This window comes from Myroides sp. ZB35 (assembly GCF_001865835.1).
In the GTDB taxonomy this organism is placed as follows: Bacteria; Bacteroidota; Bacteroidia; order Flavobacteriales; family Flavobacteriaceae; genus Flavobacterium; species Flavobacterium odoratimimum.
In genome coordinates this window covers 3191348-3422033 of sequence record NZ_CP017769.1, presented here as the reverse complement: position 1 = coordinate 3422033, position 230686 = coordinate 3191348, and the positions used below count along the sequence as shown (strand labels likewise).

Sequence of the window (230686 nt, the reverse complement as noted above, 5' to 3'; positions counted from 1 at the left end):
TAGACCTATTAACGAGAGTAAATTATACAAAACAGCTCTGAATTTATGAAAAAAGCATACTATAGTATGGTTTTAGAAGAAATGAAAGAGATGTAAAGTAGAATTTATTCGTAGTATTGGGCGAATGCGGAATCTGGGTTTAACTGAGCTAACATTTCGAAGGCATCTACGAATTCTGTTGAATTCTCTATGCGATCAAGTACAATGCTTTGTTGCCATTGAGGGATGTTAGATGATTCTTCTTCTGTTAGATAATCAATAAACAAGTCAACTTCTCTAAGTAAGTTCTCAGGTAAATTCTCAAGTTTATAGTTAACTCTCTTTAGCCTTTCTGATTTGTTATTATTGCCCATTTTGTCAGTTTGTATTTGGTTAACTTGTTGTTAATTAGTGTGGTACTTCAAATTTACACTTTTTTTGTTACCGTTGTATATCTGAATTAAATTTATACAATAGAAGATTTCTTTGTTAAGAACCAATTATAAAATGATTAATACTTAATCCTCTTGTAACATATTCCCATGTAACGTATCTAAACTATAAAACCAATCAAAACACATGAGTAAGTATAAAGAAACATTTGAGTCGCTCTATGAACAATATTGGCAACGAATTTATCGATTGGCTCTAGGGTATGTTAACGATACGGATTGGGCTAAAGATATAGCACAAGAGACTTTCGTTAATGTGTGGAATCAGTTGCCCAAGTTTAGAGCTGATTCAGGCTATGGTACGTGGATATACCGGATCGCTGTAAATATCTGTTTAAGGCAAATAGAACGGAGTAAAAAAGTCATGCCTGATGAAAGCAAGATAAGGCAGAGCAAAAGTGTAGAGGAGGAGTATAAAGAAACCAATACTCAAAAACTCTATCAAGCCATTAGTGAACTCACAGAGATTAACAGGATTATTATTTCGCTGACTCTAGAGGGGGTGGATCAAAAACAGATTGCTGATGTGACAGGACTTACACATGCTAATGTGCGTACTAGAGTACATCGTATTAAAGAAGAATTATATCAAAAACTCAATAACTATGGAAAGTAATCAAGTAAATTTAGAACAGCTTTGGGCTATTCCGAGAGTAGAACACAGCGATATTAGGGAAGTTTATCAGTCTATAGATACCTATCGTTTAAAGAAAGTAAAGATGAATTGGGCTCTAGCTATAATAGGTGTGTTTACTATAGGATGGATTATCGGGATTAATGTACTATTAAAAGGAACAGTGTTCTATGGATCTATTTGGGTGGTATTAGGAAGTGTAATTTGTGTTATAGCAATCACAATGTTTATGACGAGTTATTATCGCTTAAATGGTTTAATACCAAGCTCTATATTGACACAGACAACAAGTGATTATATTGTGTTGTTGGCAAAAGAAAAGAAACAACAATTACAATTGTCTAAAGTATGGATGAATGTATATATTTTACTTTTTATAGTTGGGATAGCTATATATTCTTATCCATTTATAGACATGGTAGATACTGCAATATCGACAGGATATTATATTGTATTAGCAGGATATTATGCTGTATTAGGGATTTGGGCTGGAGTGAATATGTATTGGAATAAAAAGATAAATTCAAAAAAGATAGTGAAGTTAGAGCAAATGATTAAAGCTCTCCAAGCTATTCAATAAGAAAAGTAAAGCCACCTCATGGGTGGCTTTGTATTTTAAATCGTTTTCAGGTGCAAAAAAAGTAATTAGAATTTGTAACGTACTGCAATACCGAAGTCTGCATAGATACCATCGCGGTAACTGTCATTTAAGTAGATTTCTGGGCGTAAGTCTAAAGCTACTTGTATTGGAAATTCAGGGAAAGTGTATTCTACCCCTACAGTACCTGTGATTAGTCCGAATGCTCCACTGTCAGAGTGTTTTCTTTTTCCTTCGTAGTAGCTAGAGTTCCATGTACCTACTGCAGCACCTACACCAGCATACCAATCAAAGTTTCCTTCAATATTCCAACCCCATTGGTAAATACCTGTAAGTTTTACAGCATCAAAGTCGTTGTTGTTTCTCCAACCAAGATCTAATTCTAAACGGTTGTTTTTAGATAAGTCTCTTTGGTAAGAGATTTCTGTACCTAAACCGTGGTTTCCTCCAAAACGCAAACCTAATGCGTTTTTTGGTCCTTTTTGTGCTTGAGCAGTAAAAGCTACCGCTACAACAAGAGCAGCTGAAAGCAATAATTTTTTCATTGTAATGTTTTGTTTTTTTGCATTTCAAAAGTAGTACAAAATGTGTGTGAATTCAAACTAAATAAGCAGGAGTGCCTTGTTATGGCATTAAATACGGCTACTCAGAAGGCTTAAATGTTTAATAAGAATAAGTTAGTTGTTTTTAAAAAAGAAATAAAAAAATGTAGACTTAACAGATTGTAGTAGAATTATGAGAGGATTAAGCCCTAATTTGTAAAATATTAAAAAAAATGTGATAAGTCTTACAATTGATATTATTCTACGGAGAGAGAGCAAAATTACTTTTCTACAATCAATTATTTGACTTATCTTACGTTAGTACTTTATAATGTCTATTATCTAACTAAATATATTATTATATGACTATACAAGAATTTAAAAATAGCCTAACATTACCGATTGTAGTATCTCCTATGTTTATCGTTTCTGGAACGAAACTAGTAATTGAATGTTGTAAAAATGGTATTGTAGGTACATTCCCTGCTTTGAATGGAAGGAGTTCAGAGGATTTTGAAAAGATGTTAGTTGAGGTAACAACAGAATTAGCAGCCTTTGAGAAAGAAACAGGTATTAAACCTGCTCCATTTGGGGTGAACTTAATCGTGAATAAGACCAACCCAAGAGTGATGCCTGATTTACAATTGTGTGTTAAGTATAAAGTGCCTTTAGTGATTACATCACTGGGAGCAGTGAAGGATCTTGTAGATGCAGTACATAGTTATGGGGGATTAGTATTCCATGATATTGTGAAGAAAAGACATGCTGAGAAAGCAGCAGAAGCGGGTGTAGATGGATTAATATGTGTTGCCGCTGGAGCTGGAGGTCATGCGGGTACTGCGAGCCCTTTTGCCTTATTAGCTGAGGTAAAGAGCTTCTTTAAAGGAGTTGTATTATTAGCAGGAAGTATAGACACAGGAAGTGATGTATTAGCAGCGCAGACTATGGGAGCTGATATGGCCTATATGGGAACTCGTTTTATAGCAACTAATGAATGTTTAGCAGTAGACGAATATAAACAGATGATCGTTGATTCAGGGATAGATGATATTATGTATACAGATGGAGTATCTGGTGTGAATGCTAACTTTTTAAAACCTAGTATAGAAAAGGCTGGAATAGATCTATCTGAGAAGAAAGAAGAGGATTTTTCTAAATTAACAGGAGAGCACGCGAAGGCATGGAAAGATATTTGGTCTGCTGGGCATGGTACAGCGGGTATTGATAGAGTACTCAGCGTTAAAGACCTTGTTAGTCAGTTAAAAGCAGAATATAAAAATGCACTGAATAAGAATGCTGATATTCAGAAGAATATTAAGTTTTAAGACCATATCATTTGATGAATATACAATAAGAACAGCTCCTTTTAGGAGCTGTTCTTATTGTACTAAGTATATAGTTGTATGGCCTTTTTAGAATTTAGTATCTAAATGATAATCCTAGTGTGTAGTATCTACCATTCCCTCTTGCATATTCTGCATCTCTAGCTACTATCATAGAAGAGGATGTATAATACGATTTGTCAAATAGGTTTTCTACTCCTAATGTTAACTGTATAGATTTGTTGTATTGATAGGTAGCATTGAAGTTAAAAAGGTCAATAGGAGATACTTTACCTTCTCCTTCATTATAAACTAATACTCCTAACTTATTAGGTTGAGGTTCGAATCTATCTCGTTTAGAGGTATGTGTATAGTATAAGTTTAACCATAAATGATCAATAGGAGTGACTGTTGTAAATAAGCTCAGTTTAGGCGCAGCAATATTTAAACCACTCATATAAGTATCATAACTACTACTGTTGTTAGATTTCATTTTTCCTTCATAACTCGAAAAACTTCCTCCTATAGTTGCCCAGCTGATAGGTTTACCATCTAGGGCGATCTCAATACCATTGATTCTTTGTGGACTTCTTACTACTTCCCAGAAACCTCCTTCACCTGCCTGAAGATCACTACCTAGTTTAGCGATAGACCAGAAATAAGCTATTCTAAAGTTCCAATTATTTGCTATCTGTGAAGTGAATCCTACTTCATAGTTATTCGTTACTACAGGATCTGTTTCTATTTTAGAGACAACATCACTTTTAGCATCTCTAAGTATACGACCTAAATCATAAATTGATAATCCTTGAGAAAATGAAACATAAGGAGTGAATTCTTCTATTACTTTGTATTGTAATGCAGCATTAAATAGTGCTTTATCATAATCTAAGTTTCCTCCCTTTATCGCTAACCACTGTTGCCCTTTTCTTAAAGGAATTGTTTTATAGTCAGGTACTTTTACGTGAATATTATCATATCTCACCCCAGCTTTAAGAGTTAGGTTTTCATAAAATACAGTACGAGTTTGTAAATATCCAGCACTGTTGTATGCTTTTAATTCAGGAACCCATAATCGCCCATCAACAAGGGGCTGGCTAGTTTTGTCAATTAAGAAATCACCTCCTATAATATAGTTTGTTCTGATATTATCAGTGAAGTTTAGTTTAGAGACAATACTTAATCTAGCACCAATTTTCTCTGCTTTAATAGTTGCTTGACCACCTGTTTCTTCCCATCGTGGAGATTTAGGATTGTGTTCTCTGTAGTCAAATAAAGTATATAGTTTTTGCCCAAATACCGAAGCCTCTAAATCAACATTCTCCAAGATATTTTTGCTTGAGAACTTTAGATATCCATTGTGATTGTACTTAGTACCTTCATTTTCTGCTAATGGGTTTTTAGTACCGATAACCCCTTGTTGTGGAGATACGAGATATTTTCCTCCCTTTGCGATTAGATCTGTGTCTTGTAATGCACTGTAGTAGTTATACATTGCTTCTAATCGATTGTTATCATTAAAGTCATAACCTATCTTAGCTAATAGATTTTGTGTTGTTACTTCTCCTAATCCATAGCGAGGAGAGATATAATCTCCTTCACCATCTATCGCTCGTCCAGATTTAATGATGTTGCCATTGATTAAGTAATCGATTTGTTTTAGTCTACCAGAGAACTGTTGGTTTAATTCATACCCATGTGTATTGTTGTTTTTAGTAGAAGTAGCATCAGATAAGGCTATAGAAGTGCTTCCACTAAAATTTTTGTTTTGATTCGCTTTTTTCGTGATAAAGTTCACAATACCTCCAGCACCTCCATTGCCGTAAAGAGAAGTGGCTCCTTCGATTACCTCAATGCGTTCGATTGCATAAGGGCTTATAGTACGAAGATCTCTGTCTGTGTTGCGCAGTGGAGTACTCTGTGGTACACCATCTATTAAGACTAGTATCTGTCTACCACGGATAGTTTGACTTCTATTACTAGTAGTATTAGAGCTCAACCCTATAGAAGGCACGGCAAGACCTAGTATAACTGACATATCAGGATTTAATTGAGCATAACTTTCTATTTCTTTTTGAGTAATGACAATAACAGAACTTGAGCTATTGCGTTTTATCTCTGGTAATCTTGTAGTAGATACGATAATTTCTTCTAGCTGCTCATCGCTTTTTTTTGTTTCTTGTTCTTGCGCTAGTATTGTAGAACTGGTTAGAAGTAGAGTGAGTAGTGTAGTTTTTTTTACATTCATTTTTTTATGTATTAATTAGAATGTAAAGGTATATATATAGTATTGTTTAGAATTAATCTAAATAGTTTTTTGTAAAATATTGAATAGCTAAGAGGTTATATGTGTGATATTTGCGAATAATCTTTTTGTTTTTTTATGGATGTATTTTTTTTATCCATTTGTAGTGCAAAATATTTAATAGACTCAGTTTATATGAATCAAATATTTAATTTTTAAAGGCTGTAATTTTAAATGAATATTATTATAATTGATAAGATGATTGAGTCTGTAATAGCTGCTTTTAGAGTCGAGTATACTTATCTAATTTGCAATTCTTCAAAAAACGATTATCTTTGTCTTTTAATTATCAAGAATTCTACTTAATAAGTAGAATAGCAACCTGCAACAACAAGCAAGGTGCTGCAATCGATAAGCCAGAAATGGAAAAAATGTTGTTTACTTCCTTAGTAAGTTTTATTTCTACCAATCTGGCAAATTATTTGTAATAACATTATTATTAAATGAAAGCTATGTCAGATAACAAGTTTTACACTTTTATTCCTTTTTTTATTTTTATTGCCATCTTTTTAGGCTCAGGTATACTATTAGGTGATTTTTATAAAATACCATCTCCTATAGCAATATCTGTTGGAGTGATATCTGCATTTTTACTATTTTATAAAACACCGATGCAAGAGAAGGTTATCTCTCTTATCCATGGATGTGGAGATAGTAAGATTATCACGATGTGTATTATCTATTTATTGGCTGGTGCTTTTGCGGCAGTGACTAAAGCTATAGGAGGAGTAGATACGATGGTAAATATTGGACTTAGTGTAGTGCCAATAGAATATCTAGCTATTGGAATCTTTGTAATTGCTTGTTTTTTATCTTTAGCGATTGGTACCTCAGTTGGAACTATTGTAGCCTTAGGACCTATTGTAGTGGGGCTGGCTGAGAAGTCAGGTTCGTCTATGGGGCTATTATGTGGAACGCTATTAGGAGGGGCGATGTTTGGGGATAACCTTTCTATTATATCAGATACAACGATTACAGCTACACAAACGGTGGGATGTGAGATGAAAGATAAGTTTAGAGCTAATTTTAAATTAGCATTACCAGCCGCTTTAATTACGATAGTAGGTTTATTGTTTATGAGTGGAGGGGATACAGATGTAGCCTTAGAACTAGGTGATACAAGTAATTTCTGGGTAATTATCCCTTATATATTAATTATCGTACTAGCCTTATTAGGGGTACAAGTATTCGTAGCTTTATTTATCAGTATTTTGGTAGCGGGAATTATTGGGCTTGTTCAAGCGGATTTTGATGTATTAGGTTTTGCTAATTTGACGTATGAAGGCTTTGTTTCTATGAATGAGATATTCTTATTGTCTATGTTGACAGGAGGATTGGCGAAGATGGTAGAAGATCAGGGGGGGATTCAATGGCTGTTAAAACAAATGAAGAAGCTGATGAAATCTCCTAAAGGGGCTGAGTTCGGTATTGCAGGATTAGTGTCATCGATAGGAGTGTGTTTAGCTAATAATACAGTTTCTATCTTGGTAGCAGGTAATCTAGCTAGGGATATTGCTACAGAGTATGAATTAGAAAGACCACGCGTTGCTTCTATATTAGATATTTTCGCTTGTATTATTCAAGGCATCTTACCTTATGGAGCACAGATACTGATCTTATTAAGTTTTACTAATGGACAGATAGATTATCTAGATTTGATGAAATATTCGTATTACTTTGTTGCTCTGTTGATTATCACGCTAACTTATATGATTTTTTTGAGAAAAAGTACACAAACAGCATAAAAGGGGCGTGAGAAAATACAAATTGTTTATATTTGTCCTCGGTTCAAATACAAAAATTGGATTTACACATGAAATTATTAGAAGGTAAAATCGCTATTATCACTGGTGCTACAAGAGGAATCGGTAGAGGAGTAGCTTTAGCATATGCTCAACAAGGAGCAAGTGTTGCATTCACATATAGTTCTTCTGCTCAGGCAGCTGTAGAATTAGAGCAAGAATTAACAGCTTTAGGTGTTAAAGCAAAAGGATATCAATCAAATGCAGCTGAATATACAGCAGCAGAACAATTGATAGAAGAGATTTTAAAAGAATTCGGAAACATTGATATTTTAGTTAATAATGCTGGTATTACTAAAGATAACTTATTAATGAGAATGTCTGAAGCAGATTTTGATGCTGTAATTGAAGTGAACTTGAAGTCTGTATTTAATATGACGAAAGCTGTTCAACGCACAATGCTTAAAAACAGAAAAGGGTCTATTATCAATATGAGTTCTGTAGTAGGAGTAAAAGGAAACGCTGGACAAGCGAACTATGCTGCTTCTAAAGCTGGAGTTATCGGATTCTCTAAATCTATCGCATTAGAGTTAGGTTCTCGTAATATCCGTTGTAACGTTGTTGCTCCTGGATTTATTGAAACAGAGATGACTGGTAAACTTCCTGAAGATGTAGTAAAAGGATGGAGAGATGCTATTCCATTAAAACGTGGTGGTACTCCAGAAGATATCGCAAATACTTGTGTATTCTTAGGTTCTGATATGTCTGCTTATATCACTGGTCAAGTGATTAATGTAGATGGTGGAATGCTTACTTAAGAGTAAACACATAACCATATATAAAGGCTATCTGAGTAATCAGGTAGCCTTTTTTAGTTTGTGAAGAGTTTTATAGTAGTGTTTTAGGGGATTGCTTTTGAATGTGTCCGTTTTGAGTCCGATGTGAGTCCGTAGTGAGTCCGTTAAATGGTATAAAATAACGGACTGAATACGGATTGACGTCTCAATTACTTATTTATTATACCAAATAAATTATACGCTAAGTATTTATATGACTGCATAAAGGGAGAGTGACTGTTCGTTTTCATAAAATAACTGTCCGATAATGAACATAGGTAAGATAACTTTTTTTGTAAATGGTTGTTGTATTGGTGTTTATGGATAATAGGTTATTTGGTATGTAATTGGTGTTATTGTGTTTAGATATAATCTGATCTATATGAATTAGGCTAAACTACAAGATATTTTATATAAATGCATAGCAGGCTAAGGTAGATTGAAGTATACAAAACTATACAAAGGGTGCAGCAACATTCTAATACTTGTAACGTAACAACCAACTAAATAAAATGATATGAAAGTATTCAAGAACATTCTACTTACTCTACTTATTTTGACCAACTGTAGTCTAAGTATGGCTAATAATACAGAGCCTAAAACTAGAAAAATTGTCGGATTAGTAGTCGATAGTGAGACTTTATTACCTCTGGCTAATGTCAAGATTACAAATGAGAATAAAAAAACATTAGCAACTACAAATGACAAGGGGTATTATGAAGTCACTGTCCATTCTACTAGTAAAGAAGGATTTAAGTTTTCGTTGAATTTAAAGAAAGAAGAGTATTCTACTTTTAGGCAAAATGATAATTGGGGAGAGGACAATGAGAAAAGCCCTGTTATGTACTTTGCTTTACAAAAAAGAAAATCATCTAAAGGAGGGAGTTTTTCTGAATTATACCTTCATAAAGGTGAGGTGACTACTGCTGTTGTAGAGAATTATTTTAATGATAAAGTAAAGGCTGGAAGTATCTTAAATAATAAGATCGCAAAGTTAAGAGCCAATAACAACCAGGTGTTTTTTGAGTTAGATGGAGGGTATTATTTAGTGAATAACTATGCATGGATTAAGCTAAACAGTAAGGATGACAAGGTCTCTATTAATCAAGATAAAGTAGTCAATGCTAGTGAAGTGAATAACTATGTACGACGTAATAACGTACAGAATATGTCATCAATAGATTCGCCACAAGCTTCTTTTAGTATAAAGACATTTAAGTAATATAAACAATACATAAAGGCTATCTGTGTAATCAGGTAGCCTTTTTAGTTTCAAGACGAATTATTTTTTGTCTTTTAGGGAATACTCAGTACTTTTAAATAAAAAAATGAAGAAGGTATTAGATAAAGGAGTAGCAGTAGGAAAACAAGGCCTTAAGTCATTTAGAATCGTGTTTATATGTTTGATTCGATGGCTAGGCATGATGGCGGTAGGTGTATTTTTGTCTCTTTGGATTTTTTTCTATTCGATGAGTAAGATTTATCAGTTGAGAAAAGGAAGTGAGGCACGAGGCTTTTGGGATAACCTTACAGCCTTTTTTAGCGATATAAACTATTCTGTGATTATCATTTTTCTTCTACAAGTTGTGATGATTATTGCTTATTTCTATGTAGCTAATAAATATGCTATTCAGAAGGCAATCTCTTTATTATGGGAGAAGCAAGGAAGTGTATTTATTACCAATTACGTGGCTCAGTTGATGGAGTATCTACATCAGAAAAAGCCTACACTGTTTGGAAGCCAACCTGATAAAGAAGCGATACAGAGAGAGTTAATAGCACTTAATGAAGATAATCATGTAGCGGGTATGGTACAACGAAAAACGACAAACTACGTCCTTTCAAATGCTAAATTAGGTAATGGGCCTTCTACCTTGTTACAACAATTGACAACACTTCGTTTTAATCCTTTAGCGTTACTTCCTGGACTATGGATGTTTTATGCCTTAGTAGGGATACAAATCTTGTTTATATTGTATATTTACTATAGATATTAGATGGTTTAAATAATATAGAAATAAATGTTATGAAAATAGGAAATGATACAATAGGTATAAGTAATAGTGATAAGATAACAATACTAGTTTTTTTCTTTACAGTATATGTGTTGATTATGCTTCTTTTCGATTGGTTATTCGATGGAGCTATTAAAAGTTGGGAAAACTATCTTTTAAAAGGGTTGGTATATAGTATTGTACTTTCTGTATTGATGTATTACGCGATTAAGACCTTGACCAAAAGAGTGGAACTAAAGCTGCAAATACCATTAGCAGAAGGAGAAGAGCTAGAAGTATATGGAGTAGCTAATATGTTCTTAGGGAAAGAAGCCTTAGGGGGTAAATTAGGTATGACTGAAGATACTTTAGTATTCCATTCTCATAAGTTTAATATACAGAAGAGTACTGTCCGCATTCCTTTTGAAGATATTAAATCTATTAAACCCTGTAGAGTGATGTGGTTGCTTAACAATGGAATAGAGGTACAGACGGCTACAGACCGGTGTGTGTTTGTGGTCAATGATAGAAAAACGTGGTTAGAGGTTATTCAGAAAAAGATAAAGTAGCACGAGTTAATCTTTAAGTAAATGTGCTGTTGCTGCATGCGTAAGCTTTTCAAAATCAGCAAAACAAGAAGAGAAGTCTACTTGGTTGCCATGATGATCTCTTAGTTTAAGAGAGGTGTATAGTCCTAAGTCAAAATAATTAATCTCTTTTATAGACGCACTATGTGTGGAAATAAACTGATTAATAAATGTTTGATTCTGAGTCTTTTTGTAAATAGAAAAAATACTTAGACTAATGATACTAAATAGAATTGCATAGGTGATAAAGTGTTTATTCATCGTAGTAAGTGATTTAATAAGAGTAAGATACAATAAATATTTTGATAGAGAACGACTATATACATTATAGTCGTTTTTTTATGCCTATATGTGAACTATAATAGAATAGATTAACCCCAAAAGATTAGCTAAAAAAATTAGCAAAGTGATGTTTTTTGTAAGTAGGCTAATGGATTATCATCAAAAAAGACTACCTTAGCTATTATGATTACAATACTTCGATGAATAAATTTACAGCTATAGATTTTGAGACAGCTCAGCCTCAGCGCAATAGTATTTGCCAAGTTGGCTTAGTTGTATTTGAGAACGGAATTATAGTAGATTCCTTAAACATTCTTGTACAACCTCCTCAGAATGTTTATTGGAGTAAATTTATTGACGTACACGGTATCACACCAGAAGATACACAGTATGCGCCTACATTCGAAGAAGTTTGGCATAAGATATTACCCTTTATACAATTTCAGAATGTAGTAGCACATAATGGCTTTGGCTTTGACTTCCCAGTCTTAGAGAAGACATTAGAGTATTATAACTTGGCTGTGCCTGAATACGAGAAGCATTGTACTTATAGATTGTATAAAAAAGGATTAGCTTCTTTGGCTGAGAAGTATAATCTTGCATTAAATCACCACGATGCTCTTAGTGATGCTAAAGTATGCGGAATATTGTTTGATCAATATTTAAAGCAAGGAGGTCTAATTTAATAATAGCAAATTATGACGAAGAGTAAAGAGTATTTAGAACACAATAAAAAGTCTTGGGATAAACAGGCTTTAGCTAATCAGCAATGGTCTATGCCTGTAAGTGCAGAGACAGTAGCAAAAGCTAAAGAAGGAGAGTGGGAACTATATGTATTACCAACTCCAATAGATAAGAATTGGTTAGGCGAAGTAAAAGGGAAGCGCGTATTATGTCTAGCATCTGCTGGAGGGCAACAAGCACCTATTTTAGCGGCTATAGGAGGTAAGGTGACTGTGTTAGACCTATCTACTGAGCAACTTAATAAAGATAAGCAAGTGGCGCTAAGAGACGGTCTTGACCTAACTACTGTAGAAGGGGATATGACGAATCTAGAGATGTTCGCAGATAATAGTTTTGACATTATTGTACATCCGATATCGAATCATTATGTAAGTGATGTGACGAAGATCTGGAGAGAGTGTTATCGCGTGTTGGACAAGGGAGGAAGACTAATCAGTAGCTTCTATAATCCAGTGATATTTATACACGATAGAGATCCTAAGTATGCAGCAGAAGGAGTTGTGAAGCCTATGTATAAGATTCCTTATGCAGACTTGACAGATATGACTCCAGATCAGGTAGAAGAAAAAAGAAATAAAGAGGAGGCTTTCGTCTTTGGACATAGTCTTCAAGATTTGATAGGAGGACAGCTACAAGCAGGTTTTTTAATTAAAGAATATGAAGAGGCATTTCAGCCACATCCTCGCTTTGTAGTAGATCATTATTTACCAACTTTTATAGGTACAGTAGCAATTAAACTTCAATAGTATGGAGAAAAATATAGTCTGGACAGGTGTCGATAATTTATCGATTGAAAAATGTGTCCTGATTGATAAAGGAGAAACCATTCACAGTAAAGGTGAGTTAGTAGGGAATAAGAATAATCAGGTGTATGGTGCCGAATATCAAGTAGTAGTAGATCAGAGATGGGAGACTAGATTCTTTGATATTACTTGTAAAGTGGGGCATAAGCACTATACTATACATGGGTATAAACTAAATAATCAGTGGATTATAGATGAACAAGAGCATCCAGAGTTACACGATTGTTTAGATATAGATATTTCTGTGACACCTTTTACTAATGCATTGCCTATTAATAGACTTAACTTAGCGATAGGAGAGTCTAAGGAGATTGCAGTGCTGTATATTAACCCTATAGAGGAGCGTTTTACTAGAGTAGTACAGCGCTATGAGAGACTATCTGAGACCACTTATCACTATAAAAATTTGTGGAGTGATTTCGAGTCTACGATAGAAGTAGGTGCAGATGGCTTAGTGACTAATTATCCGAAGTTATTCAATAGACTATAAAAAATACAAAGCCCCGATAGAGATCGGGGCTTTTTTATATATTGTTCAGAAGAAGATTACTTCTTTTTCTTTTTATTGTTTTCAATCATTTTTAAATCCTCAGCTTGTTCTATTGCGTTTCCTTCTAAGTCAAACTTAGTTTCTTCTTCAGTAGGGACAACAAACTTATCTTTCTTAGATTTGTATAGTGGGAATAAGTAAGAGATGGTATAATTAAATCCTACTCCTATATTACCACTGTGTTTTTTGTTATAGCCAGGAATATATAGGTTTTCAAAATCATCAGGTTGCGTCTGAGACACTAGCCCATTTAGTCTCATGGTGAATCCCATAAAGACATTGCTAAATACTCTTGTTTTAATACCTGCTACAAATTCTACCCAGTGTGCACTAAGTCCACTTTGTTTTTTATCTATCTCTATTCTTTCTTTAGGGAAATATGGATCTGTAGTATAAGATTGGTACCAATTAAGAGTTTGAGAGAAGGTCGCAAAACCATATCTAAAACCTACGTAGATCATATCTTCTCTATCTAGCCAGTTTTCGTATAGGTTATAGTTACCTCCTATGCGAATGTAGTTACCATTGGTTGTAAAGCCATAACTACTTTCGTCTCTATCCATTTTATCATGACCTATCTCTGCTGCTGCATACCAATTTTTAGTAAGACGATAATCCCCAACTACTTCAAAACCTTGATAAGTATTGTCATAGAATGAACGCGTGATTCTAAATAAATCAACCCCTACACGTAACCCATATCTCTGTGGGTAGTAATGAGGTGATTCTTCTGCAGCATCAGTAAGTGGAGCAGGAGTCTTTAGTTCTGTAGGATTATTCTCTTGTGCAAATGAAGAGAAAGCTAATAGTAGTAAACCACAATTAATAATAAATCTTGAAGTGTGCTTGTTTGCTATCTTGAATTTCATTTGTTTCAGTTGTATAATATTTAATCCAGTTACCACTCGTTTGTTGAGATTCTCCGTTTAACATAGGAAAAGTACCATCTTGATTTAAGGAGAATGTAGATACATATCCACAGGCTTTATTAAGATACTTGGTATTGATTTTGTATTTAAAAGTCAATGTATCATAAAGTGTGTCTGTCTGATTCTGAGTTCTTCTTATTGATTTAAGTATCCATTCAGATTCTTGATTATCTAAGCGAAGCGGTATTAGTAATTTGTTTGCTTTGCTTTTGATAACATCTTTTTCTCTACCCGCAACAAAAGCTTCAACTAAGTCATTCTTAGCGATTCCTTGATCCTCAAAATTGTAGAATTCAATTAGAAAGTTAGGCGTAGTAGGCTCATCCGCACCACAAATATCATCTTTCTCACAAGCGCTAAAAATAAAACTTCCTAAGCTTAGAAATACTGCTGCCAATATTAGTTTTTTCATATAGATTTTTTATCTCTGTATATAAGTTGTCAAAAATACTAAAACTAATTCAGAACTCTTTAAAAAAGTTCGAAGTGAACTTCTATACTTTTAGAGTATAAATGTTTTAGAATAAATGTGGAGAAAATGATTCGTTTTTGCTTTAAAGATTCTAAATAGTGGCGTTTGTTGTATTTTTATGACTGTAATTAACATAGTAATTGTAAATGACGCCTTATATTTAAAGTTCTAAGATAAGTAAAGATTAAGTAAAATGTTAGAAACTGTTTCAGGTTTGCAGGTAATATTAGCAGTTACCCCTGTTATATTGTTAATTGTATTATTAGGTTTTTTAAAGTTACCAGGTGAGAAAAGTGCCAGTATTACTTTAGTTGTTACAGCATTAATAGCGTTATTTGGTTTTAATCTCTCTTTGATAGATACTTCTTTATCAGTAGTATATGGGATAGTGAAAGCTATTTTTCCTATCTTGATTATTATCTTAATGGCTATTTATAGTTATAATGTACAAGTAGAGTCTCAGAAAATAGAGATTATTAAACAACAGTTCTCGGCTATTTCAACAGATAAATCTATTCAAGTATTACTACTGACTTGGGGATTTGGGGGACTGTTAGAAGGAATGGCAGGTTTTGGTACAGCAGTAGCTATTCCTGCAGCTATTTTGATTAGTTTAGGTTTTAAGCCCATGTTCTCAGCCGTTGTTAGTTTGATTGCTAATAGTGTGCCTACAGCCTTTGGAGCAGTTGGTATTCCGGTTATTGTTTTGGCTAGAGAAGTAGAGATGGTAGAGCAGATTACTACGATTAGTGCTCATGTAGTTTGGCAGTTAGCAGTATTGATGTTTTTAGTTCCTTTTTTAATTGTAACATTAGCAGATAAATCTGTAAAAGCTATCCCAAAGAACATTATTTTAAGTCTTCTGGTAGGAGGTGTTACCTTAGCTGTTCAGTATTATGCAGCGGTATATATAGGAGCAGAGACTCCTGCTATTTTAGGAAGTATTGCCTCAGTGATTACTATTATCCTATTTGGAAAAATCACGGCAAAGAAAGAAGATAAAATAGAGAAGCAGAGCTTTAGCCTTCTAAGTATCTTTCAGGCATGGAGTGTATATGGACTGATCTTATTACTCGTTTTATTGACTAGTCCTCTGTTTCCTTTTGCAACGATGATGAAATCTAATTTGGAAATATTCCAAACGAATTTTTCCTTTTCTATCGCAGGAGGTATTCGCAGTGTGGGAATATATTGGTTGACAGATACAGGCGTGTTAATTTTTATAAGCTCATTAGTAGGAGGATTGATTCAAGGAGTTTCTCTAAGTGGCTTGTTTGCTTTATTAGGTAAAACTGCAGTACAATTAAAAAAGACGGTTATTACAGTATGTTGCTTAATCGCTTTGTCTACGTTAATGGACTTCTCAGGTATGATTACAGTTCTAGGATTAGCCTTAGCGACGACTACAGGGACGTTCTATCCTTTCTTTGCTCCAGCGATAGGAGCCTTAGGAACATTCTTAACAGGTAGTGATACATCCTCTAATATTTTATTCGGGAAGTTACAAGCTACAGTTGCAGATAAGATTGGAGCAGATAAAGGTTGGTTGGCAGCAGCGAATACAACAGGTGCTACAGGAGGAAAGATTATTTCTCCACAGAGTATTGCTGTAGCTACAACAGCTTGTGGAGAACAAGGTAAAGAAGGTATTATCCTTAAAAAAGCTGTCGGTTTTGCATTGTTATATATTTTAATAGCAGGCTTGATAGTATATATTGGAAGTTAAGAATTAAATAGATAGATATATGAGAGTTGGGTTGTTTATTCCTTGCTATGTGAACGCAGTTTATCCTGAGGCGGCATTAGCAAGTTATAAAATATTGACACATTTTGGGGTAGAAGTAGATTACCCCGTAGATCAGACTTGTTGCGGTCAACCTATGGCTAACGCAGGTTTCGAGAATAAAGCTTTGCCTTTAGCGAAGCAGTTTAATAATTTATTTGAAGAGTTTGACTATATAGTTGCTCCTTCGGGTAGTTGTGTTGGGTTTGTAAAAGATACTTACCCGAGATTAATGGAGAAGGAAGGCTGTACGAGTAAAGTAAGTGGTAAGGTGTATGATATCTGTGAATTCTTACACGATATCCTGAAGATTGACAAATTGCCAGGTAAGTTTCCTCATAAAGTAAGCCTTCACAACAGTTGCCATGGATTAAGAGAATTAAAGCTAGGAGCAGCTAGTGAATTAAATATAAAACCTTATTCTAAGGTAAAAGCCTTGCTTAGTCTTGTAGAAGGTGTAGAAGTAGTAGAACCTACTCGAGTAGATGAGTGTTGTGGCTTTGGAGGGATGTTTTCTATAGAAGAACCAGCTATTTCTATCCGAATGGGGAATGATAAGGTGAGTTGTCATGTGGCTACTGGTGCAGAGTATATAACAGGACCAGATAGTTCATGTCTAATGCATATGGGAGGGATCATAGATAAGAATAAGATGCCTATCAAGATGATTCATGTTGTAGAAATTCTAGCTTCAGGTTTATAATTATGAGTAGTACAAAACATGCACAGAATGCTGACGCGTTTCAGCAGAATAAAGAGAAAGCTACTTGGCATGATAATGCACTGTGGTTTGTAAGAGAGAAAAGAGATAGAATGTCTAAGACGCTTCCTGAGTGGGAAGCCCTTAGAGCAATGGGTGAGAAGATAAAACTACATAGCGTTAGTAATCTAGCGATGTACCTTGAGCAGTTTGAAGCAAATGCTATAGCTAATGGAGTGATAGTACACTGGGCTAAAGATGCAGAAGAGCACAATGCTATCATGGCAGAGATCTTAAATAAGCACAATGCAAAAAAAGTAGTGAAAAGCAAGTCTATGCTGACAGAAGAATGTGATCTTAATCATTACTTAGAGACCAAGGGTATTGATGTTGTAGAAAGTGATTTAGGTGAGCGTATCTTACAGTTAAATGGGACTGCGCCTTCACATATCGTACTTCCTGCTATCCACATGAAGAGAGAAGAAGTAGGAGAGTTATTTGCCGAAAAACTAAATACAGAGAAAGGCAATAGTGATCCAACTTATCTTACTCGGGCAGCAAGAGCTTCTTTGCGCAATGATTTTCTTACTGCTGATGCAGCAATTACAGGAGTGAACTTCGGTATAGCAGCCACAGGAGAGATTGTTGTTTGTACCAATGAAGGAAATGCCGATATGGGAACTTCATTGTCTAAACTACACATTGCCTCTATGGGGTTAGAGAAATTAATACCAGATTATGAGAGTTTAAGTGTGTTTACTAGATTATTAGCCCGCTCTGCAACAGGACAACCAACTACTACGTATACTTCTCATTTTAGAAAACCAATCGAAGGAGGGGAGTTTCACATCATCTTAGTCGATAATGGAAGAAGTGAAATATTGAGCAATGAAGAACATATCAAATCTCTTAATTGTATTCGCTGTGGAGCATGTATGAATACTTGCCCTGTGTACAGACGTAGTGGAGGATATTCTTATACTTACTTTATCCCTGGGCCAATAGGAATTAACTTAGGAATGCTTAAGGATCCTGTTAAACACAGTGAGAATCTATCTGCTTGTTCTCTATGTTATTCTTGTAATAATGTATGTCCAGTGAAAATAGACTTAGCTGATCAAATCTATAAATGGCGTCAAGATTTAGATTCTTTAGGCAAGGCTAATTCATCTAAAAAACTAATATCAACAGGAATGCAATTTTTATTTACTCATCCTGCTTTGTTTAGAACGAGTTTGAAGTTTAGTTCATTGGCAAAATATGCACCGCGTTCTCTGACTTTTGGGTTAAAAGAATGGGAAGACGGGCGTAACCTACCGAATTTTGCAAAAGAGTCGTTTACAGAAATGTGGAAAAAAGGAAAAGTAAAGAAACAATAGGGGAGTTATGAGTAGTAGAGATCAAATATTAAATAATATAAGACGCAATACAAAACAGGTCTTTGACAAACCGCAAATGAATCTGTCTGCAATTGAGTTTGACGATAAATTAACTCAATTCATAGAAGTGTCTAAAGCAGTTGGAGGTGATGCTATAATCTTAAAAGAGGGTGAAGATATCAATGAAGTGATTCGCGCTCTTTATCCAGAGGCAAAAGAAATTGCTTCAGTGGTAAATGGTATTCATTTGACAACTTTAGATCCTGATAGTGTAGAAAGCCCTAATGACTTAAATAATGTGGATTTAGCTATTGTAGAAGGAGCCTTTGGAGTATGTGAGAATGGGTGTATATGGCTTCCACAGCAACTTAAGCACAAAGCTCTATACTTCATCACACAGTATTTAGTTATTGTCTTAGATCGTTCTAAATTAGTGAATAATATGCATGAAGGATATAAACTGATTACACCTAGTGAGAAAGGTTTTGGAGTGTATATATCAGGACCTTCTAAAACTGCAGATATTGAACAGGCTTTAGTAGTAGGAGCACACGGACCAAAGGGTCTGACTGTGATTCTAAAGTAGATAAACGATAAGAGAGAGGCTAGCCTCTCTCTTATCGTTTATAAAAGGATTTTAATCCGAAATATGTATTAGCTAGCTAAACGTTACAAAGCAATTCTACTGCTTCGTTCTTTCATTTGTTCTATAATTATGTTATAGTAGCTGTATCAGTAACTCATCTTTAGCTTGTATAAACCTTTTTGTTTATACCTCTATTGTGTGTTTTGGGGTAAGTTAGTTTTCGATTAGTAGTAAATAAAAAATAACTACCTCATGGAGATAGCTATTTCTGTATACATATTGTATAGAAATTAATCTAACACTTCGAACTCATCTGTTCCTTCTACACGACCTAGTTCACTTCCTACAGGCGCGTTTAGATAAGGGATAATAGCTTTGTCATTATGAGCTACAGCATTCACACTATAGATATCTGTATTGTCAGGATTATCTAAGTATGCTTCATCTTCTGTATTGCTTAAGAATCTCCATCCACTATCAGTATCAGAGTTTGGTTCTTCTCGGTACATATAGTCTACTTTCTCGCCTTCGATCATGATTTTAGCAGACACTAGACAGAAGCCGATATCTCCTACAAGATTCTTTAAAGCTTCGGCAGGAATATTATTATCTTGGTTCATCGTTATCGTTTTATAAGATAAAAGGCAACCAAGATGATTGCCTTTTGTTGTTAGTTTATTATTTGTTATCTCAGTTCTAATAGAACTACGTTTTCTACGTGATGCGTCTGAGGGAACATATCCACAGGACGTACTTTGATCACTTTATATTTGTGATCCATAAGAGCTAAGTCACGTGCTTGTGTAGCAGAGTTACAGCTTACGTATACGATGCGTTTTGCACCTACTTTTAATAGCATTTCTACTACATCTTTATGCATTCCATCACGAGGAGGATCAGTAATGATAACGTCTGGATGTCCATGTGTCGCTATGAACTCATCGTTAAATACATTCTTCATATCTCCTACAAAGAAGTCACAGTTCGTAATATTATTGCGTTCAGCATTCAGTTTAGCATCTTCTATTGCTTCTGGTACAGCTTCAACACCGACTACTTTACCTGCCTTTTTAGAAACGAACTGAGCGATAGTACCTGTACCTGTGTATAAGTCATATACTAATTCGTTACCTGTAAGACCTGCATAGTCTCTTGTGATTTTGTATAGTTCGTATGCTTGCTCAGAATTAGTTTGGTAGAATGACTTAGCATTAATGCTAAATTTAAGTCCTTCCATTTCTTCTAAGATATAATCACGTCCTTTATAAAGCACTACATCTTGATCATAGATAGTATCATTCGCTTTACCATTGACTACATACTGTAATGATGTAATCATAGGGAAGCGCTCTGCTAAGAAGTCTAATAATAACTCGCGCTCTTCTTTGTTGTCATAGAAGAATTGAATCATCACCATTACTTCACCTGTAGAAGCAGTTCTGATCATCAATGTACGCAATAAACCTTCTTGCTCACGTGGGTTAAAGAAAGCTAAATTATGCTCATTAGCGAATCTTCTGATTTCATTTCTGATTTCATTAGAAGGATCTTGTTGTAAGTGACATTTTTTGATGTCTAAGATCTTGTCCCACATTTTAGGGATGTGGAATCCTAATGCATTTTCTTTACCCATTTCTTCTCCACTTGCTACTTCTTCTGGTGTTAACCAGCGAGCATTAGAGAAAGAGAACTCCATCTTGTTTCTGTAGAACAATGTTTCTTCAGACCCTAAGATAGGTTCGAACTCAGGTAATTCAATTTTACCTATGCGCTTTAAGTTATTAAAAACCTCCTGATTTTTATAGAATAACTGTTGTGCATAGTTCATGTTTTGCCATTTACATCCACCACAAGCTCCGAAGTGTTCACATACTGGCTCTATTCTATGTTCAGAAAATTTGTGGAATTTCACAGCTTTCCCTTCATAATACGCTTTGCGTTTTTTGAAAGTCTGCACATCTACCACATCTCCCGGAACTACGTTAGGAATAAAGATTACTTTCCCATCTGGAGCTTTAGCTACCGAAACGCCTTTTGCACCTGCATCAAGGACTTCTACGTTTTCGAATACGATTCTTTCTGTTCTTTTTCTACTCATGCCGCAAAAATAAGTTTAATTTCATTTGATAAGTATAGTTGATGCTTATTCATAATGAGTTTATATAAGATATATTGGTTGTGTAAGTGTTTGAATAAAAGGAAGATGTGTGTGTTGGCGAAATTAGGGTATTGTAGTCATTAGTTTAATTAGGTCAATAGACATCTTAAGGAATAGGAAACTTTTGTGAGTTGTATTTGTATCTAGTTAGCTTTGTTTGTTAAAAAGCATACGCATTAATCATAATTATCGAAAAGGAATTGATAAAATATCTAACTTAGGGTATTAATCAATTTATATTATATGAAAGCTTTAAAACTGATTTTATTCTTCTTTTTAGTGTCTATAGTGGGCTATGCACAGACTATTCGTTTGCCTTATGACGATGAGTCTGGTTGGATGCTCGTAGATTTGCAGGTTAATGATAAGCCGATGAAGTTCTTATTTGACACAGGGTGGGATGGATTGTCTATTAGAAGCAGTTTGCTTTCAGAATTCTATCATGGAGAACATGTAGCAGCAGTCGATGTTAATAATGTTGTACAAGCAGTTCAGACCATATATGTAGATAGTCTAAAGGTAGGAAATCATACTTTTTACCATTTGCCATTTACTGACTTTGAAAGCTTTCCGATGGTTAATGATCCTATCTTTAGTTGTTATAAAATCGATGGTATCCTAGGGAATGTTATCTATAAGGATAAAATATTAGAAATAGATCCTATTAAAAAGGAAATTGTATTACATGATTTGTCACCAGAGCTAGTGAATACTATATTGACTAATGATTTTATTCCTGTTGATGCTTATCCTACGGAGCAAAAAAGTAGAATTATGGTTCCAGTAGAAATGGGTGGTAGTGTGAAAAGACTGTTCTTATTAGATACAGGAGATAATGGATACCTAACTATGACAGCAGATAGAGGTGTGATCGCTTACTTGAGAACCTTAAAGTTTAATTCGTACATCAGTGTAGGGAGTATAGGAGCCTTCGGTATGAATGAAATAGTGAATCGTACACTGATCACGCAAGAAGCTAAGATTAAATTGGGAAAAATAGCCTTAAATAATGAAGAGGTTACATTTAATATGAATGACAATACCTATCAGATGGGAGTGGAGTTTATAAAACAGTTTCATTTGTATTATTTACCTTCTTTAAATCTAGTTTATCTTAAAAAGGTAAAGGAAAGTAATGTAGTCTCTAATTTAGAGAAGATAGGATACGGTATTGCTTATATAGATGGGCAATATATGGTGGCTGCTATTCATGAGCGTGAGAATGTAGTGCGATTAGGAGACGTAGTGCTATCGATAGATGGTATTCCTATGGAGAAGTTATGTCACTATAGAAAGTATCTTCAACAGCACAAAGGGCAACCGAAGTTAGAAGTAATGAGAGAAGGTAAGAAGATTACTTTATAGGTAATTATAGTATAAACAAAAGCGATAATAGGTTATGTCTCTATTATCGCTTTTTTTATGCCTATAGATTAGAGAATATAGAAAGTGTAATGGGTGTCTCCTATTTAATTATGGAGTGTATAAATAAGATGCTAGAGGAATGCTAGGGGTGTTCTAGCACATTCCTTCGAGAAAACACCTTTCTAGGCTAGGAAACTCCAAGGAAAGTGCAAGTAATCTGCAAGAATCAGCAAGGTACACGATAAAGGAATAAATAGAGTAGGGAAGGTATATAAACAAAAAAAGCGACCTATTGGTCGCTTTTTTAACTAGTGGGGAGAGCAGGATTCGAACCTGCGAAGGTTTCCCAACGGATTTACAGTCCGTCCTCGTTGGCCGCTTGAGTATCTCCCCTCCTAAGAGGTAACCTAGATAATGTATTGTATAAAAAGTCTTCGTGGGGAGAGCAGGATTCGAACCTGCGAAGGTTTCCCAACGGATTTACAGTCCGTCCTCGTTGGCCGCTTGAGTATCTCCCCTCCTAAAAGGTTTGTTAGACTATATTTTTATACAATAGATAAGACTTTTTGTGGGGAGAGCAGGATTCGAACCTGCGAAGGTTTCCCAACGGATTTACAGTCCGTCCTCGTTGGCCGCTTGAGTATCTCCCCTCCTAAAAGGTTTGTTTATCTAGGTAATATTTTTTTGTTAATGAACGTTTGGTGGGGAGAGCAGGATTCGAACCTGCGAAGGTTTCCCAACGGATTTACAGTCCGTCCTCGTTGGCCGCTTGAGTATCTCCCCTAAGCTTTTGCTTATCTTGTTTGTTTAGAACGGTGCAAATATAGGGCTGTTTTCTTAATCTGCAAGACTTGCAAGGCTTTTTTTTCTTCTTTTTTTTACCGAAATTATCTAACTGATTGGTTATAAAAAAAGTAGTGTTGAAAATATTTTTTAAAATTTATTGATTGTTTGTTTAATGTCAACCAATTTCTTCATCAAATCTTCAAAGTAATCTAAGTGTAGCATGTTCGCTCCATCACTTTTTGCATTCGCTGGATCGAAGTGTGTTTCTAAGAATAGTCCATCTACACCTACAGCGATACCTGCTTTAGCAATAGTTCCGATTAGATCAGGACGTCCTCCTGTCACTCCAGACGATTGGTTTGGCTGTTGTAGCGAGTGCGTGATGTCTAATACTGTAGTAGCATACTGTTGCATTGTAGGGATCCCTCTATAATCTACAATCATATCTTGGTATCCGAACATCGTACCTCTATCTGTCACCATTACGCTTTCGTTATTACAGTCTAATACTTTCTGTACAGCGTGCTTCATACTCTCAGGACTCATAAACTGTCCTTTCTTCAGGTTTACCACCTTACCTGTATTCGCGGCAGCTACTACTAGATCTGTCTGTCTTACTAAGAAAGCTGGGATCTGTAAGATGTCTACGTACTCAGCAGCCATAGCAGCATCAGAGTTCTCATGAATATCTGTTACAGTAGGTACGCCAAACTCTTTTCCTACTTTTTGTAAGATTTTAAGTGCTTTTTCATCACCTATACCTGTGAAGCTATCTATACGTGATCTGTTTGCTTTCTTAAAAGAACCTTTAAATACATAAGGAATCTTTAGTTTGTCAGTTACTGTTACGATATGCTCTGCGATACGCATAGCCATTTCTTCACCTTCGATAGCACAAGGCCCAGCTAATAAAAAGAAGTTATCAGCCTCAAGGTTTTTAATTAGGGGGATATTATTTAAATTCATAAAATTCGATTATTTATTATTTTTTCGTTTGTTGTTCTTCTTTTGCTTGTTATTTTTATTCTCTGTTATCACAGGCTTTGCTATGTTTTTAGACTGTATAAAGTACGAAATAATCGCGATAAATACAACTCCAAAAGACAGATTATTTGTTACACCATTTCTTAAGAAAATATCGAAAGTAGCATTCTTAGTTGCTTCTTCTAAAGACATGCTAGTCTGTGTAGCTAGTGCCTCCTGTAAGGTAGCCATAAAGTTAGGGCTAACTTGGTTAAACGTAATGTACTGTATAATCGGGAAGAAGAATGTAATCATGATACAGATTACTAGTCCAGATAAGAAAGCACGTTGCCAAGAAACAACACCGTTATAGAATTCGCGTTTCTTCTGTCTTATTCCCAACCAATAAAAGATAATCAACACAAGGTTAAAAAGTAGTTCAAAACCGACCTCATATCTAATCTTTTCTAAGTCGTGAAAACCAAGAGATTTGACAATAAACATCCAAAGTAAAGCTGCTAACGTAGCATAAGAAGCCCATTTAAATTCTATAGAGAAATTTCTCATTATTCTATTTTATAATTAAAGAATCAAAAGTAAAGTTTTTATTTTATAGCTTAAAATTTATTTTATATTGATATTTTTTATTAGATTTAGATATGTTTGTATAATTCTTGGCAAGGATTGTGACGCATAAATTTAAAAAATACAATAAACCACCCGTAAATAAAACTATTATGAAAAAACTAATCCTTATTAGACATGCAAAATCATGCTGGAACGCTATAACAGATGATTTGTCACGCCCAATATCGACCAAAGGAGTTGCTGATGCTCACTTAGTATCGCATACTTTAATGGGGCATTTACCTGCTAAAGTTATTGTATGGAGTAGCCCTGCAAAAAGAGCTAGTGAGACGGCTAAAATATTCTGTCAGAATATGGATATTAACTTAGACTATATTATTTATAATCCCGAAGTATATACTTTCGAACGGTCAGGATTAATAAAAGCGATAAAAAAATGTAAAAATGAGCATGATACCCTAATTCTTTTCGGGCATAATGAGGCAATAACAAAATTTGTTAATAAATTTGGTAGCGAAACCTATGAAAATGTACCCACATCAGGCGTTGTAATCATTAACTTTGATACCAATGACTGGGGAGAGATAGAAAAGGGGACAACTGAATTAACTATTTTCCCAAGAGACTTAAAGAAATAATGAATAATAATAACACAACAAAATACAAGTATATCGACCGCGAGAAAAGCTGGTTGTCATTTAATGAAAGAGTACTTCAAGAAGCTGGTGATGAAACAGTCCCTTTATTAGAAAGACTGAGATTCATCGGTATATTCTCAAATAATTTGGATGAGTTTTTCAGAGTTCGTTATGCCACTATACGTAGAATGACATTGACAGGGGAGAGTAATCGAAGACTGGGAAGTGGAGTTATTGTAAAAGATCTATTGGCTCAAATTACAGAGAGAGTTATTCAACTTCAAAAAGAAAGTGTACGTATCTTACATGATGTAGAGCGCAAACTAGAAGATGAAGGAATCTTTATGGTCAATGAGAAAGAGATCAGTGAGAAACAACAAGCCTTTGTCAAAGACTTTTTCTTGCATCAAGTATCTCCTGACTTAGTGACTATTATCCTAAGTGATTTGGCTGAGTTCCCTCTTCTAAGGGATACGCATGGGTACTTAGTTGTGAAGTTAGAAGTAGACGAAAAGCTGGTAGAGAAGCACTGTACTAATAAACAAAGACGTGATAATAGCTCTGTTCGCTATGCTATTATCGAGATTCCGAATATTATTAATCGATTCGTAGAAGTACCTTCTGAAGATCCAGGCAAGAAATATATCATGATGTTAGACGATATCATCAGATATAACCTAGATTCTATCTTTAATATCTTTGATCTAAAAGCAGAATCTGCTTATATGATTAAAGTAACACGTGATGCGGAGCTAGATTTCGATACAGATTTACACAAATCTTTTGTAGAGAAGATTTCCAGTGGAGTACGCGATAGAAAGCAAGGGGCTATTGTGCGTTTCGTTTACGATCAGGAGATGGATGATGAGCTGTTAGATTTCTTATTAGAGAACGTAGAGATTGAGCTTAACGATAGTATTATTCCCTCTGGAAGATATCATAATAGACGTGATTATATGGGCTTCCCGACTACAGGGAGAGTGGATCTTACCTATCCAAAACAGATACCAGTAGCTGTTAAGGGATTAAGCCTTGAGGATAGTATTATTCAGCAGATACAGAAGCGTGATTATATGATCTACACTCCTTATCAGTCTTATTCATATTTAGTTAAGTTCTTGCGTGAAGCGGCTTTAGATCCACAAGTATTGTCTATTAAGATAACTCTGTATCGACTAGCTAAAAATTCACAGATTATTAGCTCTCTTATTAATGCTGTAAAGAATGGTAAGAAGGTAATCGCTCAAGTGGAATTGCAAGCGCGTTTCGACGAAGCGAGTAATATTTATTACTCTGAATTAATGCAGGCAGAAGGAGTTCAGTTAATATTCGGAGTGAAAGGACTGAAAGTACACAGCAAAATCTGTGTAGTAGAGCGTCTGGAAAATAAAAAGGTAAAACGTTACGGATTTGTCTCAACAGGTAACTTTAATGAGAGTACAGCTAAGGTATATACAGATGTGACTGTATTTACTAGCCATAATTCGCTAATGAAGGATGTGTCTAAGGTATTTGAGTTTCTTCAAGTGAACTATCGTGTACATCGTTACAAGCATTTATTAGTATCTCCACACTATACGCGTAAAGGGTTTTATAAGTTGATAGAAAGAGAGATTAAGAATGCTAAGAATGGATTGCCTGCTTATATTCGCTTAAAGATGAATAGCTTATCAGATCTGAAGATGATCGATAAACTATATGAAGCGAGTAATGCAGGAGTTAAAATACAGTTGATCATTAGAGGAATCTGTTCGCTTATACCTGGAGTACCTGGTATGAGTGAGAATATAGAAGCGATCAGTATTGTAGACCGTTTCTTAGAGCACTCTAGAGTTTATATTTTTGGGAATAATGACAACCCTGAGGTGTTTATCTCTTCAGCGGACTTTATGACTCGAAATTTAGATGAAAGGGTAGAGGTGACTTGTCCTATCTATGATGATTTAGTAAAACAAGAGTTGATCGATACATTCGATATCGGGTGGAAAGGAAACTATAAGACGAGATATCAGACAGCAGACTTGTCTAATAAGTATAGAGGATATACGGCTGAAAATATGTTTCATGCTCAGCAAGAAATGTATAAGTATTATCAAAATAAGTTAAAGTAAAAGAAGAAATTATATATGCTAAAAATAAAGAAGTATGCTGCTATAGATATAGGTTCTAACGCCATGAGACTGTTGATTATGAATATCATCGAGGAGGAGGGAAGAGAGACTATATTTAGTAAGAGTTCATTAATACGTGTGCCTATTCGATTAGGACAAGATGTTTTCACTACAGGAAAGGTATCTCCTGAGGCGGAAGACCGTATGGTGGATGCAATGAAGGCGTTCTTTTTATTAATGAAGGTAAATAAGGTAGATCGATTTATGGCATGTGCTACTAGTGCCATGCGAGAAGCTACTAATGCTACATCTATCGTGGATAGAGTGTATAAAGAATCTGGAATAAAGATCAGTATCATAGATGGTAAAAAAGAGGCTATGATTATCGCTTCTTCTGATCTAAAACATTTTATTAATAGCAGTAATAGTATTCTGTATATAGATGTGGGGGGAGGTAGTACAGAGTTTACGTTGTTCTCTAACGGAAAACAATTGAACTCTAGATCGTTTAAAAATGGTACTGTACGTTTATTAAATAATATGGTAGAGCCTCAGGTGTGGACAGATATAGAGCAGTGGATCAAGGAAGAGACTAAGGAGTTAAAAGACTTAATCGTCATCGGTAGTGGTGGGAATATCAATAAGCTCTTTAAAATGTCTGGTAAGACGCAAGATAAGCCTCTTACTTACTTCTATCTACACAAACAATTACTACGACTAAGTAAGATGTCTTATGAGGATAGAATCTCTTTGTTAGGATTGAACCCAGATCGTGCTGACGTTATTATACCTGCTATAAACATCTATAATAACGCCATGAAATGGAGTGGTGCTAAATACATCTATGTTCCTAAAATAGGGGTGTCTGATGGTATCGTAAAAGCACTTTATTACAATAAAGTAAAACTTGATTATCAAGTCATAGAGTATTAAAACTTCTCAATTGCTCCTAGTCCAAATAGGGCAAAGTCATATTTGACAGGGTCTATAGGATCGAAACGACGCAAAGCCACATCTAGTTCAGCTAGTGCCTTTGCGTCATTTTGTTTTCGCTTTAGGATACCTAGCTTTCTAGCCATATTACCAGAGTGTACGTCTAATGGACAAGATAAATCAGCTGTACTGATTTGTTTCCATATTCCTAGATCTACTCCTTTATGATCATCCCTGACCATCCAGCGCAGGTACATATTGATTCGTTTCGCAGCAGATCCTTTGAGCGGGTCAGAGATATGCTTCTGTGTACGCGACTGATGTTCTATCTCGAAGAATAGTTTTTTGAAGTTAGAAATTCTCTCTTGCATATTCATTTGTTGATTTGCAAAGACATTTTCTAGTCCATTGTGGTTGCTATAAATATGTTTAAGCCCTTTTATAAAAGTTGCAAAATCTACACCATTGAAAGTTCTGTGCACAAAGCTGTCTAAACTCTCTAAGTGGTCATCATGATGCTCCATCACGAAGTCATAAGGAGAATTTCCCATGAGCTCCATCATGCGATGTGCATTCTTAATAATCATCTTTCTATTTCCCCATGCAATAGTAGCACTTAAGAACCCTGCTATTTCTATATCTTCTTTTAGTGTATATAGATGAGGGATTTGTATAGGATCGTCCTGAATAAAAGTAGGGTTGTTATAAAGAATTACCTTTTCATCAAGGAACTCCTTAAGTTCTGCTTTAGTCATGTAAGTTTTGTTTTTGTTTAATTTGACCATCTACCATGGTTAATTTGCGATCAGCCATATTCGCTAGTTCTTCATTATGCGTAACAATGACGAATGTCTGTCCTAATTCATCTCTTAGTTTAAAGAATAACTTATGTAAGTTTTCTGCCGAGTGTGTGTCTAGGTTACCTGATGGCTCATCAGCAAAAATAACAAGAGGTTTATTGATTAGCGCTCTAGCTACAGCTACACGTTGCTGTTCTCCTCCTGATAGTTCAGATGGGAAGTGATGTATACGGTGAGATAGTCCTAAGTATTCTAATAAACGAATAGCTTCCTTCTCTGTCTCCTGTTTGTTTTTATTAGCAATAAAAGCTGGGATACACACATTCTCTAAAGCCGTAAACTCAGGTAGTAACTGGTGAAACTGAAAGATAAAGCCAAGGTGTAAGTTTCTAAATTTAGATATTTCTTTGTCTTTAAGACCTAGAATATCTTGACCGTTTATAGAAAGAGTGGTTTGACTTTCTATAGAGGGCTTGTCTAATGTTCCTAGTATCTGAAGTAAGGTTGTCTTACCAGCTCCAGATGCTCCTACAATAGAAACAATCTCTCCTTTTTTTATATGTAGATCTACTCCTTTTAAAACCTCAAGTTTATCGTAGTATTTATGAATATTAGTCGCTCTGATCATTTACTTAATTTTAGAAATACAAAGTAACGCTTTTTACCTATTTTAAAAACCTAAAAATGATTAAAAGACGAGTAATATATTTTTAAAATAAAAAAGTATCTTTATACAGACGATGTATATAAGTCTAATATGACTTATGACTAGCTAGATAAAACAATTAACGAATAGAAAATAGAAAGTAAGACAATGGAAAATAATAAATTAGAAACGGCAATATTCGGAGCAGGATGTTTTTGGTGTATTGAAGCTATCTATAAAAGCTTAAAAGGGGTAGAAGAGGTGCTTCCAGGATATATCGGAGGAAAAAAAGAAAACCCTACCTATGAAGAGGTGTGTACAGGAGAAACTGGCCATGCAGAGGTAGTAAAGCTAGTGTATAATCCCGCAGCGATTAATTATAACGAATTATTAGAGGTGTTCTTTACGAGTCATAATCCAACTACTTTAAATAGACAAGGAGAAGATGTAGGGACACAGTATAGAAGTGAGATATTCTACACGACAGAAGCTCAGAAAGCTGCCGCTAAAGAGTATTTAGATATCTTGAATAGTGAAAAAGTATATGATGATCCTATCGTAACTAAAATATCAGAAGCGACGAAATTCTATGTGGCAGAGGATTATCACAAGAATTATTTTGAGAAGAGTGGAGATAAGAACCCTTATTGTCAGTTAGTGGTAAAGCCTAAATTAGACAAGTTTAAAGCAAAGTACAATACGAAGCTTAAATAATATAAATGATTACGAATAATAAAATTAAATATAGACAGCTTTTTATAGGGATATTTATGGACCTTATAGGGTACTTATCCTATGCTATACCTGGAATAGGAGAGATAGCTGATCTGGTGTGGGCACCAGTGTCAGCCTACATTCTAGCTAAGATGTATCCTGGTAAAGTAGGTAAGGTAGCAGCTGTGGTTAACTTCATCGAAGAGCTGTCTCCTGGACTTGATTTTATACCCACATATACTATAACTTGGTTTTATACATATTTTGGTAAAAAACAAGAATAGTTAATTCTTTGCAGGTAATTTGTGTAAATCATTATTATTTATTAAATTTATGTAAAATAAAAAGATCAGGAGAGTTTTAGAATTTAACAATTAATTAAAAGTATTTCTTATGAGAAAAGTTTTTACACTATTATTCGCAGCGTTAGTTTTTATGTCTTGTACCAATGCAAAAAAAAGTAGAGAATTGGGGGATCAACAAGCTGGTGAGAAAGTTATAGGATGGTATTATTACAACGTTAAACAAGGGTTATACGATTCTATTCCCAACTTAGTAGATGATGACTTCTTCAATAGCGACCAAAAAGCAAAACTTGTAGAAGACTTAAAAGCTAAAAAAGAGAAGTTTGGTAAGTTAGATAGCTTTACAATGGATAAATGGGAGATGACTGATAGAGATAAAAAAGCGAAGACTAAAGATTTCTATTTTGAGTACAAAGTAAAATATGAAAATGAACCAGAAACAATTACAGAGAAGATTTACCTAAGTCAAGAAGGTAATGATCTTAAGATTTCAAAGTTCGAATTCAGTAAATAATACAAAAAGAAAGCTCCTCACATTGAGGAGCTTTTTTATGCTTACTATTCTGAATCTGAATCAAGAAAGTCTGTAATAATGCTTTGCATTTCTTCTAAGCTTACAACTTTTAGATCAGGGTGTGTTTTTAGCCACGAAGAGTTAAGTGCTCTTAAATCTTCTGTAATTTCTTTAAACGAGTTGTCTTCTAGTAGAGAAGTTGTTTCTTTCTCTTTACCTAATTCTGAGTCAAAGAATTTCTTTAGCTTGATATTGCTAAATGCTTTTACTCTTCGCATTTGTTTTTCGAAGTAGTCTAAGTGTTCTTTTGCTTCCATAGCGGTAAGCCCAGCATGGATAATCTCTACTAGGTCTAGATCCCATTTACTTTTCCAAATAAAAGCAGCTAGTCCTTCTGTCTCTAATATGTTTAGATAATAATCTACACAGTAACTAGCAAAAGCATCAGGATGCAATTCGTCATCACCTACTTCGGAGTTACGTAAGTAATTTACTACAGAGATATTAGAGTTGATAATATCTAACGGATTCTCACTGCTAAATGTGTTCTCTGATATTAAGATATAGTTGAATTCTCTCATATTATAAGGTATTAGGTATAAAAAAAAGCGATTCCAAATCAGTGTGGAATCGCCTTAATTATCTTTAATTAAGATTTTTGCTCTTTGTTAAAGTAAACTAAGTAGTAATACATTTGTTTCTCCTCGTCCCATCCTTTTTCTACGAATTTATCAGCGCTATCAGGGTTGATAAAATCAAGTTTAATCTGGATGTTAGTATCAAGGTTGATTACATTCTTCAGTTTCTTTCTAGCATCAGACACTGCATTATTTGCAATAGGGAAAGATGTAGTATCCTCTATACTGTATTTTTCTCCTTTGTCCACTTTGTAGTTTTTAAACTCAGCAGCTAAATCAGGATTGTCTATTACTTCGTTTAAGAAATTCGTTTCTTCAAATTCGTCATTTTTAGCAAAGTAATTCACAGAGCGGTTCATGAACATCACCTCTTCTTTTTTATCTTCAGCAGGAAGCACTACATCTTTAGCGAAGTCTTGACAGAACTTAAGGTATTTCTTCGTCATAAATGCTTCATCTTGGAAGATATCTACATTTAAGAAATGCTCTAACCAATAGCGTGCATCATATTTATTACTGTCAATCGTTAAGATTTTATACCCTTCTTCTTTTTTATAGTTGAAGATAATACATCCTTTATCTAATTTGTTTAAGTTGATTCCTTGTAGAAGAAGCATTTCTAGATTAGAATCTTTTTCTTGTAATTGTAAGAAATCAGTTTTAAGCTCACTCTTAAAGATACCGATAGCATCTACAACATTATTATCAATAGATAAGTTCGTTAAATAAGTAACATAAACTTCTCCATTCTTAATATGTGGATGGTTAGATTGCTCATATAGGTGACGTGTGATTTTTTTAGCAACTTCTTGTACGTTATCTGCTGAAGGAGCATTAAAAATCTCATTGGCAAAGTTGTACATTTCGTTGAATTCTAAATCAACATCATGAGCGAATTGGTAATAACTTTCTTCTTTTTCGCGGAACGGTTTAAAGAAATACTCTTTTAATAAAGGAGCTATTTCATCGTTTAAATTATAAGGTTCTGCAGATAAGAAGATAGCTTCATTTCTACTTTTATTCCCAACTCTATGGATAGATAGAGTTTCAATGTGCGTATTAAATAAGTTGATCATAATGGCAATAATATATTAAGCAGTAGTATACCACTTAAATTATAAATTAAAAAATGAAATTAATAGTTATTAGTTCCAAGTGTCTTCGTAGCCGAAGTCTTCAAAACTATCATCTCCGTCGAACATATCGTAGTCTTCGTCATCGAAGTCATCGTCAAATTCTCCGAAAATATCTTCATTCGATACAGGGTTGGCTGTGAATGATTTGCCCGGCATACTATCTGGTAAGATACCATGAGAGAAAAGTAATTCTGGGTAGGCTGCACCAGGCTCTTCTTCTTCGATAGCTCCTAATTCAACGAAGAAAGTCCACATATTTAAAAAGTCATATACATATATGATTTTTGTGTTTTCTTCATCTAAGATAGAACTGATAGTAGTAGAGCTCATTGTTTTGTGTTCTCCAGGGGTATCTCCCATATCGAACAACGAAATTTCCTCTTCTAGTTGAGTCCATTGGTCATCACACGCATAAAAAGAAGCTGCCTCCATTCCGTCAAAACCAAAAGCATTAACGATAGCATTGTGTAAATCTTCTAATGAGTCATCTTCTAAAATAGCAATGTCTCTAAATATATCTTCCTCAGTATCAAGGATTACTCTGAACTTATAAACCATAACTTTTTTGTGGATTAGAAACGCAAATTTAAACTTATTATTCATTATTGAGGAATAAAACCCAGTCTTTTTACCTACATTTTAACGAAATAGCTACACCTAGTTGAGAGCCAGTTTTTTACTGTAAAACCAGGCTTTTTACAGTTCATCCCTTAAACTTGACAATTCGGTAGTCTTCTTTTTTTTAGTTGTAGGTTCTATTACATCTTTGCTTCAACAAAAAACACCAGAGATATGAAAATTATTATTGCCATTACCTTATTTTTGATAACATTCTTCTTATCTATGTTTGGAATAAACAGAACAGGAGATTCAAAAAGTGTTTTTCAAGAAAAACAACAGTTAATAAATGTAAAGACTAATCTTGTTTTAAAAGATGAAGCAAAAAAATAATATTGTAAAGATAGGAGCTGTATTACTGATAACATTTTTAATGTTTAGAAGGGTACTTAATCTTCATTACTTGGATATCTATTTATTTATATTCTACTTCAGTATACTTGTTTCGGCAGTACTGGGAGTTAATTATTATTTAAAGAAGAGCTATTTTGGTAGACTGAATATGTATCTAAGAGAGAATGAACGAAACATCGGATGGGCTACAGCGATTACTACGGCTATCAACTTTGTAGTAATACTCTGTGTTGCTATTCTTCTAAAGATGATTAATAGTTTCTTTGTAGAGGGAGGGCATATCGCTACTGTGTTTATGCATGGGGGCTTTAGGTCTGTTTTAAACTTCACTGTGTTTTATTCTATTCTATTAGCGATCTATTTTCATATTACTTTTTCTTCTTTAGTTAAAGACCAACAAATAGAAGAACAGAAAGTAATAACGGGTAATGTATCTGCTCAATTTGAAAGCCTTAAGAACCAGTTAGACCCTCACTTTTTGTTTAATAGCTTAAATGTATTAGGGGCATTAATAGAAGAGGATCAGGAGAAAGCAGTAGAGTTTAACCATTCCCTATCTAAGACCTACCGCTATATCTTAGATCAGAAGAATAAAGAATTAGTTCCTTTAGAAGAAGAGTTAGCCTTTGCGAAGACTTATATTGAGCTGTTACAGATGCGATTTGAAGATAGTCTAATATTTGAATTGCCTGAAAGGGTAAAACAAGAAGGTGCTAAAGTAGTTCCGTTGTCTTTACAGTTGTTATTAGAAAACGTGATTAAACACAATAAATCTTCTTCACAAAAGCCAATACATATTCTAATCAAAGAAAGTCCTGATGGGTATTTAATAATTCAAAATACATTGAATAAAAAACAGACTTTCGAAAGTAGAAAAGGAATCGGGTTAGAAAATATAGCCAGTAGATATGCGCTACTAACTTCTAAACCAGTATTTATAGAAGAATCAGAAGAATATTTTACAGTAAGAATACCAATACTAACTAAAATTATAGAACAGATGAGAATCATAGATGTACCTGAGAACGAACAAGAAATCTTAGTAGAAGCTAAGAAAAATGTAGAAAAAATAAAGAAGTTTTATGCTCATTTAACTACATTCATCATGGTCAATATTTTTTTAATGGTGATCAATATGATTACTAATCCAACTTTCCCATGGGCATTGATTCCTTTATTTGGATGGGGAATAGGCTTAGCTGCTGATGCGATGAGAACATTTAATTACAGTCTGTTTTTAGGTAGAGATTGGGAGGATAAGAAGATTAGGGAGTATATGGATAAGCATAATAATGGAGGTACACAAAAATGGAACTAACAGTATATGAAAGAGTCAACCATATCACCAGAAGCTTTAAGGAGCTATCAAAGACTTCAGAGAAAGCGTTATAACAGTTTAGTTTGTATTGGGATAGAGATTATTGTTTATATGGCAATTATTGCCTTTGTATTCTTTGCTAATTATTATCATTTTAGACGTGTACGAATACAAGTAGGGAATGATAACCCAATGAATGCATATTTACTTTTTTCTCTATTAATTCTATGCGCATTGGTCAGAGTTATTATTCTATACCTAGATAAGATACCTGTGTTATCTAAGCTGCAAGAGAGAATGGAGAAGAGAGAATTCGAAAGATTAAAAAAAACATATCAATACCAAGTAAGATTAAATCATCATGATTAGTATAGTTATTATTGAAGATGAAAAGCCTGCAGCGCGCTCGCTAGAGAGGAAGTTAGATAAGTTAGGTTATAGTTCTATGATAAACCTTTCTAGTGTCGAGGAGGCAGTACTGTGGTTTGGTTCTAATAAAGAGCCAGACCTCATCTTTTTAGATATTCAGTTGTCTGATGGTCTGTCTTTCGAGATCTTCGAACAGGTAAAGATTAATAGTTCTATTATTTTTACAACGGCCTATGATGAGTATGCTTTAAGGGCATTTAAGTTGAATAGTATAGATTATTTACTTAAACCGATTGAAGAGAAAGAATTAAAACAAGCCATTGAAAAGTTTGAGAATAATCGATCTGTATTCTTTGGGTTTAATCAACAGTTAGATCTCTTTAAGCAATTTATGAATTCTAGTAATACAGTGGAGTATAAAGAGCGCTTTGTTGTAAAAGTTGGAACACAGATAAAAATAGTGATGCGCTCTGAGGTTGTCTGTTTCTATAGTGAGAATAAAGCCTCTTATGTACAGACTACAGAAGGACGTAATTATATTATCGATTACAGCCTTGAGGAATTAGAAAAGATGGTAGACCCGACAGATTTCTTTAGAATGAATAGGAAGTTTATTGTATCTATTAACAGTATTAAAGATATCTATGCTTATTCTAATTCTAGGTTAAAGCTAAATCTAATTAATCTAGAATCAGAAGAGTTAATCGTGAGTAGAGAGAAGGTAAATGATTTCAAAAAATGGATTGAGAAGTAAGAGTAACTTTTAAAAAACAAAGAAGACTAATAATAATCAAATTATAATTAGTAGATATAATATAATAATTATTACTTTAGTTTTAATTAAAAAATTAATTATGAAGAAGTTAAGTGTTTTGTTCGCGTTGGTTTTATTGATGGTCTCTTGCCAGAAGAAGAATACAATCGAAATAATAACAGAGAATCTACCAGATAACACTAAAGTAGAAGTCTATATAAGAAGCTTAGATTTTAATGAACCAGAAGTTGTAGCTACTGGAGATATAGTAGGAGGTAAGGTAGTATTAGATAATCCATTTACAGAGGGAGAATGGGCTTATCTTTCGATAAAAGAGTCAGAAGATGTGAATCATATCGTTCTTTTTATTGGTGAACCAGGTGCAATTACCATTCGATTTGATAAGAATAATCCTGATAAAAGTACTGTTGAAGGAACGGCCAATAATAAGAAAGTACAGCAGTTTATGGAAGATACGCGCCCTATATCAAAAAAATTGAATGTTTTCGTCGAAAAGAATATGGCAAGAATGCAAGAATTAGCTGATTCAACAATAAGTGATGATGGTCAAGAAGAATTAAAGAGGTTAAAAGAAGAGTACTCTGGTTTTGCAAATGAGTTCGATTCAACAATCAAGAAGTATGAAGCAGCAAATAGAGATAACGTATTTGGATTGATCATGTTTGTAGAATTGATGAATATGCAAGAGAAATCATTAGTGGAGTATAAAGCTGATTTTGACAAATATCCAGAAGCATTGAGAACATCTAAATTCGGTAAGCGAGTAGAAGCACGTATCAATGATTTAGTAGAAAATGAAGGGAAAGAGGTTATTACATTTAAAATAGGGGATAAATTACCAGAGTTTAAAGGATTTACTCCTGAGGATAAAGAATTAACGCTATCCTCTTTTTTAGAAGGGAAGAAACTAGTGCTTGTAGATGTGTGGGCTTCATGGTGTGGTCCTTGTCGTCAAGAGAACCCAAATGTTGTCAAAACGTATGAAGACTATCATAAGCTTGGTTTTGACATTATAGGATATTCTTTAGATAAGGATAAAGTAGCTTGGGTTAAGGCTATTGCAGCAGATAAGTTAACTTGGGCACAAGTTTCTAATCTACAGTTCTGGAAAGACCCGATTGTTGCAGATTATGGTATACAAGGGATTCCTGCGAATTACTTAATTGATGGTAATGGTGTTATTGTAGCAATGGATTTGAGAGGAAATGAATTAGGAGAAAAAATAAAAGAGCTGTTAGTAAAATAATTGATACAGTAAGTATATCTTAGAACTGCTATGACTTTAGGTTATAGCAGTTTTTTTTTGAAACTAGAATATGCTCTTTAACCCAAATTACGCATTAGCCAAATACTACAAAGCAATTCTACTTCATAGTTCTTTCATTAGCTCTAAAACCATACTATAGTATGCTTTAATCACTAATTCAGACCTATTTTGTTTAATTACTTTTCGTTTATATGTCTATTGCATAATTCGGGTTTTAGACACTTATTGCTAAGGTAGAAGGTGGAATAGATTTGTTGTGATTCAAGTTTTTAGCAGAATAATACAAGTTTTTAGCCAAATTTGTTAATATATTTATATGAAAGGTTAATTGTGATTAAAAGTACTCAAATGAAGAGGGTTTAGTCCTATATAATATCTATTTTTAACCGATGTAAAAACAAAAAATATCTAAATGAAGAAGTTAAGTGTATTGCTTTTTGGCGCATTGGTATTTGTATCGTGCCAAGATAAAAATGTAATTGAAATTACGACGAAGAATATCCCAAATAATGCAAAAGTAGAAATTCTGTCTAAAGAGATTGGTCAAGATACGCCATTTGCGGTAGCAGAAGGAGTTATTGTGGATGGTAAGGTGAGCCTTAAGAATCCCTTTACAGAAATAGACGAGGCTTTTCTTTCTATCCAAGAGGAAGGACAGGTAGGGCATAGCGTTTTCTTTATGGGAGAACCTGGTAAAATTACAATTGAATATGATCAACATCATCCTGATCGTCCTATCATTGGTGGAACTGAGAATAATATAAAGTTACAGCAGTTCTTAAATGAGATGAAGCCTTATTCTGATAAACTGACACAGTTTCTAACGGAGAATGGAGCGGTACTTAATAATATATCTGGTGATAACGATCCCGCAGTCATAGAAAAACTGAAACAACAATATAATGTATTGACAGAAGAGACTTCTAAATTAGTAGATAAATTTGAGATAGAGAACAATAGAACTGCTTTAGGGCTATTAATGATTTCTCAAAAGATAGGTTCGAAAGAGAAGTCATTAGACGAACTAAAAGAAGAGTTTAGTAAATACCCTGCACAGTTAAAAAAGACAAAATTAGGTAAGAAGGTACAGTCGCTATTAACAGGAGCAGAAGGAGACTTAGCTATTGGAGGTAAGTTACCTGACTTTAAGGGACTGACACCAGAAGGCGAAGAATTAACTTTAACTACTTTCTTAGAAGGGAAGAAGTTAGTCTTAGTAGATCTATGGGCTTCGTGGTGTGGACCATGCCGTCAAGAGAACCCTAATCTAGTAAAAGCGTATGAAGCTTATCACGATAAAGGTTTTGATATTATAGGGTATTCGCTAGATAAAGAAGAAGTAGCTTGGAAAAAAGCTATTCAAGTAGATAAACTAACTTGGACTCAAGTTTCTAATTTGATGTATTGGGATGATCCTATTGTACCGATTTATGGAATAGAGGGAATTCCTGCAAGTTACTTAATAGATGGAGATGGTACTATTCTAGCAATGAATTTGAGAGGAGAAGAACTTAGTAAGAAGATAGAAGAAATCTTAGCTAAGTAATTAGAAAATATAAAGCTATCATGAACATACTCATGATAGCTTTTTTATTGTAATTATAGAACTGTATAAGGCATTTATAGGGTAAGCATAGTAGTATTTAGTTAATCATTTTAAAAAGTATGTAAAAATAAGGGGGTTCGTTTAAAATAATGTCTATTTTTAAGGATTAAAATAAAAAACATATTTAAATGAAAAAATTAGGAGTTTTTCTTGTAGCTGCACTTGTATTTGTGTCGTGTGAGAAAAAAAGTGTTATTGAAGTGACTGCTAGTAACTTCCCTGATAATACTGAAGTAGAAATATTAGCTGTAGAAATAGGTAAAGATGTGCCTACAGAGGTAGCTAAAGGAACTATCGTAGGTGGGAAGGTATCTATCGAACATAAGTTTACAGAGTTAGACGAAGCTTTTTTAAGTATTAAAAGTGAAGGAGAGCAAGGGTTTAATGCCTTTTTCTTAGGTGAACCAGGAACGATTACAATCAAGATTGATAAAGAAACACCAGAGAAGACTGTTGTTGGTGGAACTGAGAACAATGAGAAACTTCAGAAGTTTCAAAATGAAATCAATCCTTATGCAGAGAAGATCATGAAGTTCTCTGATGAGAATGGAATGCAAATGATGATGATGGCTCAGAATGGTCAGACAGACTCTGAGGAGTTTAAAAAACTACAAACGCAGTACGAAGAATTACTAGTAGCTCCTAAAACTATTTTAGACAAATACGCTAAAGAGAATGAGGGAAATGCTTTCGGAATGTTTTTACTAAATCAAATGATTCCTGCAGGAGAAAAAACACCAGCAGAATTTAAAGCAGAGTACGATAAATATTCTAAAGGATTAAAAGAATCTAAGATAGGTAAGAGAGTTGCTGAGCGTTTAAGCCAAATATTAGATGAGAGTGAAGGAGTAAAAGGATTATCAGTAGGAGAAAAACTACCAGAGTTTAAAGCACTTACTCCAGAAGGAAAAGAATTAACTCTATCCTCTTTCTTACAAGGAAAGAAGTTAGTTTTAGTAGATGTTTGGGCAGCATGGTGTGGACCTTGCCGCCAAGAGAATCCTAATGTAGTAAAAGCGTATGAAGCTTACCATGCAAAAGGGTTTGATATTATAGGATACTCTATTGATAAAGAAGATGCTGCATGGAAGAAAGCGATTGCAACAGATAAATTAACTTGGACTCAAGTGTCTAACTTAAAGTTCTGGGAAGATCCTATCGTTGCAGATTATGGTATCGAAGGGATCCCTGCTAACTACCTTGTAGATGGTAACGGAACTATCCTTGCTATGAATCTAAGAGGTGAGGAGCTAAGTAAAAAAGTAGAAGAATTATTAGCTAAATAATCTTCAGTTAAAATATAAAAAAGGGCTGTTATGACATTGTCGTAACAGCCCTTTTTGTGAATTAAGAATTAGGAATGTTTGCCTACGGCTGTAGGATAACCACCCCGCCTTTCAGGCACCCCTCCACAGGAGGGGAATGCGATGCGTGGTAAGCAGCGTGTTTGTAGTTTGTTTATGCGGTACTACTATTCCCCTCCTTAGGAGGGGTGCCCGTAGGGCGGGGTGGTTTCTTCGTTTAATCACGAATTTCAATTTAGTAATTACGAATGTTTACCAGTTCGTGCGGATTTGCAATACGTACAGTTATCACATACGCCTGATAACGTATATCACGCTCAGTATGTCATCCTGAGTGTAACGAAGGATCTCATCCTATGAGTCACGTGTGGGATCCTTCCTGTCGTCAGGATGACATACTGTATGTTTATGCAGTACTACTATTCCCCTCCTTAGGAGGGGGGCCCGTAGGGCGGGGTGGTTTCTTCGTTTAATTACGAATGTTTGCCTACGGCAGTAGGTGCGTATATTACATACAAAAAAAGACCGTTATATCACTATAACAGTCTTTTCTATCAGGATCTAAAACACTTTTTAGAAATTTGGTTTCAAGTTGTACTTTTTGTAGAAAGCATCAATTACTTCTACAACTTCGTCAGCTGAATCAACGATCTTGATTAAGTTCATATCTTCAGGAGAGATATTGTGGTATTTATCTAAAAGAACATCTTTTACCCAATCAATTAATCCACCCCAGAAAGCGCTACCTACTAATACAATAGGGAATTTAGCAATCTTTTTTGTTTGGATCAATGTGATCGCTTCGAATAATTCATCTAGCGTACCGAATCCTCCAGGCATAACTACAAACCCTTGAGAATATTTAACGAACATTACCTTACGTACGAAGAAATAATCGAACTGTAAGTTCTTATCGCTATCAATATATGGGTTGAAGTGTTGCTCGAAAGGTAGCTCTATGTTTAGACCTACAGATACTCCCTTACCTAAGTGAGCTCCTTTATTACCAGCTTCCATGATACCAGGACCACCACCAGTAATAATACCGTAACCTGCTTTACTTACTTTAAAAGCAATTTCTTCTGCTAATTTATAGTAAGGATCATCTGTCTTCGTTCTAGCAGAACCAAATATAGATACACATGGCCCGATACGACCTATTTTCTCATACCCATTAACGAATTCAGACATGATTTTAAAGATTCCCCATGAATCATTAGTCTTAATCTCATTCCAAGATCTTTGTTTGAACTTGTCTTGGATCTTAGCCTCTTCGCTTTCAAATGCTTCTTTCATATTCTTAATTTTTTAATTCCATTTTTAAAAACTTAGCTGTATAGCTTTTCTCATTTTTACATATTTCTTCAGGTGTTCCTTTAGCAACTATCTGACCACCTTGACTACCTCCTTCATAACCTACATCGATGATATAATCTGCTGTTTTGATAACATCTAGATTGTGTTCGATAATTAAGATAGAGTTCCCTTTATCCACTAATCTATTGATTACCTCCATCAGCACTCGTATATCTTCGAAGTGCAGACCTGTCGTAGGTTCGTCTAAGATATAAAACGTATTACCTGTGTCTTTCTTAGATAACTCACTCGCTAGTTTGATACGTTGAGCCTCTCCTCCAGATAGAGTAGTACTCTGTTGACCTAGGGTGATATATCCAAGTCCCACTTCGTTGATCGTTTTAATCTTTCTATATATCTTCGGAATATTCTCAAAGAATCCTACAGCTTCTGCTACAGTCATATCTAGTATATCTGATATAGACTTTCCTTTATAGCGAATCTCTAGTGTTTCTCTATTGAATCGTTTTCCTTGACATGTTTCACATTCTACATAGACATCAGGTAAGAACCCCATCTCTATGGTACGCACTCCAGACCCCTCACACGTATCACATCGCCCTCCTTTTACATTAAAGCTAAAACGACCAGGTTTATACCCTCGTATAGCCGCTTCTGGTACTTGTGCAAATAAGTTTCTTATATCAGAGAATACATCTGTATAAGTAGCAGGGTTAGATCTAGGTGTACGTCCTATCGGACTTTGATCGATAGAAATCACCTTGTCAATATGTTCTAAACCTACTATTTTTTTATAAGGTTGTGGTTTTGCTACTGCATGGAAGAAGTGTGTGTTTAAGATCGGGTATAATGTACCGTTGATTAACGTAGATTTACCAGACCCAGATACTCCTGTCACACAAGTAAGTGTCCCTAGAGGAATCTCTATGGTCACATCCTTTAAATTATTTCCTGTTGCGCCTTCTAACTTTAATGTTTTACCATTTCCTTTTCTGCGTTTTTTAGGAACTTCTATTTTAAGCTTACCATTTAGGTAATTAGCTGTTAATGTATCTTCTTTTAATAATTGAGCAGGTGTACCTTCACTTATTATCTTTCCTCCATTTTTACCTGCTTTAGGACCGATATCGATAACGTAATCTGCGCGTTCGATCATATCCTTATCATGCTCTACTACTAAGACAGAGTTACCGATGTCTCTTAGTGACTCTAGTGACTTGATCAACCTTTCATTGTCTCGCTGATGTAATCCGATACTTGGTTCATCCAAGATATATAATACACCTACTAACTGAGAACCTATCTGAGTCGCTAATCTGATTCGCTGCGCTTCTCCACCTGATAAAGTACGAGAGCTTCTATTCAAAGATAAGTAAGTTAATCCAACATCTTGCAAGAAAGATAGACGAGTAGTGATTTCTTTTAATACTTCAGACCCAATACTCTTTTGTTTCTCTGATAATTTGCTTGGTAATTCTTTAAACCAATTGATTAGTGTCTCTACATCCATCTGTATAAGCTCACCGATATTCTGATCGCCTATTTTGAAATAGAGTGCTTCTTTTTTAAGACGAGTACCATTACATTCAGGACAGTCGATTTCATCCATAAACTCTTTAGCCCATCTTTTAATAGTTGCACTATCACTTTCTTCAAATTGGTTTTTGATGAAATTGACAATACCTTCGAAGTCTATCTTATAGTTTTTCGTGATACCCGCTACTTTAGATACTACAGCGAAACTCTCTTGTCCACCATTTAGAATAATATCCATGGCTTCTGCTGGAATCTTTTCTATAGGATCATTTAGAGAGAAATTGTATTTCTCAGCGATGATCTCTAATTGTTTGAACATCCAAGATTTCTTCTCCGTTCCTAGAGGAATAAGTCCTCCACCTTTAATAGAAATCTTAGGATCTGGGATGATCTTAAGCTGATTTATCTCGTTGATCGTACCTAACCCATTACAGCATGGACATGCTCCCTTAGGAGAGTTAAAAGAGAAATTATTAGGTTCTGGTTTAGAATAAGAGATACCTGTGGTAGGACACATTAGGTGACGGCTAAAGAAACGAGCTGTCTCTCCTTCATGCTCTAATACCATGATGATATCATCTCCATAGTGCATGGCTACTTTGATACTTTCTGTAAGGCGTTGCTTAGTTTGTTCTGTATCGTCTATAGCTATTCTATCGATTACTGTTTCGATATCATGCGTCTTATATCTATCCACACGCATACCTGAAGTGATGTCTTTAATATCTCCATCTATGCGCACTTTTAAGAATCCTTGCTTCGCTATTTGTTCAAATAACTCTCTATAATGTCCCTTTCTAGCGCGTACTACAGGGGCTAGTATATTGATGCGTTTACCTTGATATTCACTGATGATCAGGTCTAGAATCTGCTCGTCAGAGTAACTCACCATTTTTTCGCCCGTATTATAACTATATGCTTCACCCGCTCTAGCGTATAGCAAACGCATAAAGTCATATATCTCAGTGATCGTACCTACAGTAGATCTCGGGCTTTTATTGGTTGTCTTCTGCTCGATAGCAATCACAGGAGACAGACCGTCTATCTTATCCACATCAGGTCTTTCTAGTCCTCCTAAGAATTGTCTAGCATAAGCAGAGAAAGTCTCTATATATCGGCGTTGGCCTTCTGCATAAATAGTATCAAAGGCTAGAGATGATTTTCCCGAACCGGATAAACCTGTGATAACCACCAGTTTTTCACGAGGGATAGACACATCTATATTTTTAAGATTGTGAACTCTAGCTCCTAGTACTTCTATTGTTTCTTCTGTTTTAGACATATTTTTTGGCAAAGGAACAAATATACAATTTTATCTCACCAATGAGAAGGACATCTGTCATTCTGCGATAGAGATTAGCAATTTTTTATTTCGTTGTTTTGTGAGTTTGTTATTTTGCGAGTTTGTTATTTTGTGAGTTTGTTATTTTGTAAGTTTGTTATTTTGTGAGTTTGTTATTTTGTAATTTTGCTTTCTTACCTCTTCACAAATAGCATCTTCACAAAAAAACACCTTCACACCTTCACCTCTTCACAAATAGCACCTCCACAAAATAGCACCTTCACGATTCACCAATTTTTTTGCTTAAAGCATATATCTGATTAGTAATATGTCCTATTTTCTCGCGTGTGTAGTTGTATTCCTCTATAGTTAAGAACTCAAGATCTAAACTAAGTATTAAGAAATTAATAACTTCCATAGCGGAAGAATAGGCGATATTTAAGAACCTTAACTTTTCTTTATTGCTGTTTCTTGACATTCCTTCTGCTATATTAGCTGGTATACTATAAGTTGCACGTCTTAATTGAGATACTAAACCAAATAATTCTTCTTTTGGAAATCTATTAGTAAGAATATGTATGTCCTTGCTTAAACTTCTGGCGTTCTTCCATACTTCTAAGCGTTCAAAGTAGTATATAAACATGAATGTCTTTTTTGTGTTCAATAAATGATTAATCAATAAATATTCCATGATCATGGATTGTTTATTATGAAATTGTTATTTCGTTGTTTTGTGATTTTGTGATTTTGTGATTTTGTGATTTTGTGATTTTGCGAGTTTGTTATTTTGTGAATTTGTGATTTTGCGAGTTTATTATTTTGTTATTCTGTGAGTTTGTTGTTTTGTGAGTTTGTTGTTTTGTGAGTTTGTGAGTTTATTATTTTGTTATTTTGTGAGTTTGTTGTTTTGTAATTTTGCTTTCTCTCACCTTCACAAAAAAGCACCTCCACAAAATAACACTTTCACAAAAAAACACCTCCACAAAAAAAGACAAAAAAAATAAGTACTTTTAGAGCTAAATTATAACACACAACAATGAAAGCGGCAATATTATATAAATCGGGTAGCACACCCAAATGTGGAGAGATAGACTCCATACTCACTGTGGAAGAGGGGCATAGGATCATTAAGGTCAAAGCTTCTGCGGTAAAGAATCTAGATAAATCTAGAGTAAGCGGAAAACACTATGCAAGTTATAAAGAGTTCCCTACTGTAGTGGGGACAGATGGAGTAGGAGAATTAGAAGATGGGACTAGAGTTTATGGTTTTGGTATCACAGGGATGTTAGCAGAGCAAGCCATAATCGGAGACAATTATACCCCTATTCCTCATACATTAGATAATGTGACAGCTGCAGCATTACCTAATGCCGTACTAGGATCAGCTATGCCACTGCTGATTAGAGCGAAGTTAGAAGCAGGACAGACAGTCTTGTTTAATGGAGCTACGGGATTCACAGGTCAAGTAGCAGTACAGATAGCAAAACACTATGGCGCTAAACATATCATAGTCACAGGGAGAAATGAAAAACTCCTAGAAGAATTAAAATCTTATGGAGCTAGTCATACGATCAATCTAAAAGATACAGACGAAAATATAAAACAACAATTAAGTGCGATTCACAAAGAGACTCCTATCGATATTGTAATTGACTATTTATGGGGCAAACCTATTTCGCTTATCATGGAGGTATTAAAGGGAGAGTCTATGACCCACCTTGCCCATACTACTAAGATCGTTACTGCAGGCGATATGGCAGGTAAAGAAATTGCGCTATCATCAGCCATACTTAGGAGTTCTGCTATTGAGATTTTAGGTTCTGGCTTTGGAAGTCTTTCACCAGAAGAACTTATAGTATTTAATAAAGTTATTCTACCAGAGATGTTTTTATTAGCATCGAATAATAAACTGCACATCCAGACCGAAGCACATGCGATAGAAGATATCGAGCATGTATGGAATAAGCAAGTCCCATCGGGTACTAGATTGGTGATTACTATTTGATATATAAGACCTGAAAATTTAAAGAGCTACTTTATCCGAAGTAGCTCTTTTTTTGTGTTTTCACTCGTTAGTATGATTAGTTATAACTGTATCGTTATAGTAGGACGAGACACTTTTTCTTTTGAATGAGTCCGTAGTGAGTCCGTTATGAGTCCGTAATAAGTCCGTTAATTAGCACAAAATAACGGAGGGAGTAGGGACTTACTTCTCAAGTATAAAAGTATTGTCTGAAAGAATAGCAATACGAACTATGAACTAGGCTAGAAACAACTTCTGTTAATGTTTATTTAAGAAAAATAAATCCTTAAAATAATAAATGTGTATTATTTTCGTTTATAATTTGTATATTAGTCATATACTTTAGTTTAATATTAATTTTTTAATACAGTATGAGAGCAGCTGTAGATTGATTTAGCTGTTGGTATTCGAATAATCCAACAGCCTATTGTTTAACATTTAAAATAAATAATTATGGCAAAGAATGATTTGTTTAGAAAAGATTGGTTGGATATCGTCTTTGAGCACCGCAATAAGGCGTATGGAGCGTATAATTTGCGCAAAAACAGTTCGCGTACCACCGTTTTATCCTTAGTAGCAGGAATGTTTCTCTTTAGTGCCGTATTTATTGTTCCTACAGTGATCTCTAATTTATTTGCAAGTAATGATCCAGGTTCGGTTATAGTGATTATTGATGAAGTTATTAAACCTACAGCAGTAGAAGAAGAAATCTTTACGCCTAAGGAGGAACCAATCGTAGAACTCCCTGCCAACAAGGTAGAAACAGTATTAAGCAAGACTAAAGAAGTAGAGTTTCGCGAGTTCGAGGCAGCAGATGCGAATGAGGTTACTACAGTAGATGAGTTTATAGATGCTAATCCAGGCGCACATAATCTAGATGCAGATCCAGATGGGGTAATTGCTATTGATGAAGCTAGAACAGATAATCCGGATGAAGTGGTGGATTCTAGTGACGCTACAGCAGGAGAAGCGCTAGAAGATACGACAGTGTATATAGGAGTATCTACTAAAGCAGAACCTTATGAGACAATGGCTAAATTTAGCAGCCGATTTGTAGGTTCATTTAGAACACCAGATTTAGATGCTAGTGTGAAGGAGGTAAAAGTTATTATGTCTTTTATAGTAGAGAAAGATGGTAGTCTAACAGATATCAAGGTGATGAGAGATCCTGGATATGGAGTAGGGCAAGAGGCTATTAGGGTCTTAAAGAGAATGCCAAAATGGAAACCTGCCCTAAATAAAGGAAAGGCAGTTCGTTCTCAGTTCACACTACCTGTTACGATTAGAGTTCAGTAAATTGTTTAGACTTTTCTATATTAAGCAGTATTCAGAGATGGATGCTGCTTTTTTTATTAAATTTAGTTTTTACTTAGTTGATTATGAAGACAAACATTGTGCAGTACTTATTTTTAGTAACCCTAGTGCTTATTGGAGGGATTATGACAGGCTGTTTAGATAAGAACAGGAATATTAAATCTTCTGTTGCGGAAGCCAAACAAATTGTGTTTGTATTTGAGCCTCAAGAGATAGACTGGAGTAGTAATCGCTTAAAGAGTAATGCAATTATATATTTTGATAAAGATAGCTTGCAAGTAAAGAACTATGCGGTAAACAACTATTTAAAAGGAGATACGATTGTGATTACTGTTAAGGATCAAGAAGTGTATTTTAACTATTACCTATCTAATGGTAAGGGTATTAAACAGAATTTATTTTATAATTTTCAACGTGGTGATACTATAGATATCAGATATGTTGATAATCTACCTTTAGTTGATAATCGACATAGAAAAGAAAATCTTGAGGAGATAAATATTCAGCAATACTTATATAGTAAACAACCTTTAGAACAAAGCTTGTTTAGAAATAGATATGGCAGGAATCGCTCTGCTGAGGAAGAAAAGAGATATCTAGTAGAAGAAGATAACTATTATCATGATGTATATTCAACTCTAGATTCTCTTAAACAAGTAAATCAGTTATCACAACGAATGTATGATGTACTATTTTATAGTAATTACTATTATAGAATCAATACTTATAAAGATACCTATGATTTTAATAGCATAGGTACAGAGGACTTGAGGCGTGATGATTTATTAGTGTCAGGAGCTTATCGCTTTTTCTTAGAGAACTATGTACAGTATTATTACGATATAAAAGTTCCTGATCCTCAAGTTCCTTTTGTAATTGATTACGAAGATGCTTTTAATAAAATAATAATAAGTACTGAGTTTAGCGAAGTGGTCAAGGAGTATCTGCTTCTGTATTATTTCGAACAAATAGTAAATAATGGAATTTTAAAGAAAGAATTAGAGCTTCTATATGAGAAGCTGAAGGTTAATGTAAAAAATGACAAGGCATTGTCTGTAATACAGCAGAAGTATGGAAGTAGGTTAAATAGTGTATCGGATGATAAAAGTGTTCTGCTGCTGGATTCTAATAACAATACAATTTCATTAACAGACATAGTAAAAGAGAATAAAGGTCAAGTTATTGTAATTGATTTTTGGGCTTCGTGGTGTGGTCCTTGTCTTCAGATGATGCCCTATTCCAAAGTTTTAAAAGAGGTGTTAGAACAAGAACCAGTGGTATTTGTTTACATTTCGATTGATAGTGATAAGAGAGCTTGGGCTACTGCTTATAATAAAATAGGATTACCTATTGGTAGGCATAATGTTTTGGCTATGAACTACCCTGAGCATTCTTTCTATGAAGAATTAAATTTGACAGAAATACCACGTTATATCCTATATAATAAGGAAGGAAAATTAGTGAATTCTAAAGCTGCATATCCTAATAGTGATGTGCTTAGAGAAGAGATTTTATCTTTGGTGAAAGAGTAATACGGTTTTATTTTACTGTCTAGAGCATTATTACAGAAGTTAGAGCAATTGCCAAAATAAATCATTTCAGTGTATACAATTTTTGCTTTTTAAAAAAGTGAATGCTAGTAATAGATTAAAGGTACCTTTAACTACTTATTTTAATAGTTAATTTAGTATTTGATTAAAAAGATGTTTAGAAGCAATTATGTTTTTATAAAATCTTTTTTTTGTTAAAATATTATTGATTATTCTAATATATTGTGTTTTTTAAAATTTATTTCTCTATATGTTTATTTGACGTGTTTTGTGTTTGTTTTTTTGTTAAATTTGTATTTAATATTTGTTTTTTAACATAATTACAAAGTACTGCTATGAGAATATTATTAATTACTTTTTTATTAATCAGCACATCTGTATTCAGTCAATCGAGTATAGGTGTTAAATTACCTAATAAAAATACAGATTTAACATTAGGGTCAGAGAATAAGGGGATGCTTCCTAATAGGGTGCAATTACAAGATGTATTATCTGCGGCTCCTCTAAAAAAGGAAAACATGGTTGCAGGTACATTAGTGTATAACACTACTGTAGACCCAACTAAAAACCTAGTAGAGGGATACTATTTTTGGCACTCTAGTAACGGCTGGTCTCGTTTATACATTAAGTATGTTCCTACGCGAGATATGAACTTCCTTGCGTTTAAGAAAACAACTAAGGAATATCTCTTACCAGATTACGAGATTAAGGTACCAATAGACGAGTTGAATTATGTATATAAGGCTGAAGAGAATGGTACACTTTTTTTAGATCTAAGTATATATAGTACTATGGCAGGAGGATCTGTAGTTATTGCGGGTAATACCTATTTGTTTACTAATATAGTAGATGAGACAGGGGCTGAGGTCTTTAACGGTGTTACTACAATGTCTCCTTTTGTTGCTACTGTAAATGAACCAGGCAAAATAACTGTAGGGATTTCTAACTTTTCTATCCCTGTAGTGAAAGGAAAAACATATAATATAAGTCATATAGGCGAAGAGTATTGGGCTGGGAATTTTTACAATGTTGCAAAACCTACGTTAGGCACACTTAGTATTGGAGGTAAAAAAGTATATTCATCTATGAAGGTTACTTTCTTATCAGAATTAAGTTTATAATATAAAAAGAGAATTGATATGAGATTTTATAAATATATATTGTTTTATTGTTTTATGAGTGTTTCTCTCTTTGCACAGCAGGGGATAAACACTACTTTACCTAACCCTAATGCGGAGTTAACTTTAGGCTCTACAGATAAAGGGATGTTGTTTAATCGAGTGAAACTAGTTAGTTTGAATTCGCCTAAACCGTTATCAGATACTAGTCTAGATGTAGGTGTAACGGTGTATAATACTAATGTGACAGGTGATCTTACAGAAGGGGTTTATTTTTGGTCTAGTGAAAAAAAGTGGACTAAAATTTATTCTAAAAAGACACCTACACGTCTTACTAACTTAGTAGGATACTTTAGGACAAAATCAAGTATAGAAGTTCCATATCAGCAAAGTGTGCAAATGAAGGATCTAGATTTTGAATATACTGCTTTAGAAGATGGAGTTTTGTTTTTAGAATATTTAATGGTAGCCTATGTTACTTATCAACCAGGTAATGCTACTTTACAAGGGGCTACAGATGCACTCTTCGAGACTATAATCACTGACTCTACTAAAAAAGAGATTTCTAGAGAGTATTGTGCTATTTCTCCTTATATGGTTGTGCCTGGTGATGGAAACAAAGCTGTGACTGCCGTAGGTATATATTATGTTAATGTAAAGAGAGGGGAGAAATATACGGTTAATACTTTTGCTAGTAATGTTTATGCTGGACCAAATGCTAATAAATTTAAGAATATGGTAGGTAACCTTGTTGGTCCAAATAGTAATTATCAATCGTCTTTAAAGGTTACGTTTTTGTCAGAACTTACGAATTAAAATTATGAAAAAGGAAATAGTAAAAAGGATTTGTCATGTCCTAACAGTAATGATTACATTATTCAATGTTTGTATGACTAATGCACAAGTAGGGTTGGGTAATGCTGTACTACCTATTAAAGAGGCGGATCTGACCTTAGAGTCTGACAATAAAGGATTATTAATAAATAGAGTGAAGCTAGTAAGTATGACCTCTGCTGCACCATTAGATCCTGCACATATGGAGGCTGGGATGATAGTTTATAATACAGTTGATACAGGAGATTTAAGAGAGGGGTTTCACTACTGGACAAGTGAGAATAGATGGATGCGTATGTATGTAAAAACCTCACCTAGTAGAGATATGCAATTTGTAACTTTTAAACTGACTAATAAGCAATATGATTTACAAAGTAAAACTACCACTCCTACAGTAGTGAATATGACAGAATTTGATTATGACTATGTAGCAGATAGAGATGGATTGTTATTTTTAGAGTTCGTTATTTATGGTGATATGAGTAGTAGTGAGAGAGCAGCTGCAAATATAATATGTACAACTGAAGTTACTGATAATACTGGAACTGTTGTTTTTACGGGTAATACTGTGCACTCACCATTATTAGTTACAGATTCGGGATTTAACTCTAGTGTAGGTATTTCTAATTTTAGTATAGAGGTTAAAAAAGGCAAAACATATAAGATTCGAACGAAAGCTACGGAGACGAATTATCCTGGTAAACAATATCATTATACTCTGAATAATGATGATAAATGGCTCTACTTTGAACCTAGGGTAGGAGATTTTGATTGGGCTCCGATTATGGCTCACTCTTCTATGAAGGTCACCTTTATGACTGAACCAATTTTGTAAGTATTGGTTTCTTATTAACTAATATAATTGTTTTGTATATTAATAGAGAAACGTCTAAATAAAAACTAAACCGAGTCTGTAGAGTCTCGGTTTTTTTGTGACTTTAGTCTTTAGGAGGTAAAATCTTAGATGTTTTCTTAATGAAGCCATCTTGACTTCATGTCTTATAGCTTGGTATGCTTTAATTTGTAACTGGTTGATATTTAACCATTTTTTTATTGTGTTTATTTGGGGTTTTGATAGAGGGAGAGAGCCACTAAATGTAGAAGAAGTTAGCTACGAAAAAGTTAGCTACGAAAAAGTAGAAGCTATAGTTGAAGAGGAAGAAGTAATTAGCGAAGATAATGTAGAAGAATTGGTATTAGAAGAAGAGGATAATGGTGATGGAAAAAGGGGATATGTTTATCGTAAACTAGTTAAAGAAAGAAGCCATTTTTTATTAGATATGTTTAGGATAAAGAGTTCTTATGGTTTATATACAATACCTTTTGATTTGAAGAAGCATTGCAGATAGTTTTGATTTTGGTGCTTAGTTTTAATAAATATTATTTATAGTTTAAATTATATTGCATTATTCTTTGTATATTCGGGTTGAAAAAAGAAAAAGAAAAGTTGTAAATGGCAAAGAAGAAGAAAACCCTACCCAAGGACTTTCAAGAATTAGTAGATGCTAAGGATATGAAAGCGTTAAAGAAAGTATTTGACACTTGTGAGATAGATGCACGCGGTGGTTATAGTAAGCATACTGCCTTGAGTTTTTATCATGTCAAGGATGAGTTTGTCCGTTGGATGGTGGAGAATGGAGCTGATCTGGAAGCTGTAGATACATATAAGCGAACAGCGCTACATGAACACGCTAGTAGACGCAATGGAAGTATAGCTGTTTTCTTAGAATTAGGAGCTAATATACATGCTGTGGATACCTATGGCACTACGCCATTACACTTTGCTGCAGGGTATGGACTTAATAAGGACGCTGTAAAGAGATTGATAGAAGTAGGAGCTAATATTCATGTTTTAGACTCTTATAAAGAAACACCTTTAAAATGCGCATTGAGACGTGCTAGTAATATTGACTTACCTGCTTTAGTAGAAATCACTAAGTTACTTTTACCATTTACAAAAGAGATTACGTTAGGATTAAAAGATGATGTTACTCGTATAGGAGAACGCTTTGAATTTCATAGAGAAAATTTTAATAAAGAGTTTGTAGTAGATAGCGATAAAGCTTTGACTGCTTTATATGAACTATTCGATGTCACGCCTGTTAAAAGACGTATTATGCACGATGGAGTATCTAAAATAGAAGTAGCAGGTACTACGTGGGAAGAACAGTTTGAGGAACTTTGGGACTACTTAATTCCTTCTAAGGGTAAAGCCAAGACTGTGCAAGGAGAAGTAGTGCGTATAGCAGGGAAGGTTCGCGATGAAATTTATAGAAATGGAGGGGGCAATTGGGATGCTGATTTTAAAAAGATGTTAGATGCTTTCTTAGTGTATGTATCTTCTTCGAATGCATTGTCTCAAAAGGAGCTAGAAGACATCACTGCGTTAGTAAAGGAAATTCGAAAAAGTGGTGATGGTGAAACGAGAGAGCTTAATTATCTATGTGAATCGGCGAATAATTGGGTACTTAAGAATAGCAATCCAATAAAATTAGGTGAAGTGAAGTATAAGAGATAATCTTTAATGATAATTGATATGAAGTATTTGTATTTATTACTGTTTTCTAGTTGTATTCTATCTGCTCAAGAGTTTAAGGAAGTAGAAGTGATGAGATATTATTATGAAAGCAAGGTCTTAACTGATAAATCTGTAGGTAAAATTAAGGATGGGACAGCTGTTGTTGATGTGCTAGAGGATCAATCTCGATTTATGGATTATGCATCTTATGAGAGAGAGAGATGGCGACTAACCAAATCAGAGAATACTTCTAAAGAAGAGATTATGCAAAAAGTAGTGTCTTATGTACCTGTTTTTAATTGGTTTGTAATGACAGATAAGGATACCAATACCTTTTATGATAAGATAGGGCGATTACATAACTACTATAAAGAAGATAGAAATGAAATCAAGTGGGATATCAAAGCAAGTAAACTAAAGTGGTATGATTATGACGTGCAAGAGGCAACTGCTACGTATGGAGGAAGGGAGTGGACAGTATGGTTTACACAAGGTATTGCAGGGCAAGTAGGTCCTTATAAGTTCAATAATTTACCAGGATTCGTAGTAAAGGCTTGGGATACCGAAGGACAGTATTCTTTTGAATTTTTAAATAGTCAAAAGATTAAAGTGATTTGGGATGTAAATGAAATAGGGACTTATACAGAATCTTCTAAAGAGAAGACAAAGAAGGCCATGAGTATCAATGCTAATAAGACCTTTTTAAGTGATTTAGAGGGAACTGGTATAACTATAGGTGAAAAAGGGCAAGAGAGTTTAAATGTAAAGAAGGCAAATTATATAAATCCTATAGAACGCGATTATTAGATATAAAGGCCGATATAATTCTTTATTTTAATTAGAATTGGTTAAATCTTCTTATTTTTGTATGCTTTAAAAAGCAACAACACAACACAATGAAGAATTTTCTTGAGCGCTACTTTCAGTTGAGTAGCAATGGTACTACTATTAAACGAGAGTTTATAGCAGGTATCATCACGTTTCTGACCATGTCTTATATCTTGGTCGTGAATCCAAATATCTTAGCAGATGCAGGGATGGATAGAGAAGCGTTATTTACCACAACTGCCTTAGCTACAATCGTAGCAACCTTATTAATGGGTTTTTATGCAAAGTTACCCATAGCGCAGGCACCAGGAATGGGACTGAATAGTTTCTTTGCTTATTCAGTAGTTTTGACCTTGGGATATACTTGGCAGTTCGCTTTAACGGCTGTATTTATAGAAGGGATTATCTTCTTGTTATTGACGTTTTTTAATGTACGAGAACTTATTGTTAGAAGTATACCGAAAGTTTTAAAAGAAGCAATACCCGCAGGTATTGGGTTATTCATTACTCTTATAGGACTGAAGAGCGCTGGTGTAGTTGTATCAGATCCTAATACCCTAGTGAGATTAGGGGATTTTGGTCAACATACTGTATGGATGACTTTCATTGGACTTATCGTGACGGGTATTTTATTAATCCGAAATGTGAATGGAGCTATTCTATTTGGTATTTTGAGTGCTACTATTTTTGGGTTGATCTTAGGGGATGTAGCATTGCCGACTAGTATTGTCGCGTTGCCACCTTCTATAGAGCCTATCTTTGGAGAGGCGATTAAACCTATGTTTACAGCAGAGGGATGGAATCAGATACTGTCTATTGATATGGTGGTAGTGGTGTTTACATTCTTATTCGTAAATCTATTCGATACTGTAGGGACGTTAATCGGAGTTATTTCTAAGACTAATTTGGCCGATAAGAATGGTAACTTTCCGCAGATGAAAAAAGCCTTATTTACTGATGCGATGGGGACTACAGTAGGATCTATCTTAGGAACGAGTTCTGTTACTTCTTATGTAGAGAGTGCATCAGGAGTAGCTTCTGGTGGGCGTACAGGATTAACTGCAGTAAGTGTGGCTGTTATGTTTGCGTTAGCTTTATTCTTAGGGCCTATCTTTTTGATTATTCCAGCTGCTGCAACAGCTCCGGCTTTAATCATAGTGGGGTTATTCATGATTTCGTCTGTGACTAGAATCAACTTTGAGAAACTATCAGACGGATTGCCTGCATTCTTAACGATCGTTTTTATGCCTTTTACTTACAGTATTGCTGAAGGGATTGTATTCGGTATGTTGAGTTATACCATACTAAAAATAGGAGCAAAAGAGCACAAGGATATTACGCCAACTGTCTATGTATTATCGATACTTTTCTTAGTAAAGATTGTGTTGGATGTGGTGACAAAATAAGTTTTTTTGTGATGTTGTTTTTCTGTTTTTTCGTTTAAGAGAACTATCTTTTACAAGTAAATAGAATTACAGCATAACATATCTGTTTACGGTTTGCGGTGAACAGTTTACAGTATTGCCCTACGGGCATAATGTACTTAGATGACAGAATAGGCTAATAGTTGGTATGATAAACTTAACTAGATCACGATTTCACGACATCACAAAAAAACGATTTCACAAAAAAACAAAAAACAAAATAATGAAAGATAAAAAGAGAATAACAATAGTAGGACTTGGTGGTGTAGGAGGGTTTTATGGAGGATTATTAGCTCATCAATATCAAGATAGTACAGATGTAGAGATATGCTTTATCGCAAGAGGGAAGCACCTTGAAGTAATAAAGGAAAAGGGATTAACTATTTTGTCAAAAGATAGTGAAGTGGTGGGGTACCCTAGTATCGCTACTTCTCAGTGGAGTGATATTGAGCATACAGATTATATTATCCTTGCGACTAAGGGATATGATTTGTCTCAAACGATAGAGGATATGAAATCAGCAGTAGGTGAACATACTGTGATTATTCCGTTGTTAAATGGAGTAGAGGCTTATGAGCAACTGAGAGCTGTATTTGGCGCTTCTAGAGTATGGCAAGGGTGTACGTATATGGTTTCTCGTCTAAAAGAAGCAGGGGTAATTGATAATCCGAGTGGTAGACAACGCATTCTGTTTGGCCTAGATGGTCAAATATCTCAAGAGATGAAAGACTTGGAAACAATTCTAAAAACTGCTGGTGTACATGCTGAAGCGACTTCTTCTATATCTAAGGAGGTGTGGGAGAAGTATATTTTAGTCTCTTCTTCTGCTATGGCTACTGCTTATTATGATAGTAGTTTTGGTGGTGTGATGGAGCATCATCCAGAAGAAATGAGACAATTAATCACAGAGGCTTCTGCTATCGGTAAGAAGAAAGGAGTTGCTCTTGGTGAAGATGTAGTTGAGGTTATTATAGAGCGTTTAAAGGCAATTCCGTATGAGTCAACAACATCTATGCACAGTGATTTTGCTGCTTTTAAAGAGCACAATGAACTTGGTATAATGGGAGGTTATATGGTGAAGCAAGGTGTTGCACAGGGAGTGGAGACCCCAATGTATAAGAAGATGTGTAACTATCTAGTAGTGCACTCTGGAGAGAAATATGTAGGAATAGGAAACTAAATAGTAAGATAAAATAAGTACTAGAGTTAGGTTATAAATTAAGAGAGGGTATGAGAAAAATTGGGGTATTGTTAATTTTGTGTTTAGCAAGTAATATCTATGCACAAGAAAAAGGAAGAAAAGAAAGAGTATCTATAAAATTAGACGTGGAAGATGCGACAATGTTAAATAAAGAGAATGCAATTGACTTACAGGAGTATATCGAAAGTGTTTATTTGAGCTCTACAAAGTTCTTTAATCAAGGGGCATTACCATTAGTAGAAAAAGGTGAATATGCTGTTGTATTAGTAGATTCTGAAGGGAATAATGAACTAAAAAAATCTTCTGATTTTAAAGGTATAGCTGTAGATAAGATAGAGAGTTTTGAATACAAAAAGGTTCCTGGGAAAGATTTTATCAATGGAACTTTTGCTACAAGCTTCGGAATAATAAGTATTAAAATTAAGAGTTAATGCATTACTTTATAATTACTAAAAAAAGCGTGAGTTAGATAATAACTCACGCTTTTTTATTTTGATTGTTGTTTCCTGTTATTCGTTTTCAGTAAATATTATCTATCTAAATCCACTTCTTTAAGAGGAATAAGCTTTGTTTTGAATTTTAGCTTATGGTATAAGTAGAAGGCTAAGAAGAATGGAATCCCCATATAAGTGATTAGCATTCCTCTCCAGTCAAATATTCCCTCCATAATTAGTTTAGAATCTTGTCCTATGATTACTAATATACATAAGAATAAGGCAAATAATGGACCAAAAGGGAACCATTTTGCTTTATAGACTAGTTGGTCTAGACTTTTGTTTTGAGCGTGGAATGCTCTTCTAAATCTATAATGACTAATCGCTATTCCTAACCAAGCTATAAAACCTGTCAGTCCTGATGCAGCTAGAATAAAGTCTACAGCATTAGGATGTGTAGATTGTACTGCGAATATTAATAGTACTACAACTCCAGTAGCAATTAGGGCGATCATCGGTACACCGTGTTTGTTCGTTCCACCAAAAGCCTTGTGTGCCATTCCATCTTTCCCCATCGCATATAGCATACGAGTAGAGGCATAAAGGCCAGAATTACCTGCTGATAGAATAGAAGTAAGAATAACAGCATTCATCACAGCTGCTGCAAAGGCTAAATGTGCTTTTTCGAATACTAATGTGAAAGGTGATTTTGCAATCTCAGAAATATCTGCTCCTAATAGAGAAGGACTTGTATAAGGGATGATTAATCCAATAACGAATATGGCTAAGATATAGAATACTAAGATTCTCCAGAATACTTGTTTAATGGCTTTAGGTATATTCTTTTCAGGGTTTTCTGATTCACCTGCAGTAATACCGATTAACTCAGTTCCTTGAAATGAGAAACCTGCAATTAGGAATACGCCTAATACACTTAAGAATTTACCTGAGAATCCGCCTCCTAAAATAGGAGCATCACCTAACGTAAAGTTTTTGAATCCGATGTATTCACCACCTAGTATTCCGAAAATAGTCAATAATCCAATTCCTAAGAATAAAACAACAGTCACTACTTTAATAATAGCAAACCAATATTCTGATTCTCCATAAGCTTTAACAGATAACATATTTAATCCAAAGATGACTAAGAAGAAGAGCAGGCTCCAACCCCAAGTAGGTAAGAATCCTAGAGGCTCCCAATACGAAATAACCACTGCTGCAATAGAGATATCTACTGCTACGGTGATAACCCAATTAAACCAATAGTTCCAACCTAAAGCAAAACCTAGTGAAGGATCAACAAATCTAGCGGCATAAGTACTAAACGAACCTGATACGGGTAAGTAAGTAGCCATCTCTCCTAATGAGGTCATTAAGAAATACACCATAAGACCAATCATGGCATAGGCTAATAGAGCACCACCTGGACCTGCCTGATGTATGGCTTCTCCACTTGCCATAAATAAACCTGTTCCGATACATCCTCCAATTGCAATCATGGAAAGGTGTCTAGCCTTTAATCCACGAACTACTTCTTGATTTTTATTTTGATTTTCCATTGTTACTATTTGTTGCAAAAGTATAAAACACATTAGGTTAATTCTAATGAAATTGCTTATTAATTTGAATTAAAGATAATAAAATAAGCGAAATATTGTGTCTTAAATATAATTTTAAGCTAAATAAAATGTAATAATCAGAATATAATTTATGTCAAAACAAAGGCGAGCAAATATTATTCTATGAAAAAGGGATTGCTTCGAATATTATTAGATTGATAAAAAAGGGTTATTTTTTTAAGAATTCACTGCGAATTCTACTCAAACTTACTTGAGTTACTCCTAAAAATGAAGCAATATACTTCAGCGGAACTCTATTTAAGAGTGAAGCATCTCGTTCTAAAAGGTCAATATAACGTTCTTTAGCTGATTTAATTTGTCTCAGAATAGAACGTTCTTCTGTCTTTAGAAGTTCTATCTCAGCAAACTTTCTTCCCCAGTTCGCAATCTCAATATCTGTTGAGTAGAGCTGTTCTAATTGACTTATTTTAGTGAAATAGAATGTACTATCTTCTATTAAGTCAATCGTTTCATAACTAGGTTTGTTTAGAATATAATTATACATCGATAGGGCTGGATCTCCATCTTTTCCAAACCAAAAGGTCAATTCTCTATCTTCTTGAATAGCATAAGCTCTAACTAATCCATTTTTGATAAAATAGAAATAGTTTTCATGTTTTTCATATTCAGATAATAGGTAATTTTTAGGGAAAGAGATTTCTGTAAAAACAGCAGTTAATTTCTCTTTAGCAGATTTTGAAAGAGGATATATATTATCGATAATTTGTTCTATGATCATTTAGCTTGATTTATTGTTTTCTATTGTTCTTGAGTTTATCTCAAAAAAATATTTACTATATCGTTTTTTGTTGTATTACTTCCTTTTTAGGAATGCATAAGTGTTAAAATTCTTATAATACAATGGTGATGAAATAATCTGTTTTAAAATTTAACAATTGAGTCTTCTGTCATTAGAATAGGCAATGTTGTATTTATAAGCAATTAATATACAAAAGTATATACTAATGAGATATAATGCATGATTTTTTTATGCAGTTGTGAATAATCTTGTTAGAAGTATAATATTGATGATTTGGAGAGGATAAGTTAGTTGTTGATATTTTTTTAGCTAATCTAAAATTAGAAGAATAGCTCGGAATGTTGTATTTTTGCCAAGTTTTATTGTTAACAACACAGCTAATACACACACTAAATGAAACAAACTAAGTATATTTTCGTTACAGGAGGAGTTACATCTTCTTTAGGAAAAGGAATCATAGCAGCTTCTTTGGCTAAGCTATTACAAGCGCGCGGATATTCGGCCACTATCCAGAAATTTGATCCGTATATTAATGTGGATCCAGGAACACTTAACCCTTATGAACACGGGGAGTGTTTTGTAACAAATGATGGTGCAGAGACTGACCTTGATTTAGGTCACTATGAGAGATTCTTAAATGTACCTACTTCTCAAGCGAATAATGTTACTACAGGACGCGTTTATCTTTCTGTAATAGAGAAAGAGAGAAGAGGAGAGTTTTTAGGAAAGACGGTACAGGTAGTTCCTCATATCACGAATGAGATTAAAGAGCGTATGCAACTTCTAGGTAAATCAGGTGACTATGACATCGTGATTACTGAGATAGGTGGTACAGTAGGGGATATTGAGTCTTTACCTTATATCGAGTCTGTACGTCAGTTATTATGGGAGTTAGGAGATAATAACGCTATCGTAGTCCACTTGACTTTAGTACCTTATCTAGCAGCAGCAGGAGAGCTTAAAACTAAGCCAACTCAACACTCTGTGAAAACTTTAATGGAGAGCGGTATTAAGGCAGATATTTTGGTTTGTCGTACAGAGCATAACTTAAGTACTGAGATACGTCAGAAGTTAGCACAGTTCTGTAATGTGAAACCAGAAGCTGTTATTCAGTCTATCGATGCTGATACTATCTATGATGTACCAAACTTAATGCTACAAGAAGGTTTAGATAGAGTAGCTCTTAAGAAATTAGATTTACCAGAGAAGACATCTCCAGATTTAGTGAAATGGAATGAGTTTATCCATAAACTTAAAAATCCATTGCATGTAGTAAATGTAGGTCTGGTAGGTAAATATGTAGAATTACAAGATTCTTATAAATCTATTTTAGAGGCATTAGTACACGGTGGTGCTGAAAATCAAATAAAAGTAAATATTGTTTCTATTCAATCTGATAATATCAATGCTAATAATGTAGCAGAGAAATTAAAGAACTTAGATGCTGTGTTAGTAGCACCAGGTTTTGGTTCTCGTGGTATTGAAGGAAAAATAGAGACTGTAAAATATGTAAGAGAGAACAAGATACCATTCTTAGGTATTTGTTTAGGTATGCAGATGGCTGTAATCGAATACGCAAGAAATGTATTGGGGTATGCTTCTGCTAATACTACTGAGGTGAATGAAAGTACTCAATATCCTGTAATTACTTTTATGGAAGATCAAAAGAATATTACAGATAAAGGAGGTACAATGCGTCTAGGTGGATGGGATTGTAAATTAAAAGAAGGTTCTAAAGCTTTTGAAATTTATGGAGAAAGTCTAATCAATGAGCGTCACCGTCATAGATATGAATTTAATAATCAATATTTAGAAGATTTTGAAAAAGCTGGTTTAATAGCTTCTGGATGGAATCCTGATACAGGACTAGTAGAAGTGGTAGAGTTAGATACTCATCCATTCTTCGTAGCTGTGCAGTTCCACCCTGAATATAAAAGTACAGTGGCAAAACCACATCCACTTTTTGTAAGCTTGGTTAAGGCAGCAATTGATAATAGAACAAAATAAGTTCTAAAGGTAATAAGCAAGTATTATTACAGCGAAAAATTTGATAAACTACAAATTAAGTAATGGAAGGAAAAAAATTAGATCGTAACAGTATTGTCGGCTTTGTTATTATAGCCGGGTTGCTAATTTGGATGATGTTGAATAATATCAACAAAGAAAAAGAAGCTATCGCTCAGGACAAAGAGGTAGCCAAAAAAGAGATAGTTAAAGAAGCTGAGTCTGAGAAAATTTCAAGTGCTATAAGTAATCATGTAGAGGTGGATTCTGTTCAGAATACTGCTTTACAAGCTGCTTTAGGCCCATTTGCTTATAGTGCAACATTACCATCTGCTCAAGGAGGTAAAACAGAACTTAAGAATGAATTACTGACTTTAGTTGTTGAAAATAAAGGAGGTAGTTTATCAAATGTTGTAATCAATAACAATGCTCGTTTTAATAAAAACTCTAAAGAACTAGTAGAGTTAATTAAAGATAATAACGCTGAGTTTAATTTAGAGTTATATACGAAGGACAACAAAAAGTTTAATACAAGAGACTTGTTCTTTGAACCTGAATTGACAAAAGAAGGGGAGAATCAAGTATTATCTATGCGTTTAAAAGTATCAGCTACTGAGTTTTTAGAGTATAGATATGTATTGAAGCCAGATGACTATATGTTAGACTTTACTATTCGTACACAAGGATTAAGTAGAGTTATTAATACAGCAGAGACACCAGCATTAGACTGGAGCTTAAAAGCATATAGTAATGAGAAGAGTATTACTTATGAGAACCAATATACTCGTGTATACTATGAGTATGAAGGAGGAAAAGATAACAGTCTAAGTAATACAAGTAAAGATGACAGTACTGAAGCTAAAAATGTAAGTTTCGTTGCATTTAAACAACACTTCTTCGCTTCTGTTTTAATTACAGATAAAGCTTTTGATACAGCTAGTTTAAAATCAGCTAACTTGGTTCATGATGAGGCAGTAGATACTGTTTACACTAAACAGTTTAATGCAAAAATGCCTTTAGCTTATACAGGTGGAGAGTTAAACTATGATATGAAGTGGTTCTTCGGACCAGCTGATTATAAATTATTAAAGTCATATGATCAAGGGTTAGATAAGATTGTTCCTTTAGGATGGGGAATCTTTGGATGGTTAAACCGTTTCTTATTTATTCCAGTATTTGGAGTATTGAGTTCATTCTTACCTTATGGTATTGCTATTATTGCATTAACTGTACTTGTGAGATTATTAATTTCTCCATTGACTTATAAGTCTTATGTTTCTCAAGCAAAAATGAAAGCAATTCGTCCAGAAGTGAATGAGTTGAACGAAAAATATAAGAATGATCCAATGAAGAAGCAACAAGAGACAATGAATTTGTACTCTAAAGCAGGAGTTAACCCAATGGCAGGATGTATTCCAGCATTGTTACAGATTCCTATCTTCTATTCATTGTTCCAATTCTTCCCATCAGCATTTGATTTGAGACAAAAATCATTCTTATGGGCAGATGACTTATCGTCTTATGACCAGATTTTAGAATTGCCTTTCCGTATTCCATTCTATGGTAACCACGTGAGTTTATTCCCTATTTTAGCTTCTGTTGCAATCTTTATATATATGAAGATGACTACAGGAGATCAACAAATGGCAGCACCTGCTCAAGAAGGAATGCCTGATATGAGTAAAATCATGAAGGTGATGATCTATATCTCTCCATTGATGATGTTATTCTTCTTTAATAACTACGCGTCAGGATTGAGTTTGTACTACTTTATTTCTAACTTGATTACAATTGGTATTATGTATGTAATTAAAAACCATATTGTAAAAGAAGATAAGATTAAAGCTATCATTGAAGACAATAAAACGAAAGAACGTCCTAAAGGTAAGTTCCAACGTAAAATGCAAGAAATGATGCAACAAGCGCAAGAGCAACAAAAATTACAAGAAGAAAGAAAGAAGAAAAATAAATAATTCTTTTATATTTAACACCTCTGATCAAATTCAGAGGTGTTTTTTTTTATGAGAATTGCAATTATAGGAATGGGAAACATGGGGAGTACTTTTGCCAATGGGTTTATTAACTCTAGGTTTATTAACCCATCAGATGTATTGATATACACGCGTTCACAGAGGGCTATAGAAGATAGTCGTAATATTCATCAGTTGTCTTATCGCTATCAATTGGATGGTGATATAGGATCTTGTGATATTGTTATCGTTGCAGTGAAACCCCAAGACTTTTCTATACTAGTTGCAGATCTAAAGAAATATGTAAATAAAGATCAGATAGTCGTTTCTGTGATGGCAGGTATCTCTATAGATCGTTTAAAAGAAGATTTAGGAATCGAAAAAATAGTTCGTTCCATGCCTAATCTGCCTACTCAGATAGGTAGAGGTATGACTGTTTTTACTGCTTCAGAAGAATTAGATCGAAAAGAGTTGTTCATTATTCAGAACTTAATTAATACCACAGGTAAGTCTGTATATGTGTCTGAAGAGAATAAAATAGATGCAGCTACTGCGGTATCAGGTAGTGGACCTGCTTATGTGTTTTATTTTATGGAAGCCATGATACAGGCAGCAATATCTTATGGCTTTGAACCGTCACAAGCAGAATTGTTAGTGAAGCAAACCATATCAGGTGCTCTTGGCCTATACGAAGCTAATTCGTTATCTACACAAGATTGGATAGCGAAAGTTTCTTCTAAGGGTGGTACTACTGAGCAAGCGATTAAGTATTTCAATGAAGAAGAAGTATTACAAAAATTAGTGGAAGGAATTCATAGAGCAAAAGCCCAATCTGAGTTACTGGGTAAGAAATTAGGGTAGGATGCTATTGAGTTAGATTATAGATAATATTTTGGTTTCTGAATAAAAAAAGCCTCTATGTTTAAATATATTTAAACATAGAGGCTTTTTTAGGTAAGGAAAAAGTAAGTTCTTTTTAGAATAGTTGTTATTCTAGAAAGAAAACAATAGTGCTTACTACTCTCGCTTTTTGAGTATAAGGTTCTTTATTTGCATTATTCATTTCTTCTTCATCAAAATAATATCTTCCAGCAATAGTGATTTGTCCTTGTGAGGCTGTTTTTATTTTGCCTAATTTTGCTTGTGAATCGTTAGCAAACTGCTCACCAGCGATGCGTGCATTCTTTGTGCTTTCAGCTATTAGTTGTGGTTTAATCGAATTTAATTCAGGGAAAGAATAAATAGAATTTATATTTGAAGTCAAATCTTTACTAATTAAATCTAACTTAATTTGTGAAGCTTTGTTTTCTGTCTCTTTTATATCAGTCATTTCAAGGTTTAGTTGCTGCGTAATAGAATATCTATCTATTTTTACTGACACTTGTCGTCCATTTTCCCGACGGAATTCGTAATATTTTTCTTTATCATTTACTTCTATATTATCGATTTTAATATTGTCTTTTTGATAACCAAGATTAGTTAGATGAGTAATAATTGCCTCTTTTTTCTGTTCTGTTTGTTTCATTATTTGTTGTAAATCATCACCAGAAATAGAAAAATCAATAATAATGGTAGCAGAGGTTGCCATCACATTCATTTCTGCTAATCCTTTTACAGTGACTATACGATCTTTATCACTAAATGTTTTTAACCCTTTGAAAATAAAAAGGCCTAATAAAGTAAAGCTCAATAATAGAGAAGAGCCTAAGACAAGTGATTTAGCTAAAGTTTTGTTTTGCATGATAATTGAATATTACTGTGTCTTTATAATAAATTTATTTTATGTGATTCAAATTACATAAAAAATACCAATAATGTAGTGTTATTAAATATGAATTAACTTAATTTTTTTACATATAATGTGTTTTTGTGTTATTTGTTTAATCTAGTGTAGAGGAAGGTACTTTAGAAAGGGATAGTATTAAGAAGAATTAGAGTATTAAATTCTAAAGCATTACCTCAGATAGTATAGTTTTTATCTATGCTAAAGTCATAATTAAAAGATAAGATAAATTCAAAAGCTTTTTGTATTGCGGCATTTCTCGTAAATTTGCCACAATATTTTTTATTATGAAGAAAAGAGTAGTAGTAGGTCTTTCGGGAGGTGTAGACTCAAGTGTCGCAGCTTATTTACTGAAAGAACAAGGGTATGAAGTTATTGGACTCTTCATGAAAAACTGGCACGATGATTCTGTGACAATTTCTAATGAATGTCCATGGCTAGAAGATAGCAACGATGCTTTAATGGTCGCTGAGAAGCTTGGGATTCCATTCCAAACAGTTGACTTAAGTGAACAATATAAAGAGAAGATTGTAGACTATATGTTTAAGGAGTATGAGAATGGTCGTACCCCTAATCCAGACGTATTGTGTAATCGCGAGATTAAGTTTGATGTATTTATGAAAATAGCATTGACTTTAGGAGCAGATTATGTCGCTACAGGGCATTATTGTCGCAAAGATGAAGAGGTTATTACCAAAGAAGATGGAACACAGGAGACAGTATATAAACTGTTGGCTGGTGTAGATCCTAATAAAGATCAGTCTTACTTCTTATGTCAGTTATCTCAAGAGCAATTAGCGAAAGCGCTATTTCCAGTTGGAGAGTTGTTGAAACCACAAGTACGTGAGATAGCAGCTAAGATGAACTTAATCACAGCAGACAAAAAAGATTCTCAAGGATTGTGTTTTATTGGTAAGGTAAGATTACCAGAATTCTTACAACAGCAGTTGAAAAGAAAAGATGGGCTTATCTACGAAATACCAAAAGATTCGTCTATCTATACGAAAGAGGAAGAGACATTCTCTACAATAGGAGATGCTTTGTACAGCGAAGCTAAATCAATTGTGTATACACCTGAAATGGGTAAAAAGGTAGGTGAGCACTTCGGAGCGCACTTCTTTACTATTGGTCAACGCAAGGGATTAAATGTGGGAGGTACTGCTGAGCCATTGTTTATTATAGGTACTGATGTAAAGGAGAATATTATTTACACAGGTCAAGGAAGTGACCACCCAGGATTGTTTCACAAAGCATTATTTGTAAAAGAATCAGAAATTCATTGGATTAGAGAAGATTTAGCATTGCAAGAAGGAGAAACAATGTCTATATTAGCACGTATAAGATATCGCCAACCTTTGCAAAAAGCTACTTTACACAAGATGAAAGAAGGAATGTACGTTCGTTTTGACGAACCGCAATCCGCTATCACAGAAGGACAATTTGTATCTTGGCATATCGAAGACGAACTAATTGGTTCGGGTGTTATTTCGAAACTATAAACAACCAAAATACAATGAAAAATAAGTTAGTAGATCTTTTTAAAATTCAGTATCCTATCGTACAGGGAGGGATGATTTGGAACAGTGGTTATAAGTTAGCTAGTGCAGTGAGTAATGCTGGTGGATTAGGACTTATTGGGGCTGGTTCAATGTATCCTGAGGTACTAAGAGAACATATCCAGAAGTGTAAGAAAGCAACTGACAAACCATTTGGAGTAAATGTCCCTATGTTATATCCTAATATAGAGGAAATCATGAATATCATTGTAGAAGAAGGAGTGAAAATTGTCTTTACTTCTGCAGGTAATCCTAAAACATGGACTCCATTTTTAAAACAACATGGGATAACAGTAGTGCATGTAGTTAGTTCTTCTAAATTTGCATTAAAAGCCCAAGAAGCAGGTGTTGATGCAATAGTAGCAGAAGGGTTTGAAGCTGGAGGACATAATGGAAGAGAAGAAACTACTACGCTTACTTTGATTCCTATGGTTCGTGAGAAGATCACGGTTCCTTTAATTGCGGCTGGAGGTATCGCTACAGGAAGAGGAATGCTTGCGGCTATGGTACTTGGTGCAGATGGAGTACAAATGGGAACGCGATTTATCGCTTCTAAAGAGAGTTCTGCTCATGATAACTTTAAGAATCTTCTATTAGATGTACAAGAAGGGGATACTGTTCTTACTTTAAAAGAACTTGCGCCCGTACGTTTAATTAAGAATGAGTTTTACACAGGACTTCAAGCCTTGTATGCTAAGAATCCATCAGTAGAAGAATTAAAAGAATATTTGGGTAGGGCTCGAGCTAAAAAAGGAATGTTTGAAGGAGATTTAGTAGAAGGTGAACTAGAAGTAGGGCAAATATCAGGTCTGATACATAAAATAGAACCAGTAGGAGATATTATTAAAAATATCATTGCAGAGTTTGATCAAGCAAAGAGAGATATAGCTCAGTTATAGGGTTTATTTAAATAACGAAAGTCATACAATATTTTTTAATCTTAAAAATATTGTATGACTTTTTGCTATTTATTACTAAAATCATATATTTAAGAGCTAAAAAAAATATTACATAAAAAAAATCACAACTAAAATATGAGTTATTATAAAATAGAAAATCTAGAACAATACTTTAAACACTATAAAAAATCCGTTAGAGAGCCTCGTAAGTTCTGGGGAAAGATAGCAGAGGAAAACTTCGTTTGGTATCAAGTGTGGGATAAAGTATTCGAGTTTGATATGGAGGAATCTAAATTCCAGTGGTTTGTTAATGCTAAATTGAATATCGTAAAGAACTGTATTGATCGTCATCTTGCAAAAAGAGGAGAGAAAGCAGCTATTATATTTGAACCTAATAATCCAGAAGAGCAAGCAGAAACTATTACCTATAATGACTTATACAATAGAGTGTGTAAGATGGCTAATGTGCTAAAAGAGCAAGGGGTTAAAAAAGGAGATCGAGTATGTATCTACCTCCCTATGATACCTGAGTTAGCGGTTAGTATGTTGGCATGTGCTAGATTAGGAGCGATACACAGTGTTATATTCGCTGGTTTTTCTTCATCTGCTGTGACGAAGCGTATTAATGATTCTGAATGTAAATTTGTTATAACATCCGATGGGAGCTTTAGAGGAAATAAGACTATTCCATTAAAACCAATTATCGATGAAGCATTAGACTCTTGTCCTGGCGTAGAGAAAGTACTTGTAGTGAAGAGAACAGGTGCTGAAGTCGCTTTTAAAGAAGGAAGAGATATGTGGTTAGCACCTTTATTAGAAGAAGCGTCTAATAATCATGTAGCTCAAGTAATGGATGCAGAAGATCCTTTATTTATTTTGTATACTTCTGGTTCTACAGGTGCTCCAAAAGGAATGGTGCATACTACAGCAGGCTATATGGTGCAAACGGCTTATTCTTTTAAAAATATTTTTGATTATAAAGAAGAGGATATCTTCTGGTGTACTGCTGATTGTGGTTGGATTACAGGGCATTCATATATTATTTACGGACCTCTATTAAATGGTGCAACTACAGTGATGTTTGAGGGAGTGCCTTCTTATCCAACACCTAGTAGATTCTGGGATATCATTGATAAGTATAAAGTAACCCAATTCTATACAGCTCCTACAGCTATTCGTTCGTTGATGACAGAGGATTACAGTTATGTGAATTCACATGATTTGTCTAGTTTAAGAGTTATTGGTTCGGTAGGAGAGCCTATTAATGAGGAAGCTTGGCACTGGTATAATGACCATGTAGGAAAGAAAAGATGTCCTATAGTGGATACTTGGTGGCAGACTGAGACAGGAAGTATCTTAGTTTCTCCACTGCCATTTATTACACCTACTAAGCCTACTTATGCGACTTTACCATTACCGGGTATACAAGCTGTATTAATGGATGAGAAGAGAAATGAGATAGAGGATAATCAGGTAGACGGATCATTGTGTATTAAATTCCCTTGGCCATCCATGGCTCGTACTATTTGGGGAGATCATGAGCGTTATAAAGAGACTTACTTTGGTCAGTTTCCAGGTAAATACTTTACAGGAGATGGAGCTTTAAGAGATGAAGTAGGATATTATAGAATTACAGGACGTGCAGATGATGTTGTTATTGTCTCTGGACATAATCTAGGAACTGCTCCTATAGAAGATGCGATTAATGAGCATCCAGCTGTAGCAGAAAGTGCTGTAGTAGGATATAAACACGATATCAAAGGAAACGCTTTATATGGATTTATTACCTTGAAAGTGGAAGGGGAGACTCGTGATAGAGAAAATCTTAAACGCGAGATTAACCAGTATATATCAAGTCATATTGGGCCAATCGCTAAGTTGGATAAGATTCAGTTTGTGGATAGTTTGCCTAAAACAAGATCTGGTAAAATTATGAGAAGAATCTTGCGTTCTATTTCTAATGGAGAAACAAAAGAGTTCGGTGATGTATCAACACTTATTAACCCAGAGGTTATAGAAGTGATTATGAATAATAAAGTTGAGTAATCAATAATTATACATAATAAAAAGTCCTTAATCATATGATTAAGGACTTTTTTTATACTATCGTTTACCTGAGAGTAAACAATAAACAAATGACAATTCAAGTTTAGATTACAGGCCTTTTTGATCCTGTATTTTAGCTGCTTTTTTTACAGAGTAAACTAAATAAGCTATAAAAATAATAAAACCTATATAAGACAGCCAGTTGTGTTGGATAGACCATAAGTTATCCATATCTAGATTATATATTCCAGAAACTAATCCTAGTAATACCAGGAAGGTAATTATCTTCTCAATATTTTTATTCATTTTACTTATTTTATTAGATAGTCATTGAGAACAACTGTCTTTGAGGTTTATTCTTTTGTAATCTTAAATCAAAAGCCATACATACATTTCTAACAAATGCACGCCCTTTAGTTGTTATCTTAATGTTATATCCTTTAATTTCAATTAATTCATCTCTTTCTAGTTCCTTAAGTTCTTCTAATATAGGATTGAAATCAATGCTGTCAATATCCGCAGTTAGATCTGTATTTAAAGAACACATTAAATTTAAGATATGTTTTCTAATAATCAAATCTTCTTTGTTTAATATATGCCCTTTTGTAACAGGAATAATATGTTGATCTAATAGTTGATAATAAGTATCAATGTCTTTTTCATTTTGAGCAAAAGCATACCAGCTGTCACTGATAGAAGATACACCTAAGCCTATCATTACTTGAGTTTTAGAAGAGGTGTACCCCATAAAGTTTCTATGGATATGCCCTGTATTCATAGATTTATAAAGAGAATCTGATTTTAAAGAAAAGTGATCCATTCCTATTTCAACATATCCGTTCTTAAGAAGAAGTTCTTTTCCTTTTTCGTATAATTGACGTTTTTCAGCATCTTTAGGCACATCTTCATCATTAAATCCACGTTGACCATTTCCTTTTATCCATGGCACATGTGCATAACTATAAAACGCTAAACGATCTGGAGAAAGAGATTTCGTCTTTTCGATAGTATCGATTACATGTTCTAACTTTTGGAACGGTAGCCCATAGATAATATCATGTGAAATAGAAGTATAACCAAGCTCTTTAGCCCATAGTGTTACTTTTGCAACATTGTGAAAGCTTTGTTCTCTATGGATTGCTTTTTGTACTTCAGGGTTGTAATCTTGTACACCAAAACTCACTCTTCTAAAACCTAGATTGTATAGAGTAGATAAGTGTTCTTTAGTTGTATTATTTGGATGTCCTTCAAAACTAAATTCATATTCTTTAGCAATATTAGCTTTCGCTTTAATACCTTCAATTAGCTTAGTCAAATGTTGTGGCGAAAAGAATGTAGGAGTACCTCCCCCTAAGTGGATTTCTTTGATGATTGGTTTTTCATCAAATAATGCACAATATAAATCCCATTCCTTAAGAAGAGCATCTATATATGGACTTTCTACTTCATGTCTTTTGGTAATTCTCTTGTGGCAGCCACAAAACGTACATAAGCTTTCGCAAAATGGCAGATGGATATAGATACTTATTCCTTCTTTTTGATTGGACTCAATGAATGATCTCTTTAAAGAATCAATCCATTTATCTGCAGAAAAAGAGGTCTCATCCCAGTAAGGAACAGTGGGATAACTAGTGTATCTAGGACCAGGTACATTATACTTTTGTATAAGAGAAACTGACATATTTATTTTATATTTGTAACAAATGTATAGTAATGTTAAATCGCATACTATGATATTTGTCATTTTTGTTAAACTATAAACTAACCTATATTATGAAAAAATATAACGCTTTTTGGCTTTCTTTTATTGCTACTATTTTAATTACAGTAAGTGGTTATAGCCAAGAAAAGGCAGCCCATTTATTGAACAATGAGAACTTTAAAAAAGCAATTGAAGCGACAGAAGTTCAGTTACTTGACGTTAGAACGGATAAAGAGTTCAGCGAAGGAACTATAGAGTATGCAAAAAATATCAATGTGCTAGAGGAGGACTTTATTGATAAAACTAAAACGCTATCTAAAGAAGAACCAGTATATATTTTCTGTAAATCAGGAAAGAGAAGTGAGAAGGCTAGAAATATTCTTTTAGAACAAGGTTTTAAAACAGTATATGAGTTAGACGGAGGATATACTAAGTGGGAAGAAGCAAAGAAATAATACAGATTCCCATATAATAGGGAGATCAATATAAGCAGATGAAGTCCTTGATTTACTTGTTTATAATGAAATCAATAAAGTAGGGTTACAAATAAAATAAAGGAAGGAGTAAGGATATTTATCAATAATTTAAGAATTGTGATTGTCATTATGCGGTTATAATTACTATTTTTGGTAAAAAGAAGGAAATTATGGGATTTATTAAAACACTTATTATTATTGTTCTGATATACTACGCATTTAAAATAGCGATGCGTTATTTGTTTCCTGTATTAATATACAAGGCTGCAAAAAAAGCAGAACAGAATTTTCAACAGAGACAACAACAGTACAATCCATATAACAACAATCAAGAAACAGAAACGTATACTAATACTGCAAGTCAGCATAATAAAGTACCACGTTCGACAAAAGTTGTTGGAGAGTATGTAGACTTCGAAGAAGTAGATTCGAAGTAATTCATAGATATAGTATAAAGCCCTCAAGAGCAGTGCCTCTTGAGGGCTTTTTTATATATATAATAAAACTATAGGCTTCCCTTTAAAGCCATCTGAAATTTACTTATTTTAGCATACTTAAATAGTAGTATAAATGTCATCAGAAACAACGAATACGTTTAAAAGAATTTATCCACATCTATTAGTGGTTTTAGGTTTTATAGTAGTAGCACTACTTTATTTTTCACCTGTTTTATCTAATAAGGTAATTTACCAATCCGATATTGTACAATATACTGGAATGGCAAAAGAGCAAATAGATTTTAGAGAACAAGTTAAAGAAGAGCCTTATTGGACAAATAGTGCTTTTGGAGGAATGCCAACCTATCAATTAGGAGCTAAATTTCCTCATAATTATGTGAAAGATTTAGATAGCATAATTCGTTTTTTACCTAGACCTGCAGATTATTTATTTATCTATTTTATCGGATTCTATATTCTATTGGCTTCTCTAGGAATGAAGCCTTTGAGATCATTTATAGGAGCACTAGCTTTTGGTTTTTCTACCTATCTGATTATTATTTTAGGAGTAGGGCATAATGCTAAAGCTCACGCTATTGCTTATATGCCGATGGTATTGGCAGGAGTGCTTTTAGTGTTTAGGAAGCATTATATAAAAGGGGGATTGCTAACTCTATTTGCAGCCGCTTTAGAAATTAGTGCAAACCACTTCCAGATGACCTATTATTTACTATTATTACTTATCGTAGTGGGAGTATTTTATATGGTCAAATATATAAGAGAAAAAGATTATAAAGCGATAGGTACATCAATAGCTGTATTAGTAGGAGCCGCTATTCTAAGTATAGGAGCGAATGCTACTAATCTGATGGCTACTTCAGAATATACTAAGTTTAGTACGCGTAGTAATAGTGAGCTAACGTATCAACCTGATGGTTCTGTAAAGGAATCGTCTAATGCGATGAGCTATGATTATATCACGGAGTATAGCTATGGTATTTTTGAAAGTTTAAACTTGATAGCACCTCGTTTGACAGGAGGGGCGAATAATGAGCATTTAGACATAGATTCTAATGTATATAAATTGTTTAAGTCAGTAGGCGCTAGTGATCAACAAGCAAAAGAAATGGCAAGTAGTTCACCTACTTATTGGGGAGATCAACCTATTGTTGCAGCACCAGCTTATATAGGAGCTGTTGTATTCTTTTTGTTCTTAATCGGAATTTTTGCAGAGAAGAGAAGTATTAAGTATGTTTTCATAATAGGGGCAGTCTTTTCTTTATTGTTATCATGGGGTAAGAACTTCTCTATTCTGACAGACTTCTTTATTAACTATTTCCCATTGTATAATAAGTTTAGAGCAGTGTCTTCTATTCAAGTAATACTTGAATTATGTGTACCTGCCTTAGCTATTATTGGGCTATATGCTTATAGTAAGTTAGCAAAAGAAGAGCAGTTAGCTGTTTTAAAGAAATCAGGTATCGTAGCTGGATCTATCCTAATATTGTTGTTTTTAGTAAAAGGGTCTTTAAGCTTTGCAGGCTTAAATGACGGTTATTATAGAGGAGCTTATGGTGAGATAGGGCCAGGATTTATCAGTGCTTTAATAGAAGATAGAAAAGCAATGTATACAGCAGACCTTATTAGAAGTTTTGTTCTAATTGCTTTAGCTGCAGGAGCTTTGTTCTTATCAACTAAAGAAAAGATTAAGCCAGTTGTTGCAGTAATTATTATTGGTGTATTGATGGTAGGAGATTTAGTATTAGTGGATCGTAAGTATGTAAATGACTCAAACTTTGTACTAGCATCTCAAATGTCTCAACCTTTCCAGGTAACACCAGCTGATAAGGTAATACTGAATGATACAGAGCATTTTAGAGTATATGAGTTAAATGGAGGCTTTAATAGTGCGAGAAGTTCATTCTTCCATCATTCTTTAGGTGGATATCATGCAGCGAAACCTCGTAGAATGCAAGAGCTAGCAGATTATCAATTGAATCAACATTCTAATATGGAAGTGTTGAATATGATGAATGTGAAGTATATTATTCAGAAGGATGAAGAGGGACGTGATGTTCCATTATTAAATGATAATGCGAATGGGAATGCGTGGTTTGTATCTAGTATTCAAAAAGTGCAAGATGCAAATGAAGAAATGAAAGCATTGGATAAGTTGAAAACAAAAAATCAGGCTGTATTGAATACAACTATGTTTAAAGATGTACAGTTAAAAGATACATATGCTGTGGATTCTTTAGCTCGTATTGAGTTAAAAAGTTATGCTCCGAATAAGATAGTTTATGAGTCAACTAACAGTGCTGATGGAGTAGCAGTATTCTCTGAAATCTATTACCCACAAGGTTGGATTGCTAAAGTAGATAATACAGAGGTGCCAATCTTTGCTGTAGATTATGTATTAAGAGGAATAGAGTTATCAAAGGGGAAACACACTATCGAATTTACTTTTGAACCACAAGTAATCAAAACAGGTAGTAGAATAGCCCTAGGATCGAGTATTCTTATTTTCTTGATTACAGTAGGAGGAGTATATCTTTTAGTTAAGAAGAAGGAATAGATTGACGGTTTACAGTTTACAGTTTACAGTTGACGGTTTACAGTTGACGGTTTACAGTTGACGGTTTACAGTTGACGGTTTACAGTTGATGGTTTACAGTTTACGGTTTACAGTTGATGGTTTACAGTTGATGGTTTACAATCTTGATCTATGGTCATAATGTACTTAGAAGACGAGATAGACTAACAATAGATAAAGTAGACTAAACGACTTTACACCTTCACGATTTCACGGTTTCACAGAAAAACGATTTCACGATTTCACAGAAAAACGATTTCAAAAAAAACAAAATGTAGTATGAATATGCCAAAGAAAAAAGTTTTAATCATAAGTTATTATTGGCCTCCAGCAGGAGGACCAGGAGTACAACGTTGGTTAAAGTTTGTCAAATATTTACCAAGCTTTGATATTGAACCTATAGTATATATACCTGAAAATCCAAGTTATCCATTATTAGATTCTAGTAATGAGCAGGAGGTAAGCTCTGAAATAACGATTCTTAGACAGCCTATTAGTGAACCTTATAGCAAGGCTAAATTAGTAAGTGGTAAGAATACAGATACTTTAAGTGCGGGAATTATTCCAGATAAGAAGAAACAATCGTTCACGGATAAACTATTGCTTTGGGTGAGAGGGAATTTTTTTATTCCTGATGCCAGAGTGAGCTGGGTGAAACCTTCTGTAGCTTATTTATCTAAGTACTTAAAGGAAAACAAGGATATAGAGACCATTATTACGACAGGGCCTCCTCATAGTATGCATTTGATAGGAATGGCTCTTAAAGAGCAATTAAACATCCAATGGATAGCTGATTTTAGAGATCCATGGACGACTATAGGGTATCATAAAGAATTAAAACTAAATCAGTCTAGTGCAGCTAAGCATTTAGAATTAGAGAAAGAAGTTCTAAATAAAGCAGATCAAATTATCGTCACTAGTAAAACAACTAAAAAGGAGTTCCAGACTAAAACGGATAAACCTATAACAGTGATTACAAACGGTTATGATATTACGAACCTTGGAAAAGTACCTCTAGATGAGAAATTTACTTTAGCACATATTGGCTCGTTTTTATCTGATAGAAATCCTAGAATTTTATGGAAAGCTATCTCAGAATTGCGAAAAGAGAACAAGGCATTTAAAGATGCTTTTCAACTAAAACTAGTAGGGAAAGTAAGTAGTGAAGTATTAGATACCATAAAAGAGTTTAGACTAGAGGATTGTGTTGTTAATCACGGTTATGTAGATAATGTAGAGGCATTGAGACAAATGCGTGCTTCACAAGTACTGTTATTAGTAGAAATAGATTCAGAAGATACTAAAGCGATTATTCCTGGTAAGTTATTTGAGTATATGGCGTCAGAACGCCCAATATTAGGGATAGGGCCTGAGGATTCTGATTTCTTCGATATTATCAAAGAAACGAATACTGGAAAAGTAGTGTTGTATTCTGAAAAAGATAAGGTGAGAGATATTCTATTAGAATACTTCGAACAATATCAACAGAATCAATTAAAAGTATTCGCTATGGGACTGCAGTATTTCAGTAGAAAAAGATTGACTGAGAAACTAGTTAAAGTAATTAAGAATTAAAAAATAGGAGTGATTAACCTTCAATATGAGGGGCTTATATCACATGATATTATAATTATGACAAAGGTAATCTTGAAACTCAAGATTACCTTTTTTATTGCACTTTGTTAGCGAAACCTGAGCTGAAACAATTAAAAAAGGCTGTATCATTATTTGATACAGCCTTTTTCTTATGAGGTATATAGTCGTAATTCATAATTATCCAATGGATTACTTAAGTTTTTCTTTTAGGTACTTTCCTGTTAGTGAAGCTTTGTTTTTTACAATTTCTTCAGGTGTTCCAAAAGCAACTAATTGCCCTCCATTTTCTCCTCCTTCAGGTCCGATATCTATAATGTAATCAGCACATTTGATTAAATCAAGGTTGTGCTCAATCACAATAATAGAATGCCCTTTTTCAATTAAAGCTTCAAATGACTTTAGTAACTTTTGAATATCGTGGAAGTGCAATCCTGTTGTAGGCTCATCAAAAACAAATAATACTTTATCTCTAGTTGTACCAGCTAATAAGAAAGAAGCAAGCTTGATTCGCTGTGCTTCTCCACCTGATAGAGTAGAAGAAGATTGTCCTAACTGCACATAGCCTAGTCCTACATCGTGTAGAGGTTGTAGTTTTTGTGCTATCTTAGTTTGCTTATGTTGATCGAAGAACATTAAGGCATCATCTATCGTCATGGTCAGTAAGTCATCGATATTCTTCCCTTCAAAATTAACTTCCAGTATTTCTTTTTTAAAGCGCTTGCCATGACAAGTTTCACATTCTAAGTGAACGTCAGCCATAAACTGCATCTCTACTGTTACAGTTCCTTCTCCTTTACAAGTTTCACATCGACCACCATCTACGTTAAACGAGAAATGCTTAGGTTGATAACCTCTTAGCTTTGATAACTGTTGTTTAGAGTATAAATCTCTAATATCATCGTAGGCTTTGATATAGGTCACAGGGTTAGATCTAGAACTTCTTCCGATCGGATTCTGATCTACATATTCTATTGATTTAATACCACCAAATTCCCCTTTCATCTCTGTAAACTGACCAGGTTTATCACTAAGTCCTGTTAGTTTTTTCTGTAGTGCAGGGAATAATATTTTTTTGACTAAGGTACTCTTACCACTACCAGATACTCCTGTGATCACTGTTAGACAGTCTAGTGGAAATGTAACGTCTATATTTTTTAGATTGTTTTCTCTAGCGCCTACTATTTCGATAAAGTGTTTGTACCCTCTGCGTTTTTTAGGAACAGCTATTTCAAGAGCACCACTAAGGTATTTCCCTGTTAGAGAGTTTGCTTTTAAAATAGTATTGTAATCTCCTTGAGCTACCAGTTGTCCTCCATAGCTACCAGCCTCAGGACCGATGTCTATAATCTGATCAGCTGATTTCATGATGTCTTCATCGTGTTCTACCACGATAACTGTATTCCCTAGTTGTTTTAGGTTATTCAGTACATCGATTAACTTTTCTGTATCCTTAGGGTGTAATCCTATACTTGGTTCGTCTAAGATATACATTGACCCCACTAAACTACTTCCTAATGAAGTGGCTAAGTTAATACGCTGAGATTCTCCTCCAGATAGCGTAGCAGAATTTCTATTTAATGTTAGGTAGTCAAGCCCTACATTACTTAGAAAGCCAAGTCTGTTATTGATCTCGATTAATAAGCGTTGTGCTACTTTGGCTTCGTATTCATTTAGTTTTAAATCTTTAAAGAAGGTAATCAAATGCTTGATCGGTAGATCTACCAGCTCGCTTACTGTTCTGTTACCTACTTTTACATAGCTCGCTTCTTTGCGCAGTCTTTTTCCTTTACATGTAGGACATTTTGTTTTTCCTCTATAACGAGATAAAAGGACGCGATTCTGGATTTTATAGTTTTTTTCTTCTAATTCTTTAAAGAAGTCATTTAGTCCTGTAAAGAACGAGTTTCCTTCCCATACCAATGCTTTTTGCTCTTCTGTTAGCTCAAAGTAAGGTTTGTGAATAGGGAAGTCAAATTTATAAGCATTGTTAACCAGTTGATCTCTATACCAGCTCATCGACTCTCCTCTCCAAGGGAAGACCGCATTCTCATATATAGAAAGCCCTGTATTAGGAATGACTAGTTCTTCGTCAATACCGATGATATTACCATATCCATCACAGGATGGACAAGCTCCATAAGGATTGTTAAAACTAAATAAGTGTACATTAGGTTCAAGAAAAACTTCCCCATCTAAGGCAAAGTTGTTGCTGAATTCTTTGCGTTTTTTATCTTTAAGATCCTCTATATAGCAGTATCCTTTTCCTTCGAAGAAAGCTGTTTCTACAGAGTCTCCTAGGCGGTTAAAGAAATCTTCATCATCACTGACTACGATACGGTCTACAACTAGATAAACCTGAGTGGCATCTACTTGATTAACGATATCTTCTGTATTATCATTTATATATTGATCTAAACGCAAAGTCTCTCCATGCACTAATATTCTAGCATATCCCTGCTGAAGAAGGACATTAAGGTGCTCATAAAGCTCTCTGTCTTCTCCTAAATCAATAGGAGCAAGCAATAATAATTTGGCTCCAATAGCTAAGCTCTTAACATAGTCTAATACATCACTTACAGTATCCTTCTTTACTTCCTCTCCTGAGATAGGCGAGAAGGTCTTTCCGATACGTGCGTACAGTAATTTGATGTAATCATATACCTCAGTAGAGGTACCTACTGTAGAACGAGCATTGCTAGTGTTTACTTTTTGTTCAATCGCAATCGCAGGAGCAATCCCTTTTATGTATTCTACTTTAGGTTTGTTAATACGTCCTAAGAATTGTCTAGCATAAGAAGATAAGCTCTCTACATAACGTCTTTGTCCTTCTGCATATAAGGTGTCAAAAGCTAAACTGGACTTACCAGAACCAGACAACCCTGTTATAACAACAAGATTATTACGAGGGATGACAACGTCTAAATCTTTTAGATTGTGTAGCTGAGCGCCCTTGATGATAATATTCTTTTTTGGATCTATATTGGAGAAATCTATTTTTTTCATGTAGCCTATAAAGGTTTAATAAACAAAGATAATGCTTTCTTTAATTCCACTAAAACTCTGCAAGGTATAATCTTGTGCAAAATGCTGAATATGCTATAATATTTCGCATTATCACCTTGTATAAAGAGTAGGATGGAAGAACGATCAGAGGTTTAAATATAGAAAGAACTAGAAAGTGGATGTAATAGAAAGTCAAAAAGTGGAGTAAATAGGAGTAATTGGGGGTAGAAGGGAGTAGTTGTTTTAAAGAGAAAGCTAGTGTTGATCTAGGCTGTATCTTGATTGGACGCTGTGGTTATCCTATTTTGTTTTCGAGTTGTTCCCAAAAAGTCGCTTCTAGGGTATCTCTTGGGAACACGATACAAACGAGATTAAGAGCTGACAGGAATAAGGATGAAATACCACATGGGAGCAAAAGGGAGACCGTATTATAAAAATGTAAAGGTTCGGTACATAAATATAATTGTGTTTTCTACATCTATTCCAGCCTAATATTGTGATTATTTCATTTAGATAAATTTAAGAGATGTGAATTTTATTGTTTTCCGGCTAAATGATGAGATATGATAACGTTTGTTGATTGAGGTTCTAAAAAAAACTTTTATTTTTTATTTATTTTAACAAATATAATTTTATATATTTGTCTCGTTAAACGATAAAAATCAAAGCCTATAATACAAAATTACTTTATAAAAATCTATTTACAGTTTTAAAAAAGAAATTTGGTATGGTATATATAAATATGCCTGATGCAACCCTTGTAACATTATATATTGCAGGTGGTGAAGAGGCGTTAGAGGTTTTGATCAAAAGACACCAGTCTAAGATCTATGGTTTTATCTTTTCTAAAGTATCAGATGCTGAGTTAGCAAATGACATTTTCCAAGATACATTCATAAAAGTAATTAATACCCTTAAATCGGGTCGATATAATGAAGAAGGTAAGTTTCTACCTTGGGTTATCCGTATTGCTCATAATTTAGTAATGGATCATTACCGAAGAGAGAAGCGTGTACAGTTTCAATATGATTCTGAGGAATTGCCTATCTTTTCATTTCTAAAAGATGATTCTAATACAGTAGAAGGAGATATCATCCAACAACAGATAGAGTCAGATCTACATTTATTGTTAAAAGAATTACCAGAAGATCAACGTCAAGTGATCACGATGCGTATGTATCAAGACTTGAGCTTCAAGGAGATAGCAGAGTTGACAGATGTAAGTATTAATACTGCTCTGGGAAGAATGCGATATGCACTGCTTAATTTAAGAAAATTAATTGACGAAAAAAATATTATTTTGACAGAGATATAATATGTAAAGCGTTTTGTCGTTATTATTGTATAAACAACAAAACGCGCCACATATGAAGAAAAATTACACAACGAAAACTAGTTCATTTAGTTTACCCAAAGAAGAAACCATTAAATTCCTTTTGAGTTACTCTAAAGGATTGAGCCTAGTTAGGCTAAACGGGTTAATCAATAATCTATCGCTTTACTCGAAAGAGAATTAAAAAAAAGAGGTTAAGTCATTATACTTAACCTCTTTTTTTGCTTTTTGATACCTCTCTATACTATCTTACACTGATGTGCTAGGATAAGAAGTGTTATTTCTTTTCTTTTTTTTCTTTCTTTTCTTTCTTTTTATAGTATTCATTGATAACCGTTTTTCTACCTATCACACTCGTTATAATATCTATTTCTAGATTCCAGCCACGTGCAGGAGAGTATTGTCTTCCATACCATACGAGTTGTAAATGAAGTAGATTCCATTTGTCCTCTGGAAATAAACGTTTAGCATCTCTTTCTGTCTGTTCTACACTTTTTCCATTAGAGAAGTTCCAACGATACATTAATCTATGAATATGGGTATCTACAGGAAAAGCAGGTACTCCAAATGCCTGAGACATGACAACACTAGCCGTCTTATGACCGACAGCAGGCAATTCTTCTAATGCAGCCATATCTTGAGGAACTTCTCCATTATACTTATCAATTAAGATATGGGATAGTCCATAAATACCTTTAGACTTCATAGGAGATAATCCACAAGGCCTGATGATATCTTGTATTTCTTCTACCGTCATTTTGACCATATCATACGGATTATCAGCCTTAGCAAATAGTAGAGGAGTAATCTTATTTACGCGTTCGTCTGTACACTGTGCTGATAGAAGTACAGCGATCAGTAGAGTATATGGGTCTTTATGATCTAATGGAATAGGAACTTCTGGATAAAGAGCGTCTAAGGTCTCCATAGCGAATTTTACTTTTTCACTTTTGGTCATAGTCTTTCTGTTTTTATTTAGGGCGAATATACTTAAAAAAAAGATAGCCTATTTTCTATTCAGATAGAGTTTCTTTATCTGAGAATAGGTAATTAGGGGTATTGTGTTTTTTGAAGGAGGGCTGTGATTTGATGCTTTATATTGAGGTTGTTATCTTATACTTAAAAGAAGTAAGAAATTCTTTATTTTTCTTTTATTCTTGTTAAAGGGAGATATTTATCGGATAATAACTGATATATTTATCCTTGCAAAATAAAATTAAGAAATGAAGAGATTAAGTATTTCCATAGCGATGTGTTTATTGATGAGTTTTGGTTCTTTCGCTCAAGAGAAAGAGTTTAAACCCTTAATAGATACTTTTGTAAAGGATTACAACACCAATGATTACGATGATATTTACAGTCACTTCGCACCATCTTTAAAAGAAGAGTTGCCTAGTGCTAAGGCTAAGTTATTCTTTGTAGAGATGAAAGAGAAACTTGGTAATATTAAGAGTATGGAGTTCTATGGCTTAGATAATAATCAATTAGCGTTGTTTAAAACTGAGTTTGAGAATAATGAAGTTGCTTTACTTAATCTAGCGATGAATGATACTGGGGAGGTAGTAGGATTTAGATTATTAGACATGCCTAAGCCTGTAGATGATTCATTCAAGAAGTTTAGTGTAGAAGAAATTATCGCAAACGAAACGGTTAACCTACCTGATAAAGGACAGTATGCTATTGCTATTATTGATGATGATAAGGTAGAATATCACGGCTTTAAGAAAGTAGGGGATGGAGTGAAAGTAGAGAACAATACAGATAGTAAGTTTTCTATGGCTAATGTAATGACGATATTTACTTCTACTGTATTAGCGGATGCTGTACTAGAGCAAGGTGTGGATATGACTACGGATATAAATAAGTATTATGATTTTAGCTTTAACAAGAATATTAAGCTTCCCTTCATTGCTTTAGCTAATCATTCTTCGTTAGTACCTATGCTGCCTGAGGTAAAGTCTAATGATCCAAAGGTAGAGGATGATTATTTGACTAATCTGACGAGTGCACAGCTAGAAGACTATTTGCAACATAATCTAGAGACAGATACGATAAGTCCAGAGAAGAGACAGAGTTTTTCTTTCTTAGGATATGCTATACTTGGTAATACATTGAGTAAGGTGTATAACAAGCCTTTTAATCAATTAATCGAAGAGAAAGTATTCGCAAGATATGGTATGCATAACTCTACCGTATACATGCCTAAAAAGAAGCGTGAGGTAGTAAAAGGGATTAATGTCAATCTAAAGGAAGTATATCCAGTCAAAGTAGGTGCTTTATTACCATCTAGTGGGGGGATCTCTACAGCTGCAGATTTGACGAAGTTCATTCAAGCGCAATTTAATAGTGAAGATAAGGTACTACAGCTAACACAGAAGCCTACTCTTATTGTAAGCCCTAATTACTGGGTTAGTTTAGGATGGAAGATAGGGTATCCTTTTGGTTCTGGAGAGCCTCTTTACTTCACAAGAGGTATAGATGCTGGATATTCTAACTATGTCGCTTTTGACCCAGTAAGAAAGAAAGGTCTAATCGTTCTTTCTAATAGCTCTTCTGAAGGAGCTCTTAATGGATTAGATTCTTTAAGTTATAAATTAGTCGTTAAGCTTTTTGAAGATAAATAATACTAAAACTCCTTAATAGGAGTTTTTTTTGTTTTTAGAAGACAACGAATCGGTTAGGGGAGTATAAGTCTGATACTTAGTTTTTTATTCTACAGCTATGCTATGAAGTAGGAGCTTCACTGAAAAAACTTTCAATTATTTTATCTCGAAAGTTTGGAGGTTTGGATATTTGTGTTACATTTGCACTCGCAATACGGAAGTAATGCAGACCACTGGAGAAATGGCAGAGTGGTCGAATGCGGCGGTCTTGAAAACCGTTGACTGTAACAGGTCCGGGGGTTCGAATCCCTCTTTCTCCGCGAAATTATAAATAGTAACTTTTTAAAAGTTATTAAAAAAGCACAAAACCTATGATTCACAATGAGTTATAGGTTTTTTCTTTTTTAGGGGTATCACATTATTTTTAAAAGTGCACCCAAAAAAGTTACAGATTCGGTGCACAAAAAAATTTCCTAGTGATGCGCACCTTTGAACTTAACGAACCCTTACGCCAAAAGGCGCCAGAGAGTTTTAAACTGTGATTTTGGAACGTTTTAATTCGACATTTATTAATATTTAAAAACAGTTGAATTATGTTAGAAAAACAGTTATCAATTAATTTCTTTCTCAAACCAAGTAGGAAGAAAAGTGATTTAAGAGGTGTTTACCTTCGAATCACAGTAGATGGTATTCGCAAAGAGACTTCTTTAAGTCATAGATGGGATATCAAAAGATGGAACCAAAAAGCAGGTCGTGCCAATGGCGCTAAAGAAGACGCTAAAACGCTAAACTACATCTTAGATACAATCGTATCTAAGATTACCAAGTACAAATTAGAGTTATTAAGTAATGAAGAGCCTATTACTGCTTCTGTGCTTATGGATTATATCCAAGGCAAAGGAACTAGTAGGATTAAAGTTTTAGAAGAATTCCAAAAACACAATGATGAAGTTTTTAAACTAGTACCTAAAGAGTATGCTATTGGAACACATGAAAGATATGTAACAGCTAGATCGCATGTTGGAGAATATATCCGTTATGTATATGGTAAAGAAGATATAGAGTTTAGAGAACTCAATTATGAGTTTGTAATTGGCTATGAGCACTATTTAAAGACCGTTAGAGCGTGTTCTAACAATACTGCTATAAAGTATATCTCAAACTTCAAGAAGATTGTTTTACGGGCTGTTGCGAAGGGAATAATATCTTCTAATCCTTTTGTACAATACAAACCTAAAAAGACGAAACTCAATAAGAAACCATTAAGCAAACAAGAGCTATCTATTTTAGAAAACAAAGAGTTTCAAAATGATAGAGTAAGTACGGTAAGAGATGTATTTGTATTTCAGTGCTATACTGGTCTTGCTTATATTGATGTATTTCAACTAAAGAAAAGCGATATTACTAAAGATGAGGAGGGCAATCTGTGGATTAGAACCAACAGACAAAAGACAGATGCTAATATAACTATCCCTCTACTTCCAAAAGCAATAGAGATAATGGAAAAGTATAAAAATCATCCTGATTGTATTGGTAAAGATATCGTTCTTCCTGTTCGTTCTAATCAAAAGATGAATGAGTACTTAAAAGAGATTGCCTCACTATGTGAGATAAGTGAGTTAAACACCCATAAAGCAAGAAGAACTTTTGGAAGTACTGTAACTCTTGGAAATGGTGTACCTATTCATGTAGTAAAGGAAATGTTAGGACATCACTCTGTTAAGCAGACTGAGGAATACGCTCTAACAGAAGAAGAAGCTATTAAGACTGAAATGCAGATTTTAAAAGGTAAACTTGAAGGGAAATCAAATAAGCAAAGTGATAATTACACAGATTTACTAGAGAGTTTAAAAAAGCTAAACCCTGATAAATTAACTCAACTAACTAATTTTATTAATCAGTTAAATGGATAATAGGAACTCCCTTAAATTCTCTACACTTTCTAACAATTCAACTGTAGTTTTGCAAACAAGAAATTTAAGGGAGTCAATTTCCAACCTTTTTAATGAGTAAAAGTAAACTTCTACTCATTAAAAAGGTTCATAATATCTTTTCTGTTGTAGTAATACGAACCAAGTATTTTGCGATACTGCAATTTACCACTAATGCGTAGTGTTTGTAGTGAAGCTGGCGAGATACTGAGTAATTGTCTTGCTACTTTAGCCTTTACCCATTCAAGAGAAGTTTCTTTGTTTTGCTTGACTAATAGATCTTTTAACTCTCCAATGATTGTTTGAGCAAACAATCTCAAATCGTCTTTTGTAATTTGACTTTCCATGATAGTTATTTTTTTGGTTAAACAACTAAACTACAATCAAAACAGATGATACTCTATTTTTGGCAGTTTCAAAGTCTATTTGGCTTTATCTTACTAAGTTTAAGATAATATACGAGTTAGAATTATTACCTTTAATTCATTATGTTTTTTTATAATTCAACCTATCTTTTATTCTTCTCTTGCAAAAATCAGTAGCCAATAAGGTTATAACATCTAAAATTTTAAGTAAGGTGGTTTCAATATTTAAATCGGAATCATTTATCTCTATAGCTTGTTTATTAGCAATATATTGGATTAGTCGATCTTCTACTTCATATATAAATTCCCTAACATCAATATCGTGATACAGTATAGAAAGAGTTATATTGAGGTTTTCACTTTCTGCTGTACTTAGATATTTAGGTTTCCAAATACGCAGTTCCTCTATGGAAAATGGACAATTAATGTAGTCTAAAATATCAGGATTAAGCCAAGTAGTTGGATAATAGTCAGTTTGTAGTAGTACCCATCCTGTTTGTAGCAACCACTTTAAGGTAAATCGAAAACTAGTAACATTTTGTATAAGGAAAGTATCTTCTTTTTTTGAGTTAGAATATATCACTTTAATAACTTCTTGAATTTCATAATAACTGTTTGTATTGAAGATAAGAATGATATTCTCAAAAGGATTACTGGCTTGGTAACCTTCACATGGACTGCCTAAATAGTGTTCCCATACGTGATTATTTGGGGGTAAATAACTGTAATCAGCCCAGCTTATAGCTAAGTAGCTAGCTTCAAATAATTTCAATATAGCATCATATACCTTATAAGGAGGAGGTCCCATAATATCAGTGATGTCCTGATTCCTCTCTAAGGCTTCTTTCCAATGATCTAACATCTTTATCCAAAGGGATAAGTCCATTGGTTTAAAAAAGTCTTTAAATACTTTTTGAAAATTCTGCACTTCTTTGATGCTTAGCAAGGTATAAGAATCCTCTAAATGAGCAAGATGATGATTGATTTTGAAATCCTCTCTAGAGCGATACTCAAACACACAGCGATAAGGATTTTTAACCCATGGAATATCAATCCAATCATTCCAATATTTGAGTTTTTTTTTCTGATGAATAAAAAAATGACATCCCATAACCATCATTTTAATATCTAGTATAAAAGGGATTTGTCGCTCACAAATTTGCTTTCGTTTTTTTTTGCTAGTGACTGATTCATTAAAGCGTTCTAGTTCTTTTAATAGTTCTCGAAAAGATTCTAAAGTATATGAACTCAAGGCTTCGAATATACCTCCATTGAGTAAGAATTCAGGAATTTCTAATTTGTCGTCAGGTGGGCACCAGTAAATATCTTTCATAATGTTTTTTTTTAGTTCAACTTATATATTTTAGTTTTCTTAGTTTAAAAAGTGATAGTCCATCTCTCTTTGTAGACAATTCGAGAGTAGTTCCTTTAGTAAATTTTTATTGTAATTGTGTTCAAAGTTGTTCACTTTCTAAAGAATAAAAAATTCTCGAAAAGGATATTATATCCTTTGTATTTGCATTCTATTTTAGATAATTTAGAATTCTATTTATTTTTAATAACTTTACAATTCAATCTTTTTAAATCATTGGCTTTATTTTTGAGCCTTCTTAACTCAGCTATTAATTATGGAACATAAAATACATCAAGGAAGAAATGTAAAGCGTTTTAGAGAAATGCTTGGAATCAAACAAGAAGTTCTTGCTTTTGATTTAGGAGATGATTGGAATCAAAAGAAGATATCTCTACTTGAACAGAAAGAAGTTATTGATAATGCTTTATTACAACAGATTTCTAAGGTGCTTAAAATACCTGTAGAAGCAATTGAGAATTTTGATGAAGAGCAGGCTGTTTATAATATTGCTTGTAATTTTTCTGATAATGCTATCAATAATAATGGCTTAAATATTCAAAATAACAATTCCATTGATAAGATAGTTCAACTTCACGAAGAAAAGATTGCCTTATATGAGCGTATGCTAAAGGAGAAAGACGAAATGATGATGCGTTTAGAGAAGCTGATTCAAACTAAGTAAATGGAGCATTAATAAAAATATGAAAACTTAACCTTATAGTTAGGCTTTTTTTGTGTCTATATAAAATAGAAAAAGCTAGAGTACATATAATTTTGTACTCTAGCTTTTTTGCTTCTTGTATTCTGGTAATTAATACTCTTTTCTCTTTACCAATTTTGCGACCTTCGGGAGAAAAACGAGTGGTCTTTGTTCCTGTTCAAATTTTTCAATTTGTAAGGACAAAGACACATCTCGATAATTTAAACGTCATTTCGCTGTGGATAATAATCCATCACTTTTACACTTTACTCCAAAGAAGAGTTATCTCCCAATTCTTTTTTTGTAAATGAGTATATCATATCACAGAATGAGTCTAATTCTTTAATGTCTTCTACTGTAGAATCAACTATAAAATCATTTGGTTTAGGGTAATATTTTACAAAACAGTCCTTATTAAATAGCATTTTTTTCACTGTGGGTAACTCATTTATGTCTTTATAGACCGAGGGATAACACCACTGAATTAAATCCCATAAATAATTTAGATCAATAATACTGGAAATAAAGTCAAGTTTTCTATAAATAAGTAATACAAGTGATTGTTGTATGACAAAATGATAAAGCATCGCTTGTGCTTCACAGAATGTTGCATTACTATTTTCTTTAATATTCAAATAAGCTCTATTAAGTGATTCTAAGCATTCTTGAGTATATTTATTCTTATTGTGTGTTATAGTATCTTCGTCCTTATCATAGCTTATGTAAATTGAATTGCCATAAAATAAGTTTTGGCTAGTAAAATACTTTTTATAAAACTCAAAGAACATAGGAATATTTCTTGTCCAATTACTTGCTTTTTGAAGTAAGACCGTAACTTTAACTTGTCCACTAGTTTGTTTAGTAATTAAATTACTAAACTGCCTAATTTCCTGATAAGTTCTTTTTTGAGTTAATACTACAATAAACAAGTGAATGCCTCTTTCATACTTAAAATCAGTCAATGGAATATTAAAGTATCTCTTTGAAAGAAGAAATACAGATTTAGGTCTATAAAAAATTTTAAGAGTTTCTTTTACTTGATTCTCTAAGGTGTCTTCCCATGATTCTACACTAGCTTTAGCTTTTTCTATTATATTATAGGTTTCTAATTGCTTAACACGATGTTTAAAAATATCCGAACAATCATTTTTAAAATCTATTGTTAATGCTTCTGCAAATAAATTTAGATTGTCAATTAATAGCTTTATATCATAAACGTCTTCTTTAATAGATGACTGATAGTTTAATATAATTAATAAATATTTAATTGATAAAGGTGGTTTTGTTAAATCATAAAAATCTATACCAGCAATGGTTGTATTTTTATCGAATTTGTTCTTGACTGTATTTGAGTGTGCGACTAGAAATGATAGTACTTGCTCTGTAGTATAGTTTTTCAAAAAAACATCCATAGGAAGAAATATAACTTTAAAGTCTGTTATTATCTCTTGTAATAATTGTTGTAGTCGTTGCAGTATAAAAACAATATTGACACTATCTTGTTCCTCGCTACTAGTATAAGGTTGAAGTAATTTAGTATAAGACTCCTCTTTTTGTTTTAGCCACCTTTTTGTTTTCTTAAGAAAATTCCTTTCTCCATCATTCTGAATGTTTTCAATCTCTTCATCATAAAAGCCATCGTTACAAAATATTAACTGATCTAATTGACAGTTTAAATTATAGTAGATATTATGAGGTGTTTTTTTATTAAGGATTAGTTGGTCCATTTCAATTACGTTAATAATGGTATTATATAATTCAATACTATTATTAACCCAATCTTGATTTACTAATTCCTTCAGAACTTTACCTTCTCCAATGATTGTTATTGTTGGTAGAGTTAATATGTTTGCTTGTGCATGAAATACATAATATATCCAATTATCTGGCTTAGATATAAATTCACTAAGGTTCTCTTTAATATCCTTATGAATACTTGAACTTGAAATTAGGTTTTTACTTGTCAACATAATGTTTGATTTTTAAGTTATTCACTTGCAAGTTGTTTGGATTTTAGTGGATAATATATTCTTACAAAGGATTAATTATTCCTCATTATTTTCTATGGCTCTATTTGGCTAATTATGTCTTACAATGTTTTGAATCACATTGATTTACTTTGCCTTAAGAAATATTAAAAGAGTAGTATATCACTACTCTTTTCTTTTACGGTAATATATGGTTTTGAAAAAAGCAAGCGGGACTTGGGCAGAGCCCTAGTCGCTTGCCTTTTCACTAGCGTTGCAAAGGGGTTGAGTATACCTTAAGTATACTCTTGGGCTTTCAGCCCTTATAAAGATGTGATTTGGGTATACTTAAGGGTATACTCTCTTTTAAGATTAATAAACTAAAAAAGATAAATATGAAACAACTAGATACAAGTAGTATTCGCTTTTCAAAACCAGTTAATGAAAAGTTTGAAAAGCTCGCTTTAGGATTTAAGCGAAGCAAGAAGGAGTTATTTACTCAGATGGTTGATTACTTCTATAGAAGTAAAAAAGATCCATCAGACTTTGGAGATGAAGTTTTAAAAAAGGAATTATCCTTAGGAATCAGTCGGATAATCTCTTTTATAAAACAACAAGAGAAAGATTTTCTATTGCCAAGCTATACTGATGTAGGACTTTTAAAGGTTGCTATGGCTCAAAGTAATGATAAGCTTAGTAATATTGATACTCATTTAGCTAGAGAAAGCGAGGTAAATACTGCCCTATTAAAGTACACAAAAAGTATAATAGGTGGAATAAGAGTACTAGTAAATCATCAAAGACAAAAAGATGAGCTCAAAGAGCAGTTTAGAGAGCTTTTAGAGTATTACATCCATTCACGTGAAGAAATGGGTTGGACAACAGCTAATGCAAAGAAAGAACAGCTAATAGAGCATGTAAGACAATCTTTAAATAATATGTAATTATGTTTATAAATATTACTAATTCAGAAACAGGAAATAACAAAGGGAGCTCTGCAAGACTTGTTGAATACTTAGAAAAAGAAAACAAACTAAAGAATGATAACAGAGAGAAAGAGCTTTGGTTTACAAATGACAGATACGATGTACCACATCAAGAAGTACGAGTTAAACTTGATAACAACATAGCTAAGCTTAGTAAAACAGACGATAAGTTTTTCTTAGTAAATATAAGTCCAAGTGAAAAAGAAATTCTTTTTTTAAAACAGAAATATACAGAAGATTTGTTACAGCAGAAACTAAAAGAGTATGCTATTGCTGTTATGGATGCTTATGCACTTAACTTTAAAAAAGATAGTATTACAAGTAGTAAAGATCTACTTTGGTTTGGAAAGCTTGAACACTTTAGGTATTATTCTAATACAGGTGAAAAAGTGAAAAATGCAGAAGTGAGTGTTGGTGATATTAAAGAAGGCGAACAAATGCACTTACAGATTATAGTTAGTCGTAAGGATATAACCAATAAGATAAAACTAAGCCCTAAGAATAATTCAAGAGGTAAAAACATAGCACATTCTGCTAAGTTTGGACAATTTGACAATCTTGCTTTTAAAGAAAATAGCGAAAAGCTTTTTGATAATATGTTTAATTATCAAAGAGGACTTAAAGAGAAGCTTATGTATTCTGTAACGTATGCACCCGAGCAAGTACATCTTGTGATATCTAATTATTCTTCTACATTATCCAGGATAAGTTTCTTGTAATTATGAGGATATAAGTCAGCGATATTCTTGTGGTTGATGGATTGAATATTTTCAAGAACATACTTTAGCCATTTATATGGATTAATGTCATGCTTTTTGCAGTTGGCAAAAAACGTATAGGCCATAGCTGCTCTTTGTGCTGCATCATGAGAACCGGCAAAGAGATAGTTTTTACGACCAATTGCTACAGGTCTGATTACATTTTCAACAAGATTATTGTCTATCTGCAAGTTTCCATTGTGTAAGTAATCACTTAGATTACTCCATCTTTTTTGAGAGTACGCAAAAGCTTTACCTATTCTACTTTGAGGTAAGGTAAGATTCATCTGAGCAATCATATATTTACCAAGCTTGTTGATGATTGGTAAACTTTCATCTAGACGAAGTTCTTTGATTTGGTCAGGAGCTAAGTTTTGTTCTTTAGCTTTTTTCTCTACAGCATATAATTTCTGTATTTCTACCAGTACATGCTGAGCCCTTATTTTATCATTGTCTAATGCTCTCTCAAATTCACGACGAGCGTGTGCCCAACAGCCAAGATGTGTAACATCTGACTTATTCCCATAAGCTTTGTACCCGCTATAACCATCAGTCTGCAGGTATCCTTTAAAATTCTCTAATACAGGTAATGCAGCACTACTAGCACGAGTAGGACTGTAATTAAACATCACGAGTTTGGATATAGGTGCGTGATACACCCAATAATAGCCAAGATGAGACTTATCTTTCTTTTTCTCATCTAAGACTTTGATGGTTGTCTCATCTACTTGAAGATAACCTTCGTTTTTGATGTCCATCACTAGCTTTTGGTATAGTGGCTTTAAAGCATCCATACTTTGAGCTACCCAACCATCTATTGTAGAAGAAGCTATATCGATGTTTTCTCTTGAAAAGCGTTGCTTCTGTCTATAAAGAGGAAGATGATCTACATATTTATCGACCAATATTGTAGATAATAATCCCTCTGAAGGGATTCCTTTATCTATAATTCGCTCTGGAAGCTCACCAATATTAATTTGAGTGTTGTCTTTACCTTTAGTAGCGTATTTATATCGGATGTAACGCTTGATTTTAAAGTAACCTGGAACATAATCTAACACATCTGTAGTTTCTTTACCAATGCAAATCATATCAGATAAATCTCCCTCAGGATGTATTTCTATTTCTTCTACGGGTAAATGATCTGGTAGTTTAGCTCGTCCTGGATGTTTCTTTTTCTCACGAGAGTAGGTAATCTCTTGTTTGATTACTTCTTCTTGTTCCTCTAAGACTGCTTGTTCAACATCTAAAGGTAATTGAGTTTGATTGGGATCCTCAAAACGTTCTCGGCTTTGACCGAACTTCATGCGCTGAAGTAGCTTTACACGATATTCCAGTTCTGTATTTTTTTCTTCTAGTTTAGAGGTCTTTTCTTCTAACTCAGTAGCTTTCTTCTCTAACTTAGTATTTACTTTTTCTTGTTTGGAAATAGTCTTTTGGGCTTTGGTTAAAAGTGCCAAAAGTTCTTGTTTCGATAAGTTTTCTAAGTCTATTTCCATGAAGTAAATATACGTCAAAAGCCTTATTTATACAAGGATTAAGGCTATTTTATCTCATGGAAAACCGCCTTTTTTGACTACTTTTTATCACTTGTATTCCTTCAATCATAAGTACCAAATCACTCCAACTGATTTGAGTCCGATTATGAATAGGAAAAGCAAAAGTACCTTGTTCTAATCGCTTGTGATATAACACAAAACCACCTGTTTCCCAGTGTAAGAGTTTCATCTGATTACATCGACGATTGATAAAGACGTAGACACTTCCATTATGAGCGACTTGATTAAGCTCGTTTTGAACAAGACCACATAGACTATCGAAACTCTTGCGCATATCACAAGCTGATTTATACAAGTAGAATTGATGGCTACTACTCAGACTAAACATTACACAAGGTTTACTAATGAATAGAGTTCACTTAGGTCTTTCGTTTCTAAACGTAACTTCACTCCATTAGGATAGACAATCTCGTATTGTTTACCTTCTGTTTTAGGTGTTTTACCTATTGCTATAAAGTTACTTGAGCATTCTCGCTCTGTTTCACTCTTAAACTTTACTACCCAATAACTAAATGTCGCTAACTTAATTCCAACACTTTCACAATACTTTGATTGTGTCAATCCACTTGCTTGCCAATCCTCTACATGAGAGTACATAATTTCTTGTTTGCTCATCTCTTTATTATTTAAAGCAAACTTACTTCCTTACATTATATTATGAAACATGCACTTGCTCGGGCGGATACTCTGTAACTATGGATAAAGGAAGTGTTGAAGATAAAAAAGTATTAAACATCTTAGAGCAGATTGAAGATAAACTAAACGAACCTAGTAAAGAAGAATACTTTCAAGTTATAGATAATATCTCATTGGAGTTCTCATTAGATTTAAACAACATTATTGAAATATTTGACTCCAAAGGTACTGGATTATTTGCAAGTCTATTAACTACAGAAAATAATGAGTGTAATGAGAATATACAATTTTCTAAAAAGAAGAAATTGAGAAAAAATATAGATAGAAGGATTAATTAAGTGCTTGTAGAATAAATGAATTCCATGAAAAACTTATTCTATTTAAACTATTGGTATCTAAAATAGATAATACGTAAAAAGAAAATGTTTAATTGATTCAACAAACTATGAAGGCATTTCAATTACTTGAAAATATAATAAAACAAGTAACTAATAAGATAATAAAAAGCTATGTTTTTAAGTACTCCAGATTAAAATTGAGCTTTTAAAACAACTTACTCTTATAAAAGGAGGATAACTTTGAAGTTGATTTTTTTCTAAAAAACAACTATACTCAAAATATTAAAGGGTTTACGGATTTCCGTATTTATAATGAAAATATAAATACTATGTTTGGGTATAAAATAGTACAACCACTCTATCCATATTCTAAGGAGGTTATATTAATTTGGATAGATTTGCTAAGCGTAATAAACTAGTTTGTTAAATATCTGATTTACAAAAAAACTAAATTATGATAGTAACAAATTTAACGAAATAAGCACATAAGTGTTATGTGTAATTAATCCCTAAAAAAAAACACTGAAAAATATGAATAACGAAATTGACGGGTTTGTTATTTACAACAAATCGGGAAAAAAACAAAAAGCATTTGCAGTTGTATCCGAAGATTATGAGTGCAATGCTAAATCTTCTAATTTACCAAGTTTATTTAAAGAATTCATTGTTCCCATTGAAGACAAAAGATTTTTTGAACATAATGGAATTGATTATCGAGGGATTTCAAGAGCTATGATTAGAAACCTAATTAATTTAAAAGTTTTAGAGGGAGGTAGCACTATTTCTCAACAACTTGCTCGAAATATTCTACGAGATAATAGTAGAACTATCTATAGAAAAATAAAAGAGTCCTTTAAAGCATTAAATCTTGAAAATAATTTCTCTAAAGATGAAATATTAAATCTATATTTTGACAATGTATACTTTGGCAAGAATTTAAGGGGTGTTAGAACTGCTAGTATTTTTTACTTTGATAAAGAACTTGAACATTTAAATAAGTCCGAGGTTTTATACTTAATTACAATTTTAAGAGGACCTAATTACTACATTAAAAACACTGATAAAGCACTCATTAGAATGAAAATTTTATCAAATCTATTATACCAAAATCGAACAATAAATATAAATCAGTTTCGTAAAATAAATCGTCATCCTTTACATTTTAATGAAAATAAATTATTTTCAATTAAAAAGAACGTAATACCATATATCACAGAAAGTATAAATTTCAAAAAAAAGAAAATAGTATCTACTCTGATTCCAAAATTTCAAAACTTTGCGAAACAAATTGTTTCAGATTCTAAATATCCATTATCTGTAATTATTATCAAGAACGGAAAGTTAGTTGGCTTTTCAAGCCATTATGGTTCGGACTATCCTTTTGTTTTTAAGTCTAATGTGGGATCTACTTTGAAACCATTTTTATACTATCTGGCTAAAAAAACAGGAATCACCAACGACGAAAAGTTTGACGCCTATCATAATAGTTTAAATTGGGATGTAAGAGAAGCAAGTTACACTGATAAATTTTTAAATATAGATGAAGCATTATTTCATTCAAATAACAATAGTTTTATTAATATTAGTAATAGAATTGGAATAGATAAATCTTTAGCTTTTTTATCTACATTATTAAGTATTCCATCTAATGAATTATTTTCTTCTACTATTTTAGGAGCAACAAAATATGGAATATCACTTTATCAATTAGCATTACATTACAATGTTTTTTTTACTAATGATATTGACTCAGAAAAACGAATGTTAATGGAAGTTCTTAATAAAATTTTCACATCTAAAACAGACATTCAAATTGAAAATGTTTTTTTAAAAACTGGTACAACAAACAATAATGATGAAAGAATTGCAGTATTCCATGAAGCTGATACAACTTATGCATTTTTAAGAAATGAAAATCCTGAAAATGACTATTCAAAAGAAGGCAATTTCATACAAAGTATATCAAATAAAATTATTGCATTTTTCAAACCAAATAAAGAATACAAATGGATGTCTTAGAAACTTTAAAACAGGTAGATTCAAATTTGTTAGTATTTCTACTTACTAGTTTAATTGCATTTTTGACTTGGGTAATCAAGGGGTCTATAGAAAAACCAATAAATGATTCGAAGCAGACATTTGAAAAAACTTTCAACATCCGTATCGAAATTATGACAGAAATAAAAAATAGGCTTAGTTTAATCTTATATTTTAAAGAAGGGGAAAACAACTTAAAATTTAAAGAAGAAATCCAAAGTATATTACTTAAAGATGGAAAATCTGCATATTTAAGTAAAAATATATTAGATAATTTATTAAGGCTGTCTATTGAAGAAAAGAATAATGAAGAATTAATTAAAACGACTATCAATTTAATAGATTCTGAATTATACTTAATTATTTCTAAACTTGAGGATGAAATTAGTTTTTATAGAAAATTTTCCAATTTTAATCCTTTAAAAAAAATAATAGGAATAATATTATTAGCGTTACAAAACATTATAACAATATTAATTGTAGGATTTATTACATACCTTTTAATTACAACTTTTATTAGTAGTACAATTTGTGTCAAGATTTTAATATCTCTTTTATCTATAGGAATATTACTATTTGCTAATTGGTATCTATCAAAAAAATAATAAGCCATATCTTCAAATCTAAGTTTAAAACTTATAGTATTCATGAGATATTACATTTGTTTAAGAGTAAGTCTTTTAAGAACTTATTTAATGTTTACTACAGCGCAACTATAATAATGTTAACACTATCAAATAATGCTATTTTTCTATAATTAAAAATTTTTAGGGAAGCCTACAAAGGCATTTAGACTTTAGAAATAAATTTAAAAAATCAATTATTAAATGGTGTAAGATTATTTTTTCATGTCTTTTATTTAGATAAATTAGCGTAAGATATTACTAAAAATAATTATAGGTTTCATTTTACAAAACTATGCTATGTTTCATGAAGCAACGATATTATCTGAAATTTTATGAAAAATATTACGTTTAAAAATATTGCTCAAAAACAAGTGGAATCAATACCAAGAATTCGTTCTTATACTTGTCCTTTATTGAAAAATAAAACTAACTACAAACAACATGGAACTGGAGTCTTTGTGAAAATAGAATCTAAGTATTTTCTATTTACGGCAGCTCACGTTTTGGATGACATAGAAGATATTTTTATTCCATTAAAGAACGGTTTTGATTTATTAAAACCGGGAGGAGAAATCATTAAAAATGAAGCTACTGATAACAGAGCTACTGATGAATTAGACTTAGGTATATTGATTTTAGATGAGCTTTCAGTTAAAGATATATTAAATGATTTTATATTCTTAGAATGTAGTGACATTGAATTAAGCCATACTCCATCTCATTTTTTAAATTACTTGATATTTGGTTATCCGACAAGTTGGTCTAAAAAATCAATGACAAGAAATTCTTTTCATACAAGATCGTTTATTCATCAAACCAATTGTATTAAAACAGAAGATTACACACAATACAATAGAAAGGAATTTCTAAACTTAATAGTTGAATATGATAGACAAAACACACTAAATCTAAAGTCAAACAACTTAAGTTTTGGTCCTAATTTGTTTGGAATTAGTGGTTGTGGTCTTTGGTACATAAATCCTAACGATTTAAATAGTAGTCCTAAATTGGTTGCTATCATGAATGAGTGGTCAATATCAAACAGAAGTAAACTATTTGCGACAAGAATCGATGCATTTACTGAAATATTAAGGAAAAATAATATAATAAAATATAAAGAATCATCCTTATTTGGATTCACATAAAAATTATAGACAGTAAAGGTTTACATAATCAAAGTCTAAGGCTTAAATTTAAAGTTTAAGCTTTTTAACACACTATTATCTCCAATACACTTTTCATTAGTAATAAACTTTATAAAAAATGCAGATAAACATACAAGTATTAAAAGACTTGATTGAAACTTCAAAAACAGAAAGAGAAGTTTTAGGCAGAATAATTAATCCAATTATAGAGAAATTCAATTTGCCACAAAAAGAAATTTTAGAAGTCTGTCAAATAGGGAAATTTGTATATAAAATAGATTGCGAAATAAATATTATAGATAAACCAAAACCGCCAAGGCCAGACTTTATAATTGAATATGACTCAAAACTAGTAGGATTAGAACACACAAGAATATTTAGTGATAATGCTGGTAATTATAATCGTACTAAATCTATTATAGAATATTCAGAAGTCGATAGTTTTTTGATTAAAATAGAGCCTTAACTCAAAATATTGAGAGGTTTACGGATTTCCGTAATAATATTAGAGAAAGTTTTAATATGTTTGAGTCCGAATTATAAGATACTAATTGAATATTTTGGAATACGATAGGTTGTACATATAACAGGTAAGGGGATACTGATTTCATATTATTATCTTTATTTACACAAATAAATAGTTTATTGAATTACTTCGTTATAGATCAAACTATTCTTTTTTTAAATATCTTATTCACATAAAAACAATTAGCTTAACATACTGATTTCACGAAACGGATAGTTGTATTCTTCTTGAAAAAAGATGTTAATGGTAATTATTAAAACTACGTCCTTAATTTATGAGAATACGAATAATTCTATCCTACATACTTACTATTATCGGTTGTATAATAATAGTTTGGTTTTTAATACGAGGGATATATTTTGAAGATTTTATTAATTCTAAATATAATTTAGATTTAGATTCGTCCGCAAAATCAGGAGATTTCATAGGAGGATTTGTAGGAGCAATATTTACAATAGTAGGTATTGTTCTTTTATATGAAACATTATCTTTACAAAGACAAGAATTTATAGAAAGCAGAAATGTATTTGAAAGACAACAATTTGAAAATAAATTCTTTTCATTACTAGATGTATATCAAAGTATAACAAATTCAATGCATTATGATATTCCACATTCTTCTCAAATATATAAAGGAAAAGAATTTTTTCAAAAGCATAAAGAAGATTTATACAATAAGTTTCAACCAACGAATTCCTTTTATAAAAATCGTAAAATTGCCATTGATTTATATACAATTTTCTATATAGTAAACAAAGAATCCATTGCGCACTATTATCGAACTTTGTATAGAATTTTTAAATTAATTAGTGAATCCAATTTTAATGATAAAGAAAAGTCAAGTTATGCAAAAATAGTTCGTGCTCAGCTTTCCGAATCTGAGTTATTCTTTATAAATTATAACGCTTGTACTACGTATGGGAAGAAATTTCAAACTTTAATAAATAATTATAATCTTACAAAACACTTACCTCTTTTAGAAAGAGTAGAGTTTAAAGAGTGGAAACAAAAGCTAACAGATGAAAAAGTTAATAGTATAAATATTCTTTTAGAAGAACTTTTACATTTTATAATTTCTGAAAATACTACATTTTACAAAACATTTTTAAAAGGAAGATTTGCTTTTAAAGGCGAAAAGTTATTTGATTCTATAAGCCTATCAGTTACAAGGAATAATCTACAAAATTTTAATCAAAATTTACAAGAAGGTTATGGTCTAGATGATTTTTCAAATGAGGAAATTGAAAAACTTTTAAAATGTTGGGCATTAGAAACCTATTCCTATAGAACATACAAGCCAAAAGATTCTACAAGTAACTTAAAATTCAAAGTAGATATCATTGATTTAACCAATAATAAATACAAAATAACTTGCGATATTTTTACAAAAGATAAAACAGAATTAAAATATTAAATATGCAAAAAGTAATTACAGTAACAGTAACTTCAGGCGCTGGTCGAGTTTCTAAACAAGAGAAAAAAGATGACAGATTTGTCGGTGAACACGAATTTGACCTTGTGAATAATGCTTTAAATGAAGGTTTTAAAGTCAAAGAAGTTATACAGACACCTGGGAGTAATACTGGTAGTTTACACCCAACAGTAGTTATAACTTTCGTCTTAGAAAAATAATAACTATAACACTAGCATGGACTTTGACAAAATGGCCGTTTTCTCTTAAGATTAAAACATAATTTTATAATTCTCAAAAAACAATTATATTGACTTTTCCCTAAATTTAGCCAAATAAAGGTTTTTTGCTCAAGTTGTGCTTAATTGAAACTTTTGTTTTCAATTCCAGCCACTTCGCAAAATAAAGGCATGTTATAGATGTTTTTTTAAAACTTGATACAAAATGAGTGAATTACAAAATTTCTCAAATTCATTAGATGAAACCATAAAAGATAGTAATCTGACAGAAATCAATACCGATTTATTTGAAGTGTTGGTAGATAGTTTTCTAGAAGATGGTGTTGCAAAAGATATTCCTATCATTGGTACTATCTTGAAATTAGGCAAGTTTTCTATGAGTCTAAAAGAACATTTATTTCTAAAAAAAATTGTTTATTTTATTTCAGAACTTAAAGATATCCCTCCTAAAAAAAGGAATCAAATGGTTTCAGAAATTGACGAATCAAAAACTTATCGAATTAAAGTTGGAGAAAAACTTATTTATATTATTGAAAAATGTGAAGACCATATTTCAACTGAATATGTTGCAAAATTCTTCAAAGCTTTTTTATTAGAGAAAATTTCATACTCTGAGTTTCTACGCTGTACATCTATTATTCAAAATATCTTTATAGAAGATTTTGAATATTTTGTTCAAAGTGACAATTTAGAACGAGAAAATCGTTGGAATGAATACTTTTCAGATATTGAAATGAATCTTGTTAATGCAGGATTATGTGGAAAGGATTTAGGAGAAATTAGTGTTCGAGATCAGGATGATTGGAAAGCATCAGATAAATATGTTGTGGAAGGTGGAAGAGAAAGTTTGTATATTACTGATATAGGAATAAAAATAAAAAAGATTTTAAAATAATAAAGAATCGAACACAAAACCTTTGTTTACGCAAATAAAAAGAAACTCCATGACAGAGCATCAGATTCAAACTTACCTTTGGGAAAATCGTGAGAGATGGGAAGAATTAATTGATTACATAGAATTCCCTGAAAAATACTCATTTGATAAAGATGATGAAGCGATTTATGAACGAACACCAGAGAAAGTCTTATTTAATGAAATTGTTGACCGTTACTCAAGACTCTATAATAATCTTTTCGGACTTAGGTTATTCGGTTGTGAAGTTCCCCTTAAACGTGAAGGTGACAGTACAATAAGAGCAGATTTACTCGGTTTAATCGAAGGAGTATCAGGGGTAGCAATTGTAGAAATAAAAAAAAGCGCTCAAACGGAAAGACAAGCATTTACAGAGTTATTTGCATATGCTTCACATCTACAAGCGATTTTCCCTACAATGACAAATGAAGACATACATTATATATTGATTTCCCCAATGCAAGAACGAATTGTTAGAGAAGCCGCAATTTCAAGCTTCCTTTTTGACGAAAAGCCAGTATTTGCATACATCCCAACTTACGAAAATGATGATGTAAATACAATTAGACTAAAACCATGGATTCCAACAATTACTGACATTATAAAAATAACAGAATCAGCCTTCTCTCAGAAAAATTTTGAAATATTCAAAGTCACTTGGGATGAAATAGAGGATTGGAATGCAAAGAAACATGAAAATCCTTCCGACTATATGATTGAAAGAATGAACCGAATTTCGTCATATGCAACGCAGTTAATGGAATCAAAAAGAATTCATGGTTTTGTTTTTACATCACAGGGATATCCAGAACTACCATATTTAAACAATGCTATTACTTTAGCTGGATTAAATCCATTTAAAATTGCTAAAGACAACTATTTAATAACTGAGAACAATATCTCACCTCATAAGCTTGATGAAATTAGTGATGACGAAATCAAGCTTACTCAAATAATCCCTGAACTTCTAAACAAAGTAAAAGAAGCAAATGAACAAAACGAATTCTTCTATGACTTAGTATCTACTTGGGATAATACACTTTGCGGAATTGCTTTTGAAACAATCAAAACTATGACTACCAATGACAAAGGTCTAAAATTTGAGCGTGGTTGGGGCGGAATGACTTGGAAGCAGTATCAAGGTATAATGCTTGAAGATGCTCTATGTTTCAATTACGATATTAAACCTACTGGACTTATTAGGAAACTATTTATAAGTTACTCTGTTGAAGATTACAAATACATGGAAAAATTCGGCACTGAAAAGCACCCGTATTTAAATCATGGTGACGTACCAGATTTCATGGTTGATTACATTAATCAACAAATTTATTTCAGAGATTTCCTTTACAATATCTTTGAAAGTTATAAGGATATTTATGAAGAATTTGATAAAGACTAAAAAGCTAGTACCTAACATGGGTAACTGATGCACAACTTTATTTTTGACTTAAAAAATAAGATATATGACCTCATTTTTTTTCGATAAACTCAATAACCGATTTAAGGTGAGTTTTTTTTAATGTTAACTAAATGAGGCCTAGATTCAACCAAAAAATACTACAGCAGTAATAAGATTGGTAAGTGATTCGTTATTTTTAAAAATTAGAACTTTTACCTAATTTGGTAATGACATATAATTAACTTTAAGATAGTCTTAGAATTAAATTGAAAAATTATCTTTGGTCAAAAATCAATTTATAAACAGTATATTTGACATAAGAATCAAACGATTCCAATCATAGCATAAGACTTTCCGAATAAGGTGCGTACATCAATTTAAAAAAGTGAACATCCCTATTTATAAAGCATACGGCATAAAAGAGGCTAACCCTCTTTCTCCGCTGAAAAGCCCGATAACACTCGTTATCGGGCTTTTTTATGTGCTTGTACACCGAAAGTGCACCTTCCATAAATAGGTCACCTGATAACTTTGTGCAAGACAATACTAACACATAGATATGGATATGTATTAAATAATCCGTTACTTTATGCAGGTCCAAATGGAGAGGTTATTTCTGTTTTAATTGGTATAAGTGTTGGAGTTGTAATCAATGGAATTATGAATTCTATTAATAAAATTCCATTCTTTTATGGTGCTGAAAAGCTTTACCGTGACAGATTATATCTGAGTATAGTTATTCTGCAGAAGTGGTAGTAGGACTTATAAAGTATCATTATAAATACCTTGAAAGATGAATATGAAATTTGAAACTAAGTATAGCCGTATACTATTATTGATAATCTATACTATTTTGTTTTTTGTTATAGCTATTTATGGGGCAGGTTTTGTTTTTAAAGTTATAGATGTTTTTACAATTAGTATTCTTACTCTATTTATATTTAAGTATAAGGATTATAATAGCTTATTAAAAATAAGGTGCTCTTTATTGAATTGTTCTTTACTTATAGTAACGGCAATCTCTTTGGCTTTTTTAGGTAATGCTATTTATGCTAGAGGAGATGAATTTAATTTTGTAATGCAACAACGTTATGAGTATTCTGCATTTAGTTTGTTTGGTTTATTTGTACTAAGTCCCGTTATTGAAGAACTTTTGTATAGAAAATATTGGTTTAGATTTTTGACAGAGAAACTTGATAAGATTGTTTCTATTGTTCTCATTTCTCTTGTGTTTAGTTTAACACATATTTTTGGTGAAATACCTTTAATTATACCATTTATCTCAAGTATATTTTTATTCTGGATATATAATAAAACTCAAAACATAAGTTTATGTGTTTTATGGCACATGGTTTTTAATATTACATCATTTTATTCACCTGCTTTCTTTACAATAGATAATATAGGGAATCTGAAAATGCTTAGTTTAGTAGTTAGTTTATTATCTTTATTAATGCTTTTCTTCTCTTTTAAAAGAAATGAATAATACTCCATACAGAAGTGGTTTTTAGTATATTATTATTTCTCGTAGGTATAGAAAAACTAGAAGAGTACTTTCTAAGCTGTACGCAGCACACCATTGAAATAGCTTTAGATACAACAAGCTTATTACAACTATTATAAATAGGGGTGTTCACTTTATTCTGAAAGTTTTAAACTGTGTATTTCATCAATACGATACTAGCAGCAGTCCCTATTTTAATTTATAGTCTTCAAAATCGATTTCTACTTTTTCAAAATTTTCTGCGATTTCTAAAATTGAATTTATTTGAAAAAGACATTCTTGGTTATTTTCAGACGTTAGGAAAACAAAACCCCATGTATCTTTTGAAAGAATGAATTCTCCCATTTCGGAATTTACATTTATTGAAATTTCATCATTAATCCATAAGTCCTCAAAGTCTACAACTTTTGGCTTTAATATTTTAATTGCATCAAGGAAATCAGAAAGGAATTCTTTTTTTTCTAAACCATTAAAGATTTCAATCAAAAGTTTCTCTGATCCATATTCCGGGCGAAAATGATACTTATACATTTTATTTCAGTTGTTTATTTCACAATGTTAAGATGAGCTTACTACTAACAAGGCTCGGCTTGGAAAAGTGTGGTCTTGAATTGAGTGAATGTTCAATTCAGCCAAAACTCCTCATTTCATCAATACGATGTTATATGCAGATTTTAATTTATTTTTTTGAGATAACTTTTTTTCGATTTCCATTTTGAACCGAATAATAAAAACTTCTTTGTATTTGTATAGTACTTTGATTTTGTAACAAGTTTACCATTATCAATTCTGTATGAAAACAATTTATTTCCTCTAATTTTATATTTTAAATGATAATCAATATTTGATTCATTTTTTAGGTCATAGTTATGATAATTACCGGTTAAAATTTCAACGGTTGTTAAACTGTCGCTTTCCGATTCTATTTGCCCCTTTTCTTTATTAAACTTTAAATACACATTTTTATCTACTATTTTATAAGTTCCAGTCAATTCAGTATGTTCTAAATCACCAGAAAATTTGTACATAAAATCGTTTTCATTTTTAAAATTTAATTCCGTTATGAAAAAACCTAATTCAACTTTATGGGAACGATATTTTCCATTCAAAGCTTTTGTACTTGAACAAGAAGTTAATAAAATAAGTAAGGGAAGTAAATAATAGAATTTCATTTAATCGTTATGTTAGGAAAAGTCAATTTCTATTTACTAAATTAAAAAAAAAAGCTCATTCTATTAGTGTTTTACGGTAAACGAAGTACAAATTTTGAATTTAGAGGAACCCCCCCGCTACTTTTTAAAGGTCTTGTTACTGGCTCGAGTTTTTGTCAGTTCGTTTATTATATAAAAGCCATCTACAACTCCAAACTTCTACAACCCCTCATTCAGTCTATTTTCCAAAGACATTTACCAAAGTATCGGCAATTATCTTCACAAACATAAGAGTGAGTGATAAAGACAGACAAAAATCAGAGTGTCAATATGTATGCACCCGAGCAAGTACATCTTGTGAGATCTAATTATTCTTCTACATTATCCAGGATAATTTTCTTGTAATTATGAGGATATAAGTCAGCGATATTCTTGTGGTTGATGGATTGAATATTTTCAAGAACATACTTTAGCCATTTATATGGATTAATGTCATGCTTTTTGCAGTTAGCAAAAAACGTATAGGCCATAGCTGCTCTTTGTGCTGCATCATGAGAACCGGCAAAGAGATAGTTTTTACGACCAATTGCTACAGGTCTGATTACATTTTCAACAAGATTATTGTCTATCTGCAAGTTTCCATTGTGTAAGTAATCACTTAGATTACTCCATCTTTTTTGAGAGTACACAAAAGCTTTACCTATTCTACTTTGAGGTAAGGTAAGATTCATCTGAGCAATCATATATTTACCAAGCTTGTTGATGATTGGTAAACTTTCATCTAGACGAAGTTCTTTGATTTGGTCAGGAGCTAAGTCTTGTTCTTTAGCTTTTCTCTCTATAGCATATAACTTCTGTATTTCTACTAGTACATGCTGGGCCCTTTTTCTATCGTTATCTAAAGCTTTTTCAAATTCACGTCGAGCATGTGCCCAACAAGCAAGATGTGTAACATCTGACTTATTTCCATAGGCTTGGTAGCCGCTAAATCCATCAGTTTGCAGATATCCTTTGAAGTTTTTTAATATAGGCAGTGCAGCACTACCGCTACGAGTAGGACTGTAATTAAACATTACAAGCTTGGATATAGGTGCGTGATACACCCAATAGTAGCCAAGATGAGTTTTGTCTTTCTTTTTCTCATCTAAGACTTTGATGGTGGTTTCATCAACTTGGAGATAACCTTCGTTTTTGATGTCCATCACCAGCTTTTGGTATAGTGGCTTTAAAGCATCCATGCTTTGAGCCGCCCAACCATCTATTGTAGAAGAAGCTATATCGATGTTTTCTCTGGAAAAGCGTTGCTTTTGTCTATAAAGAGGAAGGTGGTCAACATATTTATCTACAAGTATTGTGGATAATAATCCCTCTGAAGGGATTCCTTTATCTATAATTCGCTCAGGAAGCTCACCAATACTAATTTGAGTGTTGTCTTTACCTTTAGTAGCGTATTTATATCGGATGTAACGCTTGATTTTAAAGTAACCTGGAACATAATCTAACACATCTGTAGTTTCTTTACCAATGCAAATCATATCAGATAAATCTCCCTCAGGATGTATTTCTATTTCTTCTACGGGTAAATGATCTGGTAGTTTAGCTCGTCCTGGATGTTTCTTTTTCTCACGAGAGTAGGTAATCTCTTGTTTGATTACTTCTTCTTGTTCCTCTAAGACTGCTTGTTCAACATCTAAAGGTAATTGAGTTTGATTGGGATCCTCAAAACGTTCTCGGCTTTGACCGAACTTCATGCGCTCAAGTAGCTTTACACGATATTCCAGTTCTGTATTTTTTTCTTCTAGTTTAGAGGTCTTTTCTTCTAAGCTAGTAGTTTTCTTCTCTAACTTAGTATTTACTTTTTCTTGTTTGGAAATAGTCTTTTGGGCTTTGGTTAAAAGTGCCAAAAGTTCTTGTTTCGATAAGTTTTCTAAGTCTATTTCCATGAAGTAAATATACGTCAAAAGCCTTATTTATACAAGGATTAAGGCTGTTTTATCTCATGGAAAACCGCCTTTTTTGACTACTTTTTATCACTTGTATTCCTTCAATCATAAGTACCAAATCACTCCAACTGATTTGAGTCCGATTATGAATAGGAAAAGCAAAAGTACCTTGTTCTAATCGCTTGTGATATAACACAAAACCACCTGTTTCCCAGTGTAAGAGTTTCATCTGATTACATCGACGATTGATAAAGACGTAGACACTTCCATTATGAGCGACTTGATTAAGCTCGTTTTGAACAAGACCACATAGACTATCGAAACTCTTGCGCATATCACAAGCTGATTTATACAAGTAGAATTGATGGCTACTACTCAGACTAAACATTACACAAGGTTTACTAATGAATAGAGTTCACCCAAGTCTTTCGTTTCTAAACGTAACTTCACTCCATTAGGATACACGATTTCGTATTCTTTACTGTCGGTTTTAGATGTTTCACCTATTGCTATAAAGTTACTTGAGCCTTCTTGCTCTGTTTCACTCTTAAACTTTACTACCCAATAACTAAATGTCGCCAGCTTAATTCCAACACTTTCACAATACTTTGATTGTGTTAATCCACTTGCTTGCCAATCCTCTACATGAGAGTACATAATTTCTTGTTTGCTCATCTCTTTATTATTTAAAGCAAACTTACTTCCTTACATTATATTATGAAACATGCACTTGCTCGGGCGGATACGTCAATATAGTGAAATGCAAAGATGGAACAAGGATAGTAGTTTGATAGCATACTGTTCGCATCAAAAAGACGCAAAATTATGCGACCAGTATGTGATCACTATGCGATAATTATGCGACCAGTGCTGATAGGGTTTGATAATCAATAGATTAAACCGATGCTTTATAGCGATAAAAATGTACGGTTTTTAGGCATTCGAAATTATATTCGTGCCATCAAAATTACTTGCTCTTGCAGAGGGTAGGAAAACTACTCCGAAGTCATTAACTTTTTTGTTGAAATAGTAGATAGACTCAAAATATTGAGGGGTTTACGGATTTCCGTAATAGGATTAAAGAAAGTTTTAATATGTTTGAATCTGAAATATCACTATAGATCTTTTCATAAAATAGATAGTTGTATTTCATGAGAAAAGATGTTAGCCGCCAAAACAACATATTTTTTTCCCAACACAAAAGCTAACTCAAAAAAACAAAAGAGATGTTTTTTACCAAAGTTCGAAATAAATAATTAATATGAGTAGACTGCAAACAATAGAAAATCGACTGAAAGAAATTAACGGAACTGTCTTTCAAGAACTTTGCGATAGTTATTTAACTATTAGAAATAATAATTACTTAGCTATTTCTAGGACAGGCAGTCAAATAGGGAAACAAAAGACAACAAAAGGAACCCCTGATACATTCTTCCAATTACCTAACGGAAATTTTTTGTACTCTGAAATAACAACTGATACAAGTACAAAAAACAAGCTTGCCAATGATATAGAAGCTTGTTTTGATCCAATCAAGACAAAAATTCCTGTTGAAAAAATTCAAGAAATCATTCTTTGTTTCAATTGGAACATAGACCAAAATCAAATAACTGAATTAAATACACTTGCTCAGGCCTATAAAGCTGATATTAAAATTCGTTATTTGATGCTACAAGAACTAGCTTTAGAACTTCACTTGAATCATAGAGATTTAGCTCATCATTATTTAGGACTACCTTTAGATACTGGTCAAATAGTTTCAATAGAAAACTTCATCAAGGAGTATGATAGAGCTTCAAAAGGTATTGCAACGCCATTAAACAACACATTTTTACATAGAGAAACAGAACTCGAAGAATTAAATAATGCAATAGATAGTCACGACTTTATAATTCTTACAGGATCGCCAGGAGTTGGAAAAACAAAGTTAGCACTTGAAGCTATAAATAATTATTTATCAAAAAACGATCCTTTTCAGGCTTACTGTGTTTCTTACAAAAGTCATACTCTACTTGACGATTTGTACCAATATTTTGACGTAGACAAGAATTATATACTTTTTGTGGATGATGCAAACAGAATTGATGCATTTGAACAAATAACAGGTTTTTTCAAAGCCAATAGAAAGGGAAAACTTAAGATAATAATTACAGTTAGGGATTATGCGTTTCAAGAAATTGGTAGAAAATGTCAAGAATTTTCAACTCAACGAATAGACTTGTATAAACTATCAGATGAACAAATTATTGACATAATAAAAGCTGAACCATTTGAAATATTAAACCCTGATTACCACAAAGAAATAGTTAGAATTTCTGATGGAAATCCAAGATTAGCTATAATGACATCATTTTTAGCTAAACAAGAACAAAATTTATATGCCCTTCATAATGTATCTGATTTATTTGAAAAGTATTTTTCAACTTTCATCAAAGATGATGGCGAGTTTGAAAACCCATTAAACATAAAATGTCTTGGACTAATTGCTTTTTTTTATACCATTCCATATAAAAATAGAGAAGTAACGGAATTAATTTTAAAAGAGTTCGATGTTTCATATAATGATTTTATTGATATAATTGATACTCTCGACAAATTAGAGTTGGTGGAAATTCAATTTGAGCACGTGAAAGTGCCAGAGCAAAATCTTGCGACTTTTTTCTTTTATAAGGCATTTATCAAAGATAATTTACTTTCATTCAGTAATCTCTTAAACAACTACTTTGAGAATTATAAACATAGATTTACAGATACTATAATTCCTGCCAATAATACTTTCGGCCCACAAAATGTAATGGACAAAATTAAACCTGACTTGGTAAATTATTGGCAACACATTAGTTCTGATAGCAATAAATCTTTTGATTTTCTCAATTCATTTTGGTTTTATTTACAAGACCAAACTTTAGAGTTTACATATCAGCAAATAGAAACATTTCCAAAAGCAGAAGAAACTATATATGATACTTTTTATAAAACAAATCAGTTCAATTATAACAAAGATGAAATCATTGAATTACTAGGGAATTTTTTTCGTCTTAATAGTAAGAATTTAAAGGATTCAATTGAATTGTTATTTGAGTATGTATCACGTAAATCAGATAAATTACCCGAATTAATACATAAAATTAGAGAATTGTTGATTTTTGATAGAGATGATGAATACACCAACTTTTATAGACAAAGAACTCTTTTTGACATTCTAATAAAAGGTGTTGAAAATAATGATGAGTTACTTTCTATATCCTTTTACGAACTTGCTAAGACTTTTCTTTCTCATGAATTTCAGCAATTTAAGGGAGGAAGAAATAATAGTTTTGTTCACTATCAATATCCCATTCCAAACAATAAGACTATTCAGGAATTCCGAACTAAAATTTGGAATACTTTAGAAAGTAGTTTTGACTCTCGACCAGGTTTGGCTTTTAGTCTTTTAAAAAATTATTCAAGAATTCATCCAGATGTTAATAAAGAGATTATGTTATTCGATATTCCATTTGTAGTTAATATAATTGATAAACATTTAATTAATGAAAATTTTGAACATTGTAAATATGTTCAAAACCAAATAAGATGGTTTAGAAGAAACGATTTAGATTTACCTGAATTTTCAAATTTAACAAACAAATTTGTTAATGGAACATATTTAGCTTTTTTGAAAATTGATTGGGGCAGATTTAGAGATAAGGAAATGTATGAATTTGAAGATTTTCGTGAATATGACCGATTAAAAGAGGCGGACATAAGAAGTTCATTCATTTTATCCTGCGAGGACGAAATCAACGATTTTTATAATACTTTCATTTTACTTAAGAATTCAACAGAAAATAATTGGAGTTATAATAATGCACTAGATTTTGTTATTGATGAAAATTGCTCAAAAGACCTAAAAATAGGCCTATTTTTGTTAAAAAAAGTAATTGAAAATGATAATCAAGTTAACTATGTTCCAAGAGTTACCTTTAGAAATCATTTGAAAGTTAAAGATTCTGTAAATCAAATTTGGGAACTTATTCAGAAATCACAATTTGAAAATAAAGAGCTTTGGGAATTATCATTTTATGATTATATAGATGATCCTTTAATTACTAATGAACTAGCCGATTCATTAATTAATACAATTTCAAAAATGAATAAACCCAATACAATTCATTTTGACAGTCTTGTTCGATTTTTAAAAGTTAGACCAAACCTATTTCAGTTAATTTTAAAATTAATTACTGAAAAGAACGAGAGGGAAGGTTCAAGATTACAAGTTTGGATGGATTTGTTCAGTAAACATTTTGAAAATCTTGGAGAAGATTTTGAATTGATTAAAAAGGCTTATATCCAACAAAATCTTATTCAACATCATTTTGATTATCAAGGACAAGGATTTTTGCAAATATTAAGAGTTGATAAAAATTTCTTAATTGAGTTTGTTGAAAGCCTATATTCTTCCACTGAAAGACATAGCCTCAGTGGCGACCATAGTAATATGAGTTATGTATGGAATATAGATAATATAGAAGATACGCTTATCCAAGTATTTGACTTAGTTATTGAGAAAGATTTATACTTTGGTATTTTGGAGCATTACTGCAATGTTTTCTTTACAAATCTTAAAGAAGAACATACATTGAGAGCAGATAATTTCATTAGACAATATGTAATCAATAATAATAACAATTACAAAAAGATGCAAATTGTTGTTGATCTAATCAGACACACAAGAAAAGAATTGTTTGAAGAAATTTTTCTATTATTCATATCATTAAATCAAGATAAAGGAACTTTTAGCAGGTTAATGTGGAGAGGAAATGGCGGAATTTATTCTGGAGATGTAATTATTGGAGACATTCAAGCTTCAGAATGGAGAAACTTATTGGAAATCACAAATAAATCAGATGTGGGAATAAAGTTGATTCCTATAAAAACCTATATAAATGAACAAATTGAATCGTGCTTAAGAAGTGGAGATAGGGAAAGACAAAGAAAGTTTTTGAGCAATAATTATTAAAATGGTATTGCAGAAAAGCTATATGTATTTCCAATTTATAACGCCTGACAAACTATTAAAAAAGTGAGCATCCTTATTTATAAAACATATGGTATAAAGAGGCTAACCCTCTTTCTCCGCTGAAAAGCCCGATAACACTCGTTATCGGGCTTTTTTTATGTGCTGGTGTACCTCTTTCTTTTAAAAAAGCTCATAAAGAATTATATCGTTTAAAGCACCAATAGAGTAGTTGTTTTTCTCCTCAATCTCTTTACTTGGTCTATGTTGGATATTACGTTTCGATTAGTGCCAGTGATTTCGGAGTACTTGTGCCACCTATTTCGGTCAAACCGTGCCACTATTCCGTTTCGAATGGTGCCAATTTCCGGTTTGATTTGTGCCACTTAAAATAACTCGTTAAGTTATTTCGGTTCAAACCGCGCCACTTTGGAAAGTTAATTACATCTATCTTGTTGTTTATAAAACGATAAGAGATGGCTAATAAACTTGATCCAATGGACTTAAAACAAATTATTACCTTGCATTTAGATGGCTATAGCAACCGAAAAATAGCCAATACGTTGGGTATTTCCCGCAACACCATTAATACCTATATGCAATTATTTGCTGCTAGTGATTATTCATTAGAGCAATTGTTATCGTTTGAAATATCTGAATTATCAGAGCTTTTTTCAAGTTATACAACTGTTGATACACAACGTCATAATGAGCTTATGTTGTATTTTGAAACAGTTAATAAAGCTCGTAATCATCCAGGTTTTACCTTTTTATATCATTATAGTCAATACGCTGATACAGTAGTAAACCCTTATAGCTATACTCAGTTTATGGAACACTATAATCGAAAGTATAAAGAGATAAAAGGTTCTATGAAATTAGAACATAAACCTGGTAAAGAAATGTATATTGACTTTGCAGGTAAGAAGCTCTCTTATGTTGATAAAAGTACTGGTGAAATAACACCTGTAGAAGTATTTGTGGCTATTTTACCTCATAGCCAGTACACTTATGTACAAGTCTGCAAAAGCCAGAAAAAAGAAGATTTAATAATGTGTTGTGTTAATGCACTTAGTTTTTATGGAGGAGTCCCTTCAGCTATTGTATCAGACAATCTAAAATCCGCTGTATCACGTTCTAGTAAGTACGAAGCAGAAATAAATAGAAGCTTTAAAGATTTTGCTTCGCATTACGGATGTGTCATAAACCCTACTAGAGTCTACTCTCCACAAGATAAAGCTCTTGTAGAAAATGCAGTTCATCTAGTATATCAAAGAATATCTTATCCCATTAGGGAAATGACATTCTTTAGCTTAGAAGAACTAAACCAAGAGATACAAAATAGACTAACTCATTATAATCATCTTCTTTTTCAACGCAAAGAAGCAAGTCGTATAGAACTTTATCAATCTATAGAAAGACAATACCTTAAACCTTTACCAAGTAGTAATTATCAAATCAAGGATTATACAAGAGCTAAAGTTCAAAAGATAGGCTATGTATATTTTTCTCCTGATAAGAGCTACTACAGTGTCCCATATCGCTATATAGGACATCAAACCACTATTCATTACACCAATACTACGGTAGAAGTTTATTACAATCATTTGCGTATAGCATCACATAAAAGAAGTTTTGCAAAAGGAGTATATACCACTGAGAAAGAGCACTTATCTAGTACACATCAGTTTTACTCGAGTTGGAGCCCAGAATACTTTAAAAAGCAAGCTAAAACACTTGGTGAGAATGTGGTTAAGTGTGTTGAAAAAACACTGGATAATGTTGAGTATCCAGAGATAGGTTATAAACGAGTTTTAGGGATTATACAACTACATCGAGGTTACGGTTCACATAGACTTGACAAAGCTTGTGAACTTGCTTTAAAAGAGAATATAGCTACTTATCACCATATCAAAAACATCCTTAAAAACAAGATGGATCTAAACCAAGAAACTATACAAGAACTCAATGCCGATACTCCTCACATCCCTTCGCATAATAACATCAGAGGAGCTTCTTCTTATCAATAAACATTAATAATCAATTATATGGATAACAATCAAACAATCGAAAAACTAAAAGCTATGCGATTAAACGATATGGCGATACTGCACAGCAGACACCTAAAGGACAATACTACAACATCCTTTACTATAGATGAATACATTGCATTATTAACTGATCACGAATATGAAAACAGACAGAATAGAAAAGTAGAAAGACTAATCAAACAAGCTAATTTTAGGCAAAATGCTAGTATAGCCGATATCAACTACACCCATCATAGAGACTTAGATAAGAATATGTTTAGTCGATTAGCAACATTAGATTTTATGCTTAAAAAACAGAACATTATTATAACTGGAGCCAGTGGTGTTGGTAAGAGTTATTTAGCACAAGCACTAGGATATCAAGCTTGTTTAATGGAACATAAAGTACTGTATTTTAATACAGCTAATCTTTTTAACTTACTTAAATCAAGTAAAATAGATGGTACTTACCAAAGGGAAATGAAGAGAGTACTCAAATGTGACTTACTTATTCTTGATGATTTTGGATTACAACCCTTTGATAATCTTATTAGAGAAGTACTCTTTGATATCGTTGATCAAAGATATAATCGAGCATCAATCATTTTATCTTCTCAAATACCAGTATCTGCATGGTATCCTCTAATTGGAGAAAACACTATAGCCGACGCAGTTTTAGATCGTATCGTAAACTCTTCTCATAGAATTGAACTTAACGGTGATTCCATGAGAAAGACAAACTTTTAAAGTTTGATGTAACTTTTTTTGTATTATTGTAAGACTTTTCAAAGTGGCACCATTTGACCGAAATGAGTGGCACGGTCTGACCGAAATACCCATATGTTATTATCTCTAATCTGTACCATCTCTTTCATGAGGGAGCACAATACCTTTGGCTTTAGATAATAAATACTAAACACATGGTATGCCAACACGATTATCTATAAACTAGGTGTATGGTTTACTTACTTAATAATACTCATAATGAAAATACTGTCTTTTGCTCCGTGGTCTATTTTTATAAGTTTTTTACTTTTTATCCATCCAACAGCGATTTGGGCTAACAATATGGAGCCTTTAAAATTTAGGGTTAATAACCAAGATATCTTTATTGTTATCGTTTTGATTCTAATAGTGCTACTGGGTGCTTTTTTTAGATCATTATATTTAAAGGCATCTTATCTTGATAAGTTGTATAACTTAAACAAAGAATTAGATTCAAATTTAGTAAAGATATCTATCACAAGCCTTACAAAACGTCAAATCCGTGTTTTATTAAAAAGTACAAAGTTAAAATACCTGATCGGGTTTATTTTCTTTATTTCTGCATCAAATCTTTTTGCACAGAGTAATATCAAAACAACAGAACCATCTCTTTTAACAGAGCCAGGGATTATCATTATTTTGATTCTAATCTCAATTCCTATTCTATTAGGTGTAGTAATTATGCTTATTAAAATTTCCAATATTATTAGTGTGCAAAAAAATAAGCTAGAGGATCAGCATACAAAACAATTTAAAGAGTATTTAGAGCATTTGTCTGAAGAGGAGTCAGACTCTTTAAAAAAACGAGAGATTGCCCTAGGGTTTTCATTGTCCAATAAAGAACTCTCAGGAGAAAGTTTAATTCAAGATCAAAAGGGGTTGATTTCGTTGTCAAAGACTGAACTAGCACCCGTTGTTGCTAATAAGAAAAGAAACTCTGTCAAGGTAGATATAGACCCAGGGTTGGCTAAACTTATTTTATGGTTTTTAGGAACAGCTAGCTTTTGGTTAATTGTAGGTACCACTATTGGGGAGTATTTAGGGATTAAATTTATAGCACCAGATATAGATCATAGTAGTTGGCTTAGCTTTGGAAGACTAAGACCCGTGCATACTAATGCTGTATTCTGGGGATGGGCTTCTTTAGGGATGATTGGATTGGGGTATTATATCGTACCTAGAGTTAGTAATACAAACTTGGTCAATATTAAATGGGGATGGTATTCACTTGTTTTAATTAATGCTTCCGTTTTTATCGGGTCTATTAGTTTAATGGCTGGTGTAAACAATGGAGGAGGAGAGTATAGAGAGTATATATGGCCTATTATGTTATTGTTTGCTTTAGGGTTGTACTTTACGCTTAGATGCTATTTAAAGACTATAGCCAATAGAACGGATAAGGATATTTATATTTCTAATTGGTATATCGTTGCTGCCGTTATCTTTATTACTATAGTAGCTGTTGTTGGATATTTACCTTTTTGGCAAGATGGTCTAGGAGAGACAATCGTGCAGGGGTATTATATGCATCAAGCAGTAGGGATGTGGTTTATGCTTTTTACTCTAGGAATAGTATATTACTTTCTGCCACAACAACTTAATAAACCAATATATTCATACAGTTTAGGAATATTAGCTTTTTGGAGCCAGATATTGTTTTATACATTAATTGGAACCCATCACTTTGTTTTTAGTGCTATACCATGGTGGTTACAGACTGTTGCTATTGTAGCTAGTGTTGGAATGGTTATTCCTGTAGTAGCGGGTACAACTAATTTTTTCTTAACCTTTAAAGGAGTTTGGTATAAAATCAAGGATAGTTATACCATTCCCTTTTTTGTAATAGGTATTATGTTCTATTTTACGGGTTCTTTGCAAGGTACAGCAGAATCCTTTCGATTTACAAATCTGCTTTGGCACTTTACAGACTTTACAGTGGCTCACTCTCATCTGACGATGTATGGAATTATCACTTTTCTCTTATGGGGATCTATATATGCATTAGTACCACAAATAACGGGTAAAGAAGCGCCACAGATTACAATCGGAGCTCATTTTTGGTTAGCCTTAATAGGATTGTTGTTTTATTCAATCCCTTTAATGTACGGGGGAACATTAAGAGGCTTAATGTGGATGGAAGACTCTGCCTTTATAGAGAGTGTCAAGTTTATGATGCCTTATTGGCTATGGAGAGCTATTGGAGGAAGTCTAATGTGGTTATCTCATTTATTCTTTGTCTATAATTTTTATAAGATGATTCAAAAAGACGAATCCGGTTCTTTAGATAGGGTAGACTTAACCTTTGAGAAACTAGCTGATGATAGCGTAGATAATGACAAAATATTTAATAATTAGTAGATATGGATATATTTAGCAACCATAAAAAACTTTATGTAATAGCAACTATTTTATTTTTGATTCTAACACTATTTGTAGCTATTCTACCAGCCCTAGATAATCAGTCTAAAATACATCCTTTACCTGATGCGATCCCTCTAACACAATCAGAGAAAAGAGGAAAAGATATATTTATAGCTAATGGATGTGTAGCTTGTCATAGTCAGCAAGTTAGAAATGTAGAAATGGATAGAAAATGGGGGAGTAGACCTTCTATATCTGCAGATTATGCGAGTAATAAAAGAGTTGATTTTTGGACGAATACTGCTACGCTGATGGGAACAGAAAGAACAGGTCCTGATCTTATAGATATAGGTACACGCCAACCTAGTCTAGATTGGCATTTAGTTCATCTTTATAATCCTCGTATTGTCGTTAAAGAATCCATTATGCCTTCGTATTCTTTTCTGTTTACATCTAAAGAGTCTCCTGATAAAGAGGATGTTGTAGTCAGTGTACCAGAGACATTCTTAAGGGATAAGAAATTAAAGATTGTGGCTACTCAAGACGCTTTAGATTTAGTTGCATATCTGCAAGCTTTAAAGCAGACTCCATTGCCTGGAACGATTATGACTCCTGAGTTTTTATATCCTAAAGAACAAGATGTTACACAAGGAGTAACTACAGGGCAGACTAAAACGGCTTTGGATGGTAAAAACCTTTATATGAATAATTGTGCAGCCTGTCATCAGGCCAATGGAGAAGGACTCTCTGGTGCGTTTCCTCCTTTAAAAAACAGTGCTATTGTTACTGGAGATAACCTCCAACTATTTGTCGATATTATAATGAATGGATATGATGCTAGAGAGGAGTATGGGGTAATGCCTGCGGTAGGTACTAATGCGAATTGGACGGAGGAAGAAGTTACTGCAATAGTTAACTACGAGCGCAATAATTGGGGAAATAAAGCTCCCTTGGTAACAGTAGAAGAAGTAAAACAGATCATGGATTATATCAACCAAATAAAGGATAAATAATGAAAGTAAATTGTAAAAGGATTCTTACTATAATAGGACTATTACTTGCCAATGTAATTTATGCTTGTCCTGTTTGTGAACGCAATCAACCTAAATTACTAAAAGGAGTTGTACATGGTGTAGGACCTGATAGTAAATGGGATTACACTATTATAGTGGTGATTGCTATTCTGGTTTTAGCTACGTTAATCTTCTCTATTAAATGGTTAGTAAAACCAGGAGAAGAATCTAGAGAACACATTAAAAGAACTGTATTAAACGACCTATTAGATGGAGCAAAGAAGTAGAGTATTCATTTTTATTGATGATGAACATCAACCTATTGCAGAGCTCGAAACACCTGTAAATTTCGAACTCGATACGCATAAATTAGTGGATGGGGATCATACCTTAAAAATTGTAAGTAAAGATCATACGGGAAAAGAGGGGATTAGAATTATTCCGTTTACAGTAAAGAATGGCCCGGCTATAGATATAGAAGGAATAAAGGAAAAGGCTGTGGTAGATGGTTTATTGTCTATACGCATTAATGCTTATGGAAAAGGTGATCAAAAGACTTTTTTAGTTGTAGGTAGTGAAACTCCTCAGAGTATTCCCTTTTGGGTATGGACAACCATTATTGTAATCTTTGCTTGGGGGATGTATTATCTTGTGCGTTATTTATAAAGTGTAAGCCACAATAAGCGTCATTAGGAACTGGATCACCTATCATAGGTAGAGACAATATTAAAAGAAGGAATAAAAATGCTGAATTAGAAAAACACAATAGAGTTAGGAATGTAGCTCTTGATTTTAACCCAGATTAAGCGATAGACATATAAACGAAAAGTAATTATACAAAATAGCTCTGAATTCAAGAAAAAAGCATACTGTAGTATGGTTTTAGAAGAAATGAAAGAGATATGAAGTAGAATTGCTTTGCAGTATTTGGCTAATGCTTAATCTGGGTTAAACATTCTGCAATGATTTTTATTCCTTTTTCTAAATCTTCTTTAGTTAATCTACCGAAGCTAATTCTTAATCCGTTACTAGAGTGGTCTAGATAATACTCATTAGGGTTTACTATATCAACGCCTTTACTGGTTAATAGAGCACAGAAATTCTTAAAATCTATAGTCCTATTGAGTTTAATCCAAAAAGCAAGTCCTCCTTCTGGCAAGGTGAAATGGGTGGATTGGTCTAAATAATGCTTTAATAAGCTATAGGTGTAATCTCTTTTCTCTTTGTAATGAATTGTTGCTTTTTTGATATGTTTTTTAATAATTCCTTCTTTGATTAGCTCTAGTATAGCTAGCTCCATTATTCTATCACCTTGAATATCAATTATCTTTCTTAGTTTACTTACTTTCTTTATTAAAGAGGTCTTACTAGTCACTAAGTAACCTATTCTAAGAGAAGGAGCGACTACCTTACTTAAAGTTCCTATGTATATATAATTTTCTAGGTTAATATGGCTACAAAGGGGTAAAATAGGTCTTGTATTATAATGAAATTCATTATCATAGTCATCTTCAATGACAGTAAAACCGTATTGGTTAGAAAGTTCGATTATTTCTAATCTTCTTTTAAGACTAAGGGTGACTGTTGTTGGAAATTGATGATGAGGGGTTAGGTAAATTGCTTTAATTCTTTTATTCGTTTTTAGCTGTTCTATAATCTCACTAGTCACTATTCCTTGGTCATCTACATGAATAGGAATAAGATTAGCCCCAGCATGTTTAAAAGCTTCCCAAGCAGAATTGTACCCAGGGTTTTCGACTAGTATATAGTCTCCTTTAGTTAATAGGGAATGAGCGATCATAAAGATAGCCATCTGCCCTCCACGTGTAATACAAATATTTTTTTCGGCTACATTCATCCCTCTTTGATGATTGAGCATATTAGCAATATGAGTAATGAATTTAGAATCGCCTAGTTCACTTCCATATCCCATCATTTGCCATTTAGCACTTCTATTAAAAATTTGTCTATAAGCGCGTGCCAGTTCTGCTATTGGAACTATTTTACTATCAGGATAGCCATTGTCAAAGACAATATTATTGTTCAGTAATAGGTCTGTTTCTTGTCTTTCTAATAAAGGCTCTATTGTTTTTACAGGACTATCTTGTGAAATAGTATGTGCTACAAAAATTCCTTTCCTTTCTACCGATACCAGCCATTGTTCGGTAATTAAGATAGTCAGTGCGCGTACTACGGTGTTTCTATTGACATTTAGTAGAGTAGAGAGTGTACGCGTACTAGGTAGTAAATCTCCTTTTTTTAGCCTTCCTTTCTTGATGTCATCAATGATGGCGTCAGCTATTTGTAAATACAAAGCTTTATTAGATGTATTCTCTAATCTAATTTCTAATTTCCATAATCTCTTCATCTGGATTACTTGATATAGTTAACTCTTATAAAATGCAATACTCCAAATGTAGTAAATTAAACTTTATAAAGAGTTGTAAAAACAGCTTTAAGCTAGAGAACTCTGATTATATTATTACAATTGATTTAAGTGTGTAGTAATCAGATGAGCAGTTTGTTTGGGGTGAGAAATAAGTCCTCCATGACCTGCGCCTTGAATAGTCTGTAATTCTATTGAATTAACTTTCTGTTTTATTGTTTTTGCAACAGCTGTATATACTAAGATAGAATCTGATCCTGTAATAAGTGTTATTTTACCATTAAATTGATTAAGGATTTCTGGTTTTATATTTAATCTTTCAGGATCATTAGCTTGATCAAGCCAAGTAGTGTAACTAGCTGTCATTGTATTTCTGGCTCTTTGATCAAAAACAGAATACCAACTACCTTTTCCAAAGGCTACTTTTTCAATAAAATTAAAGGTTCCCTGTTCAATGTGTCCTTGTTCAAGTAAAGTTTTACTTTTTTGCATTTCATTCTGTACCTCTGATAGAATTTGTTTGTATTCAGTTTGTCCTTTAAGCATCCCAAAAATAGGAGGTTCATATAAAACAATACTCTCAACTCTATCAGCGTGATTATTGGCTAGTTCAATTGTGATATTTGCTCCATAAGAATGTCCTATAAAATGAGCTTTCTTAATCTGTAAAGCATCGAGTAGGGAAACGGCATCTTGGACATCCATTGATATTGTACCTTGTTCTTTATCAGGAGAAGAAGCACTATGTCCTCTTCTATCATATAAAATGATGGGATTAGTAGTAGTTTTAATTAACTCTTCTGCCACTGGTAACCAAGAATTATGATCATCCCATGAACCGTGTATAAATACAATAGGTATACCTTGCCCTTTTTTATAGCGTATAGCTAAATCAATATCATTAGTATTGATAATATAAAGAGGGGTATTTTCAATTGTAAAATATTCTAGTTCTATTTTTGAAGGTGTTTGTGCAAATACTTCAATTAAAGATAATTGAAATAGTAATAAGAATATTATCCCTATTTTTTTATATGAAAACTGTTTCATGTCTATTTAGTTTAATAAGGTTAAATGTACTTAAAATGATTTGAGATAAAAAAACATAACTAAGTAATGGCACTGTTTTTAGGAATAAAAAATATTAAACTCTTTAATTGTTAAAAGGATCAATCTGGATGCCTAAGAATAAAAAATCTGTCTCCAAATTATTAGGCTACTAACTGCTACTTTTGCTTTTTAAATTTAATAAGACACTAGTTTATAGGCTTTTTAATTTAGATTATAAACTAGTAATCATAGCTAAACTAATTTATACAACTATGCACAACAACAACAACAACAACAACAACATTTTATTTGAATTAATCAAAAGAGAAGAAAGAAGACAAAGGGAGGGCTTAGAATTAATTGCTTCAGAGAACTTTGTTAGCGAGGATGTTTTAAGAGCCAATGGATCTATATTAACTAATAAGTATGCAGAAGGATATCCTGATAAACGATATTATGGAGGGTGTGAATATGTTGACTTTGTAGAGAATATGGCTATTGCATCTTTAAAAGAGATTTATGGTGCAGAATATGCTAATGTTCAACCACATTCTGGATCACAAGCTAATGTTGCTGTTTTTTCAGTTTGCTTAAAACCTGGAGATAAAATATTAGGATTTGACCTAACGCATGGAGGGCACTTGACTCATGGTTCTTCTGTGAATTTTTCAGGCAGATTATATGTTCCTTCATTCTATGGAGTAGATCAAGAAACAGGGGTACTTAATTATGATAAAATTGAAGAGATAGCTATCAAAGAAAAGCCTAAGATGATTATAGCTGGTGGAAGTGCATATTCTAGAGATATTAATTATAGTCGTTTTAGGGAAATAGCGGATAAGGTAGGAGCTATATTATTAGCAGATATGGCACATCCTGCAGGGTTAATAGCCAAAGGATTATTAAGTAATCCTATACCGCATTGTCACATTGTTACAACAACAACACATAAAACATTGCGAGGTCCACGAGGAGGAGTTATTTTAATGGGAAAAGATTTTGAAAATCCCTTTGGATATAAGACTTTAAAAGGAGAGCTAAGAATGATGTCTAGTCTTCTAGATGCATCTGTATTTCCTGGTAATCAAGGTGGTCCACTAATGCATACTATTGCAGCCAAAGCGGTAGCTTTTAATGAAGTATTGACAGATGATTTCAAGGTATATGCTAATCAGATTCAAAAAAATATGAAAGTAATGGCAGATGCTTTTTTGTTGCGTGGATATAATATCGTCTCTGGAGGAACGGATAACCATTTGGTATTAATTGATTTAAGAAATAAAGATATATCTGGTAAGGAGGCTGAAAGCATTTTAGAACACGCTGGGATTACAGTGAATAAGAATATGGTTCCTTATGATGATAAATCGAATTTCATTACTTCTGGTATTAGGGTGGGAGCTGCGGCAGTAACTACCAGAGGGCTAAAAGAAGCAGATATGAAAAAAATAGTTCACTTTATTGATGAAGTATTAATATATAAAGATAATGCAACGAAACATAAACAGATAAAGCAAGAAATTCAAAATATGATGAAAGATTATCCTATGTTTTCTAGATAATCTTAGATATAATAGCAGTAATTGTTTATCAATATAGAATCACTAATTCTAGAGATCGTGTGTTGTGAGTAGAAAAAGTAGTCTCTATATTTAAATTAAAGTTACTTAAACCATGCTATAAATAGAATACCTCGTGTTTAACCTCTCACGAGGTGTTGCATTTATTGATGTTTGATAAAATAATCTTTCAGAATATGAATAGCTTGAAGAATTTCTTTCTCGTTTAAAGAAGCAAATCCAAATCTAAAAGCATTCTCTTCTTTACTAATATGTTTAATCCTTAATTTGGATAGGTTTTGTATTGCTGATATTGGAAATTGTTTATCTACTTTTATCCATACTGCCATCCCTCCTGTAGGCAAAGTGTAAGAAATATACTTGTTCAGTTCCTTTTTTAATAGTTGATCTAATAACTCTAGTCTTTCCTGATAAAACTTTTTAGCTTTTTTAAAATATCTTGTAAATTCTCCTTCTTTAATCAAGCTAGCTAAAGAGTTTTGCATATAGGCATCATTTCCAACATCAATTGTTTTTCTTAGTTCAACACATTGTTGAATGAAGTTTTTGGGAGCGACCATAAAACCTATACGAATGGATGGTCCTAATATTTTAGAAAATGAACCGATGTAAATAACATTACCATTATGCCCGCCACTAGCTAATGGAAGGTATGGAGGAGTTGTATAGTGATAATCAAAGTCATAATCATCTTCTATGATAGCGAAGTGATATTGCTTAGAAAGTTCTAAGAGGTGCACACGTCTGTCAACACTTAAAGTGACAGTAGTAGGGTAGTGATGATGAGAAATAACATAAACAGCTGTTATTGTTGTTGTTTTACAAAGTGACTCCAGTTCGTCTGTTTTTAGTCCTTTTTCATCTATTCCTATTTCTAACACTTTCGCTCTAGTATTGCTGAATGTTTGACTAGCTTTTGGGTAATTAGGTTTAGCTACAACAATTTTTGCCTTTTTATTGAGTAATAATTGTGCTGAAAGATAAATACTCATTTGTGCTCCATGAGTAATAAGAATATTCTCTTTAGAGAAAATAAGCCCTCTAGTTTCGGATAGGTAATTGACAAGTTGTTCTCTTAGGGCGAGGGTTCCCTGTGGGTTTTCAAGATTAGCATTTTTAATTGAATAGGTTCTTGTAACATAAGAGCGATAGGTCTTTAATAATGCACTTATTGGTGAAAGCCTAATATCTGGAAAACCGTCATCGATAATAATATCTGGAATAACTGTGTTTTCTTCTACAGAGTGATCTACATCATGATATTGATTAAATGGTAAATTAAAGTCAATATCATAGGAGTGTATACTAGAGAATTCTTCCCACTTTGATGCTTTGAGATTAGGAATGGACTCTGATATAGTTGCTCTTTTTCGAGGTGACATAGAAATCCAGTCTTGTGTATACAGTTCTTCGTAAGCTGCAATTATAGTTTTTCTGTGAAGGTTTAAAGAGTCTGCTAAATCTCTACTTCCTGGGAGTTGATCTCCTGCTTTTAGATATCCATTTTTTATTGCATTGATAATTGATATAGCAATTTGTCTATAGATAGGCATTTTGCTTTTTTTATCGATACGAATGATATGTTCTATTGGGTACATATGAACTATAAGTTGATTTATAACGGATGCATAAATATAGAGTAAATAACGAGAAAGAATTGTTGTTTTTGTTGAATAATTGGTGAGGGAAAAAATGTCTTTTTCTTACCGATTATTCAACTCTAATGTTGTCCAATAAGACAACTTATTATTTTTATATCAATTAGTGTCTAATGTAATTTTAGCTTTTAGACTTAGTTAGATGTAATTGAAGAAAACCACTTCTTATTTTATGAGTTACAATGTCAAATTTAGCATTTAGTTTATCATACATTCCTAAAAGATCTCCCTCTCCTATAATGACTGGGTTGATATTAAAGTAAATATCAGTTACGAGTTCTTTCTCTATAAAGGCGTTGTAGGTACCCGTTCCACCACCAATAGCTAGTTCTGTAATTCCTCTTGTAGCCATATAGGTTATCGCTTCTTCAGGACTATTAACAACGGTGTAACCTTCTATAGGGGGATGTGTATTGTTAGAGAGTACAATTATTTCTATTCCCTTAAAAAGATCTTTAACCTTTTGAGGTGACTTTTGAAAGTTTTGAAAAGTCTTCATGCCAATAACTAAGTTCCCAATTTGATGTGCAAGTTCAAGGTAGAAACTTAAGGCCTCTGGAGGCAATTGGTAAGCAGGGTTGTCTGATAGAAATATTCTTCCATTGATAGAGATATTTGCGATTAAGGATACTTTCATTTGATTGTTTTTTTAGGATTTCAGCAAATCTAAGACACGCTTCCTTTATATTTGCTATGACTTACCTCAAGGATAGTAACTAAAACAATGGCAACAAGAAAAAACGATACAGTATCTAAAGAAACAATTTTAGCACTAAGAGATGCTATTGAATTACTTAGTGGCAAGTGGAAATTTTGTATTCTTAATCATCTACGTGCTAATGGAGTAATGCGATTTAAAGACTTGCAAGAACACGCAAAGGGAATTTCTCCTAAGGTATTGTCTAAAGAACTGCAGGAGTTGGAGGATAATTTACTAATTACTAGAACGGTTAATTCAACCAAACCAATTACAGTATCTTATAGTCTTACTGAGCACGCTCTAGAGAGTTATCCTGTTTTAGAATCTTTAATAGAGTTTGGCCAAAAGCATAGAGATAAAATTAAAGATAAATAGTGTAAGTAATGTGATTAACGATACATTAAATAGTGAAGGATAAAGGTACTTGTCATCAAAAGGAGGGAGGTACTTCTTTTTTGAAGATTTAAAAATATGTGTGAATATGGCTGTATTTATAACCCTTGATAATGTTTATAATCTATATGATCTTGATGCAGCAAGGAAGATAGATGGTATTGTTGTTTTTCATCAACACAGTAAGGCTAATCAAAATTATAAGAAACATAGTCGTCTATTTGAAGGACTGTTGTTAGGTGTTGTATTAAAAGGATCAATGAAAGCTCAGATACACTTTTCTGAGTATGAAGTCAAAGAGGGAGATGTCGCTGTTATACCTCCACAGGTTATGATCGAAACAAAGTCTTTAAGTGAAGATGCAGAAATAGTAACTATTGGTCTTTCATTAGATTTTATTTCAACCTTTCCCATATTAAGAGAATTTGTAATGAATGACCAGATTCGTTGGCAACCGATTATAAGATTGGATTCTGAAGAGCTTCTCTTACAACAGGAGTTAATCAGGCTTATTGAGAAAGTATACAATAAGGAGCAAAGCTCTAATAAAATAGAAATGCTCAAACATCTTGTTATGGCATTGATTAATTTGATTATCGAAAAATATCAAGATGTGCCTAATACTAAAAACCAAACGAAGAATCGAACACACGAAATCATCGATAACTTTTACTCTTTGGTATCTACATATGCTCACAAGCAACGAAATGTACAGTTTTATGCAGATAAACTATATTTAAGTACGCAGTACCTCTCGTCGTTTCTAAAACAGAATACGGGTAAATCTACTTTGCAATGGATTGATCATATACTCATATTACATGCTAAAACACTGCTTAAATCATCAAGTTTATCAATAAAAGAGATTAGCAATGAATTAGAGTTCACAGACACTAGCGTGTTCTGTAGATACTTTAAACGAAATACAGGAATGTCTCCTAAGTTATATCGAGAGGCTTAGAAATAGTACCTAAAACCTTTTAAATCGTCAATACCCTGTTTTGTCACTCTGTTTACTTTTACCACATGAAAAAAACAGATAAAAAAGCAGCAGTAGGGTTTATATTTATTACCCTATTGCTAGATATAACAGGATGGGGTATCATACTTCCTGTCGTTCCGAAACTGATTGGTGAGCTTATTCAAGGTGATATTAGTGAAGCCGCTAAGTACGGTGGATGGCTTGGTTTCGCCTATGCATTTACACAGTTTGTGTTTTCTCCCTTAGTAGGTAATCTTAGTGATAAGTATGGTAGACGACCTATTTTACTGATTTCTCTTTTTGGCTTTTCGATAGATTATATCTTATTAGCTCTCGCACCTTCTATAGGATGGTTATTTGTAGGTCGTATTATAGCAGGACTGACAGGAGCTAGTATTTCTACAGCAAGTGCATACATTGCTGATATATCTACTGATGAGAACAGAACAAAGAACTTCGGGGTAATAGGAGCTGCTTTTGGTTTAGGGTTTATAATAGGGCCTGTTTTAGGAGGTTTATTAGGACATTATGGAGCGCGAGTGCCTTTTTATGTAGCAGCTGTATTATGTCTTCTGAATTTCCTTTACGGGTATTTTATGCTTCCTGAGAGCCTAGATAAGAGTAAGAGAAGGTCATTTGAGTGGAAACGTGCTAATCCGATTGGTTCTTTTCAGTTTTTATTTAAACATCCTAAAATCTCCAATCTAGTATTTGCTTTAGTGTTCGTCTATATTGGACTACATGCAGTTCAGAGTAATTGGCATTTCTTTACGATGTATAAGTTTAGTTGGACAGAAAGGCTAGTGGGTATCTCATTAGGGATATTAGGGTTACTAATAGGATTGGTACAAGGAGTATTGATAAGATGGAGTGCGCCTAAATTAGGAGAGCAAAAAAGTATCTATTTAGGACTTTTATTTTATGCATTAGGACTATTATTGTTTGCTTTTGCAAATCAAGGATGGATGATGTTAGTCTTTTTAATACCGTATTCTTTAGGGGGTATTTGTGGTCCTTCTCTTCAGTCTTTAATTAGTAAAAGTGTACCTTCTGATCAACAAGGTGAGTTACAAGGAGCCTTAACAAGTTTAGTGAGTGTTACTTCTATAATAGGTCCACTTGTTATGACTAACTTATTCTATTATTTCACTCACGAGAGTGCACCTTTTGAGTTTTCGGGAGCTCCATTTTTATTAGCGTCGCTATTGATGTTTATCAGTGCAGCGTTTATCTATTATAGCTTTAAAAAACATAAAAGCTAAGTGTTTATGTAGCAGTATTGACAAAATAATGTTATCAGTAGTATATGTTTTTATAGAAGGTCTTTTGATATTGAAAGATTAGAATAATGAAGAAACACCTTGTTTGTGTTAGTATTAATTTCTTATTTATTGCTGTTATTTTTATAAATGTCGCAAAAAGCCCTCCTAGTTTTTAGCATATTGTAACCGTTATTTTTGTGTAGAGTTCATAACTTTATATTCAATTTAAAAACATAGAATATGCCTTGGGATCCAACAGTATACAACAAGTTTAAAGACGTTCGTTTTTTACCATTTTTTGATTTAAGTACTATGATTCAAGAAACTAAATCGATGAAAGCAGTTGATTTAGGATGTGGTACAGGAGAGCAGACAGCCTTATTAGTAGACAAGTTTAAACATGTTACGTTTACAGGGATTGACTCCTCTTTAGAAATGCTAGAGAAAGCCCATCCATTAGAGTCAGATAGATTAGTATTTAAACATCAGACGATAGAAGAATTTACCTCAGCAGATGAGTCTTGGGACTTGATTTTTAGCAATGCTGCTTTACAGTGGTCAGATAATCATGAAGAGTTATTTCCTCATCTTATTTCTAAGGTAAATGCAGGAGGACAGTTTGCTGTACAAATGCCTTGTCAGGCTGAAAACATACTAAATAAACTGCTCTATGATTTGGCAGATCAACAGCCCTATAAAGCGCAATTAAAAGGATGGAACAGAAGACCTCCTGTTTTAACTTTAGATCAGTATGCACAGATTATGTTTGATGGAGGATTAAGTGAGCTTCACATCTCTCAACGTGTTTATCCTATTATAGCAGAGGATCACGATACTTTATATGAATTTATTGCTGGTTCAGCCTTGATTCCGTATCTAGAAAGATTAGATGAAGAAGAGAAAGTTTTATTTATCAAAGCATTTAAAGAAAAAATAGCTGATGCTTTTCAACAGTTACCTGCTTTATATGCATTTAAGCGAATATTGCTCTATGGTATAAAAAAATAGAGTAAAACAACAAAGCCTAATTACGAGAAATGCGTAATTAGGCTTTGTTATTAAGTGTTATAATATAAACTAAACTATTTTCTTCATTGAGTATATCCGCTAGAGTTCAGGCTTTCTAAGATTAAATTTGTAGTTTTTATCTGTTTTATTTCGAATAACTAAGACAATTTAATAATAAGCAGCCCAAGCAATACACTGACTACTAGGATACCACTTATGATAAGTACTCCTTGTCCTATATGCTTCATATATCTTTTTCCATCAAAGGTGAAGTCTTGAGGATGAATACTAAACTCTTTAAATATAGAAGGGTCTATTTTTAAATCAGGTCTAAAGCGAACAATACCTTCTATAAACTTTGCTCTTAACGCTCTTGCATTTTTGATTTGATATACGCTCCCAACATCTGCACCATCAAATACAACTTCAGTTTGAACGCCGTCTATTCCTACAGCTAGCCTCCATGTCTTATTTACAGGTACTAAGTATACGTCATAATACTCTGAACGGTAAGAATGCCCTAATTGATCATAAAGAATTTCAGCAGTACTTCCATCTTTTTTAGAAAAGTGGATACCTTGATCATCTATTTTTATATTTCTTATGGTTACAGCCATTTTACTTTTTATATAACGATAAAAGCGATATAATACTATAGCCCATATAGGGTAGTAGAATAGACCTATAATGACCAATGTCTTGATCTGCGTTGATACCAATAAGGGCAACAAAGCCAGTAAGATAAATAAGCTCACTAACAGCGCACCTCCAGAAATATTGAAGATCCAAGTAAGTAGTACATTATCCTTAGAGTATAGTGGTGAAAAATCTTTTTGACAATTCTTTTGCATTCGTCGAATATACAAAAAAAGCATAAAAGGAGACTTTTTGAAGTGTTTTTTGTTGAATAATTTGATTAATCATGATGGACTATAATGAATCCCTTTAAACACTTTAGAACAGACTAGTCTAATTAATTAAGAAGAGAATTGCATTTAAACACGAGTTAAAGATTAAAATATTTTCATATCACCATCTTTTATCCACTGTTTCTTTTTCATGATATAGTAGATTAGGTATGACAAAATCATAGGTAATATAATCTGTAAACCTAGTATAGCCAATATAATGTAGGAAGTAGAGTAGGCCTCTTTCATGGCATTAAAGGTTCCTATCTGACCGACTAATCCACAGCTTCCCATACCTGATTCTAATGCCGTATTTTGCATATCAAAGAACAAAATAGCTATTGGACCTAAAATAGCAGAGGCTAAGGTTGGTGGAATCCATATCTTCCAATTCTTATAAATATTAGGGACTTGTAACATACTAGTACCGATACCCTGTGCTAGTACTCCCTTTAGCCCATTATCTTTATAACTGATGGTCGCAAAACCTATCATTTGAGTACAGCAACCTATGGTCGCTGCTCCTGCTGCCAGCCCATCTAGTTGTAACATCAGGCATAAAGCTGCTGAAGAGATCGGTAAGGTTAGAACCATACCCACTACCACAGCGATAACCATACCCATGATTAGAGGATTAGCCTCTGTAGAAAAGATGATAACCTGTCCAATCCATTGCATCAACTGATTAACACTAGGGCCAATCCATTGTGCTAAAGCTACTCCTACTAAAACTGTGACTATTGGTGTTATCACAATATCTATCCTTGTTTCACCAGCTACGGCTTTCCCGATTTCTACAGCAATAATAGTTGCGATAAACACACCTAATGGACCACCTAATTGATACGCTGCTACACCTACCACTGCAGATGAGAATAACACTAGTTGTGGCGCTCTTAAGCTATATGCAATGGCTAATGCGATTACAGGCCCTGTCGCCTGGTTCGCAAATGGCCAAACGACCTCCTTTAAAAACGAAATATCAAATTCTTCTCCTATCGTCTTTAGAATAGTTCCTACTAGTAGAGTAGCGAATAACCCATAGGCCATAGCTCCCATAGCATCGATAAAGTATCGCTTGCTTGAAATCTGTATATCTTTTCTTTGAAGAAATTGTTTCATTAAGTCTTTAATTTAATAAAGTACCTATTATAAGGTACTATAATCGATGCGAAAGTATTAATAATTATAGTAGTAATGTTAATGTTATTCTTAAATTAGTGTCTTCATTAACAAATTAAAGAAATGAATATTTTCAATACTTCTATTAAATCAATATTATTGCTATTCATCTTCCTTTTTCCTTCTTTTATAATGGCTCAGTCACCCGTTATACTAGATAAGATTACATCATTAGATAGTTATAAGAAACTGTATGAAACGAATACTTTTGATCATAATAACAGTTACTTTAAGTCTAATGATAAAGGGCAGTGGAATAATATACCTATTAAGGAGGTATATTTTTATGAAGATTATTTAATGTGTTCTATTGATACTTCAGTTAAAAATACAGCCAAAAGGTTAGCCTCTTATTTAGAAAAAACCTATCCTGATAATCTAATGGTTGAAGAAGACTATTCTGAGCGTATTTACAAGGTTGCTACTCGTGATTTCACTTTTGTTTTTACAGCAAAGGTCAAAGAAGGCAAAGAAATAGTGGAGGATACTAGAGGAGAGTTAAAAATCAGCTTTAATAAGGTTTTTGATAATCCTTTAGCAAATATATCAGATCAATTAAAGGTTAATAAAAATGGGCTTATTTGTCAGTTACAAGTAGAATGTTATAATGTTGTTCCTGCTATTTTTGCAGACGGTGTTCCTATATTATCTAAAAATAAGAAAGATAGGTATTCACATTATGAAACGGTTACTCTTAATAAATATATCCTCAATCCAGAGGCATCTATTGATTTGTCTTTCATTATTACACCTGGTATAGATGATAAAGGTAATATCATGACTAAGATTCCCAAAAAATCTTATGCTAAAATGGTTCTTGAATATGTAAATGCTAAGGGGGATATTATAAAAACAGTTGATGTGTTTAATAATGAAGCTTATGTTACAGATACGATTGTGAGTGATGATGGAACAAGGTATTCTCATTATATTGGTACAGAAGACTATACAAAGAAAGACATTCGATTTAATCATCAACTCACAGCTCCTGTTGATTATAAACTAACAGGGTGGTCTAAAGGCAAAGATCTTCGTAAAGAAAAGAATTTAGAACAGCAGATTAAACAGTTCTATGCAGACTATGCAGCTTTGATTTTGAGTGGAGACATCAATAAAATTACTTCATTATTATATGACTTTTACCAAGAGAAGTATACTTATAATTATAATAGTAATGAACTAAAATCATATGATGAGTATGAGAATTTGGAATTCATGTTAGAGCAGTCTTTTAAAGTTGTAACAGCACAACAAACCAAACTGTATATTAGTAATAATGGACAATTAGCTTACTTAGAAGCGGTAGACAAAACATCTTATTTAAAGGCAGTAGGGTTAGATTATGTAAAGAATATCTCTTTCCTATTTTACATTGATAATAATACCAACGAATTAAAGATTATCCGATGAGAACATATCTTATTACACTTATATTTTTATTAATCAATCAATTAACACTGGCGCAAGTTGATTTAGAAAAGTATAATAGCACAACTACGAATCAAGAGTATATTGATTTACTTACAGATGATTTAACAAAGCTTGAAAGATTTGTAAATTTCTTTAGTAAAAACTCGGATGAATTAGATACATCTATTAAGGCAGTTCCTTTAAAAGTAAATTTTAATCAACTTGAGTATGATGCATTTATCGATGAAATAAGTAAATCTGATATTAGTTTCTTTGATTTTATGAATGCAGATTCTGTTGCGATAAAACTTATTAAAGACCCTTCTGTTTATGCTTCATTAGAGGATATTAAGGTACCTGTCTATCTAAAAAAGGTGTACTATCACGATGGTACAATCCAAAATATAGAAGTAAAGACTAATATCAATACAGGTTTTAAAGCTGAACTAGGACTTGCCAAAGCTGTGAATAAAGTAGACATCGAGATTGCCTTTTCAACTGTAAGTAAAATAGATAGTTTAGTTTTGCCAGCTAAGGTTAATCAAAAAGTTACTTATCGTGGAGTAGAGATAGAGGTACTAGAAGTATCTGATAGAGGAATACTGTTTAAAACTTCATCAGATAATCTGAAGCTTGACGAGATTCAAGCTATTTTAAAAGATAAAAGACGTGTAAGTAGTTATAGCTCCCAAAAATCAGGGACAAGTCCAAAAGATTATGATCTGTTTTTAAAATCAATTAAAAAGGATATCACTGATATTTTGACTTTTTCGGATAAAAATATTGGAATGGAACACTCCCAGTTTAAGAATGCAATAAGTGTTAAAATTAGTAGTTTAGAGGCCAAATTCGCAAGTGAGTTTTATAAATCAGGAGGAGCTAGCTATCACAATCATGAATTTGGTGCGCCTTTAGAGAAACTCATTATTTATATAAATAGTGAAGCTTATGAGAGAAATATAACAAAGACACTAATTAATAAGACACCTAAATCTCGTTTTATTACTTATAAAGGTGATAAAACATTGATATATACCAAAAATCTGAAATTAGTAAAAGAGTTTTCAGAACCCTATTATTCTATAAACGATTATTTCTTTGAAACAGACTTTCAATATTTCTATTTGAATGATAATCTTGAGATGCATCCCCTTACTTATTATAAAGTAGATAATCTAGTCAATAACTTTATAATGGTAAAAGAGGATGATGAATCTCCTTGGGAGTTAGTAGATCCAACGAATAAAAAAATCATGAAAGTAGATAACTACGAGATGAATAGTAAGTATGATTTTACTTTAATCGAATCGAATGCTTCATATTATCTACTAAATAATAACACCCTTGTACCACAGAAAATCGCTAATGTAGATAAAGTTAGCACAGCAGATAAAGGATATTTTGTTGTAGAGAAGAATAATAAATTTGGTTTTATGAATACAGAGGGAAAGATTGTTGTACCTATTCAATATGATGATGTACATGCTTTTGACGATATGACTGATTTATTGCCAAGTGATTTATTATTTGCTGTCAAGCAGAATGAGAAGTGGGGCTTTGTAGATATACATAATAAGACTGTTATTCCATTTATGTATGATGATGTTAAAGGACCTTTTTCTTATGGAATAGCACCTGTATACTTAAATGATGCTTTAGGATTAATTAATTTAAAAAATGAGAAAGTATCTAAGTTTATGGACAGAAATTATTTTGGTTCTAGTAATTTTGGTAAGAGAACGATGGGCTTAAGTGACGGTACTTATAATCATAAAGGAGAGAAAGAAAAGAAATAAGGGACAATATATACCTCCATAAGTTATTATAGACACCCCTCCATAGATTTCTATCAATGGAGGGGTGTCTGTTTAGTGTAATGTGGTTTTATATATTATCTCTTAATTTTCGCCATTCTTTCCATAATGCTAAGTAAGTATCTTTTTCTAGATTATTAGTTGAAAGCTTTTTAGGACTACTGTTTTTATAGAAGTTTTCGATTTCATCTACGAAAGTATAGACTATCTTTTGGTATTCATTTTTATCTATTATAGCTTCCGTTCCATTTTCAGATATATGCCTTACTTTATGATGTGGTAGATGTTCTATAGTCCAATCTATTCCAGTAGGACATCCCCCTATAACAAGGCGTTCCTGTTCATCAAAATACATTAAAAAACCACAGCATGGTATCAGCTGGCTATCATGATTAGACTCATTTAGGTCTTCGGTTAGACTTCTTAATAGATAAAGAGCAGTAGCAGAGACAGTAACCCCTTGGGTAAGGTCGTTAGATATTACTTCATCTCCAATCTTAAGGAATACATCTCCATGTGCACATAGATCAGACTCATCATCTATATTGTTTAACCAATGAAGGTTAGAGACTTTTATGCTAAATGGTGTGTCTATCATATTTATAATGTATTAAATAAGATAATATAGTTTAGTGATAAGTTAGTACTAATATTAAAAGGTTTTCTATTGCTTTGCTTGAGGATTGCTAGGGGTATTCTTGCAGGTTTCTTCGACAAAACAGCCTTCTAGGCAAGGAAACCCCAAGGAAACTGCAAGCAAACTCCTAGAAAGTGCAAGGAAAATAGATTATTAACCTCTTATAGCTATAATAGACTAAATTATCACAAGAATCTATTTAACTTCAAATATATCTAATTTTATTCTGTTTTAATTAGAATCGAGATGGTATTCATCTCATTTGTATTTTGAATATCTATCGAGTAGGTGAAATAGGATCATACCTTATTCCTCCGAAAACAGGGGACTTCTATTTACATTTTTAGGCTATTGATTTATATAAACAATCCTAGATTTTGTAGATTGAAAAAATAGTCAGAATTTTGTACTCGTGAAATTTGCAATCGTCATATTATCCCTATTCATGTTATTCAAACCAGTACTTCCGGTTGTTGAATATGTGGTGCTATATGATTATATCAAGGATGAACTTTGTGTGAACAGAGATAAGCCAGAGCTAGAATGTAATGGAATGTGTCATCTATCTAAAGAGATGGCTAATGCTTCTGATACAGGTAAAGATAAAAGTAAAAGCAATTTTGCTTCGGCAGAAATACAGCTGGTTTATTTTCAAGATATTGTAAATAACACATCTATTCATTTATTTAAGAATTATACGTTTAAGGCGTTCTTTAGCCTTGATAGTGTATATACTTATACTTTCAACGATTTCCTTTTTAGACCTCCTGTCTAATAAACTATTGACTTTTAGTAGATTATTTGTTTCTATATCTAACGTGATTGTTGGTCTAGATAGTAAGTAATCATATCCCGTTTCATGTATAGTGGATCATATATTGGTATAGTACATTGATCTGTATACGCCAGTATAATCAGTTGTATCTTTTGTAGTATGTACTGCATGGTGCTAAGTGATTTTATAGGAGAGTTTCTATATCTACTTAGAAATACGATGTCTATATCTCTATGATGGCAAGCATCTACTGTATGCTTTTGGGGTAAAATAAGTAAAATAGTTTAACCGATGATATTGTCAATATACTTGATGATGTCCTTAATGCTGTACACTGATTTTGGGTTAAAAGATCAGGTGTATGATTTGATCTATAAAAAAGAATCATACAGATTCGCCTAGTCATGTACACACTTTTATGTAACAATGAGAATCTTAACGTGGATAGTAGTACTGTTTCTGTTTACTACAGCTTGTACTATTGATAAAACAGATTATGAATCAGAAAGTAATATTACGAATCCTGAGCATAATGAATTTAAGGAAGTAGTCTCAATCCAAAAAGACAACTATACAATAAGCCTAGAAGCCCTTAATGGACATCTGTACAAAGGGTATAATGAAGTAAGATTAAAAATCACTGATGCAACTACAAAGCAAGTCGTAGAGAATGCAAAAGTGACATTCTTACCTATCTATACTACTGCAGAAGGGAAGATAGAGTCATGCCCTAATCTATATGATCTGGTGTATGATAAAGGAGAGAAAGTCTATAAAGGTTTTTCTGTTTTTACGCAAGAGAATACTCAAGGTGACTGGAAAGTGGAGATTGCATTTAAGGACAAAAATCAAAGTATAAAAGCGAGTCAGCTTGTTTTCGTTGAAAAGCAAAACAATAAGAATCTTAATATGACTTCTTTTAGAGGGATTGACAAGGAGGATTATATTATAGCATTAGTAGCACCTATAAAACCAAAGGTAGCAGAAAACGAACTTGTAGCCGGAATATATAAACTTAATGCTGGAAACAGTAGTTTAAAAGATGCTTATACGGTAGTTGATAATTATACCTTATTACTAGATCCTAGAATGCCTGAACCTTCGATGGGGAATCACTCTTCTCCTAATAATAAAGATCTAGTACAACGTGAGGATAAGTTCTATTATGGTGTAGTGAACTATACAATGACAGGTAACTGGACATTGAATTTTATTATGCTAAACCAACATGGTCGTATTCTAAAGGGAACTACTGTACCTAGTGACTTTACACCAGGTGTAGAAGGAAAGAAAAGTGAACTACATATAGATACTTTATTTTAATTATTATGAAACCTTTTATTACCATATTAATCTTAGGGGTTACAACAGCGAGTGTAGCACAAGATAATAAAGGCCTACAAGATAGTATACCAACTGTATTAGACGAAATCTCTATGCTAGTTCAAGCGAAGAAGAGAATAGAGACAGAGATGAAAATGGCTGTGTCTGTCGATGAGTTTTTGGCTTCTTCAGAACAAATAAGTTTTATCAAAAGAGGGGCTTATGCATGGGAGCCTATGCTGAATAATATGAGTACAGAACGCTCTACCTTGACTATTGATGGGATGCATATTTTTGGTGCATGTACAGATAAGATGGACCCTGTTACTTCTTATGTAGAGAGTAATAATCTATCTACTATAGATATTAAATCTGGGCAAGAAGGAGGAATGCATGGAGCTACTGTGGCTGGGAGTATTGATCTTAAACGAAAAACTACAGCCTTTGGGATAGGGCAGGTATGGACTGGAGCCTATCAAAGTGGGTTCGAGTTTAATAATAAACAGTTCTTTAATCTTGGTAATGTTTCGTTCTCAAGTGAAAAACTAGCTGGTGACGCTAGTATTGCTTATCGGGAAGCTAGTAATTATAAAGATGGAAATAACGATGAGGTAAAGCACTCACAGTACAAAAAATTTAATACAGCTTTAGGATTGGCTTATAAGACAGGTGGTTTATCTTCATTGCGAGCAGATGTTATTTTTGACGTTGCTAAAGATGTTGGTTTCCCTGCTTTACCAATGGACTTATGGCTTTCTCGTGCATTGATTACTTCTGTATCCTATAAACAGCTATTTGAGGACAAATTTATACGTGTTTGGGATACCAAGGCTTATTTTAATGCGATAGAGCATTATATGGATGATACTACACGTCCAGAGAATTTGGTGCATATGGATATGCCAGGCTGGAGTACTACTTACGGGTTACTGTCTAAAGCAAACTTTAAAAGTGGAAAGTATTCTTCTGAATTACAATTGAACGCTTATAATAATCTCTCGATTGCAGAAATGCGTATGTACCCACAGGATCGCTCTAAACAAACAATGTTTGCGTATAGTTGGCCATGGGTAACGACGACTTATGCAGGGGTATCATTGAATAATACGATAGAGTTCTCTGATGATCATAGACTGAATTTCGGAGGGTCAGCAGGAATAAACTATAATTACTCAAAGTATATAGAGTTTAACTGGATTTTTCATCCAGGTAGCCCACAAGAGAAGACAAGGTTCTTACCAAGTCTACACACTAGCTATGAAATGGATATTAATCGATTTAATTTCTCTGTTGGTGTAGGATATGGGCATAGAGCGCCTTCTGTGTCGGAAGCTTATGGATATTATATCTACAATAGTTATGATCGCTATGACTACATCGGAAATCCTAATTTAAAAAATGAGATTTCTAATGAGTTAAATGCAAGTGTTGGGTATAAAGGAGATAAATTTTCACTACAAGCTAAGGTGAATTACTTCTATATCAAGAATTATGTTATCGGAAGAATATTGAGCTTAGGTAGTCCGATGAATTATCAGTCAGTTGGTGTAAAAGGATATACCTCTTTAGACTACGCTACGCTATTTAACTTCGCTCTTAATGCAGACTATCACATCATGGATGATTTGCATTGGAAAGGTGGTGTGACGTATGCTAGAGGTCAAGATAACGAGAAGGGAAACTTGCCTTTCATTAGACCATTTAGTTATCAGACGTCTTTACACTATCTATTCAGAGATTTTAGTATACAGACTTCTATCAATGGTGATGCGAAACAACGAGATTTTAGTCCAGAATACGGAGAGAGTTTGACTCCATCATACACGATTTGGAATGCTTCAGTTGATTACACTTTTTATATCAAAAACTTTAAAACAGTGTTTCAAGTAGGAGCAGAGAATTTACTTAATGAGTACTATAGTACTTATGCAGATTGGGGTAATATCCCTAGGATGGGACGTAATGTATTCACGTCTCTAAAAATAAACTTTTAAAAATAAAACCTAATAAATAAGACAAATGAAAAATTTAACAAAGAGCTTTTTACTATTTGCAGCTTCATTAGCTGTTGTTTCTTGTTCTAATGATGATAGTAACGCTGTTGCTAATAATGTGACTTTAGAGTTTACAAATACATTCAAGGATAAAGTAATTGTTCTAGGTGATGCTAGTTCTTCTTCTGCTACTGTTAATAAATCTGCAGAGGGGCAAGAACATCAATTTTCTGAATTAAAATATGTGATTAGTAATATTCGTCTAATTAAAAATGATGGAAAAGAGATTCCTTATCATGTGAATGATTTAGATAAAGGAGCAACTGTTGTTAACCAAGCGAAGACAGAGACATTAAATTACTTATTAACTAATATCCCTAGAGGAGAGTATAAACAAATCAAATTTGGTCTAGGTGTACGCAGTGATCTAAATGTTCTTGATCAAATTAAGTTTCCTGTTTTTTATGCTAACGCTGGAGCTAATGATACTGAGATGATGTGGGAATGGGGAACAGGATATCGTTTTACTAAGATAGAAGGATTCTATGATGCTGATAAAAAGCAGATGTCTATACACACAGGAAGTACTCTAGATGATGGAGATAATGGTGAACTAATACAAGGTGTAGATGCGTATAGAGAGGTAGTCTTAAACTTACCAACGCATGCAGTGGTGGGAAGTTCTGCGCCAACGATTAAGATTAAAGCTGACTTTGATAAACTATTAACAGGGAAATCGAATACAATTAAATTAAGTACAGGTAAAGGGCCAAATGATAATGCTACACCTAATATTCATACAGCAGTACAGATGGTGAAGTTTGTAGATAATTTAGGAGGAAATGGAACGAGTGATGTTACTGGAATGTTCTCTATTATCAGTGTAAAATAAGAAGTACAAGTATAGAAGAGCTGTTATCTACATAACAGCTCTTTGTCTTCTAAAGGGTTTTATATAATTGCTATTACAAATGAAAACAACAACAAAAATAAGTGTACTATTACTTCTACTGTGCTTAATCTCTTGTAATAAGGATGAGTATGAAGATATTGTGATTGACAATCCAGAGATAGAGTTAGGAATTCCTACTAGTTTTCCAGAGTGGAACTCCGCTGCTTTAAAAAATAAACCTACAAAGTATGGAGTTGAATTAGGAGAAAAGCTGTTTACAGACCCAAGGTTGAGCAAGGATAATACAATCTCCTGTTCTAGCTGTCATATACAAGAATCAGCTTATGCAGATCATCATGCCCAAGCTATAGGTGTAGAAGGAAGGGTAGGGCTTCGCAATGCATCTCCTATTCAGAACTTGCTCTTTATGAAGTATTACAATTGGGATGGTAGTAAACTTCAATTAGAGAATCAACCTATCGTGCCTATTATCACACATGAAGAAATGAACTCTTCTATCGTAGAAGTACTAGATAAAATAGGAACCGATATAGAGTATAAAAAGCTGTTTAAAAAAGCTTATGGAGATGAGTCTATGACTCCAGAGAGAATATATAAAAGTATCGCTCAGTATGAGTATACGTTGATCTCTGCTGATAGTAAGTACGATCGTGTTCAGCTAGGACAAGAGGAATTTACTAGTCAAGAGGCTTATGGATATAGGGTATTTACTCAGAAGTGCAGTAGCTGCCATAGTGGAGCACTTTTTACAGATCAAAGTTTTAGAAATATTGGTTTTCCTATCAATCTCGATAGTAATGAAGCGGGGAGAGCTAGGGTAACGGGTAATTTAAAAGATTATATGAGCTTTAGGGTACCTTCTCTTCGAAATATTGAATATACTGCACCTTATGGAAGCTTTGGGCAGTTTAGCTCTTTAAAAGAGGTGTTGGATTACTTTGATAGAGGAGTATTAGATGCAGATAACTTAGACCCTATTCTCAAAGAGGCAAACAACCGTATTGCACTTAGTGAAGAAGAGAAAGAAGCTTTAATTGCTTTTATGTCTACTTTAAGTGATTCTAAGTTTATAGGCAAATAATCTGTTATTTATTGATATATAGCTTTTTATTAGTTGTTATATAAAGTGTTTGTTTATTATTGTTTAGTGGTTGGAATATTCTTTTATAGATAGTTATTTTAATTGAATACTTAAAAAAGAGTGTAACAAATTGTTATATCTAACTACTTATTAGCTAGATAAGATATTAAATGCCAAAAAAGATGAATAAGACAAATTACACAAATTATAGTATTGAAGAATTAAAACAAAAAGAAAAACAGTCAAAAGTATTAGCTGGTTTATTGGTAGGGATGCTTCTTGTTCTCTTGGTGTTCTTGGGATATAGAGCTTTGACAAAAGGCTTCAATGCTTTAATAGCTGTTCCTTTTGCACTTTTGCCAATTGTGATAAACTTATTTACTACTGCTAAAAATATTAGAAAAGAGATAGAATCTAGACAAGAGAAATAACTTACTACACTTGTTTAGTTTCTTCTTCAAGGTTTTTATGCTCAGCTCCCCATTTGCCTAATGCTTTAATGATGGGAGCTAGTTTTAGACCTATAGGTGTAAGTTCGTATTCTACTCGTGGCGGTACTTCTGGATAAATAGTACGGATAATAACCTTATTCTCTTCTAATTTGCGTAGTTGAAGAGTAAGCACTCTTTCTGTAATATTTGGTAATACCTTTTTAATCTCTCCAAAACGCATCTTCCCTTCAAGTAAATAACAACAAATAGCCATCGTCCATTGCCCTCCAATTATACTTGTGGCATATACCTCATTACATTCATTTTCAAGGGCTTTTTTGTTTTCGAAGTGAGTAGAAGTCTCCTTAATTTTGGTCATACTTACTTTTTTGATAGTATCTAACAATTGGGCGCTAAGGTACAAAAAGCTGTTTGAACTCCCTATTTTTGCAGTAGTAATAACGATTAATGCTAAGAAATGATGCGTACATTAGTGATCTTAATCCATCCTAATTTTGGAGAATCTATTGTAAATAAGTTATGGTTAAAGGAGTTAGAACAATCTCCTGAACGATACTTTATTCATAATTTACACAGTGAATATCCTGACGGAATACTTGATATTCAAAAAGAACAGGAATTGATAGAATCCTATGATCATATTGTATTTCAATTTCCCTTTTACTGGTTTAATTGTCCTCCTTTGTTTAAAACGTGGTTAGATGAAGTACTGACTTATGGTTGGGCTTATGGTAGTCAGAGTGGTTATAAGATGAGTAATAAGAAAATAGGATTAGCTATAACAGCTGGGATTGATGAGCAGGAATATAGTGCAGATGGAAAGTATAAATATACTCTAGAACAACTGTTAGCCCCTTTTGAAGTAACCTTTAATTACATTAAGGCTGACTATCAAGGATTCTATGCATACTATGGTATAGAGCAGGATAGCTCAGTAGAAACCATCAAAAACAGTGTAATTCCTTACGTACAATTTATAGAAACAATATAATATTTTAAAAAGTAGATAATGACATTAGAATTATATCAAATAGATGCCTTTACAGAACATATTTTTCATGGAAACCCAGCTTGTGTTGTACCCTTAAAAAGTTGGTTACCTGACGAGGTATTATTTAAAATAACAAGAGAGAATGCGGTTGCAGAGACAGCATTCTTTATTGATAACGGAGATAGTATTCATTTGAGATGGTTTACTCCTGAGATAGAAATGGACTTATGTGGTCATGCTACATTGGCTACAGCACACTGTCTATCTAGTATATTAAACTATCCAAAGGACAGAATTGTATTTGACACCAAAAGTGGTGAGCTAATCGTAGAGGTTAAGGACGGAATGTACTATATGGATTTTCCTTCAAGAATGCCAGAGGCTTCATCATTACCTGATGTTATTGCTAAATCACTTAATATACAGCCTAAAGAAGTTTTTAAATCTAGAGATTATATCTTAGTCTATGAGTCAGAGGAAGAGATAAAGAATATTAAAGTGAATCAATCTGTATTAGATTTAATCAACCTAGACCCAGGGGGTGTGGTGGTAACATCAACAGGGGTAGAGAGTGATTTTGTTTCTAGATATTTCACACCTCAGTCTACTATTCTTGAGGATCCCGTAACTGGATCAGCACATTGTTCTCTTATTCCATTCTGGTCATCACGATTAGGCAAGCATATACTTTTTGCAAAGCAAATATCAGAAAGAGGTGGTGAGTTATACTGTGAAAATAAAGCCGAAAGGGTAATCGTAGCTGGTAAAGCAAGAGTTTATTCTAAGGGACAGTTTGGGATAGAATAATATAACTCAAAAGAGGATAAGTAAAGCTTATCCTCTTTTGTATTTTAGGGGGAGTTTATTGATTATTAACAGTCTATTTCTTAATGACAGATGGAGATTAGTTCTAGATTGTTATCAAGGCAATAAAATCAATATTAAATATTTAGGAGGTAATTAGAAGTTTTTTTATATGTTTACTAGTCTAGTAACAAACACTTAAAAAACTAAATATTTATCATGAAAAAACTTTGTCTTATTTTAACCTTAGCATTGGTAGGTAACACTTTTGCACAAGAGTCTAATGATTCTATTGCTGTCAGTAGATTCTTTTATAGCACAAAAATCTTAAAGGATCCTCAAAAAACAGATCAGATAACGGAAGGGGTAGCTATTCTAGATATTAATCAAAGTAACTCTCGTTTTACTGATTATGGAAGCCTACAGCGAAGTGAGTTTATGACAATCTCGAAGACAGATAAATCATTGTCTAGAATGGATATAATGAATAAACTAAGGCAGTTTAAATCTGGTTTTGCTTGGTCTATATATAGTAATGCTGATGAAAATAAGTTTTATCTTGAACAAAATAGACAAAAGTATTATTATAAAGAGGATAAAAATAGTATCAAATGGACAATTGCTCCTGAAGTAACTCAATGGGAGGGATATAAGGTACAAGAGGCTACAACAAGCTACGGTGGACGTGTGTGGTATGCTTTATTTACAACAGACATTCCTGCCTTAAATGGCCCTTATAAGTTTAATAATCTACCGGGGTTTGTAGTTAAGGCATGGGATGCGGCAGGAGAGTACGCTTTTGAATTTACCAACAGCCAAAATATAAAATTAGCTAAGGATGCTTTAGATGGATTAGCTAATTATGAAGAGGTGTCTAAAAAACAAGCTAAGAAAGCAGATAAGGTTTTTTATAATAAAACAGCTGTAGATTTACTGATAGAGTTAAATCCTGGAAATGCAAAAAATATAGATCAATATCCAGCAGGGATGAAACAGAAACTGATCTTAAGTAGTAATCCTATAGAAAAAGATTTTTAATTAAATCATATTTATTACTGATGGAAGTAATGCTGATTGATAGGAGTATGATAACTTTGCACTAAAGTATATAGTAATACAGATAACAATGGGAAGAAATACACCTGCCAATAGAAAGGCTGTCAAGGATAAAATAGACAAAAAGAAGAAGAAAGAACAGGAAGCAGCTGTTAAGCGAAAAACACTTCTAAAAGAAATAGTGAACCAAATGGCTAATAAGAAGTAGTTTTTGGACATAAAATATAAAGCCTATATCAAAGGGATTACTATTGATATAGGCTTTTTTATGCTTACTAGCTATAATTTTTATAAGAATAGATTATCTTAGATAAGGTATTAATAAAGAGTAATAATATGAAACAAGTTTTAACCTTACTTATCGCTTTGTTTAGCATGATGTCTGTTTATGCAAAATGTGGATCGTTTGGCTTAAGTACTTTCCCTAATGGATCGACCATTAATCAGAACGCTATCTTTATGATAGAGGGCTATGCTGACAGTCAATCAATCATTAAAGCGCTTAATAAGGAATATCCCATATATCTTAAAAGTGGGGATAAGATAGTGCCTTTAATTGTGACAGAGACTTACGTAGGTAGTTTTAATTTGACACAAGCTATCTTAAAGCCTGAGAACGAGTTAGAGGCAGGCCTTGAATATACCTTAGTAATTGATAATCTACCTCAACATGACAAATTAGAAAGACGTAATACAGAGTCGGGTGAATATGAAGCCATAAAGTATAAGGTATTGCCTACTGTAGATACTGATAAACCTGTGGTTGCTTCTAAGCCTAAGATAGAAAAGAAAGAAAACGTTATGTATGGATGTGGTCCTTCTTCTAATGTGATATTTTCTAATCCTGCCAAAGATGATTCAGAGTTCTTAGTAAAGACTACAATGAAAAATGTAAAGACAAAAGAAGAAACTACTTATTATTTAGTTGCTTATAAAGATACTATTAGTGTAGGGCATGGTATGTGTTCAGGGGCTTTTAGTTTTAAAAGAGATAATGATTATGAAATAGAGTTTGCCTTTATGGATAGTTCTGGTAATATAACAGAATGGGAAGGAAAGCGAATTAAGTTTAGTCCTCCTACGTTTAAGGGAATATTTTAATGTATTAGAAATAGGTAATTACATATTATATTCTGTTAGGACACATGATACAAATATATAATATGATTTTAATACGATATTCAGATAGAACGACCTGCAGCATATGCATTAAGACATGCCCCAAAAGTGTCTAACTTATTGGAGCATGTTTAAAGGAGGGCACTATTGATATAGTCTTATTTTACTCGAATTAATTCGACTCTTCTGTTCTTAGCCTTATTGCTGTCCGAGTCATTAGCAACTAATGGATTCTCTGCACCCAAACCTTTAGCGGATAGTTTCTCTTTAGCGATGCCTTGTTTTATTAAAGCATTCATTACTGCATTAGCTCTATCGGTAGATAGTTTTTTGTTGTGAGATGCTTCTCCTGTATTGTCTGTATGTCCTTCAATTGAAATCTTTAAAGAAGGATTTTTCTTTAAGGCAACTGCTATTTCATCAACTGTTTTTTCTCCATCTTGAGTAAGTGTAGACTTATCGATATCAAAGTTGATATATAAGATAGATTTACCTTTCTCTGTTAGGTCTTTTACTATTTCGTCTGCTGTAATTTTAGTAATTGTCTGCTGTAGGGCTTCTTCTTGTAAGATATTAAGCTTACCACCTGCATTATTAGCAGTGTATTGGATATAAACGTTTCCTTGATTATGTGTACGGATAATATAAAGTTTAATTAATTCTCCAGTATATCCGATATCTCCTTCATCTCCTTTATTCGGATCTTGTTTATTATAACGTTCATATTCTTCCCCTGTGATTTCTCCTTCAAAAACTTTTACTGCTCCTATAGAATTTAAATAATCCTCTAAGCTTTTTTCAAAGTAGCGTTGAGAAAACTCTTCCCCTGCTACAGCAGTTACATTAGTTTTATACAGTTTTCCTTCAATAGGAATCATTACTCCATCAATAGGGAAGTAACATACATCAAAGTTTTTCTGAAATGGTTTGTTCATTTCTTTTAATCCTTTAGGTAAGGTAAAGAATGGGAAAGTACCTATATCTGCTTTGCTATAAGCTATATCTTCAATATTAAATCCAGCTTTAGGTGTGTCTATTTCTTCAACATTTGTTGAGGTTTGTTCAGTTGTTATTTCGGGGTTATTTTCTTCTTTGTTCTTTTGGTTACAAGACATAACGATTAATGCCATTGCTAATAAAAGTGTGGTTTTTTTCATGATCTGAGCTTTTGATTCGATTATTGTTGTTTTTTGACAATTCAAAAATCGGTAAAAAAATGATAGATAGGATATTAAATTTTAAAAAGGAATGAAAACTTAATATAGATAGACCTTTTTATTCAATAATAAATGTTGTTTAAAATAATTCTAAATAATATAGTTGTATTAAAAGTAGTTTTTTTATTTTTGATAAAACTCAAAATGTACTAATTATGAATTACTTTATCCGTTTCAGTTTATTATTCTTTTGTGCAACCTTCTTAATATCGTGTAATAATAGTGATATTCCAGAGAAAGCTACGCCAGTTACTAATTTTGATGTTGACCGTTATTTGGGAACGTGGTATGAGATAGCGCGTTTTGACTTTCGATTTGAAAAAGATTTGAATAATACTTCAGCTCAGTACAGTCTAGATAAAGATGGGAATGTAGAGGTTCTTAATAGTGGATATAATTACGTAGAGAAGGAGTGGTCTGTAGCAAAAGGAGTAGCAAAGTTTAGAAAAGATAAAGGAACAGCAGCTTTAAAAGTTAGTTTCTTTGGGCCTTTCTATTCTGGTTATAATGTCATTGCTTTAGATGAAGATTATCGATATGCTTTAATAGCAGGGAAGAATCTTGATTATTTATGGATTCTATCTAGAGAAAAAACTTTGCCTGAAGATGTGAAAGTAAAGTATTTAGAAATTGCTAAAGAAGTTGGATATAATACTAGCAAGCTTATATGGGTAGAGCATGATAAGAACAATAATCCCTATTTAAAATAATAAGAAGAGTATTCTCTAAAGAGACTTTATAGATATAGCTTAGGAATATGTAAGTTACGTTTATTATTAACACAGTTGTGAGTATCTAACCCTTATTTACTGTAGGATATGTTTTTTATAAATGTAAATCGTTATATTACAGGTAGGATACAAATGATAATGTAATAAAAACGTTTAAATCTATGACTATATATAGTTATCACTTAGTGAAAGTATCTTTATGGATGAGACTAAAATTGCTATTTAATTCACATAGATTAAAGAGACAAAAGGGTTTATTACACATAGAAGTAATGTCTAGCATGGTGTTAGGTTCTCCTATTTTTTCCCTATCTAGATTAAAACTTAGGTACGTAGTTATATTTGCCCAATGGGAAGATGAACGTGTATTAGATTATTTTTTAATCCATAATAAGATTGGTAGAACACTTGCAAAAGGAGAGTATCTCAAGTTAAAATTAATTAGACAATGGGGCAATGTCTCAGGGTTTGTACCAGAGAAACTAGAGAGTATTAGTGAAGACCAATCTGCTTCAGTTGTAGCAGTTACAGTGGCTAGGATGAAGTTCTTACAAATACCAAGGTTTATTAAATGGGGAAGACTAGTAGAGATGTTGGTACGGGATCACCTAGGAGTACTATTTGCTACAGCATCTATTGGTTTTCCACATACAGTCTCTACTTTCTCTCTATGGAATACACAGAAAGATATGTTAGACATGGTCAAGGGACATGGCAAAGTAGATGAACCTAACCGTCATATAGATGCGATGAAAGAAAGAGAGCGAAAGGACTTTCATTATGAGTTTACGACTCTTAGGTTTAGTGTTATTTCAGCATCTGAGAAATGGGGTAGTAAGGTTAAAGAATAAAGGAGATATAAAAGCACTGTACAGCTACATGGATATAGTTCAAGAATATATGGATTATAGTACAATATAAGATGTTACGATTAGTAATCTTAGAGATATACCCAAAGAAAAGCGAAACAACGAATACTAGTACAAAAGCTAATATGGCATTAGGTAACGGCATAATATAAAAGAAACCTAAGTGCGCAATAGTCATTAATAAAGCAGTGAAGATGTTACCTGGACTGATACTTTTAGATGAAGGTTTAATGTATTTATCAATGTAATTTTGGATTAACCCTCTGTATAAAACCTCTTCTCCTAAAGCCTTTATTGGAAAACATATCAAGATAAAGAACCAAATCTGATCTAAGTATTCATGATGTATATCTGATGAATCTGATAAGAATATCTGTAGACTATTAACTACTAAAAAAATAACAGCAAACAGACTAGTGTATTTGATTAGGTTTTTCTTAGACTTGCTGTCTATGTTTAGTTTTAAAGAAACGCGAATAGGTAATGTATGTTTCTTGATAAAAAGGATACTTAGAATAATTAAAGGAACAGAGGCTAGTACTGATTGATACTCTGTATTGTCAATAAAGCTTAAAGACAAATAGGTAGCTGTAATAACAGTATATAATAAAAAATATAATAGAATCGGATAGATAAGTTTATTCTGTATCTTCATAATAATTGTTTAGTTAGTAGTGTTTTTTATTATCTTTACTAAGATAGAGATAGTTTTTTCTGTAAAGTAATGTAAAAGAAAGAATTGTATAGCACTTTTTAATATGAGGGTTTGTTTTTTATTATTATAGAATACTTTGAAAAACAACCCTAATGAAATACCTTAAATATATATCGAAATGAGCAGGCAATTGTTTAATATAATTTTGTTCTTCTTGCCATTTGTTTGTTCTGCACAATATACAGTACAGGAGTATTATGAATTCTTAGAAGAGCTAAAACAGTCCCCTAAAGATTATATTTTTGACCTATTTAAGACTAATGATATTGTTATTCTAGGTGAGCGTGACCATAGAGAGACTACACAATATGATTTGATTTTAGAGATATTAAAGGATAATAGATTTATTAATGAAATCGGTCATGTATATACAGAAGTAGGTGTGGTTAATCAAACAAATAGGGGAAACATCGTTGTTAAAGGAGATTATACTAAACAAGAGGAGTTCGAAAAGGAGTTAGTTTTATTATATAGAGAACTTGATTATAATGCTCTGTGGGATAAGTATAATATGATTAAATATCTAAAAGGAGTTTATGCTATAAATAAAGATTTATCCATTCAAGAGAAGATAACTATAGGTTTTACTGATTGTTTTTTTGAATGGGAAGGAATGACGAGAGAGAAGTATTTAGATTTTGAACGGAAGTATTTATCTACGTCAAATACACGAGATAGTATTATGGCTTACAACTTTATAGAGTTATATGAAAAGCAGCGTCCAATTAATGGACATAAAAAAGCTTTGTATATACAGAATAGACCTCATGCTGAGAAAATAGATGATATCATTGGTAATCTTAAAGTAAAGACTGTTGGAGGCTATTTAAAAGAAAAATATAGGCATCAAGTAAAGATAGTAGCTTTGAACTGGTACAATTATGAATCAGAAAACTCTAAAAGTCCCGAATATGGTAAAGGGCATAAGATAGAATTATCCAATGAAGGTAAATGGGATGCTGCTTTTGAATTGACAGGAAATAAACCTATTGGTTTTACTCTAAAAGAAACTCCTTTTGGACAAACTCACTTTGATTATCCTTACGGAGATGATGATAAGGTATTGTACCAGGACAGATTAGATGGTATTGTTTTTTATAAACCTTTTTATGAGTTTAGTTGTACACGTGGTCTACCTGGAATAGTAGATAAACGATTTGCAAAAGAATTGATACATAGACAGATAATTTCAGGTGTTTATGAAGAAGGGGAACACTATGGCATAGAGGATGAAATAGAAGATTGGGAATCCTTTAGGACTTATGATTGTGTAGATTACTCTACAATGATCCAACAAATGACTAAATGGTTAGATAAGGAGACTAGAGGTAGTAAATAACACTTATTATGAAAGTAAGAGAGTTAAATATTGATTCAGAGGTAATAGTATTTGTTATAGTTAATCAAGACAATGAAGATGTGCTTGAGTGGGAGGTTGAAGCTACTCAATATGCTGTATTACCAGATGAAGAAGGGAATTTTTTTGTCAAAGGATTAGAGATTTCGAATAGTGGTATAGCTGAAGTATATTGCTGTAGTGTCTTTCTATGCTGCCCTGTAAGATCTAAATTTCCTATTAGTTGCCCATTGTGTTCTGCCACTAACATTATAGAATTATCAGTACTATTTAGTTTCTCAATCCAAGCTTCTATTTCTGCTACAGTCTTATTAAAATCACTACTAGTAATAGGAATATACTCTGAGGTGTCTAAGTATTGTTTGATAAGATCTAATAATGCACTAGCATCATTTGAGCTTGCAAGGCGAATAGTTACTTGTTTATTGTTCTTTAAAGAAGTCGTTATAGGGGTAAATAGCATACTTAAGTCAGTTAGAATAGAGGTGACAATATAGGAATAAGTAGAATAAGACACAACGTTAAGATATTCTAATGGAGCAAAATTAATCGAACGCGGAGCATTGTTTAATGTGCTTCAGAGTAGGCAGAAGCTATTAGTCGGAGTAGATGTCTATGAGCAAGAGCCTATCTATGATACTAATTATGAGTTACTACATTTTGATAATGTTGTATGCACACCTCATATAGGGTATGTGGAAGAGTCTAGTTATGAATTATATTTCGGAACAGCTTTCGAGAATGTGGTCAGTTATATTAAGGGTACACCACTTTATATTGCTAATCCAGAAGTCTTGTAAATAAAAAAAACGGATACCCTTATAAGGTATCCGTTTTTACTCTAATAAGTCAGACTTATTGATGACGAAGTAGGTAAGTGGTCTACTTGGCATTTTTATTTTTTATCCGAAAACACCGTTGATATAATTCTTAGTCATTTCGTGTTTAGGATTCTCAAAGATATCTTGTGTCAAACCGCTTTCTTTTACTTCACCTAGATACATAAAGTAAGTTTGATCAGCGATACGCTGTGCTTGTTGCATATTATGTGTTACAATAGCGATTGTATATTTCTCTTTTAAATGAAGAATAAGTTCCTCTATTTTAATTGTACTTACAGGGTCAAGTGCAGAACACGGTTCATCCATTAAGATTACTTCCGGACGAAGTGCTACAGCTCTTGCTATACACAGACGTTGTTGTTGTCCTCCTGATAAGCGATGAGCTGGCATCTTTAAATCATCTTTTACTTCATCCCATAAGAAGGCTTCCGTTAATGCTTTTTCGATTACACTTTTATCATGAGGTAGATTATTAATCTTTAGACCATAAGCAATATTGTCATAGATGCTTTTCGGAAAGGGATTCGCTTTTTGGAATACCATCCCGATGCGCTTTCTAATCTCTGTTACAGGTATAGTCTTAGAATAGATATCCATATCTTCTAACTTGATAGTTCCATTTATTTTAGCATATGGAACTAAGTCGTGCATACGGTTAAAGCTTCTTAGTAAAGTACTCTTACCACAACCAGAAGGTCCGATAAGGGCAGTTATTTTATTTTCTTCGAATTCTACACTTACATTTTTTAAAACTTGTTTGCTTCCAAAGCTAATATTTAAGTTCTCAGCAGATAATTTAGTTTTCATTTTTTCTGAATTTATAACGGATATAAAATGCGCTTAAGTTTAATAGGAACACTACGATAATCAACACTAATGCTGTTCCATAAGCGATAGGTCTTACTTCTTCTATTGACTGATGTTGCGTCGATAGCATATATAAGTGATAAGGCAGAGCCATAAACTCCTGGTTTAGGTATCCATTCGTATCACTGATATAAAACGCAGCTCCTGTGAATAAGATGGGAGCTGTCTCTCCTGCTGCTCTTGATAGGGTTAATACTACACCTGTTAGAATACCTGGTACTGCAGAAGGAATCACTACATCTTTAATAGTCTCAAATTTAGTAGCTCCGACTGCTAGTGCTGCTTCTCTTGTACTATTTGGTATTTGCATTAATGCCTCTTCTGTAGTTGTGATAATATATGGAAGTGATAATAGTCCTAATGTTAATCCAGCAGCTAGTAAAGAAGTTCCTAGAGATAATGTTTGAACAAATAACGCTAATCCGAATAGTCCATAGATAATAGAAGGAACACCTGATAAATTACGTATAGCTGCTCTAATCGTTCTAGTCAGCCAGTTGTTTTCTGCATATTCATTTAAGTAGATCGCACAGAATACACCGAATGGAATACTGAATAAAGCCGTGATAAGGGTAATAAGCACTGTACCTATAATCGGTGTAAGAATACCTCCTTTAGTCATTCCTTCTTTAGGAATAGTAGAGATAAACTCCCAAGACAAACTTCCTATTCCCTTTGTCACAATCTCTAGGATGATTACAACAAGGAAAAAGCACACGATAAGAGTAGTTCCTACTAATGTTCCCCATTCTACGATAGAGGATAGTTTTAGTTTATTATGCTGCATGGTATTTTCTTAATCTATTTATAAAATATTCTCCTACTAGGTTTGCGATAAGTGTCATGAAGAACAAGACTGTCGCTAGAGCGTATAACCCATAGTAGTGTGTAGTTTGATAAGGAACTTCTCCCATTTCGATAGCGATAGTCGCCGTCATTGTTTTTACAGAATCAAAGAATCCAGTAGGTATTAACGCCGCATTACCTGTTGCCATTAGTACAGTCATGGTCTCTCCGATGGCTCTACCTACTCCTAACATGACTGCAGAGATAATACCTGGAGCTGCTGCGGGAAGGATTACTTTGCGAAGAGTCTGCCATTTAGTAGCGCCTACACCATAGCTTGCTTCTTTATATGTTTTTGGTACTGCATGTATAGCATCTTCTGCAATCGTAATAATAGTAGGTAGTGCCATTATCGCTAGTAAGATAGCTCCATTTAGGGCATTAAGACCATTAGGTAAACCTGCCATATCAGCTAAGCCAGGGCTTACCACTACAATTCCTAAGAAACCAATAACTACTGAAGGAACTGCAGCTAACATTTCTATAGCTGGTTTTAAAATATTCTTTAGTCGTGTACCAGCGTATTCAGATATAAATGCAGCTGTACCAATTCCTAGAGGAATAGCGATAAGCATCGCTCCTAAGGTTACTATGGTAGTACTTAGTATAAGAGGGAGCATTCCATATACAGGGTTCTTTGCTGTAGGATTCCATTCCATCCCTGTGATAAAATCAAGGGGCTTTACATCCATAAAGAAGGAAACAGAATTGTATATTAACATGGCTAATATTCCTCCTAATAAACAAAGCACTAAAAGACCAGTCGCTTTAAAGATGTATTTAAAAGTAACATCTAATCCTATTCTAACGTTATATTTCATATTATGGTCGTTCTATTATATAATAACCGTGTTCTTTGATCAGTTGTTTTCCGATCTCACCGTTTTCAAAGTCAATGAATGGTTTTACCTTTTCCCACGAATCTTCTAAGATGAACTGATACAGTGGTCTCTGGAAGAAGTATAGACTGTTATTGATTGCATTGGAGTCTATAGGAGAATAAGCTTGTGAAGTAGGAGTTTCTTTAATACTCAATATCTTTACAGTAGGATTAGTAGCTGTCTCGTGAGAGATATAACCTGCACCTACATAGCCTATCCCAGATTTGTCCGTTTTAATACCTTCTAAGATTTGAGCATTTCCTGTCATTTCTTTAGCTGCATTAGAAAACTCTATCTTTAGCTTCTTCTTAATAAAGGAGTGTGTACCTGAGCTACTCTGACGTCCATAGATATTAATAGGTAAGTCTACAGAAGTAAGTTCTTTCCAATTGGTGATTTCTCCTTTCATTATTTTAGCTAAAGTTTCAAGATCTATTTCTTCTATAGGTAGATCCTTATGTACTACAAAGGCAGTAGCATCTTCAGCAAATATGACAGTACGAAGCTTTATATTCTTGTTTTCGAACTGTGCAATCTCTTTGTCTGATAAAGGGCGAGAAGAATTAGCGATGTCAGCTTGACCATTTAGTAAAGAGGTAATACCAATACCTGAACCACCACCAGAAATAGCAATACTAAAGTCAGAATCTATTAGAGTGTATTTCTCTGCTAGGTTTACTGCTAAATTTACCTCTGTGTCAGAACCTTTCATCTTGATAGAATGATCCTTGTCTCCACAGGAAAGTAATAATAAAGAAGAAAAAATAACTAGACTTTTTCTCATAGATAAATAGTGTTTTTTCATTGAGACAAAGTACCTCTGTGATTGTGACCTATAGGTTACTGGTATGTTATCAAAGGGTTAAGGAGGGTTATTTATTAATAATATAACAGATGTGACAAAAAATCAGTTATCTCTTATTAATGATAGGGGTAAATATTGAAAGTTAATAATTTTTTAGGGACTTTCTCATTTTGCGCAATGAAATTGCAGTATTGATTAAACTTTTTAATGTTACTATAAGGTTAATATTTAAGGAAGGTTAAACATAGGTAAATAGAATCCCACTTTATTCCTTTACAAATCCTACACTATTACTTAAGAAAGCATCTTCAATAAAATAGAAGTAAAGTTCTAATTCTCTTTCATGACATAAGGTTTATCTATTTACTTAAAATGAGAACCATCTTTAACACAATAATTTACTTTATAAATACACTGATTTAATTAGTGAAAATACAACTATTTGTTAAAGTATAATGCTCTATTTGAATGTTATGTTTTTAAAGAGTTTAAAAGAAATAATCCTAAGGTGATATTTGATTTATTTAAGTTTATAGGCATTTTACTATTGTTATCTTATTGTTTTAAATAGATTAAGGGATTGTTGTTTTGTAGTAATTACTTAATGTTTATTTAATTCTTTACAATGCAAGCTAAAGAATGATTGGCAGTACGTTTAGAACATAAAAACTAAACATTTGTAATTATGAAGAAATTTAAGGTCTGTTGCTACATAGCATTCCTATTTTATTCAGGTTTTCTTGTCGCTCAAGAAAGTAAACCACCAGTAAGTTCTCCTCTTATTTCTATTGTCATAGAACAGGATGAGACTTTAGGAAAAGTAGTAACAGAATTAGCGAGCAAAGTTGCTGCTAAGGTGAACATTGAGGATTCTACTTTAAAAGAGACTCCTTTAATCGCCTATGAAGGCAAGGCTGCTAGACTTCAGGATATACTAGAAGTAATCGCTATGCAGACGGGGTATACAGTGAATTATGCCAATGGGGTAATTACAGTAAAGAATGACCAATTCAACACACATTTAGAAGACATCACTCTTGTGGCTATTGGTTATGGAGACAAAAAGAAGCAGAATATTACTACCTCTGTAACAGAAGTAGATACTAGAGCTTTAAAAAACAGGCCTCTTTCTAACGCTGTGTCTGCTTTACAAGGAACTACTCCAGGTTTAAACATTACCAATTCAAGTGGTAAAGAAGATGCTGAAGCGAATATTAATATTAGGGGATTTAACTCTGTTAATGGAGGTGGACCGTTAGTATTAATTGATGGAGTAGAAGGAAGCCTTTCTAATATCAATCCAGATGATATCGAAAGCATAAGTGTATTAAAGGATGCTGGTGCCGCTGCAGTATATGGTGCTAGAGGTGCCTTTGGGGTAGTGCTTGTTAAAACAAAGAACCCAGGTGTAGGAGAAATAAAGGTAAGTGTTAACTCTACGATGAATATACTTTCTCAAACGCAAAATACCGATTTTGTAACTGATCCTTATTTAGCGGCTAAGATTGTTGACCAAGCTTTTATCACAGGTAGTGGGCGAAGTTATACAGGATATAACGAATACGATTATGAACAATTAAAAGCAGTCTCAGAGAATCCTGCATTAGCTCGTGTTGAAATCCAAAATAGAAATGGTCGTGATCAATATGTACATTATGGTAGTACAGATTGGTGGAATTACTTCTGGAAGGATACGCGATATTCTTATATCAATGATATCAGTATTTCTGGAGGAAGCGAAAAGGTCAAAGGTTATTTTTCGTATAGAAACTATTCTGCGGATGGATTATTGAAAGTACAGGATGATAAGTATAAGAAAAATAACTTACGAGCTAAATTTGATATTAAAATTAATGATTGGATTAGTTTTAGTACGAACAATCAGTATTTTAAATCTTCTGACTTAGTACATGGAGGAACACAGTATGGATGGAGAGATCCATGGACAAGTGAAATGTTGGTACACGCTTTACCTTCTTATGTTCCAGTGAATCCTGATGGAGGAGCGCTATGGCGTACTGAGTTGAATAATTACACTATCGGAGATGGATATTTTGCGTCTTTACTACATGGTAAATCAAATAGAACTGCTGTAAGAGATGAGTTTTCGACGATTAATGCATTTCATTTTAAACCACTCAAAAACTTAGACGTTCACGCTAGTTATGCTTACAAGAAGAATACTAGAGATATTAACGAACGTTCTACTTTAATTCCATATTCTATTCTTCCAAATCAGATCCAATACTTTGGAGAGAATAAATTGAATGTAAATGAGACCATAGAGGATTACAATGCTCTAAATATTTATGGACAATATCGTTTAGACTTTGGAGATCATAATTTTGATTTCATGGCAGGATATAACCAAGAATATTTTAAAAATGATAATAGAATCATGAGTATTCAGAACCTAATCTCTGATGATTTAGATAATCTAGGTTTAGGATCTTCTAATCCTACTGTAGTTGGTAGTGCTTATGAATGGGCTTTAAGAGGGTATTTTTATCGATTCTCTTATGATTATGCAGGGAAGTATCTTTTAGAGCTTAATGGTCGATATGATGCGACGTCTAAATTCCCTAGTGAACAGAGATGGCAATTCTTTCCCTCTGTTTCTTTGGGATGGAATGTTGCGAATGAACCTTTCTTTAAACGCACATTCGGTTTTTGGAACCAATTTAAGATACGTGCTTCTTATGGAGAGTTAGGTAACCAAGCTATAGGTGCTTATGCTTATATTCCAACATTGAATAAAGCTATTGATAAGGGGTATGCATTAGATGGAGCATTGTTAGAGTATATGCAAGCACCTTCTTTAAACCCGAGAGACATTACTTGGGAGACAGTAGCTACTTCAGATATCGGTTTTGATCTAGGCTTTTTCCAAAACAAACTGAATGTTAGTTTTGATTATTTTCAAAAGGACATAGAAGGGATGTTAACTAAAGGAAGAACACTACCAGGAGTATTAGGAACAGAATCTCCACGCGAAAATGCCGCTGATCTAAGAACTAAAGGGTTTGAAGTATCTGTAGGATATAACGATTCGTTTAAATTAGCAGGTAGTGATTTTAATTATTCTGTATCAGCAGGTTTATCTGATTCTAAGACCAAGATTACGCGCTTTGATAACCCTACAGGATTACTGACAGATTATTATGTAGGTATGGAATTAGGAGAGATTTGGGGATATTCAGTAGAAGGATTGTTCTCTAGTCCAGAACAAATCGCTAATCATGCAGATCAATCTCGTGTATCTGCTCATATCATAGCCAATGGAGGGCTACAACCTGGAGATGTTATGTTTAAGGATTTAAATGGAGATGGTATAGTAAGTGAAGGAGCAAATACTTTAGAAAATCATGGAGATATGCGTAAGATCGGAAATACAGCTCCTAGGTATCAGTATAATTTCCGTTTAGCATTTGATTGGAAAGGAATTGATTTTTCTGCATTCTTCCAAGGAGTAGGAAAACAAGATTGGTATCCTGATACGGATAGTAGAATGTTCTGGGGACCTTATAACAGACCTTATAATTCATTTATTCGTCAAGATTTAGCGAATGATATTTGGACTCCAGAGAATACAGATGCCTATTTTCCACGTCTAGTAGGATATACATCATTAGGAAGTAATAGACAGTTAGGTGTACAGAATGATCGTTACTTACAAGATATTTCTTATTTACGTCTAAAGAATATTACATTAGGATATTCTCTTCCACAGGATCTAGTGAAGAGAGTAAAGATGGATAAAGTAAGAATTTATGTGAGTGGAGAGAACCTGTTTACATTTACTAATTTAACGGATTATATCGATCCTGAAGCAGCTAGTAATTCTTTTGACTTTAATAGTCCAAACTCTGCTCGTAAGCGCACTAATGCACAAAGTTTTCCATTCTCCAAAATTATCTCTTTTGGGGTACAACTTAATTTCTAAACAATTAATATGAAAAGATATAAAATACTTGCCATACTCTTGGCAGCAGGATTTTTGGGTTCTTGTAGTGAAGATTTCTTAGAGAGAGATCCGATATCGTCTGTGACAAGTGAGAACTTCTTTAAAAAAGAAAGTGACTTAATTCTTTTTTCTAATTCTTTTTACAGAATGTTTCCAACTACCTCTATATATAATGGAGATTATAGAACCGATAATATTATTCAAAATATTTTATCTGATGAAATGAGAGGAGGGAGAGTTGTACCTCCATCTGGAGGCGGATGGTCATGGAATAATTTGAGAGATATTAACTATTTCCTAGTCAATTTTGAAAAGGTAGGAGACGAGGCTCTTATTAAACATTATGGAGGATTAGCAAGATTCTTTAGAGCTTATTTTTACTTCGAAAAAGTGACGCGTTTTGGAGATGTGCCATGGTATGATTATTTATTAACGGCAGAGGATGAGGCCGCTTTACAGAAGCCACGTGATCCACGTAAGCTAGTGGTAGATAATATGTTGAAAGATTTAGATTACGCAATCGAGAATATGCGTTCTACTAAAGATGTGTATAGAGTATCTAAATGGACTGCTCTTGCCTTAAAAGCGCGTATAGGCTTATATGAAGGAACCTATATGAAGTATAGAGGCTTACCTGGATATGAGACTTATTTAGAACAAGCTTATCAAGCAGCAGAAGTATTAATAAAAGAATCTGGTTATAAAGTTTTCTCTACAGGAAATCCAGATAAAGATTATCAGAATTTATTTGCTTCTCATAAGGCTATTGGTGATGAGATTATTCTTGCTAGAGAGTTTTCTACAGAACTGAATGTTCGTCATAATGTGAATTACTATACAGTAGCAGCTTCGTATGGTAGACCATCTATGCCAAAAGATTTGATTAATAGTTACTTAATGAAAGATGGTAGCCGTTTTACAGATCGTTCAGATTATAATAAGATGTTATTCCAAGAAGAAGTAAAAGATAGAGACTTGAGATTGAGTCAGACTATACGTACTCCTGGTTATACCAGAATTGGAAGCACTATCCAGCTCACACCTGATTTCTCTGCAGCTACTACAGGTTATCAGTTAATTAAGTACGTCGCAGAAGCACAGTATGATACGAATAATGCATCTATTGTTGATTTGCCACTATTTAGATTTGCAGAGGTTTTATTAGTATATGCAGAAGCAAAAGCAGAATTGGGAATTATTGATCAGAGTGATTTAGATCTATCTGTAAATATGCTTAGAAAGCGTGTCGGAATGCCTGATATGGTAATGGCAGAAGCAAATGCAAAACCAGATGCTTATTTAGCTAAACAATATGTAAATGTAAACGGAGCTAATAAAGGATTACTACTAGAATTAAGACGAGAGAGACGCATAGAGTTATTTATGGAAGATCATAGATGGGATGATATTGTACGTTGGAAAGAAGGACAAAAGTTAGTTCAGAATATTGAAGGAATGTATTTTAATGGCCCAGGTAAATATGATTTGGACAACAATGGTAAGACAGATATTTATCTATACGAAGGATCTAGACCAACAGAAAATGTACAAGGAGTCTATTATGCTAAACTAGGATCTGATATTTATTTAAATCAAAATAATAGTATAGATCCATTTCCTAATAATAAGAATAGAACATGGAATGAGAATAAAGATTATTTATACCCTCTACCTATACAAGAACTTCAGTTAAATACAAATTTAAAACAAAATCCAGGATGGTAAGATCTATATTACTAAGCGTCCTATTTATAGGGACTAGTATTTTTGCTCAAGAGAAAGAGCCTCAGACTTTAAAAGCAATGACTTTTAACATTAGGATGGATACTCCTAATGATGGTATAAATCAATGGGGTAATCGAAAAGAATGGGTTGCAGAAGTTGTCTTTTTTAATGATGTGGATATTGTTGGTATGCAAGAAGTACTTCATAACCAGTTAGTCGATTTAGAAAATTTACTTCCACAATATGACTATGTAGGAGAAGGAAGAGAAGGGGAAACGAAAGGAGAGTACAGTCCTATCTTTTACCTAAAGGATAGGTTTAAAGTTTTAGAAAGTGGAACATTTTGGTTATCAGAAACACCTTATGAAAAGGGAGTTAAGTCTTGGGATTCTTCTTTACCTCGTATAGCTACATGGGCTCGTTTTGAAGATAAAAAGTCAGGAAAAACATTTATCCATCTAAACACCCATTTTGATCATAGGGGTAAAGAGGCTCGTCAACGAAGTGTTGAAGTTATTAATCAGGAATTAGCTAAAATCACTAAAGGAGAAACAGTGGTATTCACAGGTGATTTTAATTTACCTCCAACAGACTTACCTTATCAGAAGATAATAGAATCGAAGTTTGTCGATACTAGAGATGCAGCAATGTATCGTTCAGAATTAGGTTATACGCACAATGCTTGGAAAATAGAAGCTCCTAAATCAAGTAGAATTGATTATATTTTCTTGAGAGGGTTTGACTTAGCTCCTATTAAGTATAGAGAGCTAGATATTCAGCGAGGACCTTTATTTGCTTCTGACCATTATCCAGTCTTCACAGAGTTTAGATGGGTAGAATCAACTACCAAAGCATCAAAAAAAAAAGCGAAGTAAGAGTTCTTAATTACAATGTACATCATTTTGCAGCAGCTTATGATAGCTATCATAAGATAGATCTTAATTCATTAGCTGCTGTAATCTTAAGAGACGAAGTAGATATCGTTACTTTACAAGAAGTAGATGTACATACTATGCGCTCAGGTCAATATTTAAATCAAGTAAAAGTTTTAGCAGAAAAAACAGGAATGTTTTATGCTTTTGGTAAGACAATAGATTATGAAGGGGGCGATTACGGCATTGCTATCCTGTCTAAATTTCCTATTGTAGAACAACATTTCTATAAGTTACCTTTTGTGGATAACAAGGAAGAAAAACGAGGTTTATTAGTATGTAAAATAGATTTAGGTGAAGCACAAATGATAAATATAGGAACAACTCATCTGTCTAGCTCTAATGAACAAAGTCGTCTATTACAAACGAAACGCATAGCAGAATTACAAAGAGAGTCTGCTTTTGATTTTCTGACAGGGGATCTTAATGCAGAAATAAATTCTAAACCAGTAGAACAACTTAGAGTAACTTTTGATTTAGACAACCGATTTATGAATCAGATGACTATTCCAGCTTATAAAAGCGATAAGAAAATAGATTTTATGATTAGATCAATTAATAGTACAATAAAAATCATTCGTCAAGATACTTATCAGATGAATGCATTATCAGATCATAACTTAATGATTAGTGATATTACTTTATAAAGAACTTTAGTATAATCACAAACAAAAACACTCCTTATAAGCATAAGGAGTGTTTTTTTATTAAATTAAGGTTGCTTAAATAAGTAATAATCTTGCTCGAACCAATTAGCTTAGCTTCCTTAATTTAGTCCAGAATCTGTCAGTAAACCTATCAGCAAAAAGTAAGTATACACAATAGGTATGAATTAGTGATAAAAATATACTAGAGTATTGTCTATGAACTAATGCAGAAGTGATTATATAGAATCTCCTTGTAGAGTAAGCTACTGTAGAATCTAGATTAGTCTTTCCACCAATGATTTTTTGACAAGAAATACGTTATTATGGATAGAAAATAAGCAGTGTAAATACAGCAAATAATACTAAGTGCATAATACCCATGATAGGAGTAGTACGTTTGCCTAAGAAAGTCATTAAACTTAATAATAGGGTGATCACGAATAGAATAGTCTCTGTACTATTCATTCCAAACAATACTGTTTTGCCTGTAATTAACCCAATGATTAGTACAGAAGGCACAGTTAATCCTACTGTAGAAACGAAGGCACCATGGCACAGGTTGATAGCGCGTTGAAACTCATTGTTTAATGCTGCTTTTACTGCCGTCATTGACTCTGGGGTGAACACGATGATGGCAACTAACACACCTCCTAATAGAGTAGGGAGGTTAGCGGCTTTAATCCCGTAGTCTACTACTACAGCCATATTATGAGAAAGAAGCACGATAGGTAATATCATCCCGATTAGGATAATAGAACGTATCCATATCTCTCCTTTATTCCCTGCAGAAGTTTGGTGCTCATCTGTAGATTGAATATCTGCAATGGCTCTATCTTTATATGGAATTTCCATTGACCCTTTTTGAGGTTGTACATAGAGATGTCTATATCCTTTCATCTGAAAGAACAAGAATACAGCATAGAGAATAATAATAAATACAGCCAAGACAATAGCCTGTGTATCACTAAACATCCCTCCACCAGCACCTTGAATGAAGTTAGGTAACATTAACCCGATACCTCCTAGCATAATGATCATTGCTAAGTAAGACATTGTTCCCTGTGCATTATATTCTTGTTCACCATACTTTAGTCCACCTAATAGAATACACAGCCCTATTACTAGATTCATAATGATCATCATTACAGAGAAGATCGAATCCTTTCCAATAGTTGGGTTTTCTCCAGGGCCTAACATTACGGCAGAAATTAAAATTACCTCTATTGATACAATCGAAAGAGTAAGAATCAATGTTCCGAAAGGTTCACCTAATTTATGAGCGAGTTCATCCGCTTCTTTTACTACACCAAAAGCTGCACCTACTATCGTAAACAGTAAGATTAAAAAAATACTAGTAGCTAATAGAGGGGATAGGCTATCTCCAGTAATAGAACTTCCGAATAAAATAAACAAGATGACAATAAGCCATACTACAGCTAATCGAATTCTTGTTTTCGTTGGAAAAATACTCGTTAAGGATAACCTTTTGTTTACATTGTCTTGTGTCATAATCAATCTCGTTTTTTAACAGGTCAAAATTACCATCTCTATAAATTTAATAATTTATCATTTGATAAAAAAAAGTAGTTGATATGTTAAACCCAGATTCCGCATTAGCCAAATACTACAAAGCAATTCTACTTCACATCTCTTTCATTAGTTCTAAAACCATACTGTAGTATGCTTTACTCACTAATTCAGAGCTATTTTGTATAATTACTTTTCGTCTATATGTCTATCGCGGAATTTGGGTTAAAAGTGAAGTGCTTTTAGAGTGTAAGGGTACTTCTTTTTTTGCTATGATGATATAGGTGTGGCTTCTTATAAAGCTTGTATGCTATATTAGTTAGTATCTATCAAATTTTGAAAATACTTTACTATTCATTGCAGATGAATATTTGTTTACTAAAGGGTAAGTTCATAATCAGTCCGTTATTTTGTGCAAAAAAACGGACTCACTACGGACTCATAACGGACTCACTACGGACTTAAACCGATTCGTTAAAGTAACTTATTGAAAGAAATGGTTATAGTAAATAGACTATAAAACGACAAATAATCGATCTTATTATTTATGAAATAGATCGAATTATAAATTAGTTACGAGAAGGTAGCTACTTTATAATTTCTATGCTTAGTACACATTATAAAAGGTAAATGGTGTTAACTACGATACTAGTAGTTAAAATAAGGTAGTACTTCCTTAGCCAATTCATCAAGAGTTTCTCCTATATCTCGTTTTCCAAACTGTATACCTATAGCAGCATGATTTACACCTATTTCTTGCCATTTATGTAAAAGCTCTATAAGTCCTAATCTACCTGTTTTGAGAACAAAACCTCCTCTTAATGGAGTTCTAGGATAGTGAGGATCTTCATCTAGCTCTATCCATTCATTTGTTATATGCGGTTTAAATTTTCCATTGGGAATTAAATCTCTAAAAGCTTTTATTTTTTGTTCTAGATGTAAGGTATCTTCATTCGTGGTAGTAGGCCCTGGATAAGTAATCCAACCATCAGCATGAGTAGCAATCCAATCTAATGACTGTTGACTAGCACCTGTTACTAATGTAGGAATATGCTTATGCAGAGGTTTAGGGACTAAGTCTAGGTTTTGCATTTGTGTAATACTAGAGTTTATTTTAGGAGAGTCTGTAGTATGTAAGGTTTGCATATCCTGAAGAACTTCTCGGAATAATTCTCCCCTTCTTTCAAAAGATTTATTAAAAGCAGGAAACTCAGCATAGCGATCGCCAGATCCAACACCTAGCAATAAGCGACCATTAGAAAGCTGATCTATAGATGCTGTCGTCTTTGCCAATGAAATAGGGTGGTGTAAGGGCAATACTATACTCGCTGTACCAAGGGCAATATTTGTAGTCTGACCTGCTATATATGCTAGATAAGAAAGAGGATCATATATTTGTCCTACATCTCTAAAACTGGGATCATACACAGGTATGTCTCTAACCTATAAAGCTGCGAAACCGCTAGTGTCTATCTGCTGTATATACTTTAGGTGTTGATTAAAAATATTGATATTATTATCATATACCTGTAAAGGTAAAAATATACCCAAGGATAGTTTTCCTGGTGTGAAGACCTTATTGAAAGTCTTGTGTTTTTAAAAATGCTATTCATTGTTATAGGTATTTAGATATCTAGAATTATAGATATGTTGTAATATAATACTTTAATGATTGAATTGTATAGTATTGTTATAGAGTGTTTTGAATATAATTGGCTAACTCAGCAATTTTATCTTCATTGCGTTTATAGTAAGTCCATTGTCCATTTCTAGTAGAAGTAAGTAGTCCAATATTTACCATATTCGTTAAATAAGCTGAGGTGGTAGATTGAGAAAGACCTGCTTTTTTTTGGATAACACTCATGCATACCCCAAACTCGTGTACTTCAGGTTCGATGTCTTCTAGTTCAAAGAAATCGTGTGGAGTCTTAAGCCATTTTAGGATTTGTACTCTGTGTTCGTTTGATAAAGCTTTAAATAGTTCAGTCATTTCTATATATCGAGAATTTACGATACAAAGGAAATGAAAATATTTGAATTAATAAAGTATTTGTTTGCACTATATCTTAATGAATTGATTTGTATTGTGATAAATAGGATTATTTTTGTACAAAATGAGATGTAATGACTACCAAACTATTTACTTTCTTTCTATTTCTATTTATAGTTGCTTGTACAGACACTAAGCATTTAGATAATCAGCAATACGACATTTTAATCAATGAGTACTATAAGACAGGTACTGTTGAGGTAGACGATATTGGAAATATTGCAGAGCGCAAGGTGATTGGAAATATTCTTAAGGGATTATCCCATTTAGAGGTAACTGATAGTATTAATGATATTACTACTTCACTTTTTTTAGAAAGTGTATCTATGGTAGAAAAGTCTTCTAATGTAGCATTGAAGGAATGGGTGTATAGTGAGGTTGGGTTCTATTATTATTCTTATAACTATTATTACGAAGCTTCTCCCTATTTTATCAAGATTGCTAAAACTTTAGAGAATAAAGGTGTTGTATTAGATGTACAAGCAAAAAATATTTTGTTGCGTACAGCTTATTTCTTTGAGACCATGAATATGAATGAGAGCGCTCTCATTTATTATAGAAAAGCTTTGGAAGAAGGGGAAAAGGAGCAGCTAAATAACAGTGCTGTTTTATGGGGCTTAGGAGCAGTATATGCTAAAGTAGATAGTCTAGAGCAATCCATGCATTACTATGAATTGGCAAAAGAAACGTCCTTATCGTATAAGGACACCCTTAGATACGCCAAAAGTTTAGGAGGTATAGCATCAGTTTATCAAAAACAAGGAGATATAGAGAAAGCAGAGTTATACCTGAAAGAGGATATAGCAATTAGCCAACAATTAGGTGAGGAGAGGAATCTAATGTATAGTCAGATACAATTGGGGAAATTATACATAGATCGCAAGCAATATGATCTTGCAGAAGAAGTTTTAAAAAACTCTTATGAGATTACTAAAACTAAAAGCTACTTAGCAGGCTTTGAAAGAGAAATTATATCTTATTTACTCGATATCGCTAAGGCTCGTAGGATAGACACAGAAGAGCTCTTTTATAGAAGGGAGTTAGATCAAATAGACAGTGTGATAGAAGCTAGGGAAGGTGAAGAGGTCATTAATAAAATTAATTGGAATACTAATCTTGAGAGAGTAAACTGGGAGCTAGAGGCGGAAAAAAGCTTCTCAGAAAGAGTGAGATATCAACGACTACTCTTGCTGAGTACTACTGTTCTTCTGACGCTTATCTTGTGTATGGTGTACTTCTTTTCTAAACGAATTCTAAAGCTTCAAAAATATGCTTATGAAGGGAAGCTATTGGATTTTCAGTTATCTAAAATAAATTCAGAGAATAAGTTAAAAGAGACGAAAGCATCATTAGCATCTTATCAAGTATATCTGAGTGAAAAAACCGCACAAATAGCAAAATTAGAACATGAGTTAAATAAGGCTTCTCACTCTTCTAAGGAGATCTTCAAGGAAAAGCGTCCTGCTATAGAAGAATTACTTCGTTCTCATCTGATGACAGAGGAGAATTGGGTTTTATTTAAAGAAACCTTTAGAGAAGAACAAGCAGTCTATTTTAATGAAATTATTACTCAGTTTCCTGACTTGACCGAGTCTAATCTACGCATTGTGTTGTTGCAAAAAATGGAATTGACTAATCAAGAAACTGCAAATATTTTAGGTGTAACTATTGATGCAGTTAAAAAAGCAAAACAGCGATTAAAGAAAAAATATGAAGATGATTACTCTGCTTTATTTAGTAAAGAGTAGTCTAACCGAAGTAAATAAAATACAATTTTTAAAAGCATTATCTGTATAGGTAATGCTTTTTTTTTATGTGTTAAAGGCTTCATTTTAAGGATGGTTATTTTTTGTCCACCCTATTGTCCACCCCCTTTAAACACTAGAATTTACCTACTTATAATACTTTTACCTACTGAAGCTAATTTCTGAATTTCACCACACTCAACGAATAGCATATTGTAGAGATTTTAATTTCTCTAGTCGCCTTAATAAATTGTATTTGTCTTCAATTTGTTATTGCTAAGTGTGGTTGGAATATCGTATAATTCTAACACACCACATTATGAAGAAATTTCTACTCTTATTCTTTCTAATTTTTAGCCCGATGCTCTTCGCGCAGACGAGTACCGAAGCTTTTGAAACAGAGTCAGCTGGTTCCACTAGTTTTACTGATAATGGGGTAACTTTTAATATTATTTCACATACTAGTACTTTTAATATAGTTAACTATCCGGCGACAGGCTGGAGTGGAACAGTTAATGATAATCAGTACATAGACAATTCAAATAGTGTAGGTCCTAGTAGCCCTTCTTTTTCTATAAAGACCACATCTAATTTATTTAAAGTAAATCGCTTTTGGGTATATGTAGCGGATAAGTTTACTAATCTAAATGCAACAGGATCATTGACTATCACTGGTAAGTTAAGTGGTGCAACTAAATTTACTCAAACTAAGACCAATAATTTTGTTACTTCATTAGGAAGTACTAATGGCTATACATTAATAGATTTGACTAATCTGAATGGTCAGAACTATAGTAATATAGTCATTGATGAGTTACAACTAACTTTAGGAGGTAATTATTACTATCTAGGCCTTGATGCATTTACGTGGGTGAAGGATTCTAATATAGTTACTACAGACTCTCAATCATTTATCACTACTTGGGAAGTGCCTAATGATAACGGTAGTATTAAACTCTATACAGATACTAATAAGTATAAGTATAATTATAATGTGAGTTGGGAGAATATAGATGACTCCGATAAGAAAAGTAAACCTCTACCTAACTTCAAAGGTGATTGTGTCATATCTAATCTACCTAAAGGGAAATATAGGGTAATGATAACAGGTGATTTTCCATATTTTAACGTAGCTAAGGATTTCGAAGATCCAAATGCAAAGCAGTTACTTACTGTAGAGCAATGGGGGACGCAACTTTGGAAAAGTATGCATAAAACTTTTCAGTCTGCTTCTAATCTTATTCATATAGGTAAAGATATTCCTAATCTTACTCAGGTGACAGATATGTCAAGGATGTTTGATTTTGCAATCTCTTTTAATGGAGATTTGAGTAAATGGGATGTATCGAAGGTGACTGACATGCAGTATATATTTTCCGGAGCAAGTTCTTTTAATGGTGATCTAAGCAAATGGAATGTATCTAGTTTAAAAAATATGCAGAGTATGTTTCATGCCGCAGTTGCTTTTGATGGTGATTTGAGTCAGTGGAATGTATCTAGTGCTACTAATATGATTCAAGTATTTGCTTACGCAATGAGTTTTAATAGAGATTTGAGTAGATGGAATGTCTCTAATGTGACAGATATGCAGTCGATGTTTTTAGGAGCGAGTTCCTTTAATAGGGATTTGAGTAAATGGAACGTTTCTAGGGTTATAGGTCCGTATGGTATGTTGAGTATGTTGGAATATTCAGGCATGTCTGTATATAATTATGATGCTACATTAAAAGGATGGGCTAATTTATCTACAATAAATAGTAATATGATTTTAGGAGCTACTGGATTAAAATACTGTACAGCGAATACTGAACGAGATAAGTTAATAAAAGAAAAAGGATGGAAGATAAATGGAGATATTAAATTAGGTAGTGAATATATTTTAAAAGATAAAAGTGTAGTGTATGATGGGAAGGCACATAAACTAGAATTAGAGTTACCTCATAGTTTTAGAGGTACTTATGAAATAGTAGATTCTTCAAATAATGTAGTATCTGATGCTATCAATGCTGGTATTTATACAGTACGTGCAATTAGTGAATGTGATCAAAGTGTACTTCATACTGCAACTTTAACAATTACTCCTGCTGTCTTAACAGTAACAGCTACTCCTCAGTCTAAAGTATATGGAGCAGTTGATCCTAAGCTTGATTACACAATATCAGGATTAGTAAATAATGATAAACAAGATGATGTATTATCAGGTAGCTTATCTCGTGAGGTAGGAGAAGATGTTGGAAGCTATGCTATTACTCCAGGTAGTTTAGCTGCAAATAATAACTACATACTTTCTTTTACAGGAGCGAATTTAACTATAGCTCCAGCTGTATTAATTGTAAGTGCTACTGCTCAGTCTAAGGTATATGGAGCAGCTGATCCTAGCCTAAGCTATGCGGTATATGGATTAATAGAAGGAGATTTATTATCAGGTAGCTTATCTCGTGAGGTAGGAGAGAACGTTGGTAATTATGCTATTACTCTGGGTAGTTTAGCTGCAAATAATAACTACAGACTTTCTTTTACAGGAGCGAATTTAACTATAGTTCCTGCTGTAGTAACTGTAAGCACTACTGCTCAATTTAAGGTATATGGAGCAGTTGATTCTAAACTTGATTATACAGTATCAGGATTAGTAAATAACGATAAAGTGATTGATGTATTATCAGGTAGTTTATCTCGTAAGGTAGGAGAAGATGTTGGAAGTTATGCTATTACTCAAAGTGATTTAAAAGCGAATGGTAACTATACATTAGTCTTTAAAGGAGCTGATTTGACTATTACTCCTGCTGTATTAATAGTAACAGTTAATCCTCAGTCTAAGGTATATGGAGCAGTTGAACCTAAGCTAGATTATGCAGTATCAGGATTAGTAAATAACGATAAAGTGATTGATGTATTATCAGGTAGTTTATCTCGTAAGGTAGGAGAAGATGTTGGAAGTTATGCTATTACTCAAAGTGATTTAAAAGCGAATGGTAACTATACATTAGTCTTTAAAGGAGCTGATTTGACTATTACTCCTGCTGTATTAATAGTAACAGTTAATCCTCAGTCTAAGGTATATGGAGCAGTTGAACCTAAGCTAGATTATGCAGTATCAGGATTAGTAAATAATGATAAAGAGACTGCTGTGTTATCAGGTAGTTTATCTCGTGCATTAGGAGAAGATGTTGGTACTTATGCTATTACTCAAGGAACGCTAATAGTTAATAGTAATTACTCTTTAAGTTTTATAGGAGCTAATTTGACTATTAATAGAGCACCATTAACAGTGAGCGCTAATCCTCAGTCTAAGATATATGGAGATGTTGATCCTGCGCTTGATTATGCAGTATCAGGATTAGTAAATAACGATAAAGAGATTGATGTCTTATCAGGTAGCTTATCTCGTGTTGTAGGAGAAGATGTAGGAAGTTATGCTATAACTCAAGGTGATTTAAAAGCGAGTGGTAATTATACATTAGACTTTAAAGGAGCTAGTTTAGAAATTACTCCTGCTGTATTAACTGTAACAGTCAATACTAAATCTAAAGTATATGGAGATGCTGATCCTAGTCTAAACTATACAGTATCAGGATTAGTAAATAACGATAAAGAGACTGCTGTATTATCAGGTAGCTTATCTCGCGCAGTAGGAGAAGATGTAGGAAGTTATGCTATTACTCAAGGTGATTTAAAAGCGAATGGTAATTATACATTAGACCTTAAAGGAGCTAGTTTAGAAATTACTCCTGCTGTATTAATTGTAAGTGCTACTGCTCAGTCTAAGATATATGGAGCAGTTGATCCTAAACTTGATTATGCGGTATCAGGATTAGTAAATAACGATAAAGAGACTGATGTATTATCAGGTAGTTTATCTCGTGCAGTAGGAGAAGATGTAGGAAGTTATGCTATTACTCAAGGTGATTTAAAAGCGAATGGTAATTATACATTAGTCTTTAAAGGAGCTGATTTGACAATTGGAAAAGCACCTATCATAGGAATGGTATTAAAAGGAGGTACTTATGTTTATGACACTAAAGAGAAATCAGTTTTACTTAGTAGTACGCTACCTATTGGGACGAAAGTAACCTATAAGAATAATAAGCAAACAGAGGCTGGTGAATACGAAGTAACTGCTTTAATAGAAGGTGATAATTATATACCATTATTTCTAAAAACAAAACTAATTATCAATAAGGCTCCCCAACATATAGAGTTTAATGCTTTATCACCTGTGTTATATGATAATTTATTACAGCTTCAATTGATAGCAAACAGTAGTGTAGACTTGCCAATAAATTATACCTATATGAATGTTGGAACTACTGTAGTAGCGACAGTGACTTCAACTGGTTTAGTCAAAGTATTGCATCCAGGTAGCGTTATTATAACTGCTCATCAAGATGGGAATAATAATTATGAACCTGCTCAGAGTGTGAGCCAAATCTTAGTAATTAAAAGTGATAAAGCTGAGATAAATAGTTTGATTATTAATGGTAGAGATATAGGTGAATTATCTTCTAATAAATTATTTATGCTTCGTTGTGACGAGATAGATAAACAAGTAGAAGTAGAGTTGGTTACTAGTGAGGGCGCTTCAGTGAATATCGGAAATCATTTCTTTATTGATACCCCTAAAGCAGGTATTTATAACAGAGAGATAGTTGTAAAGTCTCATAGTGGAACAATAACGAATAGATACATTTTATCTATAGAAAGACCTTTTAATTTTGAGGATATAGTTATACAGAAATTCGATAATACTTTATTAGTAAACAACAATCCATTGACTAATGGAGGGTATCGTTTTGTGGGGTATAAATGGTTTAAAAATGGCAAGTTGATAGGTAAAGAACAAGTGTACTCAGTAGGAAATCATAGAGATGATTTATTAGATATAGATGCTTTATACAGTCTAGAGTTGACTACTGATAAGGGAGAGATAATACACAGCTGTCCAGCTATGATAAAATACACACATACTAATAGTATTAAACTCTATCCAAACCCTGTAGTGAAAAATGGGGTAATGGAAATAGCACTAGATTATCCAGAGTCAAGTTTAAAAAATATTATAGGTTCTGTATATAGTTTGACAGGACAGTTTTTATTCAAAGTATCACTTGAAAATAAGATTTCAGAAGTGATATTACCAAATACTTTGGTGGAAGGTGTTTATCTTATGATTATTAAGATAGAAGGACAGAATAAAGTATTCAGATTTATGGTTAAACCTTAATTAAAAGTAAAGTGAAAAGAAAAAACATATATGGATTTATGCTTGTTGTACTAAGTTGTACAACAAGCTTTGCACAAGAGGTAGACTTTTCTATAGGAGGATACTTTACAAATAGTTTAAAAACAGACAGTACTTATGATACTAATGCATCATTAGGGTATCAAATAGGAGTAGGGTATCGCTATTATTTAAATCCACAGTGGAGCTTGGGAGCAGAAATAAACTATAAGTATAGTAAACTTGATTTTATACAGCGAAACGTTAAAGAGAATTGGTCTGTTATAGATATAGAAAATCATGATTATGAATTTAGATACAATAGTAAATATAGAAAAGAAAGCGTGTCTTTTAATACCTTTCAAATCCCATTAACGATACAATATGAAACTAAAGGGACAGTGAAGTGGTATATACGTTCTGGAGTAAGTATAGGTATTATAACAGGGGATAGTAAGAGTAAAATAACAATGAATGATTTGCATACATCAGGGTATTATAAAGGTTGGGATGCAGAACTTCACGGACCACATTATATGGGGTTTGGAGCATTTGGGAATCAGACTCAAAAGAGAAATTTAGACCTTTCTACAAGGTATTCGTGGCTGTTAGAAACAGGAGTGAAGCAAGAACTAGGAAATAAACAAAACTTATATATAGGTGTCTTTCTAGATTTAGGATTAACTAATTTAGTTAAAGATAATAAGAGAATAGATACACCAATTAGCCATGTAAACAATTATGATAATCCACTAGAATATCACAGTATATGGACACAAGAAAAGTATAAAGACACAAACCTAAAAGACTATTATATCGGTATTAAGTTAAGATATTCGTTTAGTCTATAATATAAGAGGTTTATAAAAAAATCTCTTATCTCATTTCACCTTATCCTCACAATTTACAATATGAATAAACCAATTACCCCAGAAACACTAAAAGAAATTGCTTTTAATGTTACATTAGAACAATACAATGATATTATTGAGAAATTGCACCATAGCGCTAGTAAAGGTCAGAAATCATTGCTGATAGATAATCTTTCTGATACTGTTCAGAGTCGATTAATAGAAGAAGGTTATAAAATAAAGCCTTATGTTAAATATCAATACGATTATCTTCTGCGTAAAAAGAGAAAAAAATACTACGTAATTAGTTTTTAGATACTTTTAAATATCAAAGGTTAGCTCTTACAAGCTAACCTTTGGTATTTAATTAAACGATATTAAAAAACCGAAGTAAAATAGGATTTATTCTTCAGATTTTTGTTGTTTTGCTTTTTGACGTAGAACATATAAGTAAAGGCTTTCGACTTTATCTCTTGCCCAAGGTGTTTTTCGTAAGAATTTTAAAGAAGAGTTAATACTAGGGTCATGAGTGAAGCATCTGATATTAATCTGATTGCCTAATTCCTCGAATCCGTTATAGTATTCTACTAATTCTTCTAGAATATCGACTAGTTTCTTTCCGTGTAATGGGTCTTTTGATACTTGCATATATCGTATATTTTAAACAAAGATAATTGATTCTATATTGATGTTATTAAGGAGGTTATTTTGTGCTTATTTATCAATAAACTCTTCTCCCCATTTTAAGAATGCTCGTAGAATAGGTTCTAGCATTTGTCCCTTATGTGTCAAGGTATAATTTACCGTAGGAGGAACAGTAGGGAGAGCATCTCTAGTGATGATATTTGTCTGTTGTAATTTTTTTAGTTCCTTGACTAACATTCGTGTATTAATATTGGGAATTTCTCTTTCTAATTCACTAAATCGTTTAGTCCCATCAAAGAGTGTAAATATGATAGGAATAGACCATTTTCCCCCAACTATTTCTAAAACATCATGTAAGGTACATTTGTGTTCAACTTTTTCTATTTTATTTTTCGTCATAAGTGATTGGCTATGAGTAATACAGTAATTTATGGTATTACTATACAAAAGTGTTACTACTTGCAAAAGTAAAGTATTGAGCTTAGGTTTACAACTAAATTTTAAATCAAAAACATGAGATTCCGATCTATTTGTAAGATGTTGCTTATCTTAAGTAGTTTGTTTTACAGTGTTTCAATTGTTGCTCAACAACAAGATGAAGAGGTTAATAAAGATAGTATAGTAGTTAATCCGCCTGTTAATGTAGAGACATTAATAGGAAGTAGAGGAGTCACCTTTAATATGCTCCTTAACAAGAAGTTTCAAAGTTTACCTAAAGTAGGTTTCTTTAGTGTCGTAAATTATGTAGGAGAGTGGGGAGAGCCAGATGTAAAGGATAGAATGATTCAAGGACAGCTAACCTATACCGTAATTAAAGGATTAGATGTAACTGCTGGGTTTCACTATGATCCAGAGTTTGGAGTTAAACCAGCAGCTGGTTTATTATATACTTGGGTTAAAAAGGATTGGGTTGTTGTTCTTAATGGAAGAGTAGATATTATGTCAAAGCCTGCTTATGAAGGAATGGCGTTAGTAGAATATACTCCTAAGCTTAATGATACTTTTAAACTTTATACAAGAGCACAGGGATTATATGGATATGCAACAGAGTGGAAAGGACATTCTCGAAGTTATATCCAAGGGCGAGTAGGTCTGAGTTATAAAGAGTTTAGTTTTGGAGCTGCTGCTAATATAGATTTCTATGGTCCTTTAAAAGTGAATGAAAATAGTTTTGGAGGATTTGTAACAATGTTATTATTCTAACTTTTCCTGGTTAAAGTAAGATGTCTTCGTGATATCAGTTATTAGTCTTCTAGAAAATCCCAATTGTAATAATTGGGATTTTTGCTTTATTTATTATCCAATTTAAAAGAGTGTAAGTCATTAATTTGGTGATTATTTCTATTTGTTCACATTTTGTAGCTTGTTTAATGTTATATTAAACAAGAAAATTAAAGATTATTATCAATAATCACGATTTAGTATTTATAATTATTTCAACTTCGTTATTTTAGTTTTTGGTATTGATATTTAGTGTGTTAGGTGTTGTATTAAAGGGTTTTATTCAAATCAAAGAAAGGTGTTTATTTACCTTTCATTTAAAAAATTATAAAAAAATGTTTGCACATTAAAATATAATCCTTTCATTTGTACAAGAATAAAAAATCAAAAAATGAGAATAAATAATTTAAATATGGTAATGTGTATGTGTAAATGCTTTTCAAAAGAGGAGTAGTCTATTCGTACGTTGTATTTAAATTAAATCAATATATAGAAGCTCCTTATTTAACGATAAGGGGCTTTTTTTATGCATTTATACTATGTTATCAAAACGATGTAAGTATGCCTTAAAAGCAATGGTGTGTCTAGCAAGAGTATATCAAAATGGGCACCTAACTATAGCTACTATAGCAGAAAAAGAAAATATACCAAAGAAGTTTCTAGAGCAAATATTGCTAGAGCTTAAGAGAGTAAAGTTAGTTAATAGTAAAAAAGGACTAGCAGGAGGGTATTATTTAATTAAAGATCCTAAGGAGGTATCAGTAGCTGATTTGTATAGAATATTTGATGGGCCTATTGCATTAACACCATGTGTATCTATAAACTACTATGAACCATGTGATGACTGTGAAGATGAAGTAAGTTGTTATCTGAGAAAACAGTTTATGGAGATTAGAGATAAGACAAGAAAGAGCATGTCAGAAGCTACGCTTCAACGCTTTATAGACGGAGATTAAAAAAATTTACACCTAAAGACTACTAAAACGATAGAGATTATAGTTTATTGAAAAAAAAGAATAATATGAGTTTAAAAAATCAATATAAAAAACTGCTTGAGAGTGGGTTAGAAGCCTTGTCCTTTAAAGAGCAGATGAAGTATTTAAAAGAACATTTTGAATCAATAACGTTTTCAACAAGTTTCAGTTATGAAGATCAAGTTATTACCCACCTTTTAAAAGATGAAGGAAAGGTTTCTTTTTTTACACTAGACACAGGGAGGCTATTCGACCAGACTTACGATACATGGAGTCTCACTTTAGCAAAGTATAAAATTAATATCACAGCTTATTTTCCGAAGAGTAGTCTTATAGCAGAGTTTGTCAATAAGAATGGACCAGATAGTTTCTACAAATCTGTAGAATTGAGAAAAGAGTGTTGTACTATTCGAAAGGTATTACCTCTGCAGAAAGCCTTAAAGAATCAAGAAATATGGATTACAGGTTTAAGAGCAGAACATTCTCCTAATAGACAAAGCTTGACTCCTTTTGAATGGGATGAACACAATCAAATTATCAAGTTTCATCCTCTGCTATCTTGGTCTACAGAGGAAGTAACAGCGTTTATAGAGCAAAATCAGATTCCCTATAATCCACTACATAAGCAAGGTTATATCAGTATTGGTTGTAGCCCATGTACAAGAGCGATAAGAGAAGGAGAAGATTTTAGGGCAGGAAGATGGTGGTGGGAAGATGCTTCAAAAAAAGAATGTGGATTACACTTAAAACAATAGAATAAATAGTATTAACAGATATGATAGAAAACAATTATTTAGAAACTTTAGAACAAGAGGCAATTTATATTTTGAGAGAAACAGCTGCTCAATTTGAGAAACCAGCCTTGTTGTTCTCTGGAGGAAAAGACTCCATTGTCTTGGTTCACCTGGCACTAAAAGCATTTAGACCTGGTAAATTTCCTTTTCCATTAGTTCATATTGATACAGGGCATAATTTTCCTGAGGCCATTGCATTTAGGGATAAGTTAGTGGACCAAATAGGAGAAAAACTAATAGTAGGAAGTGTAGAAGATAGTATTAGAAAGTACAAATTAAAGGAAACACAAGGTCGTTTTCCTTCTAGAAACTCACTACAAGCTTATACTTTATTAGATACTATTCAAGAGCATGAATTTGATGCATGCATAGGTGGGGCAAGAAGAGATGAGGAAAAAGCTAGGGCAAAAGAAAGGATATTTTCTCTAAGAGACGATTTTGGTCAATGGGATCCTAAGCTCCAAAGACCTGAGCTTTGGGATATTGTCAATGGGAATATGCAGACAGGGCATAATACCAGAGTATTTCCTATTAGTAATTGGACAGAGCTAGATATCTGGAATTATATTAAAGCAAATGATATTGAATTGCCAGGATTGTACTTTGCTCATGAACGTGAATGTATTGAGTACAATGATAAGTTAATTGCTCTTTCTAGTTTTACTCCAGCTGTTGAAGGAGAAAAAGTAGTCAAATCATCTGTGCGTTATCGCACTGTAGGAGACATGACTTGTACAGCGGCAATAGCCTCTAATGCTACAACAGTAGACGATATTATAGAGGATATAAAAAACTCAAGAATAAGCGAGAGAGGACAAACTAGATTAGATGATTTGTTATCTGAATCAGCTATGGAAGATAGAAAGAAGAAAGGATATTTTTAATTGTAGTAAATAAAGTAAAATGGAAACATTAAAATTTATAACAGCAGGGAATGTAGATGATGGTAAAAGTACTTTAATTGGTAGATTACTGTATGATTCTAATAGTATCTCAACAGATCATTTAGGCGTTTTAGCAAGTAAATCAGATATAGGAGAAGAAACGATTGACCTAGCTTTAATTACTGATGGATTAAGAGCAGAACGTGAACAAGGTATTACAATAGATGTAGCATATAAATACTTTTCTACAGTTAATAGAAAGTTTATTATAGCAGATTCTCCTGGACATCAGCAGTATACTAAAAATATGATTACTGCGGCATCTGTATCCGATTTGATTATCCTATTAATTGATATCAGAAAAGGAATTACAGAACAGACCAAACGTCATGCTTCAATCGCTTCTCTGATGGGAATTAAAAAAGTCGTTGTAGCAATCAATAAAATTGATTTAGTAGACTATAACGAAGGTATTTATGAGGAGATTAAGTCAGACTTTGAAGTATTAAGAAGTCAATTAACCTTTACAGAAGTTGTTTATATCCCTATTAGTGCTCTACAAGGAGATAATATTGTAAAGTCTTCATCACTAACTCCTTGGTATACGGGTAAAACCTTGTTAGAGGTCTTAGAGACCATTCATATAGAAAGCCAATTGAGAAATGAAGCTCGTTTTCAAGTACAATTTATTATTAGACCTCAGACGAAGGAGTATTTAGATTATAGAGGGTATGCAGGATTAGTATTAAGTGGTCAATATAAAGTAGGAGATAGGGTAAGAATACTTCCAAGCAATATTACTACAACTATCACAAAGTTAGAGAAGAACCTTAGAGAAGTATCTAATGTTATAGCAGGTGATAATGTTGTAATGCATTTTGATGCAGATCTAGACATTAGTAGAGGAGATACAATTTATTTAGAAGAGCAAAAAGCACCTTTAGCAACGAATAAGCTTACTTCTTGGATAAGTTGGTTAGATACAGAAGATCTGCAATTAGGTAAAACGTATATTTTACAACATCGTTTTCATAGTGTCCGAGTTAAAATCAAATCGATAGATAGAAAGTGGAATATAAACACTCTTGAGTTTAATACAGGTGAAGAGTTGAGCCTAAATGATATCGCACAAGTCAGTCTCCAAACCAATCAAGCATTAAACTATGATCCTTTTGTAGAAAATTCTAAAACAGGGAATGCTATTCTAGTAGACGAGACCTCTTATAATACTGTTGGAGCTTTAATGTTCTTGTAAATTACCTTTTACAAGTATGAGGGATTACATATATAACAAGACAATAAAGAATAGAGTACCTAATAAAGAGCTATTCGAAACTTGGTTAGATCGATTCTATAATTGGTTGTTTACCAATTATAACTATGATTCGTTTGCTTGTTTTTTAGCTGAAGAACACGCTTTATGTCTTGAACTAGAAGAGGTATTACAAAGAACTATTACTAAAGATAAAGCAAGTCTTAAAGCACATTTGTTTTTTAATCAAGTAGAAGCTTTGTATGAATTTCTAGAGTCTGATTTAGAAGGGTATATGAGTTATGATAAGTCTGTTCAGTCTAAATCAGAAATAATAGCCTTTAATTCAGGTTTTTTAGCGATGTATATCTATAGAGTATCACAGGTATTTATTGATCTAGGAATAACTGTTTTGCCTCAGATAGCTAATCTATATGGATATCGTCTTACAGGAATAGATATTAGTCCATTTGCAAAAATAGGTAAACAATTAATACTTATCAATGGTTTAGGAGTTGTGATAGGGAGTACAGTAGTTATAGGAAATAATGTAAGAATACACCAAGGAGTAATCTTAGGAGAACATAGACAGATATTAGATTTGTGTTTAAAGGAATCTATTGTGATTGAAGATAATGTTATAATACGAGAAAGAGTTTCTATTACAGGAAAAGCCATAACGATTGGTAAAGGATCAAGGATAGGACCAAATCTTCATATACCAAGCTCTATTGAAGCTAATTCCAATGTAGAATTAGATAGTCAATATCGCATAAGAATAAATGAAACAATAATAAAGTAACCAAATTAAAAACCAAAGAGAATATAAAATGAAAGTAGAAAGTATTTTAGAAACAATTGGAAATACTCCAATTATAGGATTAAATAGATTCTTTCCAGGATCAAAACAAACTTGGATAAAGCTTGAAAAAACAAATCCAGGAGGAAGTATTAAAGATCGTATTGCCTTGGCAATGATAGAAGATGCTGAGAAGCAAGGTTTGTTAAAACCAGGAGGTGTCATTATAGAGCCAACATCAGGAAATACAGGGATAGGACTTGCTCTGGTAGGGGCTATTAAGGGATATGATGTTATTTTAGTTATGCCCGAGTCAATGAGTGTAGAGCGAAGAAAATTGATGGAGATATATGGAGCTAAATTTGAATTAACTCCACGAGAAAAAGGAATGAAAGGAGCTATTGAAAAAGCAGCAGAATTAGTTCAAGAAATTCCTAATGCATGGTCACCAAGACAATTTAATAACCCTGTGAACGTAGATATTCACAGTAGAACAACTGCATTAGAAATTATTCAAGATTTTCCTGAAGGATTAGATTATTTAGTGACAGGAGTCGGAACAGGAGGGCATATTACGGGGGTATCTAAAGTATTAAAAGAGAAATATCCCAATCTGAAAGTGATTGCTGTAGAACCTGATACTTCTGCTGTATTAAGTGGAGAACCTTCTGGACCACATACTATACAGGGGATTGGGGCAGGCTTTATTCCAGAAATATTAGATTTTAATTTAATAGATAAGGTTGTAAAGATTTCAAAAGAAGAAGCATTTGCAGTAGTAAAAGAAGTTGCTAAAAAAGAAGGTTTACTAGTAGGAATCTCTACAGGAGCATCATTGGCAGCTATTACAAAATTATTGCCTTCTATAGAAGATGGTGCTAAGATATTGACATTTAACTATGATAATGGAGAACGCTACTTATCAGTAGAGGGGCTATTTTAATTCTTGATTGTGATGAATAGTGGAAAAGTTATACTAGCAGGTGCTGGTCCAGGAGATCCTGAGTTAATAAGTCTGAAGGCACTTCGGTATTTAAAAACGGCAGATATAATTCTGATAGATCGTTTAGTCTCGCCTGAGCTTATCGAACTGTATGTCAATAAGACGACAAAGGTTATTTACGTAGGTAAACAGTGTTCTAAAGGGATACATACACCACAGCAAGAGATTAATGAGTTAATGGTTTCGTATGCTAAATTAGGAATGACTGTACTTAGATTAAAGGGAGGAGATGTTTCTATATTTTCTAATATTCTTGATGAATTGCGAGTATTAAAAGAAAATAGAATAAAATATGAGATTATCCCAGGCATTTCTGCAGCATTAGGTGCAGCAGCTTATAGTGCTATTCCTTTGACTAGTAGAGGATATAGTCGTGCAGTTCGTTTCTTGACTTTATTTGATACGATTAGTATAGAACAAGATACTTGGAGAGATTGGGCAAAGACAGAGGATACACTAGTATTCTATATGAGTGGGCAAAAGCTGAAGTATTTAGTACAAGCCTTGCTATCACAAGGGATAGCGTCAGAGAAAGGAATTGCTATTATTCAACAGGCAAGTACTATCTATCAGAAGACAACTGTATATTCTTTTAAAGATATTATGGAAAAAGAGCTGATTGCCTTTGAGTATGTACCAACTTTATTTATTGTGGGTAAAGTAGTTGAATTACATGAGCAATTTGCTTGGAAAGAAGAAATAAAAGAAGGAGAATACTATTCTTATTTTGATAATCATATAAAAGAGTTTCAATATGCAATTTGATCAAAAAATAACAAGTTTACAGAAGCAGGTTGAAAACTATTCGCGAGAAGAACTAATCTGGTTTAATGGTTACCTCTCAGGCTTGTTAGCCCAAAATGAGATACAGCCAAGTAATCCAATTGCTGTTAATCAAAGTTCAAAAGTATCAGTGAAGCCTCTTATTCTTTATGGAAGTGAAACAGGAAATAGTAAGAAAGTAGCACTAGAACTTCTAAAGCTTTGCAAACAGAATAAGTTACAAGCTAAGAGTTTAGACTTAGCTACATATAAAGTTGAAGATTTGAGTAAAGAAGATTTTATCATTCTTATTTGTAGTACACAAGGGGAAGGAGAACCACCTCTTTCTGCTCAGAAATTCTTTGATTCCTTATCTAAAGTAAAACTTGAATTGAGTAACGTAAGGTATTGTTTATTAGCGTTAGGAGATTCTTCTTATCCTCTTTTCTGTAAAGCAGGAGAAGATCTAGATAAATTATTACTTCAACAAGGAGCGCAATCTATTTTACCTCTAAAAAAGTTAGATGTAGATTATAAAGAATATACCGCTACATGGTTTAAAACAGTCTTAGATACTATAGAGAAATCTAGAGGGAGTACTGTAGAAGAAGGAAATCTTAAAGATATTAACTCACAGATTACAATAGAAAAACCTAATGTAAAAAAGGAGTATCAAGGGGTAGTTAGTCACAGTGTATTATTGAACGATAGAGAGTCTAATAAACAAACCTATCACCTCGAAATTCGCAGTGATATAACTATAGACTATCAGCCAGGAGATGCAATAGGGGTTTACCCTCCTAATAAGCTAGGTACAATGATAAGTATAGCTAAGTTGTTGGGTGAAGAGAGTAGATATGAAGAGTTAGAGGGATTGAGCATTACAGGGCTTACAAAAGGTGTAATAAATAAATTATCAACTTATTTAGGAGTAGATATTATTGAAGATAAGATTGACTTATTGGGCCTTTTAGAAACCTATAGTAATAGAAAACCAATAGAACTAGATGGGATAAAAGCGATTCTACAGCCAATTGCACCAAGGCTTTATTCTATTTCGTCTTCTAATTTAGCTCATGAGGATGAAGTACATTTAACTGTTGCCTTAGATCAGTTCTTGGTAGGAGAAGAAAAGAAACAAGGATTGTGTTCTTCTTATTTTTCTGAATTAGAGGTTGGACAGGAACTCTCATTCTATATTCATAGGAATAGTGAGTTTTATTTACCTGATTCTGATAAGGATATTATTATGATAGGACCAGGAACAGGTATTGCACCATTCAGAGGTTTTATTGAACATAGAGATACAAGTGGAGCAGAAGGACGCAATTGGTTATTCTTTGGAGAACAACACTTCATATGTGATTTTTATTATCAGACAGAAATACAACAATGGTTAGAAAGCGGTGTTTTAACAAACCTAGATACTGCATTCTCTAGAGATCAAAAGCATAAAATATATGTTCAGGATAGGCTAAGAGAAAGAGCTAGTGAAGTGTGGGACTGGATAGAATCAGGTGCTATAATTTATGTTTGTGGACAGAAGTCTCCTATGAGTGAAGATGTTGAACGTGTACTTGTTGAAATCATTATGGAGGAAAAAAACACTTCTTTTAAAGCAGCTGAAGAGTATTTAGAAGAAATGTTTTTAAGTGGACAATATAAAAAAGATGTGTATTAAAAAAAGACGAAATGAATCAAGATAAACTATCTCCTATAGAAGGGATAAAAGAAAAAAGCGACGGCTTACGAGGTACGTTAGCACAGAGCTTAAAAGATAATTATACAGGAAATGTAAGGCCTGATGATGAAGCCTTAATTAAGTTTCATGGGATGTATGTCCAAGACGATAGGGATAGACGACAAGAGAGAGCTGAAAAGAAACTAGATAAGCTGTATTCTTTCATGATTAGACTTCGCATACCAGGAGGAGTAATCTCTGCGAAGCAATGGCAGGCTATACATGAAATATCAGAACTATATGGTACAGGTGTATTAAAGATAACAACTAGACAAACTATACAGTTACATGGATTATTAAAGCACCAATTAAGTGATACAATACAAGGTTTTCTTCTTGCTAAACTAGATGCTATTGCTGCATGTGGTGATGTCAATAGAAATGTAATTTGTAGTTCTCATCCACAAGTTTCACCTGTTTTTGAGCAAATTCACAATTATGCAGATAAGATATCTAAAATGCTTTTACCTAAGACACAGTCTTATTATGAAGTATGGATAGATAACGAAAAGATTTATGATCGATCTATTGAAGCTGATCCTTTATATCAAGACAAGTACCTTCCAAGAAAATTTAAAATAGCCATTGCAATTCCACCAACGAATGATGTAGATGTATTTGCTAATGATATTGGGCTTATTGCTATTGTAGAAGAAGATAGATTGATTGGGTTTAACATTGCTATAGGAGGTGGATTATCTACAACACATGGCAATGAGCAAACCTATTCAAGACTTGCTACTGTTATAGGCTTTTCTGACAATGAAGAAGATACGATGAAGTTGATTTATGAAGTATTGACTATACAACGAGATTATGGAAATCGTTCAGACAGAAAGCTTGCTCGTCTAAAATATACTCTTGACAGATTAGGAGTAGAGAGCTTTGTAAAGGAACTAGAACATAGAGCAGGAGTAAAGCTTCAACCAGCTAGAGCGTATGAATTTACAGAGCGTAATGATAGATACGGATGGCAGCAAGCTCATGATGGTAAATGGTATTATACTTTATTTGTCGAGAATGGTGTAGTACAAACTTATCAAAAGGAGTTCTTGTACAATTTATCTAAACTAGCCGTATCTGATTTTAAATTTACTTGTAATCAGAATTTAATACTTGGAGAAATTGAAGAAGAAGACAAATGGTTAGTAGAGAAGTTATTGGTGGAACACGCAATAGAATTGAGAAATTCAAAACTAAGAGAGAGTTCTATGTCATGTGTGGCATTGCCAACTTGTCCATTAGCTTTAGCTGAGGCACAGCGTTATTTACCTGAGTTAATCTCTAAAGTAGAACCATTACTAGCTAAACATAATCTAGGTGAAGAAGAGATTAGCATTCGAATGACAGGATGTCCCAATGGTTGTGGTCGTTCATATTTAGCAGAGATAGGCTTTGTAGGTACTGGTCCACAAGAGTATAATCTTATGCTAGGAGGAGACCGATATGGAACTCGATTAAATCAACTATATAAAAAAAAGATAAAAGAAGAAGAGATCTTATCGCATTTAGATAATTTATTCGGCCAATACAAAGAAGAAGCTTTAGCTAAAGAAACTTTTGGAGACTTTACCTATAGAAAATTCTTTGCTTAAAAAATAAACTAAAACTACCACCACAAAACAATTATTCAATGAAAGTCTGTTGCATTTTTATTACTTCTTTCCTGTTCTAAGGAACTATAAGAGCTACTTTATCTCAGAGTAGTTTAATCACTATTAAACATTGTAAAACAAATTGTAGATCAATCTGCCAGATTGGTCCTGAGGGACTTATATCTCTTTTTTTATTCTTTAAGTATATGATTTTATAGTTAAAGGGTTGTAATATAATAGATTATGAAAAACACATTATTCCCAATATTTCTAAAAACGACTCATTCCAATTTTTTAATTGTAGGAGGAGGTAATGTTGGTTTAGAGAAAACAAAAACATTGCTAAAACAAAATGAACTAACTCATATTACGGTTGTTTCTATTGATTTTAAACCTGAATTCTTTGAATTACAAACCACTCATGCTAACCTAATATTGAAGCATAGAAGCTTTCTAATAGAAGATTTGTATCAAATGGACTTAGTAGTAATAGCGACAAATAATACTGTCTTAAATCAAGAAATAAAAGCTTTAGCCAATAGTAAGGGATTATTGGTCAATGCGGCTGATCAGCCAGACTTATGTGATTTTTATCTTGGGTCTATCGTAACCAAAGGACAACTGAAAATAGCAATATCTACTAATGGTCAATCACCGGTATTGGCTCGTAGAATGAGAGAGTATTTAGAAGAAGAAGTGCCTGATAATGTAAGCGATAGTATAGAGCATTTAAATCAGTATAGAGCACGTCACAAAGGAAATCTAAGAGAAAAGCTCAATAGTTTAAATCGAGTAACATCTGTTATGACCAATCGTAATTATGAGAGGAAACAACTTTTTTCTAAAATCTTTAGACTCACTACTCTTGTGTTAGTTTTTGTATTGGGATATGCTTTATCTAATGTAATTACCTTTCATGATATTCAAGCTGGCTTAGCGAGTATGCCTTCAGAGTTTTACTATGTTTTCATTATTGGATTTCTAGCACAGATGGTTGATGGTGCATTAGGATTGGGATATGGAATGACTTCAGCCTCAGCTATGATGGCTATGGGACTAAGTCTTCCCACTATATCAGGGAGTATTCATACTGCAGAGATGTTTTCTAGTGCAGTATCTGGATATACGCACTATAAGTTTAAAAATGTAAATAAGAAGTTATTATTGTGGTTGAGCATTCCTGGAGTAGTAGGGGCTATTTTAGGTTCTTTATTTGTGATCTATATTGGTAGTGAGTATGAGTATATCGCTTATCCATTTGTAGCATTGTATTTAATGATTATTGCTATTAGGTTAATTAGTTTAGCGTTAAGAAACTCAGTAATAAGAAAGAAAGTGAAATATGTTGGTTTTCTAGGTTTTTCAGGAGGTTTCTTTGATGCTTTTGGAGGAGGAGGTTGGGGGCCTATTGTTACTTCTACACTTCTAACTAAAGGAAGACCTACTAGATATGTCGTAGGGACAGTATCCTTAGCGGAGTTCTTTGTAACTTTTGCTGCTTCTATGGTTTTCTTTTCGAAATTGGGATTTGGTTATTGGTATATCTTCTTAGGCTTAGCCTTAGGAGGGGTATTTGCAGCTCCTTTAGCAGCAAGATTAGCTGGTAGAATGCCTAAACGCATCTCTTATATCTGTGTAGGATTATTGGTTTTTATAGCTAGTTTAAGAATAGTCATTAAGTTTATATAGGATGAGTAAGAAAGAACAATAGACTTGTCGGTTTTATACAATTTTACTTGTAACTCCTAGTCTAGTTTTGCATTAGAATATTAAATAATAAAACCATGCAAGACATTCAAAAAGTAGTTAGAACTACTCCAAAAACGTTATCAAGACCAGTAGGAAATTATTCACATATCACTATTGTGCCTAAGAATGCGATGATTTATACTTTCTCTGGACAGATAGGTACTGACGGTAATGGTGTTATACCAATCGACTTTAATCAACAAGTAGACAATACGTTTAGCAATATTGCTGCCTTGTTAGAAAGCCAAAATCTAACAGAGGTTGATATTATCAAAGTCAATATTTGGGCAACTAAAGAGATTGATTGGGATTATTTTGATAGCGTATGGAGGGAGTTCTTTAAAAGTGGAAATCCTTCTATGACTATAGCTTATATCTCAGCTTTAGGACTTCCTGAGATTGATCTGGAGATCGAGATTTGGGCGGCTAAAGTGTAATCTATTAGAAGAAAAAGATAAAGTACTTCGAATAATCCATCTCTTTCTTTTGAATGTCCATTTTTCATTTGACCATAAAAGGAGTCCTTTACAAAAAATAAATTTTATGAGTCAATTAGATGCAAAGCAATTCCCTATAGTAAAAGTAATTATTCAATCTGTCAATGAAGGACATGATCAAGATCAGTATTTTAATGACTACGAAGCATTACTAAAAACAGGTAAAAAATTTGTTATGATTAATGAGGTGAGCGCACCTGATGTAAAGGATACTAAGAGTAACAAGGATCACATGAAGAAGATGAACCTGTGGATGAAAAAGAATAGAGAGCAACTACGCAATAATGTATTAGCCATGATACAAGTAGAACCTAATGAAGAAAAACGCCAAGTAGCAATAGACTTTAAAGAGATTTTCTTTAAGTATTGGGGGCATGAACTTTTTGTAGTCTCTACTGCAGAAGAGGCATTAGTATTAGCAAATGAAAAATTACTAATAGTAAATAAGTAACCATTAGATTTAATATCTAATAAGTCACTTGAGGTTGTTTTTATAGTCCATAAAAAATCCTACAGACAATAGCGTTTGTAGGATTTTTTGGTTTATAAAAGTGACAATAACCTTTAAAAGGTTATTTAAAACTAGTTTCAAAAGTACTTTTAAAAACTTGAATTTCTTTCTTCGTAGTTACAGAAATAAGCTTGTATAAGTCCTCAGGTATAAACTTATTTTTCTCTATAATATCTTTGATAATGTACTCTTCATTGGTTTCTATATCGACTACTTTGTCTTTAACTTTCATGTGTTCTCTTTTAGTTTGAAAGCAAAATTAAGAAGAAAAGAAGAGTATTGCTCTTCTTTTTTTAGCTAAATAGACAATAAAAATCACCTTTAAAAGAAAGAAATAAACTATAAATTACTTTTTAAGGCGACTAGTGTTCTAAATTAAATTTAAAAGAAATAATTTACTTTTTAGTATTCAATAAAGGGATAATGGCTAGCTTATTAATTAAACAAGTTAGCTCTTTTTTAGTTATCCTATAGCTTATGTACTTCTGATTGGATCTAATTGTAAATAGGTTTATACTCTGTCAGCATTAAGTCTGTAATGACTCCGTTAAAATAGCATATTTAACGGAGTCATTACAGACTCATAACGGACTCACTACGGACTCACTGCTATGAAAAGTTGTCTCGACCTACTAGAACTGTATAGTTTTTAAAAGGCTATATACTTTTAGTCATACAGTGTTGAGGGCCTTTAATGCCTTGATACGTTCTTCCAGAATCTTCATAACCCGTTTTTAAGTATAGATTATAAGCGAGAGCGTTCTCATAGTTAACCCCAAAGACTATTTCATTTACAGTAGGATAATATTCTCTTACTAAGTCAGGTAATAGAAGCATAGTAACTTTAGCTATTCCTTTGCCCTGTTGATTAGGCATGATAGATAATGCGCGTAGTAAAATAGAATCTTTATTCTCTGTATATATCAAACGATCATCAGATAGGTCTAAAGAGAATAGGCCTACTGGGGTATCATCAGATAAGATACAATATTGAGTACGCATTGTATTCTCCATAATATCAGGATTAGTCAGCATATACTTTGGCACAAGAGCAAACGTAGCTTGTTGCTCGTCTAATTCATAAGAAGTTAGTTCATCAAAGTATTTAGGATCATAAGGTTGTATCGTTATCATATTCTTGTCAATTTAAGCCAAGCAATTTAGAATAATATTTTTGTTTTTTTATTGTTAGTTTAAGAGGAAAACGTTTTCTTTATGAGTATATAAGAATATAAATGAGAAAGTATTTATTTATAGTAGTCTGCTTTTTTTTGACTAATGCTATTTTTAGCCAAGAACAATTAATGGATAGTATTATATTAAAGAACTATTCAACTTTTAATATAGAAGCTGAGAAAGAGTCTTTTAAAGGACAAGGTTGGCATGCTTTAGTAACGGAAATGAGCAAAGCTAATTCTGTATTGATTGGGGAAACTCACTTTACAAATGAGGTACCTTATTTTGTCAATGCTGTAATTGATGCAGTTAAATTTGATATCTACTTTCAGGAGATAGATCCTTATTCAAATGGTATTATCGAAAATAAGATTAAGACATTATCTCAAAAGAAACTTGAGCAATTTATTAAGGAGTACAGTTCTACTTTTTCATTTTTAGAGAGAAAAAAGGACTTCTATCTCTATAAAAAAATTGTTGAAAAAGGGATAAGAACATATGGTTTAGAACAAGTTTATTTAGATGCTGATAGGTTGATTATCTCTTATTTAAAAGAGCAGACAAAGAATAAAGAGACTGCTAAAGTTCTTTCTCACATGTTAGATACATCAAATAAATTAGCTTTAGAAGAGGATACCTATCTATTTTCAGAAGATTTTATAGAAAAGAGTAATCTATTACTTAATACTAAACTATCTTCAAAGGAGCAAGAGCACCTAGAAGCAATAAAGTTAAGTAGAGAGATTTATTTAGGAGGTAAACATCACTTAAGAATACAAGTAATGAAGCATCAATTACTAGAAGCACTTCCACATTGGTCAAGTAAGAAAAACCTTTTTAAGTTTGGAGCAGTTCATACCCCTAAAGGAGAAAGTTTAATGGAGATATATGATATAGGTAATCTAGTATTTAATATAGAAGACGCTAACTTTAGAACATCTCTACACATAATACTGATAGGAAAGACTGCAGCTGAAACTATGGATGATCTTAAATTATACAGTTCTTTCTTAGGTGTTGTGACTACTAATGATTGGTATTGTTTTGATCTTAAGCCTTTGCAAAAAGCAATTTCTCAAGGCAAACTAAAAATAGGAGATCAGACTTTACTAAGAATTGTAAAAGGGAATGATTTTTTAATCTATATTCCTGAGTTGACGGAGAGTGAAAAATTCTTATAAATTACTTTGATATAAAAGAAGAAATTAAAGGTCTAAAAATATAGTATCTTTGATGTAATAATAAGATTTAGTTATGCATTATCGAGAGATCCTCCCAATATTGCCCTTACGAGATTATGTCCGTTATTTTTGGGTATTAGAAAACTCAAATGATAAGGCAGAAAAACAAACTTTTAAGATACTTCCTGATGGTATACCCACTTTAATCTATCAAGATAGGCCTAACTTATTTTTAGATCAATATCATCAAGTAGCTCCACAACTCTATGTCTATGGACAGTTTAGTCAGTTTACAGATCAGAGTGTAGAGGGGAGTTTTAGGATAATCGGAGCATATCTAGAACCTACAGCTTTAAAGGCGTTATTTAAATATGATGCTATTGAATTTAGTAATAAAAATATAGCCTTAGAAGACATTGTCCCTAATACGCTTTTAGAACAACTAGTACACACGGATACTATTGAGGAGAAAATAGGTTTATTATCTTCTTTTCTTCTAGAGCAGATTCAGTATAATAGATTTGAGAATAAAAAGATAGATTATATCTCTCTATTATTACAAAAGGGAAAGTCATTAAAAGAAATACAAGATGAAATAAATATTTCTGAGAGAACATTAGAACGGCTTGTAAAACAATATATAGGAATGTCTCCTAAGTTGTTTTCAAGAATTATGCGATTTCAGTCTAGCCTTGATTTGTTAAGAGAGAGTAAGTTTAAGAACTTAACGACACTTTCTTATCAGAGTGATTATTATGATCAATCTCATTATATAAGGGAGTTTAAAGAGTTTACAGGGGTTAGCCCAAAGGAATTTATAAAATCCTCTGATGAACAATTGATTAACTTCCCTCTATTTAAATCAGAGGAATAAACTTGTATTCGTCTAAGTATTAGATATGGAGGAGTATCTTATAATAATCCATTAAATTCTGTTTAATATCCATTTTATAATTGGTTAAAAATACAGTCCTTTACTTTTACATAATTCCAATTTTTAAAACTACCTAGAGATATAAATTGAAGTAATTTATAGTGAATATTCACAGCGTCATTTATAAGAATGGCACCTTATAATTGACCTATAAAGATATACCTATCTTACTTCTAAAGTTAATTTCTGTTTTTCCGAAAAAAGACTTTTTATATTATCTTTAGAGGAGTTCACTTGGAATAATTTATTTAAAAGAAAACATGATGAATAAAATAAAACTTAATGATGGGAATCTAATTCCGTCAATCGGATTTGGAACTTACAAAGCAACTAAAACAGAAGGGGTTTTAGCAGTAAAAAATGCTTTAGATAAAGGATATCGCTTACTAGATACAGCTGCTATATATCAGAATGAAGAAGAAGTAGGGCAAGGTATAAAAGAGAGTGGTGTTCCTAGAGAAGATATCTTTGTGACTACAAAAGTATGGAGAGAGAATATGGGATATGAAGAGACTAAAAAGGCACTTGATATTTCGTTAGAGAAACTAGGTCTTGATTATATCGATCTTTATTTAATTCACTGGCCAGCTAATTATAAAAACTTCGGTGATGATTGGAAAAAAGTGAATGCAGATACTTGGCGTGCTATGGAAGAATTACAAGCTGCAGGTAAAATAAAATCAATAGGAGTAAGTAACTTTTGGGAAGAGCACTTAGAGGCTTTATTAGAAACGGCTAAAGTTATCCCTGCTATTAATCAGTTAGAATTTCATCTAGGGTATTGGCAGCCAGAATTAAAAGCATATTGCGAAAAGAAAAATATTGTCATAGAAGCCTGGTCACCATTAGCTAGAGGTAAAGTGTTTAATAATGAGGTGTTAATCAGTATTGCAAAGAAACATAATAAGTCAATCTCTCAGGTATGTTTAAGATGGTGTTTACAACATAATACAATAGCAATACCGAAGTCTAATACTCTAGAAAGAATTATTGATAATATGAATATTTTTGATTTTGAGTTAAGTGATCAAGATATGGATCAAATAAATAATTTACCTAAAATGGGATTCAGTGGTGAAGTGCCTAATGAATGGCCTGACTATGTAGTTTAATATCAAAACGAATCAAGTATTTTAAACCCAGATTAAGCATTAGCCAAATACTGCAAAGCAATTCTACTTCATATCTCTTTCATTTGTTCTAAAACCATACTACTGTATGCTTTTTTCTTAAATTCAGAGCTATTTTGTATAATTACTTTTCGTTTATATGTCTATCGCTTAATCTGGGTTAAACAAAGCCTATAGGCACAGAGTGTGTTTATAGGCTTTGTTCGTTCTATATGAAGGGGAAAGGAGTGATTATTTGTTAGTTAATAAAAAATAAATCGTATTATAGTGCTTTAAAATATAAGTACCTAATCCTTCTTAATATGAACTATAAATTAATTATTCCATTATCGTTTTTGTTTATTTCTTTTACAGGAATGGCAAATGATGTATATAAAGATAGAAATGGGAAATACTATAATATTCAACAATTATCACAAGAAAAGGGAGTAGATAAATCTTTTAAAGAACTATGTCTGATCATAGATCAATATGCTGAGAGCACTCTTCAGAAAGGTAATGTCAACTCATTAGCGATTGCCATTTATAGAGATGGAGAGGTTTATCAGCAGTATTATGGAGAATTAGATAAAGAGTCCAAACAACGACCTAGTGATAATACACTCTATGAGATTGCTTCTATTTCTAAAGTTTTTGCAGGCTCTTTAGTCGCTAAAGCGGTTCTAGAGCAAAAGATTACACTAAATGATGATATCAGAACTTATTTAAAAGGAGATTATCCAAATTTGCAGTTTGAAGGAACTCCTATTACCATTCAGAATTTAGTAACACATACTTTGGGGCTTCAAGATAGAGCTCCTAAAGAGTTAGATGAAATATATAAGAAGACGAGAGAGGGATATTATGAAAATAGACCATTTAGTTATACGATGTCTGATCTATTAGAAGAATTAAAAACAGTCAAATTAGATAAGAAACCAGGTACATTCTACGACTATAACTCAGTAGGACCAGAATTAGTTACTTATATTTTAGAGCAGGTATATCACAAGCCTTATAAAGAGCTATTACAGGAGTTGCTGGATGAGCTTAACTTGAAGCAGACTTCTTTAAATGAGTATGATAGGTATAAGAAACAATTAGCCATAAGTTATAACGAAAATGGGGAAGTAGCTCCTTTACTAAGAAATCCTCTATTAGGTGGATCATATGGTATGATAAGTAGTTTACCTGACTTAACTAAGTTTATGAAGTTTCAGTTACAAAGCAATCAACCTTTTATAAAGGAAGCCTCTCGATTATTATTTAAAGAAGAAGAAGACGGTGATGATAAAGGATATTTCTGGGATGTGGGATACGGTCTGAAGGAAGGTGCTTATTATGGAAAGACAGGAACGTCAATAGGGGTACAAAGTGGTATTCTTGTTTGTCCAGATTCACGTTATGGAATGATAATAATGATGAATAATACTTCGGATGCTGCACAAGATGATTGGTTAGAATTGTATAATAAAATAGAAACAGCATTAATTACTTATCCTAAGATAAACCTAGTATCCCTGCTAGAAAAAGAGTTTAAAAATAACTTTAGTTTAGCTTTAGAGAAGTATAAAACGTTAAAAGCAGATAAAGAACATTATCTCTCAGGGTCATTCTATTTAAATAATTTAGGATATAACTTTCTGAAGAGAAAAGAGATTGATAAGGCAATAAAGGTATTTGAATTAGCGATTCAGTATGATACTAATAATGCTAATTTATACGATAGCTTAGGAGAAGCTTACTTTCTAATGAAGGATTATAAAATGTCTTTATTGAGTTACCAGAAATCGCTAGAGCTAGATGCTGAGAATAAGAATGCACAAGAAATGCTAATTAAAATACAATTACTTAAATAAACCACTATGGACTGAAAGTCCATAGTTTGTTAAAGCAGACTAAAGTCTGCCTGGGTGGAGCTACTTACTCAAGTATAAAGTTACCTCCGTTATCATTTGATTTACGATGGTGTTCAAGATATTGATTTAGCATTTCATCAGTAATATTTCCTGTACTCCAACAACCAAAGTCTATTGCCCAAAAGTGACGTCCCCAGTATCTGTGCTTCAACTCAGGAAATTCTATTTGTAATTTCCTTGAGGTACGACCCTTGAAGAGTTTGACAATATTGCTTATGTTTTGAGATGGTCGATATTCTATATGAAGATGAACATGGTCCTTTGATACTACACCTTTTAAAATTTGAATATCTTCTGCTTCACAAATCTGAATGATCAGACTACGACAACGTATCTGAATATCTCCTTCCAATACTGGATAACGATATTTAGTCACCCATACTATATGGGCAGTTAAACGTGATACACTATGTCCTCCGGTTCGTTGATATTCCATATATCAAAGATAAACATTTTTAGAAGCTGAAAGCTAAATGCACTAAAGTGCATAGTTTTAACTACAGTCTGCAACCAATAAAAAGTATTCTTTACTAAAAAAGGCTATCATTATTCTGATAGCCTTTCCTATTTATTCTTTATTATCTACGAAGTCTTGTAAATAACTAAATCTATCTGTTAGTTTACCACCTTTAGTAATAGTAGCTCTTTCTAGTATTTTATCTTTATCTCCATTAAAGAAGGCAGGTAATACTTGTTCTACAAATACTTCACCAAATCCTTCACTAGCATCTTTGGGTAATTCACAAGGCAAATTATCAATAGCCATCACTGTTATTGCTGCAGGATGGTCAAATTCTACTTCTGTACCTTTCCCTGGATGATATCCATAGAATGGCTCTGCTATAGTAGATGCTTTCAATGTAGAGGCTATAGGGCCATGATCTACATCGCATGAGATATCACCAATTACTTTAATTTGATTAAAAGGAGAATTTAGCATCTCTTTTGTCAAGATAACAGGAGCTCCTTTTTTAAAGAAGTGCCCAGTCATCAGGATATCTGCTACACGAGTAAATCTATCGAAGTCACTAGTGTATAGTTCAGGATGGTCATAAAAATCTTGTTTGTTTCCTTCAGTCCCATCTATTCTTTTGTAATAGTCTTCAACACCTATCTGTGTGTATACAGGTCTATCATACTTTTGGGTTAAGAAGTGTTCTTTAGAAACCTTCTTCATTTTCATCCCGTCTAGTATTTCCATAATACCATGTGCTACCTTTCCAGTTCCAGTTACAACTATCTTAATAGGAGGGAAGTACTGTTTTTTTAATCGATAGATTAAATCTTCTTTGTGAAGTAAGGTTTCAGCCTTGGCTAATTCGAATAATTCATATTTTAACCCAAAGCCTCTTAGCGTATTGTATGCACCTACTATACCTGCATATCTACCAAAGCCAATAATTCTAGTGTTTTTTCCGTCTACAAATGTCTCGTGATCCATTAATGTAATGTTCTTTTCTAAACAAGCTTGTAAGAGCTTGCGATTATGTTCTTGTTTTTTTATTGTGTGCGAAAAAAAGACATAAGTTTTATTTGGTATAAGGTAATCAACAGGAATTTCTTTTACCCCAAGGAGAAGATCACAGTCTGTCATATCACTTGATAGTTCTAATCCTTCAGAAGCATAGTTTTCATCTTTAAAAATTCTAATGTCTGAATGTTCTATCTTAATAGACAGCTCGTTATATTTGTCTAAAGCTTTTTTTACCTGCTTAGGACAAAGCACAACTCTCCTATCAGGAGGCGATTTACGCTCCTTAATAATTCCTAATTTCATAATTTGTTTGTTTGTTTTTTGGTTGGTTTTTCAAATATAGAATTATTTCGGACTCACACAACTATTTTGAATCATAATTTTAGAATTATATACAGTTTTTAATAAGTATTGACGAATAAAATACAGTATGTGAATATTCTAAGAGGAAGAAATAGTATTTGTTTGATTTTTTAAAAATAAATTGTACTTTTGCATTTCATTGCTAACTAAGGCAATCATTGGGGTCGATCGGTATTGACAGCGAGTGGAATTAGTTAGTAAGCACGTCGAGCGTTGTTAGATTGCTCGTAAATATCATCTAACGAACTTTTTAAACGGCGAAAATAACTACGCTTTAGCTGCTTAATCTGAATTATAGTAAGATTGCCTTTAGTTTCCACCAGGTGGAAGAGCTGAATTCTCCTAAAGAGCCTTGGTTTATGGCGCTTTGTTAAGGGGAACCGTAAAGTAAACCTAGAGATGTCTATTGTTTCGCTAGCATTTCGAAATCTTAGGAACTAAGCTTTTGGTGGCTGTTTTTTGCCAAGCCAACGGTCGAAAATCTAATAAAAAACTAAGCGTGTAGAAAGCTTCCTGATTGCTTGTTTGGACCCGAGTTCGATTCTCGGCGACTCCACAGAAAAAAGCCTAACTATTTACTTTTAAATAGTTAGGCTTTTTTTGTATTCAATAGATACTAAAAACTGTATTTTAGATATTAGATTTATTTTAAATGTTTAACCAATTTTATTAAAAGATATCATATTTGAATTACTTATAAACTTAAAGAGTTTCGGATATAGAATGATGAATTGTTTAAACTAGTACCTAAAGATTATACAATACTATTTTATAAGATCAGAAATTAGATTGAACTTATTTTTTCTTACAGAGTTAGTATAATTTAAGCTCATTAAAAAGTATGTATGATTTAATGTTCAAGTTAAGTTTGTATCATTATTATGAATTATATTTTTTACAACTATCATACTTGATACATGATCTTTTTCAGATATGGATTATTTTTAGTTAATAGATGTTGTATATAGTCACTTTTAGTACATTCTATAACGTTTCAATTTATTAGGATCATCTGATTGTGTAGTTACAAGTAGATAGAGATATGTTAAAAAATTAAATTAACATTATTTACACTTTTATAGTTTTTTCCTTATTTCAATGTGGTTTTATTTTAAGGATTTATTCTATTAAATATATAATGTTTTTTTAATCTACTTTTTTAAGATATTTATAAGGAAAAATATGTGTATATAAAATATTTAATTCATTAAATGCGATTATTCTTAATGTTTTTTGTGTAAAATTCACATACTTTGTAGTGCTATTAAAAAGAGATTTTATGAAAAACGAACTTATATTTTTTAAGACTAGATTTAGTTTGATTTTTATAAATTTAGTTTATTCACTAGCTGCTTTATCTATTGGTTTATTTAAACTTATAAAACAAGACAGCAAGTTTAGTTTCTTACCTTTTATTTCTCTTTTCATTATACTAAATGTTTATGCTAAGAAAAATAAGAATGTGTTTGGACATGAAGTTAAAATGCTCTTAATATTAAATGCACTTGTTTGTTTTACTTTTTTTTTAAACTTTCAACCATGGTTAGAATTTACTGTTTTTATATTTTATACAGTAATCTTTAGTTTATTTGTTTTGATTAATAAAGCTAATATTCTCAATCTTTTTATTGGTTTTAGAGAGTTATTAAATGTTGTTTTCTTCTTGTTTACTCTTAAAGTAATTTTTTTAGTTTCTCAAGTCTTTATACTTAAATATTATATTGAAGACTTAGAAGTATTTGCTGCTAAATCATCAATTTTAATTGAGATTATAGCTTTTACAGTATTTATTATTAGCATTTTAATCTATTTTATTTCGTATAAAAAAGAAAATAATTCAACAAGAGTATTTTAATGTAGGTTATCTATTAAAAAATAAGATTAGTTACAATAATTTATTATATGTTTTATTTTATATTCCTTGTTATAGCTGTTGTTTATATTGTTTTGATAAAGAGAATTAAATTCTTTGTCCAATATGAAAAAAGATTAGTAGAAGTTAGCATTTTATTGTCTATTAACTTTTTGGTTGGGCTACTTTACAATTATCTTTCTACAGCTGAATTCTTTTGTATATCCATTTTATTAAATTTATTTAATGGACCTATTTTTTTCTATGTACTATTTGATAGATCAAAGTACTTGTTTTATTTACAATACATTGTCAGCTTATTATCATTTATCTATATTATTGGCTATTCCTATTATATAAGTGAAGAGATAGAACAGATAAAGATATTTAATTATTACAGTGCTATTGTTAGTGTTATTCTTGGAGTTTTATATGTTTTAGTATGTTACTATCTTCTTGTGCAGACTTCTGTACTTATAAGAAATGAGAGTATTATAGTTGTTTTTCTCATAGTTTTCTTTTTTGAATCTATTATGATGTTACCAGATTTTAAAGAAAGAGGTTTTGATGTAAACCCTTTGTTTATTTATCTAGGTTGTACTTTAATTCTTATTATTTCTAGTTGTATCTATTTAATAGGTAAACTATTAAATATAAAAGTAAAGAATACTAATAAACTACTAAGCTTACAGCCTTCTACTATAGACTTAAAGATTAGTGTAGTGGAAGTAGAATATGAATGTGTTGATATAGATGAGGAAAAAGAGGGAATTGTAGAAACTGTAAAAGAGGAAGATGTGACTGAAGAGAATAAAGAAGATGATTTTCAATATATAAGTTTAGTATTAAATGAAAAACTGATTGAAAATCGTTTATTTTTAGATCCTAATTTAAGTTTAAATAGGCTATCTAAGGTCACTAATATTCCTAAGACTAGACTATCTTCTTTTTTTAAAAGTAGTGAGGCCTCTAATTTTAATCAGTATATAAATCGTATTAGGATTGAATATGCTGTTATTACTTTACATGATTATAATCATGAGGAATTGAGTATAGAGAAATGGGCTTTGCTATCAGGTTTTAACTCAAGAGTAACATTTTATAGGTCTTTTGTAAATGTTTATGGTTTTCCTCCTTCAGAGTTATTGAAGAAATAAACTACAATTTAGAATAGTTTGAAGTTTAATCTTTGTTTTTTTGATAAAATAGTACTTGAATTTTGTTTCAAATTCTAATAAAATTGTTTCAAAATGAAATATTATTAAATAATAATTATTTTATATCGATTTAATAATACCTATTATGTCCTTTTTTACTTAGGTATTTTGTGCTATCGATTTTGTTTTACTTACATATCTTGATATACTCTAAGCCCTATTTTATCTGATTTCAACTAATTAATTTTATAATATTAATAAAGTATCATAAAAAAATAGGTGTGTTAAATATGCGATACAACTCTTTGTTAGTCACGTATTGCGATTATTATATACCGTATTTAACGTTGAGTAATAGTAGTTTTGACTATGTTTTTTTAAAAGGATATTTCATAAAGTATCTATAATCAATATTAAAATATATGAAAAAGAGATTACTCCCTGTTGCACTTTTATTGGGAACTTTTGCTATTAATGCCCAAGTAGGAATTGGTACAGCAACTCCTAATAAATCTGCAGAATTATTAATTGAATCAAAAGACCGTGGTTTATTAATTCCTAATGTTGCATTGGAAAGCACAAAGGATAAGGTTACAATTAGAAATGGCAATGTGCAAAGTTTATTAGTCTATGCGACAAAAAAACAAGGCGATATTACTCCAGGTTACTACTATTGGGATATAGATAAATGGTCACGCTTAACAGCTGATAAAGATATTCCACAAATTGTAGTAAACAATTTTGAAGAAATTGTAAATATGGATGGTGATAAGGTAAAAAATATCATCAAAAATATTATAAAAAACACTGAAGGTAATGTTATTTATGAAGGAGATAAGTTTTATACCTATGTAAAAGATGGAGACAAAATTATCAAACAAGAAATCAAAGAGAAATTAACTACAATAGTACATGACGAAAAAACTGGAGACTATATTTATTATAATGAAAATTCAGTAGATCGCAATGGAAATATTATTGGAGAAGGAGTTCGTATAAAAATAAAAGAAACAGTTATTAATAAGTTTGGTGATATTATTAATAATAAAACTGTTCAAGAACATATCACAAATTATTTAGATGGAACGTATGTAGGAGGAAATGTTTATTATGATGGTGATAAACTTACATATGTAACTAAAGAAGGAGAAAGGAAAGAAGTTTCTATTAAAGAAGTAATTACTGCAAATGAGAGTAAAACTGCGATTATTACTGTAGCTAATAAGCAGTATTATGTTTCAGAAGAATACTTGATTGCTAATAATGATATTATTCCTTCTAATGTTGATCCTTTAAATTTATCTAAAGGAATTTATGCTATTGATGTTGTTGGGGGCGTAATTAATAATTTTGAAGAGATAGTTACTAAAGGACCTATTACAGTAGATGGTCGTACCTTTAATACAATCAATGATTATATCAAGTATGTCACAGAGAGTAAAGGAGGGTTTACTAAGATTGTTTATGATCAAACAACAGGTGATGTTATTTTCCAAGAGTGGAATGAAGTAACTCAGAAGTTTGAGAATGTTGATAATTCAAAGTTCAGCACTATTGTTAAGGGAAATGAGACTATAACTACTTTAGTGGACAATCAAGATGGAACTTACACCTACACAAGTGAAGACGGAACCACTACACTTGTAGATATTCCATCAAGTGTTGTAAATCAATTTGAAACAATTGTAAAACAACCAGTAGAAGTAGATGGTCGTACCTTTAATACAATCAATGATTATATCAAGTATGTCACAGAGAGTAAAGGAGGGTTTACTAAGATTGTTTATGACCAAACAACAGGTGATGTTATTTTCCAAGAGTGGAATGAAGTAACTCAGAAGTTTGAGAATGTTGATAATTCAAAGTTCAGCACTATTGTTAAGGGAAATGAGACTATAACTACTTTAGTGGACAATCAAGATGGAACTTACACCTACACAAGTGAAGACGGAACCACTACACTTGTAGATATTCCATCAAGTGTTGTAAATCAATTTGAAACAATTGTAAAACAACCAGTAGAAGTAGATGGTCGTACCTTTAATACAATCAATGATTATATCAAGTATGTCACAGAGAGTAAAGGAGGGTTTACTAAGATTGTTTATGACCAAACAACAGGTGATGTTATTTTCCAAGAGTGGAATAAAGTAACTCAGAAGTTTGAGAATGTTGATAATTCAAAGTTCAGCACTATTGTTAAGGGAAATGAGACTATAACTACTTTAGTGGACAATCAAGATGGAACTTACACCTACACAAGTGAAGACGGAACCACTACACTTGTAGATATTCCATCAAGTGTTGTAAATCAATTTGAAACAATTGTAAAACAACCAGTAGAAGTAGATGGTCGTACCTTTAATACAATCAATGATTATATCAAGTATGTCACAGAGAGTAAAGGAGGGTTTACTAAGATTGTTTATGACCAAACAACAGGTGATGTTATTTTCCAAGAGTGGAATAAAGTAACTCAGAAGTTTGAGAATGTTGATAATTCAAAGTTCAGTACTATTGTTAAGGGGAATGAGACTATAACTTTATTAGTTCCAAATACCAATGGAACCTTTACTTATTATAACGAGAGTCAAATCGGTGCTGATGGTCAACCAAAATTAGGAGAGACAGGAGTAACAATTGATCCAAAAGAAGTATCTGTATCCTTAAATACAACTACAAATAAATATGAGTTTAAAAACTCACAAGGAGATGTTATAGGAGAGATTGATGCAAATGCAAATGCAATTGTTTATAATGATAATACTACAAATCTTGGAGTAACAAATGTTCAAGAAGCTATAGAGAAATTATTAGATAAAATTACAGAAGTAGCTGGTACCACAGGAGATTTGGTAGTGTCTGGTGGTTTAGAATTTTTGGCTAAAACCACTGGGATTAAGGCATTATTAGCTGATGTTACTATTCAAGTAGCAGACGAAGGAATAACTAATGAAAAATTAGGTAATAAAGCAGTTACATCAGATAAATTAAATGCAGGTACAGGAGAAAATAATCGTGTAGGTGTAGCAGATGATCAAGGGAATGTTATTTATAAAACATTAGATGAAGTAGTAAAAGGTAATGAGACTGTAACTCTATTGATTCCAAATACGAATGGGACCTTTACTTATTATAATGAGAGTCAAATCGGTGCTGATGGTCAACCAAAATTAGGAGAGACAGGAGTAACAATTGATCCAAAAGAAGTATCTGTATCTTTAAATACAACTACAAATAAATATGAGTTTAAAAACTCACAAGGAGATGTCATAGGAGAAATTGACACCAATGCTAAGGCTATTGCCTTTGATAACAGCACTAATGGTTTTACATCAACAAATGTACAAGAGGCATTAGAAGAGTTAAAAACTAAGTTAGACGGGACAAGTGATACATTAGTAAACAATAACGACGGTACCTATACGCATACTACAGTAGCAGGAGATGTTGTTGTCATTGATGCTAATACAACAAAAGTAGAAGTATTAGACGGAGTGTATACTTTTAAAAATGCTAAAGGAGATACAATCACAAGTATTGATACCAATGCAAAAGCAATTGCTTTTGACGATAGTAAATCTAAGTTAGGAGCAGATAATGTACAAGATGCAATTGATAATCTATTAAGTAAAGTAGGATCAGGTGCAGGTGTAACATTAGTTGATAATAATGATGGAACTATTACCTTAAAATCAGATGACAATACAGTATTAGGAACAGTTTCTAAAGGAAGCTTAACCAATAATAACGATGGTACTTATACTTATGACAATGGCGATGGCACACCAGTAACGTTTGACACCAATGCTAAGGCTATTGCTTTTGATAACAGTACTAACGGTTTTACATCAACAAATGTACAAGAGGCATTAGAAGAGTTAAAAACTAAGTTAGACAGGACAAGTGATACATTAGTAAACAATAACGACGGAACCTATACGCATACTACAGTAGCGGGAGATGTTGTTGTCATTGATGCTAATACAACAAAAGTAGAAGTATTAGACGGAGTATATACTTTTAAAAATGCTAAAGGCGATACAATCACTTCTATTGATACCAATGCAAAAGCAATTGCTTTTGACGATAGTAAATCTAAGTTAGGAGCAGATAATGTACAAGATGCAATTGATAATCTATTAAGTAAAGTAGGATCAGGTGCAGGTGTAACATTAGTTGATAATAATGATGGAACTATTACCTTAAAATCAGATGACAATACAGTATTAGGAACAGTTTCTAAAGGAAGCTTAACCAATAATAACGATGGTACTTATACTTATGACAATGGCGATGGCACACCAGTAACGTTTGACACCAATGCTAAGGCTATTGCTTTTGATAACAGTACTAACGGTTTTACATCAACAAATGTACAAGAGGCATTAGAAGAGTTAAAAACTAAGTTAGACGGGACAAGTGATACATTAGTAAACAATAACGACGGAACCTATACGCATACTACAGTAGCGGGAGATGTTGTTGTCATTGATGCTAATACAACAAAAGTAGAAGTATTAGACGGAGTATATACTTTTAAAAATGCTAAAGGCGATACAATCACAAGTATTGACACCAATGCTAAGGCTATTGTCTTTGATAACAGTAATAACGGTTTTACATCAACAAATGTACAAGAAGCATTAGAAGAGTTAAAAACTAAGTTAGACGGGACAAGTGATACATTAGTAAACAATAACGACGGTACCTATACGCATACTACAGTAGCAGGAGATGTTGTTATCATTGATGCTAATACAACAAAAGTAGAAGTATTAGACGGAGTGTATACTTTCAAAGATGGAAAAGGAGATACAATCACTTCTATTGATACCAATGCAAAAGCTATTGCCTTTGATGATAGTAAATCTAAGTTAGGAGCAGATAATGTACAAGATGCAATTGATAAGTTATTAAGTAAAGTAGGATCAGGTGCAGGTGTAACATTAGTTGATAATAATGATGGAACTATTACTTTAAAATCGGATGACAATACAGTATTAGGAACAGTTTCTAAAGGAAGCTTAACCAATAATAACGATGGTACTTATACTTATGACAATGGCGATGGCACACCAGTAACGTTTGACACCAATGCTAAGGCTATTGCCTTTGATAACAGCACTAATGGTTTTACATCAACAAATGTACAAGAGGCATTAGAAGAGTTAAAAACTAAGTTAGACGGGACAAGTGATACATTAGTAAACAATAACGACGGTACCTATACGCATACTACAGTAGCAGGAGATGTTGTTGTCATTGATGCTAATACAACAAAAGTAGAAGTATTAGACGGAGTGTATACTTTTAAAAATGCTAAAGGAGATACAATCACAAGTATTGATACTAATGCAAAAGCTATTGCTTTTGACAACAGCGCTAATGGTTTTACATCAACAAATGTACAAGAGGCATTAGAAGAGTTAAAAACTAAGTTAGACGGAACAAGTGATACATTAGTAAATAATAACGACGGTACCTATACCCATACTACAGTAGCAGGAGATGTTGTTATCATTGATGCTAATACAACAAAAGTAGAAGTATTAGACGGAGTGTATACTTTTAAAAATGCTAAAGGAGATACAATCACAAGTATTGATACCAATGCTAAGGCTATTGTCTTTGATAACAGTAATAACGGTTTTACATCAACAAATGTACAAGAGGCATTAGAAGAGTTAAAAACTACAGTAGATAATACAAAAGGTGATTTATCGTTAGCAGGAGGACTTGAGTTTGTAACAGGAGCAAATGGAACTGATAAGTTATTAGCTGATGCCGGTATCCAAATTGCAGATAAAGGAATTACGACTGACAAAATTAAACCAGGAACAGATGGACAAATTTTAGTAACAGAAGGAACAGGAGATACAGCTACAACTAAGTGGGTTAATAAAAAGTCTGCTACTTCTAATACCCTTGTAACTAGGGAAACAGCTATAGTAAGTTCTGTTAATGGAGAAGAGGCAGAGTTAATTTTAGAAGGAGATGCTGTACTAAAAGAAGGTAAAACAGTAGTACAAGCTATCCAAGGTACGCCAGTTAGTGATACTAAACCTTCTAATGCACAAACCTTAATTTATGACCAAACAACACAAGCTTGGATTCCAGGCACACCAGATGTAACAGTTGATAAGGTAGTTGATGCTAAAACATTAACAACAGATGGTGTAATTGTTATAGGTACTGATAGTAATGCAATAGCAACAACAGCTACTAAATCATTATTAACTGATGTCAAACTAAATATTGCTAATAATAAAATTACAACAGATCATATCCAAAACGGAACGATAAAACCAGAAGACATAGCTAATGCAGGTAATAATCAAGTATTGGTTACAGATAATACAGGAGTTCCTACTTGGAAAAACCAGACTGATGTAGGGGAGATAGTTACAGCTAATAATGGACTTACTAAAGCAGATACTAATATCCAATTAGGAGGTTTATTAACTAAAAAAACAGCTATTAATACTACTACTGATAATACGCTTGCTTTAACGGGGCTTGATAAGAAAAAAACGCAAGCAGTTAATGAAAGTGAAGGGGTTACTCAGCATTTATTAGCAGTAGATAAAAACGGAGACGTTATAAAAGCTTTAAAAGCAGCGATGCCTAAGTTCTTCTATATGCCTTCAGTAATGGTTCCTACAGCAGAGAGTCAAGCCCAACAAGAAGGCGTTACATATAATAATACAACTCGTACAGGTACAATAGATATGTATGCTATTTATAAGAAACAATTTGGAAGCCCTGTAATGAGTAGTACTGGAGCATCAGCTTTACCAGTTTTACCTGCATCAGAGCTAGGTTTTCATGTGACTTATGCAACAGAAGGAGTATTTACTATTGTAAGTATTAATGCAGAAGGATTAATGACATATAAAGTAAATGATACCGCTAATGTAAATATAGGAAGCTTTATAAACATTGTATTCTCTGTTAATGAAGATAATTAATTATGAAAAATAATATTTTATATATAATAATAGCTTTTGGCTTGTGCTTTGGAATCAAAGCACAAGCACAAAGTGCTATTTTCGAATACAATCAGAAACTTATTAAATTAACTGATTCACAAGCTAATGATCTTAATTACCTAGCTAATGGTGCACCAACCTCTATGTTTATAGCATTTGATAAGCAAGCTAAAATTCACCAAGGAAACTCTAAAGAGATAGTTGAAATGTCTATTGAAGACACTAGTGACTTTATTGGTTTAAGCAATGTTTATAAAGATAAATTAAAAGAGGTTATTTTAATAAATATTAAATGGGATGGAAAGCAGCAAATTGTTGTTCCCAAAGATTTAATTATTCAATTAGAAAGTCTTAAATACATCTACATTAGATCATATCGAGAATTAGATAAAGAGTTAATTCAAACAGAGTTTATTGATTTATTACAAAAGTTAAACGAAAAACAAGATGTTGAAATTCTGTATTCAACAATGGATCAACCAAGTTAATGGAAAAGCTATGAAAAAATATTCAAAAAAAATAAGTGCTTATCTATCAACTCTCTTATTATTAAGTTTTTTAGTACTAGGAAGTAACTTGGGGTATGCACAAGTTGTAAAAGATTTTAAACCACGTGAGTCACCGAAGGCTCCAATGCCTTATACTAATGTAAAGAATTATAATCTGCAAGGAGATTTTACCATGATTGGTAATACTAACCTTACTTTAAAAAATTATGCAAATAGTGGAAAGCAAGGGGGAAATAATAATGAGATGATCTATGTAGACATTGACAATGATCGAAATACGATAAATTCATCTTCTGCAGAACTAATTCTACCAGGTGGTGAATGTACTGAAATTATATATGCAGGCTTATATTGGACGGGACGTGCTCATGATATAGATGTTAGGAATACAAATAGTCCATTGACTTTCGACGGATTGGATAAACGTAAAGTTAAGTTAAAAGCTAAAAACCAATCATATATACAAATAACAGCAAAAGATACTGATATATATTACCCCTCTACATCAGAAGGAGCTATGTATGCGGCTTATGCTGATGTAACTGATTATGTTCGTGAACATGGGGCTTCAAATTATTTTGTGGCTGACATTGCCTTAAAAGAAGGGAAAGGAGGAGGAACTGGATTCTATGGAGGATGGGGAATGGTTGTTATTTATAAAAACACTTCGATGAAGTGGAGAGATATTACTGTTTTTGATGGTTATGGTTATATGGTTAAAAGAACAGGTGCAGCTATTTTACCAGTGAGTGGTTTTAGAGCTACCCAAAATGGAGATGTAAATGTAAAAATTGGAATGATGGCGGGTGAAGGAGATGAGGATATCTCTGGGGACTATTTTAAGATTCAAAAAAGAAATTCTAATAGCTATCAAGACTTAAGCCATGGAGGTAACTCTACTAATAACTTTTTTAATTCTTCAATTCATACAGGAGGAAACCCAAGAAATCCAAACTTAATCAATAATACAGGAATGGATATTTCTATGTTTGAGTTAAATAATACTAGTAATCAAATCATAGGAAATAATCAGTCATCAACTTCATTTTCATATGGATCAAATCAAGATACATACATCATATTTAATATAGTGTTTGCTGTAGATGCTTATGTTCCTGATGTAGTAGGAGAGAATAAAGCAACTAATTATGGAGGTGTAAAACCATTAAATAATGGAACAATCACTCCTGGGCAAGAGTTTGAATTTGAGCTAGATGTTTATAACAAAGGAACAGAAGCAGTTAATAATTCTAAAATTGAAATACCTGTACCTTTTAATCTACATTTCTTAGATGCGGAGATAGTGCCAGGTCTAGATGCATCAGGAAGTGTTACTTGGGTACCCCCTACTGGAGGTACAAATGATCCAAGTGTTACAGCAGGGGGTAAAATTGTTTGGGATATTGGAAATTTACCTTTAGATACAACAAAAGAAAAGCTGTTAGCGCAATTAAAATATAGATTTAGAGTATCTGATAATTGTGTATTGTTATCTACCAATGTGTGTGGATTAGATGTAAAGATCAATGGTAAAATATCAGGAGAAGGAGCTACATCAAAATCAAAGGTAAACTCAGACTTAGTGAGAGATTATGGAAACGGAGTTTGTGCAGGTCCTGTTTATGATGATTTTATTTCTAAGATAAGTGTTACAACAGACTTCTTGCAAAACTGTAACCCTCCTGTAGAAGATGGAATTATGCAATTTAAGGCTTTTTGTTCTGTACCAACAACAGGATTTGATAGAAGTGAAATTATAAATATATATCCTCCTGGAGCTAAGTTTTATAGTAAAGTACCGACAAGTTATACATCTAATGATGGTTTAGTAACTGGAGATTTTTCAGTTAACAGTGATGGCAGTAGAAAAATGTATTATGTGATGGTACCAGATATGGAGGATGGTTGTTATGCTAGGTTAGAAATCAGTATTGAAAAAGTAACTACTTCACCTATTGCTAAGAATACAGAGTTATGTTTTGGAGAGCCTTTAGTATTAGAAAATGAGTTATCTGCTACAGGAAAAGATAAAGGTTATGAATTGGTTTATTTTGATAGTAATCAAGTTGAATTATCAGATGTTCCTAGTCCAACTGCTGTAGGTACTTATAAATATTTTGTAGCAGAGGGAAAAGATGGATGTATAGGTCCTAAAAAAGAATTTACTATTGTGATTAATGCCTTGCCAGAGGTAAGTAAGGATATTGACAATATTGTGATTTGTGAAAACTTTGACTCTGCTAAAGTATCTATAACTACAAATGTTTCAAATTATAAATGGGAATACACTACAACTGGAACAACAAATTGGAAAGAATTAGATAATACTACTTTTTCAAATAGAATTATTCTTGAGGGAAAAACAATTAAAGTTAGTCATGCTAGTAAAGAATTAAATGGTTTACGCATTCGATTAAATGTAACTAACAATCAATGTTCAGACACATCAAATGAGTTTGAGATCAAAGTAAATGATTGTTCTGCTGTTACTAATCCGATGTTGTTAAATCAAGCAGTAGCTAATTAATTATAAAATAAAAACTATGAAATCAAGAAAATTATATAAATCAGTTGCTTTATTAGGTTTAGCATTGCCAGCTACAGTAGTAGCCCAGCAAGCTAAGAAAGACCAAGTAATGGTAAACCAAGGAAAGATTTCGATAGCCGAAGGAGGAGTCATGTCTACTATCTATGATTTTGACAATACAAAAGAAGGGTATGTAAAGAATGATGGAACGGTTTATTACTACAGCAACTTTAACAATGACAATATATATGATCACAGCACTAACGCCAAAGGTTCTAAAGCTGTGTTCACTCCTTTTGAAGAAGCAAAAGGAGCTCAACATATCACAGGAAGCCAACCTTCTAATTTCTTTAATGTAGTACTAGACAATTCAACTAAAGACATGGCCTTTGACCTAAAGAACGAGGCTAACGTAAGAGGTAGTGTAGACTTTAAAGATGGTATTATTAAGGTAGATTCACTAGCAGGGATGCTAACCTTCCACCAAGGAGCGAAAGCACTTCATCCAACAGATAAAAGCCATGCAGAAGGCTATGTAGAGAAGATAGGTAATGAGGAATTCCAATACCCTAAAGGAGATAAAGGACTATACCGTTATGCTAGAATCACTGCTCCTGAGCATGTAAAGGATGCGTATGAAGGGAAGTATAATTTAGACGATAAGAACTTCTTTAGAGCGCGTAGTGCAAAGTCAGGAGTGATTAATTTATTAGATGAGCGCGAGTACTGGACAGTAGATAAAGGAAGTGATAACAGCAAAGGAGATATCATGCTGACGTTAAGTTGGGATGAGCGTACTACACCAAAAGAGTTATTAGTGAACCCAGAGAAAGAATTACACATCGTACGATGGGATGCTAAGCAACAGCTTTGGGTAGACGAAGGAGGAGTAGTGGATCTAGAGAAAAAAGAGATCACTACACCTACTAGTGTTAAAGGGTACGGATTCTTTACATTAGCTACTGTGAACACAGATCTAATCTTAGACGGAAATATCGTTATTTATAACCTTGTTTCTCCTGATGGAGATGGTAAGAATGATTACTTTATTATAGATAATATCAACAGATTCCCTAATAATACAGTAGAGATTTATAACCGTTGGGGAGTTAAGGTATATGATACGAAGAGTTATGACAGTGCAGGTAATGTGTTTAGAGGATACTCTGATGGACGTGTTACTATAAATAAAGGGGAGAAATTACCTACAGGTACTTATTTCTACATCGTAAGTTATGAGTATAAAGACGCTAGTGGCTCTCGTATGATTAAGAAATCGGGTTATCTACATTTAGAAAGTAATAAGTAAAAAGAGTTATGAGTATTCAACAAAATATAAAGAAATTTGGAATCAGTCTATTGCTAATAGGCTGCTTCCAAACTATGCAAGCTCAGCAAGATCCACAGTATACCCAATATATGTATAATACTAATATGATCAACCCAGCTTATGCAGGAAGTCGTGGGACATTAAACGTGTTTGGGATGTATAGAACACAGTGGGTAGGGCTAGATGGAGCACCTAAGACAGCAAATGTGTCTGTGTCTACACCTCTTGGAGAAAGTGGATTAGGACTAGGAGTGAACTTTACCAATGATCGTCTAGGAGCGATGGATGAGAATAATATCTCTGTAGATTTAGCTTATGCTATTGACTTAAACGCTGATTATAAATTAGCATTCGGGTTAAAAGCGACTGCTAATCTATTAAGTGTTGATTATACAAAGCTTAACATACATAATCCTACTGATCCTGTAAGTCAAGAGAATATTAATAATAAGTTTAATCCTAATATTGGAGCAGGGGTTTATTTATACTCTGATAAAGCTTATGTAGGGTTATCAGTTCCGAACTTCTTAACTACGGATCGCTATGATGATAACGACATCACGACGATGCGTCAGAAGATGCACTTCTACTTAATGGGAGGATATGTATTCGATGTGAGTGAGAACTTGTTAATTAAGCCAGCAGCTTTAGTTAAGGCAGTAAGTGGAGCACCATTACAGGTTGATTTAACAGCTAACTTTTTATTCTATGATAAATTTACTTTAGGAGGAGCTTATCGTTGGGATGCTTCAGTGAGCGCCTTGGCAGGATTCCAAGTCAATGAAAATCTATTTGTAGGATATTCTTATGACTTTGAGACTACTGCTCTTCAACGTTATAACTCAGGATCACACGAAATCTTCTTAAGATTTGAACTATTTAATCGTCGTAGTACAATTAATGCACCGCGATTCTTCTAAGGAAAATTAGCTATAAAGAAAGAGAAACTATGAAAAAACAGCTATTAAAAATAAGCTTATTGACAATGTTGCTTTTCGTAGGTATTAGTACTTATGGACAGAAAGTAGCAGAGAAGAAAGCGAATAAGGAATATCAAACTCAGGCTTATGTAGATGCAATTAAGATTTATGAGCGCATCGCAAATAAGGGATATACTAATGCAGATATGCTAAAGAAGTTAGCCGATGCTTATTATTTTAATGGAAAGTTACCTGAGGCTAATAAGTGGTATGAAACACTATTTGATGGAGAGTATGGCGATAAAGGAAAAGAGCCAATTCCATCAGAATATTACTATCGTTATGCACAGACGCTTAAATCTGTTGAGAGTTATGACAAGTCTAAGCAAAAAATGGAGGAATTCTCTAAATTAGAGGCAAACGATTCTAGAGCACAACTTTTTCAAGAGAATAAGGATTACTTGCAAAAGATAGAAGACAAACAAGATTTGTATAATATAAAGGCTTTGAGTATTAATACAGAGTTTTCGGATTATGGAGCTGCTATATTAGGCAATGAATTAATTTTTACATCAGCTCGTAATCAAGAAGTAGATAAGGCTATTCATGAGTGGACTAATGAGAGTTTTACAGCCTTGTACAGTAGTACGATTAACGTTGATGGGACTTTCTCAGAGCCTAAGCAGTTCGCTAAAGAGATAAGTTCTAGAGTAAATGATGCAACAGCTGTCTTTACAAAGGATGGTAATACGATGTACTTTACTAGAAATAACTCTAGTGAAAAGGGAAAGAGAAGAAACAATAAGGACAAATCATCTTTATTAAAAATATATAAAGCCACTAAAGGCGCGGATGGCTTGTGGGGACAAGTATTGGAACTTCCGTTTAACTCGGATTATTTCAATACAGCCCATCCTAGTTTGACACCGGATGGTAAGTGGCTTTATTTTTCTTCAGACAGAAAAGGAACATTGGGGCAATCAGATATCTTTAGAGTAGCTATTTATCCTACAGGGGAGTATGGCAATGTAGAGAATATCGGTGCTAAAGTAAATACAGCAGGTAGAGAAACCTTTCCATTTATATCAGAGGACTACTTCTTGTTTTTTGCATCAGATGGTCATCCTGGATTAGGAGGATTAGATATGTTTGTAGCTAAGATTAATGTAGATGGAAGCATTGGTCAAGTTGCTAATATGGGAACGCCAATTAACAGTCCATCTGACGATTTCGGTTTGTATATAGACAGCAAATCTCACAAGGGATTTATAAGTTCTAATAGACCAGGGGCTAGTGGAGGAGATGATATCTATTTCTTTAAAGAAAAACCTTGTAAGCAAGCCCTTGAAGGAATAGTGTATGACAAGGTGACTAAAGAGCCATTAGTTAATGCTAGAGTGATTTTATCAGATGCTCTTTATCAGCAGACAGATACGATAATCACAGATGCAAAAGGATATTATCTGTCTAATTTATTAGATTGTGGAGGGAAATACCGTATTAAAGCTGAGAAAGAGGAGTATAATACAGTTGAAGTTGTATTTATCGTAGAACGTCAACAAGGAGTAAAACGAGTAGATATCGGACTAGAGAAGACTTTAGAACCAGTGACAGTAAACGATGACTTATTTAAGAAGCTTAAGCTAAATCCTATTTACTTCGACTTTGACAAATCTAATATTCGCCCAGATGCAGCGGCAGAGCTAATCAAAGTAGTAGAGGTATTAAAAGAATACCCAACGATGAAGATAGATGTTCGCTCACATACTGACAGTAGAGGAAATGATGACTACAACCTTAAGTTATCAGATCGCAGAGCTAAGTCTACAGTAGAGTGGATGGTGAATCAAGGCATTGAGAGAAGTAGAATTACAGGAGAAGGATATGGAGAGACACAGCTACAGAATAAGTGTAGCAATGGAGTGCCATGTTCTGTAGAGGAACATCAGTTAAATAGACGTAGCGAGTTTATAATTATCGAACTCTAGACTTTTTAAAATATCAATTTTTGAATACGTAGTTTAATAAAACAACAAATCAATTTTTTTTTTCGACCGATCCCCACTGTTGGATCTAAAACAACAGTATTAGCCTAAGAAGCTCCCTGTGAAGGGAGCTTTTTTATTTAATAAACTATTATCAAAAAATTAAAATACATCAAGTGTATATTATGGTTATAATGATTAAGGAAAAATAATATACATCTAAAGAATTAGGAAATAAACTTTAGGACATGAAATAGAACATGTTTTTGTTAGTATATCTGTGAAGAGAATCTCTAAAAAATCAAACATATTTATCAATAAAGATCCAAGGAAGCCTACATATTAGTTTTAATTAGGTATGCCTAGTAAAATTAATAGGCCATAATTATCTCATTATGAGAATATTGCAACCACTATAAATTCTAAAAACAGGACAAATCACAGTTGTTAAAAATATTAACATTTAGACTTTTTTTAGCGTATCTAAGCACGTGGTAAAGCTAGTGACAGCAAGGCTTTCGGGAAGGTTGTTTGGACGTTGTTCGGAAGTTCTTTGCAAAGTGTTCGGAAAAAGGGGGTGTTTTCCGAACACCTTCCGAACAAACCACAACGGAGACCGCATGAATACTCGATTCGCAGTGAATTTACGATGTTAAAAAACTTGTTAAAATTTTAAAGTTGAGATTTTGAAAGCTGTGATTTGTGCTTTCTTTTTGGTGAGATGTACCAGACTTTGAATAGAAGAATATTCTCAATAATAGCCATTGAGTCAATGCCTTTACTGTAGGCAAAGGTAGTAAAAAAACAGATAGGACAAAAGAGGGTGTAGGAGGTAGAATTGGTATTATACTGGTCATGAACGTCTTACTAATATTCAAAACAACAAACCTTATATTGAAGAAGAATACGTGTTTTGTGTAGGGAATAGAGAGTATGACGAAGAATATGAAAAGCCTATAAAAGAGTCTAAGGCTGTTTACTACCCTTTGTCTAAATTAAGAAGTTATGGAATAAAGAGAGTTGTATCAGATTTTTTGATGCGCGCTGAAGAGTATGATTTAGAGGGATACTTTATTCATTTAGATGTAGATGTCCTAAACGATAAGATAATGCCTGCGGTAGACTGTAGACAAGAAGATGGGTTGAGCTATAGGGAGTTAAAAGAAATACTTATACCTTTGGTTCAGGATAAAAGATGTGTGGGATTGGAGATTGCGATACTTGATCCAGACTTAGATCCTTTAGGTATTTATACTAAAGAGTTTATTGAAAATGTAAGAGATATTATAGGAGTATCTCTATAAGAAAAGGGATTGTTGATTATTGATTAACAAGCACTTTTCTTAATTATATTATACTTAATTTAAAGGCTGTTTTTTTCTTAGAATAGATATTTTAAAATTTGATTAATAGTAATTCGTTAAAAAAGGTTTTTAGCACTCATATTTCAAATATTTATACTTTATTTTGTATAGCATAAATAATATAAAATGGAAAACATAACAACAGAGCATTACGATATTTTATTCGGACAAGAAGGATACGAACATTTAGGTTCATATTTAAATAACAATGGCTATAGTAAGCTTTTTATCTTGACGGATTCTAATTGTTATGAACACTGTTTGCCTTATTTTTTAAGTAACTTGCCTACAGATGTGCCCTTCGAAATAATAGAGGTAGAAGCAGGTGAGGAGAATAAAGTATTAGATACTTGTGCTGGTGTGATCCAGACTATGTTAGAACTAGGAGGAGATCGCAAGAGTATCATTATCACTGTAGGAGGTGGGGTGATTACAGATATGGGAGGTTTTATCGCTTCTATATTTATGCGTGGAATAGACTTTATCAACATTCCTACTTCATTATTAGCCATGGTAGATGCTTCTGTGGGAGGAAAGACAGGAGTGGACTTAAATGGTATCAAGAACTGTATAGGGGCATTCGCTATGCCTAAGATGCTGATCATCGATGTAAATTACTTAGAAACTTTAGAGGCTAGGCAAATTAAGGCTGGATATGCTGAAATGTTAAAGCACGGCTTGATATTTGATGCCAAATATTATGCGTATCTTAAGGATATCGCGAATGTTGATTTTAATGATTTAGAAACGCTTATTCATCATTCAGTAACCATTAAAAATACGGTAGTAACTCAGGATCCAAAAGAACATGGTCTTCGCAAGATTTTAAACTTTGGACATACGGTAGGTCATGCTGTAGAGAGTTACTATCTAATGAATGAAGAGAAAGAGACGTTACTTCATGGAGAAGCTGTTGCACTAGGTATGGTAGCGGAGGCTTATATTTCTAAAGAATTGGGCTATTTAACAGAGGTAGAATATTTAGATATAAAAGAAACAATACACACAATATACGGCGTTGTAGAACTGTCAAGTGAAGACATCGAAAATTCCTTAGAATGGTTGAAGTTTGATAAAAAGAACTACGGTGGTAATATCCGTTGTGTATTATTAGATAAAATAGGCTCTGCTATCTATGATATAGAAGTGAGCAAAGAGTTAGTAGTAAGGGGGTTAGAGGCTTATTTGAATTAAGGTTCAAAAACAATTACTTTTTCCTTTTTCATTCCAATATTTTGTTACATTTGCGGTCGTGAAAATAGATGTTTTATATATTAGATTCTGTGTGTCTGCAAGGCACAAAGTAAGGCGTTTTGTCATCAGACAAAAGGCCAATTATGTATATGGCATTATCAAGTATTCTAAGGAGGCTCTTAATTCGTTTAGATTCAGAGATAAGTTGCCAATAGTATTTGCCAATATTCGAGTTTGAAAATCAATGTAGTTTAATTTTGATTGTTTTTATGAAGACATAACTATCTAGTCCGATAATAATTGACTAATTTAGATGCAAGACAATCAAGTTAATTGAGAAAGAATTTTTTTAACCATTATTAAAAGAAAAAGACATGAACACAAAATATGTTGACTTAATCAACCAAACTTTTTATTTTCCTCAAGAAGAATTCAAATTAAACAAAGATAATCTTCAATTTCACAATATTGATTTAATGGGGTTAGTTGAAAAATACGGAACACCATTAAAATTCACTTACTTACCTAAAATCTCTGAGAACATTAGCAATGTAAAGACTATCTTTAGAAAAGCGATGGAAAAGAATAAGTACAAAGCAAACTATTACTACTGCTACTGTACTAAAAGTTCTCACTTCTCTTATGTACTTAATGAAGCATTCAAGAATGATATCCATGTGGAGACATCTTCTGCTTTTGACGTAAACATTGTAGAGAATTTATTAGAGACTGGTAAGATCAACAAAGATACATTTGTATTATGTAACGGTTTTAAACGTGCACAATACATTGATAATATCGCAAATCTAATCAATAATAAACACGAGAATACTATTCCTATTATTGATAACTATGAGGAGCTTGATCTATTACAAGAACAAATCAACAAGAAGTTTAAAATCGGTATTCGTATTGCTTCTGAAGAATCTCCAAAGTTTGAATTTTATACATCACGTTTAGGAATAGGGTACAAGAGTATCTTACCATTCTACAGAAAACAAATCGCTGAGAATCCTAAGGTAGAGCTTAAGATGCTTCACTTCTTCATCAATACAGGTATTAGAGATACTGCGTATTACTGGAATGAATTAGTAAAATGTTTGAAAGTTTATATCACTTTAAAGAAAGAATGTCCTACATTAGATAGTTTAAATATCGGAGGAGGATTCCCTATTAAAGATTCATTAGCTTTTGAATTTGATTACCAATATATGGTAGACGAAATCATCAATCAAATCAAGATAGTATGTGAGGAAGCTGAAGTGGATGTACCTAATATCTTTACAGAATTTGGTTCGTATACTGTAGGTGAGAGTGGAGGAGCTATCTATGAAATCTTATACCAAAAGCAACAAAATGATAGAGAGAAATGGAATATGATCGACTCATCATTCATTACTACTCTACCAGACTCTTGGGCTATCAATAAACGTTTTATCATGTTACCTATCAATAGATGGAATGATACTTATGAGCGTATATTGTTAGGGGGATTGACTTGTGATAGTGATGATTACTATAACTCAGAGCAAAACTTAAACGCAATCTATTTGCCTAAGTTTAATAAGGAAAAACCTTTGTATATTGGGTTCTTTAATACAGGTGCTTATCAAGATCAGATCGGAGGATTTGGAGGTATTCACCACTGCTTAATTCCACAACCAAAACATATCTTAATCGATAAGGATGAGAATGGAATTATTGCTACAGAGTTATTCTCTGAACAACAGACTGCAGAGCAAGTATTAGATATCTTAGGATATAACAAATAAGAATTAAAAGAAATTATTAATATAAAAAGTAAAAATAAAATGAGTAAAGGACCAATTAGTCAGTTTATTGAGCATAACTATAGACACTTTAACGCTGCTGCGTTAGTGGATGCTGCAAAAGGATATGAAGCACACTTAGACGCTGGAGGAAAAATGTTAATCTCTATGGGTGGTGCGATGAGTACTGCTGAGTTAGGAATTTCTTTAGCAGAGATGATTCGTCAAGATAAAGTACAAATCATTTCTTGTACAGGAGCTAACTTAGAAGAGGACGTGATGAACTTGGTTGCTCACTCTCACTACAAAAGAGTACCAAATTATAGAGATTTGACTCCAGAGCAAGAGAGAGAGTTATTAGATAACCACTATAACCGTGTAACTGACACTTGTATTCCAGAAGAGGAAGCATTCCGTCGTTTACAAAAACACTTAGAAGACGTATGGCATGCAGCTGAAGCTGAAGGAAAACGTTATTTCCCACACGAATTCTTATACCAAATCGTTAACTCAGGTGTATTAGAGCAATACTACGAAATCGACCCTAAAGATTCTTGGATTGTTGCAGCAGCAGAGAAGAATATTCCAATCGTATGTCCAGGATGGGAAGATTCAACTTGTGGTAACATCTTTACTTCAAACGTAATCAAAGGAAAATTAAATGTACACACTGTAAAAACAGGTATCGAGTACATGATCTACTTAACAGAGTGGTATAGAGCTAACTCAGGAGGACACGGAGTAGGATTCTTCCAAATCGGAGGAGGTATCTCTGGAGATTTCCCTATCTGTGTAGTTCCAATGATGTACCAAGACTTAGAGTGGGAAGATGTACCTTTCTGGTCATACTTCTGCCAAATCTCTGATTCTACTACATCTTACGGATCATATTCAGGAGCAGTTCCTAACGAAAAAATTACATGGGGTAAATTAGATATCGACACACCTAAGTTCATTGTTGAGTCAGATGCTACGATTGTTGCGCCATTAATTTTTGCATATATTCTTGGTAATTAATTTTTAATTTTTCGCAGTAAATAAATGTGATATTTTATTTGTAGTTTACAATTTAGCTATTACATTTGAAACTGAAATAAAGCAAGAACAAAGAATGAAAAGAGTAATTGTTGATTACGCAAAGTTAACGAACGAAATTTTGACATTATTGGTTGAAAAATTTCCTGACGGGTATGATGATGCAGACATTATACGTTTTAAAAACGTAAAGAACGAAACTGTAGAAGCAGTGGAAGTTAGAACTGAGGATACTATATACCTGGTAAAAGTAAGTACTAAGTTAGCAGATAGAATTGAAAACTTCGATGAGGATGAAGAGGATTTCGTAGAAGCTCCAGAAGATTCATTAGATGCACTAAAAGACTTAGAAATTGCTGACGATGAAGATTAACAAAATAATCTAAATATAGAAAAGCCACTCCTAGCGAGTGGCTTTTTTATTGTAATATATTTACTTTTCAATCTAGCTTAATAAACATCAATAATCTATGATCTAAAAGATGTTTTTTGTTTATGATTATCTAAAGCTTTCTATTCTTATAACTTTTATTATTCTAGATATGCTGTATTTGGTTTTTAATTTTATGTAAACTTCCTTAAAGACTATGAACTTCTATAATTTTCAATATATTTGCAAACGATTAAAAATTCACAATATATTTTAAAATATGAAAGCAGGTATAGTAGGATTGCCAAATGTAGGTAAATCAACATTATTCAATTGTTTATCTAATGCAAAGGCGCAGAGTGCTAACTTCCCATTTTGTACAATAGAACCGAATATTGGGGTTGTGAATGTACCAGATCCAAGATTGTCTAAATTAGAAGAGTTAGTAGTACCAGAGCGTGTATTACCTGCTACTGTTGAGATTGTAGATATTGCTGGGTTAGTAAAAGGAGCAAGTAAAGGAGAAGGTTTAGGAAACCAATTCTTAGGAAATATTAGAGAGTGTAATGCTATTATTCACGTTTTACGTTGTTTTGACAATGATAATATCATTCACGTAGATGGGAATGTAAATCCTATCAGAGATAAAGAAACTATCGATATCGAATTACAGTTAAAAGACCTTGAAACTGTAGAGAAGAGATTAGAGAAAGTAAAAAAAGCAGCTAAGACTGGAAATAAAGAAGCTCAAGTAGAAGCTGATTTATTAGAAAGAATTAGAGTAACGCTATTAGAAGGTAAATCTGCTCGTGTAGTAGAGCCTAAAAATGTAGATGAGGAAGAGTTATTAGAAGACTTCCAATTAATCACTACAAAACCTGTATTATACGTATGTAATGTAGATGAGGGAGCTGCTGTATCAGGAAATGATTATGTAGTAAAAGTAAAAGAGCTAGTAAAAGACGAAAACGCAGAAGTAATCGTATTAGCTGTAGGAACTGAGGCTGACATTATGGAACTAGAGACTTTCGAAGAAAGACAAATGTTCTTAGAAGACTTGGGATTAGACGAGCCAGGTGTATCTAAATTAATTCGTTCAGCTTATAAATTATTAAACTTACAAACATACTTCACAGCTGGAGTAAAAGAAGTAAGAGCTTGGACTATTAAAGTAGGTGATACTGCTCCTAAAGCAGCTGGAGTAATCCACAGTGACTTCGAAAAAGGATTTATCCGTGCAGAAGTAATAGGATATGATGATTATGTAACTTATGGTTCTGAAGCTAAAGTAAAAGAAGCTGGAAAACTAAGAGTAGAAGGAAAAGAATATATCGTAAAGGATGGAGATGTAATGCATTTCCGTTTTAACGTGTAATCTATCAAATAGGAAAGAAAAAAGAGAAGCTAATTAGCTTCTCTTTTTTTTGCTAATATTTTTAGTAAAAGTAAATTAGGAATTGTTAAAATTTTATAGAATTTTGTAGTAGCAATAAGGTAATTAGTCTTATTGTTACATTTGACTTTAAAATCAGTGGTTTAGAAGTTAAATAGTCTTTAAGTTTAAAAAATATTAGTATCTTAATCTATTAATAATAGTCTAACTATGCAGAATAGTGGTTTTAAAAAAGTAATCTTATTGTTTAAACAATCCGTATTTGACTTCTTAGATGATAATGCTATGAAGTTTAGTGCAGCATTGTCTTATTATACCATTTTTGCTTTACCTCCCTTAATGTTATTGATTATATCTGCTAGTGGATTTATTTTTGAGGAACAAGAGGTAGCTAACTTCTTTTATGATCAATTAAGAGATCTAGTAGGGCCAAATACAACTACTGAGATACAGAATGCGATGAGCAATGTGCAGTTAAATAGAAAAAGTGGTTATATCACTACTATTATTGGTGTAGGTATTTTATTATTTAGTGCTTCAGGGGTTTTTGCAGAGATACAGAGCTCTATAAACTATATCTGGGGCTTAGCAGCCAAACCTGACAAAAGTATCGCTAGATTGGTTAAAAACAGGTTGCTTTCTTTCGCTATGATAGGATCTGTTGGATTTGTCTTATTAGTGAGTCTAATGATCAATTCAATTGTAAGTCTTCTGTATAGTTATTTAGGTAATTTCTTTGGCGAAGAGACACTTAGTTTAGTAAAATTACTTAATAATGCGGTGGTCTTTTTAATAATAACTATTCTATTTGTGCTTATCTTCATGACTTTACCTAATGGTAAGTTGAGATGGAAAGATGCCTTTATAGGAGCAGGTTTTACAGCTGTATTATTTATGATAGGGAAGTTCGGAATAGGTTGGTATTTAGGTAATACGGCCTCATCATCACTTTATGGAGCAGCTGGTTCTGTGACAGTTATGTTGATATGGGTATACTATTCGGCGATGATCCTCTATTTCGGTGCTGAGTTTACAAAAAATTATGCTATCTTATATGGCAGAAAAATAGTACCAGGGCCTTATTCCATTGAGATAGAGAAGAATGTTATCAAAAAGTCATCAGAGGATTAAATCCTAAAAAACTGTTATTTCACAATTTTTATTTTAAGCTAATTAGTAGTAAATTAGCGCAAATTCCTACGTTTTTATGCAAGATCAAAATCAATATACCGAAGATAATATTCGTTCGTTAGACTGGAAGGAACATATTCGTATGCGTCCTGGTATGTATATCGGAAAATTAGGAGATGGTTCTTCTCCTGACGATGGTATCTACATTCTAATTAAAGAGGTTATAGACAACAGTATAGATGAATTCGTGATGGGGACAGGTAAGACTATTGAGGTTACACTCAAAGATAAGCTTGTCACTGTACGTGATTACGGACGTGGTATTCCCTTAGGTAAAGTAGTAGATGTAGTATCTAAAATGAACACTGGGGGTAAATACGATTCTAAGGCATTCAAGAAATCAGTAGGTCTAAACGGGGTGGGTACCAAAGCAGTAAATGCTTTATCTAACTACTTCCGCGTAGAGTCTGTACGTGATGGACAATTAAAAGGGGCTGAATTCTCTGCAGGAGATTTAGTAACAGAAGAGGAATTAGTAGAAACTACTAGACGTAAGGGAACTAAAGTATCTTTCGTAGCTGATGAAGCAATCTTTAAGAACTATAAATACCGTAAGGAGTATATAGAGCGTATGCTAAAGAACTACTGTTACCTTAATAAAGGATTGACAGTAATGTTTAATGGCGAAAAATTCTTTTCTGAGAATGGACTTAAGGATCTTCTTTTAGAAAATATTACGGAAGAAGATCAAGTGTATCCAATCATTCACTTATCAGGTGATGATATCGAGGTAGCATTAACGCATAGTAAAAGCCAATATTCTGAGGAATACTACTCTTTCGTAAACGGGCAGAATACTACTCAAGGGGGGACTCACTTAGCCGCATTTAGAGAAGCGTTAGTAAGAACACTTAAAGAGTTTTATAATAAAAACTTCGATGCTTCTGATATTAGAAAGTCTATTGTAGCCGCAGTAGCTGTAAAAGTAGAAGAGCCTGTATTTGAATCTCAAACGAAGACAAAGCTTGGATCTACTGATATGGGACCAGATCTACCTACGGTACGTACTTTTGTCAATGATTTTGTGAAGACACAGTTAGATAACTATTTACATAAGAATCCTGATATCGCTGATGCGCTATTAAAGAAAATACTACAAGCAGAAAAAGAGCGCAAAGAGTTATCTGGAATTAGAAAGATAGCTAAAGAACGCGCTAAAAAAGCTAGTTTACACAATAGAAAACTAAGAGACTGTAGAGTACACTTAACAGATATAAAGAATCCATTGTATTTAGACAGTACTTTGTTTATTACAGAGGGAGACTCTGCTTCTGGTTCTATTACCAAATCAAGAAATGTTAATACACAAGCTGTATTTAGTTTAAGAGGTAAGCCTCTGAACTCTTATGGAATGACGAAGAAAATCGTGTATGAGAATGAAGAGTTTAACTTACTACAGGCAGCATTAGATATAGAAGATGACTTTGAGAACTTAAGATATAACAATATCGTGATAGCTACTGATGCCGATGTGGATGGTATGCATATTCGATTGTTATTAATTACTTTCTTTTTACAGTTCTTCCCAGAATTAATTAAAGAAGGGCATTTATACATCTTGCAGACACCTTTATTTAGGGTGAGAAATAAGAAAGAAACTATTTACTGTTATAGTGAAGAAGAACGTATAAACGCTATTGAGAAATTAAAACCTAAACCAGAGATTACTCGATTCAAAGGGTTAGGAGAGATTTCTCCTGATGAATTTCAGTATTTTATAGGGGAAGATATACGATTAGATCCTGTAATGTTAGATAAGTCAATGTCTATAGATAAAATGTTAGAGTTCTATATGGGTAAAAATACTCCAGATAGACAAGAATTTATCATAGATAATCTTAAAGTAGAACTTGATGTTGTAGAATAATATTATGAGCCAAGAAGAGAATTTAGATCAAGAGTTAAACAATATAAATAATGAGCATCCTATAGAAGATTTTTCTGATGTTCAAGAAGAAGTAACGGAGACTATCACTAAGGTAACTGGTATGTACAAGGATTGGTTCCTTGACTATGCTTCTTATGTTATCTTAGAACGTGCTGTACCTGCTATAGAAGATGGTTTTAAACCTGTTCAGAGACGTATTATGCACTCTATGAAAGAGTTGGATGATGGTCGTTATAACAAGGTAGCTAATATCGTAGGACATACTATGCAGTATCACCCTCACGGTGACGCGAGTATTGGTGATGCCTTGGTTCAGATAGGACAGAAGGATCTTCTTATTGATATGCAAGGTAACTGGGGTAATATCCTAACAGGGGATGGTGCGGCAGCTTCTCGTTATATTGAGGCACGTTTGAGCAAGTTCGCTTTAGAGGTATTATATTCTCCTAAAATAACAAACTGGCAGGCATCATACGATGGTAGAAAGAATGAACCTATTAATCTACCTGTAAAATTCCCTTTATTATTGGCTCAAGGAGGTGAAGGTATTGCAGTAGGTCTATCTACAAAAATACTACCACACAACTTTAATGAGTTGATAGATGCATCTATTAAAATCTTAAAAGGAAAACCTTTTACTATTTACCCAGATTTCCCAACAGAAGGAATTGCTGATGTGTCTAATTATAATGATGGTGCTCGTGGAGGGCGTGTTCGTGTACGTGCTAAAATAGCACCCTTAGATAAGAATACTTTAATTATTACGGAGATTCCTTTTTCTACTACTACTACCAGCTTAATAGATAGTATTTTAAAAGCGAATGAGAAGGGTAAAATTAAGATTAAGAAAATAGAAGACAATACTGCGGCACAAGTTGAAATATTAATTCACTTACCTGCAGGAACTTCACCAGATAAAACAATAGATGCTTTATATGCTTTTACAGCATGTGAGACATCTATAGCACCATTAGGTTGTGTTATCCAGAATAATAAACCTCTGTTTACAGGAGTTTCGGAGATGCTTAAGAATTCTACTCATCAGACAGTAGAATTATTGAGAAGAGAATTAGAAATAGAGCTTAATGAATTAGAAGAGAAGTGGCACTTCCTTTCTCTTGAAAGAATCTTTATTGAGAATCGTATTTACCGTGCGATTGAGGAAGAAGAAACTTGGGAAGGAGTATTAACAGCTATTGATGAAGGATTAAAGCCTTTTGTTGTTAACCTTAAACGTGCTATTACTCAAGAAGATATCATTAGATTAACAGAGATACGTATTAAGCGTATTTCTCGTTTTGATATTGATAAAGCAAATCAAAATATCGAAGCTCTTGAAGGTGAAATAGAAGCTGTAAAATACAATTTAGAACACTTAATAGATTTCGCTATAAAATACTTTACTACTCTTAAAGAGAAATATGGTAAAGGTAAAGAGCGTCTTACAGAATTAAGAAGCTTTGATACCATTGAGGCAACTAAGGTAGTTCTTAGAAATACTAAACTTTATGTAAATAGAGAGGAAGGTTTCTTTGGTACTGGTCTTCGAAAAGATGAGTATGTATGTGACTGTTCTGATATAGATGATGTTATTGTATTCTTAAGAGACGGTTCTATGATGGTATCTCGAGTAGACGAGAAGAAATTCGTTGGAAAGGATATTATACACATCGCTGTTTGGGATAAAAACGATAAGCGTACTATCTATAATTTGATTTATAGAGATGGTAAGTCAGGATCTTCTTATATCAAACGTTTTAATGTAACAGGAGTAACTCGTGACAAGATGTATCCTCTGACACAAGATAAACCTGGTTCACAAGTACTTTATTTCTCTGCAAATCCCAATGGAGAAGCAGAAGTAGTTACTATCTTATTAAGACAGTTGACTAATGTTAAAAAGCTTAAGTTTGATTTAGACTTTGCAGAATTATTAATTAAAGGAAGAGCTGCAAAAGGTAACGTGGTTACTAAATATGCAATTAAAAAGATAGAATTAAAAGAGAAAGGTATATCTACGTTACGTCCTCGCAAAATATGGTTTGATGAAACTGTTAAAAGATTAAATGTAGATGGTAGAGGAGAGTTACTAGGTGAATTTAAGCCTGAAGACCGTTTATTGATTATAAATCAGAGTGGTAAAGTAAAAACTATTGTTCCTGAACTAACAACTCACTTTGAGGAAGATATGATAGTTCTTGAAAAATGGAAAGAAAACAAACCTATTTCTGCTTTATATTTTGATGGGGAAAAAGCTCGTTACTACTTAAAACGCTTTATTATTGAAAACGAAAATAGAGAAGAGTTATTTATTACAGAACACCCTAATTCAAGATTAGAAATAATATCAACTGATTTTAGACCTGTGTTTGAAGTTGTATTCTCTAAAGTAAAAGGAATACAAAAAGAAATCCAAACAATTGATGTAGAGCAATTTATAACTATTAAAGGAATAAAAGCTTTAGGTAATCAAGTGTCTATAGATAAGATAAAACAAGTTAATATCTTAGAATCCTTGCCTTATGTAGAAGAAGAGGAAGAAGAAGAGGAGGAGGAGGAAATTATTTTGGGAGAAGGTCCAAATACTGAAGTAGATGATGATGGACAACAAACATTACTTTTTTAAATAATTTTCTTATGAATTATAAAATTATTATAGCTAGTTTATGCTTCCTTCAGGTAGGATTTGCTCAAGAAAGTGAAGATCTTTTATTTGAAAAAGATAGAAGAGTCAAAGGGATTAGTGAGAGATGGGAGTTAGATCCTGAGACTAAAAATAAAACATTTACTATCACTCCTTATAAGCAGATGTATTTATTACCTGCTAGATGGTCTAGTCGTCCTAATGAAATGCCTACTAGTTTTAATAGTAATAATTCAGCTACAGAGCCAATAGATTATAACAAAACAGAGATAAGATTTCAGATCAGCTTTAAGACTAAAATCGCTACTGGTTTAATTTTAGGAAAGGGAGATATTTGGTTAGGTTTTACCCAAACAGCTAATTGGCAAGCTTATAATGATAAAGAATCGAGACCTTTTAGAGAGTTAAACTATGAACCTGAGATTATATTTAACTATCCTTTAAATTACGCTATTAACGAGTTTAAGTTTAAAATGGTAGGTGTTGGCTTTAATCATCAATCTAATGGTAAGAGTTTGCCTTATTCTAGAAGTTGGAATAGAATCACGATGCATGTAGCTGCTGAATACAAGAACTGGACTTTTCTTGCTAAACCATGGATTAGATTACCAGAAAAAAGAAAGTCAGATGATAATCCAAGAATATCTGATTATATAGGAAGAGCTGAGTTCACTATAGGCTATAGAGAAAAGAATGGACAGCTTTTTACTTTAATGCTTAGAAATAATTTAAAATTTAATAATCATTATAAGAGCTTTGCTGAGTTTACTTGGGCATATCCAATAAAGAATAATCTAAAAGCCTTTTTAGTTGTTAATAGAGGATATGGAGAAACAATGATAGATTATAATTGGAAACAAACCAATATAGGATTAGGGATTTCCCTTATTGAATGGTTATAAAAAAGGAGGAAAACAGTTAACTGTTTTCCTCCTTTTTTAGTTGAGCTGACTATAAATCAGTAATGCTATTGAAACAACAGCTAATGATAGCCCAATAATATTAAGCTTAGATAACTTTTCTTTAAAACAAAAATAACCTATAAGCGTACCTAAAAGAATAACTCCATAATTCATTCCTGCAAAGACTACAGTCGGATTATCAGAAAAAGCTTTATGTGCATTTAAGTAGAAATAGATATTCATAAAGTTTAGCAAACCTACTAAGCTTCCAAATAGTAAAGTCCTTGTACTTACTTTAAAATTAATTCTTTTAATAAGTAAGTAAGCACTATAAGAAATTAAAGAAAGAATTAGAGAACAAGAAAATATGTAAAATAGAGTAGAAGTGTAGGGTATTGAACTATATAAGGCGACTTGCTTAAAACATACATCTATTACTCCAAAACCAATAAAAACAAAAAGTAAATAAAAATAATTGTTTTTGCTCTTTACTTCATTATTATCGTTTTTATTTAAGATGAAACCTATAGAAATAAACCCTATTAATAAGGCAAGATATTTTAAATTAGAAATATTTTCTTTAAAAATAAATACAGATGCTAATATTGGAATAAATAGGGACATTCTTTGAGCAATATCCGTTTTAATAATACCTGTATTTTTAATACTAAAATATTGTACTAGAAATATAGTTGGCAACAAAATTCCCAAGCCCACAATAAGAAATATTGGAAATTCAATAATAGATACAGTTGAGGGTTTAAAAATGAAGAATGATAGAAGTACTGTAGTAATATAGTTTAAGATAATTATCTGAAATATATTAGTTTTTTCTTTTTTTAAAAGCTTAAACAGAACTCCAACAGAAATACTACTTAAAATACTAAGTATAAGATAGAGCATTAGATGTAATTTATAATTGATACAAATATACTTTATAATAACTTAGAATAGGAAGTAGTATTAACATTAAAATAATCTATTTTACATAATAGGTATTATACAAATACAGTATCTAATATAGATATAACTAATAGCTAAGTATATCTAATTGTTCTTACATTGTTTAAAATTTATTAATTTTGTACAAAATATTATATTATATTTAATATTTTAAGTTTTGATAACTTTTATAAGTAATATGAAAAAGATACCTAGATATAATAGTTGTGATCTATTAGACCAAAATAATGTTTTAAAAGATTGTGTGATTTTTGACTTGCATCGAATTATTCAAATGAGGAATAATGTTGTTTCAATTGCACACCAACATGCTTTTTATCAAATACTACTTATAACCAATGGTACAGGAATTCATCATATAGATAATCGAACTTATTCTGTAACTAAAGGTGATATTTTCTTTTTGGCTCCAGGGCAAGTTCACAGATGGGATTTTAATGAAACAACTCAAGGGTTTATTATTAATTTTACAGCAGACTTCTTTTCATCCTTTCTATTAAATAAAGACTTTATTCAGTTATTACCTTTTTTTGAGTATAACTCTGAGCATACTAAACTTAATATCTTAAAACAATACTCAACTATAGTTAACATATTTGACAAAATAACTTTTGAATTTCAAATAAAAGAAAGTATTGATCTTAATCTAATTCGCATATACATCCTTGAATTATTGCTTCTAATAAAGAAGCAAGTAAATGAAGAATACAATTTTTCATATACACAGTTACAGCCTACTAACCTTATCAAACAATTTGAACACTTAGTTGAGAAAAACTTCTATGAACTCAGGTTCCCTAAAGAATATGCTAAGCTATTATACGTTACTCCTAACTATCTAAATGCGATATGTCAAAAGATTAAAGGGCAGTCTGCAGGCGAAATTATAAGAAGTCGTATTTTATTAGAAAGTAAAAGACTACTAGTTAATACTAACCTATCTGCTGGAGAAATAGCATATAAACTAAGTTTTAAAGACAATTCCTATTTCTCAAGATTTTTCAAAAAATATGTAGGAGTATCACCTGATGAATATAGAAAATCATAATAGCTTATAAATGAACAAAAAAATAGCAACAAATATATTTGTTGCTATTTTTTTGTTTTTTAATTATCTAAGATTGAATGATCCCATTGAATTTGATCATCATACCATAATGCCCCATTTTTAACTACTAGTGGAGCGTTTATATTATTTATATAAAGTGATCCTGTTCCTAGTCCTTGAGGCATATTAGACTCAAGTGTATAAGTCCATTGAGCTATAGCATTAAGACCGATATTACTTTCTAATGCAGAAGTTATCCACCA

202 protein-coding genes, 5 tRNA genes, 1 other RNA gene, 1 pseudogene and 1 riboswitch (1 of these 210 only partly in view) are annotated in these 230686 nt (G+C 32.9%); of the genes and pseudogenes, 143 read left to right on the top strand and 66 right to left on the bottom strand.

All coding sequences use genetic code 11. The features are described 5' to 3' along the window. Window positions 1–104: 104 nt before the first annotated feature. Window positions 105–353 carry a hypothetical protein gene (locus tag BK054_RS15220; protein ID WP_006259995.1) on the bottom strand — a complete coding sequence of 83 codons (249 nt, stop codon included), beginning with the start codon at window positions 351–353 and terminating at the stop codon, window positions 105–107. A 205-nt stretch (window positions 354–558) separates the two neighbouring features. Here BK054_RS15220 and BK054_RS15215 point away from each other — a divergent pair, with 205 nt between their 5' ends. Continuing rightward, a complete protein-coding gene (locus BK054_RS15215; protein ID WP_071307438.1) occupies window positions 559–1047 on the top strand; it encodes an RNA polymerase sigma factor in 489 nt (162 codons plus the stop codon). Next, window positions 1037–1645, top strand: coding sequence for a hypothetical protein (locus BK054_RS15210; protein WP_006259997.1), 609 nt, complete (start codon window positions 1037–1039; stop codon window positions 1643–1645). Before BK054_RS15215 ends, BK054_RS15210 begins: the two co-directional genes overlap by 11 nt. A gap of 65 nt (window positions 1646–1710) precedes the next feature. On the opposite strand, the gene BK054_RS15205 is transcribed toward BK054_RS15210, so the two are convergent. Continuing rightward, a complete protein-coding gene (locus BK054_RS15205; protein ID WP_006259998.1) occupies window positions 1711–2208 on the bottom strand; it encodes a hypothetical protein in 498 nt (165 codons plus the stop codon). A 359-nt stretch (window positions 2209–2567) separates the two neighbouring features. Here BK054_RS15205 and BK054_RS15200 point away from each other — a divergent pair, with 359 nt between their 5' ends. Then, entirely contained in the window at window positions 2568–3530 is a 963-nt protein-coding gene (locus BK054_RS15200; RefSeq protein WP_059050850.1) for an NAD(P)H-dependent flavin oxidoreductase, read from the top strand. A gap of 94 nt (window positions 3531–3624) precedes the next feature. Here the strand turns inward: BK054_RS15200 and BK054_RS15195 are convergent, their stop codons facing one another. Beyond that, the gene (locus BK054_RS15195; protein ID WP_071307437.1) at window positions 3625–5775 is read right to left on the bottom strand and encodes a TonB-dependent receptor; all 2151 of its coding nucleotides are present in this window, start codon (window positions 5773–5775) and stop codon (window positions 3625–3627) included. 338 nt (window positions 5776–6113) lie between these two features. After that, window positions 6114–6214, top strand: a riboswitch (SAM-I-IV-variant riboswitch). Window positions 6215–6275: 61 nt separating this feature from the next. On the opposite strand from BK054_RS15195, the gene BK054_RS15190 reads away from it, so the two are divergent. The 5 genes from BK054_RS15190 (at window position 6276) to BK054_RS15170 (ending at window position 10973) form a co-directional block, all read left to right on the top strand. Further along, a complete protein-coding gene (locus BK054_RS15190) occupies window positions 6276–7577 on the top strand; it encodes a Na+/H+ antiporter NhaC family protein (protein ID WP_006265478.1) in 1302 nt (433 codons plus the stop codon). A gap of 68 nt (window positions 7578–7645) precedes the next feature. Further along, window positions 7646–8392, top strand: a complete 747-nt coding sequence (fabG, locus tag BK054_RS15185) for a 3-oxoacyl-[acyl-carrier-protein] reductase (RefSeq protein WP_071307436.1) — start codon at window positions 7646–7648, stop codon at window positions 8390–8392. A gap of 535 nt (window positions 8393–8927) precedes the next feature. Beyond that, window positions 8928–9632 carry a hypothetical protein gene (locus BK054_RS15180; RefSeq protein WP_006265477.1) on the top strand — a complete coding sequence of 235 codons (705 nt, stop codon included), beginning with the start codon at window positions 8928–8930 and terminating at the stop codon, window positions 9630–9632. Between the two features lie 106 nt (window positions 9633–9738). After that, a complete protein-coding gene (locus BK054_RS15175) occupies window positions 9739–10407 on the top strand; it encodes a hypothetical protein (RefSeq protein WP_006261377.1) in 669 nt (222 codons plus the stop codon). Between the two features lie 29 nt (window positions 10408–10436). Next, window positions 10437–10973, top strand: a complete 537-nt coding sequence (locus BK054_RS15170; protein ID WP_006261376.1) for a GRAM domain-containing protein — start codon at window positions 10437–10439, stop codon at window positions 10971–10973. Between the two features lie 6 nt (window positions 10974–10979). On the opposite strand, the gene BK054_RS15165 is transcribed toward BK054_RS15170, so the two are convergent. Next, a complete protein-coding gene (locus tag BK054_RS15165) occupies window positions 10980–11252 on the bottom strand; it encodes a hypothetical protein (protein WP_006261374.1) in 273 nt (90 codons plus the stop codon). Between the two features lie 221 nt (window positions 11253–11473). On the opposite strand from BK054_RS15165, the gene BK054_RS15160 reads away from it, so the two are divergent. The 3 genes from BK054_RS15160 to BK054_RS15150 are packed head-to-tail and all read left to right on the top strand — an operon-like array spanning window position 11474 to window position 13310. Then, the gene (locus tag BK054_RS15160; RefSeq protein WP_006260008.1) at window positions 11474–11959 is read left to right on the top strand and encodes a 3'-5' exonuclease; all 486 of its coding nucleotides are present in this window, start codon (window positions 11474–11476) and stop codon (window positions 11957–11959) included. Window positions 11960–11971: 12 nt separating this feature from the next. Next, window positions 11972–12763: a class I SAM-dependent methyltransferase gene (locus BK054_RS15155; protein WP_006263730.1), complete on the top strand. Its 792-nt coding sequence runs from the start codon at window positions 11972–11974 to the stop codon at window positions 12761–12763. A 1-nt stretch (window position 12764) separates the two neighbouring features. Further along, complete coding sequence (locus BK054_RS15150; RefSeq protein ID WP_006261372.1) at window positions 12765–13310, top strand: putative glycolipid-binding domain-containing protein; 546 nt, start codon at window positions 12765–12767, stop codon at window positions 13308–13310. Window positions 13311–13366: 56 nt separating this feature from the next. Here BK054_RS15150 and BK054_RS15145 read toward each other — a convergent pair whose 3' ends face one another. Both BK054_RS15145 and BK054_RS15140 read right to left on the bottom strand, forming a co-directional pair. Beyond that, window positions 13367–14239 (bottom strand): DUF6048 family protein, encoded by an 873-nt coding sequence (locus tag BK054_RS15145; protein ID WP_071307435.1) that lies wholly within the window; start codon window positions 14237–14239, stop codon window positions 13367–13369. Continuing rightward, a complete protein-coding gene (locus BK054_RS15140) occupies window positions 14193–14711 on the bottom strand; it encodes a DUF6452 family protein (protein ID WP_006261370.1) in 519 nt (172 codons plus the stop codon). The genes BK054_RS15145 and BK054_RS15140 overlap by 47 nt, the downstream gene beginning before the upstream one ends. 253 nt (window positions 14712–14964) lie before the next feature. Here BK054_RS15140 and BK054_RS15135 point away from each other — a divergent pair, with 253 nt between their 5' ends. The 4 genes from BK054_RS15135 to BK054_RS15120 are packed head-to-tail and all read left to right on the top strand — an operon-like array spanning window position 14965 to window position 19219. Further along, window positions 14965–16497, top strand: a complete 1533-nt coding sequence (locus BK054_RS15135; protein WP_016649298.1) for an L-lactate permease — start codon at window positions 14965–14967, stop codon at window positions 16495–16497. Between the two features lie 19 nt (window positions 16498–16516). Beyond that, on the top strand, window positions 16517–17257 hold the full coding sequence (locus BK054_RS15130) for a (Fe-S)-binding protein (protein WP_006261368.1): 741 nt from the start codon (window positions 16517–16519) through the stop codon (window positions 17255–17257). Window positions 17258–17259: 2 nt separating this feature from the next. Further along, entirely contained in the window at window positions 17260–18633 is a 1374-nt protein-coding gene (locus BK054_RS15125) for a lactate utilization protein B (RefSeq protein WP_071307434.1), read from the top strand. A gap of 7 nt (window positions 18634–18640) precedes the next feature. Continuing rightward, window positions 18641–19219: a lactate utilization protein C gene (locus tag BK054_RS15120; RefSeq protein WP_071307433.1), complete on the top strand. Its 579-nt coding sequence runs from the start codon at window positions 18641–18643 to the stop codon at window positions 19217–19219. 290 nt (window positions 19220–19509) lie between these two features. Here BK054_RS15120 and BK054_RS15115 read toward each other — a convergent pair whose 3' ends face one another. Together BK054_RS15115 and rlmD are read right to left on the bottom strand one after the other, a co-directional pair. Beyond that, a complete protein-coding gene (locus BK054_RS15115; protein WP_006265470.1) occupies window positions 19510–19839 on the bottom strand; it encodes a DUF2185 domain-containing protein in 330 nt (109 codons plus the stop codon). A gap of 65 nt (window positions 19840–19904) precedes the next feature. Continuing rightward, complete coding sequence (rlmD, locus tag BK054_RS15110) at window positions 19905–21317, bottom strand: 23S rRNA (uracil(1939)-C(5))-methyltransferase RlmD (RefSeq protein ID WP_006260021.1); 1413 nt, start codon at window positions 21315–21317, stop codon at window positions 19905–19907. A gap of 303 nt (window positions 21318–21620) precedes the next feature. Here rlmD and BK054_RS15105 point away from each other — a divergent pair, with 303 nt between their 5' ends. Then, the gene (locus tag BK054_RS15105) at window positions 21621–22742 is read left to right on the top strand and encodes a retropepsin-like aspartic protease (RefSeq protein ID WP_071307432.1); all 1122 of its coding nucleotides are present in this window, start codon (window positions 21621–21623) and stop codon (window positions 22740–22742) included. Window positions 22743–23054: 312 nt separating this feature from the next. Here the strand turns inward: BK054_RS15105 and BK054_RS15100 are convergent. The 6 genes from BK054_RS15100 to BK054_RS15075 form a co-directional block, all read right to left on the bottom strand. Further along, window positions 23055–23135: transfer RNA gene (locus BK054_RS15100), tRNA-Tyr, on the bottom strand. Between the two features lie 44 nt (window positions 23136–23179). After that, window positions 23180–23260, bottom strand: a tRNA-Tyr gene (locus BK054_RS15095). Window positions 23261–23311: 51 nt separating this feature from the next. After that, window positions 23312–23392, bottom strand: a tRNA-Tyr gene (locus tag BK054_RS15090). 49 nt (window positions 23393–23441) lie between these two features. After that, window positions 23442–23525: transfer RNA gene (locus BK054_RS15085), tRNA-Tyr, on the bottom strand. Window positions 23526–23675: 150 nt separating this feature from the next. Continuing rightward, complete coding sequence (kdsA, locus tag BK054_RS15080; protein WP_006261362.1) at window positions 23676–24494, bottom strand: 3-deoxy-8-phosphooctulonate synthase; 819 nt, start codon at window positions 24492–24494, stop codon at window positions 23676–23678. A 9-nt stretch (window positions 24495–24503) separates the two neighbouring features. Continuing rightward, entirely contained in the window at window positions 24504–25058 is a 555-nt protein-coding gene (locus BK054_RS15075) for a DUF4199 domain-containing protein (RefSeq protein WP_006261361.1), read from the bottom strand. A gap of 170 nt (window positions 25059–25228) precedes the next feature. Here BK054_RS15075 and BK054_RS15070 point away from each other — a divergent pair, with 170 nt between their 5' ends. From BK054_RS15070 to BK054_RS15060, 3 genes are read left to right on the top strand one after another with little or no spacing between them, the layout of a single operon-like run. Next, window positions 25229–25717 carry a SixA phosphatase family protein gene (locus tag BK054_RS15070; protein ID WP_006261360.1) on the top strand — a complete coding sequence of 163 codons (489 nt, stop codon included), beginning with the start codon at window positions 25229–25231 and terminating at the stop codon, window positions 25715–25717. Continuing rightward, the gene (ppk1, locus tag BK054_RS15065) at window positions 25717–27828 is read left to right on the top strand and encodes a polyphosphate kinase 1 (protein WP_006261359.1); all 2112 of its coding nucleotides are present in this window, start codon (window positions 25717–25719) and stop codon (window positions 27826–27828) included. The genes BK054_RS15070 and ppk1 overlap by 1 nt, the downstream gene beginning before the upstream one ends. Before the next feature lie 15 nt (window positions 27829–27843). After that, window positions 27844–28761: a Ppx/GppA phosphatase family protein gene (locus BK054_RS15060; RefSeq protein ID WP_071307431.1), complete on the top strand. Its 918-nt coding sequence runs from the start codon at window positions 27844–27846 to the stop codon at window positions 28759–28761. Here the strand turns inward: BK054_RS15060 and BK054_RS15055 are convergent. Together BK054_RS15055 and BK054_RS15050 are read right to left on the bottom strand one after the other, a co-directional pair. After that, window positions 28758–29516 carry a TIGR02757 family protein gene (locus BK054_RS15055; RefSeq protein WP_006261357.1) on the bottom strand — a complete coding sequence of 253 codons (759 nt, stop codon included), beginning with the start codon at window positions 29514–29516 and terminating at the stop codon, window positions 28758–28760. The two genes, BK054_RS15060 and BK054_RS15055, sit on opposite strands and share 4 nt — an antisense overlap. After that, window positions 29509–30189, bottom strand: coding sequence for an ABC transporter ATP-binding protein (locus BK054_RS15050; RefSeq protein WP_006260029.1), 681 nt, complete (start codon window positions 30187–30189; stop codon window positions 29509–29511). The genes BK054_RS15055 and BK054_RS15050 overlap by 8 nt, the downstream gene beginning before the upstream one ends. 186 nt (window positions 30190–30375) lie before the next feature. On the opposite strand from BK054_RS15050, the gene msrA reads away from it, so the two are divergent. From msrA to BK054_RS15035, 3 genes are all read left to right on the top strand, one after another. Further along, a complete protein-coding gene (gene msrA, locus BK054_RS15045; protein ID WP_006261356.1) occupies window positions 30376–30921 on the top strand; it encodes a peptide-methionine (S)-S-oxide reductase MsrA in 546 nt (181 codons plus the stop codon). A 5-nt stretch (window positions 30922–30926) separates the two neighbouring features. Next, the gene (locus BK054_RS15040; protein WP_006261355.1) at window positions 30927–31205 is read left to right on the top strand and encodes a hypothetical protein; all 279 of its coding nucleotides are present in this window, start codon (window positions 30927–30929) and stop codon (window positions 31203–31205) included. 109 nt (window positions 31206–31314) lie between these two features. Then, a complete protein-coding gene (locus BK054_RS15035; RefSeq protein WP_071307430.1) occupies window positions 31315–31740 on the top strand; it encodes a hypothetical protein in 426 nt (141 codons plus the stop codon). 44 nt (window positions 31741–31784) lie between these two features. Here the strand turns inward: BK054_RS15035 and BK054_RS15030 are convergent, their stop codons facing one another. The 3 genes from BK054_RS15030 to BK054_RS15020 form a co-directional block, all read right to left on the bottom strand. Next, window positions 31785–32321: a hypothetical protein gene (locus tag BK054_RS15030; RefSeq protein ID WP_006261353.1), complete on the bottom strand. Its 537-nt coding sequence runs from the start codon at window positions 32319–32321 to the stop codon at window positions 31785–31787. 68 nt (window positions 32322–32389) lie between these two features. After that, a complete protein-coding gene (locus BK054_RS15025) occupies window positions 32390–33454 on the bottom strand; it encodes a nucleoid-associated protein (RefSeq protein ID WP_006261352.1) in 1065 nt (354 codons plus the stop codon). Between the two features lie 69 nt (window positions 33455–33523). Continuing rightward, window positions 33524–34072, bottom strand: a complete 549-nt coding sequence (locus BK054_RS15020; RefSeq protein ID WP_006261351.1) for an IS1096 element passenger TnpR family protein — start codon at window positions 34070–34072, stop codon at window positions 33524–33526. Window positions 34073–34306: 234 nt separating this feature from the next. Between BK054_RS15020 and BK054_RS18480 the strand changes: the two genes are divergently transcribed. The 7 genes from BK054_RS18480 to BK054_RS14990 all read left to right on the top strand — a co-directional run bounded on the left by BK054_RS18480 (window position 34307) and on the right by BK054_RS14990 (window position 41107). Then, window positions 34307–34465 (top strand): hypothetical protein, encoded by a 159-nt coding sequence (locus BK054_RS18480; RefSeq protein WP_006260037.1) that lies wholly within the window; start codon window positions 34307–34309, stop codon window positions 34463–34465. Continuing rightward, window positions 34449–35804: a 2TM domain-containing protein gene (locus BK054_RS15015; RefSeq protein ID WP_006261350.1), complete on the top strand. Its 1356-nt coding sequence runs from the start codon at window positions 34449–34451 to the stop codon at window positions 35802–35804. The genes BK054_RS18480 and BK054_RS15015 overlap by 17 nt, the downstream gene beginning before the upstream one ends. A 6-nt stretch (window positions 35805–35810) precedes the next feature. After that, window positions 35811–36173, top strand: coding sequence for a hypothetical protein (locus BK054_RS15010; protein WP_006261349.1), 363 nt, complete (start codon window positions 35811–35813; stop codon window positions 36171–36173). Continuing rightward, the gene (locus BK054_RS15005) at window positions 36166–36927 is read left to right on the top strand and encodes a LytR/AlgR family response regulator transcription factor (protein WP_006261348.1); all 762 of its coding nucleotides are present in this window, start codon (window positions 36166–36168) and stop codon (window positions 36925–36927) included. Before BK054_RS15010 ends, BK054_RS15005 begins: the two co-directional genes overlap by 8 nt. Window positions 36928–37027: 100 nt before the next feature. Further along, a complete protein-coding gene (locus BK054_RS15000; protein ID WP_006261346.1) occupies window positions 37028–38194 on the top strand; it encodes a TlpA disulfide reductase family protein in 1167 nt (388 codons plus the stop codon). Between the two features lie 433 nt (window positions 38195–38627). After that, on the top strand, window positions 38628–39761 hold the full coding sequence (locus BK054_RS14995) for a TlpA family protein disulfide reductase (protein ID WP_071307429.1): 1134 nt from the start codon (window positions 38628–38630) through the stop codon (window positions 39759–39761). A gap of 188 nt (window positions 39762–39949) precedes the next feature. Further along, window positions 39950–41107, top strand: a complete 1158-nt coding sequence (locus tag BK054_RS14990) for a TlpA disulfide reductase family protein (RefSeq protein ID WP_006261344.1) — start codon at window positions 39950–39952, stop codon at window positions 41105–41107. 591 nt (window positions 41108–41698) lie between these two features. Here the strand turns inward: BK054_RS14990 and BK054_RS14985 are convergent. The 3 genes from BK054_RS14985 to BK054_RS14975 all read right to left on the bottom strand — a co-directional run bounded on the left by BK054_RS14985 (window position 41699) and on the right by BK054_RS14975 (window position 45951). Next, window positions 41699–42421: a TIGR00730 family Rossman fold protein gene (locus BK054_RS14985; RefSeq protein ID WP_006260044.1), complete on the bottom strand. Its 723-nt coding sequence runs from the start codon at window positions 42419–42421 to the stop codon at window positions 41699–41701. A gap of 4 nt (window positions 42422–42425) precedes the next feature. Continuing rightward, on the bottom strand, window positions 42426–45260 hold the full coding sequence (gene uvrA, locus BK054_RS14980) for an excinuclease ABC subunit UvrA (protein ID WP_058699974.1): 2835 nt from the start codon (window positions 45258–45260) through the stop codon (window positions 42426–42428). Between the two features lie 280 nt (window positions 45261–45540). Beyond that, entirely contained in the window at window positions 45541–45951 is a 411-nt protein-coding gene (locus tag BK054_RS14975; RefSeq protein ID WP_006261341.1) for a four helix bundle protein, read from the bottom strand. A gap of 345 nt (window positions 45952–46296) precedes the next feature. On the opposite strand from BK054_RS14975, the gene BK054_RS14970 reads away from it, so the two are divergent. The 12 genes from BK054_RS14970 (at window position 46297) to BK054_RS14915 (ending at window position 58501) form a co-directional block, all read left to right on the top strand. After that, window positions 46297–47265, top strand: coding sequence for a zinc-binding alcohol dehydrogenase family protein (locus BK054_RS14970; protein WP_006265460.1), 969 nt, complete (start codon window positions 46297–46299; stop codon window positions 47263–47265). Between the two features lie 471 nt (window positions 47266–47736). Further along, window positions 47737–48579 carry an energy transducer TonB gene (locus BK054_RS14965; protein ID WP_071307428.1) on the top strand — a complete coding sequence of 281 codons (843 nt, stop codon included), beginning with the start codon at window positions 47737–47739 and terminating at the stop codon, window positions 48577–48579. Between the two features lie 83 nt (window positions 48580–48662). Beyond that, window positions 48663–50129, top strand: a complete 1467-nt coding sequence (locus BK054_RS14960; RefSeq protein ID WP_058699976.1) for a TlpA family protein disulfide reductase — start codon at window positions 48663–48665, stop codon at window positions 50127–50129. Window positions 50130–50482: 353 nt separating this feature from the next. Beyond that, a complete protein-coding gene (locus BK054_RS14955; RefSeq protein WP_006263700.1) occupies window positions 50483–51268 on the top strand; it encodes a hypothetical protein in 786 nt (261 codons plus the stop codon). Window positions 51269–51286: 18 nt separating this feature from the next. Then, complete coding sequence (locus tag BK054_RS14950; RefSeq protein ID WP_006261335.1) at window positions 51287–52081, top strand: hypothetical protein; 795 nt, start codon at window positions 51287–51289, stop codon at window positions 52079–52081. 4 nt (window positions 52082–52085) lie between these two features. After that, window positions 52086–52934, top strand: a complete 849-nt coding sequence (locus BK054_RS14945; protein ID WP_006261334.1) for a hypothetical protein — start codon at window positions 52086–52088, stop codon at window positions 52932–52934. Between the two features lie 220 nt (window positions 52935–53154). After that, window positions 53155–53448 (top strand): hypothetical protein, encoded by a 294-nt coding sequence (locus BK054_RS14940; protein WP_058699977.1) that lies wholly within the window; start codon window positions 53155–53157, stop codon window positions 53446–53448. 104 nt (window positions 53449–53552) lie between these two features. Next, on the top strand, window positions 53553–54617 hold the full coding sequence (locus tag BK054_RS14935; RefSeq protein ID WP_006261332.1) for an ankyrin repeat domain-containing protein: 1065 nt from the start codon (window positions 53553–53555) through the stop codon (window positions 54615–54617). A gap of 18 nt (window positions 54618–54635) precedes the next feature. Next, on the top strand, window positions 54636–55424 hold the full coding sequence (locus BK054_RS14930) for a GLPGLI family protein (protein WP_006261331.1): 789 nt from the start codon (window positions 54636–54638) through the stop codon (window positions 55422–55424). A gap of 89 nt (window positions 55425–55513) precedes the next feature. Continuing rightward, a complete protein-coding gene (locus BK054_RS14925) occupies window positions 55514–56851 on the top strand; it encodes an NCS2 family permease (RefSeq protein ID WP_006260052.1) in 1338 nt (445 codons plus the stop codon). Between the two features lie 241 nt (window positions 56852–57092). Further along, the gene (locus BK054_RS14920) at window positions 57093–58049 is read left to right on the top strand and encodes a ketopantoate reductase family protein (protein WP_006260053.1); all 957 of its coding nucleotides are present in this window, start codon (window positions 57093–57095) and stop codon (window positions 58047–58049) included. A gap of 50 nt (window positions 58050–58099) precedes the next feature. Next, the gene (locus tag BK054_RS14915) at window positions 58100–58501 is read left to right on the top strand and encodes a hypothetical protein (protein WP_006260054.1); all 402 of its coding nucleotides are present in this window, start codon (window positions 58100–58102) and stop codon (window positions 58499–58501) included. A 98-nt stretch (window positions 58502–58599) separates the two neighbouring features. Here the strand turns inward: BK054_RS14915 and BK054_RS14910 are convergent, their stop codons facing one another. Together BK054_RS14910 and BK054_RS14905 are read right to left on the bottom strand one after the other, a co-directional pair. Beyond that, window positions 58600–60096, bottom strand: a complete 1497-nt coding sequence (locus BK054_RS14910) for an amino acid permease (protein ID WP_071307427.1) — start codon at window positions 60094–60096, stop codon at window positions 58600–58602. Between the two features lie 196 nt (window positions 60097–60292). Continuing rightward, window positions 60293–60862, bottom strand: a complete 570-nt coding sequence (locus BK054_RS14905) for a Crp/Fnr family transcriptional regulator (protein ID WP_006260056.1) — start codon at window positions 60860–60862, stop codon at window positions 60293–60295. Between the two features lie 414 nt (window positions 60863–61276). On the opposite strand from BK054_RS14905, the gene BK054_RS14900 reads away from it, so the two are divergent. The 3 genes from BK054_RS14900 to proC all read left to right on the top strand — a co-directional run bounded on the left by BK054_RS14900 (window position 61277) and on the right by proC (window position 65718). Further along, on the top strand, window positions 61277–62890 hold the full coding sequence (locus tag BK054_RS14900) for a CTP synthase (protein ID WP_006260057.1): 1614 nt from the start codon (window positions 61277–61279) through the stop codon (window positions 62888–62890). Window positions 62891–62952: 62 nt separating this feature from the next. Further along, the gene (yidC, locus tag BK054_RS14895; protein WP_006265449.1) at window positions 62953–64860 is read left to right on the top strand and encodes a membrane protein insertase YidC; all 1908 of its coding nucleotides are present in this window, start codon (window positions 62953–62955) and stop codon (window positions 64858–64860) included. A 48-nt stretch (window positions 64861–64908) separates the two neighbouring features. Then, a complete protein-coding gene (proC, locus tag BK054_RS14890; RefSeq protein WP_006260059.1) occupies window positions 64909–65718 on the top strand; it encodes a pyrroline-5-carboxylate reductase in 810 nt (269 codons plus the stop codon). 127 nt (window positions 65719–65845) lie between these two features. Here proC and BK054_RS14885 read toward each other — a convergent pair whose 3' ends face one another. Then, the gene (locus tag BK054_RS14885; protein WP_006260060.1) at window positions 65846–66598 is read right to left on the bottom strand and encodes an SIMPL domain-containing protein; all 753 of its coding nucleotides are present in this window, start codon (window positions 66596–66598) and stop codon (window positions 65846–65848) included. A gap of 329 nt (window positions 66599–66927) precedes the next feature. Between BK054_RS14885 and mnmA the strand changes: the two genes are divergently transcribed. The 3 genes from mnmA (at window position 66928) to acs (ending at window position 71141) form a co-directional block, all read left to right on the top strand. Then, a complete protein-coding gene (gene mnmA, locus BK054_RS14880) occupies window positions 66928–68139 on the top strand; it encodes a tRNA 2-thiouridine(34) synthase MnmA (protein ID WP_006261325.1) in 1212 nt (403 codons plus the stop codon). Window positions 68140–68153: 14 nt separating this feature from the next. Further along, the gene (locus BK054_RS14875) at window positions 68154–69095 is read left to right on the top strand and encodes an NAD(P)H-dependent flavin oxidoreductase (RefSeq protein ID WP_006265446.1); all 942 of its coding nucleotides are present in this window, start codon (window positions 68154–68156) and stop codon (window positions 69093–69095) included. Between the two features lie 135 nt (window positions 69096–69230). Beyond that, window positions 69231–71141, top strand: coding sequence for an acetate--CoA ligase (gene acs, locus BK054_RS14870; protein ID WP_006261323.1), 1911 nt, complete (start codon window positions 69231–69233; stop codon window positions 71139–71141). 108 nt (window positions 71142–71249) lie between these two features. On the opposite strand, the gene BK054_RS14865 is transcribed toward acs, so the two are convergent. Together BK054_RS14865 and hemN are read right to left on the bottom strand one after the other, a co-directional pair. Further along, the gene (locus tag BK054_RS14865) at window positions 71250–71447 is read right to left on the bottom strand and encodes a hypothetical protein (protein WP_006260064.1); all 198 of its coding nucleotides are present in this window, start codon (window positions 71445–71447) and stop codon (window positions 71250–71252) included. Between the two features lie 13 nt (window positions 71448–71460). Beyond that, a complete protein-coding gene (gene hemN, locus BK054_RS14860) occupies window positions 71461–72822 on the bottom strand; it encodes an oxygen-independent coproporphyrinogen III oxidase (RefSeq protein ID WP_058699981.1) in 1362 nt (453 codons plus the stop codon). A 92-nt stretch (window positions 72823–72914) separates the two neighbouring features. Between hemN and BK054_RS14855 the strand changes: the two genes are divergently transcribed. From BK054_RS14855 to BK054_RS14840, 4 genes are all read left to right on the top strand, one after another. Further along, complete coding sequence (locus BK054_RS14855) at window positions 72915–73298, top strand: rhodanese-like domain-containing protein (RefSeq protein ID WP_058699982.1); 384 nt, start codon at window positions 72915–72917, stop codon at window positions 73296–73298. Between the two features lie 191 nt (window positions 73299–73489). Continuing rightward, window positions 73490–73756: a DUF4834 family protein gene (locus BK054_RS14850; protein WP_006260067.1), complete on the top strand. Its 267-nt coding sequence runs from the start codon at window positions 73490–73492 to the stop codon at window positions 73754–73756. A gap of 133 nt (window positions 73757–73889) precedes the next feature. Continuing rightward, on the top strand, window positions 73890–76331 hold the full coding sequence (locus tag BK054_RS14845; RefSeq protein ID WP_071307426.1) for a YfhO family protein: 2442 nt from the start codon (window positions 73890–73892) through the stop codon (window positions 76329–76331). Window positions 76332–76628: 297 nt separating this feature from the next. Further along, entirely contained in the window at window positions 76629–77924 is a 1296-nt protein-coding gene (locus BK054_RS14840; protein ID WP_006265440.1) for a glycosyltransferase family 4 protein, read from the top strand. A gap of 210 nt (window positions 77925–78134) precedes the next feature. Here BK054_RS14840 and uvrA (BK054_RS14835) read toward each other — a convergent pair whose 3' ends face one another. Further along, the gene (uvrA, locus tag BK054_RS14835) at window positions 78135–80948 is read right to left on the bottom strand and encodes an excinuclease ABC subunit UvrA (protein WP_006265438.1); all 2814 of its coding nucleotides are present in this window, start codon (window positions 80946–80948) and stop codon (window positions 78135–78137) included. A gap of 727 nt (window positions 80949–81675) precedes the next feature. Between uvrA (BK054_RS14835) and BK054_RS14830 the strand changes: the two genes are divergently transcribed. Further along, entirely contained in the window at window positions 81676–82263 is a 588-nt protein-coding gene (locus BK054_RS14830) for a sigma-70 family RNA polymerase sigma factor (protein ID WP_006260071.1), read from the top strand. Window positions 82264–82558: 295 nt separating this feature from the next. Here BK054_RS14830 and BK054_RS14825 read toward each other — a convergent pair whose 3' ends face one another. After that, window positions 82559–83239, bottom strand: coding sequence for an endonuclease III domain-containing protein (locus tag BK054_RS14825; RefSeq protein WP_071307425.1), 681 nt, complete (start codon window positions 83237–83239; stop codon window positions 82559–82561). A gap of 265 nt (window positions 83240–83504) precedes the next feature. On the opposite strand from BK054_RS14825, the gene BK054_RS14820 reads away from it, so the two are divergent. From BK054_RS14820 to BK054_RS14810, 3 genes are all read left to right on the top strand, one after another. After that, a complete protein-coding gene (locus BK054_RS14820) occupies window positions 83505–84905 on the top strand; it encodes a serine hydrolase (RefSeq protein ID WP_071307424.1) in 1401 nt (466 codons plus the stop codon). A gap of 214 nt (window positions 84906–85119) precedes the next feature. After that, window positions 85120–85204: transfer RNA gene (locus BK054_RS14815), tRNA-Ser, on the top strand. Window positions 85205–85477: 273 nt separating this feature from the next. Beyond that, entirely contained in the window at window positions 85478–86797 is a 1320-nt protein-coding gene (locus BK054_RS14810) for a site-specific integrase (protein ID WP_071307423.1), read from the top strand. Between the two features lie 110 nt (window positions 86798–86907). Here the strand turns inward: BK054_RS14810 and BK054_RS14805 are convergent, their stop codons facing one another. Beyond that, window positions 86908–87162: a DNA-binding protein gene (locus tag BK054_RS14805; RefSeq protein ID WP_071307422.1), complete on the bottom strand. Its 255-nt coding sequence runs from the start codon at window positions 87160–87162 to the stop codon at window positions 86908–86910. 139 nt (window positions 87163–87301) lie between these two features. Further along, entirely contained in the window at window positions 87302–88513 is a 1212-nt protein-coding gene (locus BK054_RS14800; protein WP_071307421.1) for a hypothetical protein, read from the bottom strand. Window positions 88514–88808: 295 nt separating this feature from the next. Here BK054_RS14800 and BK054_RS14795 point away from each other — a divergent pair, with 295 nt between their 5' ends. Continuing rightward, on the top strand, window positions 88809–89216 hold the full coding sequence (locus tag BK054_RS14795; protein WP_071307420.1) for a helix-turn-helix domain-containing protein: 408 nt from the start codon (window positions 88809–88811) through the stop codon (window positions 89214–89216). A gap of 284 nt (window positions 89217–89500) precedes the next feature. Here BK054_RS14795 and BK054_RS14790 read toward each other — a convergent pair whose 3' ends face one another. Beyond that, window positions 89501–91204 (bottom strand): hypothetical protein, encoded by a 1704-nt coding sequence (locus BK054_RS14790; protein WP_071307419.1) that lies wholly within the window; start codon window positions 91202–91204, stop codon window positions 89501–89503. A 392-nt stretch (window positions 91205–91596) separates the two neighbouring features. Between BK054_RS14790 and BK054_RS14785 the strand changes: the two genes are divergently transcribed. Together BK054_RS14785 and BK054_RS14780 are read left to right on the top strand one after the other, a co-directional pair. Then, on the top strand, window positions 91597–92145 hold the full coding sequence (locus BK054_RS14785) for a BfmA/BtgA family mobilization protein (protein WP_071307418.1): 549 nt from the start codon (window positions 91597–91599) through the stop codon (window positions 92143–92145). A 2-nt stretch (window positions 92146–92147) separates the two neighbouring features. Further along, complete coding sequence (locus BK054_RS14780) at window positions 92148–92906, top strand: DUF5712 family protein (protein WP_232234290.1); 759 nt, start codon at window positions 92148–92150, stop codon at window positions 92904–92906. On the opposite strand, the gene tnpC (BK054_RS14775) is transcribed toward BK054_RS14780, so the two are convergent. Genes tnpC (BK054_RS14775) through tnpA (BK054_RS14765) form a run of 3 tightly spaced genes read right to left on the bottom strand, consistent with a single transcriptional unit; the run spans window position 92870 to window position 95119 of the window. Further along, entirely contained in the window at window positions 92870–94444 is a 1575-nt protein-coding gene (tnpC, locus tag BK054_RS14775) for an IS66 family transposase (RefSeq protein WP_071307417.1), read from the bottom strand. The genes BK054_RS14780 and tnpC (BK054_RS14775) overlap by 37 nt on opposite strands. A gap of 49 nt (window positions 94445–94493) precedes the next feature. Then, window positions 94494–94832, bottom strand: a complete 339-nt coding sequence (gene tnpB / locus BK054_RS14770) for an IS66 family insertion sequence element accessory protein TnpB (RefSeq protein WP_071307249.1) — start codon at window positions 94830–94832, stop codon at window positions 94494–94496. Then, window positions 94832–95119, bottom strand: a complete 288-nt coding sequence (gene tnpA / locus BK054_RS14765) for an IS66 family insertion sequence element accessory protein TnpA (RefSeq protein WP_071307416.1) — start codon at window positions 95117–95119, stop codon at window positions 94832–94834. Before tnpA (BK054_RS14765) ends, tnpB (BK054_RS14770) begins: the two co-directional genes overlap by 1 nt. Window positions 95120–95199: 80 nt before the next feature. Between tnpA (BK054_RS14765) and BK054_RS14760 the strand changes: the two genes are divergently transcribed. The 11 genes from BK054_RS14760 (at window position 95200) to BK054_RS14715 (ending at window position 105263) form a co-directional block, all read left to right on the top strand. After that, window positions 95200–95478 carry a hypothetical protein gene (locus tag BK054_RS14760; RefSeq protein ID WP_071307415.1) on the top strand — a complete coding sequence of 93 codons (279 nt, stop codon included), beginning with the start codon at window positions 95200–95202 and terminating at the stop codon, window positions 95476–95478. Between the two features lie 531 nt (window positions 95479–96009). After that, on the top strand, window positions 96010–97497 hold the full coding sequence (locus BK054_RS14755) for a transglycosylase domain-containing protein (RefSeq protein ID WP_071307414.1): 1488 nt from the start codon (window positions 96010–96012) through the stop codon (window positions 97495–97497). Next, window positions 97485–98120: a hypothetical protein gene (locus BK054_RS14750; protein ID WP_071307413.1), complete on the top strand. Its 636-nt coding sequence runs from the start codon at window positions 97485–97487 to the stop codon at window positions 98118–98120. The genes BK054_RS14755 and BK054_RS14750 overlap by 13 nt, the downstream gene beginning before the upstream one ends. 353 nt (window positions 98121–98473) lie before the next feature. After that, on the top strand, window positions 98474–99286 hold the full coding sequence (locus BK054_RS14745) for a hypothetical protein (protein WP_071307412.1): 813 nt from the start codon (window positions 98474–98476) through the stop codon (window positions 99284–99286). Between the two features lie 118 nt (window positions 99287–99404). After that, window positions 99405–99752, top strand: coding sequence for a hypothetical protein (locus BK054_RS14740; protein ID WP_071307411.1), 348 nt, complete (start codon window positions 99405–99407; stop codon window positions 99750–99752). Window positions 99753–100086: 334 nt separating this feature from the next. After that, the gene (locus BK054_RS14735) at window positions 100087–101226 is read left to right on the top strand and encodes a putative phage abortive infection protein (protein ID WP_071307410.1); all 1140 of its coding nucleotides are present in this window, start codon (window positions 100087–100089) and stop codon (window positions 101224–101226) included. A gap of 2 nt (window positions 101227–101228) precedes the next feature. Further along, on the top strand, window positions 101229–101444 hold the full coding sequence (locus BK054_RS14730) for a hypothetical protein (RefSeq protein ID WP_071307409.1): 216 nt from the start codon (window positions 101229–101231) through the stop codon (window positions 101442–101444). A 223-nt stretch (window positions 101445–101667) separates the two neighbouring features. Then, window positions 101668–102357, top strand: coding sequence for a hypothetical protein (locus BK054_RS14725; protein WP_071307408.1), 690 nt, complete (start codon window positions 101668–101670; stop codon window positions 102355–102357). A 49-nt stretch (window positions 102358–102406) separates the two neighbouring features. After that, window positions 102407–103777 carry a hypothetical protein gene (locus BK054_RS14720; protein ID WP_071307407.1) on the top strand — a complete coding sequence of 457 codons (1371 nt, stop codon included), beginning with the start codon at window positions 102407–102409 and terminating at the stop codon, window positions 103775–103777. Between the two features lie 531 nt (window positions 103778–104308). After that, a complete protein-coding gene (locus BK054_RS18365) occupies window positions 104309–104533 on the top strand; it encodes a hypothetical protein (protein WP_156860098.1) in 225 nt (74 codons plus the stop codon). 37 nt (window positions 104534–104570) lie between these two features. Beyond that, a complete protein-coding gene (locus tag BK054_RS14715; protein ID WP_071307406.1) occupies window positions 104571–105263 on the top strand; it encodes a CPBP family intramembrane glutamic endopeptidase in 693 nt (230 codons plus the stop codon). Window positions 105264–105470: 207 nt separating this feature from the next. On the opposite strand, the gene BK054_RS14710 is transcribed toward BK054_RS14715, so the two are convergent. From BK054_RS14710 to tnpA (BK054_RS14690), 5 genes are all read right to left on the bottom strand, one after another. Then, window positions 105471–105812: a hypothetical protein gene (locus tag BK054_RS14710; RefSeq protein WP_071307405.1), complete on the bottom strand. Its 342-nt coding sequence runs from the start codon at window positions 105810–105812 to the stop codon at window positions 105471–105473. 143 nt (window positions 105813–105955) lie between these two features. Then, a complete protein-coding gene (locus tag BK054_RS14705; protein ID WP_071307404.1) occupies window positions 105956–106453 on the bottom strand; it encodes a hypothetical protein in 498 nt (165 codons plus the stop codon). 347 nt (window positions 106454–106800) lie between these two features. Continuing rightward, window positions 106801–108375 carry an IS66 family transposase gene (gene tnpC, locus BK054_RS14700; protein ID WP_071307250.1) on the bottom strand — a complete coding sequence of 525 codons (1575 nt, stop codon included), beginning with the start codon at window positions 108373–108375 and terminating at the stop codon, window positions 106801–106803. A gap of 49 nt (window positions 108376–108424) precedes the next feature. Beyond that, entirely contained in the window at window positions 108425–108763 is a 339-nt protein-coding gene (tnpB, locus tag BK054_RS14695) for an IS66 family insertion sequence element accessory protein TnpB (RefSeq protein ID WP_071307249.1), read from the bottom strand. After that, complete coding sequence (gene tnpA, locus BK054_RS14690) at window positions 108763–109050, bottom strand: IS66 family insertion sequence element accessory protein TnpA (RefSeq protein WP_006258245.1); 288 nt, start codon at window positions 109048–109050, stop codon at window positions 108763–108765. The genes tnpB (BK054_RS14695) and tnpA (BK054_RS14690) overlap by 1 nt, the downstream gene beginning before the upstream one ends. 586 nt (window positions 109051–109636) lie before the next feature. On the opposite strand from tnpA (BK054_RS14690), the gene BK054_RS14685 reads away from it, so the two are divergent. The 7 genes from BK054_RS14685 (at window position 109637) to BK054_RS14655 (ending at window position 120206) form a co-directional block, all read left to right on the top strand. Beyond that, window positions 109637–113374: a hypothetical protein gene (locus tag BK054_RS14685; RefSeq protein ID WP_059050920.1), complete on the top strand. Its 3738-nt coding sequence runs from the start codon at window positions 109637–109639 to the stop codon at window positions 113372–113374. A 473-nt stretch (window positions 113375–113847) separates the two neighbouring features. Continuing rightward, window positions 113848–115401: an IS21 family transposase gene (istA, locus tag BK054_RS14680; RefSeq protein ID WP_071306834.1), complete on the top strand. Its 1554-nt coding sequence runs from the start codon at window positions 113848–113850 to the stop codon at window positions 115399–115401. A gap of 18 nt (window positions 115402–115419) precedes the next feature. Beyond that, window positions 115420–116148, top strand: a complete 729-nt coding sequence (gene istB, locus BK054_RS14675) for an IS21-like element helper ATPase IstB (protein WP_071306833.1) — start codon at window positions 115420–115422, stop codon at window positions 116146–116148. A gap of 237 nt (window positions 116149–116385) precedes the next feature. Beyond that, window positions 116386–118521: a cbb3-type cytochrome c oxidase subunit I gene (locus tag BK054_RS14670; protein ID WP_059050922.1), complete on the top strand. Its 2136-nt coding sequence runs from the start codon at window positions 116386–116388 to the stop codon at window positions 118519–118521. A gap of 5 nt (window positions 118522–118526) precedes the next feature. Next, window positions 118527–119540 (top strand): cbb3-type cytochrome c oxidase subunit II, encoded by a 1014-nt coding sequence (locus tag BK054_RS14665; RefSeq protein WP_059050924.1) that lies wholly within the window; start codon window positions 118527–118529, stop codon window positions 119538–119540. Then, entirely contained in the window at window positions 119540–119827 is a 288-nt protein-coding gene (locus tag BK054_RS14660) for a hypothetical protein (protein WP_039329634.1), read from the top strand. The genes BK054_RS14665 and BK054_RS14660 overlap by 1 nt, the downstream gene beginning before the upstream one ends. Further along, a complete protein-coding gene (locus BK054_RS14655) occupies window positions 119811–120206 on the top strand; it encodes a hypothetical protein (RefSeq protein WP_006260115.1) in 396 nt (131 codons plus the stop codon). Before BK054_RS14660 ends, BK054_RS14655 begins: the two co-directional genes overlap by 17 nt. Before the next feature lie 265 nt (window positions 120207–120471). On the opposite strand, the gene BK054_RS14650 is transcribed toward BK054_RS14655, so the two are convergent. Together BK054_RS14650 and BK054_RS14645 are read right to left on the bottom strand one after the other, a co-directional pair. Next, complete coding sequence (locus BK054_RS14650) at window positions 120472–121908, bottom strand: PLP-dependent aminotransferase family protein (RefSeq protein WP_071307403.1); 1437 nt, start codon at window positions 121906–121908, stop codon at window positions 120472–120474. A 114-nt stretch (window positions 121909–122022) separates the two neighbouring features. Then, complete coding sequence (locus BK054_RS14645) at window positions 122023–122976, bottom strand: alpha/beta fold hydrolase (protein ID WP_006263679.1); 954 nt, start codon at window positions 122974–122976, stop codon at window positions 122023–122025. Between the two features lie 272 nt (window positions 122977–123248). Between BK054_RS14645 and glyA the strand changes: the two genes are divergently transcribed. Then, window positions 123249–124538: a serine hydroxymethyltransferase gene (glyA, locus tag BK054_RS14640; protein WP_071307402.1), complete on the top strand. Its 1290-nt coding sequence runs from the start codon at window positions 123249–123251 to the stop codon at window positions 124536–124538. A gap of 161 nt (window positions 124539–124699) precedes the next feature. Here the strand turns inward: glyA and BK054_RS14635 are convergent, their stop codons facing one another. Both BK054_RS14635 and BK054_RS14630 read right to left on the bottom strand, forming a co-directional pair. Continuing rightward, on the bottom strand, window positions 124700–126154 hold the full coding sequence (locus BK054_RS14635; RefSeq protein ID WP_198032305.1) for a PLP-dependent aminotransferase family protein: 1455 nt from the start codon (window positions 126152–126154) through the stop codon (window positions 124700–124702). A 181-nt stretch (window positions 126155–126335) separates the two neighbouring features. Beyond that, window positions 126336–126851, bottom strand: coding sequence for a dihydrofolate reductase family protein (locus BK054_RS14630; RefSeq protein ID WP_071307401.1), 516 nt, complete (start codon window positions 126849–126851; stop codon window positions 126336–126338). 87 nt (window positions 126852–126938) lie between these two features. On the opposite strand from BK054_RS14630, the gene BK054_RS14625 reads away from it, so the two are divergent. From BK054_RS14625 to BK054_RS14610, 4 genes are all read left to right on the top strand, one after another. Further along, window positions 126939–127289 carry a winged helix-turn-helix transcriptional regulator gene (locus BK054_RS14625; protein ID WP_071307400.1) on the top strand — a complete coding sequence of 117 codons (351 nt, stop codon included), beginning with the start codon at window positions 126939–126941 and terminating at the stop codon, window positions 127287–127289. A gap of 106 nt (window positions 127290–127395) precedes the next feature. Next, window positions 127396–128268, top strand: a complete 873-nt coding sequence (locus tag BK054_RS14620; protein WP_071307399.1) for a helix-turn-helix domain-containing protein — start codon at window positions 127396–127398, stop codon at window positions 128266–128268. A 65-nt stretch (window positions 128269–128333) separates the two neighbouring features. Continuing rightward, window positions 128334–129551 carry a TCR/Tet family MFS transporter gene (locus BK054_RS14615; RefSeq protein WP_006265383.1) on the top strand — a complete coding sequence of 406 codons (1218 nt, stop codon included), beginning with the start codon at window positions 128334–128336 and terminating at the stop codon, window positions 129549–129551. Between the two features lie 240 nt (window positions 129552–129791). Next, the gene (locus tag BK054_RS14610) at window positions 129792–130559 is read left to right on the top strand and encodes a methyltransferase domain-containing protein (protein WP_006265382.1); all 768 of its coding nucleotides are present in this window, start codon (window positions 129792–129794) and stop codon (window positions 130557–130559) included. 158 nt (window positions 130560–130717) lie between these two features. Here BK054_RS14610 and BK054_RS14605 read toward each other — a convergent pair whose 3' ends face one another. Both BK054_RS14605 and BK054_RS14600 read right to left on the bottom strand, forming a co-directional pair. Further along, window positions 130718–131410: a hypothetical protein gene (locus BK054_RS14605; protein WP_232234289.1), complete on the bottom strand. Its 693-nt coding sequence runs from the start codon at window positions 131408–131410 to the stop codon at window positions 130718–130720. Window positions 131411–131572: 162 nt separating this feature from the next. Continuing rightward, complete coding sequence (locus BK054_RS14600; RefSeq protein ID WP_006265381.1) at window positions 131573–132589, bottom strand: PTS transporter subunit IIC; 1017 nt, start codon at window positions 132587–132589, stop codon at window positions 131573–131575. A gap of 123 nt (window positions 132590–132712) precedes the next feature. Here BK054_RS14600 and BK054_RS14595 point away from each other — a divergent pair, with 123 nt between their 5' ends. Both BK054_RS14595 and BK054_RS14590 read left to right on the top strand, forming a co-directional pair. Then, window positions 132713–134059, top strand: a complete 1347-nt coding sequence (locus BK054_RS14595; RefSeq protein WP_058699602.1) for a hypothetical protein — start codon at window positions 132713–132715, stop codon at window positions 134057–134059. After that, the gene (locus tag BK054_RS14590; protein ID WP_006265379.1) at window positions 134056–135855 is read left to right on the top strand and encodes a WG repeat-containing protein; all 1800 of its coding nucleotides are present in this window, start codon (window positions 134056–134058) and stop codon (window positions 135853–135855) included. The genes BK054_RS14595 and BK054_RS14590 overlap by 4 nt, the downstream gene beginning before the upstream one ends. A gap of 88 nt (window positions 135856–135943) precedes the next feature. On the opposite strand, the gene BK054_RS14585 is transcribed toward BK054_RS14590, so the two are convergent. Continuing rightward, a complete protein-coding gene (locus BK054_RS14585; RefSeq protein ID WP_006265378.1) occupies window positions 135944–136471 on the bottom strand; it encodes a hypothetical protein in 528 nt (175 codons plus the stop codon). Window positions 136472–136955: 484 nt separating this feature from the next. Between BK054_RS14585 and BK054_RS14580 the strand changes: the two genes are divergently transcribed. The 6 genes from BK054_RS14580 (at window position 136956) to BK054_RS14555 (ending at window position 143027) form a co-directional block, all read left to right on the top strand. Next, on the top strand, window positions 136956–137285 hold the full coding sequence (locus BK054_RS14580) for a hypothetical protein (protein WP_006260135.1): 330 nt from the start codon (window positions 136956–136958) through the stop codon (window positions 137283–137285). 426 nt (window positions 137286–137711) lie between these two features. Beyond that, window positions 137712–138608 carry a hypothetical protein gene (locus BK054_RS14575; RefSeq protein ID WP_006265377.1) on the top strand — a complete coding sequence of 299 codons (897 nt, stop codon included), beginning with the start codon at window positions 137712–137714 and terminating at the stop codon, window positions 138606–138608. 5 nt (window positions 138609–138613) lie between these two features. Then, window positions 138614–140602 (top strand): TonB-dependent receptor domain-containing protein, encoded by a 1989-nt coding sequence (locus BK054_RS14570; RefSeq protein ID WP_006261307.1) that lies wholly within the window; start codon window positions 138614–138616, stop codon window positions 140600–140602. Window positions 140603–140627: 25 nt separating this feature from the next. After that, on the top strand, window positions 140628–141494 hold the full coding sequence (locus BK054_RS14565) for an MbnP family protein (protein WP_006260139.1): 867 nt from the start codon (window positions 140628–140630) through the stop codon (window positions 141492–141494). A 79-nt stretch (window positions 141495–141573) separates the two neighbouring features. Further along, window positions 141574–142596: a cytochrome-c peroxidase gene (locus BK054_RS14560; protein WP_071307397.1), complete on the top strand. Its 1023-nt coding sequence runs from the start codon at window positions 141574–141576 to the stop codon at window positions 142594–142596. A 182-nt stretch (window positions 142597–142778) separates the two neighbouring features. Continuing rightward, the gene (locus BK054_RS14555; RefSeq protein WP_071307648.1) at window positions 142779–143027 is read left to right on the top strand and encodes a hypothetical protein; all 249 of its coding nucleotides are present in this window, start codon (window positions 142779–142781) and stop codon (window positions 143025–143027) included. A 4-nt stretch (window positions 143028–143031) separates the two neighbouring features. On the opposite strand, the gene BK054_RS14550 is transcribed toward BK054_RS14555, so the two are convergent. Beyond that, entirely contained in the window at window positions 143032–143406 is a 375-nt protein-coding gene (locus BK054_RS14550; RefSeq protein WP_041895342.1) for a winged helix-turn-helix transcriptional regulator, read from the bottom strand. Window positions 143407–143508: 102 nt separating this feature from the next. Here BK054_RS14550 and BK054_RS14545 point away from each other — a divergent pair, with 102 nt between their 5' ends. The 5 genes from BK054_RS14545 to BK054_RS14530 all read left to right on the top strand — a co-directional run bounded on the left by BK054_RS14545 (window position 143509) and on the right by BK054_RS14530 (window position 147000). Continuing rightward, complete coding sequence (locus BK054_RS14545; protein ID WP_006265376.1) at window positions 143509–144039, top strand: NAD(P)H-dependent oxidoreductase; 531 nt, start codon at window positions 143509–143511, stop codon at window positions 144037–144039. 18 nt (window positions 144040–144057) lie between these two features. Further along, window positions 144058–144846 (top strand): PhzF family phenazine biosynthesis protein, encoded by a 789-nt coding sequence (locus BK054_RS14540; RefSeq protein WP_006261303.1) that lies wholly within the window; start codon window positions 144058–144060, stop codon window positions 144844–144846. Between the two features lie 216 nt (window positions 144847–145062). Further along, on the top strand, window positions 145063–145881 hold the full coding sequence (locus tag BK054_RS14535; protein ID WP_006260145.1) for a GLPGLI family protein: 819 nt from the start codon (window positions 145063–145065) through the stop codon (window positions 145879–145881). A gap of 88 nt (window positions 145882–145969) precedes the next feature. Continuing rightward, the gene (locus BK054_RS18475) at window positions 145970–146107 is read left to right on the top strand and encodes a hypothetical protein (protein WP_006263660.1); all 138 of its coding nucleotides are present in this window, start codon (window positions 145970–145972) and stop codon (window positions 146105–146107) included. A gap of 128 nt (window positions 146108–146235) precedes the next feature. Then, window positions 146236–147000: a hypothetical protein gene (locus tag BK054_RS14530; RefSeq protein WP_006265375.1), complete on the top strand. Its 765-nt coding sequence runs from the start codon at window positions 146236–146238 to the stop codon at window positions 146998–147000. A gap of 176 nt (window positions 147001–147176) precedes the next feature. Here the strand turns inward: BK054_RS14530 and BK054_RS14525 are convergent, their stop codons facing one another. Continuing rightward, a complete protein-coding gene (locus tag BK054_RS14525) occupies window positions 147177–148175 on the bottom strand; it encodes an OmpA family protein (RefSeq protein ID WP_071307396.1) in 999 nt (332 codons plus the stop codon). A gap of 215 nt (window positions 148176–148390) precedes the next feature. Here BK054_RS14525 and BK054_RS14520 point away from each other — a divergent pair, with 215 nt between their 5' ends. Continuing rightward, window positions 148391–148945, top strand: coding sequence for a lipocalin family protein (locus BK054_RS14520; RefSeq protein ID WP_006265373.1), 555 nt, complete (start codon window positions 148391–148393; stop codon window positions 148943–148945). A gap of 182 nt (window positions 148946–149127) precedes the next feature. After that, window positions 149128–149817, top strand: coding sequence for a hypothetical protein (locus BK054_RS14515; RefSeq protein ID WP_071307395.1), 690 nt, complete (start codon window positions 149128–149130; stop codon window positions 149815–149817). Here BK054_RS14515 and BK054_RS14510 read toward each other — a convergent pair. Next, a complete protein-coding gene (locus tag BK054_RS14510; RefSeq protein WP_006263651.1) occupies window positions 149807–150490 on the bottom strand; it encodes a CPBP family intramembrane glutamic endopeptidase in 684 nt (227 codons plus the stop codon). The two genes, BK054_RS14515 and BK054_RS14510, sit on opposite strands and share 11 nt — an antisense overlap. Before the next feature lie 190 nt (window positions 150491–150680). Between BK054_RS14510 and BK054_RS14505 the strand changes: the two genes are divergently transcribed. Next, a complete protein-coding gene (locus BK054_RS14505; protein WP_232234288.1) occupies window positions 150681–151889 on the top strand; it encodes a hypothetical protein in 1209 nt (402 codons plus the stop codon). Window positions 151890–151995: 106 nt separating this feature from the next. On the opposite strand, the gene BK054_RS14500 is transcribed toward BK054_RS14505, so the two are convergent. After that, window positions 151996–152424 (bottom strand): GNAT family N-acetyltransferase, encoded by a 429-nt coding sequence (locus BK054_RS14500; RefSeq protein WP_232234287.1) that lies wholly within the window; start codon window positions 152422–152424, stop codon window positions 151996–151998. Between the two features lie 31 nt (window positions 152425–152455). Here BK054_RS14500 and BK054_RS14495 point away from each other — a divergent pair, with 31 nt between their 5' ends. Then, window positions 152456–152707, top strand: coding sequence for an NAD(P)-dependent oxidoreductase (locus BK054_RS14495; RefSeq protein WP_073144796.1), 252 nt, complete (start codon window positions 152456–152458; stop codon window positions 152705–152707). A gap of 102 nt (window positions 152708–152809) precedes the next feature. Here BK054_RS14495 and pstB read toward each other — a convergent pair whose 3' ends face one another. Genes pstB through BK054_RS14475 form a run of 4 tightly spaced genes read right to left on the bottom strand, consistent with a single transcriptional unit; the run spans window position 152810 to window position 156127 of the window. Next, window positions 152810–153556 carry a phosphate ABC transporter ATP-binding protein PstB gene (gene pstB, locus BK054_RS14490; RefSeq protein ID WP_006260157.1) on the bottom strand — a complete coding sequence of 249 codons (747 nt, stop codon included), beginning with the start codon at window positions 153554–153556 and terminating at the stop codon, window positions 152810–152812. Further along, window positions 153546–154403: a phosphate ABC transporter permease PstA gene (pstA, locus tag BK054_RS14485; protein ID WP_006265368.1), complete on the bottom strand. Its 858-nt coding sequence runs from the start codon at window positions 154401–154403 to the stop codon at window positions 153546–153548. Before pstA ends, pstB begins: the two co-directional genes overlap by 11 nt. After that, window positions 154393–155283: a phosphate ABC transporter permease subunit PstC gene (pstC, locus tag BK054_RS14480; RefSeq protein ID WP_071307394.1), complete on the bottom strand. Its 891-nt coding sequence runs from the start codon at window positions 155281–155283 to the stop codon at window positions 154393–154395. Before pstC ends, pstA begins: the two co-directional genes overlap by 11 nt. Before the next feature lies 1 nt (window position 155284). After that, the gene (locus tag BK054_RS14475) at window positions 155285–156127 is read right to left on the bottom strand and encodes a substrate-binding domain-containing protein (RefSeq protein WP_006260160.1); all 843 of its coding nucleotides are present in this window, start codon (window positions 156125–156127) and stop codon (window positions 155285–155287) included. Between the two features lie 706 nt (window positions 156128–156833). Here BK054_RS14475 and BK054_RS14470 point away from each other — a divergent pair. Genes BK054_RS14470 through BK054_RS14455 form a run of 4 tightly spaced genes read left to right on the top strand, consistent with a single transcriptional unit; the run spans window position 156834 to window position 163416 of the window. After that, a complete protein-coding gene (locus BK054_RS14470) occupies window positions 156834–160091 on the top strand; it encodes a SusC/RagA family TonB-linked outer membrane protein (protein ID WP_006265367.1) in 3258 nt (1085 codons plus the stop codon). 9 nt (window positions 160092–160100) lie between these two features. Next, entirely contained in the window at window positions 160101–161837 is a 1737-nt protein-coding gene (locus BK054_RS14465) for a RagB/SusD family nutrient uptake outer membrane protein (protein WP_071307393.1), read from the top strand. Next, window positions 161831–162712, top strand: coding sequence for an endonuclease/exonuclease/phosphatase family protein (locus tag BK054_RS14460; RefSeq protein ID WP_006265365.1), 882 nt, complete (start codon window positions 161831–161833; stop codon window positions 162710–162712). Before BK054_RS14465 ends, BK054_RS14460 begins: the two co-directional genes overlap by 7 nt. Beyond that, window positions 162667–163416 carry an endonuclease/exonuclease/phosphatase family protein gene (locus BK054_RS14455; protein ID WP_006265364.1) on the top strand — a complete coding sequence of 250 codons (750 nt, stop codon included), beginning with the start codon at window positions 162667–162669 and terminating at the stop codon, window positions 163414–163416. Before BK054_RS14460 ends, BK054_RS14455 begins: the two co-directional genes overlap by 46 nt. Window positions 163417–163737: 321 nt before the next feature. On the opposite strand, the gene BK054_RS14450 is transcribed toward BK054_RS14455, so the two are convergent. The 3 genes from BK054_RS14450 to BK054_RS14440 all read right to left on the bottom strand — a co-directional run bounded on the left by BK054_RS14450 (window position 163738) and on the right by BK054_RS14440 (window position 166933). Next, window positions 163738–164925 carry a calcium:proton antiporter gene (locus BK054_RS14450; protein WP_006265363.1) on the bottom strand — a complete coding sequence of 396 codons (1188 nt, stop codon included), beginning with the start codon at window positions 164923–164925 and terminating at the stop codon, window positions 163738–163740. 666 nt (window positions 164926–165591) lie between these two features. Then, window positions 165592–166371 (bottom strand): TIGR03571 family LLM class oxidoreductase, encoded by a 780-nt coding sequence (locus tag BK054_RS14445; protein ID WP_232234286.1) that lies wholly within the window; start codon window positions 166369–166371, stop codon window positions 165592–165594. A gap of 262 nt (window positions 166372–166633) precedes the next feature. After that, window positions 166634–166933, bottom strand: coding sequence for an ArsR/SmtB family transcription factor (locus BK054_RS14440; RefSeq protein WP_006260167.1), 300 nt, complete (start codon window positions 166931–166933; stop codon window positions 166634–166636). A 134-nt stretch (window positions 166934–167067) separates the two neighbouring features. Between BK054_RS14440 and BK054_RS14435 the strand changes: the two genes are divergently transcribed. From BK054_RS14435 to BK054_RS14420, 4 genes are all read left to right on the top strand, one after another. Further along, complete coding sequence (locus tag BK054_RS14435) at window positions 167068–168741, top strand: tetratricopeptide repeat protein (RefSeq protein ID WP_006265361.1); 1674 nt, start codon at window positions 167068–167070, stop codon at window positions 168739–168741. Between the two features lie 316 nt (window positions 168742–169057). Then, window positions 169058–173959 carry an MBG domain-containing protein gene (locus BK054_RS14430; protein ID WP_156860097.1) on the top strand — a complete coding sequence of 1634 codons (4902 nt, stop codon included), beginning with the start codon at window positions 169058–169060 and terminating at the stop codon, window positions 173957–173959. A 38-nt stretch (window positions 173960–173997) separates the two neighbouring features. Continuing rightward, window positions 173998–174807: a porin family protein gene (locus BK054_RS14425; RefSeq protein ID WP_006265359.1), complete on the top strand. Its 810-nt coding sequence runs from the start codon at window positions 173998–174000 to the stop codon at window positions 174805–174807. A 60-nt stretch (window positions 174808–174867) separates the two neighbouring features. Next, entirely contained in the window at window positions 174868–175122 is a 255-nt protein-coding gene (locus BK054_RS14420; protein ID WP_006260392.1) for a hypothetical protein, read from the top strand. Window positions 175123–175209: 87 nt separating this feature from the next. Here BK054_RS14420 and BK054_RS14415 read toward each other — a convergent pair whose 3' ends face one another. Together BK054_RS14415 and BK054_RS14410 are read right to left on the bottom strand one after the other, a co-directional pair. Next, window positions 175210–175455, bottom strand: a complete 246-nt coding sequence (locus BK054_RS14415) for a VF530 family DNA-binding protein (RefSeq protein ID WP_006260391.1) — start codon at window positions 175453–175455, stop codon at window positions 175210–175212. Between the two features lie 66 nt (window positions 175456–175521). Further along, window positions 175522–175851 (bottom strand): winged helix-turn-helix transcriptional regulator, encoded by a 330-nt coding sequence (locus BK054_RS14410; RefSeq protein WP_006260390.1) that lies wholly within the window; start codon window positions 175849–175851, stop codon window positions 175522–175524. Between the two features lie 114 nt (window positions 175852–175965). Between BK054_RS14410 and BK054_RS14405 the strand changes: the two genes are divergently transcribed. The 13 genes from BK054_RS14405 to BK054_RS14345 all read left to right on the top strand — a co-directional run bounded on the left by BK054_RS14405 (window position 175966) and on the right by BK054_RS14345 (window position 189174). After that, complete coding sequence (locus BK054_RS14405; RefSeq protein WP_006265358.1) at window positions 175966–176655, top strand: hypothetical protein; 690 nt, start codon at window positions 175966–175968, stop codon at window positions 176653–176655. A 557-nt stretch (window positions 176656–177212) separates the two neighbouring features. After that, a complete protein-coding gene (locus BK054_RS14400; RefSeq protein ID WP_073144814.1) occupies window positions 177213–177629 on the top strand; it encodes an RrF2 family transcriptional regulator in 417 nt (138 codons plus the stop codon). A gap of 65 nt (window positions 177630–177694) precedes the next feature. Then, complete coding sequence (locus BK054_RS14395; protein ID WP_006265357.1) at window positions 177695–178402, top strand: phosphoadenylyl-sulfate reductase; 708 nt, start codon at window positions 177695–177697, stop codon at window positions 178400–178402. A 20-nt stretch (window positions 178403–178422) separates the two neighbouring features. Next, window positions 178423–179325 carry a sulfate adenylyltransferase subunit CysD gene (cysD, locus tag BK054_RS14390; RefSeq protein ID WP_006265356.1) on the top strand — a complete coding sequence of 301 codons (903 nt, stop codon included), beginning with the start codon at window positions 178423–178425 and terminating at the stop codon, window positions 179323–179325. Between the two features lie 19 nt (window positions 179326–179344). Continuing rightward, on the top strand, window positions 179345–180580 hold the full coding sequence (locus BK054_RS14385) for a sulfate adenylyltransferase subunit 1 (RefSeq protein WP_006265355.1): 1236 nt from the start codon (window positions 179345–179347) through the stop codon (window positions 180578–180580). Window positions 180581–180596: 16 nt separating this feature from the next. Beyond that, a complete protein-coding gene (locus BK054_RS14380) occupies window positions 180597–181379 on the top strand; it encodes a serine O-acetyltransferase (RefSeq protein WP_006265354.1) in 783 nt (260 codons plus the stop codon). Between the two features lie 28 nt (window positions 181380–181407). Further along, entirely contained in the window at window positions 181408–182319 is a 912-nt protein-coding gene (cysK, locus tag BK054_RS14375; RefSeq protein WP_006265353.1) for a cysteine synthase A, read from the top strand. A gap of 12 nt (window positions 182320–182331) precedes the next feature. Beyond that, window positions 182332–183144, top strand: a complete 813-nt coding sequence (gene cobA, locus BK054_RS14370) for a uroporphyrinogen-III C-methyltransferase (RefSeq protein WP_006261274.1) — start codon at window positions 182332–182334, stop codon at window positions 183142–183144. Then, window positions 183134–184822 (top strand): sulfite reductase flavoprotein subunit alpha, encoded by a 1689-nt coding sequence (locus BK054_RS14365; RefSeq protein WP_006265352.1) that lies wholly within the window; start codon window positions 183134–183136, stop codon window positions 184820–184822. The genes cobA and BK054_RS14365 overlap by 11 nt, the downstream gene beginning before the upstream one ends. Before the next feature lie 11 nt (window positions 184823–184833). Further along, the gene (locus tag BK054_RS14360; RefSeq protein ID WP_006265351.1) at window positions 184834–186477 is read left to right on the top strand and encodes an NADPH-dependent assimilatory sulfite reductase hemoprotein subunit; all 1644 of its coding nucleotides are present in this window, start codon (window positions 184834–184836) and stop codon (window positions 186475–186477) included. A 243-nt stretch (window positions 186478–186720) separates the two neighbouring features. After that, complete coding sequence (locus BK054_RS14355) at window positions 186721–188166, top strand: TSUP family transporter (protein WP_006265350.1); 1446 nt, start codon at window positions 186721–186723, stop codon at window positions 188164–188166. 95 nt (window positions 188167–188261) lie between these two features. After that, a complete protein-coding gene (locus tag BK054_RS14350; protein WP_006265349.1) occupies window positions 188262–188663 on the top strand; it encodes a RidA family protein in 402 nt (133 codons plus the stop codon). Window positions 188664–188769: 106 nt separating this feature from the next. Continuing rightward, the gene (locus BK054_RS14345; RefSeq protein ID WP_006260377.1) at window positions 188770–189174 is read left to right on the top strand and encodes a hypothetical protein; all 405 of its coding nucleotides are present in this window, start codon (window positions 188770–188772) and stop codon (window positions 189172–189174) included. Window positions 189175–189295: 121 nt separating this feature from the next. On the opposite strand, the gene BK054_RS18470 is transcribed toward BK054_RS14345, so the two are convergent. Continuing rightward, the gene (locus BK054_RS18470) at window positions 189296–189466 is read right to left on the bottom strand and encodes a hypothetical protein (protein WP_006260376.1); all 171 of its coding nucleotides are present in this window, start codon (window positions 189464–189466) and stop codon (window positions 189296–189298) included. Between the two features lie 425 nt (window positions 189467–189891). After that, the gene (locus tag BK054_RS14340) at window positions 189892–190368 is read right to left on the bottom strand and encodes a GNAT family N-acetyltransferase (RefSeq protein WP_006260375.1); all 477 of its coding nucleotides are present in this window, start codon (window positions 190366–190368) and stop codon (window positions 189892–189894) included. Between the two features lie 101 nt (window positions 190369–190469). Here BK054_RS14340 and BK054_RS14335 point away from each other — a divergent pair, with 101 nt between their 5' ends. The 4 genes from BK054_RS14335 (at window position 190470) to BK054_RS14320 (ending at window position 195493) form a co-directional block, all read left to right on the top strand. After that, a complete protein-coding gene (locus BK054_RS14335; RefSeq protein WP_006263631.1) occupies window positions 190470–191591 on the top strand; it encodes a hypothetical protein in 1122 nt (373 codons plus the stop codon). A gap of 73 nt (window positions 191592–191664) precedes the next feature. Beyond that, the gene (locus tag BK054_RS14330) at window positions 191665–192465 is read left to right on the top strand and encodes a helix-turn-helix domain-containing protein (protein ID WP_006265348.1); all 801 of its coding nucleotides are present in this window, start codon (window positions 191665–191667) and stop codon (window positions 192463–192465) included. A gap of 323 nt (window positions 192466–192788) precedes the next feature. Next, a complete protein-coding gene (locus tag BK054_RS14325) occupies window positions 192789–193637 on the top strand; it encodes an aldo/keto reductase (protein ID WP_036497016.1) in 849 nt (282 codons plus the stop codon). A gap of 320 nt (window positions 193638–193957) precedes the next feature. Then, window positions 193958–195493: a serine hydrolase domain-containing protein gene (locus BK054_RS14320; RefSeq protein ID WP_006265346.1), complete on the top strand. Its 1536-nt coding sequence runs from the start codon at window positions 193958–193960 to the stop codon at window positions 195491–195493. A 64-nt stretch (window positions 195494–195557) separates the two neighbouring features. On the opposite strand, the gene tnpA (BK054_RS14315) is transcribed toward BK054_RS14320, so the two are convergent. Both tnpA (BK054_RS14315) and BK054_RS14310 read right to left on the bottom strand, forming a co-directional pair. Continuing rightward, window positions 195558–195989, bottom strand: coding sequence for an IS200/IS605 family transposase (gene tnpA / locus BK054_RS14315; RefSeq protein ID WP_006265345.1), 432 nt, complete (start codon window positions 195987–195989; stop codon window positions 195558–195560). 132 nt (window positions 195990–196121) lie between these two features. Further along, window positions 196122–197330: an NAD(P)-dependent oxidoreductase gene (locus BK054_RS14310; RefSeq protein WP_006260370.1), complete on the bottom strand. Its 1209-nt coding sequence runs from the start codon at window positions 197328–197330 to the stop codon at window positions 196122–196124. A 220-nt stretch (window positions 197331–197550) separates the two neighbouring features. On the opposite strand from BK054_RS14310, the gene ssrA reads away from it, so the two are divergent. From ssrA to BK054_RS14215, 19 genes and pseudogenes are all read left to right on the top strand, one after another. Next, window positions 197551–197949, top strand: a transfer-messenger RNA (tmRNA) gene (gene ssrA / locus BK054_RS14305). A 720-nt stretch (window positions 197950–198669) separates the two neighbouring features. After that, on the top strand, window positions 198670–199245 hold the full coding sequence (locus BK054_RS14300; protein ID WP_006260367.1) for a hypothetical protein: 576 nt from the start codon (window positions 198670–198672) through the stop codon (window positions 199243–199245). Between the two features lie 47 nt (window positions 199246–199292). Beyond that, window positions 199293–200399: a helix-turn-helix domain-containing protein gene (locus BK054_RS14295; protein ID WP_006265344.1), complete on the top strand. Its 1107-nt coding sequence runs from the start codon at window positions 199293–199295 to the stop codon at window positions 200397–200399. A 422-nt stretch (window positions 200400–200821) separates the two neighbouring features. Further along, window positions 200822–207370, top strand: coding sequence for a beta strand repeat-containing protein (locus BK054_RS14290; protein WP_071307391.1), 6549 nt, complete (start codon window positions 200822–200824; stop codon window positions 207368–207370). A 2-nt stretch (window positions 207371–207372) separates the two neighbouring features. Beyond that, entirely contained in the window at window positions 207373–207879 is a 507-nt protein-coding gene (locus tag BK054_RS14285) for a hypothetical protein (RefSeq protein ID WP_006265340.1), read from the top strand. A gap of 10 nt (window positions 207880–207889) precedes the next feature. Then, a complete protein-coding gene (locus tag BK054_RS14280; RefSeq protein WP_232234285.1) occupies window positions 207890–210427 on the top strand; it encodes a hypothetical protein in 2538 nt (845 codons plus the stop codon). 16 nt (window positions 210428–210443) lie between these two features. Next, window positions 210444–211736: a gliding motility-associated C-terminal domain-containing protein gene (locus BK054_RS14275; protein ID WP_071307390.1), complete on the top strand. Its 1293-nt coding sequence runs from the start codon at window positions 210444–210446 to the stop codon at window positions 211734–211736. A gap of 8 nt (window positions 211737–211744) precedes the next feature. Beyond that, complete coding sequence (locus BK054_RS14270) at window positions 211745–212677, top strand: type IX secretion system membrane protein PorP/SprF (RefSeq protein ID WP_006258801.1); 933 nt, start codon at window positions 211745–211747, stop codon at window positions 212675–212677. A 29-nt stretch (window positions 212678–212706) separates the two neighbouring features. Then, on the top strand, window positions 212707–214665 hold the full coding sequence (locus BK054_RS14265) for an OmpA family protein (RefSeq protein WP_006258802.1): 1959 nt from the start codon (window positions 212707–212709) through the stop codon (window positions 214663–214665). Between the two features lie 869 nt (window positions 214666–215534). Next, window positions 215535–215966: an arginase family protein gene (locus BK054_RS14260; RefSeq protein WP_316928373.1), complete on the top strand. Its 432-nt coding sequence runs from the start codon at window positions 215535–215537 to the stop codon at window positions 215964–215966. Between the two features lie 186 nt (window positions 215967–216152). Next, window positions 216153–217220 carry a 3-dehydroquinate synthase gene (aroB, locus tag BK054_RS14255; protein ID WP_006265335.1) on the top strand — a complete coding sequence of 356 codons (1068 nt, stop codon included), beginning with the start codon at window positions 216153–216155 and terminating at the stop codon, window positions 217218–217220. 374 nt (window positions 217221–217594) lie between these two features. Next, the gene (locus BK054_RS14250; RefSeq protein WP_006258807.1) at window positions 217595–218992 is read left to right on the top strand and encodes a decarboxylase; all 1398 of its coding nucleotides are present in this window, start codon (window positions 217595–217597) and stop codon (window positions 218990–218992) included. 39 nt (window positions 218993–219031) lie between these two features. Continuing rightward, entirely contained in the window at window positions 219032–220006 is a 975-nt protein-coding gene (locus BK054_RS14245; RefSeq protein WP_006258808.1) for a deoxyhypusine synthase family protein, read from the top strand. A 94-nt stretch (window positions 220007–220100) separates the two neighbouring features. Then, window positions 220101–220394, top strand: a pseudogene (locus BK054_RS14240) (hypothetical protein); the annotation flags it as partial. Between the two features lie 280 nt (window positions 220395–220674). Beyond that, window positions 220675–221769 (top strand): redox-regulated ATPase YchF, encoded by a 1095-nt coding sequence (gene ychF, locus BK054_RS14235; RefSeq protein ID WP_006265334.1) that lies wholly within the window; start codon window positions 220675–220677, stop codon window positions 221767–221769. Window positions 221770–221997: 228 nt separating this feature from the next. Further along, on the top strand, window positions 221998–222918 hold the full coding sequence (locus tag BK054_RS14230) for a YihY/virulence factor BrkB family protein (RefSeq protein WP_006265333.1): 921 nt from the start codon (window positions 221998–222000) through the stop codon (window positions 222916–222918). Window positions 222919–222994: 76 nt separating this feature from the next. Further along, on the top strand, window positions 222995–224845 hold the full coding sequence (locus tag BK054_RS14225; RefSeq protein WP_006265332.1) for a DNA topoisomerase IV subunit B: 1851 nt from the start codon (window positions 222995–222997) through the stop codon (window positions 224843–224845). Window positions 224846–224849: 4 nt separating this feature from the next. Further along, window positions 224850–227492 carry a DNA gyrase/topoisomerase IV subunit A gene (locus BK054_RS14220; RefSeq protein WP_071307389.1) on the top strand — a complete coding sequence of 881 codons (2643 nt, stop codon included), beginning with the start codon at window positions 224850–224852 and terminating at the stop codon, window positions 227490–227492. Window positions 227493–227503: 11 nt separating this feature from the next. Continuing rightward, entirely contained in the window at window positions 227504–228412 is a 909-nt protein-coding gene (locus tag BK054_RS14215; RefSeq protein WP_006261245.1) for a phospholipase A, read from the top strand. A gap of 36 nt (window positions 228413–228448) precedes the next feature. Here BK054_RS14215 and BK054_RS14210 read toward each other — a convergent pair whose 3' ends face one another. Continuing rightward, window positions 228449–229315 carry a transporter gene (locus BK054_RS14210; protein WP_071307388.1) on the bottom strand — a complete coding sequence of 289 codons (867 nt, stop codon included), beginning with the start codon at window positions 229313–229315 and terminating at the stop codon, window positions 228449–228451. Window positions 229316–229553: 238 nt separating this feature from the next. Between BK054_RS14210 and BK054_RS14205 the strand changes: the two genes are divergently transcribed. Next, entirely contained in the window at window positions 229554–230423 is an 870-nt protein-coding gene (locus BK054_RS14205) for a helix-turn-helix domain-containing protein (RefSeq protein WP_006263614.1), read from the top strand. Window positions 230424–230482: 59 nt separating this feature from the next. On the opposite strand, the gene BK054_RS14200 is transcribed toward BK054_RS14205, so the two are convergent. Further along, a protein-coding gene (locus BK054_RS14200) for an o-succinylbenzoate synthase (RefSeq protein ID WP_071307387.1) crosses the window boundary here: on the bottom strand, window positions 230483–230686 show its 3' end. The gene runs 840 nt beyond the window's last position; the window shows 204 of its 1044 coding nt (coding positions 841–1044); its start codon lies beyond the right edge, outside the window — the gene reads right to left on this strand; it ends in the stop codon at window positions 230483–230485.

What these genes read in the sequence shown, in the direction of transcription:
- BK054_RS15220 (WP_006259995.1), bottom strand. Translation starts at nt 353, where the DNA reads ATGGGCAATAATAACAAATCAGAAAGGCTAAAGAGAGTTAACTATAAA.
- BK054_RS15215 (WP_071307438.1), top strand. Translation starts at nt 559, where the DNA reads ATGAGTAAGTATAAAGAAACATTTGAGTCGCTCTATGAACAATATTGG.
- BK054_RS15210 (WP_006259997.1), top strand. Translation starts at nt 1,037, where the DNA reads ATGGAAAGTAATCAAGTAAATTTAGAACAGCTTTGGGCTATTCCGAGA.
- BK054_RS15205 (WP_006259998.1), bottom strand. Translation starts at nt 2,208, where the DNA reads ATGAAAAAATTATTGCTTTCAGCTGCTCTTGTTGTAGCGGTAGCTTTT.
- BK054_RS15200 (WP_059050850.1), top strand. Translation starts at nt 2,568, where the DNA reads ATGACTATACAAGAATTTAAAAATAGCCTAACATTACCGATTGTAGTA.
- BK054_RS15195 (WP_071307437.1), bottom strand. Translation starts at nt 5,775, where the DNA reads ATGAATGTAAAAAAAACTACACTACTCACTCTACTTCTAACCAGTTCT.
- BK054_RS15190 (WP_006265478.1), top strand. Translation starts at nt 6,276, where the DNA reads ATGAAAGCTATGTCAGATAACAAGTTTTACACTTTTATTCCTTTTTTT.
- fabG (WP_071307436.1), top strand. Translation starts at nt 7,646, where the DNA reads ATGAAATTATTAGAAGGTAAAATCGCTATTATCACTGGTGCTACAAGA.
- BK054_RS15180 (WP_006265477.1), top strand. Translation starts at nt 8,928, where the DNA reads ATGAAAGTATTCAAGAACATTCTACTTACTCTACTTATTTTGACCAAC.
- BK054_RS15175 (WP_006261377.1), top strand. Translation starts at nt 9,739, where the DNA reads ATGAAGAAGGTATTAGATAAAGGAGTAGCAGTAGGAAAACAAGGCCTT.
- BK054_RS15170 (WP_006261376.1), top strand. Translation starts at nt 10,437, where the DNA reads ATGAAAATAGGAAATGATACAATAGGTATAAGTAATAGTGATAAGATA.
- BK054_RS15165 (WP_006261374.1), bottom strand. Translation starts at nt 11,252, where the DNA reads ATGAATAAACACTTTATCACCTATGCAATTCTATTTAGTATCATTAGT.
- BK054_RS15160 (WP_006260008.1), top strand. Translation starts at nt 11,474, where the DNA reads ATGAATAAATTTACAGCTATAGATTTTGAGACAGCTCAGCCTCAGCGC.
- BK054_RS15155 (WP_006263730.1), top strand. Translation starts at nt 11,972, where the DNA reads ATGACGAAGAGTAAAGAGTATTTAGAACACAATAAAAAGTCTTGGGAT.
- BK054_RS15150 (WP_006261372.1), top strand. Translation starts at nt 12,765, where the DNA reads ATGGAGAAAAATATAGTCTGGACAGGTGTCGATAATTTATCGATTGAA.
- BK054_RS15145 (WP_071307435.1), bottom strand. Translation starts at nt 14,239, where the DNA reads ATGAAATTCAAGATAGCAAACAAGCACACTTCAAGATTTATTATTAAT.
- BK054_RS15140 (WP_006261370.1), bottom strand. Translation starts at nt 14,711, where the DNA reads ATGAAAAAACTAATATTGGCAGCAGTATTTCTAAGCTTAGGAAGTTTT.
- BK054_RS15135 (WP_016649298.1), top strand. Translation starts at nt 14,965, where the DNA reads ATGTTAGAAACTGTTTCAGGTTTGCAGGTAATATTAGCAGTTACCCCT.
- BK054_RS15130 (WP_006261368.1), top strand. Translation starts at nt 16,517, where the DNA reads ATGAGAGTTGGGTTGTTTATTCCTTGCTATGTGAACGCAGTTTATCCT.
- BK054_RS15125 (WP_071307434.1), top strand. Translation starts at nt 17,260, where the DNA reads ATGAGTAGTACAAAACATGCACAGAATGCTGACGCGTTTCAGCAGAAT.
- BK054_RS15120 (WP_071307433.1), top strand. Translation starts at nt 18,641, where the DNA reads ATGAGTAGTAGAGATCAAATATTAAATAATATAAGACGCAATACAAAA.
- BK054_RS15115 (WP_006265470.1), bottom strand. Translation starts at nt 19,839, where the DNA reads ATGAACCAAGATAATAATATTCCTGCCGAAGCTTTAAAGAATCTTGTA.
- rlmD (WP_006260021.1), bottom strand. Translation starts at nt 21,317, where the DNA reads ATGAGTAGAAAAAGAACAGAAAGAATCGTATTCGAAAACGTAGAAGTC.
- BK054_RS15105 (WP_071307432.1), top strand. Translation starts at nt 21,621, where the DNA reads ATGAAAGCTTTAAAACTGATTTTATTCTTCTTTTTAGTGTCTATAGTG.
- kdsA (WP_006261362.1), bottom strand. Translation starts at nt 24,494, where the DNA reads ATGAATTTAAATAATATCCCCCTAATTAAAAACCTTGAGGCTGATAAC.
- BK054_RS15075 (WP_006261361.1), bottom strand. Translation starts at nt 25,058, where the DNA reads ATGAGAAATTTCTCTATAGAATTTAAATGGGCTTCTTATGCTACGTTA.
- BK054_RS15070 (WP_006261360.1), top strand. Translation starts at nt 25,229, where the DNA reads ATGAAAAAACTAATCCTTATTAGACATGCAAAATCATGCTGGAACGCT.
- ppk1 (WP_006261359.1), top strand. Translation starts at nt 25,717, where the DNA reads ATGAATAATAATAACACAACAAAATACAAGTATATCGACCGCGAGAAA.
- BK054_RS15060 (WP_071307431.1), top strand. Translation starts at nt 27,844, where the DNA reads ATGCTAAAAATAAAGAAGTATGCTGCTATAGATATAGGTTCTAACGCC.
- BK054_RS15055 (WP_006261357.1), bottom strand. Translation starts at nt 29,516, where the DNA reads ATGACTAAAGCAGAACTTAAGGAGTTCCTTGATGAAAAGGTAATTCTT.
- BK054_RS15050 (WP_006260029.1), bottom strand. Translation starts at nt 30,189, where the DNA reads ATGATCAGAGCGACTAATATTCATAAATACTACGATAAACTTGAGGTT.
- msrA (WP_006261356.1), top strand. Translation starts at nt 30,376, where the DNA reads ATGGAAAATAATAAATTAGAAACGGCAATATTCGGAGCAGGATGTTTT.
- BK054_RS15040 (WP_006261355.1), top strand. Translation starts at nt 30,927, where the DNA reads ATGATTACGAATAATAAAATTAAATATAGACAGCTTTTTATAGGGATA.
- BK054_RS15035 (WP_071307430.1), top strand. Translation starts at nt 31,315, where the DNA reads ATGAGAAAAGTTTTTACACTATTATTCGCAGCGTTAGTTTTTATGTCT.
- BK054_RS15030 (WP_006261353.1), bottom strand. Translation starts at nt 32,321, where the DNA reads ATGAGAGAATTCAACTATATCTTAATATCAGAGAACACATTTAGCAGT.
- BK054_RS15025 (WP_006261352.1), bottom strand. Translation starts at nt 33,454, where the DNA reads ATGATCAACTTATTTAATACGCACATTGAAACTCTATCTATCCATAGA.
- BK054_RS15020 (WP_006261351.1), bottom strand. Translation starts at nt 34,072, where the DNA reads ATGGTTTATAAGTTCAGAGTAATCCTTGATACTGAGGAAGATATATTT.
- BK054_RS18480 (WP_006260037.1), top strand. Translation starts at nt 34,307, where the DNA reads ATGAAAATTATTATTGCCATTACCTTATTTTTGATAACATTCTTCTTA.
- BK054_RS15015 (WP_006261350.1), top strand. Translation starts at nt 34,449, where the DNA reads ATGAAGCAAAAAAATAATATTGTAAAGATAGGAGCTGTATTACTGATA.
- BK054_RS15010 (WP_006261349.1), top strand. Translation starts at nt 35,811, where the DNA reads ATGAAAGAGTCAACCATATCACCAGAAGCTTTAAGGAGCTATCAAAGA.
- BK054_RS15005 (WP_006261348.1), top strand. Translation starts at nt 36,166, where the DNA reads ATGATTAGTATAGTTATTATTGAAGATGAAAAGCCTGCAGCGCGCTCG.
- BK054_RS15000 (WP_006261346.1), top strand. Translation starts at nt 37,028, where the DNA reads ATGAAGAAGTTAAGTGTTTTGTTCGCGTTGGTTTTATTGATGGTCTCT.
- BK054_RS14995 (WP_071307429.1), top strand. Translation starts at nt 38,628, where the DNA reads ATGAAGAAGTTAAGTGTATTGCTTTTTGGCGCATTGGTATTTGTATCG.
- BK054_RS14990 (WP_006261344.1), top strand. Translation starts at nt 39,950, where the DNA reads ATGAAAAAATTAGGAGTTTTTCTTGTAGCTGCACTTGTATTTGTGTCG.
- BK054_RS14985 (WP_006260044.1), bottom strand. Translation starts at nt 42,421, where the DNA reads ATGAAAGAAGCATTTGAAAGCGAAGAGGCTAAGATCCAAGACAAGTTC.
- uvrA (WP_058699974.1), bottom strand. Translation starts at nt 45,260, where the DNA reads ATGTCTAAAACAGAAGAAACAATAGAAGTACTAGGAGCTAGAGTTCAC.
- BK054_RS14975 (WP_006261341.1), bottom strand. Translation starts at nt 45,951, where the DNA reads ATGGAATATTTATTGATTAATCATTTATTGAACACAAAAAAGACATTC.
- BK054_RS14970 (WP_006265460.1), top strand. Translation starts at nt 46,297, where the DNA reads ATGAAAGCGGCAATATTATATAAATCGGGTAGCACACCCAAATGTGGA.
- BK054_RS14965 (WP_071307428.1), top strand. Translation starts at nt 47,737, where the DNA reads ATGGCAAAGAATGATTTGTTTAGAAAAGATTGGTTGGATATCGTCTTT.
- BK054_RS14960 (WP_058699976.1), top strand. Translation starts at nt 48,663, where the DNA reads ATGAAGACAAACATTGTGCAGTACTTATTTTTAGTAACCCTAGTGCTT.
- BK054_RS14955 (WP_006263700.1), top strand. Translation starts at nt 50,483, where the DNA reads ATGAGAATATTATTAATTACTTTTTTATTAATCAGCACATCTGTATTC.
- BK054_RS14950 (WP_006261335.1), top strand. Translation starts at nt 51,287, where the DNA reads ATGAGATTTTATAAATATATATTGTTTTATTGTTTTATGAGTGTTTCT.
- BK054_RS14945 (WP_006261334.1), top strand. Translation starts at nt 52,086, where the DNA reads ATGAAAAAGGAAATAGTAAAAAGGATTTGTCATGTCCTAACAGTAATG.
- BK054_RS14935 (WP_006261332.1), top strand. Translation starts at nt 53,553, where the DNA reads ATGGCAAAGAAGAAGAAAACCCTACCCAAGGACTTTCAAGAATTAGTA.
- BK054_RS14930 (WP_006261331.1), top strand. Translation starts at nt 54,636, where the DNA reads ATGAAGTATTTGTATTTATTACTGTTTTCTAGTTGTATTCTATCTGCT.
- BK054_RS14925 (WP_006260052.1), top strand. Translation starts at nt 55,514, where the DNA reads ATGAAGAATTTTCTTGAGCGCTACTTTCAGTTGAGTAGCAATGGTACT.
- BK054_RS14920 (WP_006260053.1), top strand. Translation starts at nt 57,093, where the DNA reads ATGAAAGATAAAAAGAGAATAACAATAGTAGGACTTGGTGGTGTAGGA.
- BK054_RS14915 (WP_006260054.1), top strand. Translation starts at nt 58,100, where the DNA reads ATGAGAAAAATTGGGGTATTGTTAATTTTGTGTTTAGCAAGTAATATC.
- BK054_RS14910 (WP_071307427.1), bottom strand. Translation starts at nt 60,096, where the DNA reads ATGTGTTTTATACTTTTGCAACAAATAGTAACAATGGAAAATCAAAAT.
- BK054_RS14905 (WP_006260056.1), bottom strand. Translation starts at nt 60,862, where the DNA reads ATGATCATAGAACAAATTATCGATAATATATATCCTCTTTCAAAATCT.
- BK054_RS14900 (WP_006260057.1), top strand. Translation starts at nt 61,277, where the DNA reads ATGAAACAAACTAAGTATATTTTCGTTACAGGAGGAGTTACATCTTCT.
- yidC (WP_006265449.1), top strand. Translation starts at nt 62,953, where the DNA reads ATGGAAGGAAAAAAATTAGATCGTAACAGTATTGTCGGCTTTGTTATT.
- proC (WP_006260059.1), top strand. Translation starts at nt 64,909, where the DNA reads ATGAGAATTGCAATTATAGGAATGGGAAACATGGGGAGTACTTTTGCC.
- BK054_RS14885 (WP_006260060.1), bottom strand. Translation starts at nt 66,598, where the DNA reads ATGCAAAACAAAACTTTAGCTAAATCACTTGTCTTAGGCTCTTCTCTA.
- mnmA (WP_006261325.1), top strand. Translation starts at nt 66,928, where the DNA reads ATGAAGAAAAGAGTAGTAGTAGGTCTTTCGGGAGGTGTAGACTCAAGT.
- BK054_RS14875 (WP_006265446.1), top strand. Translation starts at nt 68,154, where the DNA reads ATGAAAAATAAGTTAGTAGATCTTTTTAAAATTCAGTATCCTATCGTA.
- acs (WP_006261323.1), top strand. Translation starts at nt 69,231, where the DNA reads ATGAGTTATTATAAAATAGAAAATCTAGAACAATACTTTAAACACTAT.
- BK054_RS14865 (WP_006260064.1), bottom strand. Translation starts at nt 71,447, where the DNA reads ATGAATAAAAATATTGAGAAGATAATTACCTTCCTGGTATTACTAGGA.
- hemN (WP_058699981.1), bottom strand. Translation starts at nt 72,822, where the DNA reads ATGTCAGTTTCTCTTATACAAAAGTATAATGTACCTGGTCCTAGATAC.
- BK054_RS14855 (WP_058699982.1), top strand. Translation starts at nt 72,915, where the DNA reads ATGAAAAAATATAACGCTTTTTGGCTTTCTTTTATTGCTACTATTTTA.
- BK054_RS14850 (WP_006260067.1), top strand. Translation starts at nt 73,490, where the DNA reads ATGGGATTTATTAAAACACTTATTATTATTGTTCTGATATACTACGCA.
- BK054_RS14845 (WP_071307426.1), top strand. Translation starts at nt 73,890, where the DNA reads ATGTCATCAGAAACAACGAATACGTTTAAAAGAATTTATCCACATCTA.
- BK054_RS14840 (WP_006265440.1), top strand. Translation starts at nt 76,629, where the DNA reads ATGAATATGCCAAAGAAAAAAGTTTTAATCATAAGTTATTATTGGCCT.
- uvrA (WP_006265438.1), bottom strand. Translation starts at nt 80,948, where the DNA reads ATGAAAAAAATAGATTTCTCCAATATAGATCCAAAAAAGAATATTATC.
- BK054_RS14830 (WP_006260071.1), top strand. Translation starts at nt 81,676, where the DNA reads ATGGTATATATAAATATGCCTGATGCAACCCTTGTAACATTATATATT.
- BK054_RS14825 (WP_071307425.1), bottom strand. Translation starts at nt 83,239, where the DNA reads ATGACCAAAAGTGAAAAAGTAAAATTCGCTATGGAGACCTTAGACGCT.
- BK054_RS14820 (WP_071307424.1), top strand. Translation starts at nt 83,505, where the DNA reads ATGAAGAGATTAAGTATTTCCATAGCGATGTGTTTATTGATGAGTTTT.
- BK054_RS14810 (WP_071307423.1), top strand. Translation starts at nt 85,478, where the DNA reads ATGTTAGAAAAACAGTTATCAATTAATTTCTTTCTCAAACCAAGTAGG.
- BK054_RS14805 (WP_071307422.1), bottom strand. Translation starts at nt 87,162, where the DNA reads ATGGAAAGTCAAATTACAAAAGACGATTTGAGATTGTTTGCTCAAACA.
- BK054_RS14800 (WP_071307421.1), bottom strand. Translation starts at nt 88,513, where the DNA reads ATGAAAGATATTTACTGGTGCCCACCTGACGACAAATTAGAAATTCCT.
- BK054_RS14795 (WP_071307420.1), top strand. Translation starts at nt 88,809, where the DNA reads ATGGAACATAAAATACATCAAGGAAGAAATGTAAAGCGTTTTAGAGAA.
- BK054_RS14790 (WP_071307419.1), bottom strand. Translation starts at nt 91,204, where the DNA reads ATGTTGACAAGTAAAAACCTAATTTCAAGTTCAAGTATTCATAAGGAT.
- BK054_RS14785 (WP_071307418.1), top strand. Translation starts at nt 91,597, where the DNA reads ATGAAACAACTAGATACAAGTAGTATTCGCTTTTCAAAACCAGTTAAT.
- BK054_RS14780 (WP_232234290.1), top strand. Translation starts at nt 92,148, where the DNA reads ATGTTTATAAATATTACTAATTCAGAAACAGGAAATAACAAAGGGAGC.
- tnpC (WP_071307417.1), bottom strand. Translation starts at nt 94,444, where the DNA reads ATGGAAATAGACTTAGAAAACTTATCGAAACAAGAACTTTTGGCACTT.
- tnpB (WP_071307249.1), bottom strand. Translation starts at nt 94,832, where the DNA reads ATGTTTAGTCTGAGTAGTAGCCATCAATTCTACTTGTATAAATCAGCT.
- tnpA (WP_071307416.1), bottom strand. Translation starts at nt 95,119, where the DNA reads ATGAGCAAACAAGAAATTATGTACTCTCATGTAGAGGATTGGCAAGCA.
- BK054_RS14760 (WP_071307415.1), top strand. Translation starts at nt 95,200, where the DNA reads ATGGATAAAGGAAGTGTTGAAGATAAAAAAGTATTAAACATCTTAGAG.
- BK054_RS14755 (WP_071307414.1), top strand. Translation starts at nt 96,010, where the DNA reads ATGAATAACGAAATTGACGGGTTTGTTATTTACAACAAATCGGGAAAA.
- BK054_RS14750 (WP_071307413.1), top strand. Translation starts at nt 97,485, where the DNA reads ATGGATGTCTTAGAAACTTTAAAACAGGTAGATTCAAATTTGTTAGTA.
- BK054_RS14745 (WP_071307412.1), top strand. Translation starts at nt 98,474, where the DNA reads ATGAAAAATATTACGTTTAAAAATATTGCTCAAAAACAAGTGGAATCA.
- BK054_RS14740 (WP_071307411.1), top strand. Translation starts at nt 99,405, where the DNA reads ATGCAGATAAACATACAAGTATTAAAAGACTTGATTGAAACTTCAAAA.
- BK054_RS14735 (WP_071307410.1), top strand. Translation starts at nt 100,087, where the DNA reads ATGAGAATACGAATAATTCTATCCTACATACTTACTATTATCGGTTGT.
- BK054_RS14730 (WP_071307409.1), top strand. Translation starts at nt 101,229, where the DNA reads ATGCAAAAAGTAATTACAGTAACAGTAACTTCAGGCGCTGGTCGAGTT.
- BK054_RS14725 (WP_071307408.1), top strand. Translation starts at nt 101,668, where the DNA reads ATGAGTGAATTACAAAATTTCTCAAATTCATTAGATGAAACCATAAAA.
- BK054_RS14720 (WP_071307407.1), top strand. Translation starts at nt 102,407, where the DNA reads ATGACAGAGCATCAGATTCAAACTTACCTTTGGGAAAATCGTGAGAGA.
- BK054_RS14715 (WP_071307406.1), top strand. Translation starts at nt 104,571, where the DNA reads ATGAATATGAAATTTGAAACTAAGTATAGCCGTATACTATTATTGATA.
- BK054_RS14710 (WP_071307405.1), bottom strand. Translation starts at nt 105,812, where the DNA reads ATGTATAAGTATCATTTTCGCCCGGAATATGGATCAGAGAAACTTTTG.
- BK054_RS14705 (WP_071307404.1), bottom strand. Translation starts at nt 106,453, where the DNA reads ATGAAATTCTATTATTTACTTCCCTTACTTATTTTATTAACTTCTTGT.
- tnpC (WP_071307250.1), bottom strand. Translation starts at nt 108,375, where the DNA reads ATGGAAATAGACTTAGAAAACTTATCGAAACAAGAACTTTTGGCACTT.
- tnpB (WP_071307249.1), bottom strand. Translation starts at nt 108,763, where the DNA reads ATGTTTAGTCTGAGTAGTAGCCATCAATTCTACTTGTATAAATCAGCT.
- tnpA (WP_006258245.1), bottom strand. Translation starts at nt 109,050, where the DNA reads ATGAGCAAACAAGAAATTATGTACTCTCATGTAGAGGATTGGCAAGCA.
- BK054_RS14685 (WP_059050920.1), top strand. Translation starts at nt 109,637, where the DNA reads ATGAGTAGACTGCAAACAATAGAAAATCGACTGAAAGAAATTAACGGA.
- istA (WP_071306834.1), top strand. Translation starts at nt 113,848, where the DNA reads ATGGCTAATAAACTTGATCCAATGGACTTAAAACAAATTATTACCTTG.
- istB (WP_071306833.1), top strand. Translation starts at nt 115,420, where the DNA reads ATGGATAACAATCAAACAATCGAAAAACTAAAAGCTATGCGATTAAAC.
- BK054_RS14670 (WP_059050922.1), top strand. Translation starts at nt 116,386, where the DNA reads ATGAAAATACTGTCTTTTGCTCCGTGGTCTATTTTTATAAGTTTTTTA.
- BK054_RS14665 (WP_059050924.1), top strand. Translation starts at nt 118,527, where the DNA reads ATGGATATATTTAGCAACCATAAAAAACTTTATGTAATAGCAACTATT.
- BK054_RS14660 (WP_039329634.1), top strand. Translation starts at nt 119,540, where the DNA reads ATGAAAGTAAATTGTAAAAGGATTCTTACTATAATAGGACTATTACTT.
- BK054_RS14655 (WP_006260115.1), top strand. Translation starts at nt 119,811, where the DNA reads ATGGAGCAAAGAAGTAGAGTATTCATTTTTATTGATGATGAACATCAA.
- BK054_RS14650 (WP_071307403.1), bottom strand. Translation starts at nt 121,908, where the DNA reads ATGAAGAGATTATGGAAATTAGAAATTAGATTAGAGAATACATCTAAT.
- BK054_RS14645 (WP_006263679.1), bottom strand. Translation starts at nt 122,976, where the DNA reads ATGAAACAGTTTTCATATAAAAAAATAGGGATAATATTCTTATTACTA.
- glyA (WP_071307402.1), top strand. Translation starts at nt 123,249, where the DNA reads ATGCACAACAACAACAACAACAACAACAACATTTTATTTGAATTAATC.
- BK054_RS14635 (WP_198032305.1), bottom strand. Translation starts at nt 126,154, where the DNA reads ATGTACCCAATAGAACATATCATTCGTATCGATAAAAAAAGCAAAATG.
- BK054_RS14630 (WP_071307401.1), bottom strand. Translation starts at nt 126,851, where the DNA reads ATGAAAGTATCCTTAATCGCAAATATCTCTATCAATGGAAGAATATTT.
- BK054_RS14625 (WP_071307400.1), top strand. Translation starts at nt 126,939, where the DNA reads ATGGCAACAAGAAAAAACGATACAGTATCTAAAGAAACAATTTTAGCA.
- BK054_RS14620 (WP_071307399.1), top strand. Translation starts at nt 127,396, where the DNA reads ATGGCTGTATTTATAACCCTTGATAATGTTTATAATCTATATGATCTT.
- BK054_RS14615 (WP_006265383.1), top strand. Translation starts at nt 128,334, where the DNA reads ATGAAAAAAACAGATAAAAAAGCAGCAGTAGGGTTTATATTTATTACC.
- BK054_RS14610 (WP_006265382.1), top strand. Translation starts at nt 129,792, where the DNA reads ATGCCTTGGGATCCAACAGTATACAACAAGTTTAAAGACGTTCGTTTT.
- BK054_RS14605 (WP_232234289.1), bottom strand. Translation starts at nt 131,410, where the DNA reads ATGCAAAAGAATTGTCAAAAAGATTTTTCACCACTATACTCTAAGGAT.
- BK054_RS14600 (WP_006265381.1), bottom strand. Translation starts at nt 132,589, where the DNA reads ATGAAACAATTTCTTCAAAGAAAAGATATACAGATTTCAAGCAAGCGA.
- BK054_RS14595 (WP_058699602.1), top strand. Translation starts at nt 132,713, where the DNA reads ATGAATATTTTCAATACTTCTATTAAATCAATATTATTGCTATTCATC.
- BK054_RS14590 (WP_006265379.1), top strand. Translation starts at nt 134,056, where the DNA reads ATGAGAACATATCTTATTACACTTATATTTTTATTAATCAATCAATTA.
- BK054_RS14585 (WP_006265378.1), bottom strand. Translation starts at nt 136,471, where the DNA reads ATGATAGACACACCATTTAGCATAAAAGTCTCTAACCTTCATTGGTTA.
- BK054_RS14580 (WP_006260135.1), top strand. Translation starts at nt 136,956, where the DNA reads ATGTTATTCAAACCAGTACTTCCGGTTGTTGAATATGTGGTGCTATAT.
- BK054_RS14575 (WP_006265377.1), top strand. Translation starts at nt 137,712, where the DNA reads ATGAGAATCTTAACGTGGATAGTAGTACTGTTTCTGTTTACTACAGCT.
- BK054_RS14570 (WP_006261307.1), top strand. Translation starts at nt 138,614, where the DNA reads ATGAAACCTTTTATTACCATATTAATCTTAGGGGTTACAACAGCGAGT.
- BK054_RS14565 (WP_006260139.1), top strand. Translation starts at nt 140,628, where the DNA reads ATGAAAAATTTAACAAAGAGCTTTTTACTATTTGCAGCTTCATTAGCT.
- BK054_RS14560 (WP_071307397.1), top strand. Translation starts at nt 141,574, where the DNA reads ATGAAAACAACAACAAAAATAAGTGTACTATTACTTCTACTGTGCTTA.
- BK054_RS14555 (WP_071307648.1), top strand. Translation starts at nt 142,779, where the DNA reads ATGAATAAGACAAATTACACAAATTATAGTATTGAAGAATTAAAACAA.
- BK054_RS14550 (WP_041895342.1), bottom strand. Translation starts at nt 143,406, where the DNA reads ATGACCAAAATTAAGGAGACTTCTACTCACTTCGAAAACAAAAAAGCC.
- BK054_RS14545 (WP_006265376.1), top strand. Translation starts at nt 143,509, where the DNA reads ATGCGTACATTAGTGATCTTAATCCATCCTAATTTTGGAGAATCTATT.
- BK054_RS14540 (WP_006261303.1), top strand. Translation starts at nt 144,058, where the DNA reads ATGACATTAGAATTATATCAAATAGATGCCTTTACAGAACATATTTTT.
- BK054_RS14535 (WP_006260145.1), top strand. Translation starts at nt 145,063, where the DNA reads ATGAAAAAACTTTGTCTTATTTTAACCTTAGCATTGGTAGGTAACACT.
- BK054_RS18475 (WP_006263660.1), top strand. Translation starts at nt 145,970, where the DNA reads ATGGGAAGAAATACACCTGCCAATAGAAAGGCTGTCAAGGATAAAATA.
- BK054_RS14530 (WP_006265375.1), top strand. Translation starts at nt 146,236, where the DNA reads ATGAAACAAGTTTTAACCTTACTTATCGCTTTGTTTAGCATGATGTCT.
- BK054_RS14525 (WP_071307396.1), bottom strand. Translation starts at nt 148,175, where the DNA reads ATGAAAAAAACCACACTTTTATTAGCAATGGCATTAATCGTTATGTCT.
- BK054_RS14520 (WP_006265373.1), top strand. Translation starts at nt 148,391, where the DNA reads ATGAATTACTTTATCCGTTTCAGTTTATTATTCTTTTGTGCAACCTTC.
- BK054_RS14515 (WP_071307395.1), top strand. Translation starts at nt 149,128, where the DNA reads ATGACTATATATAGTTATCACTTAGTGAAAGTATCTTTATGGATGAGA.
- BK054_RS14510 (WP_006263651.1), bottom strand. Translation starts at nt 150,490, where the DNA reads ATGAAGATACAGAATAAACTTATCTATCCGATTCTATTATATTTTTTA.
- pstB (WP_006260157.1), bottom strand. Translation starts at nt 153,556, where the DNA reads ATGAAAACTAAATTATCTGCTGAGAACTTAAATATTAGCTTTGGAAGC.
- pstA (WP_006265368.1), bottom strand. Translation starts at nt 154,403, where the DNA reads ATGCAGCATAATAAACTAAAACTATCCTCTATCGTAGAATGGGGAACA.
- pstC (WP_071307394.1), bottom strand. Translation starts at nt 155,283, where the DNA reads ATGAAATATAACGTTAGAATAGGATTAGATGTTACTTTTAAATACATC.
- BK054_RS14475 (WP_006260160.1), bottom strand. Translation starts at nt 156,127, where the DNA reads ATGAGAAAAAGTCTAGTTATTTTTTCTTCTTTATTATTACTTTCCTGT.
- BK054_RS14470 (WP_006265367.1), top strand. Translation starts at nt 156,834, where the DNA reads ATGAAGAAATTTAAGGTCTGTTGCTACATAGCATTCCTATTTTATTCA.
- BK054_RS14465 (WP_071307393.1), top strand. Translation starts at nt 160,101, where the DNA reads ATGAAAAGATATAAAATACTTGCCATACTCTTGGCAGCAGGATTTTTG.
- BK054_RS14460 (WP_006265365.1), top strand. Translation starts at nt 161,831, where the DNA reads ATGGTAAGATCTATATTACTAAGCGTCCTATTTATAGGGACTAGTATT.
- BK054_RS14455 (WP_006265364.1), top strand. Translation starts at nt 162,667, where the DNA reads ATGGGTAGAATCAACTACCAAAGCATCAAAAAAAAAAGCGAAGTAAGA.
- BK054_RS14450 (WP_006265363.1), bottom strand. Translation starts at nt 164,925, where the DNA reads ATGACACAAGACAATGTAAACAAAAGGTTATCCTTAACGAGTATTTTT.
- BK054_RS14440 (WP_006260167.1), bottom strand. Translation starts at nt 166,933, where the DNA reads ATGACTGAACTATTTAAAGCTTTATCAAACGAACACAGAGTACAAATC.
- BK054_RS14435 (WP_006265361.1), top strand. Translation starts at nt 167,068, where the DNA reads ATGACTACCAAACTATTTACTTTCTTTCTATTTCTATTTATAGTTGCT.
- BK054_RS14430 (WP_156860097.1), top strand. Translation starts at nt 169,058, where the DNA reads ATGAAGAAATTTCTACTCTTATTCTTTCTAATTTTTAGCCCGATGCTC.
- BK054_RS14425 (WP_006265359.1), top strand. Translation starts at nt 173,998, where the DNA reads ATGCTTGTTGTACTAAGTTGTACAACAAGCTTTGCACAAGAGGTAGAC.
- BK054_RS14420 (WP_006260392.1), top strand. Translation starts at nt 174,868, where the DNA reads ATGAATAAACCAATTACCCCAGAAACACTAAAAGAAATTGCTTTTAAT.
- BK054_RS14415 (WP_006260391.1), bottom strand. Translation starts at nt 175,455, where the DNA reads ATGCAAGTATCAAAAGACCCATTACACGGAAAGAAACTAGTCGATATT.
- BK054_RS14410 (WP_006260390.1), bottom strand. Translation starts at nt 175,851, where the DNA reads ATGACGAAAAATAAAATAGAAAAAGTTGAACACAAATGTACCTTACAT.
- BK054_RS14405 (WP_006265358.1), top strand. Translation starts at nt 175,966, where the DNA reads ATGAGATTCCGATCTATTTGTAAGATGTTGCTTATCTTAAGTAGTTTG.
- BK054_RS14400 (WP_073144814.1), top strand. Translation starts at nt 177,213, where the DNA reads ATGTTATCAAAACGATGTAAGTATGCCTTAAAAGCAATGGTGTGTCTA.
- BK054_RS14395 (WP_006265357.1), top strand. Translation starts at nt 177,695, where the DNA reads ATGAGTTTAAAAAATCAATATAAAAAACTGCTTGAGAGTGGGTTAGAA.
- cysD (WP_006265356.1), top strand. Translation starts at nt 178,423, where the DNA reads ATGATAGAAAACAATTATTTAGAAACTTTAGAACAAGAGGCAATTTAT.
- BK054_RS14385 (WP_006265355.1), top strand. Translation starts at nt 179,345, where the DNA reads ATGGAAACATTAAAATTTATAACAGCAGGGAATGTAGATGATGGTAAA.
- BK054_RS14380 (WP_006265354.1), top strand. Translation starts at nt 180,597, where the DNA reads ATGAGGGATTACATATATAACAAGACAATAAAGAATAGAGTACCTAAT.
- cysK (WP_006265353.1), top strand. Translation starts at nt 181,408, where the DNA reads ATGAAAGTAGAAAGTATTTTAGAAACAATTGGAAATACTCCAATTATA.
- cobA (WP_006261274.1), top strand. Translation starts at nt 182,332, where the DNA reads ATGAATAGTGGAAAAGTTATACTAGCAGGTGCTGGTCCAGGAGATCCT.
- BK054_RS14365 (WP_006265352.1), top strand. Translation starts at nt 183,134, where the DNA reads ATGCAATTTGATCAAAAAATAACAAGTTTACAGAAGCAGGTTGAAAAC.
- BK054_RS14360 (WP_006265351.1), top strand. Translation starts at nt 184,834, where the DNA reads ATGAATCAAGATAAACTATCTCCTATAGAAGGGATAAAAGAAAAAAGC.
- BK054_RS14355 (WP_006265350.1), top strand. Translation starts at nt 186,721, where the DNA reads ATGAAAAACACATTATTCCCAATATTTCTAAAAACGACTCATTCCAAT.
- BK054_RS14350 (WP_006265349.1), top strand. Translation starts at nt 188,262, where the DNA reads ATGCAAGACATTCAAAAAGTAGTTAGAACTACTCCAAAAACGTTATCA.
- BK054_RS14345 (WP_006260377.1), top strand. Translation starts at nt 188,770, where the DNA reads ATGAGTCAATTAGATGCAAAGCAATTCCCTATAGTAAAAGTAATTATT.
- BK054_RS18470 (WP_006260376.1), bottom strand. Translation starts at nt 189,466, where the DNA reads ATGAAAGTTAAAGACAAAGTAGTCGATATAGAAACCAATGAAGAGTAC.
- BK054_RS14340 (WP_006260375.1), bottom strand. Translation starts at nt 190,368, where the DNA reads ATGATAACGATACAACCTTATGATCCTAAATACTTTGATGAACTAACT.
- BK054_RS14335 (WP_006263631.1), top strand. Translation starts at nt 190,470, where the DNA reads ATGAGAAAGTATTTATTTATAGTAGTCTGCTTTTTTTTGACTAATGCT.
- BK054_RS14330 (WP_006265348.1), top strand. Translation starts at nt 191,665, where the DNA reads ATGCATTATCGAGAGATCCTCCCAATATTGCCCTTACGAGATTATGTC.
- BK054_RS14325 (WP_036497016.1), top strand. Translation starts at nt 192,789, where the DNA reads ATGAATAAAATAAAACTTAATGATGGGAATCTAATTCCGTCAATCGGA.
- BK054_RS14320 (WP_006265346.1), top strand. Translation starts at nt 193,958, where the DNA reads ATGAACTATAAATTAATTATTCCATTATCGTTTTTGTTTATTTCTTTT.
- tnpA (WP_006265345.1), bottom strand. Translation starts at nt 195,989, where the DNA reads ATGGAATATCAACGAACCGGAGGACATAGTGTATCACGTTTAACTGCC.
- BK054_RS14310 (WP_006260370.1), bottom strand. Translation starts at nt 197,330, where the DNA reads ATGAAATTAGGAATTATTAAGGAGCGTAAATCGCCTCCTGATAGGAGA.
- BK054_RS14300 (WP_006260367.1), top strand. Translation starts at nt 198,670, where the DNA reads ATGAAAAACGAACTTATATTTTTTAAGACTAGATTTAGTTTGATTTTT.
- BK054_RS14295 (WP_006265344.1), top strand. Translation starts at nt 199,293, where the DNA reads ATGTTTTATTTTATATTCCTTGTTATAGCTGTTGTTTATATTGTTTTG.
- BK054_RS14290 (WP_071307391.1), top strand. Translation starts at nt 200,822, where the DNA reads ATGAAAAAGAGATTACTCCCTGTTGCACTTTTATTGGGAACTTTTGCT.
- BK054_RS14285 (WP_006265340.1), top strand. Translation starts at nt 207,373, where the DNA reads ATGAAAAATAATATTTTATATATAATAATAGCTTTTGGCTTGTGCTTT.
- BK054_RS14280 (WP_232234285.1), top strand. Translation starts at nt 207,890, where the DNA reads ATGAAAAAATATTCAAAAAAAATAAGTGCTTATCTATCAACTCTCTTA.
- BK054_RS14275 (WP_071307390.1), top strand. Translation starts at nt 210,444, where the DNA reads ATGAAATCAAGAAAATTATATAAATCAGTTGCTTTATTAGGTTTAGCA.
- BK054_RS14270 (WP_006258801.1), top strand. Translation starts at nt 211,745, where the DNA reads ATGAGTATTCAACAAAATATAAAGAAATTTGGAATCAGTCTATTGCTA.
- BK054_RS14265 (WP_006258802.1), top strand. Translation starts at nt 212,707, where the DNA reads ATGAAAAAACAGCTATTAAAAATAAGCTTATTGACAATGTTGCTTTTC.
- aroB (WP_006265335.1), top strand. Translation starts at nt 216,153, where the DNA reads ATGGAAAACATAACAACAGAGCATTACGATATTTTATTCGGACAAGAA.
- BK054_RS14250 (WP_006258807.1), top strand. Translation starts at nt 217,595, where the DNA reads ATGAACACAAAATATGTTGACTTAATCAACCAAACTTTTTATTTTCCT.
- BK054_RS14245 (WP_006258808.1), top strand. Translation starts at nt 219,032, where the DNA reads ATGAGTAAAGGACCAATTAGTCAGTTTATTGAGCATAACTATAGACAC.
- ychF (WP_006265334.1), top strand. Translation starts at nt 220,675, where the DNA reads ATGAAAGCAGGTATAGTAGGATTGCCAAATGTAGGTAAATCAACATTA.
- BK054_RS14230 (WP_006265333.1), top strand. Translation starts at nt 221,998, where the DNA reads ATGCAGAATAGTGGTTTTAAAAAAGTAATCTTATTGTTTAAACAATCC.
- BK054_RS14225 (WP_006265332.1), top strand. Translation starts at nt 222,995, where the DNA reads ATGCAAGATCAAAATCAATATACCGAAGATAATATTCGTTCGTTAGAC.
- BK054_RS14220 (WP_071307389.1), top strand. Translation starts at nt 224,850, where the DNA reads ATGAGCCAAGAAGAGAATTTAGATCAAGAGTTAAACAATATAAATAAT.
- BK054_RS14215 (WP_006261245.1), top strand. Translation starts at nt 227,504, where the DNA reads ATGAATTATAAAATTATTATAGCTAGTTTATGCTTCCTTCAGGTAGGA.
- BK054_RS14210 (WP_071307388.1), bottom strand. Translation starts at nt 229,315, where the DNA reads ATGCTCTATCTTATACTTAGTATTTTAAGTAGTATTTCTGTTGGAGTT.
- BK054_RS14205 (WP_006263614.1), top strand. Translation starts at nt 229,554, where the DNA reads ATGAAAAAGATACCTAGATATAATAGTTGTGATCTATTAGACCAAAAT.